General features: G+C 55.5%; 219 protein-coding genes, 2 tRNA genes, 1 pseudogene and 1 riboswitch (2 of these 223 only partly in view). Of the genes and pseudogenes, 125 read left to right on the top strand and 97 right to left on the bottom strand.

What is annotated here, in order from left to right:
- From ATO67_RS01895 to bcp, 13 genes are all read right to left on the bottom strand, one after another.
- Positions 1 to 246: the 5' portion of a hypothetical protein gene (locus tag ATO67_RS01895; protein ID WP_067643513.1), read on the bottom strand. The gene continues 168 nt to the left of window position 1, outside the view; 246 of the gene's 414 nt are visible here — the first part of the coding sequence; it begins with the start codon at positions 244 to 246; the stop codon falls past the left edge of the window.
- A gap of 60 nt (positions 247 to 306) precedes the next feature.
- Entirely contained in the window at positions 307 to 978 is a 672-nt protein-coding gene (gene purQ, locus ATO67_RS01890) for a phosphoribosylformylglycinamidine synthase subunit PurQ (protein ID WP_067643510.1), read from the bottom strand.
- A gap of 18 nt (positions 979 to 996) precedes the next feature.
- Positions 997 to 1239 carry a phosphoribosylformylglycinamidine synthase subunit PurS gene (purS, locus tag ATO67_RS01885; protein WP_067643507.1) on the bottom strand — a complete coding sequence of 81 codons (243 nt, stop codon included), beginning with the start codon at positions 1237 to 1239 and terminating at the stop codon, positions 997 to 999.
- Positions 1240 to 1256: 17 nt separating this feature from the next.
- Positions 1257 to 2021, bottom strand: coding sequence for a phosphoribosylaminoimidazolesuccinocarboxamide synthase (gene purC / locus ATO67_RS01880; protein WP_067643505.1), 765 nt, complete (start codon positions 2019 to 2021; stop codon positions 1257 to 1259).
- A gap of 303 nt (positions 2022 to 2324) precedes the next feature.
- The gene (locus ATO67_RS01875; protein WP_067643503.1) at positions 2325 to 4868 is read right to left on the bottom strand and encodes an EAL domain-containing protein; all 2544 of its coding nucleotides are present in this window, start codon (positions 4866 to 4868) and stop codon (positions 2325 to 2327) included.
- Between the two features lie 142 nt (positions 4869 to 5010).
- On the bottom strand, positions 5011 to 5583 hold the full coding sequence (locus ATO67_RS01870; RefSeq protein ID WP_067643500.1) for an RBBP9/YdeN family alpha/beta hydrolase: 573 nt from the start codon (positions 5581 to 5583) through the stop codon (positions 5011 to 5013).
- 64 nt (positions 5584 to 5647) lie between these two features.
- Positions 5648 to 6955, bottom strand: a complete 1308-nt coding sequence (purB, locus tag ATO67_RS01865) for an adenylosuccinate lyase (protein ID WP_067643497.1) — start codon at positions 6953 to 6955, stop codon at positions 5648 to 5650.
- 123 nt (positions 6956 to 7078) lie between these two features.
- Positions 7079 to 7756 (bottom strand): ribulose-phosphate 3-epimerase, encoded by a 678-nt coding sequence (gene rpe / locus ATO67_RS01860; protein ID WP_067643494.1) that lies wholly within the window; start codon positions 7754 to 7756, stop codon positions 7079 to 7081.
- 131 nt (positions 7757 to 7887) lie between these two features.
- Positions 7888 to 8961: a branched-chain amino acid ABC transporter substrate-binding protein gene (locus tag ATO67_RS01855; RefSeq protein WP_067643491.1), complete on the bottom strand. Its 1074-nt coding sequence runs from the start codon at positions 8959 to 8961 to the stop codon at positions 7888 to 7890.
- A 136-nt stretch (positions 8962 to 9097) separates the two neighbouring features.
- On the bottom strand, positions 9098 to 9517 hold the full coding sequence (locus ATO67_RS01850; RefSeq protein WP_103088635.1) for an NUDIX domain-containing protein: 420 nt from the start codon (positions 9515 to 9517) through the stop codon (positions 9098 to 9100).
- Positions 9517 to 11094 carry a DEAD/DEAH box helicase gene (locus tag ATO67_RS01845; RefSeq protein WP_483416146.1) on the bottom strand — a complete coding sequence of 526 codons (1578 nt, stop codon included), beginning with the start codon at positions 11092 to 11094 and terminating at the stop codon, positions 9517 to 9519. Before ATO67_RS01845 ends, ATO67_RS01850 begins: the two co-directional genes overlap by 1 nt.
- Positions 11095 to 11256: 162 nt before the next feature.
- Complete coding sequence (locus ATO67_RS01840; RefSeq protein ID WP_067643482.1) at positions 11257 to 12531, bottom strand: M23 family metallopeptidase; 1275 nt, start codon at positions 12529 to 12531, stop codon at positions 11257 to 11259.
- 86 nt (positions 12532 to 12617) lie between these two features.
- Positions 12618 to 13085, bottom strand: a complete 468-nt coding sequence (gene bcp / locus ATO67_RS01835; protein ID WP_067643478.1) for a thioredoxin-dependent thiol peroxidase — start codon at positions 13083 to 13085, stop codon at positions 12618 to 12620.
- 179 nt (positions 13086 to 13264) lie between these two features.
- Here bcp and ATO67_RS01830 point away from each other — a divergent pair, with 179 nt between their 5' ends.
- Positions 13265 to 16672 carry a YhdP family protein gene (locus ATO67_RS01830; RefSeq protein ID WP_067643475.1) on the top strand — a complete coding sequence of 1136 codons (3408 nt, stop codon included), beginning with the start codon at positions 13265 to 13267 and terminating at the stop codon, positions 16670 to 16672.
- 67 nt (positions 16673 to 16739) lie between these two features.
- Here ATO67_RS01830 and ATO67_RS01825 read toward each other — a convergent pair whose 3' ends face one another.
- Genes ATO67_RS01825 through ATO67_RS01820 form a run of 3 tightly spaced genes read right to left on the bottom strand, consistent with a single transcriptional unit; the run spans position 16740 to position 18474 of the window.
- On the bottom strand, positions 16740 to 17447 hold the full coding sequence (locus tag ATO67_RS01825) for a TIGR02281 family clan AA aspartic protease (RefSeq protein WP_067643472.1): 708 nt from the start codon (positions 17445 to 17447) through the stop codon (positions 16740 to 16742).
- On the bottom strand, positions 17444 to 17638 hold the full coding sequence (locus tag ATO67_RS22220; protein ID WP_082760114.1) for a DUF1289 domain-containing protein: 195 nt from the start codon (positions 17636 to 17638) through the stop codon (positions 17444 to 17446). Before ATO67_RS22220 ends, ATO67_RS01825 begins: the two co-directional genes overlap by 4 nt.
- A 17-nt stretch (positions 17639 to 17655) precedes the next feature.
- On the bottom strand, positions 17656 to 18474 hold the full coding sequence (locus ATO67_RS01820) for an adenosylcobinamide-GDP ribazoletransferase (RefSeq protein WP_067643469.1): 819 nt from the start codon (positions 18472 to 18474) through the stop codon (positions 17656 to 17658).
- A gap of 100 nt (positions 18475 to 18574) precedes the next feature.
- Here ATO67_RS01820 and cobT point away from each other — a divergent pair, with 100 nt between their 5' ends.
- Both cobT and ATO67_RS01810 read left to right on the top strand, forming a co-directional pair.
- On the top strand, positions 18575 to 19597 hold the full coding sequence (gene cobT / locus ATO67_RS01815; RefSeq protein ID WP_067643466.1) for a nicotinate-nucleotide--dimethylbenzimidazole phosphoribosyltransferase: 1023 nt from the start codon (positions 18575 to 18577) through the stop codon (positions 19595 to 19597).
- A 7-nt stretch (positions 19598 to 19604) separates the two neighbouring features.
- Complete coding sequence (locus ATO67_RS01810; protein ID WP_067643463.1) at positions 19605 to 20024, top strand: diacylglycerol kinase; 420 nt, start codon at positions 19605 to 19607, stop codon at positions 20022 to 20024.
- Here the strand turns inward: ATO67_RS01810 and ATO67_RS01805 are convergent.
- Entirely contained in the window at positions 20021 to 21556 is a 1536-nt protein-coding gene (locus ATO67_RS01805) for a sensor histidine kinase (protein WP_067643461.1), read from the bottom strand. The two genes, ATO67_RS01810 and ATO67_RS01805, sit on opposite strands and share 4 nt — an antisense overlap.
- A gap of 107 nt (positions 21557 to 21663) precedes the next feature.
- On the opposite strand from ATO67_RS01805, the gene ATO67_RS01800 reads away from it, so the two are divergent.
- The 3 genes from ATO67_RS01800 to ATO67_RS01790 all read left to right on the top strand — a co-directional run bounded on the left by ATO67_RS01800 (position 21664) and on the right by ATO67_RS01790 (position 23451).
- Positions 21664 to 22242, top strand: coding sequence for a thermonuclease family protein (locus ATO67_RS01800; protein WP_067643458.1), 579 nt, complete (start codon positions 21664 to 21666; stop codon positions 22240 to 22242).
- Between the two features lie 9 nt (positions 22243 to 22251).
- Positions 22252 to 22893: a uracil-DNA glycosylase family protein gene (locus tag ATO67_RS01795; RefSeq protein WP_067643455.1), complete on the top strand. Its 642-nt coding sequence runs from the start codon at positions 22252 to 22254 to the stop codon at positions 22891 to 22893.
- A gap of 66 nt (positions 22894 to 22959) precedes the next feature.
- Complete coding sequence (locus tag ATO67_RS01790) at positions 22960 to 23451, top strand: Lrp/AsnC family transcriptional regulator (RefSeq protein WP_067643452.1); 492 nt, start codon at positions 22960 to 22962, stop codon at positions 23449 to 23451.
- 81 nt (positions 23452 to 23532) lie between these two features.
- Here ATO67_RS01790 and ATO67_RS01785 read toward each other — a convergent pair whose 3' ends face one another.
- From ATO67_RS01785 to ATO67_RS01765, 5 genes are all read right to left on the bottom strand, one after another.
- Positions 23533 to 24354, bottom strand: coding sequence for a class I SAM-dependent methyltransferase (locus ATO67_RS01785; protein ID WP_067644219.1), 822 nt, complete (start codon positions 24352 to 24354; stop codon positions 23533 to 23535).
- 75 nt (positions 24355 to 24429) lie between these two features.
- Complete coding sequence (locus tag ATO67_RS01780; protein WP_067643449.1) at positions 24430 to 24696, bottom strand: usg protein; 267 nt, start codon at positions 24694 to 24696, stop codon at positions 24430 to 24432.
- A gap of 164 nt (positions 24697 to 24860) precedes the next feature.
- Positions 24861 to 25691: an ABC transporter permease gene (locus ATO67_RS01775; protein WP_067643446.1), complete on the bottom strand. Its 831-nt coding sequence runs from the start codon at positions 25689 to 25691 to the stop codon at positions 24861 to 24863.
- Positions 25688 to 26491: an ABC transporter permease gene (locus tag ATO67_RS01770; protein WP_067643443.1), complete on the bottom strand. Its 804-nt coding sequence runs from the start codon at positions 26489 to 26491 to the stop codon at positions 25688 to 25690. The genes ATO67_RS01775 and ATO67_RS01770 overlap by 4 nt, the downstream gene beginning before the upstream one ends.
- Before the next feature lie 115 nt (positions 26492 to 26606).
- Positions 26607 to 27380, bottom strand: coding sequence for an ABC transporter substrate-binding protein (locus tag ATO67_RS01765; RefSeq protein WP_067643440.1), 774 nt, complete (start codon positions 27378 to 27380; stop codon positions 26607 to 26609).
- Between the two features lie 338 nt (positions 27381 to 27718).
- Between ATO67_RS01765 and ATO67_RS01760 the strand changes: the two genes are divergently transcribed.
- Positions 27719 to 29890 carry an OmpA family protein gene (locus ATO67_RS01760; RefSeq protein ID WP_067643437.1) on the top strand — a complete coding sequence of 724 codons (2172 nt, stop codon included), beginning with the start codon at positions 27719 to 27721 and terminating at the stop codon, positions 29888 to 29890.
- A gap of 65 nt (positions 29891 to 29955) precedes the next feature.
- Here the strand turns inward: ATO67_RS01760 and ATO67_RS01755 are convergent, their stop codons facing one another.
- Together ATO67_RS01755 and ATO67_RS01750 are read right to left on the bottom strand one after the other, a co-directional pair.
- Positions 29956 to 30879: a pseudouridine-5'-phosphate glycosidase gene (locus ATO67_RS01755; protein ID WP_067643434.1), complete on the bottom strand. Its 924-nt coding sequence runs from the start codon at positions 30877 to 30879 to the stop codon at positions 29956 to 29958.
- Between the two features lie 31 nt (positions 30880 to 30910).
- Positions 30911 to 31849: a carbohydrate kinase family protein gene (locus tag ATO67_RS01750; RefSeq protein ID WP_082760132.1), complete on the bottom strand. Its 939-nt coding sequence runs from the start codon at positions 31847 to 31849 to the stop codon at positions 30911 to 30913.
- A gap of 246 nt (positions 31850 to 32095) precedes the next feature.
- On the opposite strand from ATO67_RS01750, the gene recA reads away from it, so the two are divergent.
- Entirely contained in the window at positions 32096 to 33184 is a 1089-nt protein-coding gene (gene recA, locus ATO67_RS01745; RefSeq protein WP_067643428.1) for a recombinase RecA, read from the top strand.
- Between the two features lie 191 nt (positions 33185 to 33375).
- Entirely contained in the window at positions 33376 to 36039 is a 2664-nt protein-coding gene (alaS, locus tag ATO67_RS01740; RefSeq protein WP_067644216.1) for an alanine--tRNA ligase, read from the top strand.
- Between the two features lie 168 nt (positions 36040 to 36207).
- Here alaS and ATO67_RS01735 read toward each other — a convergent pair whose 3' ends face one another.
- Positions 36208 to 36834 carry a glutathione S-transferase family protein gene (locus tag ATO67_RS01735; protein WP_067643425.1) on the bottom strand — a complete coding sequence of 209 codons (627 nt, stop codon included), beginning with the start codon at positions 36832 to 36834 and terminating at the stop codon, positions 36208 to 36210.
- A gap of 134 nt (positions 36835 to 36968) precedes the next feature.
- Positions 36969 to 38183, bottom strand: a complete 1215-nt coding sequence (locus ATO67_RS01730) for an NADP-dependent isocitrate dehydrogenase (RefSeq protein WP_067644213.1) — start codon at positions 38181 to 38183, stop codon at positions 36969 to 36971.
- A 213-nt stretch (positions 38184 to 38396) separates the two neighbouring features.
- On the opposite strand from ATO67_RS01730, the gene ATO67_RS01725 reads away from it, so the two are divergent.
- The 8 genes from ATO67_RS01725 to ATO67_RS01695 all read left to right on the top strand — a co-directional run bounded on the left by ATO67_RS01725 (position 38397) and on the right by ATO67_RS01695 (position 45158).
- The gene (locus ATO67_RS01725; protein WP_067643422.1) at positions 38397 to 38930 is read left to right on the top strand and encodes a hypothetical protein; all 534 of its coding nucleotides are present in this window, start codon (positions 38397 to 38399) and stop codon (positions 38928 to 38930) included.
- A gap of 76 nt (positions 38931 to 39006) precedes the next feature.
- A complete protein-coding gene (locus tag ATO67_RS01720) occupies positions 39007 to 39837 on the top strand; it encodes an RNA methyltransferase (RefSeq protein ID WP_067643419.1) in 831 nt (276 codons plus the stop codon).
- Between the two features lies 1 nt (position 39838).
- Positions 39839 to 40642, top strand: coding sequence for a glutamate racemase (gene murI / locus ATO67_RS01715; RefSeq protein WP_425352175.1), 804 nt, complete (start codon positions 39839 to 39841; stop codon positions 40640 to 40642).
- Positions 40643 to 41035: 393 nt separating this feature from the next.
- A complete protein-coding gene (locus ATO67_RS22215) occupies positions 41036 to 41272 on the top strand; it encodes a DUF1127 domain-containing protein (protein WP_082760113.1) in 237 nt (78 codons plus the stop codon).
- 71 nt (positions 41273 to 41343) lie between these two features.
- Complete coding sequence (locus ATO67_RS01710) at positions 41344 to 41859, top strand: GNAT family N-acetyltransferase (RefSeq protein ID WP_067643413.1); 516 nt, start codon at positions 41344 to 41346, stop codon at positions 41857 to 41859.
- Between the two features lie 89 nt (positions 41860 to 41948).
- Positions 41949 to 42584 (top strand): LysE family translocator, encoded by a 636-nt coding sequence (locus ATO67_RS01705; protein ID WP_067643410.1) that lies wholly within the window; start codon positions 41949 to 41951, stop codon positions 42582 to 42584.
- A gap of 43 nt (positions 42585 to 42627) precedes the next feature.
- Positions 42628 to 43515 (top strand): EamA family transporter, encoded by an 888-nt coding sequence (locus ATO67_RS01700; protein WP_067643407.1) that lies wholly within the window; start codon positions 42628 to 42630, stop codon positions 43513 to 43515.
- 125 nt (positions 43516 to 43640) lie between these two features.
- Positions 43641 to 45158, top strand: coding sequence for a helicase HerA domain-containing protein (locus tag ATO67_RS01695; protein ID WP_067644210.1), 1518 nt, complete (start codon positions 43641 to 43643; stop codon positions 45156 to 45158).
- Between the two features lie 36 nt (positions 45159 to 45194).
- On the opposite strand, the gene ATO67_RS01690 is transcribed toward ATO67_RS01695, so the two are convergent.
- Positions 45195 to 46178 carry a TerC family protein gene (locus tag ATO67_RS01690; RefSeq protein ID WP_067643404.1) on the bottom strand — a complete coding sequence of 328 codons (984 nt, stop codon included), beginning with the start codon at positions 46176 to 46178 and terminating at the stop codon, positions 45195 to 45197.
- A 450-nt stretch (positions 46179 to 46628) separates the two neighbouring features.
- Here ATO67_RS01690 and rpsD point away from each other — a divergent pair, with 450 nt between their 5' ends.
- Positions 46629 to 47246 carry a 30S ribosomal protein S4 gene (gene rpsD / locus ATO67_RS01685; RefSeq protein ID WP_067643402.1) on the top strand — a complete coding sequence of 206 codons (618 nt, stop codon included), beginning with the start codon at positions 46629 to 46631 and terminating at the stop codon, positions 47244 to 47246.
- 199 nt (positions 47247 to 47445) lie between these two features.
- On the opposite strand, the gene gph is transcribed toward rpsD, so the two are convergent.
- Positions 47446 to 48147: a phosphoglycolate phosphatase gene (gph, locus tag ATO67_RS01680; protein ID WP_067643399.1), complete on the bottom strand. Its 702-nt coding sequence runs from the start codon at positions 48145 to 48147 to the stop codon at positions 47446 to 47448.
- 191 nt (positions 48148 to 48338) lie between these two features.
- Here gph and rpiA point away from each other — a divergent pair, with 191 nt between their 5' ends.
- From rpiA to gor, 3 genes are all read left to right on the top strand, one after another.
- Positions 48339 to 49037, top strand: a complete 699-nt coding sequence (gene rpiA / locus ATO67_RS01675; protein WP_067643396.1) for a ribose-5-phosphate isomerase RpiA — start codon at positions 48339 to 48341, stop codon at positions 49035 to 49037.
- 17 nt (positions 49038 to 49054) lie between these two features.
- Positions 49055 to 49660: a DUF2059 domain-containing protein gene (locus ATO67_RS01670; protein WP_067643393.1), complete on the top strand. Its 606-nt coding sequence runs from the start codon at positions 49055 to 49057 to the stop codon at positions 49658 to 49660.
- Between the two features lie 106 nt (positions 49661 to 49766).
- A complete protein-coding gene (gene gor / locus ATO67_RS01665) occupies positions 49767 to 51155 on the top strand; it encodes a glutathione-disulfide reductase (protein ID WP_067643390.1) in 1389 nt (462 codons plus the stop codon).
- On the opposite strand, the gene ATO67_RS01660 is transcribed toward gor, so the two are convergent.
- A complete protein-coding gene (locus ATO67_RS01660; RefSeq protein WP_067644208.1) occupies positions 51133 to 52044 on the bottom strand; it encodes a LysR family transcriptional regulator in 912 nt (303 codons plus the stop codon). The two genes, gor and ATO67_RS01660, sit on opposite strands and share 23 nt — an antisense overlap.
- 448 nt (positions 52045 to 52492) lie before the next feature.
- Here ATO67_RS01660 and ATO67_RS01655 point away from each other — a divergent pair, with 448 nt between their 5' ends.
- Positions 52493 to 53869: a class II 3-deoxy-7-phosphoheptulonate synthase gene (locus ATO67_RS01655; RefSeq protein WP_067643387.1), complete on the top strand. Its 1377-nt coding sequence runs from the start codon at positions 52493 to 52495 to the stop codon at positions 53867 to 53869.
- 61 nt (positions 53870 to 53930) lie between these two features.
- On the opposite strand, the gene ATO67_RS01650 is transcribed toward ATO67_RS01655, so the two are convergent.
- From ATO67_RS01650 to ATO67_RS22210, 6 genes are all read right to left on the bottom strand, one after another.
- Positions 53931 to 54776 carry a universal stress protein gene (locus tag ATO67_RS01650; protein WP_067643385.1) on the bottom strand — a complete coding sequence of 282 codons (846 nt, stop codon included), beginning with the start codon at positions 54774 to 54776 and terminating at the stop codon, positions 53931 to 53933.
- Positions 54777 to 54935: 159 nt separating this feature from the next.
- The gene (locus ATO67_RS01645; protein WP_067643382.1) at positions 54936 to 55703 is read right to left on the bottom strand and encodes a competence/damage-inducible protein A; all 768 of its coding nucleotides are present in this window, start codon (positions 55701 to 55703) and stop codon (positions 54936 to 54938) included.
- A 563-nt stretch (positions 55704 to 56266) separates the two neighbouring features.
- Positions 56267 to 56512 (bottom strand): DUF982 domain-containing protein, encoded by a 246-nt coding sequence (locus ATO67_RS01640; RefSeq protein WP_067643380.1) that lies wholly within the window; start codon positions 56510 to 56512, stop codon positions 56267 to 56269.
- Between the two features lie 73 nt (positions 56513 to 56585).
- Positions 56586 to 56873: a hypothetical protein gene (locus tag ATO67_RS01635; RefSeq protein WP_067643377.1), complete on the bottom strand. Its 288-nt coding sequence runs from the start codon at positions 56871 to 56873 to the stop codon at positions 56586 to 56588.
- Between the two features lie 180 nt (positions 56874 to 57053).
- Positions 57054 to 57127, bottom strand: a tRNA-Cys gene (locus ATO67_RS01630).
- 142 nt (positions 57128 to 57269) lie between these two features.
- Positions 57270 to 57422: a DUF3309 family protein gene (locus ATO67_RS22210; RefSeq protein WP_082760112.1), complete on the bottom strand. Its 153-nt coding sequence runs from the start codon at positions 57420 to 57422 to the stop codon at positions 57270 to 57272.
- 247 nt (positions 57423 to 57669) lie between these two features.
- On the opposite strand from ATO67_RS22210, the gene ATO67_RS01625 reads away from it, so the two are divergent.
- The 6 genes from ATO67_RS01625 to exoR all read left to right on the top strand — a co-directional run bounded on the left by ATO67_RS01625 (position 57670) and on the right by exoR (position 65471).
- On the top strand, positions 57670 to 58341 hold the full coding sequence (locus ATO67_RS01625) for a protein-L-isoaspartate O-methyltransferase family protein (protein ID WP_067643374.1): 672 nt from the start codon (positions 57670 to 57672) through the stop codon (positions 58339 to 58341).
- Positions 58342 to 58556: 215 nt separating this feature from the next.
- Positions 58557 to 59477 (top strand): PopZ family protein, encoded by a 921-nt coding sequence (locus ATO67_RS01620; protein WP_067643371.1) that lies wholly within the window; start codon positions 58557 to 58559, stop codon positions 59475 to 59477.
- Between the two features lie 152 nt (positions 59478 to 59629).
- Positions 59630 to 62473 carry a valine--tRNA ligase gene (locus tag ATO67_RS01615; protein WP_067643368.1) on the top strand — a complete coding sequence of 948 codons (2844 nt, stop codon included), beginning with the start codon at positions 59630 to 59632 and terminating at the stop codon, positions 62471 to 62473.
- 437 nt (positions 62474 to 62910) lie between these two features.
- Positions 62911 to 64155 (top strand): OmpP1/FadL family transporter, encoded by a 1245-nt coding sequence (locus ATO67_RS01610; protein ID WP_067643365.1) that lies wholly within the window; start codon positions 62911 to 62913, stop codon positions 64153 to 64155.
- A 179-nt stretch (positions 64156 to 64334) separates the two neighbouring features.
- Complete coding sequence (locus ATO67_RS23425) at positions 64335 to 64634, top strand: hypothetical protein (RefSeq protein ID WP_245303723.1); 300 nt, start codon at positions 64335 to 64337, stop codon at positions 64632 to 64634.
- A gap of 42 nt (positions 64635 to 64676) precedes the next feature.
- The gene (gene exoR / locus ATO67_RS01600; protein ID WP_067643362.1) at positions 64677 to 65471 is read left to right on the top strand and encodes an exopolysaccharide production regulator ExoR; all 795 of its coding nucleotides are present in this window, start codon (positions 64677 to 64679) and stop codon (positions 65469 to 65471) included.
- A gap of 70 nt (positions 65472 to 65541) precedes the next feature.
- On the opposite strand, the gene xth is transcribed toward exoR, so the two are convergent.
- Both xth and erpA read right to left on the bottom strand, forming a co-directional pair.
- The gene (xth, locus tag ATO67_RS01595) at positions 65542 to 66339 is read right to left on the bottom strand and encodes an exodeoxyribonuclease III (RefSeq protein ID WP_067643359.1); all 798 of its coding nucleotides are present in this window, start codon (positions 66337 to 66339) and stop codon (positions 65542 to 65544) included.
- A gap of 95 nt (positions 66340 to 66434) precedes the next feature.
- Entirely contained in the window at positions 66435 to 66764 is a 330-nt protein-coding gene (erpA, locus tag ATO67_RS01590; protein ID WP_067643356.1) for an iron-sulfur cluster insertion protein ErpA, read from the bottom strand.
- A gap of 177 nt (positions 66765 to 66941) precedes the next feature.
- On the opposite strand from erpA, the gene ATO67_RS01585 reads away from it, so the two are divergent.
- From ATO67_RS01585 to ATO67_RS01525, 13 genes are all read left to right on the top strand, one after another.
- On the top strand, positions 66942 to 68159 hold the full coding sequence (locus tag ATO67_RS01585) for a deoxyguanosinetriphosphate triphosphohydrolase (RefSeq protein WP_067643353.1): 1218 nt from the start codon (positions 66942 to 66944) through the stop codon (positions 68157 to 68159).
- Between the two features lie 73 nt (positions 68160 to 68232).
- Entirely contained in the window at positions 68233 to 69990 is a 1758-nt protein-coding gene (argS, locus tag ATO67_RS01580; protein WP_067644206.1) for an arginine--tRNA ligase, read from the top strand.
- A 66-nt stretch (positions 69991 to 70056) separates the two neighbouring features.
- Positions 70057 to 72987, top strand: a complete 2931-nt coding sequence (locus tag ATO67_RS01575; RefSeq protein WP_067643350.1) for an SPOR domain-containing protein — start codon at positions 70057 to 70059, stop codon at positions 72985 to 72987.
- A 261-nt stretch (positions 72988 to 73248) separates the two neighbouring features.
- Positions 73249 to 74265 (top strand): beta-N-acetylhexosaminidase, encoded by a 1017-nt coding sequence (gene nagZ, locus ATO67_RS01570; RefSeq protein WP_067643348.1) that lies wholly within the window; start codon positions 73249 to 73251, stop codon positions 74263 to 74265.
- 49 nt (positions 74266 to 74314) lie between these two features.
- Complete coding sequence (locus ATO67_RS01565; RefSeq protein ID WP_067643345.1) at positions 74315 to 75160, top strand: segregation and condensation protein A; 846 nt, start codon at positions 74315 to 74317, stop codon at positions 75158 to 75160.
- On the top strand, positions 75150 to 75881 hold the full coding sequence (scpB, locus tag ATO67_RS01560) for an SMC-Scp complex subunit ScpB (protein ID WP_067643343.1): 732 nt from the start codon (positions 75150 to 75152) through the stop codon (positions 75879 to 75881). The genes ATO67_RS01565 and scpB overlap by 11 nt, the downstream gene beginning before the upstream one ends.
- A gap of 159 nt (positions 75882 to 76040) precedes the next feature.
- Positions 76041 to 76262: a twin-arginine translocase TatA/TatE family subunit gene (locus tag ATO67_RS01555; protein ID WP_067643340.1), complete on the top strand. Its 222-nt coding sequence runs from the start codon at positions 76041 to 76043 to the stop codon at positions 76260 to 76262.
- Between the two features lie 58 nt (positions 76263 to 76320).
- A complete protein-coding gene (tatB, locus tag ATO67_RS01550; protein ID WP_067643338.1) occupies positions 76321 to 77127 on the top strand; it encodes a Sec-independent protein translocase protein TatB in 807 nt (268 codons plus the stop codon).
- Complete coding sequence (gene tatC, locus ATO67_RS01545; protein ID WP_067643335.1) at positions 77124 to 77936, top strand: twin-arginine translocase subunit TatC; 813 nt, start codon at positions 77124 to 77126, stop codon at positions 77934 to 77936. Before tatB ends, tatC begins: the two co-directional genes overlap by 4 nt.
- Before the next feature lie 92 nt (positions 77937 to 78028).
- On the top strand, positions 78029 to 79312 hold the full coding sequence (gene serS, locus ATO67_RS01540; RefSeq protein WP_067643332.1) for a serine--tRNA ligase: 1284 nt from the start codon (positions 78029 to 78031) through the stop codon (positions 79310 to 79312).
- A gap of 22 nt (positions 79313 to 79334) precedes the next feature.
- On the top strand, positions 79335 to 80111 hold the full coding sequence (surE, locus tag ATO67_RS01535) for a 5'/3'-nucleotidase SurE (protein WP_067643329.1): 777 nt from the start codon (positions 79335 to 79337) through the stop codon (positions 80109 to 80111).
- A gap of 8 nt (positions 80112 to 80119) precedes the next feature.
- Positions 80120 to 80761 (top strand): protein-L-isoaspartate(D-aspartate) O-methyltransferase, encoded by a 642-nt coding sequence (locus ATO67_RS01530; protein ID WP_082760111.1) that lies wholly within the window; start codon positions 80120 to 80122, stop codon positions 80759 to 80761.
- Positions 80762 to 81103: 342 nt separating this feature from the next.
- A complete protein-coding gene (locus ATO67_RS01525; protein ID WP_067643322.1) occupies positions 81104 to 82654 on the top strand; it encodes a peptidoglycan DD-metalloendopeptidase family protein in 1551 nt (516 codons plus the stop codon).
- Between the two features lie 49 nt (positions 82655 to 82703).
- Here the strand turns inward: ATO67_RS01525 and mobB are convergent, their stop codons facing one another.
- The 5 genes from mobB to moaA form a co-directional block, all read right to left on the bottom strand.
- Positions 82704 to 83222 (bottom strand): molybdopterin-guanine dinucleotide biosynthesis protein B, encoded by a 519-nt coding sequence (mobB, locus tag ATO67_RS01520; RefSeq protein ID WP_067643321.1) that lies wholly within the window; start codon positions 83220 to 83222, stop codon positions 82704 to 82706.
- Positions 83219 to 83845 carry a molybdenum cofactor guanylyltransferase MobA gene (gene mobA, locus ATO67_RS01515; protein ID WP_067643318.1) on the bottom strand — a complete coding sequence of 209 codons (627 nt, stop codon included), beginning with the start codon at positions 83843 to 83845 and terminating at the stop codon, positions 83219 to 83221. The genes mobB and mobA overlap by 4 nt, the downstream gene beginning before the upstream one ends.
- A complete protein-coding gene (locus ATO67_RS01510) occupies positions 83845 to 85065 on the bottom strand; it encodes a multidrug effflux MFS transporter (RefSeq protein ID WP_067643315.1) in 1221 nt (406 codons plus the stop codon). The genes mobA and ATO67_RS01510 overlap by 1 nt, the downstream gene beginning before the upstream one ends.
- Positions 85062 to 85964, bottom strand: a complete 903-nt coding sequence (locus ATO67_RS01505; protein ID WP_067644203.1) for a DMT family transporter — start codon at positions 85962 to 85964, stop codon at positions 85062 to 85064. Before ATO67_RS01505 ends, ATO67_RS01510 begins: the two co-directional genes overlap by 4 nt.
- 141 nt (positions 85965 to 86105) lie before the next feature.
- Positions 86106 to 87095, bottom strand: coding sequence for a GTP 3',8-cyclase MoaA (moaA, locus tag ATO67_RS01500; protein WP_245303785.1), 990 nt, complete (start codon positions 87093 to 87095; stop codon positions 86106 to 86108).
- 180 nt (positions 87096 to 87275) lie between these two features.
- On the opposite strand from moaA, the gene ATO67_RS01495 reads away from it, so the two are divergent.
- The 3 genes from ATO67_RS01495 to ATO67_RS01485 all read left to right on the top strand — a co-directional run bounded on the left by ATO67_RS01495 (position 87276) and on the right by ATO67_RS01485 (position 90173).
- Entirely contained in the window at positions 87276 to 87644 is a 369-nt protein-coding gene (locus ATO67_RS01495; RefSeq protein ID WP_067643309.1) for a gamma-butyrobetaine hydroxylase family protein, read from the top strand.
- Between the two features lie 37 nt (positions 87645 to 87681).
- Positions 87682 to 89499, top strand: coding sequence for a monovalent cation:proton antiporter-2 (CPA2) family protein (locus ATO67_RS01490; protein ID WP_067643306.1), 1818 nt, complete (start codon positions 87682 to 87684; stop codon positions 89497 to 89499).
- 65 nt (positions 89500 to 89564) lie between these two features.
- The gene (locus ATO67_RS01485) at positions 89565 to 90173 is read left to right on the top strand and encodes a pyridoxamine 5'-phosphate oxidase family protein (RefSeq protein ID WP_067643303.1); all 609 of its coding nucleotides are present in this window, start codon (positions 89565 to 89567) and stop codon (positions 90171 to 90173) included.
- Positions 90174 to 90191: 18 nt separating this feature from the next.
- Here ATO67_RS01485 and ATO67_RS01480 read toward each other — a convergent pair whose 3' ends face one another.
- Both ATO67_RS01480 and fumC read right to left on the bottom strand, forming a co-directional pair.
- Positions 90192 to 91256: a GGDEF domain-containing protein gene (locus ATO67_RS01480; protein WP_067643300.1), complete on the bottom strand. Its 1065-nt coding sequence runs from the start codon at positions 91254 to 91256 to the stop codon at positions 90192 to 90194.
- A gap of 314 nt (positions 91257 to 91570) precedes the next feature.
- Positions 91571 to 92962, bottom strand: a complete 1392-nt coding sequence (gene fumC / locus ATO67_RS01475; RefSeq protein ID WP_067643298.1) for a class II fumarate hydratase — start codon at positions 92960 to 92962, stop codon at positions 91571 to 91573.
- 426 nt (positions 92963 to 93388) lie between these two features.
- Here fumC and ATO67_RS01470 point away from each other — a divergent pair, with 426 nt between their 5' ends.
- From ATO67_RS01470 to ATO67_RS01450, 5 genes are all read left to right on the top strand, one after another.
- Positions 93389 to 95287: a L,D-transpeptidase family protein gene (locus tag ATO67_RS01470; RefSeq protein WP_106404874.1), complete on the top strand. Its 1899-nt coding sequence runs from the start codon at positions 93389 to 93391 to the stop codon at positions 95285 to 95287.
- A gap of 62 nt (positions 95288 to 95349) precedes the next feature.
- A complete protein-coding gene (locus ATO67_RS01465; RefSeq protein ID WP_067643295.1) occupies positions 95350 to 96279 on the top strand; it encodes a glutaminase in 930 nt (309 codons plus the stop codon).
- Between the two features lie 71 nt (positions 96280 to 96350).
- Positions 96351 to 97229 (top strand): tRNA 2-thiocytidine(32) synthetase TtcA, encoded by an 879-nt coding sequence (ttcA, locus tag ATO67_RS01460; protein ID WP_067643292.1) that lies wholly within the window; start codon positions 96351 to 96353, stop codon positions 97227 to 97229.
- 46 nt (positions 97230 to 97275) lie between these two features.
- On the top strand, positions 97276 to 98103 hold the full coding sequence (locus ATO67_RS01455; RefSeq protein WP_067643289.1) for an inositol monophosphatase family protein: 828 nt from the start codon (positions 97276 to 97278) through the stop codon (positions 98101 to 98103).
- A 78-nt stretch (positions 98104 to 98181) separates the two neighbouring features.
- Positions 98182 to 99006 (top strand): inositol monophosphatase family protein, encoded by an 825-nt coding sequence (locus ATO67_RS01450; RefSeq protein ID WP_067643286.1) that lies wholly within the window; start codon positions 98182 to 98184, stop codon positions 99004 to 99006.
- Positions 99007 to 99073: 67 nt separating this feature from the next.
- Here the strand turns inward: ATO67_RS01450 and ATO67_RS01445 are convergent, their stop codons facing one another.
- The 3 genes from ATO67_RS01445 to parE all read right to left on the bottom strand — a co-directional run bounded on the left by ATO67_RS01445 (position 99074) and on the right by parE (position 103033).
- Positions 99074 to 100324, bottom strand: coding sequence for a multidrug effflux MFS transporter (locus tag ATO67_RS01445; protein ID WP_173645911.1), 1251 nt, complete (start codon positions 100322 to 100324; stop codon positions 99074 to 99076).
- 94 nt (positions 100325 to 100418) lie between these two features.
- The gene (grxD, locus tag ATO67_RS01440; RefSeq protein ID WP_067643283.1) at positions 100419 to 100754 is read right to left on the bottom strand and encodes a Grx4 family monothiol glutaredoxin; all 336 of its coding nucleotides are present in this window, start codon (positions 100752 to 100754) and stop codon (positions 100419 to 100421) included.
- A gap of 212 nt (positions 100755 to 100966) precedes the next feature.
- Complete coding sequence (gene parE / locus ATO67_RS01435; protein WP_067643280.1) at positions 100967 to 103033, bottom strand: DNA topoisomerase IV subunit B; 2067 nt, start codon at positions 103031 to 103033, stop codon at positions 100967 to 100969.
- Between the two features lie 173 nt (positions 103034 to 103206).
- Here parE and ATO67_RS01430 point away from each other — a divergent pair, with 173 nt between their 5' ends.
- The 4 genes from ATO67_RS01430 (at position 103207) to ATO67_RS01415 (ending at position 107381) form a co-directional block, all read left to right on the top strand.
- Positions 103207 to 104088: an alpha/beta hydrolase family protein gene (locus tag ATO67_RS01430; protein ID WP_067643277.1), complete on the top strand. Its 882-nt coding sequence runs from the start codon at positions 103207 to 103209 to the stop codon at positions 104086 to 104088.
- A gap of 184 nt (positions 104089 to 104272) precedes the next feature.
- Positions 104273 to 105043 carry a triose-phosphate isomerase gene (gene tpiA, locus ATO67_RS01425; RefSeq protein ID WP_067643274.1) on the top strand — a complete coding sequence of 257 codons (771 nt, stop codon included), beginning with the start codon at positions 104273 to 104275 and terminating at the stop codon, positions 105041 to 105043.
- 102 nt (positions 105044 to 105145) lie between these two features.
- On the top strand, positions 105146 to 105595 hold the full coding sequence (gene secG, locus ATO67_RS01420; protein ID WP_067644194.1) for a preprotein translocase subunit SecG: 450 nt from the start codon (positions 105146 to 105148) through the stop codon (positions 105593 to 105595).
- 157 nt (positions 105596 to 105752) lie between these two features.
- Entirely contained in the window at positions 105753 to 107381 is a 1629-nt protein-coding gene (locus ATO67_RS01415) for a CTP synthase (RefSeq protein WP_067643271.1), read from the top strand.
- 148 nt (positions 107382 to 107529) lie between these two features.
- On the opposite strand, the gene ATO67_RS01410 is transcribed toward ATO67_RS01415, so the two are convergent.
- From ATO67_RS01410 to ATO67_RS01375, 8 genes are all read right to left on the bottom strand, one after another.
- On the bottom strand, positions 107530 to 107910 hold the full coding sequence (locus ATO67_RS01410) for a pentapeptide repeat-containing protein (protein WP_067643268.1): 381 nt from the start codon (positions 107908 to 107910) through the stop codon (positions 107530 to 107532).
- A 188-nt stretch (positions 107911 to 108098) separates the two neighbouring features.
- Positions 108099 to 108854, bottom strand: coding sequence for a bestrophin-like domain (locus tag ATO67_RS01405; RefSeq protein ID WP_067643265.1), 756 nt, complete (start codon positions 108852 to 108854; stop codon positions 108099 to 108101).
- A 26-nt stretch (positions 108855 to 108880) separates the two neighbouring features.
- Positions 108881 to 110095: a molybdopterin molybdotransferase MoeA gene (locus ATO67_RS01400; protein ID WP_067643262.1), complete on the bottom strand. Its 1215-nt coding sequence runs from the start codon at positions 110093 to 110095 to the stop codon at positions 108881 to 108883.
- A 29-nt stretch (positions 110096 to 110124) separates the two neighbouring features.
- Complete coding sequence (gene moaC / locus ATO67_RS01395) at positions 110125 to 110607, bottom strand: cyclic pyranopterin monophosphate synthase MoaC (RefSeq protein WP_067643258.1); 483 nt, start codon at positions 110605 to 110607, stop codon at positions 110125 to 110127.
- Positions 110604 to 111419, bottom strand: a complete 816-nt coding sequence (gene trpC, locus ATO67_RS01390) for an indole-3-glycerol phosphate synthase TrpC (protein ID WP_067643256.1) — start codon at positions 111417 to 111419, stop codon at positions 110604 to 110606. Before trpC ends, moaC begins: the two co-directional genes overlap by 4 nt.
- A gap of 9 nt (positions 111420 to 111428) precedes the next feature.
- Positions 111429 to 112442: an anthranilate phosphoribosyltransferase gene (trpD, locus tag ATO67_RS01385; RefSeq protein WP_067643253.1), complete on the bottom strand. Its 1014-nt coding sequence runs from the start codon at positions 112440 to 112442 to the stop codon at positions 111429 to 111431.
- Between the two features lie 23 nt (positions 112443 to 112465).
- A complete protein-coding gene (locus tag ATO67_RS01380; RefSeq protein ID WP_067643250.1) occupies positions 112466 to 114358 on the bottom strand; it encodes a peptidylprolyl isomerase in 1893 nt (630 codons plus the stop codon).
- Between the two features lie 422 nt (positions 114359 to 114780).
- Positions 114781 to 114960 (bottom strand): hypothetical protein, encoded by a 180-nt coding sequence (locus ATO67_RS01375; protein ID WP_067643247.1) that lies wholly within the window; start codon positions 114958 to 114960, stop codon positions 114781 to 114783.
- A gap of 431 nt (positions 114961 to 115391) precedes the next feature.
- On the opposite strand from ATO67_RS01375, the gene coaD reads away from it, so the two are divergent.
- The 6 genes from coaD (at position 115392) to ATO67_RS01345 (ending at position 120491) form a co-directional block, all read left to right on the top strand.
- Positions 115392 to 115886, top strand: coding sequence for a pantetheine-phosphate adenylyltransferase (coaD, locus tag ATO67_RS01370; RefSeq protein ID WP_067644192.1), 495 nt, complete (start codon positions 115392 to 115394; stop codon positions 115884 to 115886).
- Positions 115887 to 115913: 27 nt separating this feature from the next.
- Entirely contained in the window at positions 115914 to 116483 is a 570-nt protein-coding gene (locus ATO67_RS01365) for a peptidylprolyl isomerase (RefSeq protein WP_067643244.1), read from the top strand.
- 35 nt (positions 116484 to 116518) lie between these two features.
- Positions 116519 to 117028 carry a peptidylprolyl isomerase gene (locus tag ATO67_RS01360; RefSeq protein ID WP_067643241.1) on the top strand — a complete coding sequence of 170 codons (510 nt, stop codon included), beginning with the start codon at positions 116519 to 116521 and terminating at the stop codon, positions 117026 to 117028.
- 74 nt (positions 117029 to 117102) lie between these two features.
- Positions 117103 to 118185, top strand: coding sequence for a tRNA preQ1(34) S-adenosylmethionine ribosyltransferase-isomerase QueA (gene queA, locus ATO67_RS01355; protein ID WP_067644189.1), 1083 nt, complete (start codon positions 117103 to 117105; stop codon positions 118183 to 118185).
- Complete coding sequence (tgt, locus tag ATO67_RS01350) at positions 118185 to 119315, top strand: tRNA guanosine(34) transglycosylase Tgt (RefSeq protein WP_067643238.1); 1131 nt, start codon at positions 118185 to 118187, stop codon at positions 119313 to 119315. Before queA ends, tgt begins: the two co-directional genes overlap by 1 nt.
- Before the next feature lie 27 nt (positions 119316 to 119342).
- Positions 119343 to 120491, top strand: a complete 1149-nt coding sequence (locus ATO67_RS01345) for an aminodeoxychorismate synthase component I (RefSeq protein ID WP_106404873.1) — start codon at positions 119343 to 119345, stop codon at positions 120489 to 120491.
- 157 nt (positions 120492 to 120648) lie between these two features.
- On the opposite strand, the gene ATO67_RS01340 is transcribed toward ATO67_RS01345, so the two are convergent.
- The 3 genes from ATO67_RS01340 to ATO67_RS01330 all read right to left on the bottom strand — a co-directional run bounded on the left by ATO67_RS01340 (position 120649) and on the right by ATO67_RS01330 (position 124121).
- A complete protein-coding gene (locus tag ATO67_RS01340) occupies positions 120649 to 121776 on the bottom strand; it encodes an S-(hydroxymethyl)glutathione dehydrogenase/class III alcohol dehydrogenase (protein ID WP_067643235.1) in 1128 nt (375 codons plus the stop codon).
- Positions 121777 to 121860: 84 nt separating this feature from the next.
- On the bottom strand, positions 121861 to 122799 hold the full coding sequence (locus tag ATO67_RS01335; protein WP_067643232.1) for a DMT family transporter: 939 nt from the start codon (positions 122797 to 122799) through the stop codon (positions 121861 to 121863).
- Positions 122800 to 122924: 125 nt separating this feature from the next.
- Positions 122925 to 124121, bottom strand: a complete 1197-nt coding sequence (locus tag ATO67_RS01330; protein WP_067643229.1) for a flagellar biosynthetic protein FliO — start codon at positions 124119 to 124121, stop codon at positions 122925 to 122927.
- A gap of 356 nt (positions 124122 to 124477) precedes the next feature.
- Here ATO67_RS01330 and cckA point away from each other — a divergent pair, with 356 nt between their 5' ends.
- The 6 genes from cckA (at position 124478) to ATO67_RS01300 (ending at position 132649) form a co-directional block, all read left to right on the top strand.
- A complete protein-coding gene (gene cckA, locus ATO67_RS01325; protein ID WP_067643226.1) occupies positions 124478 to 127069 on the top strand; it encodes a cell cycle histidine kinase CckA in 2592 nt (863 codons plus the stop codon).
- A gap of 535 nt (positions 127070 to 127604) precedes the next feature.
- Positions 127605 to 127958: an ATP-dependent Clp protease adapter ClpS gene (gene clpS, locus ATO67_RS01320; RefSeq protein ID WP_067643223.1), complete on the top strand. Its 354-nt coding sequence runs from the start codon at positions 127605 to 127607 to the stop codon at positions 127956 to 127958.
- Positions 127959 to 127968: 10 nt separating this feature from the next.
- Positions 127969 to 130473: an ATP-dependent Clp protease ATP-binding subunit ClpA gene (gene clpA / locus ATO67_RS01315; protein WP_067643220.1), complete on the top strand. Its 2505-nt coding sequence runs from the start codon at positions 127969 to 127971 to the stop codon at positions 130471 to 130473.
- A gap of 72 nt (positions 130474 to 130545) precedes the next feature.
- Complete coding sequence (locus ATO67_RS01310; RefSeq protein WP_067643217.1) at positions 130546 to 131301, top strand: AzlC family ABC transporter permease; 756 nt, start codon at positions 130546 to 130548, stop codon at positions 131299 to 131301.
- A complete protein-coding gene (locus ATO67_RS01305) occupies positions 131298 to 131645 on the top strand; it encodes an AzlD domain-containing protein (protein ID WP_067643215.1) in 348 nt (115 codons plus the stop codon). Before ATO67_RS01310 ends, ATO67_RS01305 begins: the two co-directional genes overlap by 4 nt.
- A gap of 65 nt (positions 131646 to 131710) precedes the next feature.
- The gene (locus ATO67_RS01300; RefSeq protein WP_067643212.1) at positions 131711 to 132649 is read left to right on the top strand and encodes a phosphatase PAP2 family protein; all 939 of its coding nucleotides are present in this window, start codon (positions 131711 to 131713) and stop codon (positions 132647 to 132649) included.
- A 23-nt stretch (positions 132650 to 132672) separates the two neighbouring features.
- Here ATO67_RS01300 and ATO67_RS01295 read toward each other — a convergent pair whose 3' ends face one another.
- Genes ATO67_RS01295 through ATO67_RS01280 form a run of 4 tightly spaced genes read right to left on the bottom strand, consistent with a single transcriptional unit; the run spans position 132673 to position 135513 of the window.
- Positions 132673 to 133092, bottom strand: coding sequence for an HIT family protein (locus ATO67_RS01295; RefSeq protein WP_067643208.1), 420 nt, complete (start codon positions 133090 to 133092; stop codon positions 132673 to 132675).
- Between the two features lie 26 nt (positions 133093 to 133118).
- The gene (locus ATO67_RS01290) at positions 133119 to 134309 is read right to left on the bottom strand and encodes a GNAT family N-acetyltransferase (protein WP_067643205.1); all 1191 of its coding nucleotides are present in this window, start codon (positions 134307 to 134309) and stop codon (positions 133119 to 133121) included.
- Positions 134306 to 135046: a glycerophosphodiester phosphodiesterase family protein gene (locus ATO67_RS01285; RefSeq protein WP_067643202.1), complete on the bottom strand. Its 741-nt coding sequence runs from the start codon at positions 135044 to 135046 to the stop codon at positions 134306 to 134308. Before ATO67_RS01285 ends, ATO67_RS01290 begins: the two co-directional genes overlap by 4 nt.
- Complete coding sequence (locus tag ATO67_RS01280) at positions 135043 to 135513, bottom strand: RidA family protein (RefSeq protein WP_067643199.1); 471 nt, start codon at positions 135511 to 135513, stop codon at positions 135043 to 135045. The genes ATO67_RS01285 and ATO67_RS01280 overlap by 4 nt, the downstream gene beginning before the upstream one ends.
- A gap of 115 nt (positions 135514 to 135628) precedes the next feature.
- Here ATO67_RS01280 and ATO67_RS01275 point away from each other — a divergent pair, with 115 nt between their 5' ends.
- The 19 genes from ATO67_RS01275 to ATO67_RS01185 all read left to right on the top strand — a co-directional run bounded on the left by ATO67_RS01275 (position 135629) and on the right by ATO67_RS01185 (position 153682).
- A complete protein-coding gene (locus ATO67_RS01275) occupies positions 135629 to 136477 on the top strand; it encodes a cell envelope integrity EipB family protein (protein ID WP_067643197.1) in 849 nt (282 codons plus the stop codon).
- A 192-nt stretch (positions 136478 to 136669) separates the two neighbouring features.
- The gene (rpsB, locus tag ATO67_RS01270) at positions 136670 to 137449 is read left to right on the top strand and encodes a 30S ribosomal protein S2 (RefSeq protein ID WP_067643195.1); all 780 of its coding nucleotides are present in this window, start codon (positions 136670 to 136672) and stop codon (positions 137447 to 137449) included.
- A 244-nt stretch (positions 137450 to 137693) separates the two neighbouring features.
- Positions 137694 to 138620 (top strand): translation elongation factor Ts, encoded by a 927-nt coding sequence (gene tsf, locus ATO67_RS01265; RefSeq protein WP_067643192.1) that lies wholly within the window; start codon positions 137694 to 137696, stop codon positions 138618 to 138620.
- Positions 138621 to 138818: 198 nt separating this feature from the next.
- Complete coding sequence (pyrH, locus tag ATO67_RS01260) at positions 138819 to 139541, top strand: UMP kinase (protein ID WP_067644183.1); 723 nt, start codon at positions 138819 to 138821, stop codon at positions 139539 to 139541.
- A 65-nt stretch (positions 139542 to 139606) separates the two neighbouring features.
- The gene (gene frr / locus ATO67_RS01255; protein WP_067644180.1) at positions 139607 to 140164 is read left to right on the top strand and encodes a ribosome recycling factor; all 558 of its coding nucleotides are present in this window, start codon (positions 139607 to 139609) and stop codon (positions 140162 to 140164) included.
- Positions 140165 to 140225: 61 nt separating this feature from the next.
- Complete coding sequence (locus ATO67_RS01250; RefSeq protein WP_067643189.1) at positions 140226 to 140969, top strand: isoprenyl transferase; 744 nt, start codon at positions 140226 to 140228, stop codon at positions 140967 to 140969.
- Complete coding sequence (locus ATO67_RS01245; RefSeq protein WP_067643186.1) at positions 140969 to 141802, top strand: phosphatidate cytidylyltransferase; 834 nt, start codon at positions 140969 to 140971, stop codon at positions 141800 to 141802. The genes ATO67_RS01250 and ATO67_RS01245 overlap by 1 nt, the downstream gene beginning before the upstream one ends.
- Before the next feature lie 30 nt (positions 141803 to 141832).
- Positions 141833 to 142966, top strand: a complete 1134-nt coding sequence (gene rseP / locus ATO67_RS01240) for an RIP metalloprotease RseP (RefSeq protein WP_067643180.1) — start codon at positions 141833 to 141835, stop codon at positions 142964 to 142966.
- 201 nt (positions 142967 to 143167) lie between these two features.
- Positions 143168 to 145492: an outer membrane protein assembly factor BamA gene (bamA, locus tag ATO67_RS01235; RefSeq protein WP_067643175.1), complete on the top strand. Its 2325-nt coding sequence runs from the start codon at positions 143168 to 143170 to the stop codon at positions 145490 to 145492.
- A gap of 48 nt (positions 145493 to 145540) precedes the next feature.
- Positions 145541 to 146605 (top strand): UDP-3-O-(3-hydroxymyristoyl)glucosamine N-acyltransferase, encoded by a 1065-nt coding sequence (gene lpxD, locus ATO67_RS01230; protein WP_067643172.1) that lies wholly within the window; start codon positions 145541 to 145543, stop codon positions 146603 to 146605.
- Entirely contained in the window at positions 146598 to 147065 is a 468-nt protein-coding gene (gene fabZ, locus ATO67_RS01225) for a 3-hydroxyacyl-ACP dehydratase FabZ (RefSeq protein WP_045230517.1), read from the top strand. Before lpxD ends, fabZ begins: the two co-directional genes overlap by 8 nt.
- Positions 147062 to 147874 (top strand): acyl-ACP--UDP-N-acetylglucosamine O-acyltransferase, encoded by an 813-nt coding sequence (gene lpxA / locus ATO67_RS01220; protein WP_067643169.1) that lies wholly within the window; start codon positions 147062 to 147064, stop codon positions 147872 to 147874. The genes fabZ and lpxA overlap by 4 nt, the downstream gene beginning before the upstream one ends.
- A 3-nt stretch (positions 147875 to 147877) precedes the next feature.
- Positions 147878 to 148744, top strand: coding sequence for an LpxI family protein (locus ATO67_RS01215; protein ID WP_067643166.1), 867 nt, complete (start codon positions 147878 to 147880; stop codon positions 148742 to 148744).
- Positions 148741 to 149946 carry a lipid-A-disaccharide synthase gene (lpxB, locus tag ATO67_RS01210; protein WP_067643163.1) on the top strand — a complete coding sequence of 402 codons (1206 nt, stop codon included), beginning with the start codon at positions 148741 to 148743 and terminating at the stop codon, positions 149944 to 149946. Before ATO67_RS01215 ends, lpxB begins: the two co-directional genes overlap by 4 nt.
- A gap of 126 nt (positions 149947 to 150072) precedes the next feature.
- Complete coding sequence (locus ATO67_RS01205; protein ID WP_067643160.1) at positions 150073 to 150777, top strand: GntR family transcriptional regulator; 705 nt, start codon at positions 150073 to 150075, stop codon at positions 150775 to 150777.
- An 11-nt stretch (positions 150778 to 150788) separates the two neighbouring features.
- Complete coding sequence (locus ATO67_RS01200; RefSeq protein WP_067643157.1) at positions 150789 to 151574, top strand: transporter substrate-binding domain-containing protein; 786 nt, start codon at positions 150789 to 150791, stop codon at positions 151572 to 151574.
- 71 nt (positions 151575 to 151645) lie between these two features.
- Positions 151646 to 152317 (top strand): amino acid ABC transporter permease, encoded by a 672-nt coding sequence (locus ATO67_RS01195; RefSeq protein WP_067643154.1) that lies wholly within the window; start codon positions 151646 to 151648, stop codon positions 152315 to 152317.
- Positions 152314 to 152973, top strand: a complete 660-nt coding sequence (locus tag ATO67_RS01190) for an amino acid ABC transporter permease (RefSeq protein ID WP_067643151.1) — start codon at positions 152314 to 152316, stop codon at positions 152971 to 152973. Before ATO67_RS01195 ends, ATO67_RS01190 begins: the two co-directional genes overlap by 4 nt.
- The gene (locus tag ATO67_RS01185) at positions 152951 to 153682 is read left to right on the top strand and encodes an amino acid ABC transporter ATP-binding protein (protein ID WP_067643148.1); all 732 of its coding nucleotides are present in this window, start codon (positions 152951 to 152953) and stop codon (positions 153680 to 153682) included. The genes ATO67_RS01190 and ATO67_RS01185 overlap by 23 nt, the downstream gene beginning before the upstream one ends.
- A 6-nt stretch (positions 153683 to 153688) precedes the next feature.
- On the opposite strand, the gene ATO67_RS01180 is transcribed toward ATO67_RS01185, so the two are convergent.
- Both ATO67_RS01180 and gltA read right to left on the bottom strand, forming a co-directional pair.
- Positions 153689 to 154042 carry a cupin domain-containing protein gene (locus ATO67_RS01180; RefSeq protein ID WP_067643145.1) on the bottom strand — a complete coding sequence of 118 codons (354 nt, stop codon included), beginning with the start codon at positions 154040 to 154042 and terminating at the stop codon, positions 153689 to 153691.
- Between the two features lie 118 nt (positions 154043 to 154160).
- Positions 154161 to 155450 carry a citrate synthase gene (gene gltA, locus ATO67_RS01175; RefSeq protein ID WP_067643142.1) on the bottom strand — a complete coding sequence of 430 codons (1290 nt, stop codon included), beginning with the start codon at positions 155448 to 155450 and terminating at the stop codon, positions 154161 to 154163.
- 258 nt (positions 155451 to 155708) lie between these two features.
- Here gltA and ATO67_RS01170 point away from each other — a divergent pair, with 258 nt between their 5' ends.
- The gene (locus ATO67_RS01170) at positions 155709 to 158192 is read left to right on the top strand and encodes a ComEC/Rec2 family competence protein (protein WP_425352171.1); all 2484 of its coding nucleotides are present in this window, start codon (positions 155709 to 155711) and stop codon (positions 158190 to 158192) included.
- A 95-nt stretch (positions 158193 to 158287) separates the two neighbouring features.
- On the opposite strand, the gene ATO67_RS01165 is transcribed toward ATO67_RS01170, so the two are convergent.
- Both ATO67_RS01165 and lexA read right to left on the bottom strand, forming a co-directional pair.
- Entirely contained in the window at positions 158288 to 158965 is a 678-nt protein-coding gene (locus ATO67_RS01165; RefSeq protein ID WP_067643139.1) for a glutathione S-transferase family protein, read from the bottom strand.
- A 384-nt stretch (positions 158966 to 159349) separates the two neighbouring features.
- Positions 159350 to 160072 carry a transcriptional repressor LexA gene (gene lexA / locus ATO67_RS01160; RefSeq protein WP_067643136.1) on the bottom strand — a complete coding sequence of 241 codons (723 nt, stop codon included), beginning with the start codon at positions 160070 to 160072 and terminating at the stop codon, positions 159350 to 159352.
- Positions 160073 to 160342: 270 nt separating this feature from the next.
- Here lexA and kdsA point away from each other — a divergent pair, with 270 nt between their 5' ends.
- The 12 genes from kdsA to lipA all read left to right on the top strand — a co-directional run bounded on the left by kdsA (position 160343) and on the right by lipA (position 171270).
- Positions 160343 to 161191 carry a 3-deoxy-8-phosphooctulonate synthase gene (gene kdsA / locus ATO67_RS01155; protein WP_067643132.1) on the top strand — a complete coding sequence of 283 codons (849 nt, stop codon included), beginning with the start codon at positions 160343 to 160345 and terminating at the stop codon, positions 161189 to 161191.
- 224 nt (positions 161192 to 161415) lie between these two features.
- Entirely contained in the window at positions 161416 to 162690 is a 1275-nt protein-coding gene (gene eno / locus ATO67_RS01150) for a phosphopyruvate hydratase (RefSeq protein ID WP_067643129.1), read from the top strand.
- A 144-nt stretch (positions 162691 to 162834) separates the two neighbouring features.
- A complete protein-coding gene (locus ATO67_RS01145) occupies positions 162835 to 163152 on the top strand; it encodes an FtsB family cell division protein (RefSeq protein ID WP_067643125.1) in 318 nt (105 codons plus the stop codon).
- A 151-nt stretch (positions 163153 to 163303) separates the two neighbouring features.
- A complete protein-coding gene (gene pdhA, locus ATO67_RS01140; RefSeq protein WP_067643123.1) occupies positions 163304 to 164350 on the top strand; it encodes a pyruvate dehydrogenase (acetyl-transferring) E1 component subunit alpha in 1047 nt (348 codons plus the stop codon).
- A 19-nt stretch (positions 164351 to 164369) separates the two neighbouring features.
- On the top strand, positions 164370 to 165791 hold the full coding sequence (locus ATO67_RS01135; protein ID WP_067643120.1) for a pyruvate dehydrogenase complex E1 component subunit beta: 1422 nt from the start codon (positions 164370 to 164372) through the stop codon (positions 165789 to 165791).
- Positions 165792 to 165802: 11 nt separating this feature from the next.
- Complete coding sequence (locus tag ATO67_RS01130; RefSeq protein WP_170063903.1) at positions 165803 to 166090, top strand: hypothetical protein; 288 nt, start codon at positions 165803 to 165805, stop codon at positions 166088 to 166090.
- Positions 166091 to 166092: 2 nt separating this feature from the next.
- Positions 166093 to 167484, top strand: a complete 1392-nt coding sequence (locus ATO67_RS01125; protein WP_067643115.1) for a pyruvate dehydrogenase complex dihydrolipoamide acetyltransferase — start codon at positions 166093 to 166095, stop codon at positions 167482 to 167484.
- Between the two features lie 59 nt (positions 167485 to 167543).
- A complete protein-coding gene (locus ATO67_RS01120) occupies positions 167544 to 168188 on the top strand; it encodes an SGNH/GDSL hydrolase family protein (protein WP_067643112.1) in 645 nt (214 codons plus the stop codon).
- A 61-nt stretch (positions 168189 to 168249) separates the two neighbouring features.
- Positions 168250 to 169695 (top strand): dihydrolipoyl dehydrogenase, encoded by a 1446-nt coding sequence (gene lpdA / locus ATO67_RS01115; RefSeq protein WP_067643109.1) that lies wholly within the window; start codon positions 168250 to 168252, stop codon positions 169693 to 169695.
- Positions 169696 to 169750: 55 nt separating this feature from the next.
- The gene (locus ATO67_RS01110; RefSeq protein ID WP_067643105.1) at positions 169751 to 170005 is read left to right on the top strand and encodes a GlsB/YeaQ/YmgE family stress response membrane protein; all 255 of its coding nucleotides are present in this window, start codon (positions 169751 to 169753) and stop codon (positions 170003 to 170005) included.
- Positions 170006 to 170020: 15 nt separating this feature from the next.
- Entirely contained in the window at positions 170021 to 170269 is a 249-nt protein-coding gene (locus ATO67_RS01105) for a GlsB/YeaQ/YmgE family stress response membrane protein (RefSeq protein ID WP_003502608.1), read from the top strand.
- Positions 170270 to 170298: 29 nt separating this feature from the next.
- A complete protein-coding gene (gene lipA, locus ATO67_RS01100; protein WP_067643102.1) occupies positions 170299 to 171270 on the top strand; it encodes a lipoyl synthase in 972 nt (323 codons plus the stop codon).
- A 103-nt stretch (positions 171271 to 171373) separates the two neighbouring features.
- Here the strand turns inward: lipA and ATO67_RS01095 are convergent, their stop codons facing one another.
- The 3 genes from ATO67_RS01095 to ATO67_RS01085 all read right to left on the bottom strand — a co-directional run bounded on the left by ATO67_RS01095 (position 171374) and on the right by ATO67_RS01085 (position 173391).
- The gene (locus ATO67_RS01095; RefSeq protein WP_067643100.1) at positions 171374 to 172306 is read right to left on the bottom strand and encodes a DMT family transporter; all 933 of its coding nucleotides are present in this window, start codon (positions 172304 to 172306) and stop codon (positions 171374 to 171376) included.
- A gap of 62 nt (positions 172307 to 172368) precedes the next feature.
- Positions 172369 to 173109 carry a helix-turn-helix transcriptional regulator gene (locus ATO67_RS01090; RefSeq protein ID WP_067643097.1) on the bottom strand — a complete coding sequence of 247 codons (741 nt, stop codon included), beginning with the start codon at positions 173107 to 173109 and terminating at the stop codon, positions 172369 to 172371.
- 99 nt (positions 173110 to 173208) lie between these two features.
- The gene (locus ATO67_RS01085; RefSeq protein WP_045230436.1) at positions 173209 to 173391 is read right to left on the bottom strand and encodes a hypothetical protein; all 183 of its coding nucleotides are present in this window, start codon (positions 173389 to 173391) and stop codon (positions 173209 to 173211) included.
- A 121-nt stretch (positions 173392 to 173512) separates the two neighbouring features.
- Here ATO67_RS01085 and ATO67_RS01080 point away from each other — a divergent pair, with 121 nt between their 5' ends.
- Positions 173513 to 174082: a EutP/PduV family microcompartment system protein gene (locus tag ATO67_RS01080; protein ID WP_067643094.1), complete on the top strand. Its 570-nt coding sequence runs from the start codon at positions 173513 to 173515 to the stop codon at positions 174080 to 174082.
- 9 nt (positions 174083 to 174091) lie between these two features.
- Complete coding sequence (locus ATO67_RS01075; RefSeq protein ID WP_067644174.1) at positions 174092 to 174541, top strand: type II toxin-antitoxin system RatA family toxin; 450 nt, start codon at positions 174092 to 174094, stop codon at positions 174539 to 174541.
- Here ATO67_RS01075 and ATO67_RS01070 read toward each other — a convergent pair.
- Both ATO67_RS01070 and ATO67_RS01065 read right to left on the bottom strand, forming a co-directional pair.
- Positions 174529 to 175032, bottom strand: coding sequence for a CinA family protein (locus ATO67_RS01070; RefSeq protein WP_067643091.1), 504 nt, complete (start codon positions 175030 to 175032; stop codon positions 174529 to 174531). The two genes, ATO67_RS01075 and ATO67_RS01070, sit on opposite strands and share 13 nt — an antisense overlap.
- Positions 175029 to 176216 carry a bifunctional 2-C-methyl-D-erythritol 4-phosphate cytidylyltransferase/2-C-methyl-D-erythritol 2,4-cyclodiphosphate synthase gene (locus ATO67_RS01065; RefSeq protein WP_067643088.1) on the bottom strand — a complete coding sequence of 396 codons (1188 nt, stop codon included), beginning with the start codon at positions 176214 to 176216 and terminating at the stop codon, positions 175029 to 175031. The genes ATO67_RS01070 and ATO67_RS01065 overlap by 4 nt, the downstream gene beginning before the upstream one ends.
- Before the next feature lie 251 nt (positions 176217 to 176467).
- Here ATO67_RS01065 and dusB point away from each other — a divergent pair, with 251 nt between their 5' ends.
- From dusB to ntrC, 3 genes are read left to right on the top strand one after another with little or no spacing between them, the layout of a single operon-like run.
- Positions 176468 to 177484 (top strand): tRNA dihydrouridine synthase DusB, encoded by a 1017-nt coding sequence (gene dusB / locus ATO67_RS01060; RefSeq protein WP_067643085.1) that lies wholly within the window; start codon positions 176468 to 176470, stop codon positions 177482 to 177484.
- Complete coding sequence (locus tag ATO67_RS01055) at positions 177481 to 178629, top strand: two-component system sensor histidine kinase NtrB (RefSeq protein WP_067643082.1); 1149 nt, start codon at positions 177481 to 177483, stop codon at positions 178627 to 178629. The genes dusB and ATO67_RS01055 overlap by 4 nt, the downstream gene beginning before the upstream one ends.
- Entirely contained in the window at positions 178626 to 180077 is a 1452-nt protein-coding gene (gene ntrC, locus ATO67_RS01050; protein ID WP_067643079.1) for a nitrogen regulation protein NR(I), read from the top strand. The genes ATO67_RS01055 and ntrC overlap by 4 nt, the downstream gene beginning before the upstream one ends.
- 92 nt (positions 180078 to 180169) lie before the next feature.
- Here the strand turns inward: ntrC and ATO67_RS01045 are convergent, their stop codons facing one another.
- Together ATO67_RS01045 and ATO67_RS01040 are read right to left on the bottom strand one after the other, a co-directional pair.
- A complete protein-coding gene (locus ATO67_RS01045) occupies positions 180170 to 181537 on the bottom strand; it encodes an enoyl ACP reductase FabMG family protein (protein WP_067643077.1) in 1368 nt (455 codons plus the stop codon).
- 157 nt (positions 181538 to 181694) lie between these two features.
- Positions 181695 to 183008 (bottom strand): MFS transporter, encoded by a 1314-nt coding sequence (locus tag ATO67_RS01040; RefSeq protein WP_067643075.1) that lies wholly within the window; start codon positions 183006 to 183008, stop codon positions 181695 to 181697.
- Between the two features lie 453 nt (positions 183009 to 183461).
- On the opposite strand from ATO67_RS01040, the gene ATO67_RS01035 reads away from it, so the two are divergent.
- The 6 genes from ATO67_RS01035 (at position 183462) to ATO67_RS01010 (ending at position 191848) form a co-directional block, all read left to right on the top strand.
- Positions 183462 to 185732 carry a sensor histidine kinase NtrY-like gene (locus tag ATO67_RS01035; RefSeq protein WP_067643072.1) on the top strand — a complete coding sequence of 757 codons (2271 nt, stop codon included), beginning with the start codon at positions 183462 to 183464 and terminating at the stop codon, positions 185730 to 185732.
- Positions 185722 to 187086, top strand: a complete 1365-nt coding sequence (gene ntrX / locus ATO67_RS01030) for a nitrogen assimilation response regulator NtrX (RefSeq protein ID WP_067643069.1) — start codon at positions 185722 to 185724, stop codon at positions 187084 to 187086. The genes ATO67_RS01035 and ntrX overlap by 11 nt, the downstream gene beginning before the upstream one ends.
- 39 nt (positions 187087 to 187125) lie before the next feature.
- Positions 187126 to 188502 carry a Trk system potassium transporter TrkA gene (trkA, locus tag ATO67_RS01025; RefSeq protein WP_067643066.1) on the top strand — a complete coding sequence of 459 codons (1377 nt, stop codon included), beginning with the start codon at positions 187126 to 187128 and terminating at the stop codon, positions 188500 to 188502.
- A gap of 189 nt (positions 188503 to 188691) precedes the next feature.
- On the top strand, positions 188692 to 188934 hold the full coding sequence (gene hfq, locus ATO67_RS01020) for an RNA chaperone Hfq (protein ID WP_003496145.1): 243 nt from the start codon (positions 188692 to 188694) through the stop codon (positions 188932 to 188934).
- 203 nt (positions 188935 to 189137) lie between these two features.
- Complete coding sequence (gene hflX / locus ATO67_RS01015; protein WP_067643063.1) at positions 189138 to 190466, top strand: GTPase HflX; 1329 nt, start codon at positions 189138 to 189140, stop codon at positions 190464 to 190466.
- Between the two features lie 194 nt (positions 190467 to 190660).
- On the top strand, positions 190661 to 191848 hold the full coding sequence (locus ATO67_RS01010; protein ID WP_067643060.1) for a GGDEF domain-containing protein: 1188 nt from the start codon (positions 190661 to 190663) through the stop codon (positions 191846 to 191848).
- A gap of 16 nt (positions 191849 to 191864) precedes the next feature.
- Here ATO67_RS01010 and mazG read toward each other — a convergent pair whose 3' ends face one another.
- Positions 191865 to 192701 (bottom strand): nucleoside triphosphate pyrophosphohydrolase, encoded by an 837-nt coding sequence (gene mazG, locus ATO67_RS01005; RefSeq protein ID WP_067643057.1) that lies wholly within the window; start codon positions 192699 to 192701, stop codon positions 191865 to 191867.
- A 23-nt stretch (positions 192702 to 192724) separates the two neighbouring features.
- A complete protein-coding gene (locus ATO67_RS01000; protein ID WP_067643054.1) occupies positions 192725 to 193312 on the bottom strand; it encodes a tRNA-specific adenosine deaminase in 588 nt (195 codons plus the stop codon).
- A 233-nt stretch (positions 193313 to 193545) separates the two neighbouring features.
- On the opposite strand from ATO67_RS01000, the gene cysG reads away from it, so the two are divergent.
- From cysG to ATO67_RS00975, 5 genes are all read left to right on the top strand, one after another.
- Complete coding sequence (cysG, locus tag ATO67_RS00995) at positions 193546 to 195006, top strand: siroheme synthase CysG (protein WP_106404884.1); 1461 nt, start codon at positions 193546 to 193548, stop codon at positions 195004 to 195006.
- A complete protein-coding gene (locus ATO67_RS00990; RefSeq protein WP_067643048.1) occupies positions 194999 to 195313 on the top strand; it encodes a DUF2849 domain-containing protein in 315 nt (104 codons plus the stop codon). Before cysG ends, ATO67_RS00990 begins: the two co-directional genes overlap by 8 nt.
- 8 nt (positions 195314 to 195321) lie before the next feature.
- On the top strand, positions 195322 to 196992 hold the full coding sequence (locus ATO67_RS00985; RefSeq protein WP_067643044.1) for a nitrite/sulfite reductase: 1671 nt from the start codon (positions 195322 to 195324) through the stop codon (positions 196990 to 196992).
- An 11-nt stretch (positions 196993 to 197003) separates the two neighbouring features.
- Entirely contained in the window at positions 197004 to 197510 is a 507-nt protein-coding gene (locus ATO67_RS00980; protein ID WP_067643041.1) for a DUF934 domain-containing protein, read from the top strand.
- 146 nt (positions 197511 to 197656) lie between these two features.
- Complete coding sequence (locus tag ATO67_RS00975) at positions 197657 to 198469, top strand: ferredoxin--NADP reductase (RefSeq protein ID WP_067643038.1); 813 nt, start codon at positions 197657 to 197659, stop codon at positions 198467 to 198469.
- Between the two features lie 56 nt (positions 198470 to 198525).
- On the opposite strand, the gene ATO67_RS00970 is transcribed toward ATO67_RS00975, so the two are convergent.
- Positions 198526 to 199794, bottom strand: a complete 1269-nt coding sequence (locus tag ATO67_RS00970; protein ID WP_067643034.1) for an MFS transporter — start codon at positions 199792 to 199794, stop codon at positions 198526 to 198528.
- Between the two features lie 141 nt (positions 199795 to 199935).
- Between ATO67_RS00970 and ATO67_RS00965 the strand changes: the two genes are divergently transcribed.
- Positions 199936 to 200439 carry a hypothetical protein gene (locus ATO67_RS00965; RefSeq protein WP_067643031.1) on the top strand — a complete coding sequence of 168 codons (504 nt, stop codon included), beginning with the start codon at positions 199936 to 199938 and terminating at the stop codon, positions 200437 to 200439.
- A gap of 63 nt (positions 200440 to 200502) precedes the next feature.
- Here ATO67_RS00965 and gcvP read toward each other — a convergent pair whose 3' ends face one another.
- From gcvP to ATO67_RS00945, 4 genes are all read right to left on the bottom strand, one after another.
- Positions 200503 to 203367, bottom strand: coding sequence for an aminomethyl-transferring glycine dehydrogenase (gcvP, locus tag ATO67_RS00960; protein ID WP_067643028.1), 2865 nt, complete (start codon positions 203365 to 203367; stop codon positions 200503 to 200505).
- On the bottom strand, positions 203367 to 203729 hold the full coding sequence (gcvH, locus tag ATO67_RS00955; protein WP_067643024.1) for a glycine cleavage system protein GcvH: 363 nt from the start codon (positions 203727 to 203729) through the stop codon (positions 203367 to 203369). Before gcvH ends, gcvP begins: the two co-directional genes overlap by 1 nt.
- 15 nt (positions 203730 to 203744) lie before the next feature.
- Positions 203745 to 204884 (bottom strand): glycine cleavage system aminomethyltransferase GcvT, encoded by a 1140-nt coding sequence (gene gcvT, locus ATO67_RS00950; protein WP_067643021.1) that lies wholly within the window; start codon positions 204882 to 204884, stop codon positions 203745 to 203747.
- Between the two features lie 153 nt (positions 204885 to 205037).
- A riboswitch (glycine riboswitch) is annotated at positions 205038 to 205125 on the bottom strand.
- A gap of 128 nt (positions 205126 to 205253) precedes the next feature.
- Positions 205254 to 205439: a DUF3008 family protein gene (locus ATO67_RS00945; RefSeq protein ID WP_067643018.1), complete on the bottom strand. Its 186-nt coding sequence runs from the start codon at positions 205437 to 205439 to the stop codon at positions 205254 to 205256.
- Positions 205440 to 205590: 151 nt separating this feature from the next.
- Between ATO67_RS00945 and ATO67_RS00940 the strand changes: the two genes are divergently transcribed.
- Complete coding sequence (locus tag ATO67_RS00940) at positions 205591 to 205980, top strand: hypothetical protein (RefSeq protein WP_106404872.1); 390 nt, start codon at positions 205591 to 205593, stop codon at positions 205978 to 205980.
- A gap of 86 nt (positions 205981 to 206066) precedes the next feature.
- On the top strand, positions 206067 to 207053 hold the full coding sequence (locus ATO67_RS00935; RefSeq protein WP_067644171.1) for a copper chaperone PCu(A)C domain-containing protein: 987 nt from the start codon (positions 206067 to 206069) through the stop codon (positions 207051 to 207053).
- A 27-nt stretch (positions 207054 to 207080) separates the two neighbouring features.
- On the opposite strand, the gene ATO67_RS00930 is transcribed toward ATO67_RS00935, so the two are convergent.
- Positions 207081 to 207359, bottom strand: a complete 279-nt coding sequence (locus ATO67_RS00930; protein ID WP_067643012.1) for a hypothetical protein — start codon at positions 207357 to 207359, stop codon at positions 207081 to 207083.
- Positions 207360 to 207551: 192 nt separating this feature from the next.
- Here ATO67_RS00930 and crcB point away from each other — a divergent pair, with 192 nt between their 5' ends.
- From crcB to ATO67_RS00905, 5 genes are all read left to right on the top strand, one after another.
- A complete protein-coding gene (crcB, locus tag ATO67_RS00925) occupies positions 207552 to 207929 on the top strand; it encodes a fluoride efflux transporter CrcB (RefSeq protein WP_067643009.1) in 378 nt (125 codons plus the stop codon).
- Between the two features lie 62 nt (positions 207930 to 207991).
- Positions 207992 to 208984, top strand: a complete 993-nt coding sequence (locus ATO67_RS00920) for an RluA family pseudouridine synthase (protein ID WP_067643006.1) — start codon at positions 207992 to 207994, stop codon at positions 208982 to 208984.
- Complete coding sequence (locus ATO67_RS00915; RefSeq protein ID WP_067643003.1) at positions 208981 to 209637, top strand: HAD-IA family hydrolase; 657 nt, start codon at positions 208981 to 208983, stop codon at positions 209635 to 209637. Before ATO67_RS00920 ends, ATO67_RS00915 begins: the two co-directional genes overlap by 4 nt.
- A 12-nt stretch (positions 209638 to 209649) precedes the next feature.
- Positions 209650 to 210447: an ATP12 family chaperone protein gene (locus ATO67_RS00910; protein WP_067643000.1), complete on the top strand. Its 798-nt coding sequence runs from the start codon at positions 209650 to 209652 to the stop codon at positions 210445 to 210447.
- Between the two features lie 71 nt (positions 210448 to 210518).
- Positions 210519 to 211010 carry a hypothetical protein gene (locus ATO67_RS00905; protein WP_067642998.1) on the top strand — a complete coding sequence of 164 codons (492 nt, stop codon included), beginning with the start codon at positions 210519 to 210521 and terminating at the stop codon, positions 211008 to 211010.
- A 130-nt stretch (positions 211011 to 211140) separates the two neighbouring features.
- On the opposite strand, the gene fghA is transcribed toward ATO67_RS00905, so the two are convergent.
- From fghA to ATO67_RS00850, 11 genes are all read right to left on the bottom strand, one after another.
- Complete coding sequence (fghA, locus tag ATO67_RS00900; protein ID WP_067642995.1) at positions 211141 to 211974, bottom strand: S-formylglutathione hydrolase; 834 nt, start codon at positions 211972 to 211974, stop codon at positions 211141 to 211143.
- Positions 211975 to 212002: 28 nt separating this feature from the next.
- Positions 212003 to 212665 (bottom strand): DUF1345 domain-containing protein, encoded by a 663-nt coding sequence (locus tag ATO67_RS00895; RefSeq protein ID WP_067642992.1) that lies wholly within the window; start codon positions 212663 to 212665, stop codon positions 212003 to 212005.
- 21 nt (positions 212666 to 212686) lie between these two features.
- Positions 212687 to 213133: a YaiI/YqxD family protein gene (locus ATO67_RS00890; RefSeq protein WP_067642989.1), complete on the bottom strand. Its 447-nt coding sequence runs from the start codon at positions 213131 to 213133 to the stop codon at positions 212687 to 212689.
- Positions 213134 to 213376: 243 nt separating this feature from the next.
- Positions 213377 to 215158 (bottom strand): chloride channel protein, encoded by a 1782-nt coding sequence (locus ATO67_RS00885; protein WP_082760109.1) that lies wholly within the window; start codon positions 215156 to 215158, stop codon positions 213377 to 213379.
- Between the two features lie 24 nt (positions 215159 to 215182).
- Positions 215183 to 216016 carry an MBL fold metallo-hydrolase gene (locus tag ATO67_RS00880; RefSeq protein ID WP_067642987.1) on the bottom strand — a complete coding sequence of 278 codons (834 nt, stop codon included), beginning with the start codon at positions 216014 to 216016 and terminating at the stop codon, positions 215183 to 215185.
- A 3-nt stretch (positions 216017 to 216019) separates the two neighbouring features.
- Entirely contained in the window at positions 216020 to 216802 is a 783-nt protein-coding gene (locus ATO67_RS00875) for a TatD family hydrolase (protein WP_067642984.1), read from the bottom strand.
- A gap of 5 nt (positions 216803 to 216807) precedes the next feature.
- The gene (gene metG, locus ATO67_RS00870) at positions 216808 to 218358 is read right to left on the bottom strand and encodes a methionine--tRNA ligase (protein ID WP_067642981.1); all 1551 of its coding nucleotides are present in this window, start codon (positions 218356 to 218358) and stop codon (positions 216808 to 216810) included.
- A 96-nt stretch (positions 218359 to 218454) separates the two neighbouring features.
- Positions 218455 to 219480 carry a DNA polymerase III subunit delta' gene (locus ATO67_RS00865; RefSeq protein WP_067642978.1) on the bottom strand — a complete coding sequence of 342 codons (1026 nt, stop codon included), beginning with the start codon at positions 219478 to 219480 and terminating at the stop codon, positions 218455 to 218457.
- The gene (tmk, locus tag ATO67_RS00860; RefSeq protein WP_082760108.1) at positions 219477 to 220163 is read right to left on the bottom strand and encodes a dTMP kinase; all 687 of its coding nucleotides are present in this window, start codon (positions 220161 to 220163) and stop codon (positions 219477 to 219479) included. The genes ATO67_RS00865 and tmk overlap by 4 nt, the downstream gene beginning before the upstream one ends.
- Positions 220164 to 220234: 71 nt before the next feature.
- A complete protein-coding gene (locus ATO67_RS00855; protein WP_067642974.1) occupies positions 220235 to 221401 on the bottom strand; it encodes a D-alanyl-D-alanine carboxypeptidase family protein in 1167 nt (388 codons plus the stop codon).
- Between the two features lie 136 nt (positions 221402 to 221537).
- The gene (locus ATO67_RS00850) at positions 221538 to 222617 is read right to left on the bottom strand and encodes a septal ring lytic transglycosylase RlpA family protein (RefSeq protein ID WP_067642971.1); all 1080 of its coding nucleotides are present in this window, start codon (positions 222615 to 222617) and stop codon (positions 221538 to 221540) included.
- Positions 222618 to 222852: 235 nt separating this feature from the next.
- Between ATO67_RS00850 and ATO67_RS00845 the strand changes: the two genes are divergently transcribed.
- Both ATO67_RS00845 and ATO67_RS00840 read left to right on the top strand, forming a co-directional pair.
- Positions 222853 to 222942: transfer RNA gene (locus tag ATO67_RS00845), tRNA-Ser, on the top strand.
- A 185-nt stretch (positions 222943 to 223127) separates the two neighbouring features.
- Entirely contained in the window at positions 223128 to 223298 is a 171-nt protein-coding gene (locus tag ATO67_RS00840; RefSeq protein WP_157940971.1) for a hypothetical protein, read from the top strand.
- A gap of 1 nt (position 223299) precedes the next feature.
- On the opposite strand, the pseudogene ATO67_RS00835 reads toward ATO67_RS00840, so the two are convergent.
- The 4 genes and pseudogenes from ATO67_RS00835 to ATO67_RS00820 form a co-directional block, all read right to left on the bottom strand.
- Positions 223300 to 223654 (bottom strand): annotated as a pseudogene (locus ATO67_RS00835) (DUF1304 domain-containing protein).
- Positions 223655 to 223722: 68 nt separating this feature from the next.
- Positions 223723 to 224703, bottom strand: a complete 981-nt coding sequence (locus tag ATO67_RS00830) for a zinc-binding dehydrogenase (protein ID WP_067642964.1) — start codon at positions 224701 to 224703, stop codon at positions 223723 to 223725.
- A gap of 139 nt (positions 224704 to 224842) precedes the next feature.
- Positions 224843 to 225208 carry a hypothetical protein gene (locus ATO67_RS00825; RefSeq protein ID WP_067642962.1) on the bottom strand — a complete coding sequence of 122 codons (366 nt, stop codon included), beginning with the start codon at positions 225206 to 225208 and terminating at the stop codon, positions 224843 to 224845.
- 487 nt (positions 225209 to 225695) lie between these two features.
- Complete coding sequence (locus ATO67_RS00820) at positions 225696 to 225947, bottom strand: hypothetical protein (RefSeq protein WP_082760107.1); 252 nt, start codon at positions 225945 to 225947, stop codon at positions 225696 to 225698.
- 633 nt (positions 225948 to 226580) lie between these two features.
- On the opposite strand from ATO67_RS00820, the gene ATO67_RS00815 reads away from it, so the two are divergent.
- Positions 226581 to 227957, top strand: a complete 1377-nt coding sequence (locus ATO67_RS00815; RefSeq protein WP_425352173.1) for an SPOR domain-containing protein — start codon at positions 226581 to 226583, stop codon at positions 227955 to 227957.
- 88 nt (positions 227958 to 228045) lie between these two features.
- Positions 228046 to 228309: a hypothetical protein gene (locus ATO67_RS00810; protein WP_067642959.1), complete on the top strand. Its 264-nt coding sequence runs from the start codon at positions 228046 to 228048 to the stop codon at positions 228307 to 228309.
- Positions 228310 to 228421: 112 nt separating this feature from the next.
- Here the strand turns inward: ATO67_RS00810 and gyrA are convergent, their stop codons facing one another.
- On the bottom strand, positions 228422 to 230686 hold the 3' portion of the coding sequence (gene gyrA, locus ATO67_RS00805; RefSeq protein ID WP_067642956.1) for a DNA gyrase subunit A. The gene runs 567 nt beyond the window's last position; the window shows 2265 of its 2832 coding nt (coding positions 568–2832); its start codon lies off the right edge, out of view — the gene reads right to left on this strand; its stop codon occupies positions 228422 to 228424.

The following is a 230686-nucleotide window of genomic DNA, read 5'->3' as shown; positions in this document are numbered from 1 at the left end:
AATACGTGGGCGACCGGAGAATGAATTGAGCTCAGGTGCAAGGCGGTAAGCCTTGAACGCCGGATCGCCAGACTTGAACCAGCAGGCATTGGCACCCAGCGCCACACGCTCCATGACGGGCAGCGCTGCCTGCGATGAGGCCGAGGAAGCTGCTGGCTTTTTTTCGGACTGGCAGGCCGCCAGAGACAGCGCGATGAGGCCGAGGTTTGCAATGTTGAATGCGGTACGACGGGGCAGGCGGTTCATCGCTTCAATCCATAAACGTGGGATGTAAAAAAAGCCGGTATAAACCGGCTTTATTAATAATTAGGCGGCGATCACGCCCAGTGCGGACGCAAACAGCGCGCGTCCATCATTGCCACCGTGAGCGGCTTCGATCAGGTTTTCCGGATGCGGCATCATGCCGAGAACATTGCCCTTGGCATTGATGATACCGGCGATGTCATTCAGAGACCCATTCGGGTTGGTGCCTTCGGCATAACGGAACACGACCTGCCCCTTGTCTTCGATTGACCTCAGTTGCTCCGGCTCTACGAAATAGTTGCCATCATGGTGGGCAACGGGAGAGCGGATGATCTGGCCCTTGTCATAAGCGCGGGTGAATTCTGTGTCGTTATTGACGACTTCGAGCTTCACTTCGCGGCAGACGAATTTGAGCGATGCATTGCGCATCAGCGCACCGGGCAACATGCCAGCTTCGACCAATATCTGGAAGCCATTGCAGACACCAAGAACCTTGACGCCTTTTTCAGCTTTTTCGCGGATGGCCTGCATGACCGGCATCCGTGCGGCAATGGCACCGCAACGGAGGTAATCGCCATAGGAAAAGCCGCCGGGAATGACGATCAGGTCCACATCGGGAATCTCTGTTTCGGTCTGCCAGATGGTGACAGGAGCCTTGCCGGAAATCCGTGTCAAAGCCGCGATCATGTCACGGTCGCGATTGAGGCCCGGAAGCTGGACGACTGCGGATTTCATGGTGTCGACTCCTGAGCGTCAGAGAATAGCGATAGAGTAGTTTTCGATCACCGTGTTGGCGAGGAGCTTTTCGCACATCGCCTTAAGGTCGGCTTCGGCTTTCGCCGGGTCGGCTGCATCCAGTTCCAGATCGAAGACCTTGCCCTGACGGACCTGGCCGACGCCATCGAAACCGAGGCTGCCAAGCGCACCTTCGATTGCCTTACCCTGCGGATCGAGAACGCCGTTCTTCAGCGTAACAGTCACCCGTGCCTTGATCACCTGATGCTCTCCTGATGTCACTTGACCAGAACCGGGCCGGTGCCGCGGATTGGTTCATTTTCGTTGATGATGCCGAGACGACGCGCAACTTCCGAATAGGCTTCGACAAGCCCACCCATATCGCGGCGAAAACGGTCTTTGTCCATCTTTTCCTGCGTTTCGATGTCCCACAGACGGCAGCTATCAGGGGAAATCTCATCTGCCAGAACAATGCGCATCATGTCGCCTTCGAACAGGCGGCCGCATTCGATCTTGAAATCGACGAGCTGGATGCCGACACCGAGGAAAAGACCGGAAAGAAAGTCGTTGACGCGGATGGCGAGCGCCATGATGTCATCAAGCTCGGCCGGGTTCGCCCAGCCAAAAGCGGTGATGTGTTCTTCGGAGACCATCGGATCTTCGAGTGCATCCGATTTGTAATAGAACTCGATGATTGAGCGTGGCAGAACAACGCCTTCATCGATGCCAAGCCTTTTTGAGAGCGAGCCAGCGGCGACGTTGCGTACGACGATCTCAAGCGGAATCATCTCCACTTCCTTGATCAACTGCTCGCGCATGTTGAGGCGGCGGATGAAGTGCGTCGGAATGCCGATTTTATTGAGATGCGTGAACACATATTCGCAGATGCGGTTGTTCAAAACACCCTTACCATCGATGACTTCGTGCTTCTTCTTATTGAAGGCAGTTGCGTCGTCCTTGAAGAACTGGATGAGAGTTCCCGGCTCTGGACCTTCGTAAAGGATCTTGGCCTTGCCTTCGTAAATACGGCGGCGACGGTTCATATTAACAAATCTCTTGGTTGGCGCCGGTGGGCGGCGTTCGTTTCGTCAGTTGAAGCGGTCCCATAAAGGAAAAGAAGCAATTCCACAATGAGGCAGGGCCACGTTCGCTTCAATTCTGGCCTTTGCATGTTGCTTCTACGAGGTGGTGAAGCACGCGCTAGGCCTTTTCAACAGGTTTATTTTACAACGATAGACACATGGTACAGAAAAACACCACGCCATGATATCCGGGTTAAAATTATGTTTTGGGCAAAAGAAACTTGAAATATGGCATCAATATCCACGCCTATAGACAAAGGGCCTTCACTTGGGCGCAACAACGCCAACGGCTTTGGCAGATGTTGACCGTGACCTGTGACGAGAAGCCTCCCGCCATCCGGCGGTTGCAACGAACGCCCCCACCTGATCGGCCGGGAGTGGACGACACAAAGCGTAACCTTGAAGCGAATCGCAGCCAATATCTTGCAGGATGCGGATATGCTCTGCCGTCTCTACGCCCTCCGCCACCACCTTGATACCCAGCGAGTGGCCGATATCTATAATGGAACTCAGCAGTTTGCGTTGCTCGGTCGATTGCGGCGCCAGACGTACGAGCTCGCGATCCACCTTCAATGTGCTCGGATTGACCCTCAAAAGTCCAATGATCGAGGCGTGACCGGTACCGAAGTCATCGATTTCGATGTCGATGCCCAATTGGCGCAACTTCTGCATATTGTGAATGGTGATGTCGTCGCTGTCATCGAGGAAGATGGATTCGAGCAATTCAAACGACAGTGTTCCCGGCTGGATATGAAGGCCATCAAGCGTTGCCATCAGGCCGGGGTCGTGCAGACGCCGTGCGGACACATTGACTGACACCTTGGGTATGGGAATGCCAGCCGTCTGCCATCGCCTGAAATCCGCCAGCGCCTTTTCAAGAATGACGCCATCGATGGCTGCTACGGCATCGAGGTCTTCCGCGATTGCGAGAAACTTGTCCGGCGTCAAAATACCTTCGACCGGGTGATTCCACCGCGCTAGCGTCTCCGCTCCTGAAATGTCCAATGTCTTCGCGTCGAACTGTAACTGGTAGTAGGGAACGAACTCGTCTCGCTCCAGTGCCGTCAGTATCTCGTCGGAAACACGTTTCGTATTGATCAGCCAGTCCTGCGTATCGGTCGAGAAAAACTCACATCTGTTGCGACCGCGCTTTTTGGCATTGTAGAGCGCGATATCCGCATTCAGAAGAACCTGTTTGTAATCCAGATTCGGTCCGATGCCGCAGGCGATTCCAATGCTGGCACCGAACCGGCATTCGTGCCCCTCGTAAAGAACGGGCTTGCGAAGCTCTTCGATGAGCCTGTTGGCGAGCGCCGCGATAACGCTCGTGTTGCCGTAAAAGGGCGATAGAAATACAAACTCGTCGCCGCCGATGCGCGCAGCGAAGTCACCGGGTTTCAGGTTGTCACGTAACATGTCTGCGACATGTTTCAGAATCGCGTCGCCCGTATGATGGCCTAGCGTGTCATTGATCTGCTTGAAGCGATCAAGATCGATATGCAGGATTGCTATGCCCATCTGACTCTCGCTGCAGTCTGCGGTACGCTTGCCAAGCACGTCGTCCAGACAGCGGCGATTTGGCAAGTCGGTTAGATAATCATGCATCGCATTGTGTTCGATGCTGACTCTTGCTTCTTCCAGGTCGATGTTACGCGCTTCCGCAAGTGCTTTCTCGCGCTCCAACTCCTGCCGCAGAAGCACATCTGCGGTGACGTCCCAGTTCACTCCGATCATTTTCTTGCTGCCATCGATATCGATGAAGGGCAGCGACCGCGCGCGTATATAGCGTAGTGCGCCATCCGGTAATATGATCCGGTAGTCTTCCGAAAATGGCTGAAGTTTGTCGATCTTGTTCGAGACGTTGTCTCCGACCCTGCCCAGATCATCGGGGTGAACGCGCGATTCCCATAGCCCGCCAATCTTGACGGGCATACTTCTATCGACGCTGTACATTTCGTACATGCGACCGTCCCAGGTGGTTTCGCCAGCTTCGAAATCCACCTCGAACACGCCGACCTGAGACGCTTCGAGCGCCACTTTCAGGTGACGCGAAATACGCTCCATCTGATGTTCGCTGGCTTTGCGTTCGGATACGTCCATATCTGTGCCGACAATGCGGACGGGTCTGCCATTCTCGTCGCGCTCTACGCAGGCCCCGCGACATTCGATCCAGACCCAGTGGCCTTGCTTATGACGTTCTCGATACTGGAAGGAGACATAGGCAGGATCACCTGCGTTCTGCCGTTCGATGCAATACAATGTGTGTTCGCGATCATCGGGATGAAGCAACTCCAGCCATTTGTCGAAATCCGTTTCGATCGGCTCGTCAGGTGTCAAGCCGCGCATAGCGCGCCATGTATCGGAGCCATACATTTCGCCGGTTACGAAATTCTGGTCCCATACGCCGGACAGCGAGTTGACGAGTGCGTTGTTCCAGCGGCTTTCGCGGAACGCTATTTCTTTCTCTCGCGCCCGCTGGTCGCTGATGTCAGTCAACTGCACCAGTACAGTGGAATTGCGACCAGAGCCGATATTGCTAAAAGACAATACGGCGTGCCGTTCCGCCGCTTCAGCGCCGTTTAGCCGTACCTCCAACGTTACAGGTGATCCACATGCCAAACTGCCAAGAGCAGCAGTTACGCTACCGTGATCATCCGGGTGAACGAAATCCAGAATATGAACCTGGTGATCTGACGCAACGAAAGTAAGGTTTGATGAAACGTAGAAGATTTTACCGCTCTTGTTGATGTGAAGGGCGGGAACTGGCAGGGCGTCAAGAAACTCTATCGGCAACAGGTCCTGATTCACGCGATCCTGCCATATGTTATTAGAAAAAATCTTACACGAACGGGCGCGTATAATCCTCACATTACTGTCGCAGACTTAAGTCCGCATTAAAAGATAGCGTGACGTTTCCAACCTGTAATTTTAAATCCGTATTTTAGTAAATTTAGTCGGGGAAACCTTCGGGTCGTTTCAGCTTGCTGAGAAACTGAGCAAACACCATGGTGCCCTCTGGCCAAGGACCGTGGCCGGATTCCCTGTTGATGTGACCGGACATGCCAGCGTCGATCAATGTCGAGCCCCACGCATTGGCGATGTCACCGGCATGCTCGTATGTGCCAAATGGGTCGTTCTGGCTTGCTATTGTAATCGTAGGGAATGGCAGTGGATCGCGCGGGTAGGGGCCAAATGTCATCAAATGCTTTGGCTTTATCGCCGGGTTCGCGACATCCGGCGGCGACACCAGCATGGCACCGGCAATCTTGTTCTTGATTTGCGGTAGCGCGTGAATGACCGTCGGCACGCCCAGCGAATGTGCAACCAGCACCACAGGCCGCGTGCAGGAGTTCACCTCTTCGACCAGCTTCGCCACCCAATCATCTTTGACTGGCTTCGACCACTCTGCCTGTTCGACACGCCGGGCTGTCGACAGTTTTTCCTGCCAGCGGCTTTGCCAGTGTTCAGGACCGGAATTGGTATAGCCGGGAACGATGAGGATATCTGTTTCAGATGCTTTCATACGGCGTATCTCGGTATCAGAACCGCCACAATCAAGACCGTGGCGGTTTGTTTGATGGAATTGATCAGGCGTTGCCAAAAACGCGGGTGAAAATCGTATCTACATGCTTGGTGTGATAGCCCAGATCGAATTTCTCGCGGATTTTTTCTTCCGGCAATGCAGCACGGACTTCGTCGTCGGCCAGAAGTTCTTCGAGAAAGTCCTTGCCTTCTTCCCAAACACGCATGGCGTTGCGCTGCACGAGACGGTAGGAATCCTCACGCGAAACGCCTGCCTGCGTCAGCGCCAAGAGAACGCGCTGCGAGTGCACGAGGCCGCGGAACTTGTTCATGTTCTTGAGCATGTTGTCTGGATAGATCACCAGCTTCTCGACAACGCCCGCAAGACGGTTCAGCGCAAAATCGAGCGTGATGGTCGTGTCGGGGCCAATGGCGCGCTCTACGGAGGAGTGGCTGATATCGCGCTCGTGCCAGAGGGCAACGTTTTCCATGGCCGGAACGACCGACATGCGTACCAGACGCGCAAGGCCGGTAAGGTTTTCCGTCAGCACCGGGTTGCGCTTGTGTGGCATGGCCGACGAGCCCTTCTGGCCGGGAGAAAAGAACTCTTCCGCTTCCAGAACTTCGGTGCGCTGCATGTGGCGGATTTCAATCGCGACGTTTTCGATAGAGGACGCGATGACGCCGAGCGTTGCGAAGAACATGGCGTGACGATCGCGTGGAATAACCTGTGTCGAGACTGGCTCCGGTGCAAGGCCGAGTGCCTTGCAGACATGCTCTTCGACCGAAGGATCGATGTTTGCGAAGGTACCAACAGCACCAGAGATAGCGCCGGTCGCAATTTCAGCGCGGGCATTGACCAGACGGGCGCGGTTGCGGTCCATCTCGGCATAGAAGCGGGCAAAGGTCAGCCCCATCGTCGTCGGTTCGGCATGGATGCCGTGGCTGCGACCGATGCGGACCGTGTCCTTGTGCTCGAAGGCGCGGGTCTTGAGGGCCGCGAGAACGCGGTCCATGTCGGCGATCAGAAGATCGGCGGCGCGGACCAACTGGATGTTCAGCGTCGTGTCCAGCACATCAGACGATGTCATACCCTGGTGGATAAAGCGGCTGTCAGGACCGACAAACTCTGCGAGATGCGTGAGGAAAGCAATGACGTCATGCTTTGTAACGGCTTCGATCTCGTCGATGCGCGCAACATCGAACTGGGCCGCGCCGCCCTTTTCCCATATGGTCTTGGCTGCTTCCTTGGGAATGACGCCGATGTCGGCGAGAGCATCACAAGCATGTGCCTCGATTTCGAACCAGATGCGGAACTTGGTTTCCGGCGACCAGATTGCGACCATTTCCGGCCGGGAATAACGAGGGATCATGGCAATGACTTTCTCTCAGGAAGGAATATTTCTGCCCCTTTAGCAAACTGTTCCGGCAATCTCAACGCATTGAAGGGCCGGACTGGTGTGGCGAAGGGCAGGAGCCGCCACATTGTGGGCCGCTTAGCTGCGGCCCTGTTCTGCGGAAGCGCGCACCGCGCTGACCATCTTGCGGTAATCGTCCACGCCGTCGCCCTTGAAGATGGCAGAGCCGGCGACCAGAACGTTGGCACCGGCGGCAATCGCGCTTCCCGCCGTATCGATGGTAATACCGCCGTCGACTTCGAGTTCGATCGGCCTGTCGCCAATCATGGACTTGGCGGCACGGATTTTCTCCAGCATGGCAGGAATGAATTTCTGGCCGCCAAAGCCGGGGTTTACACTCATGATGAGGATAAGATCGACGTCATCGAGCACGTTTTCCAGAACCGATAGCGGCGTCGCCGGGTTCAGCGTGACCCCGACTTTTTTGCCGAGAGAGCGGATCGTTTGCAGCGAGCGGTGCAGATGCAGGCCCGCTTCCGCATGAACGGTGATGCCGTCGCAGCCCGCCTTGGCAAAGGCTTCGAGATAGGGGTCGGCTGGCGCAATCATCAGGTGGCAATCGAAGAAAGCCTGGCTGTGCGGGCGCAGCGCCTTGATGACGTCGGGACCGAAAGAGATGTTCGGCACGAAATGACCGTCCATGATGTCGAGGTGAATCCAGTCGGCACCGGCGGCCGTCACATCGGCCACTTCCTGCCCGAGTTTTGCAAAGTTGGCAGCCAGAATGGAGGGGGCGATCCGCACGGGAAGAGACATCTGCAAAAGCTCCTAAAATAACGGTATGAGACTGTCAGAAGAAAGTCGTTCCCTTCTTTAGTCATCAATCTCTATTGCGCGCATTTACCACCGATGCGGCGGATCAACAATCAGGGGTGAAGCAAATGTCGTCAGCGTTCGGCGCGTTCCAAAGGTACGAAGGCGGTGCCGTTCCATTGCTGCAGGCGGTAGGGATTGTTTTGCAGCTCGTGACGGTCGTTGAATGTGATCTGACCGATGACGGTTTCGAAGGTGGTTCCGACAAGGACGGCGGGTGCGGGTTTGCTTTGCGCTTCGGCGAGCTCGACAAGCTTTGCCGCAATCTGAGTCACGGCATAAGCGGGTAGAGCGTACCCCTCCGGCTGGACGTTGGCCGCAAGCAATTCCCTGACCGCTTCCGTAGCCATGGGAAGGGACGCATAATCGGGTATAGCGATGGCAAGCACACCGGGTTGCAGGGCCACCGGGCTGTTGGCCGCCCTCATCGTGTCACCGGAAAGGATCGTCAAAGGAGCCTTTTCCGCAGCCGCATCGCGCGCTATGATCGCCACATCGTTACGCTCCGCGCCGATGAACACATGGGTGATGCCGGTACGGCTCAGCCGCCTTACCAGCGCCACCTGTTGTTCCTGCGAAGGTCGTAAGGTGTCGGAGAGAGTTGGTTTAAGACCGGATTCTTCCAGCTTGGCACGGATGCGATCCACCAGTTCACGGCTATAGATCGTTCCGTCATCGATAAGCCCAACGGAATGGCCCTTCCAATCGCGCAGCATGGTCTCAGTTGCCGCGTCCGATTCAGCCGAATCCGATGGTGCAAGTCGAAAAAGCGGCCAGCCACGTTTCAGAGCATCTTCCATCAACCCGGAGGCCCGGCTCGATAGGGTGATCGCTGGGATCGCGGCGTCCTTTAAGGTTGGCAGCGCGTCAGCCAGGGTTTCCGTACACAGAAAGCCAACGACGACACTAACCTTCGCCGCAACCAAACCATCGGCAATCGCACCGCCGCTGCCTTCTTCGCAGCTCTCGTGAATTTCCATCACGTCGAGGCCTGCTTTCGCTGCTGCAATCTTGACACCCTGGCGCACCTGCTGGCCCAGCAGCTCATAGGCACCACTTTGCGGTGCGACAACGCCAATCGTCGCAGCGCTGGCGGTGCCTGCCATAGCAAGGCTGGCAGCAATGGTGAGCAGGCGAATTAAATGCATAGTGCAGCCGGTTTCCTCGTTCTATGCAGCGATGTGTATCGACAGCTGACGGTTTGCAAAAGAGGAAATGGCTTCGAAAACACGCATCGACGTAAATTTTCGGGCATTTTCAGCGATATAGGCTGATCACAGCCCATCACGAGCGATGTTGCCGCAGGTGCCGAAAAGCATCTTGGGCAAAAAGCGATAGCGGATGAGGAGGAGCTTCGACGTCGAACCAGCCCATATCCGACAATTTGTCGGGCTCAGTCAGGCTCGGTTCGCCCTTGATGTCATTTGCCACATAGATGAGCGACAACCAGTGTTGCCCGTCTGCCGGGATAATCTGTTCGCTGAGGCAAAGAAAGCGGACGTCGCCGATGATAAGGCCGGTTTCTTCTTCGGCCTCACGCTTGGCAGCGGCAGCGGCGGTTTCCATGTGGTCCACCTTGCCGCCGACGATACTCCAATGTCCTGCTTCCGGCGGTTTGACCCGCTTGTAGAGTAACACCTTGCCATCGCGCTCGATGACAAGTCCGGAGCCAACGCCTGGAATATCGATACCAGGCTTCATAATCAGGCTTTGGCGCTTGCCACGATCAACATGAACGCGGGAATGTCGTCACCGAAACCAACTGGCGTCGGACCATCATCATGGTCGCGGTAGTGGCGGCGACGATTATCGTCGTTCGCAGGCGGTGTCGCGTTGTGGTTCCGCTCGAAATTGCGAGGTGCTCTTTCTTGCTTGCGTTCTGCCTTCAACTTGTCGCCTCCATTTGCCGCAATTTCCACAATGGCGGCTGGCTGAATGATTTTTTCTTCGATTTCAGGCTGCGTGACCGTTTCCTGAATCTGAACCTGAGTCTGAGGAGCGGCATCGCGGCGGTTTCTGTCACGACCGCGACCGCGTTGTTCCTTTTCCTTGCCACGGCGCGGGCGCTCGGAAGCAAAGCTCTCCATCGGTGCTGGCAACGCGGTCAAGTCACCGCTCAGCCATTCGATCTTTTCGTTGATCAGCTTTTCGATGGCGTCGAGATACTTGGTATCGCGGCGGTTGACGAGCGTAAACGCAGCGCCGGAACGACCCGCACGACCTGTACGACCGATACGGTGAACATAGTCCTCTGCATGGATCGGAACGTCGAAGTTGAAGACGTGGCTGACATCGGGAATGTCGAGACCGCGTGCCGCAACGTCGGAAGCGACGAGCAGGGTGATCTGGTTATCCTTGAAGCCCGCTAGCATCTTGGTGCGCGAGTTCTGGTCCATGTCCCCGTGAAGAGCGCCGACCGAGAAACCGTGACGCTCGAGTGAGCGGAACAGATCCGCGACATCCTTCTTGCGATTGCAGAAAATGATCGCGTTTTTCAGGTCTGTCTGGGCATTGATGAGATCGCGAAGAATGGCGCGCTTCTCGTAATCCTTGTCATGCGTGGCGACGATACGCTGCGTGACTGTCTTCGCGGTCGAAGAAGGCTTTGCGACTTCGATGCGAACCGGGTTCTGCAGGAAGCGATCAGCCAGCTTCTGGATTTCTGTCGGCATGGTCGCCGAGAAGAACAGCGTCTGACGTGTGAATGGAATCATTTTCGCGATGCGTTCGATATCGGGAATGAATCCCATGTCCAGCATGCGGTCGGCTTCGTCGATAACGAGGATCTCGACGCCGGTCATCAAAAGCTTGCCGCGTTCGCAATGGTCCAGCAGGCGGCCGGGGGTGCAGATCAAAACGTCTGCGCCGCGCTCCAGCTTGCGGTCCTGTTCATCGAAGGAGACGCCACCGATGAGAAGTGCAACATTGAGTTTGTGATTCTTGCCGTATTTTTCGAAGTTCTCAGCCACTTGTGCGGCGAGTTCGCGTGTTGGCTCGAGGATCAGGGTTCGCGGCATTCTTGCGCGCGCACGGCCTTTTTCCAGGAGGGTCAGCATCGGTAAAACGAACGATGCCGTCTTGCCCGTTCCGGTTTGCGCTATGCCGCAGATATCGCGGCGTTCCAGCGCTGGCGGTATCGCACCTTCTTGAATAGGTGTCGGTGTCGTGTAGCCGGCACTTTCGATAGCAGAAAGAACTTTTTGGCTTAGGCCAAGATCAGAGAATGTTGTCAAAGGAAAAACTGTTTCCGTGTTGGTTCGAAAAGAACACTTAGCTGTCATAACGGCGACGCCGCAGACTGTAGCGGCGAAATAGGCCGAATTAGCCAGAAAGTCAAGGAAACAGGGATTTATCCCAAAATAATACAGGTTGCCGCACATGTAATGGCATGACCGGCAATTGTGCGGACTTAATTCAATCGCGTAACTTCCGTTGCGAACCTACTATTGAAGGTATGTTTTGAGTTCGGTTCCGGCAACCAGAAACCGCATGGGGTCGATAGGGTTATCGTTTATCCGGATTTCATAGTGCACATGCGGGCCGGTTGAGCGCCCTGTACTGCCAGCTTTTCCGATGATATCTCCGAGGCCTACCTTGTCGCCCTCCTTGACCAGAATCTGCGACATATGACCGTAGCGCGTGGTGATGCCTTTGCCGTGATCCACTTCCACCATATTGCCGTAACCGCCGGAAAAACCTGCGCTTGTTACGGTTCCCGCGCCCGTCGTGTGGATGTCGGCGCCAGTCGTGGCCACGAAATCCACTCCGGCATGCAAAGCAAGGCGTCCCAGGAATGGATCGATGCGGTTTCCGAATCGGCTTGAAATCTCGCGACCAGGGGCAGGGTTTCCAAATGGAAGTGCCTGCGCCGTTCCACGCACTGTCTCTAACCGCTTCAGCGCGGTGTCGAGGTTGCTCAGGGATGTCTCGAACGTGCCTGCGCTGTCCGTTACCGGTTCAACGAACGGACCGCCGATGCCTTCTTTTGCTGTATTCTCGACTTTGACACCTGTACTGCGGATGATATCCGCCATGGCGTCAGCCTTGTTTTCCGCACCCGTCGTGAGAGAAGCGATTCGGCTCAGTTGTTCGCTTTCGACCTTGCTCAGCGATGCGATCATTTTTGAGAGACTGCGTTCAGACAGTTTTTCGCTGCGCGATCCATATGTAAGGCTGCCCTTCAGATCGGTCCTAGCGGATTGCGATGCCAGCATATTGTCGATAGCACCGGTCGCGTCGCCAGAAAGGCTGGCCTTCTTCTCGGGCAGGTAAGCGTTGGCGGCAGGTGTGTCTTGCGCGTTGTCGGATAAGCCTGATTTTTCAGCACGTTCCAGCAGTTCACTCATGCGGCCATGGCGCGAGGTGAGGGCGTGTTGTTGCGCCATCAACCGCTCGACTTTCCGTTCCACTGCTTGCTGATCCAGCAACTGTTTGGACGTCACGCGATCGACTTGCGCACGCAGGGCAGCAATTCTGTCCTCATACTCTCGCTGAATGCGGGACTGGCGGGCGATAGTCGCGCCCACCAGATCGTCGCGAAGAATGAGGTATGCCGTTGAGCCGATGTAACCAACGCTGAGCAGGCCAGCCAGGCACAAGCCCGTGGCGGCGAGCCAAGGACGGATGGTAAAGTGGCGCACCTTGTCGCCACTTGCGAGAATCAGAACATGCTGCTGGCGTTTTTTGCCAAATGCCAGGTTTTTACCCGCTCCCGTCAAAATCCATCCTCCAGCCAAGTCTCGTTCGGCTGGATAGTAATTTGTTAAGGTTAACGAAGTTTTGACTTTATAGGACCGGCTGGCTCTTAAAGAGCTTTGATCGCGTCGAGAACGATCTGCGCGTGGCTGGGAACTTTAACCTTGTTCCAGATTTGCGCGATTTTACCATCCGGCGAAACGAGGTAGGTCGTGCGCTCTACACCCATATATTTTTTGCCATACATGCTTTTCTCTTTCCAAACACCATAGGCCTCCAGAACCTGGCGTTCTTCATCAGAGGCCAGCATGACGGTGAGGGAGTGTTTGGCGGCGAACTTGTCGTGGCTTTTGACCGAATCGGGCGAGACGCCGATTACCACGGCATTGGCGGCCTCGAACTCCGCGCCCATTGCGCTGAAATCGATGGCCTGTGCGGTGCAGCCGGATGTGTCGTCCTTCGGATAGAAATACAGCACGACAGCCTTGCCACTCAGGGAGGACAGGCTGATCTCGCCGCTGCCGTTCCGGGGAAGCGTAAAATCCGGAGCCTTATCGCCTACATTCAAATCTGTCATGGGGTGACCTTTCATTCGCCGAATTGTTGAGTAAATGGGCCACTATTCGATATATACCGAATAAGAGCTTCGTCCAGTCTTGTGGCGAGTCAGACGGTGTGATTGGTTGAGACCGTCACTCCGAACAGGCCCTGATGGTGGTTTCAGGCCGTGGCAATTCCGGGAGGAAGCACAAGCGGATGGCGGAAATTCGTGGCGAAAAGGTTAGCTTCAGCAAGCGCGATATCACGCCGCTGCATGCGATGCCGTCCGCACAGGTCGAAGACCCGATTATCGTAGATTGTCCGCGGCCGCGTTCCATGTTGCGCTCACTCATAAAGGTGTTCGTAGCACTGGTGATTCTGGCCTTCATATCTGTCGGCGGCATTATCCTCTCCATCGAAACAGGCTCTATCGATAGTGCGCTGTCAGGTCAGGCAAAGCTAGCGTTAGAAAAAGCGCTTGGTTCTCGCTACGAAGCCCGGATCGGCTCGACATCCGTGCGCTTTGCGTCCGGTTTTCAACTCGCGCTCGTGGCGCAGGATGTCGATATAGTCGAGCAGGACACGGGCCAGCATCTCAGTCGGGCGCGTGCCATTGGAATGGCGCTGAATCCTCTGGCACTTTTGACCGGTCGGGTCTCGGTCCAAAGCCTCGAAGCTAGTGGGATGGAACTGGACACGGCGCTTTTGCCGAAGGGGAAGGGAATCGATCTTGCGAAAATGCGTATCGATGACATTCCCTCCTATCTGAACATCGCCTTCACTGAGCTGGATGGCTTTGCGCAGGCATTTGAGCGCAGCGGCACAGAGGAAATAGATCTTTCGGATATCGCCATTCGTCTGCCGCCAAAAGAAGACGGGCGGATGCGGACGATTTCCCTTCGAGAGCTTTCTCTCATCCCGGATGGTGCTGGCGGATATTCGCTGGATGGAAATGTCGCATTCAATGGTGAAGTAGCGACGCTTTCGCTTGCTGCACAAGGGGCTGCTGGTAGCATCAGTGGCTTTACTGCAAGGCTCGACGGCTTCGATGTCGGGCCGCTTCTGGAACAGCATGACCCCGAAGGTCTTATGCATCAGGGCCTCAACGTCAAAGCTGGCTTCAACATCACCGGAACCCGGGAGCAGGCAGATACAAAGCCGGCACTTGCAGTGTCGCTCGCGATTGGCGATGGCAAACTCTACATTGGTGGTGATGCGCAGCCTGTGTCTGATGGCCAGATCAACACCCGTTACGATTTCGACAACAAGGTCGTCGTCATCGAAAATTCCCGTCTGACACTAGGGCCGACCATCTTGCCCATTCGCGGCCAGATAAAGGATAATCCTGATGGCTTCGATCTTGGCATTCGCATGGACCAGGCGACCGTCGTTGCGGAGGCGGGCGGCGAACCGCCGGTGACATTCAATCTCGAAGCTGACGGAACATTCGACAAGACGACACACCAGCTTGATGTTCCCGGTCTTTATGTAAGAAGCGCGCTTGGCGACATGGCTGGCTCGCTGAAGGTGCATTTCCTGGCGCAGGGCTCGCCGGAAATCAGTTTCGGCGGACAGATCGCAAAGATGGAGGCCACAGCGGTCAAGCAATTATGGCCGTTCTGGATGGCGCGCAAGGCGCGTCCCTGGGTCGTCGCAAACCTGTTCGGTGGTACGATCAGAAACGGCTCTATCGCAGTCTTCATTCCGCAGGGCAGAATGTGCGGACCCGGCTGCCCGCTGGAACTTGCCGCAAGCGAATTGCAGATAAAATTCGACGTGGACAACACACGCTTGAATGTTGCGGGAGATATACCGCCACTGCGAGATGCTTCGGCGCATTTCGAGCTGGTCGGTGAGAAAATCGACGTCAATATCATCAAGGCGACATCCTTCTTCCCATCGGGCCGCACGCTTGCACTGGATAACAGCAAGTTCTCGATAAAATCGGTTTATGACAAGCCGTTGATGGCAGATCTCGATCTTAACGTGACGGGGGACGCGGATGCGGTGGCGGAACTGGCGACGTTCCAGCCGATCAACGCACTGAAGGATACAGAATTCAAACCGGGCGATTTCGCCGGTCAGGTTAAGGCGAATGCCAAATTAACGATTGGCCTGCTCGCCAGCCAACAGCCACCGCCGCCGGTCTGGACTGCAAAACTGGATCTCTCAGACGTCTCGCTGACGCGGCCATTTGCCGGTCGAGCCATCACGTCTATTAATGGTCCGCTTTCCATCGACAATGAAGCGCTTCGCCTGAAAGGCAAGGCACGGATCGACGATGTTGCGATGGACCTCGACCTTGTCCAACCAACCCGCAAGACCAGTACGGTTGCCCGACAACTGGTGATAAAGGCGACACTTGAGCCAGGGCAGATTGCAAAGCTGGCGCCAGAGCTGACCAAGTTGCTGGGTGGCACGACGCTGCTGGAAATCAACAGCAGCGACATGCGCCGTCAGACCGTCAAGCTCGATCTATCCGATGCTTCCATAGTTTTGCCCGGTATTGGCTGGACCAAGGGCGCGGGCATTCCTGCCAATGCCTCTTTCGTGATGGAGGCAGTCGACGGACGTACCTCGATCAGCAACTTCTCTCTCAAAGGTGATGGTTTCGGCGCAGCCGGTGATCTCGCATTCGATAAGTCCGGTCTGACATCGGCAAATTTCACGCGCTTCCAGCTGTCACCGCAGGATGACTTCGCCGTCGCCATCTCGTCATCGCGAAAGAACTATTCGGTAACCGCAAGCGGCAAGTCTGCCGACTTGAGGCCACTTATTGCACGGCTGCGCAGTTCGTCGGCGAAAAACGGCGGAGCGTCGTCCCCATCATCACCCGGCAACGGTGATTTTGGCTCGTTCTCCATCAAGACGCAGCTCGACAAAATTTACGGCTTCAACGATGAGGTGATGAGCAACGTCAATGCGGACATCAATCTGCGCGATGGCAAGCTGCGCACGATCGATCTGAAAGCAGTCACCAGTCGGGGACAGGCTCTGGTGGCGCAAACCATCAATCGCGGCGATGGCGGTACCATCAATCTCACCAGCAGTGACGCAGGCTCCTTTGCCCGCTTTACCAACCTATACTCGCGCGTTCGTGGCGGCTTGCTCAACCTCGCGCTGACGACAGCCAATGGGAATGACTGGAGCGGCTCTCTCGATTTGCGGAATTTCGCCGTTCTCAACGAAGCCAAGCTTCAGGATATCGTCGCCACGCCGACTGGACAGGATGGCCGAAGCCTTAACACGGCAGTTCGCCGCAACATCGATGTCAGTTCAGAAAAATTCCAGCGCGGGTTCGCACGCGTGGTTTACGTGAGTGGAACCCTTGCCCTCGAAAATGGCGTGATCCGCGGAGAGCAGATTGGCGCGACTTTTCAGGGCATCGTGAAGGATCAGAATGGCAATATGGATATGACGGGAACGTTCATGCCTGCCTATGGTCTCAACCGCCTGTTTGCCGAGTTACCCTTCATCGGAATTTTCCTCGGCAATGGCCGGGATCGCGGTTTGCTGGGCATCACATTCAAGCTTACGGGTCAAACGGATGCGCCACGCCTGGCAATCAACCCATTGTCGCTGATTGCACCCGGCGTGTTCCGCCAGATATTCGAGTTTCAATAAAACCCATCTCGGGGCATCATCCTCTAAAGGCGAGACGTCAAGCAGTTCAACCACATCTGATCTGTTGTCAGCGATCCCGTAGTCTCAGTTCGTCGGTTTGCATTTGGAGCGAACCAAGTGTGGAGAGGAACGTCATTCCGAGCAGGCTCTGGTCCAATTGCCCCTCCTGTGCCACCAGCGCCGACACGTTTTGCCGCACGATCGGGCCGATGGCGATTTCGGACAGGCGCACGGGTGCGGCTGACGTGCGACCGTTGGCGGTCATGACCGTGACTGAATAGGATAGGTTATCCACATTGATTCCGACCGCTTCGGCATCTGCTCTCGCTAGCACTACCGAGCTTGCCCCTGTGTCCACCAGCATATGCACTGTCCCGTCATTGACCTTGGCATCCGTCTCGAAGTGTCCGCTCATGGACTTGTTGAGAATGACTTCCTGTTCGCCATTTTGAGTCGTGACGACAACGGCGCGGCCTGGGATCAATCCCGCCAGAACCCGTTCACCGACACGCTGGAAATCATAGCGATAGAGATAGATCGCAATGAGGCCGAGGATGATGACGAGCCATATGGCGAGTTGACGCACGACCAGTCCCAAACCGCCGCGATTGCCTGCCAATATGCCTGCGGAAAAAAGTGCTGCGATGGGCACGAGATAGACTGCGCGTCCGAATTGCTCATTGTTGATGCCGAAGGTCTGGCCACTGTCATTATTGATAATAAGCAGCGCCAGACCGATGCCGAGCACGAGGAAAACGAAGATCAGTCTGTTCATGCGATCAAAGTCTCCTCGTTGTTCACCGAGCGTCTACCGTCCGATCTCCGGGGCAGATCGTTCATGATCTTTCGCCGCTCATCATCCGTGTATCGTGACCAGTTCATAATTTCGTCAATGCTTCGGTAGCAGCCAGCGCAGGAACCATCAGGCGTGTTCAGTGAGCATATGTTGATACAAGGTGTTTCCATCACTTTATATCTGCACGTCACGCAATGAGAGCAAGTGCGATCAGCATCACAATCTCTGTGATCTGTTGGGTGGCGCCGATGGTATCACCGGTGTGACCATCGATTTTTTGATCGCACAGACGGTTGAAGAGATAGGTGACGCCGAAGGGGACAGCGAGTGCGACGACCAGAAGCAGGGGCTGGAAAAAGGACAAGCAGAGAAAAACTGCGATGCAGAAACCGTAAGTGATCGCACCCTTTCGTTCACGCTCGCCCGGCTGACCCGCCATTGCCGCGCTGCCGCCTTCTCTGGCTGGCGGCAGCGTCTGCCAATGCCAGACCATCAGGCCACGGCTTAAACAGGCTGTCGCAATCAGGCAGGCTGCTACGGCAAGGGGTGAAAGTTCACGCATCAGGGCGGCAATGGCTGCTGCCCTGATGAGGAACGACAGCACCAACGCAATCGCTCCATAGGTGCCAATGCGGCTGTCCTTCATAATGTCGAGCGCGCGTTGTTTCGTTCTGCCGCCACCAAAACCGTCTGCTGTGTCTGCAAGCCCGTCCTCGTGCAGTGCGCCGGTCATCAAGGTGGCGACACTAAGAACGATGGCGGCGGACATCAACGGGTCTGCATCCAGCCATGTGAGAAATGCCGCCAAACAGGCCGCAGGCAGCGCGATCAGAAAGCCCGCGACGGGGAAGGCACGTACCATCTGGCCCAGCGGGCGCTGGTCGTCTTCGAAGAAGATGTCGTTTACGGGAATGCGGCTGAGAAAACTCAGCGAGCGCATCATATCCGTCAGAAAATCCCCGGCCCGCAATCGTCTCTCCTTTAGTTGAGGAGGCGCTTGTTGCATTTGAGGTTGTTCCTCCGCGCATCCCCGATTATGAGAAGCGCAACAAAGACCGATTTGCCGGAAAACACAAGCGCCCGGCACCACCAGAAAGACCGATATCATGAGCATGAGCGGACTGCCTTTTGACGATTTTCGGACGCTTTTGCGCGACCTTCCAGGCCCGGACACCTTCGCGCTCGTGGCCGCCAAAGAGCGTAACGCGCAACTGACCAAGCCTGCTGGCTCGCTGGGGCGTCTGGAAGAGATCGCCATGTGGTTGGCCGCGTGGTCCGGTCGTGCACCTGCCGTCAACCGCCCTTTGGTGGCGATTTTTGCTGGAAACCACGGTGTTACCAGGCATGGCGTCACACCTTATCCGTCGTCGGTGACACAGCAGATGGTGGAAAACTTCGCCGCCGGTGGTGCCGCCATAAACCAAATTTGCGTGACGCATGATCTGGGCCTGAAGATTTTCGATCTGGCGCTGGATTACCCCACCGGTGACATCACCACCGAGCCGGCTTTGTCCGAGCGCGATTGCGCAGCCACGATGGCATTCGGGATGGAAGCAATAGCCGGTGGCACCGATCTTCTCTGCATCGGTGAAATGGGCATCGGCAACACGACCATTGCCGCTGCGATCAATCTCGCACTCTATGGCGGTACGGCGGAAGAGTGGACCGGACCGGGCACTGGCTCCGAAGGCGATGTGATGGCGCGCAAGATTGCTGCTGTGAAAGCAGCCGTGGAGTTCCACAAAGACCATCTGTCCGATCCGCTGGAGATCATGCGCCGTCTCGGTGGACGTGAAATCGCGGCAATGGCCGGTGCCATTCTGGCCGCGCGTGTCGAGAAAATCCCGGTTCTGATCGATGGTTATGTGGCAACCGCCGCCGCCGCACTCTTGAAAGCGGCCAATCCTGCCGCGCTCGATCATTGCCTCATTGGCCATGTCTCCGGCGAGCCCGGGCATCTGGCCGCTGTCGAAAAGCTTGGCAAGACGCCACTTCTCGCACTTGGAATGCGTCTGGGCGAAGGCACGGGTGCAGCACTTGCCGCTGGCATCGTCAAAGCCGCAGCAGCCTGCCATTCCGGTATGGCAACCTTCGCCGCCGCGGGTGTCGATACTCGTACAGACCACTGAGGTCGCCATGGATAAGCCGAACACCCCACAGCAGCCAGAACCGGTTTTCCACAAGGAGACCGGGTTTCGACATCTCTTCGCCGCAGCGCGTTATTCCGCTCAGGGGCTTTCACGCCTATGGAAAGAAGCGGCCTTCAGACATGAGGTTCTGGCCTTCGGTGCCGGACTTGTGCTGCTGGGAGTCATTGGCGCGCCAGTTGCGCATTATCTGATATTCACGGTTCTGATGCTTTTGCTGTTTTCCGTCGAATCCCTCAATACTGCCATCGAAGAAATCGTTGATCGCGTCTCGCCGGAATTTTCGTCGGCGGCGCGTCATGCCAAGGATCTCGGGTCATTCGCGGTATTTTGCCTTTTGCTGGCGAATGGCGGCTTTGTCCTCTATTCGCTTGTCAGCACGATGTTGTTTTCATCCATTGCGATTTAGGCGAAAGACCGTTTGCGCGGTTGAACCACCTGCACGTCTTCAACGGCCGGAATACTTTGCAGCACGCGTTTTGCCGGCAGAATGGCAATCACTTCCGTCCCTTCACGCAGCTTTGATTTCAACACGAACTGACCGTCATGCTTGGCCAGAATGGCCTGGACGATGGGGAGGCCAAGGCCTGTACCCTGTTCCGCGCTCTTGATTGCAATGGAGCCCTGACCGAAGGCCGACAGAACGACTGGAATTTCCTCTTCAGGAATGCCGGGACCGTTATCCTTAATCGACACATATTGCCCGCCGCCTGCCGTCCAGCCAGCCTTGATACGGATTTCCCCGCCTTGAGGGGTGAATTTTACCGCGTTGGACAGCAGGTTGAGGATGACCTGACGGATTGCTTTTTCATCTGCCCATACGTGGGGCAGGGTGGTTTCGAACTGCTGCGAAATGCGAATATTCTTGCCGCGTGCCCTCAGCTGGATCATGCCGACGCAATCATCCGCTATTTCCAGAAGCGCTACGGCTTCTTCATGCAGATCGTAGCGACCCGCTTCGATGCGGGACAGATCGAGGATTTCGTTGATGAGGTCCAATAGATGCTGACCGGAGCGGTGAATATCCCCGGAATACTCCTTGTAGAGGGGGTTATTCAACGGTCCCAAAACCTCCGATGCCATGACCTCGGAAAATCCGAGAATAGCATTCAGCGGTGTCCGCAATTCGTGAGACATTGAAGCGAGGAAGCGGGATTTGGCCATATTGGCCTCTTCGGCGCGCCGTCGGGCTTCATCCGACATGGATTTCGCGACTTCCAGCTCCGCAATCAGGTCGTCTTTTTCGGACTGGAACGATAGAAGCTTCAGGTTGGTCAGATAGAGCCGCTTCGTTACGTGGTGGCAAAACAGCATTCCCAGAGCAAACATCAACGCAAGGCCGATTTCCATCGGGTTACGAGACAGGGCGGCGGTGACGCTGAGCGCGACGAGCACAGGCAGAAACGTCATCAAAGTCGCGCGCCGCAGCAGAAAGTTTGAAGTCGCGGTAATCGATAGGGCGATCAGAAGGGTCGCGCCCTTGTAGAACGTAATGAGCGACGCATCACCCGTCTCTATTGTCTGGAGCGCAAACAGGACCCAGACGAGACCTATGACGATTTGCGTGGTGAGAAAGATATTGTGCCATGCCGGGAGATTGGAGGCGTTGACCTCCCGGTGGGAAGCCCTGCGCGCAAAGATCAGCGCCAGCGCATGCGCTGTTAGAGCCAGCACGGCCCAGCCGAGAGTTTGCGGGTCACGACTGATGTAGATGCCCACGCCCGTTGCGAGAACGATGAACAAAGGCATGATCGTCGCGCTCTGCAAAGTCTCCGCAATATGCATTTGCAGCATGTCGCGTTCGAAGACGTTAGTACCCACGGGGCCATATTGCAAGCGCTCACGCGTCAACTTCACCGTCTCGAAGACGGCCTTGTTGCGCCGCGTCCGTGACCGGTCGACGATGTTCTTGTCCGCAGTGGTGCTAGCGCTTTTACTCATCGACACAACGCTGGTGATCTAAAGACTTGCAGCCTAGTGGCAAATTCTTAAGAAGATGCTGCGGTTAAAGGATTTGTTTGCCATTTCTGAAAAGGGTTTATTGGTACATGAGAGAGGCCTCACGTAAGCCCTTGCGATTTCTGAAGGACGGCATCATCGCAGCTCTCATTCTGGTGATGGGCACGCTGATTGCCGCGAAGCTTGATGGCGTGAGCCAGGAGCGTTTTACCGGTCAGTTCAACGCGGTGGATGGTGACACTCTGGCCTTCGGTGGCGAACGTTTTCGCCTCATCGGTATCGATGCGCCGGAGATGGGTCAAAGCTGTATGCGTGATGGCGCAGAGTGGCCATGTGGCCCTGAAGCCAAGGACTATCTGAAGACACTGCTGCGAACCGGTACGGTCGAATGCTCCGGAAAAGATAAAGACCGGTATAAGCGTCTGCTGGTACGATGTTCGGCAGGTGGCGAGGACATCGCTGGCGACATGGTTGCGGCAGGGTTTGCAGTGACGACTGAATATTTCCTGTTTTCCCGTGAGCAGGCGTCGGCGCAGAATCGGCGGGCAGGAGTCTGGGCGGGAACGTTTGAAAACCCAAGGGACTGGCGCAGAGAGCACAAAGCCGCTGACATGGAGGTTCCTCTCGCTGGTGTGATCGGACTGGTCCGTCATATTCTTGGCTGGTAGACTTTTTCAATGTCAAAAAAACCAGCTCAAGAGCAGATCAAGGTCTTGCGGCAGGCCGTTGCCAAATGTCGCATCTGCCGCGATGAGCCGCTTAAGGGCGATGCGGATCGCCTACCGCACGAGCCGCGTCCAGTCGCTGTTATTTCCAGTATCGCGAAAATACTCATTGCGGGCCAAGCACCCGGACTGCGGGTTCACGAAAGCGGCTTGCCGTTTAACGATGCGTCGGGCAACCGTTTGCGCGAATGGCTCAGCGTCGATCGTGAGACGTTTTACAATGCCGACAACTTCGCCATCGTGCCGATGGGCTTTTGTTTTCCGGGCTATGATGCCAAGGGCAGCGATTTGCCACCGAGGCTGGAATGTGCGCCCCGCTGGCGCGAGACTGTCATGCAGGCGATGCCGCAAATCGAATTGGTTATCGCGATTGGTCAGTATGCACAAAGCTGGCATTTGGGGTCGCGACGGATGAAGACGATGACGGAAACGGTGCAGAACTGGCAGACCTACCGATACACCAACCAGGGTATTCAGATTCTTCCTTTACCGCACCCCAGCTGGCGCAACAGCGCGTGGCTCAAGAAAAATCCATGGTTCGAAGAAAATCTCTTGCCCATCCTGCGTCAGGATGTGGAAAGGCTTCTTTTCTGAAACAAATTTCTTTTTTTCTCTTTTATTTCGTGTAGAAAGAGGAAAATAATTCCGGAGGAGAGAAGATTGGACCGTCTCGACCGTAAAATTCTACGCATTCTGCAAGAAGATTCCACATTGGCTGTTGCTGACCTCGCCAAGAAGGTTGGGCTTTCCACAACACCTTGCTGGCGTCGTATCCAGAAAATGGAAGAAGACGGTGTCATCCGTCGCCGTGTCGCACTTCTCGATCCCGGCAAAGTCAATACCAAGGTCACGGTGTTCGTGTCCATTCGAACCGCGTCGCACTCCATCGAGTGGCTGAAGCGCTTTTCCGAAGTCGTCTCCGAATTCCCCGAAGTGGTCGAGTTCTACCGCATGAGCGGCGACGTTGATTATCTGCTGCGCGTGGTCGTGCCGGATATTGCGGCCTATGACGCTTTTTATAAGCGGATGATCGCGAAGATCGAAATCCGTGACGTGTCGTCTGTTTTCGCGATGGAGCAGATTAAATACACCACGGAATTGCCGCTGGACTACATGCAATTGGACAACGCCAAGTCCGGTGACGATTCGTAAGCGTGTTTGCGCTTCTTCAAATATGGCGCACTCTTTTAACGACCGTCATGCCGGGGCAGGCCAGGCATGACGGATTGGTTTTCATCCCTTGAATTTCGCAATGACCAGGTGACCCGGCGTCGGGTGCCCATCCTGCATGCGAACATTGATGTCGGTCACTTCGATGATCTCAAAACCGGTCGCTGCGAGCCGTTCGCGGACGTAGGTCTCGGAGTGAGCGAAACGCTGATGCGGGCCGACCATGTAGGAGCGGTTAGCTAAAACGTCTTCCGGCAGCGTTTCGGAAGAGAAAATGAACAGGCCACCTGCGACCATGTTTTCCGCAGCACCAAAGAAGATCGGCTCCAGTGCACCGAGATAAGGTAGGACATCGGTCGCGGTGATCAGATCGAATGGCGCGTCGTCATTGTCTTCCAGAAAGTCTTCGACCTCGGCGACGTAGAGCGTCTCGTAGAGTTCTTTTTCATGGGCGATTTCGACCATGTTTTCAGAGATGTCGATACCCGTAATATCGTCTGCCATGTCGCGCAGGGCTTCACCGGTCAAACCCGTTCCGCAGCCCAGGTCCAGCACGCGCTTGAAGGGTCCGAGTTCCCGCGCTTGAAGACGCTGCCGAACGATCATCGGCACGGCATAACCAAGTTGCTCGACCAGAATATCTTCAAAGGCTTCCGCCTGCTGGTCGAATAGAGTTTCGACATAGGCGTCCGGCGCCTTCGACGGTGTATCGCCGCGTCCCATGGACGCGATACGCACGGCAGCACCACCATGATCTTCGGGATCGATAGCCAGAACCTCTTCGTAAGCCTTGACCGCAGCGTCAATGTCACCCGCCTTTTCCAGTGCCAATGCACGGTTATAGGCTTCGGCTAAGGCTTCTTCATCGATCTTCTGGTTCGTCATAGCTGGCATCCGGGCTTTCGTGAAAATTCGAAGCCTGCTTAAGCCGCAACGCCGCGCCGTGCAATCCTTGTTTTGTCAGTGCAGAATGAACTCGCCCTTCAGCGAGCGCCACTCTTGGGCCGAAATCAGTTTGCGGTGGACATAGCGAACGGAATGCAGTGGCCCGTCCAGCTTTTCCTGCCAGAATTTGAGAAAGCCGCGCATTTCAGGAAAATCCGGTGCCAGATCGTAATTCTGCCAGAGGTATGTTTGCAGAACGACTGGATGGTCCGGCATACGGTACAAGATTTCGGCTGTGGTCATGCCGTAGCCCTTCAGCATCATTTCCATATCTTGGTTCATGCTGGCTGCTCCCTTTTTGTTGGTCGCTGGCGCCACAAATGGTGCCTATCAACATGGGAACACGGCATGGTTAACCGAACCTTACCGGCTATGCAGATATGTCAAGAATTTGTCATATTTTCAATATGTTAGCACTCGAATTTAAAGAGTGCTGCCTAAGCCGTCTATCTTTTTAGATGCCGTGTCAGCCTAGCTTCCAGCGCTGCCCAGATGTGACGCAATATTTCTACGATGGAGAGATAGAAAATCGCAGCCCACAGGTAAGCCTGATAGTCGAAGGTGCGCGAGAAGGCGTAGCGGGTCTGTCCCATAAGGTCGAAGACAGTGACGATGGAGACGACAGCCGAGCCCTTGATCATCAGAATGATCTCGTTGCCGTAAGGGCGCAGCGCCACGATCATGGCCTGCGGGAGGACGACTTTCCAGAAGGTTATAGCCTTGGAGATACCAAGCGAGGCGGCACCTTCATGCTGACCTCTTGGAACACTCTGGATCGCGCCGCGTAGAATTTCCGCCTGATAGGCTGCTGTATTCAGCGTCAGGGAAAGAAGTCCGCAATACCAGGCTTCACGGAAGAACCACCACAATCCAACCTCTTGCAGTTCTGGCCGAAAGCTACCGAGCCCGTAATAAATCAGGAACAATTGGGCCAGCAACGGGGTGCTGCGAAACAGATAGACATAGGAATAAGCCAGCGCACCGATAATCCGGTTTGGTGACATGCGGGCAAAGGCAAGCGGCAGCGATAGAAGTGCGCCGAGAACGATCGACGTACCGACCAATGTTATTGTGGTGATCAGGCCATCGATATAACGCGGACCGTAGCGGGTGAATTTGTCCAGATCCCAGCCAACGATCATGGAATACAAGAGGCCGAGACCCAGCAACAGCCAAAGCCCCGTCACTGTGTAACCCGCGATCTTGGAAATCGACAGTGGTTTTGCCACCGATAGTGGAGCAGGGCGGGGTGGAATCAATTTCTCGGCGTGGCTCATCGTTTAGCCTCCGATCGGCGCGACCAGCGGTCGATAAAGCCAAGACCGAAGGATGAAAGGAGCGCGAGGACGAGATAGAGCAGGCAGGCGATGCCATAGAAGAAGAAGGCTTCCTTGCTGACGCGTGCTGCAATGCCCGTCTGGCGCAAAATATCCGACAAGCCGATTATCGAGACGTAGGACGTGTCCTTGAGAAGAATCATCCACAGGTTCGTCATCCCCGGCAGTGCGATGCGCACGAGCTGTGGAATGATGATGAGAACCATTGTTCGGCTGCGTGGAATTCCCAGCGCATCGCCTGCCTCATATTGTCCCTTTGGAATGGCACGAAATGCCGAAAGCAGCACTTCCGACGCATAGGACGAAAACACAACCGACAAGGCGATCATGCCTGCAACAAAGGCATTGATCTCTATCGGGCCGGTGATTCCGACGTAACTGCCGACTGACTGCAACAGCATCTGGATGCCGTAATAGACGATGAACAGCGTCAGCAATTCCGGCAGGCCACGGAAAATCGTGGTGTAGATACCAGCAGCCAGCCGCAGCGACTTTTCTTCGGATTGCGCGGCAAGTGCGATCAGAAAGCCGATGATGAGACCAATAGGCAAGGTCGCCAGTGCCACGGAAATGGTGACCTTGACGCCGAAAGCGATTTCATCGCCCCAGCCCGCATCGCCGCAGGCTACGAGTGTTCCGTTGCCGAGGAGAGAGAAAATGCCAGCTGGCCCACAAAGGGGATCGAACAGATACGTCAAATAGGTCCAGAACGAACCTATGGCGGAAAATGCTCCGCTCATGCCAATTTCCCCTGCGGTCTTCGCCGCTTGTCTCGTATTATTTTATCTGTTTGTTCTCAAACAAAAATGGCGGGAGGGCAAGCCTCCCGCCACAATATTTCAACAGGCAAATGGCTTACTTGCCGTAGACGTCGAAATCGAAATACTTGTCGTTGATTTTTTTGTATTCGCCGTTAGCACGAATTGCCGCAATTGCTGCGGTCAACTTGTCTGCCAGCGCGGTATCGCCCTTGCGAACTGCAATGCCAGCGCCCTGACCGTTGATTTCTTCATCAACAGGCATTGGCGTGAGGATTTTGCAGCAAGCGCCTGCATCGGATTTCACCCATTCGCTGAGAACAACGATATCATCGATGACACCATCGATACGACCGTTGGTGATGTCGAGCTTGTATTCGTCAGCCGTCGGATAGAGCTTCAGCTCCGAATCCGCCAGATGCTTTTCGGCATAGTTTGCGTGGGTGGTGGAACCCTGCGCGCCGATGGTCTTGCCCTTCAGGTCTTCCACCGATTTGACGGTGCTATCCTTTGGTACGGCGATCGCTGGAGGCGTGTTGTAGTACTTCTTCGAGAAGTCGACCTTCTCGAGACGTTCCGGTGTAATCGACATGGAGGCGACGATGGCATCGAACTTCTTGGCCTGGAGGGCAGGGATGATTCCGTCCCAGTCATTCGTTACGAAGGTGCACTCTGTCTTCATTTCTACGCACAGTGCCTTGGCAATGTCGATGTCGAAGCCGGTCAGTGTGCCGTCTGCTTCAAGAACGTTGAAGGGTGGGTAGGCACCTTCCGTGCCGATGACCAGCTTGTCCTGCGCCATGGCGGCGCCGGAGAACAGCGACATCGCGGCAATGGATGCAGCAGCGAGCAGACGGGTGGAAATACGCATTTCGATCCTCTCTTTCGGCGAGTCTTCCGCACAGTTTGTTTGTGTTTTCTGAGCGGTAAATGTTTCGCGCAGCCAATCGCCCGAAGGGAGTAGAGGCAACGCTTGGCGGATAGTCTTACCCTTGTCTTTAAAATGCAACCCCAATCGTTTCGCAGTGCAAGAAAGGCCACAATCGCTTCACGAAATTGCCTAGATCTGTTCATTTCCGGTACAGACCGGGTTGGTCATGATGGGAACAACGTTGCGGTTCAGGCGTTGTTCACCGCCTGCATGTGCAGACTGTTTTTCGCACGCTGCAATACAAGCGATAAAAGACGATCACTAGGTGAGGTACTATAATGCTGAAGAAGAACAAGCTGCTGACCGGGGTGGTTTTCCCCCTGATGTCTTTTGCGATTGCAATAGATCCTGCATTTGCAGCATCTGTTACAGGCGCAGGCGCGTCTCAATACTCGTCGCAGCAGGCTGTAACACATACCGGCAATAGCCAGATGCTGCTGGCACAGGCTGAGCCGACCCCGGAAGAGCTGCCCAAAAAGCGCCAGCAGGAACAGCAGGCTGAGCCCGAGCAGCCGAAGGCGGAGCAGCCGAAGGAAGAAGCACCCCGCCCGCGTCGCGAAGCAGCACCCGAGGCCGCTCCCGAACCCAAGAGGCAGCCAGAGCCGAAGGCAGAGCCAGAACAGCCACGTCCTCGCCGTGAAGCCGCGCCTGAAGGTGCAGCAGAGCCGCAGAAGGAACCGCAGCAGCGACCACGCCGCGAGGCGCAGCCCGACGCCGCCCCCGCGCAGGCACAGCCAGAGCAGCAACAGGAACGTCCACGTCGACCCAAGCCTGACGCAGCAGCGCAAGACGCTGCTCAACCCGAGCAGCAGAAAGAGCGTCCACGTCGTCCAAAGCCTGATCAGCCACCAGCCGCCGAAGAACAGCAAAAGCCTGCCGCAGACGGAGAGCGTCCGCGCGACCCGCAGGCAAAACAGCCAGCCGCTGGTGAAGTTGCGCCTGAAAAGCCAGTGACGCCGGGAAAGAAGCCCGCAGCGCCAGAGCCTGACGTCAAGGCCGCACCGGTGCCGACCGAACCACCTACACCAGGCAAGGCCCCTGAGCCAAAAGAGCAACCAAACCCTGCACCGGGCCAGCAGCCTTCCGAACAGCAGCGTCCACCACGTGCCCAGAACGGCGAGCAGCCGCCATTGCCGACTGAGCCTAAACTTGAAAATGGTGCAGCCACCGGGCAGGCCCCTGCAGGCGAACCCGTTCCCCAGCAAGTCGTAACACCTCAGCAGGAAGCGCCGCCAACCACAAAGCAGGAACTGGACAAAGCCCGCGCTGTGGCCAAGGACCCATCCAAATCCGCCGATACGGTTATTCTACCGGTAGACAAGGGCGCTGCCGTTCTAGACAGCGACAAGGAAGCGGAACGTTCTGGGAACCAGCAGTCCCGCGATCAGCGTCGCCAGGAACGTGAAGCGGTTCAGGACTTCAAGGTGCCGACGTCGGATGCCGAAGCCCAGTCCCGTCGTGGCGAAAAAAATGCACCGCAGATCAACATTCAGGCCATCACCAACATTCAAGGTGAGCGGATCAACGAACGCCCCGAATACGATCGCCCGGATGGCGTGCGTGAGTGGCAGCCGCGTGATATGCCGCGTGGTGGTCCACGCGACCGCGATATGGGCGACCGCGTCTTCCTGCAATTCGGTGACCGTGTCGTCGTTCGTGGCAACGACAATGACCGCTTCATTCGTGATGGCGCCAAGCCGTACTACGAACGTCTGCCAGATGATCGTTACCGCGAAACCATCGAGCGTCCCGATGGCACGCAGGTCGTGACCGTGCGTAACCGCTACGGCGACGTCATCCAGCGCTCGCGTATTGACAGCCGTGGTCGTGAATATGTGCTGTTCTATGCGCCTGAACTCGTCGATCAGCCCGACCGCGAATACGTCTATCGCGACCCGGGCCTCGATCTGCCGCCGATGCGCCTGCGTATTCCGGTTGACGACTACATTATCGACACGTCCAGCGAACCCGATCGCGATTATTATCGCTTCCTGGAACAGCCTCCGGTCGAGCCTGTGGAGCGTGTGTATACCATGGATGAAGTTCGCTACTCTGCTCGTATTCGTGACAAGGTCCGCCGTATCGACCTCGACACGATTACCTTTGCGACTGGTAGTGCCGAAATTCCGATGAGCCAGGCGCAGTCACTGCGCAAGGTGGCAGACGCCATCAGCAAGGTGCTGAAGAACAATCCGGCGGAAACCTTCCTCATCGAAGGCCATACCGATGCCGTGGGCAACGATGAAAGCAACCTCGTTCTTTCCGACGAACGCGCTGCATCGGTCGCCAACGTCATGACTGATGTTTACGGTATTCCGCCCGAAAACCTGACGACGCAGGGTTACGGCGAGCGCTTCCTGAAAGTTCAGACGCTTGCAGCATCGCAGGAAAATCGACGCGTTACGATCCGTCGTATCACGTCGCTCGTGAAGCCTGTCGCGCAGAACTAAGCGGGCTGTACGCACAAAAAAAGCCCGGAACCGAGAGGTTCCGGGCTTTTTTTGTGGTCGAAGGCTTAACCTAGCGCAACCGCAATCTCAGCAGCAAGGCGAGCATTGTTGCGAACCAGAGCGATATTCGTTTCAAGGCTTCGGCCTTCTGTAATCTCAAATATTTTGGACAGAAGATAAGGCGTCACCGACTTGCCGCTGATCTCGTCTTCCTCAGCATGGGACAAAGCACGCTGAATGTAGAATTCCATTTCCTCGCTGGAAATCTCATCTTCTTCCGGCACCGGGTTGGCAACCAGCATGCCGCCCGCAATGCCCAATTGTTCGCGGGTGGTCTGGAAGTTTGCGATCGCAGCGGGGCTATTGAGCGAGAGCGGGCTTTTCAGGCCAGAAGCGCGCGACCAGAAGGCTGGGAACTCGGTGGAGCCGAACGTCACAACGGGAACGCCCTGTGTTTCCAGAACTTCCAGCGTTTTGGGAATATCGAGGATCGCCTTTGCGCCCGCGCAGACAACGATCACGCCTGTCCTGGCGAGCTCGGTCAAATCGGCGGAAATATCGAAACTTTCTTCCGCGCCGCGATGCACACCGCCGATGCCGCCTGTCGCAAATACCTTGATACCGGCATAGTCTGCAGCGATCATGGTTGCGGCAACCGTCGTCGCGCCGGTGCGGCGCTCCGCAATGGCGAAAGCGATATCGGCGCGCGAAACCTTCATTGCATCTGTCGTCTGTGCCAGTGCCTCCAGTTCATGCTTTTCCAGCCCGATATGCAGCGTACCATGAAGGACCGCGATGGTTGCTGGAACAGCGCCTTGGTCACGAATGATCTGTTCCACGGATTCGGCCATCTGGATGTTGCCGGGATAGGGCATGCCATGGGTAATGATGGTGGATTCGAGCGCAACGATAGGCGCGCCGCGCTGTTTTGCGGCGGCAACTTCTTTGGAATAGGCGATGGAAAGAAGCGCGGGCTGTGATTTTGTCATTGTCTTATCCGGGTTTATTTAAACGATCTCTTCACAACATTTCGGCCGATGGCACAAGAGCCAGCATGGCGTTCAATGTTGCAGCAGAAAGCTCTGTTGCAGTGGCGTAAGGTGATTGTACCGTGATAGCCGCTGCCGCTGCTCCATGACGCAGAGCCTCACCAATTGATTTGCCGTCCCCAATCGCAGCAAGATAACCAGATGCCATGGCATCACCGGCACCTGTTACATCCTGCACATCTTCAATGAGCGGCGGGTGGAGAATGGCCGTTTCCTTTTCAGAAAACGCTACGACGTGCCGGGCACCACTGGTTATAACACCACCGCGTAGACCAATCGCCCTGAGATGCCTCGGCCACTCTCGCACATCGTTTACGTCGGTACCCGTCAGCGCGCGCGCTTCAGCTTCATTCATGAACAGCATGTGGATATCGGGTAGGGCGGCCTTCAGCCTCACGGCTTTGGCAGGGGATATGGCGATGGCAGCCAGCATCTTTTCGCAAGCGCGCGCGGAAACACCGACAGCGCGCAGTGTATCGTCTGGCAGGTTCGCATCACACAAAATGATGTCGCTAGCCATGATGGCATCGCGCACGGCGCGCACGCGCAGGCGGCGCGGTGTGAACAGCTTGTAGAGGTCCATGTCGGCTATGGCAATAACGAGATTTCCATCTCGTTCAAGAATGGCGGTATAGCTGGGGGTGCTGCGATCCAGAAATGTGAAAGGAGTATCCTCCACGCCTGCCTCGAGTGCGGCAGCGGCAACAGTTTCGCCATTGGAATCACCGCCGCGTGGGGCGATAATCCTGACCATGAAACCAAGGCGTGCCAGATTGCGTGCCGCGTTGAACCCGCCACCGCCCGCTTCTTCCATCCATGAGCCGGGATTGCTGGCGCCCGCGACTGTTTCCGCCTCGATCATGCCCCGTCGGTCAATATGCGCGCCGCCCAGAACGAGTATTTTATTCACGTCAAACTTCCTCTCCGGATCGGTGACCGACATTCCGATTCGTGCATCTCTTGTATTGAAAACCGTTCCATATCAGTCATTTTTTCCACAAGATGAAAAGAAAAACAAAAGTAGAACAAAGGACTTATCCATATTTGTTTTCAATATGATGCTACCGGCTTGTGGCATGAGAACAAATAAAGTACAAAACGGTCACAGAGAGCTTCATTGCCTGTGCGGCTTCAATAACCTAAAGGTGGTTTTCAGATGGCACAAAATTCTTTGCGTCTTGTAGAGGACAAAGCAGTGGATAAAAGCAAGGCACTGGAAGCGGCGCTTTCCCAGATCGAACGTTCGTTCGGCAAGGGATCGATCATGAAGCTCGGTTCCAATGAAAGTATCGTCGAGGTCGAGACCATTTCTACGGGCTCGCTCAGCCTTGATGTCGCACTTGGTATTGGCGGTCTGCCCAAGGGCCGTATCATTGAAATTTATGGACCGGAAAGCTCCGGTAAGACAACGCTTGCTTTGCAGACGATTGCTGAAGCGCAGAAAAAGGGCGGTATTTGCGCATTTGTGGATGCCGAACATGCGCTTGATCCGGTCTATGCCCGCAAGCTCGGCGTCGATCTTCACAACCTGCTGATTTCGCAGCCGGACACAGGTGAACAGGCGCTCGAAATCACCGATACGCTGGTGCGCTCCGGTGCCGTTGACGTTCTGGTCATCGACTCCGTTGCGGCCTTGACGCCGCGTGCGGAAATTGAAGGCGAAATGGGCGATAGTCTTCCGGGCCTTCAGGCTCGCTTGATGAGCCAGGCGCTGCGCAAGTTGACGGCTTCGATTTCCAAGTCGAAGACCATGGTCATCTTCATCAACCAGATACGTATGAAGATCGGCATTTCCTACGGTTCGCCTGAAGTTACGACGGGCGGCAACGCGCTGAAGTTCTACGCTTCGGTACGCCTTGACATTCGCCGCATCGGTGCCGTCAAGGATCGCGAAGAAGTCGTTGGCAACCAGACGCGCGTCAAGGTTGTCAAGAACAAGATGGCACCTCCTTTCAAGCAGGTCGAATTCGACATCATGTATGGCGAAGGCGTTTCCAAGACCGGCGAGTTGGTGGATCTAGGCGTGAAGGCCGGTCTGGTCGAAAAGGCCGGCGCTTGGTTCTCCTACAAGAGCCAACGTCTGGGGCAGGGCCGTGAGAACGCGAAAACCTTCCTGAAGGAAAATCCAGCGGTGGCGGAGGAGATCGAACTGGCGCTTCGCCAGAACGCTGGTCTGATTGCTGAAAAGTTCCTCCAGAATGGTGGACCTGAAGCGGATGCCGACGGTGTTGATCCTGAAGCATGATCTGCCGTTGCCGAACGTAGAGTGAGGCAATATTTGATCGTTTGAAGACAAAGGTCGTGCGATTGTGTCGCGCGGCCTTTATTTGTGCTGTAACCCCACCCTCTTTGGCTGGACAGGCAGGGTGGCGAGCGATAAAAGCCAGTGTTTTTTATGCTATGGCCGCGGTATCGCGTGGAAATGAAGGACTTCTGATGAGCGGTGTAAATGAAATCCGGTCGACCTTCCTCGACTACTTCAAGAAGAACGGTCACGAGATCGTGCCATCCAGCCCGCTCGTTCCGCGCAACGACCCGACGTTGATGTTCACGAATGCCGGCATGGTTCAGTTCAAGAACGTTTTCACCGGATTGGAGAGCCGCCCCTATTCCACGGCAGCGTCGTCGCAGAAATGCGTGCGCGCAGGGGGCAAGCACAACGACCTCGACAATGTCGGCTATACCGCACGTCACCACACCTTTTTTGAAATGCTCGGAAACTTTTCCTTTGGCGACTACTTCAAGGAAGAGGCGATCACGCACGCCTGGAACCTGATCACCAAGGAATTCGGTATCGACAAGAACCGTCTGCTGGTGACTGTATATCATACCGATGACGAAGCCTTTAACCTCTGGAAGAAGATCGCTGGTTTTTCCGACGATCGCATCATTCGCATCCCGACCAGCGACAATTTCTGGGCGATGGGTGATACCGGTCCGTGCGGTCCCTGCTCGGAAATCTTCTATGACCATGGCGATCATATCTGGGGCGGACCTCCCGGTTCCGCAGATGAAGATGGTGACCGGTTCATCGAAATCTGGAACCTCGTTTTCATGCAGTATGAACAGGTGTCCAAGGAAGAGCGCATCAACCTGCCGCGTCCATCTATCGATACCGGCATGGGGCTTGAGCGTATTTCTGCGCTGCTTCAAGGCAAGCATGACAATTACGACACCGACCTGTTCCGCGCATTGATTTCGGCCTCCGTCGAAGCGACCGGCGTTCCAGCCGAAGGCGAAAACCGCGCGAGCCACCGCATCATTGCCGACCATCTGCGCTCCACCGCGTTCCTCATTGCAGATGGCGTTCTGCCATCGAATGAAGGTCGCGGCTACGTTCTGCGTCGCATCATGCGCCGCGCCATGCGTCATGCAGAATTGCTGGGTTCGCGCGAGCCACTAATCTGGAAGCTGCTGCCTGCACTTATTCAGCAGATGGGCCGGGCCTATCCGGAATTGGTACGTGCGGAGGCGCTGATTTCCGAAACGATGAAACTGGAAGAAACGCGGTTCCGCAAGACGCTTGCGCGTGGCCTTACGTTGCTGTCCGATGCCACATCGACGCTCCATAAGGGCGATATGCTGGACGGGGAAACCGCTTTCAAGCTTCACGACACCTACGGTTTCCCCCTAGACCTGACGCAGGACGCACTTCGCGCCCGCGAAATCGGCGTTGATGTCTCAGGCTTTACCGACGCGATGGAGCGCCAGAAGGCCGAGGCACGCTCACACTGGACCGGCTCCGGCGACAAGGCGACAGAAACCGTCTGGTTCGAGCTCAAGGAAAAGCACGGCGCCACCGAGTTTCTGGGCTACGACACCGAGACCGCAGAAGGCGTGGTTCTCGCCATCGTCAAGGACGGCAAGTCGGTGGAGAGCGCTTCTGATGGCGAAACTGTCCAGATCGTCGTCAACCAGACGCCGTTCTACGGCGAGTCCGGTGGACAAATGGGCGATACCGGTATCATCTCGTCCGACGAGGGCACCTTTACGGTCACCGATACCCACAAGAAAGGCGAGGGCCTGTTTGCGCATATCGGCTCCATCTCCAAGGGCAACATCAAGGTTGGTGACGAGGTTGAATTGACCGTCGATCATGACCGTCGCTCGCGTCTGCGCGCCAACCATTCGGCCACCCACCTGCTGCACGAAGCGCTGCGAGAAGTGCTCGGCACACACGTTGCCCAGAAGGGTTCCTTGGTGGCTCCTGAGCGTCTGCGCTTCGACGTCTCTCACCCCAAGCCCATGTCGGCGGAAGAGTTGAAGATCGTCGAGGATATGGCCAACGAAATCATCCTGCAAAACTCACCTGTCGTCACGCGTCTGATGAGCGTCGATGATGCCATTGCCGAAGGTGCGATGGCGCTGTTCGGTGAAAAATATGGTGATGAAGTCCGAGTTGTGTCGATGGGCACCGGCATTCACGGCGCCAAGGCCAACCGTCCTTATTCCGTCGAACTTTGCGGTGGCACGCATGTTGCAGCGACTGGCCAGATCGGTCTCGTGCGCGTTCTCGGCGATAGCGCTGTGAGTGCAGGTGTGCGCCGTATCGAGGCGGTAACTGGCGCAGGGGCTCTTGCCTATCTGGCCGAGCAGGATGATCGCGTCAAGGCGCTGGCATCGTCGTTGAAGGTTCAGCCCGCAGAGGTCCTGACCCGCGTTGAAAGCCTGATGGATGAACGCAAGAAGCTTGAACGTGAACTGGCGGACGCCCGCCGCAAACTGGCCATGGGTGGCGGCTCAGTGGAAGGTTCTGCTGGCGACGTTAAAGACGTCGGCGGAGTGAAGTTCCTTTCCAAATCCATGTCGGGTATCGATGCGAAAGATCTCAAAAGTCTCGCCGACGAAGCCAAGACCAGCCTTGGCTCCGGCGTCGTGTTGCTGATTGCGGTGTCTGAAGATGGCAAGGCCAGCGCCGTTGCTGCCGTCACCGAAGACCTGACGGCCCGCTTCAGTGCTGTCGATCTCGTGCGCACCGCATCCGCTGCACTCGGCGGTAAGGGTGGCGGTGGTCGCCCCGATATGGCGCAGGCCGGTGGCCCTGATGGTGACAAGGCCGATGCGGCGATTGAAGCAGTTGCGGCTGTGTTGGCTGGTTGAGCAAATAAAAGGCGGGCGTTGTTTTTGAATGTGGGTCATCATCCTCGGGCTTCACCCGAGGATATAACGAACCACCAGATGAAATGTGGTTAGACCCTCGGGACAAGCCCAAGGGTGACGAAGGAGAGGCGTTCCGCTCTTGCTCTCAATCGTCATTCCTTTCCCGGTTTATTCAGCCGCTTGCTGCGCTTTTGCCGCCTCGTCGTCCAACTGAGTCGCGCGCTTGTAGGCGGGGCGATCATGGACATCGGCGAGATAATTCACAAAGCGCTGGCGTTTTTCGATGGAGCCGAAGTGGAGACCCCAGCTTATTTGTGAGCCGATATACACGTCAGCTGCCGTGAACTGGTCTCCCGCGATAAAACGGTTGGCGTTCAGTGCGTGCTCCAGGGTGTCCATGACATCGGAATAGGCACCGCAGCCTGCCATGCGCTGCTTGTCCCGACCGATTTCAAAGCCCATTGCCTTGGTGGAGACGGCCATTTCCAGTGGACCTGCCGCGTAGAAGAACCAGCGGTAATAGGTGCCACGATCTGTAATCTGCGGCGCAAGTTTGGCCTGCGGGAATGCATCGGCAAGATAGGCGCAGATGGCTGCGCATTCGGTCACCACGGTATCGCCGTGCTTGATGGCGGGTACCTTACCCATCGGGTTAATGGCTTTGTAGGCCTCGGACTTCATCTCGCCAGCGTAGCCAAGATACTCCGTTTTGTATGTTGCGCCCGCTTCTTCCAGCATCCAGCGCACGATGCGTCCGCGCGACATCGGGTTGGTGTAGAATGTCAGTTCGCTCATGGTGTCTTCTCCCGCTGATTTTCTGATTTCGAAATTGCATTGCGTCTGCGACGTGATCAAGACAGAGGCTTTCGAGCCAAAAGAAAACCCGGCGCAAAGGCCGGGTTCTCGTGGTCAGTTATGAAGGTCGCCAATCAGGCAGCCATAGCCTTCTTGAGGTTTTCGTCGATCTTGTCGAGGAACGCCGTTGTGGAGAGCCAAGGCTGATCAGGGCCAATGAGCAGTGCCAGATCCTTGGTCATGTAACCGGCTTCGACGGTGTCGACGCAGACGGTTTCGAGCGTGGCGGCAAACTTCGCCAGTTCTGCATTGTCATCCAGCTTGGCGCGGTGAGCGAGGCCACGGCTCCAGGCGAAGATCGACGCGATGGAGTTGGTCGAGGTTTCCTGACCCTTCTGGTGCTGGCGGTAGTGACGTGTCACCGTGCCGTGCGCAGCTTCAGCTTCAACCGTGCGGCCATCTGGCGACAGAAGAACAGAGGTCATCAGGCCGAGCGAGCCGAAGCCCTGCGCAACTGTGTCCGACTGAACGTCGCCATCGTAGTTCTTGCACGCCCAGACGTAACCGCCGGACCACTTGAGAGCGGAGGCAACCATGTCGTCGATCAGGCGGTGTTCGTAGGTGATGCCAACTTCGTCGAACTTCGCCTTGAATTCAGCCTGATAGATTTCTTCGAAGATGTCCTTGAAGCGACCGTCATAAGCTTTCAGGATGGTGTTCTTGGTAGACAGGTAAACGGGCCACTTGCGCATCAGGCCGTAGTTCATGGATGCACGCGCGAATTCGCGGATCGACTCATCAAGATTGTACATGGCCATGGCAACGCCAGCACCGGGCGCGTCGAACACGTCCTTCTCGATGACCTGGCCGTCTTCACCAACGAACTTGATCGTCAGCTTGCCCTTGCCCGGGAATTTGAAATCGGTTGCCTTGTACTGGTCACCGAAAGCGTGACGACCAACGACGATTGGCTTTGTCCAGCCTGGAACAAGGCGAGGCACGTTCTTGCAGATGATGGGTTCGCGGAAAATAACGCCGCCGAGAATGTTGCGGATTGTGCCGTTCGGGCTCTTCCACATCTGCTTGAGGTTGAATTCCTTGACGCGGTCTTCGTCTGGCGTGATCGTCGCGCACTTGATGCCAACACCGTGCTTCTTGATGGCGTGGGCAGCGTCGACCGTTACTTGGTCGTTGGTAGCATCGCGGTTTTCAACGGAAAGATCGTAATATTCGATATCGAGATCGAGGTACGGGAGGATCAGCTTATCCTTGATGAGCTGCCAGATGATACGAGTCATTTCGTCGCCGTCGAGATCGACGACCGGATTGGCTACCTTGATCTTTGTCATGAATTCCTCACCTTCGAGAACGATTGCGCCGGGAGGGCGCGATATGCAAAAAATATCCCGTGGCGCTATAGCATCGTGAGCGCGCAAGGCAAAGCCATGCACATGCTTTTTTGGACTTTCTAAAACAACCGGAAGCGCATTGCCAAAACGCAATGGCGAATTAAAGTCCGGACGAATCGCTTAACTCGGTAAGCTCTGCTTCAGGACATCATTATGCGGAAAACTCTGCTCGCCACGACCGCCGCCCTTCTTTTCTCCTGCAATGCCTTTGCAGCCGACCCTACAGAACCGGTCAAGAAGGTGATGGACATTACCGTCAAGAACTGGTCCGGCGAAGCGGATGATTGGAAATACATTTTTGATGAGGATCTGCTGAGCACATTGTTCAGCAAGACCTTCGCGTCGCAGTACCGCGAAGCATCCAAAAAACCTGCCTCTGACGTCGAGAATAGCGATAAGGGCGATCCGTTCGGTTATGATGTCGTCACCAATTCGCAAGATGGCTGCCCGTTGCAGGATGTCACCATTACGCCTGCGCCGCCTAAAGACGGAATGACCGATGTTACCGTCAAGTTCAAGCTTTGGGCCTGTATGGACGAGGCCGAGATGAAGGCGACGGTCGATCAGGTGAATTTCGATGTTGTCGAAGAAGACGGCAAGCCAGTGATCAACGATATTCACCGCGTGGGTGACGAGGGTAGGGATTCGCTGCTTCAAGAGATGGCAAACATCATCAAGGGCGAATAATGCGGTCATCCGCCGCGCCTGCCTTTGATTTGTCGTGAAATCTATGCCAGTGAAGCCTAAAAATCGGAAGGCGAACATGGCAGGCACGAATAGCGAGCTTCAGCTTTTGGCAGAAGGCCCGGCGATCATTCTGGTCGAACCTCAACTCGGTGAAAACATCGGCATGGTGGCCCGTGCCATGGCCAATTTCGGTCTTGCGGAACTGCGGCTGGTCAACCCGAGGGATGGCTGGCCGAGCGAGAAAGCCCGTTCTGCGGCATCGAAAGCCGATCACGTCATCGACCATACGCGGGTCTTCGACACCATTGAGGAAGCGACGGCCGACCTCCAGTTCACATATGCCACCACGGCGCGGGAGCGTTACGGTTTCAAGCCGGTGCGTGCGCCTGTGGTTGCTGCAGAAACCCTGCGCACAAAATTCAAGTCCGGCGAGAAGACCGGTATACTGTTTGGTCGCGAGCGCTGGGGCTTGACCAACGAAGAGGTGGCGCTGGCCGATGAGATCGTGACCTTCCCGGTCAACCCCGCTTTTGCTTCGCTGAACATTGCGCAAGCCGTGCTGCTGATGTCTTATGAGTGGATGAAGTCCAGCATGGATGACGTGAGCGAAACGTCGTTTGAGCCGCTGGAACAGCAGCAGGCGACGAAAGAGCAGCTTTATGGGCTGTTCGACCAGATGGAAGAAGCGTTGAATGCGCGTGGCTATTTTCGCCCCGAAGGTAAGAGGCAGCGCATGATCGAGAACCTGCGCGCCGTTCTTTCGCGTCGGGCGTTGACATCCCAGGAAATCAGCGTGTTACGTGGCGTTTTCGGCACATTCGATAAATATGGTCGCCAGACGCCACGCGGCAGCAATGGTCCATATGCTGAGGGGAGCAAGAAGGAAGATGACCGCAACGACACGTGATATGGTGCAGCCAACACTCAAGCCGGTACTTGTTCTCGACAGCGGCATCGGTGGTCTGACCGTTTTGCGTGAAGCTAGGGTGCTGATGCCCGAGCGGGGCTTTATCTATGTCGCTGATGATGCGGGTTTTCCCTATGGCGGATGGGAAGAAAGCGCGTTGACGGAGCGGCTTCTTGCCCTGTTCGGGCGTTTGATCGAAACCCACCAACCGGAAATCTGCATCGTTGCCTGTAACACTGCCTTTACGCTGGCGGGTGCGGCCCTGCGAGCCAAATTTCCGGATATGACCTTTGTTGGCACTGTTCCCGCAATCAAACCCGCGGCAGAACGCACCCGTTCCGGTCTCGTCTCGGTGCTGGCGACACCTGGTACCGTCAAGCGTGCCTATACGCGTGACCTCATCCAGTCGTTTGCATCGCAGTGCCATGTGCGTCTGGTGGGATCTGAAAATCTGGCCCGTATGTCCGAGGCATGGATCAGAGGAGAACCGGTTTCCGATGAGGCCGTGCTCGCTGAAATATCGCCGTGCTTCATCGAGGCCGATGGTAAACGCACGGATATTGTTGTGCTGGCCTGCACGCATTATCCTTTCCTGGCCAACGTGTTCCGCAGGCTTGCTCCATGGCCGGTCGATTGGCTGGACCCCGCAGAGGCAATTGCGCGACAGGCAAGACGCAAGGTGGAACTGATCCACGGTGCGGAGCATCCGGATGGTTTCGATTTTGCTATCTTCACCTCCGGTCAAGTTGATTTCACCACCCGAAGGCTGATGCAGGGATTTGGTTTGAAAATCGCAACGTCATAGGCGCCCGAAGCAGATTGTTGCGTTTTTGCATCAATGAATATGCTTCGATGCAATTCGAGATTGAACCTATTGAAATCGAATCGAAGCGGTGTCATAAAAATCAGGCCCGCAACTCAAACTCAGGAGGCGTAGTAATGAACACATTCAATTATCATGGCCTCTTTGGCGTGGTTCGACTTATGGCTTCGGTTATGACCGCAAATATTATGCCATCTGTTCGACGTGGAATCGCTGTCTAAGCTTTTCCCCAGCCTTTACAGGCCTTCTAACTCTTATCCATACGTGTCGGTCGTCTTGTAGTTGTCGCAGCGTCAAGCTGTGTCCGTCGTACCCGCACGTCTTTTCCCATCATGAAAGGACCTGGTCGCTTGATCGCGCCGGGACGGACTTCCTATGTCTAAAGAGCAATCTTTACGTGTAAATAACGTTTCCGAAGCGGTTGATGAACTGTTCAGCCAGTTCGGAGCATGGACCACGGTGAAGGCCATGCTGTTTGTCGCATGGCGACGTCAGCAAACACGGGCTCATGTGTCTCATCTGTCAGACTACATGCGTCGTGATATCGGTCTGCCTGTTGAAAAACCTTTGCCATATCAGTCATTGATACCACCCTGGTATCCACGGTTTTGATGGTCAGGCCTCTCCGCCCTGTTATCGGCGGGGAGCCTTTTAAGTGATATGCGTCAAAAATCGAGGTTGCTATGCAATTTGCTATAAACAAACTGTCGGGCGCGGATGCCGCAGACTATCGCGATCTTCGTTTGGAGGGCCTTTTCAACAATCCGGAATCCTTCGGTGCCTCGCTCGACGACGAATCACTGTTGTCCGTCGAGGATTTTGCACAGCGCCTCAATGGAGGAGCCGTCTTCGGCGCTCGCCGTGCCGGCACGGGTGCGTTGATAGGCGCGGTTGGATTACGTATCCCCACGGCGTCAAAGACCAAACACAAAGGCGCGATTTGGGGCATGTATGTGCGGCCAGATATGCGAGGCTCGGGTATTGGTGCTGCATTGATCAAACACGTGTTGGACTATGCAGGGCCGATTGTCGAGGAGGTCACCATCGTCGTCGGAGCATCGAACGTGGCTGCCTATAATCTCTATCTCAAAATGGGTTTTGAGCAATACGGCTTTGAGAAGCGCGCCCTGAAGATCGGGCAAAGCTACCATGACGAGGTGCTTATGGCTCTCGTGCTGAAGCCGATACCAACGCCTTGAAACGCGCCAGCGCCGGGCCAGATGGCATTGATTGACATAGGTCCGGCTTGGTGGCTTGCTCCAAATTATCATCATCAGGGAACTTCAAAATGCCTTTTGAAAACTGGTTGGCCTTTGTGGCCGCATCTGCCGTAATGCTCGCCATTCCCGGTCCGACTATTCTGCTTGTTATCTCTTACGCGCTCGGCCATGGCCGCAAGGCGAGTTCGGCAACCGTTGCTGGCGTGGCGCTGGGGGACTTTACAGCGATGACGGCGTCCATGCTGGGGCTGGGTGCGCTGCTGGTGACTTCAGCTGCGCTGTTCACCGTGTTGAAATGGGTTGGTGCCGCCTATCTGATTTACCTCGGCTTCAAGTTGTGGCGCGCGCCGGTGAGCAGTGAGGGCGCTGGAAGGTCTGAAGCCACAGGCAAGGAACGTCCGCTTAAAATCTTCCTTCACACCTATATCGTCACAGCCTTGAACCCGAAGAGCATCATCTTCTTCGTGGCGTTCCTGCCGCAGTTTTTGACGCCATCGCTGCCATTCTGGCCGCAGGTGATGATCTTCGAAGTGACGTTCCTTGTGCTTGCCACCTGCAACGCGGCTCTTTATGGGTTGATGGCAAGTGCGGCCCGCAATTCCATTCGCAAGCCAAAAGTTCAGCGCATCGTCAACCGTACGGGCGGCGGCCTGCTGATCGGGGCTGGCCTGTTGACCATGGGTTGGAGGCGCTCCGCCGGCTAACCACGCTGCAATCTTGTGCGGCGCCCGATTGGATAAAAACAAAATGGCAGTGCCGCACATCTTTCTCGCCCTCATTACCGTGTTTTTGTGGGGCTTCAATTTCGTGGTGATCAAGGTGGGCGTCATGGATATGCCGCCGCTGTTCCTGACGGCGTTGCGATACTTCTTTGCCGCCGTTCCACTGGTCTTCTTTCTGCCGCGTCCCAAGGTGCCTTGGAAACATATGGTCGTCTACGGCATGGTTATGGGCTGCGCGCAGTTCGGGCTGTTGTATACCGCCATCAAGTGGGGGCTGCCCGCCGGGTTGGCATCACTGGTCATGCAATCGCAAGCGTTTTTCACCATGGCATTAGCGGTAACGCTGCTGGGCGAAATCCCTCTGAAATCTCATATTGCAGGTGCCGCAGTTGCCTTCGGCGGCTTGGCCGTCATTGGTCTTGAGCGATTGAACATTACCGCGATGGTGCCGCTTCTGATGTGCGTCGGTGCGGCATTCAGCTGGGCGATCGGCAATATCGTCAATCGCAAGGTCGGGCGCGTCAATGCCGTGTCCTTTATCGCCTGGACCAGCCTTGTGCCAGTGCTGCCACTGGTCATCTTGTCGTTGGTGATCGAAGGCCCTCAAGCCATCGCGGAGGGGCTTGCCCTTGCGTCGCCGATGACGGCGATGGTTGTGATCTACATGGCGTATGGCGCAACCATCGTTGGCGCTGGCATCTGGAGCTATCTGCTGTCACGTTATCCGGCCGGAACGGTTGCACCCTTTTCATTACTGGTGCCGATCGTGGGGTTTCTGGGTGCCTACTTTGCATTCAATGAGGAAATCACCCTTTTCGAAATCATCGGCAGCAGCCTGGTCGTTGCAGGTCTGGCGCTCAACGTCTTCGGGCGGCGCATTTCCTTCGGGCGTTTCAGGTCTGCGCGTTCATAATGTTCAATTCCCTGTGCATTGTCTTTATCAGGCAGGGAAATGACCAAAATGTTTGCTAAAGGACGTGTTCGCCGTCTCCTTGGAGAATCGGCCATATCCATTCACAGTGCAGGGAAGCTTTGACATTGCAGGTCGATATCGACATGGGAACCCTATCGGGCGGGCAGCCAGCCAAGCTCGATATTGAAGAATTGCTTGCCACACGTTTGCTGGTGCAGGGCAATTCCGGTTCCGGCAAATCGCATCTCCTGCGCAGATTGCTTGAGCAATCCGCCCCGTGGGTGCAGCAGGTCATCATCGACCCCGAAGGCGACTTCGTTACGCTTGCAGACAAGTTTGGCCATGTGGTTGTCGATGGCGAGCGCACGGAAGGCGAGTTGTCCGGCATCGCCAACCGTATCCGCCAGCACCGCGTGTCATGTGTTCTGACGCTTGAAGGTCTCGACGTCGAACAGCAGATGCGAGCTGCCGCTGCCTTCCTAAACGGCCTGTTCGATGCTGACAGAGAGTTCTGGTATCCGGTTCTCGTTGTCGTGGACGAGGCGCAGATGTTTGCTCCATCAGTGGCCGGCGAAGTGACGGAAGATGCCCGCAAGATGTCGCTGGGTGCGATGACGAACCTCATGTGCCGTGGCCGAAAACGCGGTCTGGCAGGCGTCATCGCCACGCAGCGTCTGGCAAAACTCGCCAAGAACGTCGCTGCCGAGGCGTCGAACTTCCTTATGGGCCGCACCTTTCTCGATATCGATATGGCACGTGCGGCAGATCTGCTCGGCATGGACCGCCGTCAGGCGGAAATGTTCCGCGATTTGCAGCGCGGCAATTTCGTGGCGCTTGGGCCAGCGCTCTCTCGCCGTCCTCTACCCATCATCATCGGTGCTGTCGAAACATCCGCGCGTTCGTCTTCGCCAAAGCTGATGCCGCTGCCGGATTCGCCGCAGGATGTGGAAGAGCTGATTTTTACGCCTGACCCGGACGAGTTCACACGGGGTCCCGTGCGCCGCACACCACCGGCGCCACGCCCGACGACGGATATTCTGGCAGAGCTTTCGCGCTCCACGCCTGCCATTGGCGGGCCGGAGCCGCAACAGCCACAGCGCAGCAGCCAGCCGGAGATGTCCGCGGAAGAACGGGACGAAAAAATCTCTGCCGTGCTTTCCGAGATCATGGACGATCCGCAATCGGCCTATCGCACCGATGCCGTGCTCTATCAGGAGTTTCTGGTGCGCGCCCGCATGCGCCGCATTCCCGGAACGCCCATGGCGCTGTCGGAATTCCGTCGCCAAGTGGCCATCACCCGCTCCGGTGTGGATGCCGAGATGGCGGCAAGCGAGGACTGGCAGAAGGCACTGGCGCTTTCGAAGAATGTCTCCGACGATTTGCAGAGCGTCTTCCTGTTACTGGTCAAGTCCGCACTCAGTGGAGAGCCTTGCCCTTCAGACGCCCGGATCGCCCGTGCTTATGGCACGCATTCAGCGCGGCGGGCACGCATGTTGCTTGGTTATTTCGAGGAGAAGGAACTCGTCGTCGTGCATGCCGATTTCTCCGGCAAACGAATCGTTGCCTTCCCCGATCTCGACGCAAAAACCGCACCCGGAGATGCGGATGCGGCTGAGGATATTGCGAAATTTGCAGCCGAGTAGTGTATGAAGGCGGCTTTCACCGCCTTCACATACAGCTTATTCTATTGTCTTCGTTTCATTGCGGGTCGCGAGCAGGGAACCGACCACGCCCGTCACGAGGATAGCGACCGTTACGCCAAGCGATAGGGCAGGCGGGATCTTGGCGATGCCCAGCATGTCGGCCAGGAAGATTTTCGAACCGACGAAGACCAGAACCGCAGCCAGCGCATATTTCAGATAAGCAAAACGGTGGATCAGGGCAGCCAGTGCGAAGTAGAGCGCACGCAGACCAAGAATCGCGAAGATGTTCGACGTGTAGACGATGAACGGGTCTGTCGTGATCGCAAAGATCGCCGGGATCGAATCGACCGCAAAGATAAGGTCGGCAATTTCGACCATAATCAGCGCGAGGAATAGCGGCGTGACAAAGGTCTTTAGCTTGCCGGTCTTTTCATCGACTTCCTTGACGATGAATTTTTCGCCGTGCAGCGCATTCGTCACCGGTAGGTGACGGCGCAGGAACTTCAATATCTTGTTGTTGCCGATATCGTTTTCATCGTGGTCTGACGAAAACAGCATCTTGAGGCCGGTGAACACCAGAAATGCCGCGAAAATATAAAGCACCCAGTGGAAGTTTTCGACGATCGCGGCGCCTGCGGCAATCATGATACCACGCAGGACGATCACGCCGAGAATACCCCAGAGCAGCACGCGGTGCTGATACTGGCGAGGAATGGCAAAGTAGGAAAAGATCATCGCGATGATGAAGATATTGTCCATCGCAAGGCTCTTTTCGACCACGAAGCCGGTGACGTATTCCATCGCAGACTGTTGGCCGGACTGATACCAGATCCAGCCACCGAAGGCCAAGCCAATACCAATATAGAAGGTGGACATCAGCATGCTTTCGCGGATGCCGATTTCCTTGGAGTTCTTATGCAGGACGCCCAGATCGAGCGCCAGCAAACCTAATACGAGAGAAATGAAGACAGCCCACATCCATGTGGGGGTGCCGAGAAAATCAATGAGGAGAAAGTCCATCAGTCAACCTTTGGCCGGACGAGGTTGGCTTTTCGGATGGGGAACGTGTGATAGACATAGACGTGGCCCCAACCTTAAGAGACTCGACATCGCGTATTGTCCGGTAGTACGCCAGAGGGGCCCGAGTCCTGATCACGGACGGGAAATAATGTGGCACAACTGCATTTCAAGGGCGATAGCAATAAAAAATCAGACAGGCGTGTTTGACAAATTTGTGAGATGTGTCTAGAAGCCGCTCAACACCGGGCAGCAATGCTCGGTGTATTTAGTTGGTTGCCCTGTGGTTCTTGAACGACGTTCGGCAATCGACATCACCGACATGTCCCGTGGCTTCTCCGTACGCAAATGTGAGAAACCTGTCAGAGGTCCTAAAACGGGACCTCAGAGGAGGGCGTGTTTCCTTGATCCGGTTTGGTAACAAACCGGTGTAGCGTTCTGAAAGGAAATACGATGAGCAAGCGCGAATCGTCTAAGTATAAAATTGACCGCCGTATGGGCGAAAATATCTGGGGTCGTCCTAAGTCCCCGGTAAACCGTCGCGAATACGGCCCAGGCCAGCACGGTCAGCGCCGCAAGGGCAAGATGAGCGACTTCGGCACGCAGCTGCGCGCCAAGCAGAAGCTCAAGGGCTACTACGGTGAAGTTCGTGAGAAGCAGTTCCGCGCAACTTACGACGAAGCAAACCGTCGCAAGGGTGACACATCCGAGAACCTGATCGGTCTGCTCGAGTCCCGTCTGGACGCGATCGTATACCGCGCAAAGTTCGTTCCGACTGTTTTCGCTGCTCGCCAGTTCGTCAACCATGGCCATGTCACGGTTAACGGCGTTCGCGTCAACATCGGTTCTTACCGTTGCAAGCCAGGCGACGTTGTTGAAGTTCGTCAGAAGTCCAAGCAGCTCGTAACAGTTCTCGAAGCCGTTGCTCTCGCAGAGCGTGACGTTCCTGACTACGTCGAAGTTGACCACAACAAGATGGTAGCGACATTCGTTCGCGTTCCTGCTCTTGCTGACGTGCCATACGCAGTCGTCATGGAACCACACCTCGTGGTCGAATTCTACTCGCGTTAATCTGCGTGTAGCATCCATTGAAAAAGCCGCCTTTCTGGGCGGCTTTTTTGTTGCGCGGTTTTTGTATTTTACTTGCCTAACTCCCCGTCATCCTACGGCTTGTCCCTAGGATCTAACCACGTTCGATGTCGGGGTTCATTAGATCCTCGGCACAAGGCCGAGGATGACGGAGGAGAGGTTTGCAGGATTTATCAGCGTATCAGGCCGCAGCAACCCGCTTCGAAATCAGCCGTTCAATCAATGTCGCATCCAGCTCGTCGTAGCTGTCGATCATCACATCAGGTGCTAGCTCAACCATCGGCACATCCGTATAACCGAAGGTGACGCCCACTGAGGGGATGTTGGCATTCTTGGCGGATGCGATGTCGTTGAAGCTGTCGCCGACCATTACGCTCCGGGCAGCATCGCCGCCCGCTTTTTCGATGGTGCCGGTGATGTGCCGCGCGTCCGGTTTGCGCCACTCGAATGTATCGCCGCAGGTCGTCGCGGCGAAATAGTGGCTCAAGCCTAGTTTTTCGAGGAGCGGAATTGCAAGAGCAGTCGTCTTGTTAGTGCAAACGGCCAGAGTGAAGCCGGCTGCTGTCAATCTGTCGAGTGCCGAAACGATGCCGGGGTAGGGGACGCTCTGTCCGGGCATCTGTTCGAGATAATGGTCGAGGAAACGCTCGTAAAGAGGCTCCAGATCGGCGTCAGAAAGCTCTGTATTGCGCAAGGCGAAAGCCCGCTTGATCATGACGCGCGCGCCATGGCCGACAAGATGCTTGAGGTCCGCATAGGTCGTCGGTGCGAGACCGGCTGCGGCAATGGCGTAATTCAGGCTGTCGATAAGGTCGGGAGCGGTATCGACCAGCGTGCCGTCGAGATCGAATATGACGAGGGTGGATGTCAAGGAATGCCTCATGTTGAACTGACTATGTCCGCCAAGGCTAAGCAAAGGCGCAGGCATTTGCAACGAAACCTTTGGACGGTTGCTTGTCGCTATTCGAAAGGGCTTCCGTTTGCTATTCGACCCGTGTAAACAGCACGCCAGCAAGGAGGTCCAAAAAAAGACCGACGCGCTTATGGACGAGAGAACACGGAGTCTGCAGCCGAATGGATGCCCGCCAAATGAAGATCAAGGCCGCAGAAGCGGCGTTGTCCTATGTCGAAGACGGAATGCGTCTCGGTATTGGTACGGGTTCCACCGCAGAGGAATTCGTCAGGCTTCTCGCAGAAAAAGTATCGTCCGGCCTCAGAGTTCAGGGTGTTCCAACGTCGGAGCGTACTGCGCGTCTGTGTGTTGAACTGGGCGTTCCGTTGAAGTCGCTGGACGAGTTGCCTGAACTGGACCTGACCATCGATGGTGCGGATGAGGTCGACCATGGCCTGCGTCTCATCAAGGGCGGCGGTGGCGCTTTATTGCGTGAAAAGATCGTGGCGGCTGCATCCTCTCGCGTCATTGTGATCGCAGACCAGACAAAGGTCGTGGATACACTCGGTGCGTTTCCTCTGCCCATCGAGATCAATATTTTCGGCAAGGTCGCAACCTGTATCGCCATAGAGAAGCTGGCTTCAAAGCTGGGCCTTTCGGGCGATTTGAAGCTGCGTTCTCTTGAAGACGGTCCCTTCAAAACGGACGGTGGGCACCTCATTTTCGACGCATCTTTTGGCCGTATTCCTGATGCAGAAGCACTGGCACGCGAGCTGAACACCATACCCGGTGTTGTCGAGCACGGACTTTTCATTAATCTGGCATCGCTTGCCATTATCGCCGGGCCTGATGGCGCCCGCATAATGCAGGCGAAAATATAACAGGAGCGAGAGATTTCATGATCAAACTTGCGGGACTAGGCAAAGCTGCCGCTGCTTCGATCCTCATTTCCGGTATCGTATTCGGCACTGCCGTTCGTGCGCAGGAAATTTCAGAAGAGCATATCAATGCTGCAAAGCAGGCTATCGGTACGCTTGGTGTGACCGACCGCTTCGATGATATTCTGCCGGGTCTCGCAGAGCGTCTGAAGGCCGAGCTTATTCAGGCTTCGCCAAACGTTCAGGACGCAATTACCGAGACCGTCGATACCAAGGCGCTTGAACTTGCGCCGCGCCGCGCCGATCTGGAGCGTGAAGCTGCCCTGACCTATGCGCGCGCTTTTTCGCTTGATGAACTGAAAGCAATCTCCGCTTTCTACGGCAGCGAAGCTGGCAAGAAGCTGTTGAAGGATGGTCCTATCGCTACCCGCGAACTGATGAAGGCTGCCGACATCTGGGCCGCTGGAATCAACCGCGATCTGAACACATCCAGCATGACGGAACTTCAGAAGGTTGCTGGCGCTGATCTTCAGCCGCTTCCAGCCAACAATTCCAACGTCGGTGGTGCGCCGGGCGCATCCACAGTGCCTGCGCCAGCCGCACCTGCTGCCAAGCCCAAGCCCTGATCACTTCTGCTAAGTTCAGAATTTTTCAAAGCCCGGATCACACTCCGGGCTTTTCATTTATGCGGTGCAGCACCTATATGTGTGCGACACCATCAGAGGCTGATCCATGACAACTTATGACTATGACCTTTTCGTTATCGGCGGCGGATCCGGCGGTGTTCGCAGTGCCCGTGTAGCCGCTTCGCTCGGCAAACGTGTCGGTATTGCAGAAGAATACCGCTATGGCGGAACCTGCGTCATAAGAGGCTGCGTGCCGAAGAAATTGTTCGTCTATGCCTCGCAATATCCAGAGCATTTCGAAGATGCTGCCGGTTACGGCTGGACCGTGGGGCCAAGTACCTTCGACTGGAAAAAGCTGATTGCGGCCAAGGACAAGGAAATCGATCGTCTGGAAGGTCTCTATCGCAAGGGACTTGAGAATGCCAAGGCTGAGATTTTCGACAGCCGCGCTGAGCTGGTCGATGCCCACACGATCAAGCTGTCGAAGTCAGGACAAACGGTTACGGCAGAGCGTATCGTGATTGCCGTTGGCGGTACACCAAATCCGCACGTGTCCTTGCCCGGTTACGAGCTGACGATTTCCTCCAATGATGCTTTCCATCTGGATGAACTGCCCAAATCCATTCTGATTGCGGGCGGCGGCTACATTGCTGTGGAGTTTGCCAATATCTTCCATGGTCTGGGTGTCGAAACCACACTGATCTATCGCGGCAAGGAAATCCTGTCACGCTTCGACAGGGACATGCGCGAAGGCCTGCATGAGGCAATGGTTGCAAAGGGTATCCGCATCCTTCTCGAAGACGTCATTCAGGAGGTCAGCAAGGACGGAGCCGGCGGTTTCGTTGCGCGCACCAAGCAGGGCCATTCCCTCAATGTCGGTCTGGTCATGCTAGCGCTGGGGCGTGATCCGAACACGCAGGGGCTTGGCCTCGAAAACGCTGGTGTCACAGTCAACGAAAGGGGCGCGATCGTCGTTGACGACTACTCGCGCACCAATGTTCCTAGTATCTTCGCGTTGGGTGACGTCACCGACCGGGTACAGCTGACGCCAGTGGCCATCCATGAAGCGATGTGCTTCATCGAAACCGAGTTCAGGAACAACCCGACCAAACCGGATCACCATCTCATCGCAACAGCGGTTTTCTCCCAGCCGGAAATTGGCACGGTCGGCATGTCTGAGGAAGAGGCAGCTGCCAAATTCGAGGAGATCGAAGTCTACCGCGCACAGTTCCGCCCCATGAAGGCGACACTTTCCGGCCGCACGGAAAAAACGATCATGAAGCTCATCGTCAATGCCGCAGACCGCAAGGTGGTCGGCGCGCATATTCTCGGCCACGATGCGGGCGAAATGGCGCAGCTTCTCGGCATTACGCTAAAGGCGGGCTGCACCAAGGATGACTTCGATGCCACCATGGCGGTTCATCCGACTGCATCCGAAGAGCTGGTAACGATGTATACGCCAAGCTACCGGGTCAAGAACGGTGAAAGGGTATAACCGAACCTTCGCTTTGGTCCCGTTCTACTCCCAGCGTACCATCAAAAAGAGCCTCGTTGCGCTTCAACAGCGCAGCGAGGCGATCTATCAGAAGTCTCATTTCCGGTGTGTGCCGATCATCGTCGTTGACGGTGAGCCACAGCGGGTGAGACAGTTCCTCTATCGCCTCGCCATTGCGAACGAGACCCGGCATCGCGTCTCCTAGAAATGACGGCAAGATACCGCGTCCTGCACCGCTGGCAATCAGCTTCGGCAGCAGCTCCGGCGCATTGGTCCAGGTGTGGATCGTGGCCTCGTGATTGCGGAATACCCATTTTTCCGCATCTGAGACGGCCACTTCTGTTCCGATTGATATCCAGGGCATGTCATCGCTGAAAGAGAGGTGGGCGGCGCGGTACGCATGATACGTCATCGTCACCGATTTGCGGACGGCGAAATTTCCGTTTTTGGGTGCCGTGTCGAAAATCGCCACCATACCGCGGCGAAATGTCAGGTCTTCATCTTCGGTAATGCATTTGCAACACAGCCGGAATGGGTCTTGCGGCCCACGTAAGACAGCAGCGTTGTCTGACACGAAACCCATCAGCCAGATATTGCTCGCTACAGAGACGATAGGCAGTGAAAAAGCGTTGCCGTGCCATTGGCTGATATCCGATGCTGCCTTCTGCATGGATTGAACACGTTCGAACAATGTCATTCCATCAGGTGCAAGCCTGTAGCCTTGTGGGCTACGGATAAAAAGCGTCCGACCAATCGACCGCTCGAGAAGAAGCATCCTTCGTCCGATTGTTGGGGCGCTGGTACCGGTCAAGCCAGCCGCGCCAGCGAGGCCACCTTGCGCGGCAACAATATGAAATAGTTTCAGGTCGTCCCAGTTCACATCTTTCACGGCCATTACCCTGCTGATCTCAGATACTATACGCTAACCCAGTATTCGCCGCACCTGCGCAAGAATGAAATGCCCCTTTCAGTTGCGTATCTATGAAGTCCTTATGTCTGGCCATACCTCCTTGATACCGAAAAAGAGAGGTTACCAGATGTTACCGGAAACGATGTTCGTCATGGAACGTATGCGGCAGATGCGGTCGTTGAGCGACGGGAAGACACTTGCTGATCCGTTGGACCATTGGCCATCGACGCGGTTGGATCGTGCTGCCCTGTGGTTTTCGCGATGCCTGAATGGCTGGCCTGGATTTTCAGCTCGAAAAAGCACTATCGAGGGGGACGTTGCTGGTGAACTTCGCCTTTGCAAGCGGGTATGAAAGTGTTTATAAGCGCGCGATTAACAGGGAACATTGCTGCCTCTGGTCTAAAGCGGCTGCACAAGCGAGAACACAATGGCACAGAATTGGACACCAAGCAGCTGGAGACACAAGCCGATCCAGCAGGTTCCGGAATACCCGAATGCGACTGCAGTTGCTGCAACGGAAGCAACGCTTGCGACCTATCCGCCCCTGGTGTTTGCCGGTGAAGCACGCCGCTTGAAAAAGCAGCTTGCCAGCGTTGCCGAAGGCGAAGCATTCCTGCTGCAAGGTGGTGATTGCGCGGAAAGCTTTCTCGAGCATGGCGCAGATAACATCCGCGACTTCTTTCGTGCCTTCCTGCAAATGGCCGTCGTTCTGACCTATGGCGCGCAGCTTCCCGTCGTGAAGGTCGGTCGCATCGCCGGTCAGTTCGCCAAGCCGCGTTCGTCCAACATCGAAACGCTGGATGGCGTCAACTTGCCATCCTACCGTGGTGATATCATCAACGGTATCGAGTTCAACGAAGCTTCGCGCATTCCAAACCCTGAACGTCAGCTGGACGCTTATCGCCAGTCGGCGGCGACACTGAACCTTCTGCGTGCCTTCGCTATGGGTGGTTATGCCAACCTTGAGAACGTGCACCAGTGGATGCTCGGCTTCGTCAAGGACAGCCCGCAGGCGGACCGTTACCGTAAGCTTGCTAACCGTATTTCCGAAACCATGGACTTCATGAAGGCCATCGGTATCACGTCGGAAAACCAGCCGAGCCTGCGCGAGACAGATTTCTTCACCAGCCATGAGGCGTTATTGCTTGGTTATGAGGAAGCGCTGACCCGCATCGATTCGACCTCCGGTGATTGGTACGCGACATCAGGCCACATGCTGTGGATCGGCGACCGTACCCGCCAGCTGGACCACGCGCATGTCGAGTATTTCCGCGGCATCAAGAACCCGATTGGTTTGAAGTGTGGCCCTACTTTGCAGCCCGATAACCTGATCGAGCTCATCGATGCTCTGAACCCTTCTAATGAAGCCGGTCGTTTGACGCTTATCTGCCGCTTCGGCCATGACAAGGTTGCCGATGGTTTGCCAAAGCTTATCCGCGCTGTGGAAAAGGAAGGCCGCAAGGTCGTATGGTCCTGCGACCCGATGCATGGCAACACGATTACGCTGAACCACTACAAGACACGTCCGTTCGAGCGTATCCTGTCGGAAGTCGAAAGCTTCTTCCAGATACATCGCGCCGAAGGCACACATCCGGGCGGCATCCACATCGAGATGACCGGTAAGGATGTAACCGAATGCACGGGCGGTGCGCGCACTGTGACTGCGGATTCCTTGTCCGATCGTTATCACACGCATTGCGACCCGCGTCTTAACGCGGATCAGGCTCTGGAACTGGCGTTCCTACTGTCCGAACGCATGAAGAGCGGTCGCGACGAAAAGCGTCTTGCCGTCGTCAACGGCTGATATGTTTTGAATGACATACAAAAGCCGCCAGAGTGATCCGGCGGCTTTTTTGCGTCTGGTTCTATCGTGACAGCAATGTCAGCGCGGTCATTTTATCCAGCAGCGTGCGGGTCACACCTCCAAACAGCATCTCCCACCAACGCGAGTGGCCGTAGGCGCCCATGACGAGCAGGTCGATGCTGTTGTCCGAAAGGCGGTTTTCGATTGCTTTTTCGGCTGACACGCCATGACTTTTTTCCTGCGATGTCACTGTGACATTGATGCCGTGTCGAGCAAGCGTCGAAGCGATCTCTGACCCTGCCAGTGACCCGGACTGAGTGTCATCATCATCCGCACCAACCGAGAATATCTCCACGCTGTCAGCCGCAAGCAGAAAGGGCAGGGCGTCGAACGTAGCTCGAGTTGCCTCGCGTGAACCGTTCCACGCCACCAAAACCCGTTTGATTGGTTTCGGCTGCTCCAGGACGTGTGGCACAAGTAAAATCGGTCGGCCAATTTCATAGAGGAAGTTATCGAGGTCGGCACGGCTGTCGGAGAGCGCCGATGAACTGGTCTGCCTTGCAATGACAATATCTGCACAACGGGCGCTTTGTATTGCAGTGTTGGACGAGTATCCCACCGACGAAACGAAACTACGCCACTCGCTCGAAATATTCTCACCGGTTATTTTCTGCTTGAATATCAGGCCAACATCCATCGTTTCCTCATGTGCAACTTCCTGAACCGCTTGAACGGTTGCAGGGTCGGGCATTTCCATAGGCGCGACCAGGGGAACAGTCGCGAATGATTCCATGTGCAGGCCGATGACATGTGATGAGAATGTGTTGGCCAGGGACGCTGTGAACTCTCCCAGTTTGCGCGCGTTTTCCGCCGTATCCATCACTGCCAGTATGGTCTTGTAACCCATGATCAGACTCCTCATCGTGATAGCCTCACTCACCGGAATCGACAAGCAACGCCTCTTTTCAAGCTCTCAGAATGTTCCGATCCCAACTTTAAGGCTTTGATTGCGATCAAATGGTGTCGCGTGTTCCGACCATATTAAATGCTTGATCTGCTCAAGAGTTCACGCCGAGCGCGCCGCTTTCTCACGTGTGATCGTCGCGATCATGGAAGCGACGTCCTGGGCCGCAGCATCGAGTGCGCTGGCATCGCGAGCGCGCACGACGATCTCTGTCGAGAAACGTTGGCCGTCATATTTCGGATAGGATCCGATACTGGTTTCTGGATGCGCTTTTTGAACGAGGCTCAGCGGTGTTCCGATGTCACCTTCACCAAAGGGCGAACTGACCGCTTGCGACAGGATTCTGGACCCGGTGCGCAGCGATGGCATGACGTTATCGAGCATGGCTTGGAACACCTGTGGCACACCAGCCATCACGTAGACGTTCTCGACGATAAAGCCCGGCGCAACCGAAACCGGATTGGTGATGTGCTTCGCGCCACGCGGCATGCGCGCCATTCTCTTTCGCGCATCCGTGAATTCCATTTCGCGGACACGATACATATCGCCGAGAAGGCGCATTGCTTCTGCGTCATGTTCACAGGGTAAGCCAAACGCCACTGACACCGCATCTGCGGTAATATCGTCATGGGTCGGGCCGATGCCGCCGGACGTGAAGACGTAGTCGTAGCGCTCGCGCAAAGCATTCAGCGCTTCTACGATTGCTGGTTCTTCATCCGGCACGATCCTGACTTCATTCAGATCGATTCCCGACATTGTCAGTACATCCGCGAGATGGCCGATGTTCTTGTCCTTGGTGCGCCCGGACAAAAGCTCGTCTCCAATAGCGAGCATGGCAGCAGAAATGATGGTTGAGGAGGATGGAGGCATTGGGGTCACTCACAATGAATATGCAAACAGGTTAGCGCTCTGTGCGCCAAATTCAATAAGGCTTGGATTGAAAAAGATGTTTGAAAACTGATGTTGCCGAAGCAGATCGACGAACGAAATGCGGCGCAAAGGCCGCATTTTTATTTCGTTACTTATTCAGTAACGTCCGTTGACATACGAATTTTCGCCGGTTTCAGATTATGGGATTGACCATCATCAGGCAAGTAACAACGACGAAACCAAGCAAGGACACTTCCAGAAGACTGTTGAGACCATCACGCATCGCTTTACCCTCCATCATTAGTGGAAGAAGAACGTGCAAAACTTAACGAAGTTCCGTGACAAGCGCGTGAATTATTAAGATCAGACAGATGCTTTAAATAAGCAGGTCCTGCTCACATCACAACGAGCGCAAAAATCCAGTGTCCAACGATGCTCAGCGCCAGGCATCCCAGAATAAGAACAAAGACAAACTTTTTCATTGGTATTCGTGCCTCGGCTTTCAGCGCCTTATATTAAAGGCACAAAGCCTGTATTTTAAGAGTGGAAACGCATCTGCGTCATTATGACTTTATATCGAGGCCAGCTTCAATCGCAGCATCAACGAATGCTTTCCGCGCGTCTTCCGGCTTTTTCTTGCCAGCATCGACAGCCGCGAAAACGAGGAGGGCCTTGTCCAGCATCTCGCCATCTTCCTCCGGCCAATCTTCGATCAGCGCCCATGAAGCGGCCTGTGTCGAATCGATGCTCACATAAACGCCGGGTTCTTCCAAAGCGATAAGAACTGGTTTTGCCCAAAGCGTCTGCATGATGTTTCCCGCACGATTCAAGAGTTTAAACAGCGTTTAGAGGCTTATCGAGCGCTATTCAATTGGCAATTTATCAGTCGTCTCTGCCAAAGAATGACCAGTTGCGAATGATCCGGCGGTCAACGATTTTTAGAGAACGGTCAGGCTGGATTTGATAAGTTTCAACTACGCGATCATCGAAGCGGCGGAAATTATGCGTGAAGGTGCTGCCAATGGGCGATTTTGTGAGCTTGGTCCGAGGTTGACCGTTGTAGGTTATGCTGCCAGGGATAGGATCATAGCTTGAGGCTGAGATTGGCGTTGTGCACCCTGCTAAGACGAGCGCCAGTCCCGCGCTCAATACTGAGGTCATCACTCGCATAGTTTTCTCCCTAAAATCTGCCCGGTTACACTTGATTATGCAGCAGCATTGGCACGGTAAACTTAAAACGGAGAAGGATGTTCCAGAAGGTTCGGAGTTGGATGCAAGCATCCGCGAGTGGACAAGATAATCCACTTTAAAAAATTGTCGCAAATCCGTGAAAAAATTGGTGATTTGTTTTGGAGGCCTCGCCCGGAATTGAACCGGGGTGCAAGGATTTGCAGTCCTCTGCGTCACCACTCCGCCACGAGGCCTCACGAGCCTGATCTCTCAAGCTATGGCGGGGATTTAGAACGAATCCATTTTCCACGCAATAGGGTAGGTTTGAAAAAGCTGAAGAAGTTTGAACGAAAAGCCGCACGCCCTCACAGAGACCATGCGGCTTTTCAGATAGTGTCAAATGCGACCGAGAAGAACCAAAACCAGTACGATGACGAGCACTAGGCCGAGACCTCCCGAAAGGCCATATCCATAATTGTGATAGCCCCAGTTTGGCAGGGCGCCGATCAAGAACAGGATAAGAAGGACGACGAGAATTGTGCCAAGCATGCTGGCCTCCAGATGTTGTTGAGCGTTTCCAGTTTCTTATCAATGATTAGGCGGATAAAAAGTTCCCGTTTAGGGTGGTTTGCGTGGGCCCGGGCGGTCAAGTCGACAACGAAAGACACAACTTGGCTTTTTCATGCTTCGGACGTGTGCTTGTGCTTGAAAGCAACGGCGCAGGCAATTAAGACGGTAACCCACGGCGGTCTGAATTTCAGGCTGTGTTCGAGCTTATATTTGAGGCGAAAACGACATGATGGACTTCGAAACCGCACGCGGCAAAATGGTCGACAGCCAGTTGCGCACGACCGATGTGACCTCGCATTCTGTGCTGAAGGCGTTTCTTGCTGTGCCGCGCGAGGAATTCGTTCCCGCTGGAGTAAAGCAAATTGCCTATGCGGATGAGGATTTGCAGATCTGTCCGGCAAGGGACGGGCTTGCTCCGCGCTACATCATGAAGGCTTCGCCGCTGGCAAAGCTGTTGCAACTGGCCGCTATCACCAAGGATGATGTCGTTCTGGAAGTTGGTGGTGGAAGAGGCTACGTGTCTGCGATTCTTTCCCAGCTCGCCAGTTCGGTCGTATCGCTTGAATCCGATGAGGAACTGAGCGCTAGTGCGACAGAAACACTTTCGACGCTTGGTTATGACAATGTCGTAACCGTCAGCGGTGCGCTTGCCCACGGATATGCCGCAGAAGCACCCTATGACGTCATTTTCGTCAACGGCTCTGTCGAGGACGTGCCGGCAGCGCTTCTCGACCAGCTCCACGATGGCGGACGTCTGATCGCCGTTGTAGGTTACGGTAATTCCGCAAAGGCGACGGTCTATCGCCGCGACGGCAAGGGCACTTCTTCGACACCGTTTTTCAATGCGTCGGTCAAGCCTGTTCCTGGTTTTGCAAAGGCAAGCGAGTTCGTTTTCTGATTATCGGAAACCTCTCAGCCAACCAACCAATGCCGGGCCTTTTCAGGTCCGGCATTTTTGTTTCGTTTTTGAGAGCTAAGAAATAAAGCTGTGTAACAAGCAGCTTACTGCAAGCCCATGGATTCATTTACGTCCGACGTTGTCCTACAGTACGGGTGATTCGGAGTGTCGATATTTGCTCCGTTCCGTCTTGAACGTGGAAATCGGGGATAAAAATGGCTCAGCCCAACGTCGCGCGCGAACCATCCATGGAAGAAATTCTGGCGTCTATTCGCAGGATTATCGAAAGCAATGAGCCTGCTTCCGGCGATGCATTTTCGGCAACGTTGCCTCCTGTCTACGACGAAGAGGAAGAGGCTGCTTCATCATTTTCGGCAGAACTCGCCAGCCCGCCAGCCCATGTGCCTCCCGCCGCAAACCAGGGCTATGGCGCACGCCAGCCGCACGATCTTTCCATTGCTGCAAGAGACGAGACGGCTGGTGCGGACGGCTCTGAAAAGACGATGTCGCTTGCAGATGTTGCTGCCCGCGTTCGCGCCGCCGCAGATCGCAATGCAGCCCTCGGTCCGCAAGGTCTGGCTGCCCAACGGCTTGTGGAAACCCCGAGCGCTCCGCAGCCAGCAGTCCAACAGGAACGGCCACCACAGGCGCAGCGTCCCAACGATTTGCGCCCGCTGTTGAATGTCGCGCCACCAGCGCCTGTTCGCCAGCCGCAAGTGACGACACCCCCGGTTGCCGCTCTCCAAACACGCCCGTTACCGGGTTGGGAAGGTCTGGAGCTTCGCGGTGCCGTGGAGCCTGAACAGCCAACTCCGGCGCAGATGCAGCCAGAAGTCTTGGAGGCGCAGCCAGAACGCGTCGTGGAGCAGCCCAGAGAGCAAGCACCGCAGGTCACTCAACCAGAAAGTAACCTTTCGCTGAACCTGATTTCCGCAGCCGCTGGTGCGCAGATTGCCCAGTCGTTCGGAGAGCTCGCTGAAATGTTTGATGGCGTAGAACGCCCCACGGTCGAGCAGATGGCTCAGGACATGTTGCGCCCGATGTTGCAGGACTGGCTGGAAGACAATCTTCCGACATTGGTGGAGCGCCTGGTACGAGAAGAGATCGAACGTGTCGCGCGCGGCCCACGTCGTTAAAAAGACGAGATATTGGAATATTAGCCGCTCCTCTAGCAGGGGCGGCTTTTTTGTTTGATAAGCATGGTCGGGAAAATATCCGCTTTTTGTTGACTCTCGACCGCCCATCCTTATTAAAAATCTACACAGAACTCTAGAATTCAGGCCAGTAAATGCTCGAAAAGACCTACGATTCCGCATCCGTAGAACCCAAAATCGCCAAGGCTTGGGATGAGGCCAATGCGTTTCGCGCTGGCGCGAACGCGAAGCCGGACGCGGAAACGTTCACCATTGTCATCCCGCCGCCGAATGTCACCGGCTCGCTGCATATGGGGCATGCGCTCAATAATACGCTTCAGGACATCATGGTCCGGTTTGAGCGCATGCGCGGTAAGGACGTATTGTGGCAGCCGGGCATGGACCATGCCGGCATCGCAACGCAAATGGTTGTCGAGCGCAAGCTGATGGAAAACCAGCTTCCGGGCCGCCGTGAGATGGGTCGTGAAGCTTTCATCGAAAAAGTCTGGCAGTGGAAAGAAGAATCCGGCGGGCTGATCTTCAACCAGTTGAAGCGTCTGGGCGCATCCTGCGATTGGTCTCGTGAACGTTTTACCATGGATGAGGGCTTGTCCGAGGCCGTTCTGGAAGTCTTCGTCTCGCTCTACAAGGAAGGCCTGATCTACAAGGATATGCGCCTTGTGAACTGGGACCCCAAGCTGCTGACCGCGATTTCCGATATGGAAGTCGAGCAACTGGAAGTCAAGGGCAATCTCTGGCACTTCCGCTATCCGCTGGAGAAGGGCGTTACCTACGAATATCCAATCGCTTTCGATGAGGATGGCAAGCCGACTGAATTCGAAACCCGCGATTATATCGTCGTTGCCACGACACGCCCGGAAACCATGCTGGGAGACACCGGCATTGCCGTAAACCCGGAAGACGGGCGCTACAAATCCATCGTCGGCAAGCATGTGATTCTGCCGATCGTCGGTCGCAAAATCCCGATCGTTGCAGATGATTATGCTGATCCGACCGCCGGAACGGGTGCTGTGAAGATTACTCCTGCCCACGATTTCAACGACTTCGAAGTCGGCAAGCGTGCGGGCCTTCGTGCCATCAACATTCTGAATATCGATGCGACTGTTACCATCAAAGAAAACGAGGACTTCCTGGAGGGCCTTGATCATCCCGCAGCCCTGCACGGCGCTTGGGACAGGCTGGAAGGCCAGGACCGTTTCACCGCGCGCAAGATCATTGTCGAAATCTTCGAGGAGTCAGGTCTTCTCGACAAGATCGAGCCGCACAAGCACATGGTGCCGCATGGCGACCGTGGCGGCGTGCCAATTGAGCCGCGCATGACCGAGCAATGGTGGGTGGACAACAAAACGCTTGCCAAGCCAGCCATTGCCTCCGTCCGCGAAGGGCGCACCAACTTCGTCCCTAAAAATTGGGAGAATACATACTTCCAGTGGATGGAGAACATTCAGCCGTGGTGCATTTCACGTCAACTCTGGTGGGGTCATCAGATTCCGGCATGGTATGGCCCCGACGGCCAGGTTTTCGTTGAGAAGAGCGAAGAGGAAGCTCTTCAGGCCGCTATCCAGCACTACATCGCCCATGAAGGTCCGTGGAAGGCCTGGGTCGAGGAAAAGCTGGAGAACTTCAAGCCGGGTGAAATTCTGACGCGTGACGAAGACGTGCTGGACACTTGGTTCTCGTCGGCACTGTGGCCGTTCTCCACGCTGGGCTGGCCGGAAAAGACCCCGGAACTGGCGCGCTATTATCCGACCAACGTTCTGGTCACCGGTTTCGATATCATCCCGTTCTGGGTCGTGCGCATGATGCAGATGGGTCTGCATTTCATGAAGGACGACGCCGGTAATCCAGTCGAGCCATTCCACACGATTTACATCCACGCGCTGGTTCGCGACAAGAACGGCCAGAAGATGTCGAAGTCCAAGGGCAACGTCATCGATCCGCTTGATCTGATCGACGAATATGGTGCGGATGCGCTGCGCTTTACGCTGGCCATCATGGCGGCGCAGGGGCGTGACGTGAAGCTCGATCCGGCCCGCATCGCCGGTTATCGCAACTTTGGCACCAAACTGTGGAATGCGACGCGCTTTGCCGAAATGAATGGCGTGAAGCGAGACCCGCATTTCCTGCCGGAAGCCACGACGCAGACGATCAACCGCTGGATTTTGACCGAACTTGCAGACGCTGCAAAAGAGGTGACGACGGCAATCGAGAACTATCGTTTCAACGACGCGGCGAGTGCGCTTTACCGTTTCGTATGGAACCAGTTCTGCGATTGGTATCTGGAACTACTGAAGCCTGTTTTCAGCGGTGATGATGAAGTTGCCAAGACCGAAGCGCAGGCTTGCGCTGCGTTCGTTCTTGAAGAAATCTACAAGCTGCTGCACCCGTTCATGCCATTCATGACGGAAGAACTGTGGGAACACACGGTGGGCGAGGGCGAAGTGCGCCAGGGTCTGTTGTGCCACACTGATTGGCCGGTCCCGACATTCCGGGATGATGCGGCGGCGGCGGAAATCAACTGGCTGGTTGATCTGGTGTCCGGCATCCGATCGACTCGCGCGGAAATGAACGTCCCACCGGGCGCGATGGCGCCGCTGGTGATCGTCGGTGCCAACCCCACGACGGAATCGCGTCTCGACCGCCACTCGGCGGCGATCCGCCGTCTGGCGCGGGCGGATGAAATTCGGGCTGCCGATGTGGCGCCGAAGGGCTCTGCGCAGATCGTGCTGGGTGAAGCAACGGTCTGTGTGCCTCTTGGCAACCTGATCGATGTCGGTGCTGAAAAGGCGCGTCTCGACAAGGCCATCGGCAAGGCGGGTGCTGAAATGGAACGCATCGACAAGAAGCTCTCCAACGAGAAGTTCGTCGCCAATGCCGACCCTGCCGTGGTCGCAGCCGACCGTGAGCGGAAAGCCGAGCTGGAAGTGGAAATCAAGAGCCTGCAAATCGCGCTTCAACGCGTCAACGAAGCTGGCTGATTAAGCGGCAATATGGAGATTACGAAAGGCGCTCTTCATACCGAAGAGCGCCTTTTGTGCATCCATACCGACACACAAATTCCGCCGCTGTCTTTCCGCTGAAGATTCGGAACTTCTGCGCTCTTCACGCCGCTGATCCATATCCATGCCGAAACCAACCACGGCGGCGAAATCGTGGCATTTCCGAGTGAAAATTGTGGATGTGGTGCGATGGACACACTTTACGCGGTTGCTGGCATATCATGCTATCCATAAGGGTATTAATCACACTTCATTAGAATAATGACCCAACTTGTCCTGCTGAGGACGGGTTCATCAGCATTTTACGTAAATTTTTTTTGCACTGCAAAACAAGTCACCCGCCGTGCGGTAGATTGTGTTTTTTTTCAAAGCGCTGCACGGTCGTCATACGGATATTGCCTTGATTGGGGAGAGAGATGGCAACACAAAATCATTTTATAAGTGGCGCTTTGGGCCTTGCTATCGGTATGACGTCGATCACGCCCGCTTTTGCGGGTGGTTTGGATCGGGGTGGGTACAATATTGATCAACTTTTTGATGCATCGCCGTTTACATTTCAGTCCGGTGTCACCTACGTCACACCAAAACGAAAGTTGAAAAACGTCCAGGATGGTCCAGCAGGAGGTGCGTTTGTCGGTGGCTCTACCGCTGACGACACCGAGAACTACGCCATACCATACGTCGGTATTAAGGGTGGTTATGAGGACGTAGATTGCCTAGTCGATTATTCACAGCCCTTCGGTGCTCATCTTAATCCGGGTTCTACGTGGGCTGGCGCTCAAAATAACATTGAAACGAAGGTTCGAACCGACAACTACGGTTTGACCTGCTCGTATAAATTTGATGCAGGACCAGGCCAATTCAGAGTGATTGGCGGCGCGTTTTATCAGGAAATCGAAGGTTCTAAAACTCGTCTGGTGGTACCACTCCCGGCGCCCCTGAACTCTGTATATAGCGGAGTGGGACGACTCAACATGAGCGACGAGTCCTGGGGCTGGCGCGCAGGGGTGGCTTATGAGATTCCGGAGTATGCTTTCAGAGCCAGCCTTCTCTACAATAGCAGAGTGAAGTACGACCTGACGGGTAGTCTTGATCTAACCCAGATACCCTCAATTGCTGTTCCGGGTAATCCGTACGTGCAACGACGCTTTAGTGTATTCGGAGCGGCTGAAGCTCCAGATTCTCTCGAATTGAAGGTCCAAAGCGGGATAGCACCCGACTGGCTGGCCTTTGGTTCTGTCAAGTGGACGAATTGGAGTGTGATTCAGTCCATCAGCTTCTGTGAAACGCAAGGCGCTTTCCCATGCCCGGCCACAGGTGTCACATCACTTGACCTCCTGTATCGGGATGGTTGGACGGTGAGTGGCGGTGTAGGACACAAGTTCAACGACAAGCTCTCCGGAGCCGTCAGCCTCACATGGGACCGTGGCACGAGCACTGGCGTTGGAGCCTCGACGGATACCTGGACACTTGGCGCGGGCGTGCAATATGCTGTAACCGACAACATCGAGTGGCGTCTCGGCGGCGCTCTTGGTTTGCTCACAAGCGGAAGTTCGGGCCAGGTTACTCGTGGTGGCGTCGTTTACGGTAACGATGTGTCTTATGACTTTGGTAACGATATTGTCGCTGCAGTGACAACGTCAGTGAAAGTAAAGTTTTAACCCTCATTCACTCCAATTCTAACCCGGCCTCACAAGGCCGGGTTTTTTATTGCCCGCATGAAAGATTGTGACGATTTGGCAACAAATTTCTGCAACCTTCACGTAGCGTAAGAATGCGGGCTTATTTGTCCATTTCCCGCCACAAACAAGTTGCTTGTCTGTCTTCAAGAACGCGGGACGTGGAAGAATATGCAGGTTTCGAGGGTGCTGCTGCGGAAGTGGTTAATGTGAAAACGGATGTGGATTCAGTGTCTAAGCAAGTAAATGCGGGAGTTGATGTTCCTGTCTTGCTTGGCACAATCCTGACGGCGGTCAAACGCCGTTATGTTGCCGGAAACGGCGCTTATATCTGTTTTCATGCAAAGACTGATTTATCGCCGCAGATGATCACAGCAACACTCTTAAAAAGTGCGGCTGGAAAGACGCAGTGTGGTCTAAAAACGCGGCCGGGTTTGAATTGGCTTTGCAGTATTGCGTGAGTATTCGCTATACGCCGGGAAGAGTGAGAGAAGTCGGTTTAAATGCTGAAATGTGACACCAATGTTTTGAGGCCACTGTGGGCCGGACTATTGCTTGCAGCACTGGCAATGCCAGCTGCCGCATTTGATATCAATTCTGGCGTTACCAAAGAATCCGGCCCTTTCGACCTTTTCAAGTTTGGCTTCAAATCCTACAAAAGCGGTAAAAAGGACGATGCCGTCGAGGCCTATCGTTACGCCGCCGAAAAGGGCCACACAGGTTCACGTTGGGCACTTGCCAACATGTACGCCTACGGCGACGGTGTTGCCAAAAACGATTTCGAAGCCTTCAAGATCTACAGCGAAATTGCCAGCCAAGGCGTCGAGCCGGGCTCGGAAGACACGGGCTTTTTCGTCAATGCTTTGTTGTCGCTAGCTGACTACTACCGCCACGGCATTCCCGGCAGCCCGGTCAAGACTGATCTTTCTCAGGCCCGCCAACTCTATTTCCAGGTCGCTTCTACCTTTGGTGTCGCCGAGGCACAGTTCGAGCTTGCCCAGATGATCCTGGCGGGTGAGGGTGGTCGCGCAGATGCGCAGCAGGCCAAGAAGTGGCTGAACCAGGCCCGCAAGCACGGCCATGCAGGCGCGATGTCGATTTTTGGTAACCTGTTGTTTCAGGAAGGTCAGACCGTACGCGGGCTCGCTTTCATGACGGCTGCTCTGGACAAGTGTTCCGCAGTGAACTGCAAGTGGATTCAGAACATGCAGGAACAGGCATTTTCGGTGGCTGCTGAGGACGACAGACGCGTTGCGATATCACTGGCGCAGAACATCTCGGCCGGTGACGCGGACTGATCTGTTCTCGGAGGCAGGCTTGGGTGTGACCCGCTACACGAGGATGGCGGTGGGGCGGAGCCCCCTATAATCAAGACGTTTGTTGAAAATCAAAATACCCGCAGACAGGAACGTGGTCTGACGGTTTTTCCCAGGCGCGGACGTGCTTTTCGATCGAGACAGATTGCAACCTGTCTGAGGCTTCCGACGAAAGCATCAGGTGATCGATGCGGATGCCGTTGTTTTTCGGCCAGGCACCGGCCTGATAATCCCAGAACGTATACAGTCCTGCCTCATCCGTCGTCGCGCGGTTTGCGTCTGTCAGGCCAAGGTTTTCCAGTCTGCGGAAGGCTGCGCGTGTCTTAGGCAAGAACAGCGCGTCGCCTTCCCAGGCTCTTGGATCGTAGCAATCGAAGGGTTCGGGAATGACGTTGTAATCCCCAGCGAGTATAAGCGGCTCTTCCAGCAGAAGACGATCCTGCGCGAAGCGATGCAGGCGCTCCATCCATGCCAGCTTGTAGGGATATTTGACCGGGTCATCCGGTGGGTTGCCGTTGGGCAGATAAAGCGAGCAGACGCGGATGACGCCGCCGGCAACGGAGAACACGCCTTCGATAAAGCGAGCCTGTTCGTCAGCGTCGTCTCCCGGCAAGCCGCGATTGACTTCGTCCGGTCTGATCTTGGACAGAAGTGCGACGCCGTTGAAGCCCTTTTGACCGTGGGTTTCGACATTGTAGCCGAGCGCCTCAATCTCCTGACGGGGAAAGTTCTCATCGACGGATTTGATTTCCTGAAGGCAAGCGATATCAGGGTTCGAATCCTTCAGCCACTGGCAGAGGTTTTCGATGCGCGCCTTGACGCCGTTGATGTTCCAGGTGGCAATCTTCATCGGACATTCCATTGTTTGATGGAGTCCGTTTTAAACCAAGTGCTGGCGAATGCCACCCGTTTTCATTGTTTCAACAGGCGTAATAAGGGCTGGGATCAGATCGAGAAGCTGGTGCCGCAGCCACAGCTTGCGACGGCGTTGGGGTTCTTGATCTGGAACGACTGGCCGAGCAGGTTATCGACGAAGTCGATTTCCGATCCTTCCATATAGACGACGGACATGCTGTCGATCAGAACCTTGGCGTTGTCGCGGGAAATGACGATGTCGTCGGCGGTCGCGTCGCTGTCGAGATCGAACTTGTAGGAAAAGCCGGAGCAGCCGCCGCCTTCTACGGACACGCGCAGCGCCTGTTTGCCGTCTTCGGCGGCGACGATCTGGGCGATTCGTTTTGCGGCGGATTCGGAAAGCGTGATGTCTGTGGTCATTTGTTTTCTCCTGCCGGGTTCAAGAACCGGAGAGCAAAGTTTTGTGTGAAGTCCATTATAAACCAGTCAAATAAACGGTCTATAGCGTTGTCGTGTCGCGATGACGCTTTGCGGCAACCTTCAGGATAGGTATGAAGGGTAGATGAAAAGGTCAATGGCCGCACAGCAGGATAAGTCATGATAATCGATCAACGTGCACTGGGTTTCGGAAGCGGAGAGAGGGCGATCTATGCCACCGATCCCTGGACGACGCGTGGCCGATTGTTTCCAGAAGCTTCCAGCCTCACCCGTTCCGATTTTCAGCGTGACCGCGACCGCATCGTCCACACCACCGCATTTCGCCGCCTGAAGCACAAGACGCAGGTGTTCATCAGCCCTGACGGTGACCATTATCGCACCCGGCTGACGCATACGGTGGAGGTCGCGCAGATCGCCCGGGCCTTGGCGCGAGCGTTGAAGCTGGACGAGGATCTGGCAGAAGGCGTGGCGCTGGTTCACGATTTCGGCCACACACCCTTTGGCCATACCGGCGAGGATGCGCTGGATGCGATGTTGAAGCCCTATGGCGGCTTCGACCACAACGCACAATCCTTGCGGATCGTGACCAAGCTGGAGCGTCGCTACGCCGAATATGACGGCATCAACCTGACATGGGAGACGCTGGAGGGGCTGGTGAAGCACAACGGTCCGTTGATCGGCGAGAATGCGAACGGCGGTCATGGTCCCGTGGCACTTCCGATCCTCGAATATTGCCAGTTGCAGGACCTGGAAATCGGCACCTTTGCCAGCCTTGAAGCGCAGGTCGCGGCAATTGCAGATGACATTGCGTACAACACCCACGATATCGATGACGGTTTGCGGGCCAAGTATCTGACCTTCGACATGCTGGAGGAAGTGCCATTTCTAAGCGGATTGATGGCCGAGGTGAGGGCGAAATACCCCAAGCTCGATGACGACCGCTTCGCGCACGAGATTATGCGTCGCCAGATCACTCGCATGGTAGAAGATGTCATCGGCGTTGCGCAGCACAACTTGGCGAAGCTCAAGCCGACATGCGCCGCTGACATTCGCGCTGCCGATTATACTGTTGCCGCGTTCTCACCGGAGATGGCGGAAACGGACAAGCAGATCAAGAAACTGCTGTTTGCACATATCTACCGCCATGCCGATATCATGCGCATCCGGGCAGGGGCGACGCAGATCGTGACAGACCTTTTCCACCGCTACATGGAAAGCCCTGCCGAAATGCAAAGTCACTACTGGGTGGACAGCATTCCAGGCATGAGTGAAGCGGCAAAAGCCCGTCATGTCGGGGATTATCTGGCTGGCATGACGGATAGTTATGCACTGAAAGCCCACCAGCGGCTGTTTGACCACACACCGGATTTACGATAGGCAGCGGCGATTGCGGAACCGATTTCCGGATTGCCGGGACTTAGATAACAGCCTTTCGCGCAGGTATATGATGATGAACCTTTTTGCCGATTTCGATGCCAGAATCAAAAACGCGCTTGAGACGATCGATCTCGTCAAAGCCCATCGCGATACTGTCGATTTCGGCCGCATCACCGTCGAATCCCCGCGCGATCCCAGCCACGGCGACGTTGCGACAAACGCGGCTATGGTGTTGGCAAAGCCGCTCGGCACCAATCCGCGCGCTTTGGCAGAGCTGATCGTTTCAGCGCTTGAGCAAGACGAGGATGTGGACAGCGTCAATGTTGCTGGCCCCGGCTTCATCAACATCCGTGTCTCGATTGCGTACTGGCAGCGTCTTCTGGCAAACATGATCAGCCAGGGAGACGACTACGGCCGCTCAACGGTCGGTACGGGTAAGAGCATCAACGTCGAATACGTCTCCGCGAACCCGACCGGGCCGATGCATGTCGGCCATTGCCGCGGGGCAGTGGTGGGCGATACGCTTGCCAACGTGCTGGCGTTTTCCGGCTACGAGGTCACCAAGGAATATTACATCAACGATGCGGGCTCACAGATCGATGTGCTGGCGCGGTCCGTGTTCCTGCGTTACCGCGAAGCGCTTGGTGAAGAAGTGGGCGCTATTCCGCCGGGTCTCTACCCGGGCGATTATCTGGTGCCTCTCGGCCAGACGCTGGCCGATGAATTCGGAGAAAAGCTGCGGGCGATGCCTGAGGAGCAATGGCTGCCTATCGTCAAGGACAAAGCCATCGACGCGATGATGGTGATGATCCGTGAGGACTTGGCCGCGTTGAACGTCAAGCACGACGTATTCTATTCGGAACGCACGCTGCATGCTGGCAATGGCGGACCGATCCAGTCTGCCATCAACGACCTGACCTTCAAGGGCCACGTCTACAAGGGCACCCTGCCGCCGCCGAAGGGCGAGTTGCCGGACGATTGGGAAGATCGCGAGCAGACGCTGTTCCGCTCCACCGAGGTGGGTGACGACATGGACCGCGCGCTTATCAAGTCCGACGGTTCCTATACCTACTTCGCGGCAGACGTTGCCTACTTCAAAGACAAGTATGATCGCGGCTTCGGCGAGATGATCTATGTTCTGGGTGCCGACCACGGCGGCTATGTCAAACGTCTTGAGGCGGTTGCGCGCGCTGTCTCCGAAGGAAAGTCCAAATTGACGGTTCTGCTTTGCCAGCTCGTCAAACTTTTCCGTGATGGTGAGCCGGTCAAGATGTCGAAACGCTCTGGCGATTTCGTGACATTGCGGGACGTCGTGGATGAAGTCGGGCGTGACCCGGTGCGATTCATGATGCTCTATCGGAAGAATTCCGAACCGCTGGACTTCGATTTTGCCAAAGTAACGGAGCAATCCAAGGACAATCCGGTATTTTATGTGCAGTATGCGCATGCTCGCTGCAAGTCAGTATTCCGCCAGGCAAACGAGGCGTTTTCGGACCTTGATGTGTCGAAGGAAACGTTGGTTTCTGGTGCGGCTTTGATTAATGATGTCAATGAGTTGCAGCTGATTGCTAAACTTGCAGAATACCCGCGTCTGATCGAGTCGGCGGCGCTCAATCACGAGCCTCATCGCCTTGCATTTTACCTGTATGATCTGGCCAGTTCGTTCCACGGGCATTGGAATAAAGGTAAAGATCAGCCAGAATTACGTTTTGTTAACGATAAAAACCGAGAATTAAGCGTTGCCAGATTAGGGCTGGTGAATGCTGTCGCAAATGTACTGAAGTCTGGATTGACGCTTTTAGGAGCGGACGCGCCTGACGAAATGCGATAACATCTCACCATTATTTGCTCACAATACGCTGGCAAGTGCTGTGATGCGTAGATGGTGGAACACGTAATGGTCGAAAAAAATGTCGCGTATAACCGGGACGACCGGGCAGAAGAATTCGCTGACAACGATCCTTTGGCGCAACTGGCACGTCTGGTTGGTCAAGAGGATCGTCCTTCCCATGTTGCTCCCCCGGCTGCGCAGCACCCGGCGGAACGCAGGGAGCCCGAATTCAATCTTGAAGATGAATTGCTTCGCGAGTTTGCGATATACGACGCACCCCGCTATGAGCCGGTAGCGCTGGACGCGGCGAACGATGTTCGCTCATACGTTCCCGCCAATGAATTCATGCAACGTGTCGAATCGGTTTTTGCCCGCAAGGAGCCCGAGCTCGCGCCCATTGAGCAATATGCTCCTGTGGACGCTGAAGAGTATCTTGTTGCCGAACACGCTTCTGACTCTGCGGCACTGTCCAATCTTCGTGATGATTTCAGTGACGATCCAGAATCGGTCGCTGCCCTGTTCGATGTCGGACATCGTCAGGCGCACCATCAGCCTGTCCATGAAGAAGCTCCAGCCTATGTCGAGCCGATCAGCCACACGGACGTCGAGCAGTATGCGGAACTACACGAGCAGCCCGCGATCGTAGAGCCGGTTGCATCCTACCCGGTGCACGAAGAATCAGAGCCGCATTATGTTTCGCCAGAGGTCTCCCATGAGCCGAACTGGGAGCACATGGCGGAGACATCAGGCGAAGTGGCGATCGATCTTGCCAGCGAGCTGGAAATGTCTGTGGCCGAGGAAGTTGCCGCACCCGTTCAGGCGCCGCCGCCGATTGCACGTCGTTCCTCGCTTGATTATTCCAGCCTGCGTTTGCCGCTTGCCAATTTCGGTGCGCCGCGCGCTACACCCGTTGTTGCTCAGCCTGTAGAGCCACTGGTTGCCCAGGCTCCGGTCGATCAGTCGTTCACCCAGCCACTGGTGGCGCCTGCGAATCACATCGAGCCAGCACTGCCTGTCGGACAAAAGATGTCGGCCATGGACGAGCTGATTTACGACGTGGCAAAATATGAAATCAGCAATAGGGATGTCAGTGCTGCCGCGCCAGTTGCCAGAATGGAACCTGTTGTTGCCGTAAAACCTGCTATCGCACCCGCTGCTGCAATGCCTCCGGTTGCGTCTGTTGCTCCACGCGCTGAGCCATCCTTCCAGCAGCCCGTTGCCAAAGCGGAGCCCGATTTCGGCGATTTTGACACGTTCAAGGATGACGAGTTCGAACTTGCGCTCGACGATATCGATTTCGATCTCGACCTGTCGGAAATTGCCAACATCGATGTGGCAGTTGCGCCTGTTGAACAGCCAGCGCCGGTTGCTCAGGCGCCTATGCAGCCCAAGCCTGTCGTTACACCCACGATCGCTCCTGCAGCGGCAGCTGCTCCGCGCCCTCAGCCTGTCGTGGCGCCTCCAGTCGTCCGTCAGGAAGCACCGCGTCCGGTAACGCCGGTCGTTGTTGCGCCTCCCGCGACACTGGAGAGCCTGCCTTTCGACCCATCGCAGATTGGTGAAACCGAAGATCAACCTGAAACCATCACCGAGATGGAAGTGCCTGAACTTCCGGTTGGCGTGTTCGAGCCGAAGCCAGCGCCACGCCGTCATGAAGAAGATCTCGATCTCGACACCGAACTTGCATCGCTTTTCACACCTGCTGTGACGGGTGGGCTCGATCGCAACAAGAATGCCGCTGCGACACGTCAGCCTCAGCCCACGCAGGATGAGGTCGATGAATTCGAACGCGCGCTGGAGCAGGATTTTCGCCGCAGCATGCAAGAGGCTGCAGAAACCCGTGCATCTGGCGACAGAGTTGCGCCAACCGATCTCTCGCAGCCAGTCCGTTACAGCGATGAAGAACGCAGTGGCGCCCGTCGCTGGCTCGTTCCGTTCGCCGCCGTTCTCGGTGTTGTGCTCGTCGGTGGTGGGACATACGCGCTTATGTTCGGAGGTTCATCGAGCACGGGTTCGAACGGCGCACCGGTGATCATCGCTGCAGATAGCGAGCCGACGAAAGTTGTGCCGGACCATCCCGGTGGTCGTGTTGTGCCGAACCAGGACAAGGCGGTTTATGACCGTGTTGCTGGCGGCGCGCCTGCTGATCCAAAGCAACCTTCGCTTATTTCCAGCAGCGAGCAGCCGGTTGATGTGGTTCAGCGCACTCTGATCCCCGAGCAGTTACCGCTTGAAGGTGAAAACGACGAGATCGATGCCATTTCTTCGACACCGGTCGGTGAAACGGAAGACCCACGTCTGCTGTCGGCTCAAGAGAAAGCGCAGACGGCAGAGAACCAGTCCGGATCTCCGGTCAACGTTTCTCCGCGCAAGGTCCGCACCATGATCGTCAAGCCTGACGGTACACTGGTTGCGCAGGAAGTTCCTGCCCCTTCTGCATCCACAGCTGACAAGGTCGAAGAACTAGCCGCACCGCAGGCATCTCGCACAGAAGGTGCACCTGCCGTTATCGCAGCGTCGCGTGTTCCGGTCGCTCCTGAACAGCCTACCCAGACGCAGGCTCCTGCACCAGCCGCCGCTGCGCCAAAGCCAACTCAGACGGCAGCACCGCTTCCAGCGTCTCGTCCGGCTTCACAGCCAGCGAATGTTGTTGCGACGGTGACGAACCAGGGCAATGTTCGCCCGGCGCCGCCTTCGCAGCCCGCGCAGGAAACAGCTGCTGCTCCGACAGCTTCGACGAACGCTTCGTCCACCGGCGGCTACTACGTGCAGGTTGCTTCATTGCCAAGCCAGGCTGAAGCGCAGAAGTCCTATCAGAACCTGTCGACCAAATTCGGCTCCGTCATCGGTGGTCGCGGCGTGGATATCAAGGCAGCTGAGATTGCGGGAAAAGGCACATTCTACCGTGTTCGCATTCCAGCTGGCGACAAGAACGAAGCCGCAGCACTTTGTGAGCGCTTCCGCTCCGCTGGTGGTAGCTGCCTGGTCGCCCGCTGATCAAGACTTGATAAAATGAAAAGCCGGGATGGTATTGCTGTCCCGGCTTTATTGATGGCAGGATTTCAAGTAATCCGCTTCGTTCCCCACCTGCGACGTCATCCTCGGGCTTGACCCGAGGATTTACCCACATTGGACGTCGTGGTTCGTTGGATCCTCGGGTCAAGCCCGAGGATGACGGTGGAGAGGGAGAGGTCTTGCTCCGGGGCCGTTATCGATCCCGGCCCCCCCGCCCAACCTCATCCCAAGTAGGACTAACCCATGACCGAATCCAAAGCTATGATCCTTGGCTGCAGCGGCCTTACCCTGACGGAAGATGAAATCGCCCTGTACAAGGCAGAGCGTCCTTGGGGATTCATCCTGTTCGGGCGAAACATCGGTGACATCAAACAGATCACAGACCTCGTCGCTTCGATGCGTGATTCTGTCGGCAGGCCTGATGCGCCTGTTCTGATCGACCAGGAAGGCGGGCGTGTTCAGCGCATCCGCTCACCTTTGTTGCAATCCTACCCGAATGCGCAGGCGCTGGGTGAAATCTACCTGCGTGACAAGGACCAAGGCTTGCGGGCGGCATGGTTGATGTCGCGCCTTCATGCGTTCGACCTGATGAGACTCGGCATCAATGTAGACTGCCTGCCGGTTCTGGACGTGCCCGTGGAGGGTGCCAGCAACGTTATCGGCAACCGCGCTTACGGTTTCGACCCCGCATTGGTGTCAGCGATGGGGCAGGCGGCGGCGGACGGGTTGAAGGCAGGCGGCATGTTGCCTGTCATGAAGCACATTCCCGGCCACGGCAGGGGCCTTGTCGATTCGCACCATGAGTTGCCGGTGGTTGATGTGCCGCTGGCTGAGCTTGAGGCGCATGACTTTGTGCCGTTCCGTGCCTTGAGCAGGGAACTGATGGCGATGAGTGCACATCTGGTTTTCACGGCCATCGATCCCGAACGGCCCGCCACCACATCGCCCAAGGTGATAAACGAAATTATCCGTGGCATGATCGGTTTCGACGGGCTGCTGATCTCAGACGATAGCTCCATGAACGCGCTTCAGGGTACGCTTGGCGAGCGGGCTGCCAATATTGTTGCTGGTGGCTGCGATATAGTCTTGCATTGCAATGGTGTGATGAGTGAAATGCTTCAGGTCGTGAAAGAGGTTCCCGTTCTTTCTGGTCGTGCTCTTGAACGTGCTGCCGCTGTCGAAGCCGGTTTTCCGGTGGCCGATGGCGCAGATGAGGCCGCGCTGAGAGAAGAGTTCAACGCCATGCTGACGGTTGCCTGATAGCTTCCCGGCCCGGCGTCCTGATAATGGGTTGCCCGGTGGATGAAGAATGGCGATAGACAAATCGCGTGGCAGCGCGCCGATGGAAAAGCTCTGGGAAGACATCAAACCAGAGCGCGCCACTGGCGAAGCGGCATTGATGATCGATGTAGCGGGCTTCGAAGGTCCGCTTGATCTCCTGTTGCATCTTGCGCGTACGCAAAAGGTCGATCTATCCCGCATTTCCGTTCTGGCACTGGCGGAGCAGTATTTGATCTTCGTCGAGCAGGCACGGCGTGTGCGCATCGAGCTTGCTGCCGACTATCTGGTTATGGCGGCGTGGCTCGCTTTCCTCAAATCCAAGCTGCTCATTCCGCAGCAAAGCAAGGATGATGGTCCAAGCGGCGAGGAGATGGCGGCAACGCTGGCGTTCCGTCTGAAGCGCCTTGAGGCTATGCGCGATGCGGCAGAACGACTGGTGAACCGCCACCATCTGGGTCGCGATATCTTCGCACGGGGTGCGCCTGAACATATTCCACACAAAAGCCGGTCTTCATTCGAGGCGAGCCTTTACGACCTGCTCAGCGCCTACGCCTCTCTTCGCCAACGTCAGGCGATCACGCAGGTAACGATTGAAAAACGTCAGGTTTGGTCGCTGGTGGATGCGCGCGAATTGCTAACGTCGATGCTCGGCGATATCGGCGAATGGACGGCTCTGGATCGCTATCTGTTGCAATATGTCGCTGATCCCGCCATGCGCGCCACGGCGATGGCAAGCGCCTTTGCAGCGTCACTGGAACTGGTTAGAGACGGGTCTCTGGAAATCCGTCAGGACGGAGCGTTCCAGCCGCTTTTCATGCGCAAGGGCATGGGCAGAGACGTCAATACTGGCGAAAGGATACAGGATGTCGAGTGAGTTGGATATTGATGACGAACTCGTTTCGACAGATGGGGTAGGGGCCGAACCCACGGTCACAGAGCGGCAGGTGAATGAGGCCCAGCGCGTTGCCGAGGCGCTGGTGTTTGCGTCTGCCCAACCCGTATCCGAAGCTTTCTTAGCGGAGCGTCTGCCCAAGGGTGTCGATGTGTCCGCTCTCATGGCAAACCTCAAGCTTCTGTACCAGGATCGGGGCGTAAATCTCATACAGGTTGGCGGTAATTGGGCCTTTAGAACCGCCAGCGATCTTTCCTTCGTTATTCGTACTGATGAGAAAGAGCCTAAGAAACTGTCACGTGCGGCGCTGGAGGTGTTGGCCATCATTGCCTATCACCAGCCGGTGACGCGAGCGGAAATCGAGGAAATCCGCGGTGTTCAAACATCGCGCGGCACGCTGGATGTGCTGATGGAAGCCGGTTGGGTTCGTTTTCGGGGACGCCGCCGAACACCCGGCAGACCGGTAACGATGGGAACAACCGTCGATTTTCTCGACCATTTTGGATTGGAGGAATTGCGTGATTTACCCGGGCTGGATGAGTTGAAGGGGGCAGGATTGCTCTCTGGACGCATCCCATCCAATTTTGGGATTCCTCTGCCATCCATGAGCGACGAGTTGACCGAGGACGAGGATCCGATCACGCAACTCGACCTCGAAGAACTGGGGCTTCTGGCTCCAAGCGGAGACGAGCCCGAACGGTAACGGTGCGTCACGCCTGGGATGATCACGAAGAGTTGCCAGCATTCGGTGTCGTGGGTAGGCGTATAGTTTCTCTTCGTTTGTTGACTAGCCATTTGGTGTTTGAAAAAGCTTTGCAAACGTCCTACATCGGTTCAAGGCAAAATTCAGGGAGTTTGCGTTATGGGTTCTTTTAGTGTGTGGCATTGGCTGATCGTTCTGGTCATCGTGCTGGTTCTGTTCGGTCGAGGCAAAATCCCCGAACTCATGGGCGACGTTGCGAAGGGCATAAAGAGCTTCAAAAAGGGCATGGCTGACGAAGACCAGACGCCTCCTCCGGCAACCCCCGATACCACGACTGTGCATTCCAAGACGGTCGACCATAAGGCTGACGAGATCAAGTAATTGATCTTGCGGCGCGGCCTAATCGGGCCGCACTATCGCGCGTGTCAGGAGCATTGTAATGTTAGATATCGGCTGGAGCGAGTTGCTCGTTATTGCGATCGTGCTGATCGTGGTCGTGGGCCCCAAGGACTTGCCGCCAATGATCCGCGCTTTTGGCAAGACGATGGCCGGTTTGCGCAAAATGGCGGGTGATTTCCGTTCGCAGTTCGATGAGGCCTTGAAAGAGGCCGACATGGACGATGTACGCCAGACGATTTCAGACGTTCGCAATCTCAACCCGACGAATTCCTTGCGCAATGCAATGAACCCGCTTCGGGAACTGGGCAATGAAATCCGTTCCGATCTTAATGGTGTGACGTCAACCAGTTCTCCAGCGACGAGTGCACCTGTCGGGGCACCTGCGGTCAACTTGAGCGAACCGGAAATGAAGCTGCCGGATGGGCCGCCGATCATGGCACCCGCGCCCGTTGAAATGGCAGCCGCGTCCACTGCGCCAGTTGCTACCGTGGTACCTACTGAAAAACCGAAGCGGCCTCGTAAGCCAACGGCAGAAAAGTCCGTTCAGGAAATTGAGGCGGAGACGGTCGCCGTAAAGCCGAAACGGGCACCGAAGACGGTTTCCGCCAAGGCGACAACATCTGCCAGTCCGAAACCGGTGGCACCGTCTTCTAGTGAGCCGTCTGTTTTGACCGAGGTCGCCGCGAAGTCCGCAAAGGTCAAGGCTGCCAAAGCCACCGTTGCTGCTGGAAAGCCTGTGATCGCAAAGGCCAAGGCTATGGTGAGCAAGACCACCACGGAAAAGACGGCGACAGCGGCACCTGCCAAAACAGCAAAATTGGCCAAGGTCAAAAAGGGTGAAGCATGAGCGCCGATACTGATGATAAGCCGCAGCCGCTTATCGTACACCTCATGGAGTTGCGCACCCGACTGATCTGGTCAATCGGCGCGTTTTTCGTCGCATTTCTGGGGTGCTTCGCTGTGGCAAAGCATCTGTTCAATCTGCTGGTCATTCCTTACAAATGGGCGGTGATCTGGGCCGGATTGGACGTTGCCAAGTCGTCGCTCATCTATACCGCGCCACAGGAATTCTTTTTCACGCAGATCAAGGTCGCCATGTTCGGTGCGCTTGTGATTTCCTTTCCGGTTATCGCCTCCCAGCTCTACAAATTCGTGGCGCCGGGTCTTTACAAGAATGAGCGTGCGGCGTTCCTGCCGTTTCTGATTGCTTCTCCGCTGTTGTTTCTTCTGGGCGGCGCGCTTGTCTACTTCTTCTTCACGCCCATGGTCATGTGGTTCTTCCTTGCCATGCAGCAATTGCCTGAAGACGGCGAAGTTGCAATTTCGTTGATGCCAAAGGTCTCGGAATATCTCAGCCTCATTATGACCCTGGTTCTGTCCTTTGGTCTTGTTTTCCAGCTACCTGTGATCACCACGCTTCTGGCACGTGTGGGCTTGTTGACGAGCCAGTGGCTTAAGGAAAAGCGGAAATTTGCCATCGTCGCGGCTTTCGTTGTTGCGGCCGTGCTAACGCCACCTGACCCGATGTCCCAGATCGGTCTTGCGTTGCCCGCAATCATTCTCTACGAGATTTCCATACATTTGGCTCGACTCGTGGAGAAGAAGCGCGCTGAGGAAAATGCAGGCCGTGAGCTTGAAGATTCCAGTGACGACTGACGGTTTCCGCCAGGATCTTCTTCAGACGCCGGGCCCTTCGTCCCGGCGTTTTGTTTTTTAAAACATGATGCAAATTACGGTCTGGAACCACGATGCACGACATTAAATGGATACGCGAAAACCCTGAAGCTTTCGATGCAGGCCTTGCTCGCCGCAATGCAGAGCCGCAGTCCGCTATGCTGATTGCGCTGGATGAGAAGCGTCGGTCCGTGATTCAGACCCTGCAGGAAATGCAATCGCGCCGCAACGCGGCCTCCAAGGAAATCGGTGCTGCCATGGCGCAGAAGAACACCGAGCTTGCGGAAAAGCTGAAGGCTGAAGTCGCTGACATCAAGGACAGCATGCCACGATTGGAAGAAGAGGATCGCCAGGTCAGCGCCGAACTTACCGACGCACTGTCGCGCATTCCGAACCTTCCCTTCGATGACGTACCGCAGGGCAAGGATGAGCACGACAATATCGTTGCCCGCGTGGTTGGCCAGAAGCCCGGGTGGAATCATCCAGCCAAGGAACATTACGAAATCGGCGAAGCGCTTGGTTACATGGATTTCGATCGTGCGGCCAAACTGTCCGGTTCGCGCTTTACTGTGCTGACGAGCCAGATCGCCCGGCTGGAGCGTGCCCTCGGTCAGTTCATGATCGACCTGCACACGTCGGAACATGGTTATACGGAAGTGTCTTCGCCGCTCATGGTGCGCGATGAAGCTATGTATGGCACGGGGCAACTGCCGAAGTTTGCCGAGGACCTGTTCAGAACGACGGATGGCTACTGGCTTATCCCAACCGCCGAGGTCACGCTGACCAATCTCGTTTCCGGTGAAATTCTGGAGCAGGAAAAACTACCGCTGCGCTTCACCGCGCTGACGCCGTCCTTCCGCTCGGAGGCCGGTTCGGCCGGTCGCGATACGCGCGGCATGTTGCGCCAGCATCAGTTCTGGAAGTGTGAACTCGTGTCGATCACTGATGCTGAAAGCGCCGTTGAAGAGCATGAGCGCATGACGGCCTGTGCCGAAGAGGTGCTGAAGCGTCTCGGCCTGCATTTCCGCACCATGACGCTGTGCGGCGGCGACATGGGCTTTGGTGCGCGCAAGACATACGATCTCGAAGTCTGGCTGCCCGGACAGGACACCTACCGCGAAATCTCTTCCTGCTCGGTGTGTGGGGATTTCCAGGGACGGCGTATGGATGCGCGTTATAGGGCTAAGGGGGAGAAGGCGACAAGGTTCGTCCACACACTCAACGGTTCTGGCACGGCGGTGGGTCGCTGCCTGATCGCAGTTCTGGAAAACTACCTGAACGAGGACGGTTCGGTGACGATTCCCGACGTGTTGCTGCCATACATGGGCGGTTTGACACGTATTGAAAAGGCAGCCTGAGTACGCCGGGGAGGAGAATGTCGTGCGGATTATGTTGACCAATGACGATGGCATTCATGCCGAAGGGCTGGCGGTGCTGGAGCGCATCGCCCGCACGATCTCCGACGACGTTTGGATCGTCGCCCCTGAGACGGACCAGAGCGGACTGGCGCATTCTCTGACGCTGTCCGAACCGCTTCGCCTGCGCAAGATTTCCGATAAGCATTTTGCGCTGCGTGGCACGCCGACCGACTGTGTCATTATGGGCGTTCGCGAAGTGCTGCCGGGCAAACCTGACCTCATTTTATCAGGCGTCAATTCCGGCGCGAACATGGCCGATGACGTAACCTATTCCGGCACCATTGCCGGCGCTATCGAAGGAACATTACAGGGCGTTCGGTCCTTTGCCCTCAGTCAGGCGTTTGCTTACACCGGCCATGCAGAACGCGTTGTGCCGTGGGAAGTGGCGGAAACCTATGCGCCAGACCTCATTCGCAAACTGATCGATGTCGATCTTCCAAACGAAACGTTCCTCAACCTGAACTTCCCCAATTGCGTACCCGCAGATGTCAAGGGCGTCAGTGTCACGGGGCAGGGGAAGCTGGATTTCGGCATGACTGTGGAGCAGCGTCAGGACGGTCGCGGGCTACCCTATTACTGGCTGCGTTTTGGCGAACGACTGGGTACGTTCCTGGAAGGCACCGATATTCACGCCGTCAAGGATGGCCAGATTTCGGTAACGCCACTGAAGCTTGACCTTACCGACTACACGGTGAAAGATCGCGTGGCGAAAGCGCTTGGACTGGGAGCGAGCGCTTGAAATCCGTCATGGTCGAGAAAGAGGGGTTCGCAGCCCTGGTCTTGCGGCTGAGAGCCGAAGGTATCTCCGATATCGACCTTTTGACTGCCGTTGAACAGTGTCCGCGCTCGCAATTCGTGCCAGCACAGTTTGCAGCGGAAGCCTATTCCAGCCGCACCATCCCGATTGACTGCGGTGCCTTCATGGAAAGCGCCGACATGGTGGTGAAAACGGTCGCGCGGCTACAGGTCAAGCCTGGTCAACGTGTGCTGGAAATCGGCACCGGCAGCGGTTTCATGACAGCTATCCTCGGTCGCCGCTCGGAGCGGGTGGTTTCCATCGACCGCTACAAGACACTGGTGGAACTGGCGCAGAATCGGATGGACGATCTGGGCATTCGCAACGTGGTCATTCGGCAGGCCGATGGCGCTAACGGATTGGTGGGTGAGGGGACATTCGATCGAATCGTTTCCACGGCTGCATTCACCGCCATGCCACGGTTTTTCACTGAGCAGATCGTATCCGGCGGAATGATGATTGCACCGATCATTCTGGAAGACGGTCGCTGTGTCATGACCCGCTTTTCCAAGACCGGCAGCCGGTTTGAGCAGGAAGAGCTTTTCGAAACGCCCTATCTGCCCATCGAAACGCATATTGCTCGCTATTTGTAGCGAAATGAAAATTCGTTCCATTTTCGGGAGCGGATGACGATTTTTATCAAATCATTGATTTAAAAAGATTTTTCTGTAAAAAATCACGAAAATTCCGTCTTTTTCCGCCTCTTCATGGTTATCGAAGTGTCAAAAAACACGTGAACGCCTTAACGTTTTAACGGCGTGGTAACACTAACGCGCTTTAATCATCTCCATCAACGCATGGTTTTCCCGTCAAGGGAGAGGGGCCTTGCAGAGTGTAGTTTCAGCCGGATCGATCCCGATGCGGTGGTTGGCGTCAGTGTAGATCGAGTCATGCGTATGAGTAATTCGCCTAAAATCGGAAAATCAATCGCAAAGATGTTCGCAGCGGCATTGCTGGCAAGCGTCGCAACGGGGTGCAGCTCCGATGCAACGCGATTTGGCGGGCTCTTTTCCAGTGGGCCTGACCAAATGACAACGGCATCCATTCCAGCCCGCAATGCTGGAGGCGCTTACGGGCAGTCTCCGGTCCCGCAAGGTGATGTGAGCAGCGGTGGTTACGGCAACGCAGCGCCGCAGGGCGGCTATGCAAACCGGAACACCGCGATGAACCAGCCTTACCCGCAAAACAACGGCGGTGGTTACGGTTCGGTACAGCCTTCTTCGGCCCGTGCAGCATCGTCTTCTTCGCCAGTCCAGCGCTCCGAGCTTGCCGCTCCGTCGCCTTCGTCCAGCCGCGAGCCAGCCACGCGCCGCGAGGCGATGCAGCAGCCATTCCCGTCGGCTACAGGCAATTCTGCGCCATCCATGGCTGCTGCTCGTCCGGCTAACTCGGACCGCGCAGACACGCTTTCGACTGGCTCCATCAAACAGCAGGCCGGCTGGCACACGGATGGTGCGTCGTCCGTAACGCTGAAGTCCGGCGAAACGATTGCAACGCTGTCCAAGCGTTACGGCGTCCCTGAAAAGGCACTGCTTGAGGCAAATGGTCTCTCCAGCGCTTCAGCTGCTGCGCCCGGCCGCTCGATCATCATTCCGAAGTTCGGTCAGTCCCGCAACGCTGCCCGTGCTGCATCTGACAATATCGACCTGAGCAAGAACAACAACGGCCCGGCACCAACACGCGGTCACGAGCAGAACGTTGCCGTTCTCCCATCTCAGAGCGCGGCTCGTGACAAGGCTTCGGCAGAAACCGGAAAGTTGACACCTCCAGGCGGCAAGCCGCTTCCGCCAACAGGTGGCTACAAGGTTCAGTCAGGCGACAGCCTTGCAAAGATCGCCCGTGCAAACGGCGTTTCTGTTGCTGACCTGAAGGCTGCTAACGGCATCACCGACGGAAGCGTACGCATCGGCCAGACATTGAAAATTCCCGGCGCTGGCACTGACGGTATCAAAACGGCGTCTGTTCAGCATCAGGCACCGGCCGCATCCAAGCCTGTTGAGACGCCAGTCGTTGCCAAGGCTGAAGTGCCAAAGGCACCAACTGCCGAAGCAAGCGTCAGCGACGTCGAGAAGAAGTCTGATATGGCTTCCATCGCGCCGGAATCCACCGGTATCGGCAAATACCGCTGGCCTGTTCGTGGTGCTGTGATCTCCGGTTTTGGTGAAAATGTCGATGGTAGCCGCAATGATGGCATCAACATCTCCGTGCCAGAGGGTACACCGATCAAGGCCGCTGAAAACGGCGTCGTCATCTATTCCGGTAACGGTCTGAAGCAGCTCGGCAACACCGTTCTCATCCGCCACGATGACGGTCGGGTCACGGTCTACGGCAACGCCGCAAATCTCGAGGTTCAGCGTGGACAGAAGGTTCAACGCGGCCAGACCGTTGCGACATCCGGCATGACGGGCAGCGCCAAGCGTCCACAGGTTCACTTTGAAGTCCGCAAGGATGCGACACCGGTGAACCCATCCTCTTTCCTTGAATAGGTATTGCGTTTCAAGGGGTAAGAAAAAGCCGGGTTAACGCCCGGCTTTTTTATGTTTCAGGCCTGCTCAAGCCCACGGTATTTTCGATGAAGTCTGCGATGCTGGTCGTGTCATCCAGATCGAATACCGGAAGCGTGGTGCCGGGAACGGCATGATCGGCGGCAATCGCTATGATATGCGGATCGCTGGGTGCAAGCGGTTCGGTCTTCGCTGCATCCCGCCTGCGCGCTTCAATTTTTGGAACTGGTTCGTATTTGTACCCTTCGATCAACACCAGATCACACGGCGCGATGCGTGCGAGAATGTCTTCGAATGAAGGCTCAGACGCGCCACGAAGTTCGTGCATGATGGCAAAGCGCGTACCCGATACGATGGTGACTTCATGAGCGCCCGCATTGCGGTGGCGCCAGCTATCCGCTCCGACCTTGTCGATATCGAAGTCGTGGTGCGCGTGTTTGATGGTAGAGACGCGGTAGCCGCGCGCCGTCAGCTCTGTGACGATGCGAACGGCAAGCCCTGTCTTGCCGGAGTTTTTCCAGCCGGAAATACCGAATACTTTCTGGGTCATGCACTCATGCTCTTGAAGAAGGTTTCCGCGGTCACAAGCTCGTCGGGCGTATTGATGTTGAAAAAAGGATCGATGGAGGTCGTCAGGCTTTCGATGGGCGGAAACGAAACGCCGATCGTCGGGTGACGCGCCAGAAAACTGCGGATACGGCGGTTTCGGTCATCCCCAAGCCAGGCCTCCAGGTCATCTGCAATTGCAATCGGCCACAGCCCGAATACTGGATGCACCTGCCCAGTCGATGCGGCGATGACGATGGCGTTTTCGCCGGTGATATGGTCGATAAGGCGCGCTGCCAGATCCGCCGGAAAAAAAGGGCTGTCTGCCGGGACTGTCAAAAAATGTGTCGCTTGCGGCGCATGGCGTTCGAAATGGCGCATACCGGCGAGAATGCCCGCAAGGGGACCGGCATGACCCGCCTTTGTGTCAGGCACGAGTGGCAGCCCAAAGGTGTCCGCCCAGCTCTCGGAGGCGTTCAAGGCCAGCGTCGTTACCTGCGGCGTAACACGGTCTATGACGTGAGACATCAGAGGTTTGCCTCCGAGTGGGCTCAGCACCTTGTTCGTTCCCATACGTCGGGAAAGGCCACCGGCCAGGATAAGGCCGGGAATGTCAGACACGATCATCACGTCCCGCTTTGCTGTTGGTTATGGCGACGTTCCTGCCCGCCGGTATAAATGCTTGCAGCAAGGGCGAGGATTGCGTTCAGCAACATGACCAGCAGCAGTGGCGTTGTACCCGCTTCCTTCGACAAGAGCGAGGAGGCAAGCACCGCCAGACCGGCCCCGCCGCCAATCGTCAGCGCACCGCCGAGGCCAGAGGCCGAACCGGCCAGATGAGGCTGGACGTTGACCATACCCGCATTGGCGCTGGGCAATGTCACGCCGTTTCCGATGCCGATGAGCGCCAGTGGGAGAAAGAATTCGTAATGGCTGCTCAGTCCGAGATAGGGCAGGGCGATGGCACCGATGATGCCCATCGCCGCAATGCCGTTACCGGCCAGCATCATTCTGGAAATGCCAACGTGCTGCGCGTAACGACCCGAAAGGAAGTTGCCGAACATATAGCCGCTGGCCATGAAGAAAAATTGCATGCCGAGCGTCGCCGGTGTCAAGCCATAGAGCACGCTTCCCACAAAAGGAGCGCCGCCCAGAAAGGAGAAGAACAGACCGGATGAGAATGTGGAGGTCAGCGCGTATCCCCAGAAGCGTGTCGATCGCAGCAATTGCGGCCATGCTTGGAACTGGGCCGAAAAACTTGCGGATTTTTGGCGGTTGGTTTCCCCTAGATCGAAGAAAATGAGAATCAGCATGGCAGCGCCGCAAAAGGCGACGAGCACAAAGCTGGCCTGCCAGCCAGCGAAATCGTTGAGAAAGCCACCGATCGTCGGGCCGACCATGGGAACCACGGACATGCCCATGGTGACGTAACCGATCATCGATGCGGCCTGGTTTGCAGGAACCATATCTCTGACGATGGCGCGTGCCAGCACGAAACCGGATGCAACGACCGCCTGCAACATCCGCCCTAACATGAAGACGGTTATGTTGGGCGCCAATGCACAGATGAGGGTGGCGACGACCATCAAGGCAAAGCCTGCCAGCAACACGGGCCGACGACCGAAAAGATCGGACAGCGGGCCGATGATGAGCTGCAACAGCGCCGTCGTTGCCAGATAGCCGGATACCGCAAACTGCATGACCGCGTAATCTGTCTCGAAATACACCGCCATGGCGGCAAGCGATGGCAGAAAAATGTTCATACACAGCGCTGCAACGCCCGCGATAAGAACGAGGGTGACGACATGCGGCGGCGTCGATCTGTTCAGGATGAGGGCAGCGCTCATTGTATTCTCGTGGACGTTTTGGCAATCGGCGGCTGGCGTCGTCTGCTCTCGCGATAGAATGTATAAAGACCCGAGGCGACGATAATGGCCGTGCCGAGTAAAATCCAGGAATTCAGGCTCTCGCCGAACACGAAATAGCCGATCGAAAAGGCCCAGATCATGCTGGTGTAGCGAAACGGTGCGACAAACGCGATGTCTCCGTTGCGCATGGAAAGAATGACGGCCTGATACCCGATCACGACCAGCACGGCCGAAGCAAATAGGTGTGACCAGACGTATCCGTCCATCGGTTGCCAGCCGCCGAAGGGTGCGATGAGCGCAGCGCCGAACATGGTGTTGACGAAGGACGTCGTCATCGTCACAGTCAAGGACGGTATATCCGTATACATGCGACGCGTGAGGAGGTCGCGTCCAGCTGTCACGAAGACAGCGCCGACCACCAGCAATGCACCGAAGGTAAAACCATCCGGGCCGGGTCTGAGAATAATCAAAACCCCAATAAAGCCGACCAAAATGGCCGTCCACCGACGCCAGCCGACTTTCTCGTTCAGGAATAGAGCTGCACCCAATGTCACCGCCAGCGGTAGCGATTGCATGATGGCGGAAACGTTGGCAAAGCCCATCATTGCCAGCGTTTTGAGATAAAGAATGGAGGCCGAGACTTCGCACAGGCACCGCAACACGATGATGGGCCGTAGCAATGTCTTGATAGGACGCAATGCTCCCATGTGGCGGGCGATAAAATACACCAGAACACAGGTAATGATGCCGCGAACGAAGAGGATCTGGCCGGTGTTGATATAAGGTGTGACGGATTTGGTGAATGCGTCGTTGATCGTGAACGATGCCATCGCGAGCGCCATGAGCAACGCGCCGCGAGTATTGTCCGTCAATGCCATCATTCCAATCCCAGATACAAAACAAAGACGCCATCATGCGGTGCACATATGACGACTCCGCCCACTCCTCTAATATGAGGTGGTGACATGGTGGGGATTTGAATTCAATCGAATTATTATAGAAGACAGAATGGAAAAGCGTCAGCCGCCAGTAACGCTCATGTGGCGGGCGACGGCGGGGCGTTTGTGGGTGCGGTCAATGATGAAATCATGGCCCTTGGGCTTGCGAAGAATGGCGTCATCGATGGCTTGGGAGAGCAGTGCATTGTCGTCGGATGCGCGAAGCGCAGTGCGCAGATCGGCGGCATCGTCCTGGCCGAGGCACATGTACAGCGTGCCGGTGCATGTCAGGCGAACACGGTTGCAGCTTTCGCAAAAATTATGTGTCATCGGCGTGATGAACCCGAGCCGTCCCGAGGTCTCTTTGACCTCGACATAGCGCGCCGGGCCGCCCGTCTGATAGGCGATATCGCTGAGGGTGAACTGCTCCTCAAGCGACGCGCGAACCTGCGACAGCGGCAAGTAGCGATCTGTCCGATCTTCTTCGATCTCACCCATCGGCATGGTTTCGATGACAGTCAGGTCCATGCCTCGAGCATGGGCGAAACGCATTAGGTTCGGGATTTCGTGTTCATTGAAATCCTTAAGTGCCACGGCATTGAGCTTGATCTTGATGCCAGCGGCAAGAGCCGCATCGATCCCGTTCATAACCTTGGAGAAATCCCCCCATCGGGTGATTTGGCGGAATTTATCAGGGTCCAACGTGTCCAGGGACACATTGATACGACGCACGCCGCAATCGTAGAGTTCGGCTGCGTGGGTCGCGAGTTGCGAACCATTGGTGGTCAGCGTCAACTCGTCCAGCATCCCGGCATCGATCTGGCGACCGAGGTCTCGCACCAGATGCATGATGTTCTTGCGCACCAGCGGCTCGCCGCCAGTCAATCTGATACGGCGAACGCCTTTGGCGATGAAGGCGGAACACAGTCGGTTAAGCTCTTCGAGCGTCAGAAGGTCTTTCTTCGGCAGGAAGGTCATGTGCTCTGACATGCAATAGGTGCAGCGGAAGTCGCAGCGGTCAGTGACGGAAACGCGCAGGTAGGTAACAGCGCGTCCGAAGGGGTCAACCATCGGGCTCGTGCGTTCGTTCAAGGATGTCGCTGGCTGGAGCGCCCCGAGAAAGCTGTTCAACCTGAAATCTCCGTCACACTCGACGCTGTGTCTGCTGTCCGTGTTTACCATGTAATGCCTTGCCGCAGTGCAGACAAGGTCGTAAGTGTGCGGGATATATCACGGTTTGGAAATGAAGAGATGAATGAACCCTGGCCAACCGAATTGTGGGTCTCCAAAGATCGCCAGCATCTTGTCGTAGAATTCGACAACGGGCAGTCGTTCGATCTGCCGGCTGAGATGCTGCGTGTCTTGTCTCCCTCGGCAGAGGTGCAGGGGCACGGGCCTGGCCAGAAGATAACTGTTCCTGGCAAACGGGACGTAACGATCCGCTCCGTTGTCGCGACAGGAAATTACGCTGTGCGCATCGCCTTCGATGATGGTCACGACAGTGGAATTTTCACATGGCGATATCTGTTCGAGCTGGGGCAGAAGGGTGACACTCTGTTCAGTGCCTATGAGCAGGAACTGGCCGAAAAAGGCTTGAGCCGGGACCGTAAAATCCGGTAGCAGAAGACAATATTTCATGACGTTACGGGGGTGACACTTGGCGGTCGAGGGAAATGCAAATGATCTGGCGCAAGTTGTCGTCCTGTTGGCGGCAGGCGTCATCGCGGCCCCGATCTTCAAACGTATAGGGCTGGGCTCGGTGCTGGGATATCTCGCCGCCGGTCTGGTCATCGGCCCCTTCGGTTTTGGTGCATTCTCCGATCCGCAAGCCATCATTCACATTGCCGAACTTGGCGTGGTGATGTTCCTCTTTATCATCGGCCTCGAAATGCAGCCTTCGCGCCTGTGGTCCATGCGTAAGGATATTTTCGGGCTTGGCGCCTTGCAGGTTTTGACCTGCATGGTGGGTTTAACGCTGATTGGCCTCGCGCTCGGTTTCCCGCTCATCCCGTCTTTTGTAGCGGGCACGGGTTTCGTGCTGACATCCACCGCCATCGTGATGCAGATGTTGCAGGAGCGGAACAGCATGTCGACGCTCAAAGGTCAGCGGATTGTCGCCATTCTTCTATTTGAAGATCTGGCCATCGTGCCTCTGCTGGTGCTGGTTGCGTTTTTAGGTGCGGGCGGAGAGGCGGTAACGCTGAACGAACGGCTGATCTCCATCGGTATCGCGCTTGCCGCCATCGTCGCGTTGATTGTTGCGGGCCGGTATCTGCTCAATCCCTTCTTCCGCTTGCTGGCCGCCTCTGGTGCGCGGGAGGTCATGACGGCGGCGGCCTTGCTAGTGGTTCTCGGATCGGCGCTGCTCATGCAGGTCAGCGGACTCTCGATGGCCATGGGCGCGTTTCTGGCAGGTGTTCTGTTGTCAGAATCCTCCTTCCGTCATCAACTGGAAGCCGACATCGAACCTTTTCGTGGAATTCTGCTTGGTCTTTTCTTCCTTGGCGTCGGCATGGCCATCGATCTTACGGTGATTGCTGCGAACTGGCAGTTGGTGTTGATGAGCGTAGTCGCTTACATGCTCATCAAGGCGTTGCTGATTTACGGCGTGGCGCGTGTGCTGGGGACGTGCCAGCGCGAAAGCATCGAGCGTGCGGTTCTGATGGCGCAGGGCGGCGAATTTGCTTTCGTGCTCTATTCCGCAGCTGTCGCTGCGGGCATTCTCGATGCTGAAGCCAATGCCGTGTTGACTGCGACGATTATTATTTCAATGATCCTCACGCCGTTGATGGTGATCGCTCACGATCGCATCGTGCCGAAGAAAGCTCCCAACACCGACGATCTGGATTTGCCGGAAAATGTCGATGGCAGCATCTTGATGATTGGTTTTGGTCGTTTCGGCCAGATCGTCAGCCAGCCGCTTCTGGCACGGGGTTACACCTTGTCCCTGGTTGATAAGGATGCGGATTTCGTGCGCGACGCCGCTGGCTTCGGCTTCAAGGTCTACTACGGTGATGGGTCTCGCTCCGAGATATTGCATGCCGCCGGCGCAGGCTCTGCCCGCGCGGTGTTGATTTGCGTCGATGACAAGGAAGCGGCGGTTCGCATTGCTGAAATCGTCAAGCATGAATTCCCGCTGGTGCCGGTGCTGGCACGTGCCTTTGACCGAGGTCATGCACTTGATCTGCTGAAAGCCGGTGTTGATTACCAGATCCGCGAAACATACGAATCCGCCTTGAACTTCAGCGAAAAAGTGCTGACCGAAATCGGTGAGGAGACGGATATCGCTGAACGGCTCGTCGAAGAATTCCGTGATGTCGACAAGGAGCGTTTCGCGCTTGAGGTCGTGGGCGGTGTTTATGCCGGACGTTCTCTCATTCGCGGCAATGCTCAGCCTGCCGACATCGTCGCTGCACGCACGGCCCGTGAGCGTGCTGAACGCGAAGCAAGGCAGGAGGCGGAACAGCAAAACTAGTGCCGTCGTCACATCGTTGTTGCATGAATGCTTTTCAAGCTAGCCGATAGAGAAAGGGAAGCATAATGACCATCATTCACTCTGTGGAAGATTTGAAGGCGATTTACGGCATCGTCGCCGAACCTTCTTTCGTTAAGGTCACGCCAGCACTGACCGCCGAGTACAGGCTAATGATCGAAGCATCGCCATTCATGGCTCTGGCAACGGTCGGCCCTGAAGGTATGGATTGCTCACCGCGTGGTGACAAGGGTGGGGTCGTCAGGGTTCAGGATGACAAAACGGTGCTGCTGCCTGACTGGCGTGGCAATAATCGGATCGATTCGCTGTTGAACATCGTCCGTGATCCGCGCGTCGCGCTAATGTTCCTCGTTCCCGGCTCCAACACGACGATGCGCGTCAATGGCACAGCGGTTGTTTCGATAGATCCAGCACTGCTCGACAGTTTCGAGATGGATGGAAAACATCCGCGCACGGTCACGGTCGTGACGATCGATGAAGTCTATTTCCAGTGCGCCCGCGCGCTTATTCGCTCCGAACTCTGGAATGCGGAAAACTTTGTCGATCCAGCATCTCTGCCGACGCCGGGTACGCTGATGAAAGCTGCCAAAGCGGATTTCGACAAGGATACCTATGATCGGGAATGGCCGGAAAAAGCAGCCAAGACCATGTGGTAAGTAGTAAGTGACGTTGGCTCACTGCTTGTAGATAAGCCAGCTCTTGCCACTATAGTTTTTCTGCATTCCTTCTTCGAAGAACACAGTGCGATTGCGGCCGGTTTCCTTGGCATAATAGAGAGCAGTGTCGGCACGAGCATAAAGCTCGCCAGGGTTTTGAGCTTGCGAAGCCATTGAGCAACCAATGGATATGGTCACCTGGCCGTAGTCGATGCCGGACTTGGAGTTTCGGAACGGCGTTTTTTCCAGAGCGGTTCGAATACGCTCGCAGACGGCCTGAACTTCCTCCTGGCTGTTACCTTCCAGAATAACGGCAAACTCTTCGCCGCCACTGCGTGCAACGAAACCATCATTTCGGATATTGCCCCTTATAACGGAGGCGACGCTTGCCAGAATTTTATCTCCTACGGGATGTCCAAACGTGTCGTTTATCCGCTTGAAATTGTCGACATCCAGCAGCACGAGCGCGGAAAATTGAAGGCCCATCGTTGTGTCGTACATAGACGCCAGCTTGTCATCAAAGGCTCGACGATTGGCGAGACGTGTCAATGAATCGGTGTTGGCGATACGCTTGTATTCATCGAGCTCGAGACGAACCTGCTGCATTTCTTCCGCGTGACGATCTACGCTTTTGAAGGTCGTCTCATTTTCCGTCATCTTGTCACCGGTGGCTTCCACCAGCATAGATATGGCTGTCCGCAGCAAATGCGCACTGGACTGATTTTTGTCTGCGATCCCTGCGCGGGTTTCATCCAGAATGCGATTGTAATTTTCAAGGCACGTCTGTTCGTGCTGCAAGACGACCAGAAGTGCACTCAACTCGGAATTTAGCTTGTCTCTGGCGGCCTCGATGAGTTGGCCATGCGTGTGGTCGAAATAGCGTGAGCCGAGATCGTCCAACTCCTCCTGTGTCGCCCGGGTGCCCAGCGCCGCCAGTTCCCGCGTCAATGCAGGATTGGAACCGATATACGCTTCATAGAAAAGGTTGTAGTTTCGCGGAATGGGAACAACACCCATATTGCGCATGGCAAATAGAATTTGCGCGGCAACATCAGGTGCCTTCGGCGTTGATGCTTTGCTCATCAAGTCACTCCCGGAAATACGTTCAGTATCTTATCGTGCGTTTAGCTAAATTTCTTTTAGAAATCTTAGTTTACGAAAGTCAGTATTACTCACGAGGTCAGATACACCAATAATCACCCCAATCCGTTCTCGGACACTTATTTTTATAATTAGAATCGCCTAAAAAAAAGGGGTAAATTCCCATATCATTTTAAAGGTGAGTTTATAGAGGTAATTTCTTATAGCGATGTAAAATTCCTGAATGTTTTGAAATGTGTCCGGCATCTTATGGGGAGTCAGAAACGGCTTGAATGGCCGTTTCTGACTTTTCGCTTTTATTTAGGCCCGATCATATTTTCCGGACGGACATATTGGTCGAACTCCTCGTTCGAAAGATATCCGCCGCCGACTGCTTCTTCGCGAAGTGTCGTACCGTTCTTGTGGGCGGTCTTGGCGATCTTCGCGCAGGCGTCGTAGCCCAGTTTGCCGTTGAGAGCCGTAACCAGCATCAACGAGTTTTCGACACCCTTCTTGATGTTGTCTTCGCGGGCTTCGATGCCGACCACGCAATTATCGGTGAAGGACACCGCAGCGTCGCCGAGAAGCTGAACCGACTGAAGGAAGTTGTAGGCCATCATCGGATTGTAGACATTGAGTTCAAAGTGACCCTGCGAACCTGCAAAGGTGATCGCTGCCTGATTTCCAAAAATATGCGCGCAGACCTGCGTCAAGGCTTCAGACTGCGTGGGGTTGACCTTGCCCGGCATAATGGACGAGCCAGGTTCATTTTCAGGAAGTGCCAGTTCACCCAGGCCAGCGCGTGGGCCGGAGCCGAGGAAACGAATGTCATTTCCGATTTTGAAAAGTGCTGCGGCTGCCGCGTTGATCGCGCCATGCGAAAACACCATTGCGTCGTGAGCTGCCAACGCTTCGAATTTGTTTGGCGCGGTAACGAAGGAAAGGCCGGTGATCTTGGCTATTTCCTCGGCCACCTGTTCGGCAAAGCCAACCGGTGCGTTAAGGCCGGTGCCAACTGCAGTGCCGCCCTGTGCCAATTCATAAAGGCCTGGCAATGTGAGTTCGATGCGCCTGATCGCAGATGCAACCTGAGCTGCATAGCCGGAAAACTCCTGGCCGAGCGTCAGGGGTGTCGCATCCTGGGTATGGGTGCGGCCGATCTTGATGATATGGGCGAAGCTCTTGGCCTTGGCGTCCAGCGCCGCATGCAGGTGTTTGAGGCTCGGCAGCAGGTGGTGAACGATCTGCTCCGCACACGCAATGTGCATGGCGGTCGGGTAGGTGTCGTTGGACGACTGGCTCATATTGACGTGGTCGTTCGGGTGAACCGGCTTCTTGGAACCCATCTCGCCGCCGAGCATCTCAATGGCCCGGTTGGAGATGACTTCGTTTGCGTTCATGTTTGACTGGGTGCCAGAGCCGGTCTGCCAGACAACGAGCGGGAAGTGATCGTCCAACTTGCCGTCGATAACCTCCTGCGCGGCCTTGATGATGGTCTCGCCGAGTTGTGGATCCAGCCCGCCCAGCGCCATATTGGTGCGAGCAGCGGCCTGCTTTACGATGCCGAGTGCACGAACGACAGAGGCAGGCTGCTTTTCCCAGCCAATCTTGAAGTTGCCAAGTGAGCGCTGTGCCTGTGCGCCCCAGTAGCGATCGCTTGCAACGTCGATTGGGCCAAATGTGTCGGTTTCGGTGCGTGTCGCTGTCATCAGTCCTGCCTCTCCTGTGCGGTCCAGCGCCAAGACCGCTTATCCGCCAGTCTTGCGCGCGCAGACATATAAAGCGATAGCGCAATCATGGAAAGCCTGTCGTATGGCGGACCTCAACATTTACCGCCAGTTTCAAAGCTTTGTCGGTATCGCTCGAAAGTCGGAACGCGTGGCTTTTGGGTAACGTGGCTGGAAAGCCTGGATCTGTTGTGTTTTGCTATCATCGTGACGAAAACTTGTTTGCGCAATGTTAGGAAATTAAAGAGAAATTTAACTATTCTCGCCAAACGTGGAGGGCATGCCGAAGCGATTTTTTCGCGACGGAAACTCATCTCTGGCACTTGATCGGACTTCGTGCGTTTTCTTTCCAAAAGCAGGCCAATCAGCTAGACAGACACATACTCATTATATGCGCCTCGATGAATGATGGCGCGGGATGCGGCGAGGAATAAATTGCAAATCACATCAGGAAAATCATCGGCTGCATTGATACTGGCTCTCGGTCTGTCCGTTTCGGCGGCGATGCCGGGCACAGCCGGCGCGGTGACCCTCATGGACCTTCTTCGTGGTGGGCCGGGGAAAGTGGAGCGTGAGCGCCAGGATCGGGGACTTCCAGGTGTTACGACAATGCAGGGGAACGCCGCCGCACGCGATGTCGACCCTGAGCCTTTGCCGCGTGTATCTGGTCCTCGTTATTATACCTACAAGGCAGATGGCGCGCGCACTGTCGATACATCGAAGTTCCCTGCCGGTCTGGCCGGTGTGAAGCTCTCGGCAACGCCCGAAATCGCCAAGGCGCTGGAAGCTTATTACAATGCGGGCGGACAGCCGATCTGGGTTTCGAACGGCGATCTGAACGAGCGCGCAAGCGCCGTTCTGACATTTTTCGAAACTGTTGGTGATAGTGGCCTCAACCCAGCAGACTACAGCATCTCCGCGCCATCGCAGGATGTGACTGCCAGCATTTCGGCGGAACCAGTGGCTGAGGTGCAGAACGCATCCGTAACAGAGCAGCGGGTCATTCCTCCCGCGATGATGCAGTTCGAACTGGCACTTTCTGCCAAGGTCCTGGCCTACGTGCAGGACACCACCCGTGGCCGCGTCGATCCGAACAAGCTGTCTGGATATCACGACTTCAAGCGCAAGACGGTCAATCTGACGCCTGTGCTAAAACTTGCCAGCCTGAGCCCGGATGTCGGTGCCTATCTGCGCAGCCGTGAGCCATCCAACGTCGAATATCAGGCGTTGAAGGCTGAACTCGCAAAGCTGCGCAATGAAGACAAAGACACAAGCCACAAGGTAGTCGTGCCCGCGGATCTCGTTCTCAAGCCCGGCGAAAACAATGCCGACATGGCTACCGTCGTCAAAGCTATCGAGCATCGCTCGTCGGCCAGCCTGAAGACCGGCCATGCAACGACACTGTCGGGCTACCAGCAAACGCCAGAATACACACCTGATCTGGTAGATCTGGTCAAGGCCTTCCAGAGCGAGAACGGCCTGAAGGCAGACGGCGTTATTGGCCGCGCAACCGTGCGCGCCATGACCGGCGATAGCAATGAAGCGAAAATTGCCAAGCTTGAAGTGGCGATGGAACAGATCCGCTGGTTGCCTGCCGATCTCGGCGATCGTTTTGTCTTCATCAACCAGCCTGCTTTCATGGCTTATTACCATAATGAAGGCGTCGAAGACTTCGGCATGAAGGTCGTCATCGGTTCCAAGACGAACCAGACCTACTTCTTCCAGGACGAAATCCAGACGGTCGAGTTCAACCCTTACTGGGGCGTCCCGCAATCAATCATCGTCAACGAGATGCTGCCGAAGCTGCGCCGCGACCCGTCATATCTGGATCGCCTTGGCTATGAAGTTCAGGTCAACGGTCGGTCGGTTTCATCTTCCGAGGTGAACTGGTACGGCTCCACCAATGCGGTTTCCGTTCGCCAACCACCGAGCAGCGATAACGCATTGGGCGATCTGAAAATCCTGTTCCCGAACGCGCACGCCATCTACATGCACGACACGCCTGCGAAGAGCTTCTTCAGCCGTGACATGCGTGCCCTCAGCCATGGCTGCATTCGTCTTGTCGATCCACGCCGCATGGCTGCCGCCGTGCTCGGCACGACCATGGACAATGTGAACAAGCAGATTGCCGCAGGCCAGAACCGCGCTGTTCAGGTATCGGGCAAGGTTCCTGTCTACGTGTCCTACTTCACGGCATGGCCGGACAAGGACGGCCACGTGCAGTATTTCGACGACGTTTATGACCGCGACAGCTATGTCATGAAGGCGTTCGACACGACGACGAAGGCGCGTGCGTCTTCGATCTAAGGCATATATTACAACATCAAAAGCGCCTTCACGGGCGCTTTTTCTTTATGAGGGCAGGGGCAATGCGGGACATTCAGACGGTTATCAATTCCATCACCGAAAAAATGCTGCCGCGGCTTGGTGCTGCGAAGGTAGCTGATTACATCCCCGAGCTTGCCAAGGTCGATCCAAAGCAGTTCGGCATTGCCGTAACCACCGTGGACGGTCAAACCTTTGTGGCTGGCGACGCAAAGGTGCAGTTTTCGATCCAGAGTATCTCCAAAGTTTTCATGCTGACGCTTGCGCTGGGCAAAACCGGAGAGAGCGTGTGGAAGCGGGTAGGGCGCGAACCCTCGGGTTCTGCTTTCAACTCCATCGTTCAGCTGGAGCGGGAGATGGGCATTCCACGCAATCCCTTCGTTAATGCCGGTGCCATTGTGGTTACCGATATGGTTCTGGCGGGCCACCAACCGCGTGAAGCGATTGGCGAGGTGCTGCGTTTCGTGCGCTATCTGGCCGATGACGAGACGATTTCCATCGACAACAGGGTTGCGAAATCCGAGCAGACGACGGGCTATAGAAACTTCGCACTGGCCAATTTCATGAGCAGTTTCGGCAATCTACACCATCCGGTCGATCATACGCTGGGCGTTTATTTTCACCAGTGCGCACTGTCCATGAATTGCGTGCAGCTGGCGCGGGCAGGGCTGTTTCTGGCCAATCGCGGACGCAACCCCGTGACCGGCCACTCCGTCGTTTCGGAAAAACGCGCGCGGCGCATCAATGCGCTGATGCTGACCTGCGGCCACTACGATGGCTCGGGCGATTTCGCCTATCATGTGGGTCTACCGGGCAAGAGCGGCGTGGGCGGCGGCATTCTTGTGGTGGCACCGGGCAAGGCTTCCGTCGCGGTGTGGTCGCCGGGGCTTAATGAGGTCGGCAACTCGGCGCTGGGTTCTGTCGCGCTGGAAATGTTGGCAAACGAAATGGGGTGGTCCGTATTCGGGGCTTGATCTTCAAGGCAGATGCGGGCATTCCCTGAAGCCGGAACGCTTGCGCGCGTTCAGGACCAAGCGAGATTGCCATGAACATTGCAGCAGACATCGATGACATGCCAGAAAGCGTCGAGCCTGAAGAGCTCGTTGGTGCCCATCCGCTGTTTGCCAACGCGCCACGCTCCGTGTCCTTCAACAAGCTGCGCAAGCGGCTGTTGCGCAATGTGCGCCAAGCCTTCGATGATTTCGACATGCTGAAAGGCCAAAAGCGTTGGCTTGTGGGCCTCTCAGGCGGCAAGGACAGTTACGGACTATTGGCCCTGTTGCTGGATCTGAAATGGCGTGGTCTTCTGCCGGTCGAACTGATCGCCTGTAATCTTGACCAGGGTCAGCCCAATTTCCCAAAGCATATTTTGCCGGAATACCTAACGAAAATAGGGATGCCGCACCGCATCGAATATCGCGATACTTACTCCATCGTGAAGGAAAAAGTACCGGCGGGCGGCACCTATTGCTCGCTCTGTTCGCGGCTGCGCCGAGGCAATCTCTACCGCATCGCCCGTGAAGAAGGCTGCGACGCGCTGTTGTTGGGCCACCACCGCGAAGATATTCTCGAGACCTTCTTCATGAATCTGTTCCATGGCGGGCGGCTTGCCGCCATGCCGGCAAAGCTTATGAATGACGAAGGCAACCTGATGGTGCTGCGTCCGCTGGCCTATTGCGCTGAAGAAGATATGGTGAAGTTTGCAACTGCGATGGAGTTTCCGATTATTCCTTGCGATCTGTGTGGTTCACAGGACGGGCTTCAACGCAATGCCATGAAGGACATGTTGGCCGATATCGAGCGCCGGATGCCGGGCCGCAAGGACGTGATGCTGCGCGCCATGTCTCACGTCAATCCATCACACCTGCTTGACACAAAGCTTTTTGATTTCTCAGGCCTGACTGTCACCGATCCGTCATGCTAGGAGATTAGGTCGTGGAAGCTCTTCCCATTTTTAAAAGAAATGCTTCATGACACTTTCCGATTCCGATCTTGAGTTCTTCGTCTCGACTGTTGCAGACGCCGGGGTAAACGACATCATTCCGCGCTTTCGTAATTTGAGCGCTTCCGACATTTCCGAAAAAACGTCCGTTATTGATCTCGTGACCGAGGCTGACATTCTGGCGGAAAAGCGCATTACTGCTGCCTTGCTCGACCGCTTCCCAAAAGCGCACATCGTTGGCGAAGAAGCCTATGATGCCGACCATTCGGTTATTCCGGCTTTGGTCGATGCTGAACTCGCCTTCGTGATCGACCCTATCGATGGCACGTTCAATTACGCATCCGGTCTGCCGGCATTCGGGACTTTGTTGGCCGTAACCATCAAGGGCGAGACGGTTGCGGGCATCATCCACGACCCTGTCATGGGTGACACGATTGTTTCCGTCAAAGGTGCGGGCGCAACGCTGAAACGCAAGAACGGCAGCGAAGCAAAACTGACAGTGGCAAAGCCTGTCGATCTCTCGCAGATGATCGGCGTGTTTTCCTGGGGTCATAGTTTCCAAGATCGCCGTCCGGTGATTGCCGCCAATATGACCAAGGCCAAGATGGCGCTTTCGCTGAATTGCTCGGCGCATGAATACTGGCTGGTTTCCAGCGGCAAGATTCACTTCATCGGCCACGAAAAGCTGATGCCGTGGGACCATCTGGCCGGTGTGCTGACGCATCAGGAAGCGGGCGGATACACCGCCAAGTTCGACGGAACGCCCTACAGACCTGGTGATTTGACAGGCGGTATTCTGTCTGCGCCGGATAAGGAAAGCTGGAAGATGCTACGCCGAGAAATCGTTGGCCTTTGATTTTGGTCACTATTGTAATGACTGTCGCGCAAAGCCGCCACATAGTTTTTCGCGACAATTTCCGAGGAAGGAAAACCCATGACCGTGGAACTCGACATCGCATCCCTTGCCAACGCCCTGCAAGAGGCGGCGGCGGTGGAAATTCTGCCAAGGTTTCGCAATCTGGGCGAAGGTGATGTGCGGATAAAGACAGAGGCCATCGATCTCGTCACAGAAGCCGATGAGGCAGCTGAACGTTTGATCCGCGACCGGGTGGCCGAATTCATGCCTGACGCATTGTTCGTCGGCGAAGAATCGGTAGCAGCTGACCCGTCGCTGTTGACTAGGCTGGGTAAGGTTGATCTGGCCGTTGTGGTTGATCCCATTGACGGCACCTTCAACTTTGCGGCTGGTCTGCCACTCTTCGGCGTTATGCTGAGCGTTGTGTCAAAGGGTGAGACGGTTGCGGGCTTGATCTACGACCCGATGGGTAATGACTGGGTGATTGCCGAAAAGGGTTCTGGCGCATGGATGTGCAGTGCCGATGGATCGCAGAGCCAGATGAGCGTTGTACCCGCGCCTGAGCTTTCGCAAATGGTGGGCATTGCCAATACCGGCTATTTCGAAGGCGATGTACGCCGCCGTTTGCTGAACAATCTGGCCGATGTACGCCTGTTCACCAGCTACCGGTGTGCCGCCCACGAGTACCGCATCTTCTGCGGCGGCCATATGCACTTCCTGATGTATAACAAGCTGATGCCATGGGATCATCTCGCCGGTACACTGATTTCGCAGGAAGCGGGCGCTTACGCTGCACGCCTCGACGGTTCGCCCTATCTGCCACACCACGTTGACGGAGGGCTTCTGCTGGCGGCGAATGAAGAGACGTGGGAGTTGCTGCGCGAGAAGATTTTTACCGTCTGAGCAAGGCCGAGCTCAAAATGCAAAAGGCGCGGATGTTTTCAACCGCGCCTTTTTTATGTGAGTTTTTTCAATGCGTCGGTTTATTCTGTGGCTGAAAAAGAACGCCTTTTTCACCGAGCAGGACGAAACCGAGGCCAGCCACTGAGACGATGAAGAAACCAGCAACCATCGGCAGAGCGGTGCCATTGAATGCCTGACCTATGGCCGCGCCGATGAGTGAACCACCGATCGTGCTCATGAAGCCGATAACAGATGATGCCGTACCTGCTACGCGGCCGAGCGGCTCCATGGCCAGCGAGTTGAAGTTTGAACCAATGAGGCCGAACTGGAACATCGACAGGGCGAACATTATGATAAAGAGGAAGAACGGCATCGGCTGAGGTCCGAACAGTTGCAGCATCAGCCATACGAAGGTGATGATGATAAAGCCGATCAACGAGCCATGCGACAGCTTTCTCATGCCGAAACGCCCGACAAGACGAGAGTTGAGGAATGATGAGAGCGCCATGAACAGAGCAACGCCAGCAAAGGCTGCCGCAAACCAGGCGCCTAAGTCGTAAATGCCCTTGTAGACTTGCTCTGCCGAATTGATGAACCCGAACAGCGCACCAAAGATGATCGTGCTGGCAATGGTGTAGCAAAGTGCGACCCGGTTGGTCAGAACTATCTTGAAGCCTTGCAGGACGGATGAAGTGGTCAGTTCACGCACGTCTTCCTGATGCAGCGTCTCGGGAAGACGCAGATACATCCATACCGTCACGATGGCCGCAATGGCTGCCATGAAGGCGAAGATCAGATGCCAGTCCCCGAAGAACAGTACGATCTGCCCGGTTCCGGGCGCGATCACCGGCACGACCATGAAGACCATCATGATCAGCGACATGACTTCGGCCATCTGGCGCCCGCCATAGATGTCACGAACGATGGAAACGGTGATGACGCGCGTGGCCGCCGAACCGATGCCCTGAATGAAACGCAGAACAAGAAGCCCCGCAAAAGAGGGCACGAAGACAACGGCGATGGACGACAGAATATAAATACCAAGGCCGAACAGCATTGGTTTGCGCCGCCCGAAACGGTCGGAAATCGGGCCGTAGGCGAGTTGTGAAATGCCAAAACCGATCAGATAGGCAGAAATGACATATTGCCGGTGGTTTTCGTTGTCGACACCCAGCGATGCGCCGATTTCCTGCAGGCCGGGCAGCATGATGTCGATAGCGAGCGCGTTGAGTGCCATCAGCGCGGCAGCAAGCGCAATGAATTCCGTCCGCCCCATTGCGATGGTGCGGGCTGGATCGGATTGTGAAAGATTTGTCACAGACTTTGTCCCCAAAAGAACGGCAAAGGCGTTGCCGGGGGCAACGCCTAGACAAGTTTTAGAATAATAGGGGGGCCGGGGTTCCCGGCCGGAATCAGGCCGCTCCGCGGACGCTGATACCCTGTTCCTGAAGTTGGTCCTGAAGCTCACCGGACTGGAACATCTCTTTTATAATGTCACAGCCGCCGACAAACTCGCCCTTGATGTAAAGCTGGGGAATGGTTGGCCAGTTGGCATAGTCCTTGATGCCTTGACGTAGATCAGCATCCGCAAGCACGTTGATGCCCTTATACTGCACACCCAGGTAATCGAGCATCTGTACGACTTGCCCGGAGAAACCACACTGCGGAAACTGAGGGGTGCCTTTCATGAAAAGCACGACATCGTTGCCCTTCACTTCGCCGTCGATCATTTCGTGAATGCCGCTCATGGCAATTTCCTTTCACACGCGGTTCAAGGCCGCTGCTTCGTTTGTTCTTAAATAACATGGTCGCGAGCGATTTCCAGCCGTTAATGGCAAAAAATCCAAGCGGGTTACGCATATCGTCTATGCGTTTGATGATAAGGCGACAGTGGCCCACACGCCGAGAGATGATCCGCACCGTTTCAGTGTCCGAAATCTCTTGCAGATGCCAAAGGTCGTCAAATATCCAGATTTTCCGCGAAAGCCGAACGATCCTGAATGAAACGGAAGCGGGCTTCGGGTTTGGTGCCCATCAAGTTGTCCACGGCTTCGCGGGTGCCTTCGAAATCCACATCATCGATTTCCACGCGCAGAAGGGTGCGCTTGGAAGGGTCCATGGTGGTTTCCTTCAACTGCGCAGGCATCATTTCGCCAAGGCCTTTGAAGCGGCCTATTTCGACTTTTTTACCCTTGAAGACAGTCTCCATCAATTCGGCACGGTGCACGTCATCGCGGGCGTAGACCGTTTTGGCACCCTGACGAATGACGTAGAGCGGCGGCACCGCGAGGTAGAGGTGGCTGCCACGAATGAGTTCGGGCATTTCCTGATAGAAGAAGGTAATCAGCAGCGAGGCAATATGCGCACCGTCGACGTCGGCATCGGTCATGATGACGATGCGCTCGTAGCGCAAATCTTCGTCGCGATATTTCGTGCGTGTGCCGCAACCGAGTGCCTGAATGAGATCGGCGATCTGCTGATTTGCAGACAGCTTTTCACGGCTGGCACTGCCGACGTTGAGGATTTTTCCACGCAACGGCAGGATGGCCTGGTTTGCGCGGTTGCGCGCCTGCTTGGCGGAACCGCCAGCCGAATCACCTTCCACGATGAAAAGCTCTGCACCCTCTGCCGTGTTCTGGGAGCAATCCGCCAGTTTGCCGGGTAGACGCAACTTGCGAACGGCGGTCTTTCGGTTGACTTCCTTTTCCTTGCGGCGACGAAGGCGCTCTTCGCAACGCTCGATAACCCAATCCAGAAGCTTTGCGGCTTCGTTGGGGTTACCAGCCAGATAGTGGTCGAACGGATCACGAAGCGCGTTTTCGACGATGCGCTGCGCTTCCACCGTCGCCAGCTTGTCCTTGGTCTGGCCCACGAATTCAGGCTCACGAATGAAGACGGACAGCATACCGACAGCCGAAATCATCACATCGTCAGTGGTGATTTCGCGGGCGCGCTTGTTCTGCGTCAACTCCGCATAGTTTTTCAGCCCCTTGGTCAACGCAATGCGCAGGCCAGCCTCGTGGGTGCCACCCTCAGGCGTGGGGATAGTGTTGCAATAGGAATGCAACTGGGCATCGCCACCATACCAGGTGACAGCCCATTCCATGGCGCCATGGCCGCCGGTCCTTTCCGTCTTCCCAGAAAAGATTTCGCGGGTGACCGTGAAGTCCTTGCCCAGCGTTGCCGCCAGATAATCCTTCAGACCACCGGGAAAGTGGAAAACTGCCTTTTCCGGGATGTCACCGTCCGGTGGCACCATGCCGGGATCACAGCTCCAGCGTATCTCGACGCCGCCGAAGAGGTAGGCTTTCGAGCGGGCCATACGGAAAATGCGTGCCGGTTCGAACTTTGCATGTTCACCGAAGATTTGCGGATCGGGATGAAAACGAACGCGTGTGCCACGACGATTGTGCACATCGCCCAGTTCTTCTAGCCCGCCCATGGGAATGCCGCGTGAAAAACGCTGGCGATAAAGCTTGCGGTTTCGGGCAACTTCCACTTCAAGCAGGTCGGACAAGGCGTTGACGACTGATACGCCGACGCCGTGAAGGCCGCCAGACGTTTCATAAGCTTTGCCGTCGAACTTGCCGCCCGCATGCAGCTTGGTCATGATGACTTCCAGCGTGGATTTGCCGGGGACCTGCGGGTGATTTTCCACCGGAATACCGCGGCCATTGTCGCTGACAGTCAGAAATCCTTGCGTATCCAGATGGACTTCGATGAAATTGGCGTGACCAGCGACGGCCTCGTCCATCGAGTTGTCGATGACTTCGGCGAACAGATGGTGCAGCGCTTTTTCATCCGTGCCGCCAATGTACATGCCAGGACGCATGCGAACGGGCTCAAGCCCTTCCAGCACGCGAATGGACGACGCACCATATTCCTGCTCGGAAGAGGTTGTCACGACCACAGGCTTGGGGGCGCTGGCGACAGCTTTCACCACAGGCGCAGGTGCCGGTTCACTCGTTTCCGGTTCCTGACGCTTTGCCGTAGATTGGCTTGAAAAAAGATCGTTGCTATCGTCCATTGTGCCCAGTTCAGTCAGAATTTGGCCATGCGAGCAGGCATATGATTTGCCACAACGGCAACCAAATGTTGCTACTCAAGCACGGATGATCGGTTTTCGCGTCGTCCTAAGGATTGCGCCGCGCCTGCCCGGATGGCAAGTGTTGTGGCTTAAATGAAATGGTTCCTCAAGGCATGTCCACAGCTATCTTCACCTTTTGTACTCTTTTTTGCCTGTCTGTTGCGATCGTGCCAGCCTCTGCACAAAGCGCAGGAGGGCCGCTTAAGCCTTTCAAGGACGAGCTGTTCTCAACACAGACGGTACTCTCCACAGGGGACAATGGCGCATCGCAGATTATCGACTATCAGGAAATGCATGACATCAATGGGCGCGACGATACGCCAGAGCGACGGGTGAAGCGACAATATGTCGACCTCGCGCCTAAGAAGTTTCAAGAGCTTGAGACAATCGCGGTTGGGGGCAGGGCGCTGGAGGTTGGTCGCGTTGGCGCAACAACTGGTCAGGCCTTCACGGTGATTTTCATCCACGGTCGCGGCGGTGATCGCAGGCTGGGCATGAATGACTACACCTTCGGCGGCAATTTCAATCGGCTGAAGAATTTGGCGGTTGCCAATGGCGGCACCTATTATGCGCCGAGCGTGCGTAGCTTCGATGAGAAGGGCGTGGCCGATATTGCCGCATTGATTGCTGATGCCAACGCGAAGTCTGGCGGGCGTCCCGTCATTCTCGCCTGTGCGTCTATGGGCAGTTTCATTTGCTATGGTATCAGCCGCGATGCGCAGGCCGTATCGAATCTCAAGGGCATGGCAATCCTTGGCGGTGCGGTTGATCCGGACTTTCCCAAAAGCGCTTTTGTGAAGGCCAAAAAGCCCCTTTGGTTCACGCATGGCAGTGAGGACAAGGTGTATTCCGCTCAGCAGCAGGCGGGTATGTTCCGCACATTGTTGAAAGCTGGCCAGCCGACACGCTTCACGCTCTATCAATCCGGCACCCACGGTACCCCGGTACGCATGACGGATTGGCGCGCGGTGCTGAATTTTTTGATCACGCATTGAGCAAGGATGGCGTCAAAACGACGAAAACAAGCAAAATGCTGCGATTTTAACCGATGTTATGAACCAAAAGCGTTCTTTTTTGTACCAAATACAATCGCTAGCCTTTAAGACATAAAGGAAACTGGCCGCTATGAGCGCTTGGACTTTGTTGAGCGCTTTTGAAGTTAAGAGGAATAGATCGCCCATGACCCCTGATGTTCGCCCGCTCGTCGCTGGAAACTGGAAGATGAACGGAACGCGCGATTCGCTTGATCAGATCAAAGCGATGGCCGAGGGTGTCAAAGGTCCGCTTTCGGACAAGGTGGACGCGCTGATCTGCCCGCCCTCGACACTGCTGTATGTCGCGACAGCTCTGAGCGATGACAGCCCGCTGAAAATCGGTGCGCAGGATTGCCACCAGAACCCGTCGGGCGCCCATACGGGTGACATCTCGGCCGAGATGATTGCCGATTGCTTCGGCACTCATGTCATCGTTGGCCATTCCGAACGCCGCACCGACCATGCAGAAACCGACCATCTGGTCCGCGCCAAGGCCACTGCCGCCTATGCGGCGGAACTGGTTGCCATCATCTGCATCGGAGAGACGGCGGATGAGCGAAAGTCTGGCCAGACGCTGGATGTTCTCAAGCGACAGCTTGCCGGTTCCTTGCCTGATGATGCGACAGCAGAAAACACCGTGATTGCCTACGAGCCGGTATGGGCCATCGGAACCGGCCTGACGCCGACCACGCAGGACGTGAGAGAGGCTCACGCCTTCATGCGTGAAGAGTTGGTCAAGCGCTTCGGTGCGGAAGGGCAGGGCATGCGTATTCTCTACGGCGGCTCCGTCAAACCAACAAACGCTCTCGAACTGATGGGTGTGGAAAATGTCGATGGCGCGCTGATTGGCGGCGCAAGCTTGAAAGCATCCGATTTCCTCTCCATCTACGCCGCTTATGAGCAATTGACGGCCTGATGCCGTCTTTCGTCTCTCAGGGGGTTGGAATACGCTTTCGCCTCATGTAAAGAGCCGCAAACTTCTTCATTGTGCTCCAAACGGGGCATGGAATGGATTGTCATGCAGAACGTACTGATTGTTATTCATCTCATGATCGTGCTGGCGCTCGTCGGCGTTGTCTTGGTTCAGCGCTCCGAAGGCGGCGGCCTAGGTATCGGCGGCGGCTCTGGGTTTATGTCCGCACGCGGCACGGCAAATGCGCTGACGCGCGCAACAGCCATTCTCGCCGCGCTGTTCTTCGTCACGTCTCTCGGCCTCGGTCTTCTGACACGCTACGAATCGCGCCCGACGGATATTCTGGATCGCATTCCGGCGACACAGGGTCAGGGTAACGGCATTCTTGATACGCTGGGGCCATCGTCTTCGACGCCTGCTGCTCCGGCTCAGAACGGTGTGCCATCATCGACCAACGGTGCGGCGGCCCCGGCGACAACGACACCAGCACCAGCGACCCCGGCTCCGGCAACGCCAGCCCCGGCCAATTCGAACGCAGTTCCGACCGGCCAGTAAACCCGGTTGAGGCATAACACTCCGGCAGGCCAAAAGCCTGCCGGTTTTCTTTTGTTCATATTCCTGCCACGCCGTGTCGCGTCATCAACAGATGAATGCGCTTCTAGTTAATTTTGGGCTGGCGGAATCACTCATTTAAAGGTAACCGGTGAATCCCATGGCGCGATATGTATTCATCACAGGCGGCGTGGTCTCTTCTCTTGGTAAGGGCATTGCCGCTGCAGCACTCGGAGCGTTGTTGCAATCCCGTGGTTACCGGGTGCGACTTCGCAAACTTGACCCCTATCTCAATGTCGATCCCGGCACGATGAGCCCCACCCAACACGGTGAAGTCTTCGTGACGGACGACGGCGCAGAGACGGACCTCGATCTTGGTCACTACGAACGCTTCACAGGACGTTCGGCCACCAAGACCGACAACATCACCACGGGTCGCATTTACAAGAACATCATCGACAAGGAACGCCGCGGCGATTATCTCGGCGCGACTGTGCAGGTGATTCCGCACGTTACGAACGAGATCAAGAATTTCGTGACTGAGGGCAACGAGGACTACGACTTCGTCATCTGCGAAATCGGCGGCACTGTGGGCGATATCGAAGCCATGCCATTCATGGAAGCGATCCGTCAGGCGAAGAACGATCTTCCACGCGGCACTGCCATATTCGTTCACCTCACATTGATGCCTTACATTCCCGCAGCAGGCGAGCTTAAGACCAAGCCGACACAGCATTCCGTCAAGGAGTTGCAGGCGCTGGGCATTCACCCCGATATTCTGCTGGTGCGTGCAGACCGGGAAATCCCTGAAGCTGAACGCCGCAAGCTTTCGCTGTTCTGCAATGTGCGTCCATCCGCCGTTATTCAGGCACTTGATGTGGCCAACATCTATGACGTACCGATTGCCTACCACAAGGAAGGCCTCGACAACGAAGTTCTGGCAGCCTTCGGCATCGAGCCTGCGCCAAAGCCACGCCTCGAGCAGTGGGAAGAGGTCTGCAACCGCATCCACACGCCGGAAGGCGAAGTGACGATTGCCATCGTCGGTAAATATACCGGCCTCAAGGATGCATATAAGTCGTTGATCGAAGCCCTGCATCACGGAGGCTTTGCCAACCGCGTCAAGGTCAATCTGGAATGGATCGAGTCGGAAGTCTTCGAAAAGGAAGATCCGGCACCCTATCTTGAAAAGGTCGATGCCATCCTCGTTCCCGGCGGTTTTGGAGAGCGTGGCTCTGAAGGTAAAATCCGCGCTGCCCAATATGCCCGCGAGCGTCAGGTGCCCTATTTCGGCATCTGCTTCGGCATGCAGATGGCAGTCGTGGAAGCGGCCCGCAATCTAGCCGGTATCGAACAGGCTTCGTCCACCGAATTCGGCACAACGCCAGAACCTGTCGTCGGTCTGATGACTGAATGGGTGAAGGGCAACGAGCTCGAAAAGCGCAATGCAGCTGGTGATCTCGGCGGCACGATGCGCTTGGGCGCCTACAAGGCATCGCTCAAGAAAGGCACCAAGATCGCGGAAATCTACGGCTCCACGGACATCTCCGAACGTCACCGCCACCGTTACGAAGTCAACGTGGACTACAAGGATCGCCTCGAAAACTGCGGCCTCGTCTTCTCCGGCATGTCGCCGGATGGTGTATTGCCTGAAACCGTCGAGTACCCCGACCATCCGTGGTTCATTGGTGTGCAATACCACCCAGAACTCAAGAGCCGCCCGCTTGACCCGCATCCGCTGTTTGCAAGCTTCATTGAAGCGGCACTGGAGCGGAGCCGGTTGGTTTGATTGGACGCAATTTAAAATGAAAAGGGCTGCAGCGATGCGGCCTTTTTCTTGTTAAGGTCTACTTTACGCCACAGCACACATTTGCAGTCGTTGCAAATTCTGGCAGGTGTTGCTTGAATCGGCATTTTAGCGAAAGAAGTAAATGGCCTTAGTTTTTCGCTTTTTCATAGGCCATGAATAGATCAGTTACGAGAACGCCGTTGATCCGCATCCCCGTTAAATCGGCGTCTTTGATCTCAGAATCTGCCAACGTGACGCCGCTTATGGTTAAGCGCGAGAGATTTGCATTCGTAATGGTGGCTCCAGACAAATTGACGTTATTAAAGCGTGCGTCTGCCAGAGTGATATCGTCAAAAACCGCATCGCTTAAATTGGTGTCGGTAAACCTTGCCCTAGTCAAAACAGCGTAAAACTGTGCATCTGCGAGGTTTACGCCGTCGAAATTAGCGCGTGACATATCGGCGCGCTTGTAATGCGTTCCCTGCATTTGAGGGCCATCAAATTGATTGTGTTCTTGGGGTGCGGTCATTCTCTTATCCTCCGTTCAATTATGATTGTGACCCAAATAATGTCAGGCTGTACAATTATTTACGACCGTCAAATCTGAAATAGAAATGGCCAAGCAAATTCCGGCCGTGCCGTTCGTCGCACAACTAAATTTAGCGACAAAATGACCAGTTCTGATTTTTAAATAAAATCTCGGTCGCAAAACATAGCTCATGATCTCACTTCAGCAAGCGCTCGCTTAAGCGGCTCGTCCGATACCTGGATGAACCCTTGGAACGGTATGTCCATGTCAACCACGAGGTAAAAAGCTGCTGCAAAAAGCGCTGCGGCAATGACGAAGGATATAACGACGACGGAGTTCTTCGGCGCTCGATAACCGAAGCTTCCAAAAATCAGGACAAGCCATGCCACCACTATGCCAACAAGCGGCATCGGAATCACGCCTTCCGATTGCTCGATGATTGTCCAGCGCTGTTCTACCAAGCGCTGAAATTGTCGCCGTATGTCTGAAGCGAGGTCAGCGTGATACGGCTCTACAGGTTGAATAGTCATGAGGGTATCGGACAAACGGTCTAGCGCTGTCCCTGCTGGATCTGGCGCTCCCTTGACACTGTCAACGGCACGCGCCGGGTGCGCTATCGCCATTTCTATGTATGCGCTTAGCGCGCTCCGAGCGTCTCTGCCACCTATTCCGTAGCTCCGAAGCGAGTGATCGAGCAGGATCAGATTGGTGGCATATGAATGGGAGTTGGCGTTGACTGTTTCGAACGTATTTTTTGACGAGTTGATCATAAGACCGAAGACCAGCGACGTCATGACAACGAAAATATTGGCGACAAGACGGATGACTGCATTCGTTTCGTCGTCTTTGTGATGAGCGGCCAGTTTTGGAGAAATGATCATTGCGCCGAGCGAGGCGGACAAGAGGCACGCGAAGACTGTGGCAGCCAATAAGGTGTCGATCATTTACCGCGCTCCAAAAGCTGTCCTTACTATCTTAACCGCACCATCAAACACTCCCCACCAGCTTCAAGTTCCGGTGCATGCGGCGCGCGCACGATCAAACAATCCGAGTGCGCCATGGTCTTCATCATCGCGGAATCCTGTTTGGTGAAGGCTTCGACGATGGGCTGGTCGTTTTCGTGGCCGATGATTCGGGCTCGTAGGTAGTCCTGACGCTGGTCGTTTGCTTTGAGTGTGGTGGCGGTCTTGGCCGTTGTTTCGCGGGAGACGATCTGGCGGTGGCCGCGTTTTTTGATCAGGGGTTCCAGAAAGAGCAGGCTGCAAACAAGGCTGGCGACCGGGTTGCCGGGAAGGCCAAGAACCTGCATCTCTCCGATCGCACCGACTATCAGTGGTTTTCCGGGGCGCATGGCGATACGCCAGAAATCCAGCACCATTCCTTGCGCTTTCAGCGCCGCCTGCACAAGATCATGATCGCCCACAGATGCGCCGCCGAGCGTGACGAGAATATCGGCTCGCCCAGCGATGGCCTTGTCGATTGCGGCCCGGATGAGCGTTTCATCGTCAGGCACAATTCCGAGATCGAGGATTTCAGCTCCTGCCTTGCGGGCGAGGGCGGAAACACCGAAGGTATTTGACGCGATGATCTGAGCGGGATTGGGCTTGCCGCCCGGCACCACCAGCTCATCGCCCGTTGCCAGTACGGCGACGACAGGCTTGCGATATACACAAAGCTCCGCATGGTTCATTGCAGCAGCAAGCGTTATGTCCGTGAAGGTCAGTTCAGTTCCTGCCTTCAGTACTGCCTCACCTTCCAGAAAATCCTGTCCGCGTGGACGGATGTGTCTGCCTTTTGTGACCTGAAACGTCGTGCGTATCTGGCTGTTATCCAGGACTTCGGCATCTTCCTGAATGAGAACCGCATCCGCGCCCTGCGGCAATGGTGCGCCGGTGAAGATACGCACGACCTGGCCGTTGCCGACGATTCCTGAAAATGCGTGACCTGCCGCAGCCGCTCCGATGACGGTGAGAACAGAGCCGATCTGTGGCGCATCCGCTGCACGCAAAGCATAGCCGTCCATCGCCGACGCATCGAAAGGCGGCTGGGTTAGACGCGCTGACAGATCGCGGGCGAGGACGCGTTGATCGGCATCTGTCAGATGCACAAGCTCAACAGCTGTGACGGGATTTGCAGCACCCAGCAATCGAGCCTGGGCTTCGGCAACGGGCAGGAGGGGCTTCATGGTGGTTCCTCTTCCTGTGACGGCGCTGCTCAAGCTTTGAAATGCCCGGACTTTCCACCGGTCTTTTCCAAAAGTCTGATCGAACCGATTTCCATACCTTTGTCGGCAGATTTGGCCATATCGTAGATGGTGAGGCAGGCTATGGAAACAGCCGTCAGCGCTTCCATCTCCACACCCGTCTTGCCAGAAAGCTTGACGGTGGCCTGCACGCGCAGGCCTGGCAGGGCATCATCCTCTGAAATATCAACAGCAACCTTGGTCAACATTAGCGGATGGCAGAGAGGTATGAGGTTCGACGTCTGCTTTGCGGCCATGATGCCGGCGAGACGGGCTGTGCCGATAACATCACCCTTTTTGGCGTTACCTTCGCGGATCAGCGTCAGCGTTTCCGGCTTCATCTTCACGAAACCCTCGGCCACTGCAACGCGTGCGGTTTCCACCTTGTCGCCGACATCCACCATATGCGCTTCGCCTGAAGCGCCGATATGGGTGAGGTTCAGATCGGCACTCATTCGGCAGCCAAGCTGTCTGTTTGGCCGTTCAGGAGCATGCGTGTGGCGGCTGCGACATCATCCTTGCGCATGAGGCTCTCACCGACGAGAAATGTCGTGATGCCTGATGCCTGAAGGCGCGTGCAGTCTTCAAATGTGAAAATTCCGCTCTCGCCCACTAGCAACTTGTCATCCGGAACCATGGCGGCCAGTCGCTCGCTGGTCTCCAAGCTGACGTCGAAAGTGCGCAGATTACGATTGTTGATACCAAGCAGCGGAGAGCCGAGTTTCAGCGCCCGCTCGGTTTCTTCCTCGTCGTGCACTTCCACCAGAACGTCCATGCCCAGTGAGAAGGCTTCATCTTCCAGACGCTTTGCTTCGTCGTCGGAAAGGGACGCCATGATGATCAAAATGCAATCGGCACCCCAGGCGCGGGCTTCATGGACCTGATAGGTTTCGAACATAAAATCCTTTCGCAGTGCGGGCAGGGTGCAGACATTTCGAGCTGCGGTCAGAAAATCTGGTGCGCCCTGAAAACTCGGCGTATCCGTTAGCACCGAAAGGCAGGCCGCTCCGCCCGTCTCATAGGCCTTCGCGAGAGCCGGTGGATCGAAATCCGGGCGGATAAGACCTTTGGATGGACTGGCCTTCTTGATTTCGGCAATGAGGCCGAATGTACCATCGGCTCGGCGGCGCTTCAGCGCTTCGTAAAAACCGCGTGGTGCCGTCTGGTCCGCAGCCATGGCTTTGAGGTCTGCCAGCGAAACCTTGGTTTTGGCCGCTGCAATTTCTTCGCGCTTATAGGCTTCGATCTTTTTCAGAATGTCGCTCATGGCTTTACCCTATTCTTCGTTCGAGACCATAACCAGTCTGTCCAACGCGGCAGAGGCTCTGCCGTCATCTAAGGAGGCGCTTGCGATTTTCATGCCATCCATCAGTGTTTCGGCCTTACCAGCGACCACGAGGGCAGCTGCGGCATTGCACAAGGCCACATCGCGGTAAGGATTTTTCGCGCCACCCAGAACGCCGCGAAGCGCTGTCGCATTGGCGATACCATCGCCGCCTTTGAGATCATTGATGCTGGCAATGTCCACGCCGAAATCCTTTGGCGTCAGATCAAAGGTTCTGATCTGGCCATTCTCGAGCGCCGCCACATGCGTTGTACCGGTGGTGGTGACCTCATCCAGTCCATCACCGTGAACGACCCAGATGCTTTCAGACCCGAGATCACGTAGAACTTCAGCCAGTGGCACCAGCCAGCGCGGCGAAAATACGCCAAGCAATTGTCTCTTCGCACCGGCAGGGTTGGATAGAGGGCCGAGCAGATTGAAGACGGTGCGTGTACCAAGCTCGACTCGGCTTGGGCCGACATGGCGCATGGCTGAGTGGTGAAGCTGGGCGAACATGAAGCCGAGACCGGCTTCGGTTATGCAGCGGCTGATAAGCTTCGGTCCAATATCGAGTTTGACGCCAAGCGCCGAGAGGGCATCAGCAGTGCCCGACTTCGAACTGAGCGCCCGGTTGCCATGCTTCGCCACAGGAACGCCCGTGCCCGCCACGATGATCGAGGCAAGTGTGGAAATGTTGTAGGTCCCAAGCCCATCGCCACCGGTGCCGACAATATCCATGGCATCGGCAGGCGCAGTCACTGGCAGCATACGGGCGCGCATCGATGAAACGGCGCCGACGATTTCGTCGACGGTCTCACCGCGCACCCGCAAAGCCATGAGGAAGCCGCCAATTTGCGATGGTGTTGCCTCACCCGACATCAGAATGTCGAAGGCTTCGCGAGACTGCTCTCGTGTCAGGCTTTCGCCGTTGGCAACCTTGGCAATCAACGGCTTCAACTCAGCCATGTCCTCATGTCTCCAGTTACGGCTTAGTAAGCGGTCATGGCCTGATCGGCTACAGCCTGATTGATGGTGACACCGTAGTCGTTCTGAAGGCGGTTGACCATCTGATCGAGCATATCGTCGCCAGCGGCATTTGCCATGGCTGTGATCTGCTGGTCGCTGTTGTCGAGGGCATCAGTGGGCGTCGTCGTGTTGACTTCTGTGACCTTGAACAGAATGCGGCTGGAACCTTCGGTGTCCGGCGCAGTACCAACGAGGCCCTGCGCACCGGCGAAGACGGCAGACACGGCCTGCTGACCCAATACGGCATCTTCGCTGGTGCGGCGAAGGCCCATCTTGGTTTCAACGCCCAAGCCCATTTCACCGGCGATTGCGGCCAGCGCCTCACCCTTTTCCGCGCGTGTCTTCAACTCGTCAGCTTTGGCGGCCAGCGCAGTACGCTGCTGTTCCGCCGTCCAGTCAGCGACGACCTGCTCCTTGACTTCATCAAGCGTACGGTCACGGGGCGGGGTAATCTGCTGGAGGTCAAACCAGACATAACCGTCGCGGCCGATATTGACGGCGGGCGCATCGCCACCCTGCTCAGCCTTGAAGACCTCTGCAACGAGGGCAGGGGTCGGCAGACCTTCAACCGGGTTGCCCTTTTCGTCTCCGCCGTTGGAATCGATGGCGTTGACGGTAACAGGCTTAAGGTTGAGTTGCGTTGCTGCATCCGTCAGCGAGGTACCACCGCCACGCAAATCTTCGTATCGGTCATGAACATTGTTCAGTTCTTCGGCAGCTTTTGTCGTTGCAAGGGTAGTGCGAATTTCTTCTTTCGCCTCATCCAGCGTCTTCATGCTTTCGTTCTTGATTCCGGTAACACGCAGGATGACGGGACCAAAAGCACCGTCGACCACTGGAGAAACGCCGCCGTCCTTCTGGATTGCAAATACAGCATCAGCAATCGATGGATCAGTGACGGTGTCTCTGGTGAATTCTCCGAGAATGACGTCTGCAGGCTGCTTGCCCTGGTCCTTGACGACCTGGTCGTAAGTCGTGGTGCCAGCGCGAATTTGCGCCGCCGCCGCTTCTGCCATTTCCTTGTCCGCGAATGTCAACTGCTCAATTGTGCGGCGTCCGGCAGTACGGAAGGCATCCTTGTGGCCCTCATAATACTCGGAAATCTGCTGATCGGTGACCGCGCCCTGGTCGGCAATGTCGGTCGCCTCAAGCTTCACATAGGTGAACTTGCGATATTCCGGTGCGCGGTACTGCGCCTTGTTCTTCTCGAACCAGGCAGCAAGCACGTCATCACCCGGCGCCTTGACCGGATCGATATTGGCATTGGACAGAAGTACATATTCAATGGACCGCTGCTCGTCGCGATACTGCTTCAGCGCGTCAACGAGAACCTGCGGTGGCTTGAAGCCATCCGAAACGGCGTCAACGATCTGTCCTCGGACAGCAACCTTGCTACGTTCCTTGACATAATCGTCTTCATTGAAACCAGCACCGCGCAGACGCTGGCTGAACAGGTTGCGGTCGAATTGGCCACTGGGCGACTTGAAAGCGGGGTCTTCGGCAATCAACGTTGCCAGTCGGTCTTCAGAAAGGCCGAGGTTCATATTAGATGCCAGTTCATCCAGTGCGGCCCCTGCCGAAAGCTGGCTGAAAACCTGACGGTCTATGCCGAAAGCCTTCGCCTGCTCCGTCGTCAGACGCGTACCGAATTGGCGGCCGACATCTGCCAGTTGGCGCTGATAGGCAAAACGAAACTCATTCGGTGTCACGGTCTGGTCGCCAACCGTCATGACGGCATGCGAGTTTGTCGACACCAGAGAAGCGGAAACGCCCCACACGCCAAAAGAGAGGACGAGGAGGAGAAGAAGAATCTTTGCCGCCAGAGTTCGAGAAGCATTTCTCAGGGAATCGAGCATCGTTATGCAAACCTCACAATATTTGCCCATTAGCCGGGTCTATGGGGCTTCCTTAAATCAAACCACTTTGAAATTGAAGGCTAAATTCGGCTGAAAAGCGCGCATATGCAAACGATGGCGTGAGGAACGGGCTTTTAACACGCCTTCTCCCTTATGGGAGGTCGGTCGCGCATGAAAAAGCCGCCTTTCATCAGGCGGCTGTTTTTGGGGTGGAAAGTGCTAAATAGGGGCGCTCAAGAGCCTTCAGAAAGCTTTGCTGCGCTCGATCATCGCTCTGAAGTCTTCATCTTCCTTTCGCGATTCCGTCACCACTGAGATGACTGATGCGACAAACATTACGCTGATCAAGGCTGCTAGCAATGTCAAGAATGTAAGCATGGAAGTATAACTCCAGAAGTGACGAGTACATCACTCCCGCTAGATCAGTAGTAATTCATGTACTGAGTGCGAGACGTGAGCTGGGGGTAATCAGGACCGTTCTGCTGCGGCTTTTGTCCGTAAAGGCTGAATGTGGTTGCCAACATCGCGATTACCAACATTGTCCAAGCTGTGCTGATCACGCCAATCTTCGCAGAAGTAGACTGTTTTTCTTTGATAAACATGTGCTTGTTCCTTAACCTGGGATTTGAACGCGCGATACTGAATCCAGTTCCGCTAAATTGTTAAAAATCGATTAGCATTGCGCCTGTGAAGCTTCCTTGAATGCTTCGTTCATCTGGCGTTCAGAAAATCGGCAGTTCACGTCAATCCATAAAAACATATTCGACGACGAAGGATGTCGCGATTGCCAGGACCATCATGAAAACCAGCATTTCCGTCTCCGATTGGGGCGTCAGGCCCCGTTGCCATTCGATGTGACCTTTATAGTGACGCGCTTTGAAGCCACCCTGAATGGACCATTCATGCCGTGTTCACCCGCCAACAACGGGTCTGCGGAGAGGGGCTTGCTACCCATTGGCCTTGCGAAGCCCGGCCTTCCATGACAAAAGGCGGCACATTCATTTGCACGCCGCGCGTAAATATCGAGAGCGATATGACGATTGCCTTTTATCCCGGGTCTTTCGATCCGATGACCAACGGACATCTCGATGTTCTGATTCAGTCGTTGAATGTGGCGTCCGAACTCATCGTCGCGATTGGTATTCATCCCGGCAAAGCGCCACTATTTACGTTCGAAGAGCGCGCAGAGCTTATTCGCCGCTCTCTGAATGACGTGGTGCCAGACGCGGCATCCCGTCTGAAGGTTGTTTCCTTTGGAAATCTTGTGGTTGATGCCGCCCGTGAGCATGGCGCAAGCCTTCTTGTTCGTGGCCTTCGTGATGGTACTGATCTGGACTACGAAATGCAGATGGCCGGCATGAACAGGCAGATGGCGCCTGACATTCAGACGGTTTTTCTACCCGCTGGAACGGCGTCGCGGCCCATTACCGCCACATTGGTTCGCCAGATCGCCTCCATGGGCGGTAATGTGGAAGCGTTTGTGCCGCAAGCCGTGCTTGAAGCCCTTAACAGCAAGCTGAAGAAATAATTCAGCCCTTTATCTGGAGCCAATCCAATGAAACTGCTTCGATTTGCCTTTGCAGGCGCCATGTTAATCAGTGCGATCGCGGCCAGCAGCCTTGCATCCGCCGCCGAATTTTTGACCATCCAGCTGAAAGACGGCCCTGTCGTCATCCAGCTTATGCCGGAAGTCGCTCCCAAACATGTTGTGCAGATCAAGGCGCTGGCTGAAAAGGGCGCTTATGACAACGTCGCTTTCCACCGCGTTATCCAGGGCTTCATGGCTCAGACCGGTGACGTGCAGTACGGCAACATGGAGAAGTCCTTTAGCGCCCAACGCGCGGGAACTGGCGGCTCTGATATGCCGGATCTGCCAGCCGAGTTCTCCAAGGTTCCGTTCGAGCGCGGCACGGTTGGCATGGCACGTTCGCAGGACCCGAATTCCGCCAATTCGCAGTTCTTCATCATGTTCGACAAGGGTGCATCCCTCAACGGACAATATACGGTTGTCGGGAAGGTCGTATCCGGCATGGAATTCGTAGACAAGATCAAGCGCGGCAAGGGCGGAAACGGTGAAGTGATCGACCCCGACCGCATGATCAAAGTCACCGTCGGCAACAAATAAAACCGGGCGAAAGCCACACTAGAAGGAGAGATACCATGGCCGAGATCAAGGATCCGGAAAACACCCTCATCATGGAAACCACGACTGGTAAAGTCGTCATCCAGCTTTTGCCGGAAGTGGCTCCAGGTCACGTTGCGCGCATCAAGGAACTGGTTTCCGAACAGGCCTATGACGGCGTTGTTTTCCACCGCGTCATCACCGATTTCATGGCCCAGACAGGTGACGTGAAGTTCGGCAAGAAGGGTTCTGAAAGTTTTAACCCGGCCCGTGCCGGTATGGGCGGCTCTGAAAAGCCGGACCTGCAGGCCGAGTTCTCCGCCATTTCCCACGTTCGCGGCACATGCTCCATGGCTCGTTCCCAGAGCCCGAATTCTGCCAACTCGCAGTTCTTCATCTGCTTTACCGACAGCCCATGGCTGAACAAGCAGTACACCGTCTGGGGCCAGGTCATCGAAGGCATGGAAGCCATCGACAAGATCAAGCGCGGCGAGCCTGTGAAGGATCCCGACTCCATCGTCTCCATCCGCCTTGCTTCTGGAGCCTGAGCGTAGGATATAGACATTTGGCCCGCCTCGCAGGCAACTGCGGGGCGGGTTTTGATATTTTCGAGAGCCTGGCAATGCGTGTAGACCTGTTCGACTTCGACCTCCCTGACGACAACATCGCGCTTCGCCCGGCCAGCCCGCGTGACAGTGCGCGTCTGCTCGTGGTCGATCCGAATGCGGGCAGCATGGCGGACCATCAGGTTTTTGATCTTCCGAGCTTCCTGAAGCCTGGCGATGCGCTGGTGTTCAACGACACGCGCGTCATTCCCGCCCAGCTTGAAGGTGTGCGGCTGCGCGAGGGTGCGCCGGAGACTGCCGTTTCCGCCACGCTGCACATGCGCACTGACGCCAGCCGTTGGAAGGCCTTTGCGCGGCCCGGAAAACGCATCAAGCAGGGCGACCGCATCCGCTTCGGTTACGAGCGCGACAACGCCTGCAGCCTGGCTTTTCTGGAGGCAACGGTTGAGGAGAAGGGCGAGGAGGGTGAGATCACCCTGCTGTTCGATGTGTCCGGCCCCGTGCTGGACGAGGCCATCGCCTCAGTCGGTCATATTCCGCTTCCGCCTTACATTGCAGCGAAGCGGCCCGAAGATGCGCAGGATCAGACAGATTACCAGACCATCTATGCCCGCGAAAAAGGTGCTGTTGCTGCCCCAACCGCAGGGCTGCACTTCACGCCAGAGCTTTTCGAGAAGCTCGATCAGGCCGGTGTGGAACGCCACTTCGTGACGCTGCATGTGGGTGCGGGCACGTTTTTGCCCGTCAAGGCTGACGACACCGAGGAGCACAAGATGCACCTTGAAATTGGCTATGTATCCGAAGAGACTGCGGCGAAGCTGAATGCCGTCAAAGCGCGGGGCGGGCGCATCATCTGCGTCGGTACCACCTCACTGCGCCTGATCGAGAGTGCCGCGACCGATGAAGGCCAGATCAAGCCTTGGTCAGGTCCAACAGGCATCTTCATAACACCGGGATATCGCTTCAAGGCAGTCGATATTCTGATGACGAATTTTCACCTGCCGAAATCCACGCTGTTCATGCTGGTGTCGGCGTTCTGCGGGCTGGATACGATGCGCAATGCTTATGCCCATGCGATTTCCACCGGCTACCGTTTCTATTCCTATGGCGATTCCAGCCTGCTTTTCCGGAAAATTTGATGCAAGAGAACTTCACCTTCACCCTTAAAACAACCAGCGGCGGCGCGCGCCTTGGCGAAGTGGCCATGCCACGCGGAGTCATTCGCACGCCGGCCTTTATGCCGGTCGGCACTGTTGGTACCGTCAAGGCCATGTATCTCGACCAAGTGCGTGAACTGGGTGCCGATGTCATTCTCGGCAACACCTACCACCTGATGCTGCGCCCCGGCCCGGAGCGCGTTCAACGTCTTGGCGGTCTGCATGAGCTGATCCGCTGGCCACACCCGATCCTGACCGATAGTGGTGGCTTTCAGGTGATGTCGCTTTCCGGTCTGCGGAAGCTGGATGAAAAAGGCGTGACGTTCAAAAGTCATATTGATGGCTCGCTGCACTACATGTCGCCTGAACGCTCCATCGAAATTCAGGGGATGCTGGATTCCGATATCCAGATGCAGCTGGATGAATGCATTGCACTGCCCGCCGAGCGCAAGGAAATCGAGCGCGCGATGGAAATGTCTCTGCGTTGGGCAGAGCGTTGCCGCGTCGCTTTTGGCGAGCAGACGGGCAAGGCCATGTTCGGCATCGTGCAGGGCGGTGACCAGCCGGACTTGCGCATTCGCTCGGCGGAAGGTCTGAAGCAACTCGACCTCAAGGGCTACGCGGTTGGTGGTCTTGCCGTGGGTGAACCGCAGGATGTGATGCTCGGCATGCTTGACATCACCTTGCCGGTTCTGCCAACCGAAAAGCCGCGTTACCTGATGGGCGTCGGCACGCCGGATGATATTTTGAAATCCGTGGCGCGTGGCATTGATATGTTCGACTGCGTCATGCCGACCCGCTCAGGTCGTCACGGCCTTGCCTTCACGCGCCGCGGCCGGGTGAACCTTCGCAATGCCCGCCACGCCGAAGACATGCGACCGCTGGACGAGCAGTCCAACTGCCCGGCATCGCGTGATTATTCCCGCGCATACCTGCACCATTTGGCCCGTTCCAATGAAGCTCTCGGCGGCATGCTGCTGTCCTGGCACAACCTCGCCTATTATCAGGAACTGATGCAGGGCATTCGAAAATCCATCGAAGAAGACCGCTTTGCGGATTTCTACGCCGAGACCATTGAAATGTGGGCGAAAGGCGATATCGATCGCATCTGATATCGTCTCTAGCCGGATCGAACGGATTTGCTGACTTCGCCCTATGCGCTTTTTCGCGATGATACCACTGGCTCGGTAATGCTGTTTGCCGAGCCGGAAGAAATGATCATTGCGCATGAGGCGCAGGAGTTCCTTCCAGCGATTGAGCGGATGCAGGCGGCGCGCGCTGACGGTAAATATCTTGCCGGATATATGTCCTACGAGGCTGGATATCTTTTTGAAAAGAAGTTGGCGCCGCTGGCTGACGTAAAGCGCGACGTGCCTTTATTGTGCTTCGGGGTGTTCGCGTCACCATCCGGTGATGACGCGAAATTGTCCCCGGATACATTGGTGAACGCAGATGATTTTCTCAGCGACATCAAGCCGGGCTGGACGCTTGCAGAATACAGCGCGCAATTCTCAAAACTGCACCAGCATCTGCGGCAAGGTGATTGTTATCAAGCGAACCTGACGATGCCGATCCATGCTCGCTGGCATGGCGATCCGCTCACGGCATTTTGGTCTCTGATCGAGCGGCAGCCAGTGAAATATGGCGCGTTCGTCAATCTTGGCGGTCCCGTAATCCTGTCACGTTCGCCAGAGCTGTTTTTCTCGGTGAAGGAAGGTTGGATCGAAACGCATCCTATGAAGGGTACGGTCAAGCGCGGTGCGTCAGAAGCCGACGATGCTGAGTTGATCGCGGGGATGCTCAAGGACGAGAAGACGCTCGCCGAAAACCGGATGATCGTCGATTTGCTGCGGAATGATATTTCCCGCATTGCCGAAGTTGGCACGTTGCATGTGCCGAAGCTGTTCGAAATAGAGACCTATCCAACTGTGCACCAGATGGTGAGCCATGTGCGAGCCAAGCTTTTGCCGGATATGACGGTTGGAGATATTTTCGCGGCGCTTTTCCCCTGTGGCTCGATAACGGGTGCGCCGAAAATGCGGGCGATGGAAATTTTGCACGATCTGGAAACCGGTCCGCGCAACGCGTATTGCGGTGCTATTGGCATAATATCACCTAATGGTGACATGCGGTTCTCTGTGTCGATCCGCACCATCACGTTGTTCCTAGACGGCAACGCCATCTTCAACGTCGGTGGTGGCATCGTGTTCGATTCGACGGCGGATGCGGAATATGACGAGTGTTTGCTGAAAGCAAAGTTCGCGACGGGTGAGAAACGGCTGGGATAAAGGTGTTTCGCTAATCGCGATTGCCTCACACGCTGAACGTCATGCTCAGGCTTGTCCCGGGTATCTGACGACTCAAAGGTCAACGTCGGAACGACTTTTCTCATAACGCTGTCCTTCGGCGCATCTCGCCGAAGGACAGCGTTGATTGATCACTCAATCAATAAACCACGACACCGCGAATGCTCTCACCCGAATGCATCATTTCGAAGCCATGGTTGATGTCTTCAAGCGGCATGGTGTGAGTAATCATCGGGTCGATCTGGATTTTGCCTTCCATGTACCAATCCACGATCTTGGGCACGTCCGTGCGGCCACGTGCGCCACCAAACGCGGTGCCCATCCAGTTGCGGCCGGTGACCAACTGGAACGGGCGGGTCGAAATTTCCTGGCCAGCACCGGCGACGCCGATAACCACAGATTTACCCCATCCGCGGTGAGACGATTCGAGCGCCTGGCGCATGACCTTGGTATTGCCTGTGCAATCGAAGGTGTAATCCGCACCGCCAATGGTGTCGCCGTTGCGTTTGGTCAGATTGACGAGATAAGGCACGATGTCGTCGCCGACTTCCTTTGGATTGACGAAGTGCGTCATGCCGAACTTTTCACCCCAAGACTTGCGGTCATTGTTGATATCGACGCCGATAATCATGTCGGCACCGGCAAGGCGAAGACCCTGAAGCACGTTGAGGCCAATGCCGCCGAGACCGAAGACGATGGCCGTCGAACCAATTTCGACCTTGGCGGTGTTGATGACTGCACCGATGCCGGTCGTCACGCCGCAACCGATGTAGCAAATCTTGTCGAAAGGCGCGTCGGGATTGACCTTGGCCAGCGCAATTTCCGGCAGAACCGTGAAATTGGCGAAAGTCGAGCAGCCCATATAATGGAAGATCTTATCTTTGCCGATGGAAAAGCGGCTGGTGCCGTCTGGCATCAAGCCTTGTCCCTGTGTGGCGCGGATGGAGGTGCAGAGGTTCGTTTTGCGGCTGAGGCAAGAATAGCATTCACGGCACTCCGGCGTATAAAGCGGAATAACGTGATCGCCCTTTTTCAGCGATGTCACACCTGGGCCGACGTCGACAACAATACCAGCACCTTCGTGGCCGAGAATGGCTGGAAATAGACCTTCAGGATCTGCGCCTGACAGTGTGAAATCATCCGTGTGGCAGATGCCGGTTGCCTTGACCTCGATCAGCACTTCGCCAGCCCGTGGCCCTTCAAGCTGAACCGTCATGATTTCGAGGGGTTTGCCTGCCTGAACAGCGACTGCGGCGCGAACGTCCATTTTCGTCTCCTTAGGTGCGTCTCAAATTTGCAAAGACTTTTGCCCGACCTTGGCGGAGGGAACAAGGGCGGCGGGCGATATTCGTCAAACTTCTGCGACGCTCAACGTGGCCCGTTGTACGCTTCTGCGCTCGCGCCATATGATGAAAAGGCCGGACGCGACGATGATGACAATGCCAAGCCATTTCGAGGCTGTCGGGAAATCTGAAAACAGCACATATCCGAGCGCAGTCGCAGAAATGATCTCGAAATACTGAAACGGTGCAAGCAGGGACACGGGCGCAAGCCAGAATGCCTTGACAACGAGCAGGTGCATATAGCCCGATATGGAGCCGAGCAAAACAAGTAGCACCAAGCCGTGGCCCCAGCCCGGCAATGACATTTCGAAATTGATATCGCCCACTGCGTGACCGATCAACAGAGCGACGGCCATGAACGCGGTACCGGCTATGCCCGCCATTGTTTGCATGACGAGCGGGCTATCCGCATCACCCATGGCACGGTTGAGAAAGAGGTAGAGCGAGAAGAGAAACGCGCAAGCGACCGGCAGGAGCGAAGTCCATCCGAAGATTTCGAAACTCGGTTGTATCACGATCATCGCGCCGACGAACCCTACGACGATTGCGCTCCAGCGCATCCAGCCAACTTTTTCCCCGAGAAAAAGTGCCGACATCATGGTCAAAAGAAACGGCTCGACAAAGTAGATCGCGAAGACGTCTGCCAAGGGCATGTATTTGACAGCTGCAAAAAAGGTCAGACTTGCAGCTGCATGCAATACGCCTCTCAACAGATTGAGCCATGGGCGCTTGGCAGACAGCAAGGCACGCGGTGAAATCACCAGCAGCAGGGGCAGGGTGCAGACGAGCTGGAAGAAGAAGCGATAAAATGTCACCTGAGCAGGCGACATGCCTTCGGAGACTGCCATATATTTGGCGATCGCATCCATTGTCGGCAGAACGATCATGCAGCCTGACATGATCAGCATGCCCCGAAGTGTCGCAGATTTCGTCGCCGCCCCGTTCATTCGGTCACCCTTTGTTCCTGCCTGCGAGGTTGATCAGAGTCGCGGAGGCATGGCAATGGCGGTAAGCCGAAACCGGCCAGGCAATGCCGTTTTACGCTGCAAGACGCGAGCTGTGGCAACGTCGCCTACTTGTCTCGCGTGACAGCCATCTCGCCGAAAATGCGCGCCATCTCCTTCTGGACATCTTGATCCGTGGTGGCGCTGGGCGCGGGCGGTGCGACAGGCTCTGAGAACTCTGGGTGTTTTCTCGGTTCGAGACTGACATCGGGGGCATCGGTAGCATTGTTCTTGGCGATTTCGGCTTCTAGGAAGCTTTCGAAATCGCTGGTCAACTGATCGCCGAAGACCGCACCGTTCTCGCCTGGAGCGAGTGGTTCCGGTTTGGCAATGTTGGCCGATGCAGTCATTGGGGCTGAGTTGCTGAATGTTGGTAGTACGCGTTCGCGCGCGGCATCGAGAAAATCAACGGCGTTGTTCTGGTCGATGACTGGCTCCGGTGCAGACATGGCCGTCGGCGTCATGACGAACGGCTTTTGCTGCAGGCGCTCTTGAGAGAAAGGTTCGGGCACGCTTGATTTTGCGACCGGCTCCGACTGGAGGGAAGCAGCGGTCACAGCGGGAACGACCGAGGGAGTGACAGGTGCTGCAAGGGGTTCTCTCGCCATCGGCTTCGGCACAGAGACAATCTCCGGCGCGGCTTGTGCGGTGGGCTGCACTGCGGGGCGCGAAGCAGGAGGGGCAGGTGTGGCGACAATGGGTGCAGCAACGGGTGGCGTCGGCTTTGGCTGTGCAGCAACGACCGGTCGCTGGGGCGCAGCCGGGGTCGGAGCAGGTGCCGGTCTTGGCTCTGGTTTCTGTTGAGGGGCAACTGCGGCAACCGGGGTCTGCATTGCAACAGGTGCCACAGGGCGAATTTCTTCTTCCTTTGCAGACGTCAAAGCTCTTGGCCGGTTAGAAGCAATGGCTTTTTCGGCAGGCGGAGACGGGAGCAGGTCGTCCTGTGGATCGCGAACATCTCTCATGATCGGAATAGCTCCGATACCGCTTTCGATGACGATGTCCGTCGGGCCGCCAATCATGACGAGGTGTTCTACATTGTCTCGGCGAACGAGCACCAGCCGGCGGCGGGCGTCCACGGCCGTTGCGTCCAGCACCTGTAGTCGAGGCTGACGGTTCTTGCCGCCGCGAATGAACGGAGATGAACCACCGCGTCTACGAATAAGCCATAGGATTATGGCCATCAGCAGAAGTGCTACGCCGACACCAACAACAGCAATGATCAGGTTGTTGCCATACGTGCTGATGAAATCACTGTCGATCATTGAGCCGGTCCTTTAGTCTTTTGGAGGGCAAGTGATTGCCAATCCTGATTTTTTCAAGCGCTTTGAGGCGAAAAGACGATTTTTTCGCGCTCAGCACAAGTTTTAATCAGCATTCCATGATGAAATCGCATCGATATTGAATGGGTGGTCCGCTTTTGACGTGGCAAAGCAGCCACGCAGAGACCGATATCGTGCGAGATGGGGCGTATTCGTTGTGTATTGGCAAAGGTTTATGGTGGGGTGGAGCTTTTTGATATTTCTGCGAATTGCTACAAGGGATAGATAAAGCGATTCCGTTCGGGGTATTTGTCTTCGAATGTACAAGGGTCGGCAAAATTGCAAGGGTGAGAGCCTCGATGACCAAGGTGAGCCAAGCCAGCGACAATGACTTTCCGTTGGTGGACAGGCGGGCAAGATCCGGCACCCTTTTGCGCATTTTACTGCTAGCTGTTGTTCTCGTCGCAGCAGCCGTCGCTTTCGTCTATTTCAAGAATTCGCTGGAGAATGAAGTCGTCCTCGGAATTCTCGGTGTTCTGGCGATGCTTGGCATTTTCTTTCTGGTGTCTTCGGCGATCGGCTTCATAGAGGTGATGCCGCAGTCCCAGTCTGATGGAATGGCGCGTCAGTTTCTCTCGTCGCATCCCGATGGTACTCTGATTACCGATCCCAAGGGGCGGCTGGTCTATGCTAACGCGACCTACTGCCAGATGACGGGTGCAACCAAGGCGACCGATATTCAGAGCCTCGAGACGTTGCTCTCGCGTGACAGGGAATCGACCGAGGCGCTTTATCGGCTGATCAATGCACTGCGTGAAGGCAAAGACGGATACGAAGAATTTCGCCTGTTGAAGCCGTTGAGCGAGACGAAGTCGCAGTCCGGTCCGCATTGGTACCGCCTGAAAGCGCGTCTTTTGAAGGATGCCAGCGGCAACGATCTGCATGTCTTTCAGATTGCCGACATCACGACCGAACGTGAGGACCAGGAGCGGTTTTTCCGCGAACTGCAAAACGCTATCGATTATCTCGATCACGCTCCGGCCGGTTTCTTTTCTGCCGGTAAAAGGGGTGAGATCGTCTATCTCAATGCCACGCTTTCGCAATGGCTGGGCATTGATCTGGCGCAGTTCTCTCCGGGTTCGCTGACGGTCTCGGATATCGTTGCAGGTGAGGGCATGGCCCTGATCGAATCTGTTCAGCCGCATGCGGGCACCAATCGCACCGAGATGCTCGATCTCGATATGCGCCGCGTCAACGGCCAGAGCATGCCAGCGCGGCTGGTCCATCAGGTGACCGCCACGCGAGATGGCGCTCCGGGTGAAAGCCGCACGATTGTTCTGATGCGCTCCAAAGGCAAGGAGAATGCCGAGTCTGCATCCGCCATGCGCTTTACGCGCTTCTTCAACAACACGCCGATGGCAATTGCGTCTCTGGACGGCGATGGTCGGATATTGCGCACCAACGCACCTTTCTTGAAGCTGTTCTCTGGCGTGGTCGGTCGTGACGATATCGATAATGGCGTCGTTCTTGACGCTGTTCTGCTGGATAACGACAAACCCAAGCTTCTGCAGGCTATCGACGCCGCAAAGGATCGTCAGGGCGATATAGCGCCGTTCGATTCCCGCCACCCCACGGACGAAACACGGCATTTCCGTTTCTATGTTCATGCCGTCATCGATCAGGATGACGAAGCGCCTGAGGAAGTCGCGATCGTCTATGCTATCGAGGTGACCGAGCAGAAGGCGCTCGAGACGCAAATGGCGCAGACTCAGAAGATGAACGCTGTGGGAACATTGGCGGGTGGCATCGCGCACGACTTCAACAACGTGTTGACGGCCATTCTTCTGTCCTCCGATCACCTGCTTCTTCAAGCACGGCCCGCAGACGCAAGTTTTGCCGATCTGATGGAAATCAAGCGCAACGCAAACCGTGCCGCGGTTTTGGTGCGGCAATTGCTGGCGTTTTCCCGCAAACAGACAATGCGTCCTGCGGTGCTGAACCTGACTGACGTTATTGGCGATCTGCGCATGCTGGTCGACCGGTTGATCTCAGGCACCAATGTCAAGCTGGAAGTCGATTATGGCCGCGATCTTTGGCCGGTGAAAACAGACCTTTCCCAGTTTGAGCAGGTTTTGATCAACCTCTGCGTCAACGCGCGTGATGCGATGCCGCAGGGCGGCAAGATAAAGATCATCACCCGCAATATGCCGGTGGATGAAGTCGTTGCCCTCGGGCGGTCTGATATTCCAGCCGAAGACCTTGTGATGATCGAAGTTGCCGATAACGGCACGGGTATTCCGCCCGAAATCATGGACAAGATTTTCGAACCGTTCTTCACCACGAAGGAAGTTGGCAAGGGTACGGGCCTCGGATTGTCCATGGTCTACGGTATCGTCAAGCAGTCAGGCGGCTATATCTACCCGGATTCGGAAGTGGGAAGAGGAACCGCTTTCCGCATCTTCCTGCCGCGTCACATTATTGAAGTAGTGCAGCCTCTGGAGGGCGAGGCGGCTCAAGCGGCTGCGGATGCTGCAGCCAAAGCCATCATGAAGGAAGAGCCGCAGGATCTTACCGGCAATTCGGCTGTCGTTCTTCTGGTCGAAGATGAGGAAGCGGTGAGGCGTGGTGGCAAGCGCATGCTTGAGACGCGGGGTTACACGGTTCACGAGGCTGGTTCCGGTACGGAAGCGCTGGAAGTGCTGGAGGAACTGGAAGGCAAGGTCGACATCGTCGTTTCCGATGTCGTCATGCCTGAGATGGACGGACCTTCGCTGCTGCGGGAACTTCGCAAAACATACCCTGATATGAAGTTTATCTTTGTGTCAGGTTACGCCGAAGATGCCTTCGCTAAAAATCTTCCGGCCGATGCCAAATTCGGATTCCTGCCAAAGCCATTTTCGCTCAAGCAGTTGGCCGTCGCCGTACGCGAGATGCTGGACAGCGAAAACTGAGTTTATCGACCGGACTTGGTATTTTACCATGCCTGGGTGACGAACTGTTTTAGACAGCGGCGCACATTCGCAACTAACTGCACCGCGCATGATCTGCTTTTCTGGAGACAGGCCTCATCTGACTCAAGAAGAGACCAAAGCTCAATGGACAAACATCGGATCTGCAAGAACAGAACAAAACAAACAAAACCTCTGACATCCATCGAGCGAAAAATCCTATTTCTTTCGGCAAATGGAGGAAGTTTCTATAGAATCGCGGCGCAAGTTGCACCTTCCAACCGGCAAGAAAATGCAAGTGGCGACAATCGAACATGCGGTTGCTGTGATGCTAAGGCGGAAAATGGCGCGTCATGCGGGTATCCCCCAGCGCCATTGATCCATTCTCATCACAGTTTCATAGCGAGTGAACGGATTAGTGATTGCAGTGCGATGAGAGGGGCTTAAAATCACTTTGTAACGACCTAAATAAAGGTTAGCGAAATTCTGGCTCGCCGCCCAAGGTTCGGCGCGAGTTCGATCTGGAGAATGATGAAAGATGATCGCGAAGTCGATCCGCATGCAGGGCGACAATGAAGGCGACGACGGTGGCACAAACCGCGGAACTTCCGTTATTACCCGCACGAAACCGAAAACGAAAAAGCCTAATCTTTACCGTGTTCTTTTGCTGAACGACGACTATACTCCTATGGAATTCGTCATTCACATTCTGGAGCGTTTTTTCCAGAAAGACAGGGAAGGCGCGACCCGCGTTATGTTGCACGTGCACCAGCACGGTGTCGGCGAGTGCGGCATATTCACGTATGAAGTCGCGGAGACAAAAGTAAGTCAGGTCATGGATTTCGCCCGACAGCACCAGCACCCGCTACAGTGCGTCATGGAAAAGAAATGAGGATCGCAACGTGCCAACTTTTTCCCCAAGTCTAGAGAAGGCGCTGCATCAGGCACTGACCTTTGCAAATGAGCGTCATCACGAATATGCGACGCTTGAACATCTCCTTCTGGCTCTCATCGAAGACGCAGATGCTGCGGCTGTGATGGGCGCATGCAATGTCGACATCGATGCGCTCCGCAAGACCGTTGTTGATTACGTGGACAGTGAATTGTCCAATCTGGTTACAGGTTACGACGAGGACTCCAAGCCGACGTCGGGATTTCAGCGTGTTATCCAGAGGGCGGTCATTCACGTGCAGTCTTCAGGGCGCGAAGAGGTGACTGGCGCCAATGTTCTGGTTGCGATCTTTGCCGAACGCGAAAGCCATGCTGCCTATTTCCTTCAGGAACAGGAAATGACCCGTTACGACGCGGTCAACTACATTTCCCATGGCATTGGCAAGCGTCCCGGAACGTCCCAGACCCGCACACCGCGCGGCGCGGAAGATAATGAAAACGAAGCAAAACCTGTTCGTAACACCGGTTCTGAAGATGACAGTGCTGCACCCAAGAAACAGCAGGACGCGTTGAAGGCCTATTGCGTCAATCTCAATGACAAGGCGCGCGGCGGCAAGATCGACCCGCTGATCGGGCGTCACGCTGAGGTTAACCGCACCATTCAGATATTGTGCCGCCGCTCCAAGAACAATCCGCTCTATGTCGGCGACCCGGGCGTGGGAAAAACAGCGATTGCTGAAGGTCTTGCCAAGCGTATCGTTGAAGGCAAAGTGCCTGAAGCGCTGAAGAACGATACGATCTTCTCGCTTGACATGGGCACCCTACTTGCCGGTACCCGTTACCGCGGTGACTTCGAAGAGCGTTTGAAGCAGGTCGTCAAAGAACTGGAAGAGTTTCCGGGTGCGGTTCTATTCATCGATGAAATCCACACAGTTATCGGTGCAGGCGCGACATCCGGTGGCGCTATGGATGCGTCTAACCTGTTGAAGCCTGCTCTCTCCTCCGGTGCGATCCGTTGCATCGGCTCAACGACCTACAAGGAATATCGCCAGTTCTTCGAGAAGGACCGCGCGCTTGTTCGTCGTTTCCAGAAGATCGACGTCAATGAGCCATCCATCGAAGACGCTATCGAAATCATGAAGGGCCTGAAACCTTATTTCGAGAGCTATCACCACCTTCGTTATTCCAACGAGGCCATAAAGGCTGCAGTGGAGCTTTCGGCCCGCTATATTTCGGACCGTAAGCTGCCGGATAAGGCAATCGATGTTATCGATGAGACGGGTGCCGCACAGATGCTGCTGCCGCCGTCCAAGCGTCGCAAGCTGATCACCGAAAAGGAGATCGAGGTTACGATAGCGACGATGGCGCGCATTCCAGCCAAGACTGTTTCGAAAGATGACGAGATGGTTCTCGCCAATCTGGAAAAAGAATTGCGGTCGGTGGTTTATGGTCAGGATATCGCGATCGAAGCGCTGTCGTCTGCCATCAAGCTCGCCCGTGCTGGTCTTCGCGAGCCGAACAAGCCGATTGGTTCCTACGTCTTTTCAGGTCCCACGGGCGTAGGTAAGACGGAAGTTGCCAAGCAGCTTGCGGCATCTCTCGGCGTTGAAATGCTGCGGTTCGATATGTCTGAGTACATGGAGCGGCACACCGTATCGCGCTTGCTCGGTGCACCTCCTGGTTATGTCGGCTTCGATCAGGGTGGACTTCTGACCGATGGTGTCGATCAGCATCCACACTCTGTCGTGTTGCTGGACGAAATTGAAAAAGCACATCCGGATATTTACAATATCCTGTTGCAGGTCATGGACCACGGTTCGCTAACGGATCACAACGGCAAGAAGATTGATTTCCGCAACGTGATCCTGATCATGACGACGAACGCTGGCGCATCCGAAATGGCGAAATCTGCCATCGGCTTTGGTTCGTCCAAGCGTACCGGTGAGGATGAGGAGGCACTTAACCGCCTGTTCACGCCGGAATTCCGTAACCGTCTGGATGCGATTATTCCGTTCTCGCCTCTGCCAACCGCTGTCATTCATAAAGTCGTTCAGAAGTTCGTCATGCAGTTGGAAACACAACTTTCCGAACGCAATGTCACCTTCGATCTGCATGAAGATGCCATCGCTTGGCTATCTGAAAAGGGTTATGACGAGAAAATGGGTGCGCGTCCGCTTGGTCGGGTGATTCAGGAACACATCAAAAAGCCCCTTGCCAACGAAATCCTTTTTGGAAAACTCAAGAAGGGCGGTGTGGTCAGCGTTTTTGTCGGCAAGAACGATGATGGTATCGAGGGCCTGAAGCTGAATGTCTTGCCGGAGACGGCTCCGGTCAAGCCGAAGCCCGAAGCTGAGTTGAAAGCTGCCAAATCTCCAGGCAAAGCCAAGAGCAAGGCGAAGGCCATCAAAGCGGAGCAGGAAGCGGAAACCGTTACCGCGGAGACTGAGAAGGCTGATGAAGACGCCAAACCGCGTCGCAAGGCCAACACCGTACCCAAGGTTCCAAAGAAAAAGTGATCTAGCCTTTTATCAAACATCAATGCCGGGTTTGCGCCCGGCATTTTCTTGGCGTCTATACCGGAAACCGACATGCCCCCAGAACCCGAAGCGGAACCTCTCTATCTCTGGTTTGTCCGAGGAATGAGAGGCATTTTTTCGCTGCCATCCCTCATTCTCATGACGTCATTTGTCGGCTTCAGCGCCTTTGCGCTCGAATCGGGCGTCACTCGCGGTGAGGCGGTCTTTATGACGCTGACGATCTGGGCACTGCCAGCCAAGATGATTCTCATCGGCGCAATGACCAGCGGGGCCGGGTTGGCGACCTGCTTTCTGGTCGTCACTCTATCGTCAATCCGCATGATGCCGATGGTGGCTTCCATCGTGCCGGAAATGCGCGCCGCAAAAACGTCGACCTGGATATTGCTATTTCTCTCGCATTTCGTTGCCATCACCGCGTGGGTCTTTGCGACCCAGAACCTGAGCAAGGTACCGCGTGAGGCGAGAGTGGCATGGTTCGGGGGCTTCGGCATAACGCTGACACTGGTCAATGCGCTGATTGTTGCCATTTGTTACGGCGTGGTTGCCGCTTTTCCTCCCGTGGTTGCCGGTGTGCTGTTTTTCCTGACACCGGTCTATTTCGTTTCCTCCATCTGGGCATCTGCCAGACACTCGGTCGTCAAGGTTGCATTCGTCATCGGTGTCATCGCCGGTCCGTTGTTTGCCGTCATCGAACCGGAATTCGACATTCTCTATGCGGGCATCGGCGGGGGAACGCTGGCTTATCTCATTGACCGCTTCTGGTTTCGTCGCAAAATTGAACTTGCGACTGCCGAGGGTGAGCCATGATAACCGACGCATGGTGGGCACCTTATCTCTTCATCGCCATCGCAGGATGGATCGCGACGGATATCTGGCGCTGGCTCGGTGTTCTCGCTGGAAACCGCCTTAAAGAGGGGTCGGAAATCCTGAACTGGGTCAGAGCCGTGGCAACCGCGCTTGTCATGGCCGTCACCGCAAAACTCATCGTGTTTCCGACAGGTGTTCTGGAGCAAACACCAATGTGGCTGCGTATCGGCGCGGCGGCGGTCGGGTTTGCTGTGTTTCTGATGGCCGGGCAGCGTGTTTTAATTGGAGTTATCGTGCCGCTGGTGTTGTTGACACTCGGTTTGGTGGCTTTGGATCTACGATAGAGCAGCTTTCGCATTTACGTGAATTTCAGGCTTTCAACGTATAAGTCGCCGCAATGGAGATGCCCATGCGGATGTTGCCGGCTGAACGTTTTTTTGCTCTCGTCATCGCTGGAATGGCAGCGCTGGATATTTCGCTTCTTATGGTGAAGGGCGTTGTTGTCGATTGGCTTGGTTACACGCTGCCGACTTTCGTCGGTTTGGCGCTTATCGCTGGTGGTCAATATTATCGTGGTTTGCGAGGCGAAGAGCGCATCGCGCTCGCACTCAGTGCTTCCGGGCTTTTCATCATCTTCACGCTGGTCGCGTCAGTCTTCAATTATCTTTTGCTACCCATCCGCTCATTGCCGTTTGATCAGATGTTTGCCCAATTCGATGCGATGCTGGGTTATCGTTGGCCGGATGCAGTAGCGTCTGTGGCGCAGTGGCCTGTCATGTCCAAGACACTGTTTTTAGTGTATTTCAGCTCACTTCCACAGCTTGCATTTGTTGTCTTGTTGCTTGGCTTTTCTGGCAAAGCCGACGCTTTGTGGCACTTTCTGCTAACAGGCGTCATTGGCGTATCGGGCTGTATCGGGATATGGACCGTCATTCCAACATTTGGACCCTCGACGCTTTATGCGATTTCACCCGAAATTTTATCCAAGATCGATCTCGGCGTGACACCACAATATGGCGAGGAACTGCTGCGCCTTGGGCGTGATGGACCAAGCTATATTTCACCGGCAAACATGCTTGGTCTAATAGGATTCCCGTCTTTCCACACGGTCATGGCGTGTATGGCAGTCGTGTTTCTTGCACGGTTCAAGTGGGTTTTTCCATTTGCGGTCCTGATCAACATCGCCATGATACCAGCCATTCTCGTGCATGGTGGCCATCACCTCAGTGATGTCTTTGGCGGCGTGGCGATGTTCATGATCGCATATGCGCTTGCAGGAAAACTGTCGTCGAGCCTGTCCGGATCAAATCCCAACAGATATGAAACCAAAGCTACGGCACTGAAATAGTCGCCTCGACATGCTTCACTTATTCAGGCGAGGGCGGCTTTTATCTTCTCCGCATGCGCCTTAAGCAACTCTCCATCCGCCATCGCGCCGCTATGCGGCTTCGTCTGTTCGCCTTCCTTGCGCGGAACGATATGGAAATGCAGGTGGAAAACAGTTTGTCCGGCGGCTGGTTCGTTGAACTGGGCCACGTAAACGCCGTCGGCGTCGAACGCTGCCCTCGCGGCGACAGCCAACCTTTGAACCACGGTGATGGTTTTTGCCAAAACCTGCGGGTCGGCATCCAGCAGATTACGTGAGCCGGTTTTGGGAATGACAAGGAGATGACCGGGAGCTTGCGGCATGACATCCATGAAGGCCAAAGTGTCTTCATCTTCATAGACTTTCACGCATGGGATTTCACCGCGCAGGATTTTCGCGAAGATATTGTTGGTGTCGTAGGTCATGAAAAACGTCCTCGTATGCTGCTTGGCTATTCGTCGGCTTCTGCCCGTTCACCCTTGCGAAACGGGCTATGGTCATCAAGATAGTCGCCGATTTCTTCGACTTCTCTCTTTTCCCGCTCCAGATAGTCGGCAATTGCGCCCCGCAAACCGGGGTGGGTGATGAAGTGGGCTGATTTGGTTGTCACCGGGGTGTAGCCGCGTGCAAGCTTGTGCTCGCCCTGCGCGCCAGCCTCGACACGGCTCAGGCCTTTTGCCAGCGCAAAATCGATTGCCTGATGATAACAGACCTCGAAATGCAGAAACGGGTGGTCCTCGATGCAGCCCCAGTGCCGGCCATAAAGCGCGTCGCCTCCGATGAAATTGATGGCACCCGCAATGTAACGCCCCTCACGTTTGGCCATAACCATAAGAATATCATCAGCCATCCGCTGGCCGATCAGCGAGTAGAATTCGCGGGTTAGATAAGGGCGACCCCATTTGCGGCTGCCGGTGTCCATGTAGAAGGCGTAGAACTGATCCCAGATATCTTCGGTCAGATCGCTCCCGGTCAGCCAGTCGATCTTGATGCCGGTTTCAAGGGCTGCACGGCGTTCCTTTTTCAGGGTTTTGCGTTTGCGCGATGACAAAGCCTCCAAAAAATCGGAGTGATCGCGGTAACCATTGTTGATGAAGTGAAATTGCTGATCGGTGCGGATCAGAAACCCCTCGTCTTCCAGCGCACGGATGTCATCTTCTGGTGCAAAGGTCACATGGGCAGATGAGACACCTACATGTTCCGTAACCTGCCGCAGACCTGAAGCAAGCACCTGCTTGAAGGCGGCATCATCAATACCGCTGGTCAGCAGCCGCGGTCCGGTTGCGGGCGTGAAGGGAACGGAACATTGAAGCTTGGGATAATAGTTTCCGCCAGCCCGCTCGAGCGCGTCCGCCCAGCCCTGATCGAAAACATATTCACCGCGACTATGGCTCTTCAAATACGCCGGTATGGCACCGGAAAGGATTCCGTCGCCTGTCTCAAGCAGAAGATGGTGGCCGCGCCAGCCAGTCTTGGATGTGGCCGATCCAGAATCTTCCATGGATAGCAAATAAGCATGAGATATGAAAGGGTTGTATACTTCTGCTCGCGTAGATTTAGATGTTCCGGAAAGCCTGTTCCAGCTTTCCGGATCAATATCCTTGAAGGACTGCTCTACGCGAATTGAATATTCATCGCTCATGCGCTGGCGGAGACGCCTTTCTTTGGGTCGAAGCCCTCAAACGTAATCTGGTCCGCATATTTATAGGAAGTCTCGCGACCGTTTTCATCCCTCACCGTCCAGGTAATGACAGGAATCCCGAGTTTTCTTTGGGCTTCGATGAAGCTGTTTGGCAGATGTGCCCAAGCGTATGAGATGAAATCGACGCCGATTTGCGTGGCTTCGTCGTGCTTGAAAAAGTCTTCAGGCTTTGCCCCTTCGGCGGTCAGGCCCAGCGGCCAGGGCGATCCGGCAGTCTTGAGGTCTTTCAGCAGATGGTGATCGAAACTCATCAGCGCCACATGACCTTCATAGCCCTCCAGCACCTCCAGAACCGCCTCGGCAAAGCCGTCATCGACGCCAGCACCTTTGCGGCCCTTAAGTTCAAGCACGAGCGGGACCTTCCCGGCGCAAAGCTTCAAGAGCTGCTTTAGCGTCGGCACCCTGTCTTTTGTCTGGCCAACCGACAAGAGGCCGAGTTCGCCGGATGTGCGTTCCCGAACATCACCCTTTATGCCTGTCAGCCGCGTCATCTCATCGTCGTGGAAGACGACGGGTACACTATCGGAAGCCAGTTGAAGGTCGCATTCTATGGCGAAACCGGCGTCGATGGCACGGGAAAACGCGCTCAGCGTATTTTCCCAAACCAGCTTGTTCTGGTCATGATAACCGCGATGGGCGATCGGCGTTTCCGTCAACCATGAGAGCTTCAGCGTCATACGTCGATTTCCACGATGGCGTCGATTTCAACGGCGGCATTGAAGGGCAGGGACGCCATGCCCACTGCGGCGCGCGCGTGTTTACCGGCATCGCCCAGAACATTGGCGATGAGGTTTGAGGCGCCGTTGATGACAAGGTGCTGCTCGGTGAATTCAGGCACGGACGCAACGAAGCCATTCAGCTTCAAAACGCGACGTACTTTGGAAAGGTCGCCATTGAGGGCCGCCTTTACCTGTGCAAGAATGTTGACAGCGCAGAGTTCAGCAGCGCGTTGGGCGGTCGGTACGTCGACATCGCGACCCACATGACCCGTGACCGCAATCTTGCCTGATTCCATTGGCAATTGGCCTGAAATGTAAAGCAGATTGCCGCTGATGGTGAACGGAACATAGTTTGCAGCAGGTGCGGCGGCGGCGGGCAGGGTGTAGCCCAGGTCCTTAAGGCGAGCTTCGATGGCATCCGACATTTTCGTCTCCGCTTTTGTTGTAAATCTTTCAAAAATCCGGCAGACAGATCATGATGTCCAAAAGCCGGGCGGTTGCTTGTACAATATGAGCGGTGAGTCCAACAGGAGATATTGAATGTTTGTCAGGAACCTCGCAGTTGCTTTCGCTTCCGGCGCTTTTATCGTCGCTCCGGGTGTTGCAAGTGCAGTGCCTGCCAATATCCCAAACCTGATTTCCCACCGTGCGGTTTATGACCTGGAGTTGAAGGACGCATCCGATCGTTCTGGCATCGAAGGCATGACGGGCAGAATGGTGTACGAGTTTACCGGCTCTTCCTGCAAAGGTTACAAGACGGATTTCCGTTTCGTCACGCAGATCAGTACCGGCGACGCGGTGCGTATGACCGACCAGCAGACGACGACATTCGAAGATGCTGCCTCAAAGACATTCAAGTTCGAGACCAAATCTTTTACCGATGACAAGCTGGACAAGGAAGTCACCGGTTCGGCAGAGGATGCCAACGGTGCCATGACCATCGATCTTACCAAGCCGGATGCAAAGAAGATCGATCTCGCCGCTGGTGAATTTCCCACGGAACATATGTTTCAGGTCATAGAAAACGCCAAGCTTGGGAAGCGCATTTTCGAATCGCGGGTGTTCGATGGATCTGACGATGGCGATGAGAGCCTGATCACGTCCACACTGGTCGGAAAGCAGCAGATGCCGAAAGATGACGACGCTGACCCCGATGTCAGCATGGCCGGAGATTTTGCAAAACTGCCTTTCTGGCCGGTTACCATTGCGTATTATAACGACAAGGCAGGCACCGATTCTCTGCCAATATACCGCATGTCTTTCAAGCTCTATGAAAATGGAATCACCCGTGACCTGACCATGGATTACGGCGATTTCGTTTTGACCGGCAAGCTTGCCAAGCTCGATATTCTCCAGGCGGAAAACTGCGATAACAAGCCGATCCGCTAAAACGGATCGATCTGTTTTTGTGTTTCTGTGCATAAAAGCTTGCTTTTCGAAGAATCTGCCTGTATGCGGCACACTATTCCACACGCGAAGCTTGGGATGTTCCGGGAGAAATCCGGTTCGTTCCGCCCGGTGGTACCGTTTAGTCGGTGCTGTTCGCTTCGCGGGGGTTAAACCGGAAAAGGATAACAAGGCATGGCATTGCCCGATTTCACTATGCGTCAGCTTCTGGAAGCTGGCGTTCACTTTGGTCACCAGACACACCGCTGGAACCCAAAGATGAAGCCGTATATCTTCGGCGACCGCAGCAACATTCACATCATCGATTTGGCTCAGACAGTTCCTTTGCTGTCGCGCGCCCTTCAGGTCGTATCTGACACGGTTGCCCGTGGCGGCCGCGTTCTGTTTGTTGGTACGAAGCGTCAGGCTTCGGAAATCATCGCAGACAGCGCAAAGCGCTCCGCTCAGTACTACGTCAACTCGCGTTGGCTCGGCGGCATGATGACCAACTGGAAGACGATTTCGAACTCGATCCAGCGCCTGCGCAAGGTCGACGAAATTCTCAACTCCGACGCATCTGGCTACTCGAAGAAAGAGCGCCTGAACCTTGAGCGCGAACGCGAGAAGCTTGAAAAGGCACTTGGCGGTATCCGCGATATGGGCGGCGTTCCTGACCTGATGTTCATTGTTGACACCAACAAGGAAAAGATCGCGATCGAAGAAGCCAAGCGCCTTGGTATTCCGGTCGTTGCGATCATCGACTCGAACTGCGATCCAGACCAGATCGACTTCCCGATCCCAGGTAACGACGATGCGTCGCGCGCAATCTCGCTCTATTGCGATCTGATTGCCCGTGCAGCCATCGACGGTATCGCACGTCAGCAGGGTTCTTCCGGTCGTGACATCGGCGCTTCTGAAGAAGCTCCGATCGAGCCTGCTCTCGAAGAAGCAGCAGCCGAGACAGCTGCCGAATAAAGCTTAGAGGCGGCGTGGATATGCCGCCTTCTCCATGAGACGAGACAAGGCCGTTCTGGACTAGAAAAGTTCGGCGGCCTTGTTCGTTTCAATCACGCTGTCCATTATGGCAGAGCGTGAACTAACGATGTTTCGTGATGGCTTTTCATGAGGCTGTCACAGTTCCGGGTACATTCGTTCCCAAAATCCGATTTAGGTCGTGCCGCAATGGCGCCGTGACCGACGAACCGACAAGAGGCACACAATGAGCGAAATTACAGCCGCAATGGTAAAGGAACTGCGCGAGAAGTCTGGCGCAGGCATGATGGATTGCAAAAAGGCGCTGTCTGAGACAGGCGGCGACATGGAAGCTGCAATCGATTGGCTGCGCGCCAAGGGTATCGCCAAGGCTGACAAGAAGTCTGGCCGTACTGCTGCTGAAGGTCTCATTGGTATTGCTTCCGCCGGCCATAAGGCCGTTGTCGTTGAAGTCAACTCCGAAACCGACTTCGTTGCTCGCAACGATGCCTTTCAGGATATCGTTCGCGGCGTAGCGTCGGTTGCTCTGACGACTGATGGCTCCGTTGACGCGATTGCTGCTGCAACCTACCCAGCCACTGGCAAGACTGTTTCTGACACCATCAAGGACGCAATCGCCACCATCGGCGAAAACATGTCGCTTCGTCGTTCTGCTCTGCTTGAAGTCAAGCATGGCGTTGTCGCGACCTATGTTCACAACGCTGCTGGCGATGGCATCGGCAAGCTCGGCGTTCTCGTAGCGCTGCAGTCCGAAGGCGACAAGGCTGTTCTGACATCCATCGGCCGTCAGATTGCCATGCATATTGCTGCGACCAACCCACTTGCCATCCGCTCTGAAGAAGTCGACGCAGCAGTTGCCGAGCGCGAGCGTAACGTGTTCATCGAGCAGGCTCGCGAATCCGGCAAGCCAGAAGCCATCATCGAAAAGATGGTTGACGGTCGCATGCGTAAGTTCTTCGAAGAAGTAGCCCTTCTGTCGCAGGCCTTCGTCATCAACCCAGACATCACGGTTGGCGATGCTGTCAAGGAAGCCGAAAAGGAAGCTGGTGCCAAGATCGAAGTCGTCGGCATGGCTCGCCTGCTGCTCGGCGAAGGCATCGAAAAAGAAGAGAGCGACTTCGCTGCTGAAGTTGCTGCGGTCGCCAAGGGCTGATCTCTTTACCCAAACCTGGGAAAACTACAGGGCATCGCGTGACAACGCGGTGCCCTTCGTGTATCCGCGTTCCGGTTATATCCTGCGCGGGCAGGGCAGTCTTTCGGATTTGCCTGGCCGGTGTAGCTTCCTCTGGTTATCGCATGCGTCATAGCAAACAGGCATTTGACGATGCGCGACATGCTTCAAGGAGTCATGATGTCTTCCAAGCCGCTTTATAAACGGGTTCTTCTCAAGGCGTCGGGCGAAGCCCTAATGGGCGACCAGGGTTTCGGTATCGACGTCGCTGTTGCAGACCGGATCGCCTCCGATATCGCCGAGGCGAGAGCCATGGGTGTCGAAGTTGGCGTGGTCGTTGGCGGTGGTAACATCTTCCGCGGCGTGGCAGTGGCCTCCAAAGGCGGAGACCGCGTCACCGGCGACCATATGGGCATGCTGGCCACCGTTATCAACGCACTGGCGCTCGCGACCTCCCTGCGCAAGCTCGACATAGACACCGTCGTTCTCTCGGCTATCGCCATGCCGGAAATTTGTGAGAGCTTTTCGCAGCGCGCAACACTGTCTCACATGGCACAGGGCCGTGTCGTGATTTTCGCGGGCGGTACAGGCAACCCGTTCTTCACAACCGATTCTGCCGCTGCTCTTCGCGCCGCTGAAATGGGCGCTGAGGCAATCTTCAAGGGAACGCAGGTCGATGGCATCTACTCGGCCGATCCGAAGAAAGACCCCACGGCAACCCGTTTCGATGAATTGACTCACTCGGAAGTATTGGGCAAGGGACTTGCGGTCATGGACATCGCCGCTGTTGCGCTTGCCCGTGAAAACCACATTCCCATCATCGTCTTCTCAATCCATGAGAAGGGCGGTTTTGCTGCAATATTGACGGGCGGCGGTCGCAAGACCATCGTGCACGACAAATGATGGTCGGGCGCTGATTCCACGGTGTGAAATTGGGCCTTCAAGGCCAGAACTGACGGAGTATGAATATGAGTGGTACTGACATCAACGATATCAAGCGTCGCATGGACGGCGCGATCAACGCCTTCAAGAGCGATATTGCATCGCTTCGCACGGGCCGCGCTTCGGCAAACATCCTCGACCCTGTAACGGTTGATGCCTATGGCTCACGCGTACCATTGTCGCAGGTTGCCAATATCACGGTTCCCGAGGCTCGCATGCTGGGCGTCAACATCTGGGACAAGTCGATGGTTGGCGCAGTCGACCGTGCTATCCGCGAATCGAACCTTGGCTTGAACCCGATTGTCGATGGCCAGAACTTGCGTATTCCCTTGCCGGAACTCAATGAAGAACGCCGCAAGTCGCTCGTCAAGGTCGCCCATGACTATGCCGAAAAGGCCAAGGTCGCGATCCGTCACGTTCGCCGCGATGGGATGGATGGTCTGAAAAAAGCCGAAAAAGATGGTGACATCGGTCAGGATGAAAGCCGTTCGCTGTCTGAAAAGGTTCAGAAAATGACCGACGATACGATTTCGGAAATTGATCGCTTGCTTGGCGAGAAGGAAAGAGAAATCATGCAGGTATAGGTGGCGTTATCGCCATCCCTGTGTATTATTTTATTTTCCGCGTTGCCTAAACTGGATCGAGATGTCGGACATTACACGTTCCTCACTGCCTGAGCATGTTGCCATCATTATGGATGGCAACGGGCGTTGGGCCAAGCAGCGCGGTCTTCCCCGTATAATGGGGCACCGGCGCGGGGTCGAGGCGGTGCGCGAGACGGTGAGGGCGGCTGGCGAATGCGGGCTCAAATATCTTACACTATTCGCTTTTTCCTCAGAAAACTGGCGCAGGCCCGTTAGCGAGGTCAACGATCTCTTGGGTCTTCTCAAGGCGTTCATTCGCCGAGACCTTGCCGATCTGCACAAAGAGAATGTTCGCATTCGCGTTATTGGTGACCGTGATAGTCTGAACGACGATATCAGCGCATTGTTGATAGAAGCCGAGCAGACGACGCGCGACAATACGGCACTGACGCTGGTCATTGCGTTCAATTACGGCTCTCGCGATGAAATAGCGCGCGCCGCAGCCTCTCTCGCCAGGGACGTGGCACTTGGCAAAATCGACGTATCCGCTGTTACCCCGGACGCCATTACGGCACGTCTTGATACGGCAGGAATTCCGGATCCGGATCTCATCATCCGCACAAGCGGCGAAGAGCGTCTGTCCAATTTTCTGTTGTGGCAGGCTGCATATTCGGAGTTTCTCTTCATTCCCGATTACTGGCCTGATTTCGACCGCAAGACGTTCTTTTCCGCAATCGATCAGTACATGACGCGTGACCGCAGGTTCGGCGGTTTGCCGGATCAAGTCGCTGTGGCGGGCGCGTAATGAGCCGCGAACTCAAGCTGCGGATCATATCCGCCATTGTGCTGGCTGCCGTTATACTGACTGCAACTTGGTATGGCGGGATGATGTTCCGCCTTTTCGCCGGCGTTCTGTCGCTGCTGATCTATTACGAATGGACCTCCATCACCAAATTGTCCGACACCAACCCGACTGGTTATGCCTGGGGCTGGTTTGCGATTGCAGTGATGAGCGGCAACACGATTTTCGGTGAACCGTCTCTCGACCTTCCGCTTCTTTCAGGTTTTACGTTGACTGCGGCCCTTTTTCCCGTACTGCGCGGTAAAAACTGGTGGCTCGTCGGTGGCATGATCTATGCCGGTCTTAGCGGTATCTCGCTTGCGGCCATCCGTGGAGAAGAGCCGACTGGCTTTGTCGCAATGGTGTTCGTTTTCGCCATCGTCTGGGCAACGGACATTCTGGCTTACTTCGTCGGTCGCGCCATCGGCGGACCAAAGCTGGCGCCTTCCATATCGCCAGGCAAGACATGGTCCGGCGCTATCGGTGGGACGGTTTCAGGCGTCATAGCTGGCGGTGCGGTCGCCGCGGTCTATCATGGGCGTATCGGGATCGTCGTACTGGCGCTTTCGCTGGCCTTGTCCATTTTCAGCCAGATCGGCGACCTGTTCGAGTCCTTTATCAAACGCCGCTTCAAGGTAAAGGATTCCAGTCATCTCATCCCCGGGCATGGCGGTTTTATGGACCGGGTTGACGGTCTTGTTTTTGCCTGCTTTACCGTATTCCTCATTGCTGTCGTTCACGCGGCGATAACCGGTGATGTGCCAGGATCAGGTGGCGGAATTCTGCCCGGATTTTGATGATAGCGTTGAGCGAAAGGCTTTAGGAATATGGATATGGTAACGGCGACGGTTGGTTTTTTGACCGGTTACATGGTGCCGTTCATTCTTGTGCTTTCTCTTCTCGTTTTCGTTCATGAGATGGGGCACTACCTTGTCGGCCGCTGGTGCGGCATTAAATCCACAGCTTTTTCCATCGGTTTCGGTCCTGAGTTGGTGGGTTTTACCGACAAGCACGGCACCCGTTGGAAGATATCGGCTGTTCCACTTGGTGGTTACGTCAAATTTTTCGGCGATGAGGATGTTGCAAGCAAACCCGACAGCGCGAATTTGTCTGGCCTGACTCTGGAAGAACGTGCGCAGACTTTGGTTGGCGCAAAATTGTGGAAGAGGGCGGCGACAGTTGCTGCTGGCCCCATCGCGAATTTCATTCTGGCGATCCTTATTTTCGCGTCGCTATTTGCCATTTACGGTCGCATGATTTCTGACCCGATCGTTTCCGAAGTACGCGAGAGCAGTGCAGCTCAATCCGCCGGCGTTTTGGCTGGTGACAGGCTGGTCGCGATTGATGGTGAAGCCGTCAAGACATTCGAGGATGTTCGCCGATACGTCGCAGTCCGCCCCGGCACGCCTATTACCGTAACCGTCGAGAGAAACGGTCAGGATCTCGTTCTGCCTATGGTGCCGACCAGAACTGAGACGAAGGATCAGTTCGGGAACAAGATGGAACTGGGCATTATCGGTATCGTCACTGACCAGACCCGAGGCAATTTCCGTCATGTCACCTATTCGCCGACCGAAGCGCTGGCTGAAGGTGTGCGTGAGACCGGCCATGTCGTTACTGGCACGTTTGCCTATATCGGCAACCTCGTCACAGGTCGGATGAATGCAGACCAGTTGGGTGGGCCTGTGCGTGTCGCTCAGGCATCAGGTCAGATGGCATCGCTTGGATTTGCAGCTGTCATTCAGCTTGCGGCCTTGCTTTCTGTCTCGATTGGCCTGCTTAATCTCATGCCGGTCCCGATTCTGGACGGCGGCCATCTGGTGTTTTACGCCATCGAGGCCGTGCGTGGCAGACCGTTGGGACCTGGTGCTCAGGAGTTCGCTTTCCGCATTGGTATGGTGATGATTTTCAGTCTGATGGTTTTTGCGACGTGGAACGATATCAGCAGCTTGATTGGCTGAATGGGGCTTTAGAGATGATTTTTTAACGGGGCGTTTACCTTGTTTTGATGCCAAAGTGGCGATTGAGCCACGGTGGCTTGCGAAGTAAACAGAAATTAACGGTCGGGCTTGCTTGTAGAGGAAAAGCAGGTAAAACGACGACAGATGGCCGGAGTCGGGTTCCGCCCGCTGAGGGACAACGGGAAAAGGTAAGAATTAAAAATGAAGGCTGGTTCAAAATTTTTGAACGCGGTGTCGGCGGTTGCGCTGTCTGCTGGTGTTTCTTCGGTTGCAGTTATGGGAGTGCTCGTCTCTTCCAGCGTTGCCAATGCGGCAGTCATCACTAAGGTTGATGTACGTGGTGCCCAGCGCGCCGGTGCAGATGCCGTGCGATCCAACATCACGATCGCTCCCGGTCAGAACTTTTCCAACGCTGACATTGATGAATCAGTCAAGCGTCTCTATGCGACGGGTTATTTCTCCAACGTCAGCATGAGCGTTTCGGGCAAGACTCTCGTTGTGACGGTCAGCGAAAACAACCTCGTCAATCAGGTCGTGTTTAACGGCAACCGCAAGATCAAGGACGACAAGCTTCAGGGCATCGTTCAGACGCAGTCTCTTGGTCCTTATGATCAGACACTCGTAACCGCAGACATTGCGCGCATCAAAGACGCTTATGCAGCGATTGGTCGCAGTGATATCCAGGTTACGACGCAGGTCGTGAACGTCGGCCAGGGCCGTGTAAACCTTGCTTTCGTCATCAACGAAGGTGAGCGCACGAAGATCGCGCGTATCGATTTCGTGGGCAACAACGCCTACAGCGATGGCCGTCTTGCCGCAGTTCTCAACACCAAGAAATCCAACATGCTGTCCTTCCTGACGCGTAAGGATGTCTACAATGAGGACAAGCTGCGCGCTGACGAAGAGGCGCTACGCCAGTTCTATTACAATCGCGGTTATGCAGACTTCCGTGTAACGTCTTCGGACGCAGTTCTGGATGAGGCGACCAACGAATACACGATTACGATCAATGTTGACGAAGGTCAGCGTTACGCCTTCGGTAATGTTGCCGTAGAGTCCACTGTTCCAGGCGTTGATGGTTCGCAGCTTCAGGGTCTGGTCGAAACCAAGGCCGGTTCCGGTTACAGCGCCAAGGAAGTTCAGCAGAGCATGGAGGCCATCTCCAAGCGTGTTTCAGCAGAGGGTTACCCCTTTGCGCGTGTTACGCCGCGTGGCGACCGTGACATGGCTGGCAACACCATTGGCGTTACCTATATAGTTGATCAGGGTGAGCGCGCTTACGTCGAGCGTATCGAAATCCGCGGCAACACACGTACACGTGACTACGTGATCCGTCGCGAATTCGACATCAGCGAAGGCGATGCTTTCAACCAGACGATCGTTACAGCTGCAAAGCGTCGTCTTGAGGCACTTGGTTACTTCTCCAAGGTCAATATCGGCACATCGCAGGGCAGCGCGCCTGACCGCGTCGTGATCGTTGTTGATGTTGAAGATCAGGCAACGGGCTCCTTCGGTATCGGTGCTGGTTACTCGCAGAACGATGGTGCGCTTCTCGAAGCATCCATCGAAGAAAAGAACTTCCTCGGTCGCGGCCAGTACATTCGTATTGCTGCTGGTGCCGGTCAGGATGATGCGCGTAGCTACAATCTGTCCTTCACAGAGCCTTACTTCCTTGGTTACCGTCTTGCTGCAGGTTTCGACCTTTTCAAGAGCCAGAGCTCAAGCGAAGACTACTATGACTACGATGAGCAGGGCTTTGCGCTTCGCGTAACGGCTCCAATCACTGAGAATCTGTCGACGACATTCAAGTACACGTACAAGCAGATCAGCTATGAGGGTAAGGGCGACTGGGATCAACCGGGCAATCTTGCTGCGCCTTATCGCGATTTGATCCGTGGCGAAGACTGGACGCAGTCAATTATTTCCAACACGCTAAGCTACAATTCTCTTGATGATCGCAATATGCCTCGTGAAGGTTGGCAGGGCGCGTTGACAAACGAGTTTGCTGGACTTGGTGGTGACTCTGAATATTACAAAATCTACGGTAAAGTTCGTTATTACCACACGATTTCCGATGAATACGATATCATCGGCTCGCTTACCGGTCAGGCTGGTTATGTAGCGCCGACAGGCGACAATCTGCTTGTGTTTGATCAGTTCAAGATCGGTGGTCGTGTCATTCGTGGTTTCGAGAACGACGGTATTGGCCCACGTATCGGCGATGACGCAATCGGCGGCACGACGTACTTTGCTGCTTCTGCGGAAGTGACTGCACCTATGCCTGGCGTTCCCGAGGATTTTGGTCTTCGTCTCGCTGGTTTCGTCGATGCCGGTACGCTTTACGGCAACAAGGTTGCTAACAGTGCAGGTGTGAAGGACGACAGTTCGATCCGTGCGTCTGCTGGTATCGGCCTGATGTGGGCTTCACCGTTCGGTCCGCTGCGCGTAGACTACGCAGTACCGTTCATGAAGGAAGACTACGACGAAGTGCAGAATTTCCGGTTTGGCATGTCCAACACTTTCTGATATCGGCAGTCCAGAACTGCGAGTTTGAACGTTCTGGAGTACCGTTTGATGGAATATAACGCTTTTTTTCCGCCTCATGATGGCATGCGATTGAGAGACATCGCTGACCGTCTTGGGGCGGAACTGTCTGATCAGACCGCTGGCGACCGCATGGTCCGGTCGATCGCACCCGTCTACCGCGCAAAATCGGATCAGCTTTGCTACATTCTTTCGCGCAAGAATCGCGAAGAACTACTGACCTGTGAAGCTGCGGCCATCATCTGCGATTCAGCGCTTTCCAGTCTCGTTCCAGCGCATATTCCGGTTTTGATTGCAAAAAATGCGCACACGGTTTTTGCTCAGGCTGGGGCATTGCTCCATGCATCTGCGATGAAGCCATCCGCAATCATCGAGCAAGGCTCGGACATTTCAGCAGCTGCGCATATCGATCCTTCTGCAATGTTGGAGGCGGGTGTCGTTGTTGAGCCTTTGGCTGTCATTGGTGCCAATGTGCATATTGGCGCAGGGACTCGCATCGGTCCGGGCGCGATTATCGGTGCAGACGTCCAAATTGGCCGAGATTGTACGATTGCGGGCGGTGCCAGCATTCTGTCTGCCTTGATTGGCAATGGCGTGATCATCCACAACGGTGCCCGCATCGGTCAGGATGGCTTTGGTTATGCACCGGGCCCGCGCGGAATGATCAAGATCGTGCAGGTCGGTCGCGTCATCATTCAGGATCATGTCGAGATTGGCGCCAATACCACCATTGATCGTGGGACGATGGATGACACGGTGATTGGCGAAGGCACAAAAATCGACAATCAGGTTCAGATCGGCCACAATGTGCGCATTGGTCGCCATTGCGGCATCGTCAGCAAGGTGGGTATTGCCGGCAGTACACGCATTGGTGATGGCGTGATGATAGGCGGCGCCAGCGGCATCAACGGTCACATTACAATTGGAGACGGCGCGCAAATCGCCGCGATGAGCGGTGTCGTTGCCGACGTGCCAGCAGGTGCCAAATACGGCGGCGTGCCCGCGCGGCCTTTAAGACATTTCTTGCGCGATATGGCCGAGTTGCTGGCCCGCGCCGAGGAACGAGACAAGAAGACAGGAGAGAAGAATGTCTGAAGAGACGAAGACGACGCTTGGCGCGGCTGACATCCTTGAGGTGATGAAGCTGCTGCCGCATCGTTACCCATTTTTGCTGATCGACAAGATCATTGATATCGACGCAGACAATTCGGCTACCGGTATCAAGAACGTGACCGTCAATGAGCCGCATTTTACCGGCCATTTCCCGGACCGCCCCATTATGCCGGGTGTTCTGATCGTGGAGGCCATGGCACAGACGGCTGGCGCGATCTGTGCGCGCAAGCAAGGTGACGGCGGCCACCTCGTTTATTTCATGACCATTGACAACGCCCGTTTCCGCAAGCCGGTTGTTCCCGGTGATCGATTGGAGATCTACGTCGTCAAACAGCGTCAGCGCGGCAATGTCTGGAAGTTCCATTGCGATGCTAAGGTGGATGGTGTTCTAGTGGCTGAAGCGGATATCGGTGCAATGATGATCCCTGAGGATCAGCAATGAGCAAGATTGCGGCTTCGGCCAAAATTCACCCGATGTCTTTTGTCGAAGACGGTGCGATCATCGGTGAAAACGTCGTTGTCGGACCGTTTTGCCATGTCGGCCCGAAGGTCACATTGCATGATGACGTTCAGTTGGTCAGCCACGTCGTCGTGCTGGGCTGCACAACGGTGGGCAAGGGCACGAAAATCTGGCCATCCGCCGTTATCGGGGGAGACTCGCAGAGCGCCCATCACAGTGCTGTGGATACGACGCTGGTCATCGGTGAAAATTGCACGATCCGTGAAGGCGTGACGATGAACACCGGTACTGTCGAGCATGGTGGCACCACTGTTGTCGGCGACAACAATCTGTTCCTAGCCTACGCGCATGTGGCCCATGATTGCCGGTTGGGCAACAATATCATCCTGTCCAACAATGTCATGCTGGCTGGCCATGTGACGATCGAGGATCGTGCCATTCTCGGTGGCGGCTCTGCCGTGCACCAGTTCACACGCGTGGGTCGCCAAGCCTTTATTGGTGGCCTGTCGGCTGTCAGCTATGACGTGGTTCCCTATGGTATGCTCAACGGCAATCCGGGCATTTTGAGCGGGCTGAACATCGTCGGCATGACGCGTGCAGGTATCGAGCGCGCCGAAATCCACAAGGTTCGCCGCGCCTACAAGCAAATCTTCGAAGGCGAAGGCAATGTCCGCGCGAACGCAGCTGCCATTCGCGAGGAATATCTGGACTGCCCACAGGCTCTTGAGATCATTGATTTCATCGCCACTGCGAACGATAGGGCTATCTCATCGCCCAATCGCGGAAAGTAGCCTGTGTCACAAAATGCGGGGCGTCTGGCGATCATAGCGGGTAGCGGTTTTCTTCCCTACTACGTGGCAGAGGCCGCAACGGACGCCGGAGAGACGCCTTTCATCATTCGCTTGCAAGACCAGGCCGATCTTGACTGGTCGAAGTTCGAAAACGCATCGGTGAGCGTGGGTGATGTGTCTACCCTCGGAAGACTTCTGTCTGGCCATGGCATTGACCGCGTCGTGCTGTCCGGTGGCGTTTCGCGTCGACCCGAGTGGCGGGAAATACGCCCCAACTTCAAAATGATTGCGAAGATGCCATCCATCATCCGCACGCTCTTGTCCGGGGGGGATGATACGGTGCTGCAGATGGTGATTGGGCTGATCGAGGCGCAGGGCGCACGTGTGATCGGCGCGCATGAGATTGCGCCCGGTTTGCTGGCCACCACAGGCTCTCTCGGAAAGATAGGACCAACTGACGAGGACCGGCGGGACATTGCCAAGGCAGCCCAGGCGGCACTGGCCCTTGGTGCGCTAGACGTGGGGCAGGGATCTGTCTCCGTTGGCGGTCGTCTCGTAGCACTGGAGGGTGTCGAAGGCACGGATGGGATGCTGTCTCGCGTCGCGTCGTTGCGTGCGGAGGGCCGCATTTCCAGCCGCCGAAAGGGCGTTCTGGTCAAATTGTGTAAGCCACAACAGGATATCCGAGCCGATTTGCCGACCATTGGCCCGTCCACTGTTGAAAATGCTGCCAAAGCCGGGCTTGCGGGGATCGCGATTGAAGCGGGTAGGGCTTTTATACTTGACGGTGAGTCGATGTTGCGGATCGCCGATGATGCCGGTCTGTTCGTCTGTGGTATAGACGTGGGCCTTGCGGGAGAGATGATGTGACCGACAGCGTTCTCAAAGTGGCGGTGATTGCGGGAGAGGTTTCCGGTGATCTGCTGGGCGCCGATCTGGTTCGGGCTCTAAAGCTGCAATATCCGGGGCGCGTAGAGCTTTTGGGCGTCGGTGGCGAGGGTTTGATTGCGGAAGGCCTTGTCTCGTTGTTCGACTATTCCGAATTGTCGATCATGGGCTTCACGCAGGTTTTGAAAAAACTGCCGCAAATGATCGCAAGGATCAAAGAAACGGCTCGTGCAATTATCGCGGCAAAACCGGATGTTTTGCTGATTATCGACAGCCCTGATTTCACGCATCGCGTCGCTAAACGTGTCCGCAAAGCTTTGCCGGACCTGCCGGTCGTGAATTACGTCTGCCCGAGCGTGTGGGCATGGAAGGAACAGCGCGCGCCGGCCATGCTATCCTATGTGGACCATGTTCTTGCGTTGCTGCCATTCGAGCCTGAGACCATGCAACGCCTCGGCGGCCCACCGACAACATTTGTCGGTCATCGGTTGAGCGTCGACACCGACCTGCTGGAGGTCCGTGCGAAGCGTGCAGCACGGCCGCTACCGGCCAAAGGTGAGCCGCGAACCATTCTTCTTCTGCCCGGCTCGCGATCGACAGAAATCACGCGGTTGATGGAGCCGTTCGAGCACGCCGCACAGGCATTTGTCGATCGAAACGGGCCAACGCGATTTGTCTTGCCGACGGTTCCGCGGCAGGAAAGCCGCATCCGCGAACTTGCCTCGTCCTGGCCGGATCATATCCGTCCACAGATCGACGTGGGGCCGGTGTTCAAATGGCGAGCGTTTGCCGAAGCCGATGCGGCGATTGCGGCTTCTGGCACGGTGATTCTGGAGCTTGCACTCGCGAATGTCCCCGTGGTTTCGGTCTATAAGACGGATTGGATTTTTACGATGTTGAGCAGGCGGATAAAGACCTGGACGGGGGCTTTGCCGAACCTGATTGCCGACTACGCCGTGGTGCCGGAATATATCAACGAAGTCGTGCGCGCAGGCTCCATGCTGCGTTGGGCGGAGCGTCTGTCATTCGATACGCTCCAACGTCGGGCGATGCTGGAAGGTTTTGCGTTGGTACAACAGCGTTTGCACACCGAACGTCCACCGGGCGAAGTCGGAGCGGAAATATTGCTGTCCGTATACAGAGCCAAAACAGGGATCGTGAATCCCCATGAGCATAATATTTGATCGGCTTCAAAATCGCGTTCGATTAAATAATAATCAAAACTCACTCTTGTCATCGCGTTTTGCAACGATGCTGCTCCGCATTTAGCCGTTTAACAGTCTGGCACATCGCTTGCTTACTCATCTTGTATGCAAGATAGACATACAGCTGACAGTGACCAAAGTGCGATAGAGAAGGCCATCGTTTCGGGCATTCTATCGGCGCGAATTCTTCCCGGTATGCGGTTGGGCGAAACCCAGCTGGCAGAAGTTTATGGCGTTTCCCGTACCAAAATACGCGAGGCGTTGATGCGGTTGGTCGGTAGAGGCGTCGTTAAGGTCAGTCCGCGTCGCGGCTGGTTTGTGGTGGAGCCCTCGGCGGAAGAAGCCGTGAAAGTCTATGAGGCGCGCCGCATTATCGAGTGCGGTCTTTTGCGAAGCATGACGAGACTGTCTGCTGACGGTCGTCAAATTCTTCTCGATCACCTGAACGAAGAAAAACAGGCAATAGCTGCTGCCGACAGGCAGCTGCTCACCTGCCTGATGGGTGACTTCCACATTCGCATAGCCGAAATTGCCGGAAACGAGATCATCATCGATTTGCTGCGTGATCTGACTGCGCGCACGATTCTGATTTCGATGCTCTACCAGTCCGATTTTCACGCCGTCCAGTCTCACGAAGGCCATTGCCGCATGTTTGAGGCAATGGACGCGGGCGACTTCTCGAAAGCTGCAGATCTCTCCGCCACGCATCTGGATGAGGTCGAAGCCGGTCTCGATCTGACGCGCCGCCGAGACCGTCACTCTGATCTTCGCAAATCGCTTTCTCTTCCTCCCTTCCAAGCAACCACCTAGGAGATTTCAGCATGCTTACCAGACGTATATTTTTCGCCACCCTTGCTATTGCCGCCAGCGCCAGCTTTGCCGCCCCATCCTTTGCGGATGCCTTGAGTGATATTTCTGCGCGTGGCGCAATCCGTGTCGCAGTACCACAGGACTTCCCGCCATTCGGCAGCGTCGGCGTCGATATGGCGCCACGCGGATATGACATTGATGTCGCCAATCTAATTGCCGAAAAGCTGGGCGTGAAAACTGAACTCGTGCCGGTTACCAGCGCAAACCGAGTTCCCTACCTTCAGACCAACAAGGTCGACCTTGTCATTTCCAGCCTCGGCAAAAACGCCGACCGCGAGAAGGTGATCGATTTCTCCGTTGCTTACGCACCCTTCTTCAATGGCGTATTTGCTCCTGATGCCGTGAAGATCGAAAAGGCGGAAGACCTTTCTGGCAAGACGATCGGCGTGACACGCGGCGCTGTAGAAGATCTCGAGCTGACTAAGATTGCGCCTGCCGATGCCACCATCAAGCGCTACGAAGACAATAACGGTACAATCTCAGCCTTCCTTTCCGGTCAGGTGGAAACCGTGGCAACGGGCAACGTCGTTGCCGCTGCCATTCTGGAAAAGAACCCACCCAAGCGGCCGGAACTGAAGTTTCTTATCAAGAACTCACCTTGCTACATCGGTCTCAACAAGGACCAGCCCGCCCTGCGCGAAAAAGTCGATGCGATCATCGCTGCTGCGAAAACCGATGGTAGTCTTAACGCGATTGCCCAAAAGTGGCTGAAAACCGATTTGCCGAAAGACCTGTAAGTCGATTTTAAAAGTCGCGCCCTGTTGTTGAGCAGGGCGCGGTTCCTTGTATTTTTTCGAAAGGAACCGTCGTGAATTACACCTTCGAGTTTGGGTGGCTTCTCGAATATTATCCGGCAATCGTGAAGGGCGTGCTCATCACGCTTCAGTTGATTGCCATTGGTGGTGTTCTGGGAATTGCGCTCGGTATTTTCTGTGCGTGGGTAAGGGCGCTGGGGCCAACATGGCTGCGTCCGCCGATTGCCGTGTATGTCGAGATGATCCGCAACACGCCATTTCTCATCCAGCTATTTTTCATCTTCTTCGGCCTGCCATCGCTTGGCGTGCAACTCAACGAATTGACGGCAGCCAATATCGCCATGGTCGTCAATCTGGGCGCCTATAGCTGCGAGATCATTCGTGCAGGTATTCAGGCGACACCCAAGGGACAGTTCGAAGCAGGCTCTAGTCTTGCGATGACGAAGTTTGAAACATTCCGGCACGTTGTGCTCGTGCCAGCGCTTCAGCGCATTTGGCCGGCTCTGTCATCCCAGGTCGTCATCGTCATGCTTGGCTCCTCTGTGGTGTCGCAAATCGCCGCTGAGGATTTGACCTTTGCGGCCAATTTCATCCAGTCACGCACCTTCCGTGCCTTCGAGGCCTATATGGTCTCGACTGTCATCTATCTCGCACTGGCCATTCTGCTGCGGCAACTGCTTGTTGTTGTCGGCGGTTTCATATTTCCCAGAAGGAGCGCACGATGATTGAGTTCAGCACCTGGGACATTTTACGAAATCTGCTTTTATCCGCCCGCTGGACCGTGCTTCTTTCGCTGGTTTCTTTTCTCGGCGGCGCTGGAGTAGGTCTCATCCTTTTGTTCATGCGGATTTCAAAGAAGAAGTCGCTGCGGGTCATCTCCAAATATTATGTGGAGCTATTTCAGGGGACGCCGCTTTTGATGCAGCTCTTCATTGCTTTTTTCGGGCTGGGACTTGTTGGTATCGATGTTCCAGCCTGGCTGGCAGCGGGGCTGACGCTCATCCTTTGGGCAGCAGCATTTCTCACCGAGATATGGCGTGGGTGCGTTGAGGCTGTGAATAAGGGGCAGTGGGAAGCATCTGCAAGCCTTGGCATGGGACGCTTGCAGCAGATGCGCTACGTCATCCTGCCGCAGGCCATGCGCGTTGCCATCCCGCCAACCGTGGGCTTTGCCGTTCAGGTCATCAAGGGAACGGCAGTGACATCGATCATCGGCTTTGTGGAGCTTTCCAAAGCCGGTACGATTGTCACCAACGCCACCTTCCAGCCTTTCACCGTTTATGGCCTCGTTGCCCTCATTTATTTCGCGCTGTGCTGGCCACTGTCGAAGAGCAGCCAGATTCTCGAAAGGAAGTTAAATGTCGCTCATCGAAATCACTGAAGTCCGCAAGAGCTTTGGCAGCAACGAAGTTCTCAAAGGCATCAATCTCGACATCGAGCCCGGCGAGGTGATCGCGATCATCGGCAAGAGTGGGTCGGGAAAATCAACGCTTCTTCGCTGTATCAATGGCCTCGAAACAATCTCATCGGGCGCGATCTCTGTTGCAGGGGCACAGTTCATCGACGACGAACTACACCTCAAAGCGCTTCGTTTGAAGGTCGGCATGATCTTCCAGCAGTTCAATCTTTTTCCGCATCTCAACGTCGGCGAAAACGTCATGCTGTCTCAGAAAGTGGTGAAGAAAACACCGAAGCAGGATGCAGAAGCACTGGCGCGCAAGATGCTGGAACGTGTCGGTCTTGCGCACAAATTTGAAGCCTATCCCGACGAGCTTTCGGGAGGGCAGCAGCAACGTGTAGCCATTGCGCGGGCGCTCGCCATGCAGCCGACCGCACTTCTCTGCGACGAGATTACATCAGCACTCGACCCTGAACTCGTGTCGGAGGTTCTTGCCGTTGTACGGGAACTCGCAGCTGAAGGCATGACGCTGGTCATGGTGACGCATGAAATGAAATTCGCCCGCGACGTCTGCTCTCGCGTGGTCTTCATGCACGAAGGTAAAGTCCACGAAATCGGTCCGCCGGAAGAGGTGTTCAGCTCTCCCAAAACACCCGAGCTGAAGCAATTCCTAGGCATGACGGCGCATTAATACGGATCAATCCAGGTTTTCCTGGATGAAGACGTTTGTAACGTGGACATCAATTGTTTCTAAGGGACCGGGACCAAGATTGATGTATTTATGAGGAATATTGGCAGGTCCGAACAGGACCTGTCCCTCGCTCGCCCGTATTTCCTGATTACCGATGGTGAACAGCGCATTACCCTTCCGCATTATGAAAATCTCATCATAGGGGTGCTTATGAAGTGTCGTGCCTTTGCCAATCTCGTTCACAGTATAGAACATGACCGAAGCCTGTGTGCCAAAGGTACGCCCCTCGAACTCCCCCTGCCAGAAATCCTCTCCGTCGCACCAGTCTGACCTATCGAGAATGGCTGGCTGCTTTTCCATGATTGCTGTCCTCTGTTTGCGCTAACGGAATGAATGGAGGCGGTTGGATTTTGTGCCTGTTGAAAACATAAAAAGCCGGGCTTGGACCCGGCTTTTTAATTTATCTCTTTTTCCGAACTTAGCGCTTGGAAACCGGGGTATAATCGCGCTTTGCCGCGCCGGTGTAGAGCTGGCGTGGACGGCCAATGCGCTGCTGCGGGTCTTCGATCATTTCGTTCCACTGTGCGATCCAGCCGACAGTGCGGGCCAGCGCGAACAGAACGGTAAACATGGTCGTTGGGAAGCCGAGAGCCTTCAGCGTGATGCCAGAGTAAAAATCCACGTTGGGATAGAGCTTCTTTTCGACGAAATACGGATCGGAAAGAGCGATCTTTTCCAGTTCCAACGCAACCTGCATGATGGGGTCGTCACCATTACCGGTAGCTTCCAGCACTTCATACATCGTCTTCTGCATGATCTTAGCGCGCGGATCGTAGTTCTTGTAAACGCGGTGGCCAAAGCCCATCAGACGGAACGGATCGTTCTTGTCCTTGGCGCGGGCGATGTATTCAGGAATACGATCGACAGAACCGATTTCGTTCAGCATGTTAAGCGCTGCTTCATTGGCGCCGCCGTGGGCAGGGCCCCAGAGGCATGCGATGCCCGCTGCGATACATGCGAACGGGTTGGCACCCGAAGAGCCGGCAAGACGAACGGTGGATGTCGATGCGTTCTGCTCATGGTCGGCATGCAGGATGAAGATGCGGTCCATGGCGCGGGCCAGGACCGGATCGACCTTGTAGTCTTCGCAAGGTACGGCGAAGCACATGTTGAGGAAGTTGGAGGCGTAATCCAGATCGTTCTTTGGATAAACGAAGGGCTGGCCGATGTGGTACTTGTAGGCCATCGCCGCAATCGTTGGCATCTTCGCGATCATGCGCAGCGAAGCGACCATGCGCTGATGCGGATCGGTAATGTCGGTGGAGTCGTGATAGAATGCAGACAGAGCGCCGACCGTGCCGCACATCACGGCCATGGGGTGGGCGTCGCGACGATAACCGGTGAAGAAGCGGCTCATCTGCTCGTGCACCATCGTGTGGCGCGTTACTCGGGTATCGAAGTCTTTCTTCTGCGCTGTTGTCGGCAGTTCGCCGTAGAGCAGAAGATAGCAGGTTTCGAGGAAGTCGCCCTGTTCGGCAAGCTGCTCGATAGGATAGCCGCGGTGCAGCAGAACACCTTCGTCGCCATCGATATAGGTGATCTTGGATTCGCAAGAGGCGGTGGACGTGAAACCCGGATCATAGGTGAAAGTACCGGTATTTTTGTAAAGTGTACCGATATCGACAACTTTTGGTCCGATCGTGCCTTCTCGGACAGGAAGATCGACCTTCTTATCGCCGAGTGTCACTGTAGCGCTAGTTTCCGTCATACCATACCTCCGAAATATCCAGGCGATGCGGGGACGCATCAGCCAGTTAAGCGTCAGCGTTTTAGCTATATGATCCGAGCGCTAAAGCCAAGCTATCCAAAAGGCAAATTGTGCATTGCGACACGACAACATCCCGAAATGGGGCATTTCGCGGGCACCGTGTTTCATTCTAGGTCAATGCTTCCTTAATCGCTCAAGTGGTTGCAATCCGCTTTTCATGGTTGCAAACTAAATGCCTGCGGCAGGGGGCGCCGGTATGTGAGCATTGCGAAAGAAAAACAGCATTTCCGCGCTGCGGACAAGAGCTTCGTTGAGCAAACGGAACTCGATGATTTGCTGTTGCCGCTGCACATCTCTAGACAAACACTGCCGTCTCAAGACCCTAGACACAGAGCCCCTCGCGGCACGCTTGCACGGGTGAGAACTTGGCTCACGCTTTGCATCGAAGAGGAGATTGCTCACCGCCAAGATTTTCTGTTCATTCCGGTTTTTATCGCTGCAGGTGTCGCATTCTGGTTTTCCATGCCGATGACGCCATCGCGCTGGTTCATTCTCTGGGAAGCTGGCTGCGTCGTTCTCGCGGCCTGCGCTCTCTTCTATCGCTCCAGCCCCACATCTACCATTTTGAAGGCCGTAGCCTTGTTCTTGTTCGGCATGCTGCTTGCCGATTGGGAGACGGGTAGGGCAGGCACCATCATGCTGGATACGCCGGTGACAACCACAATAACCGGTACCGTCGAGCGCCGTGAGCTCGATGCACGGGGATCGTGGCGGTACGTCGTTGCCTTGAAATCCACGTCCAGCCCGGAACTTACGAGGCCGCCGGGCCGAATTTCACTGGTGGCCCGAAGCCGCCATGATGCCATTCTCATCGGCCAGACGGTAACCGGCAAAGCGCGTCTCTCTCCGCCCTCCGGCCCCGCATTGCCGGGGCTTAACGACTTTGCGTTTGCGTCTTTTTTCAACGGTATTGGTGCTACGGGATTTTTCTATGGGCCGCCCCAAACAATCCCCATGGATTTGAATGAGGTCTCGGGCAGCCTTGCGCAAAAGGCAGATACGTGGCTTTACCAGCTTCGCAGCCACATCGCCCAGCGCATTCGCGACCTGATCGGTGGAGATGCAGGTGCCTTTGCCGCATCAATCGTCACCGATGAGAGACGTGCGATTTCCAATGAGACGATGGAGGCTCTGCGGGTTTCCGGTCTAGCGCATATCGTTGCTATTTCCGGGCTGAACATGGCGCTGGCCGCTGGCATATTCTTCGTGGGAATGCGCATGGCTTTCAGCTTGTTTCCCGGTTTCTCACAACGCTGGCCCGTAAAGAAAATATCGGCATTTGCAGCGCTCTTGATGACACTTGCCTACTACCTCATTTCAGGGTTTGCAGTCTCAGCGGAACGGGCTTGGTTGATGATGTCAATCATGCTTTTCGCAGTTCTGGTCGACAGGCCGTCGATAAGCATGCGCAACGTCGCACTCTCGGCCATCGTCATCATCGTTCTGTCGCCGCATGAGGTGATGGGTCCAAGCTTTCAGATGTCCTTTGCCGCCACGCTCGCACTGGTGTCAGGATATGCGTTCTGGAGCCGATGGCGCGGGGCAAGAGAGCGCTTCGTGATCGCTCGCCCGCCATGGTGGTTATCGCTGGGCGGACAGGCCACGACGATCATCGGCGGTGTGGTGGTCACCTCACTGATCGGTGGCATTTCGACCGCGATCTATTCGATCGAACATTTTCACCGGATCACGACTTATGGGCTTGCTGCAAATCTGGCGGCGATGCCAATCATGTCGCTCATTGTCATGCCGTTTGCTCTGGTCGGCATGTTGTTGATGCCGTTTGGTCTCGACGCTCCGTTTATCAAGGTTATGGGCTATGGCATGGCTATGGTGATCGAGGTTGCCAATACAGTGTCTAGCTGGGGAGGAGACGCGACGATTGGACGCCAGAACGGGTGGTTTCTGGCCGTCTCGACCACTGGCTTTCTGCTCTTGGCGCTTCTACGGACACGGCTTGCCCTGATAGGCTTGCCATTCATAATAGCGGGGTTCGTCATACTCGTAACGGAGCAGGCGCGCAACAAGCCGGATCTGCTGATCTTCGAAGACGGTTCTCTTGTGGCATTGACGTCTAAAGACACTGTTGCGACCACCAAATCCCGCGCCTCCGGTTTTGTCTATGAGCAATGGGAAAGAGCGGTGCCTCTACCGGGGCGTCACATTCCGCCGAAAATGCTGGAGCGTTTGACGTCACCTGATGGTGACGATGGTGTTGGAACCGATGCTTCATCATCCCGTGTTATCGGCCTGACCGACCTCGATAAATCGAAGATGAAGAAGGAGATGCAGGCAGCATCGGCAGACATGAATATTTTCACCTGCCGCAAAGACATGTGGTGCGCGGGAAAGTCGAGCACCGGCGTAACTGTCGCCGTGGTCTCCAACACGGCGCTGACTGGCACGGCATGCGATGTTGCCGACGTCGTCGTTATCACACGCAGGACATCCTTAGAGACGTGTCGATCCGGTGCAGTTCTGATCACTCAAGAAACATTGCGACGCACCGGCTCCATGGAAATCTGGCTTGGTTTCAAAGGTGAACCCGTTGCGAGGGCAAGTGCTGCGATGCATGGTCAGAACCGCTCATGGAGCATGCATCGCAGCTACGACTGGCGCAGCAGAGAGTTCACTCAAAAGCTTCCAGCTCACATTGAGCAGATGTTGTCTCGCCAACCTTAGCGCGTTGACGGAGAAACGGGGGGGTGTAACTGCTACGTGCCGCAGTCGACACCGTCTTCCGTAACCCATGCTAAAAAGCTGCGTTCGCCTCTGCGTTATTCTGCGCGCAGATCTTCCGTCCACTCTCCGACTGCCCCGGCCTCAGCTTCGTGGCCAGCATCCCGCCATGTTTCCAGCAAGGCTGCGTCTTGCCATTCCTGCATCGCAGGTAGTGAAAGTAGCCGGTTTTTATAGGCGTCTGCTTCCACCGACAGCGGCGTGTTATAGGTTTGGAAACGGAACGCGACCGGGCAATAAAACGCATCAACAGCGGTGAATTTCTCTCCCGCCAGAAATGGGCCTCCAAACGAGGACAGACCTTGCCGCCACAACGCATCGATACGTAAAATGTCCTTCATTAAAGGCTCATTGATTGCCGATGGACGAATACGCAAGCCGACGGTCATCGGGTGTTCATTGCGCAGGCTCTGAAAGCCGGAGTGCATTTCGGCAGAGGCCGAGCGAGACCATGCGCGCGCTTTGACGTCGGATGCCCATACACCATCGTGGCGTTCTGCCAAATATTCTGCGATTGCGAGCGTATCCCAAACAGTTAGGTCATCTTCGACAAGACATGGAACCTTGCCTGTAGGAGAGAAATCCAGAAAATTGTCGTTCGATGTTCCAAACTTCACGAGCTTTTCGTCAAACGCAATCCCAAGTTCTTTCATCAAAACCCAAGGTCGCAGCGACCACGAAGAATAATTCTTATTGGCTATATAAAGATCATACATGGCATTTCCCCTCGTTACCCAGCATGCCTAGCGCGAGAATACCGCATGATCCAGACGGTCGAGACGATGACGCTTATCAAACTATTTGATGGACAGCCTCGGTTGTACTCAAAGCAAATTTCAAAAGAGTCAATTAAGCGAGGGCTACCAATCATCTTGCCAATTCGGCAAAGACCATCGAACTCCAGTCGCCAATCTAAAAAATGATTACCCGGATAACAAGTTGGAGGCCGCCGAAGACAAAAAAAGAAGTTTTGTTGCTGTAATGAATTGCTGAACGCGGCCACGACCCGTCGCTGGGCGCCTAATCATAATGACGATAAACGGAGCCGCTCGATTGAAGTTAAAAAAGGGCAAATCAGGCTCAAGCTTGCCTTTACACTCTTAATGGTACCGGCGGATCAGTCCAACGAGTTTGCCTTGAATTTTTACTCTGTCAGGCCCGAAAATGCGGGTCTCGTAGGCAGGGTTTGCAGCCTCTAGTGCGATAGATGCACCTTTGCGCCGAAACCGCTTTAAGGTCGCTTCTTCATCGTCGACCAGAGCGACGACGATATCGCCCGGATTTGCGGTGTTTACGTCGCGAATGATAACGGTATCGCCGTCGAAAATCCCGGCTTCGATCATCGAATCGCCTTTGACTTCCAGTGCATAATGTTCGCCCGAGCCCAGCATATCCATCGGAACGACAACGTCGTGGGTGTTGTTCTGGATCGCAGAAATAGGCACGCCAGCAGCGATTCTGCCCATCACAGGGACACTCACGGCATTGGACAGGCTGTCGTTGGTGGCAACGGGACGCGCTATTGGCTCCGCTGGCTTCGACTTGCCCAGACTACCTTCGATAACGCTCGGAGAAAAGCCACGCTGCGGTTTAGCTCGAGGAGAGTATGATTCGGGAAGTTTGATAACTTCCAATGCGCGGGCTCTATTCGGTAGCCGGCGAATAAAACCACGTTCTTCCAAGGCGGTGATCAACCGATGGATGCCTGACTTCGAAGCTAGGTCGAGTGCATCCTTCATTTCATCGAAAGATGGAGGCACGCCAGACTCCTTCATTCTCTCATGAATGAATAAAAGCAATTCCTGCTGTTTGCGCGTGAGCATGAAGAAACACCCTTGGAGATTCGAGGCGGAGATTCGTGAAACAAATACAGAACGAACACTATATGTTCCATATGTGTTCTGCAATCCCTTAAAATTCCGTCAAATTCATTTAAGCGTTTTCGGATGATTAAATTCGTATTCCGGAGTCGTCATGAATATCCTCGACAGTGACTCCGGCACAGCTTGCTGCTAAGTGCATGCCCAATACAGATTTGGGATTATTTCGGTGGCACGCCATCGAGACCGTCCGCTATATGCTGAGGGAAGACGATGAGTGTGACGAACAATCTGAAAGTTGTGGCGGGGCAGGGCTCCAAGGCGGTGTCGTTTGCCAATACCGAACGTTTCTCGCTGATCGCCGGACCGTGTCAGATGGAGAGCCGCGACCACGCGTTCATGATTGCAGAAACGCTCGCGGAACTATGCAGCAGGCTTGGGATCGGGCTAGTCTACAAATCGTCTTTCGATAAGGCCAATCGTACGTCGCTTTCCGGCCAACGCGGCATCGGCATCGATAAGGCGTTGGAGATTTTTGCTGAGCTGAAGACGCAGTTTGGTTTTCCCGTGCTGTCGGACATTCATACGGAAGAGCAGTGCGGCATCGTTGCGCCGGTGGTTGATATTCTACAGATTCCGGCTTTCCTCAGTCGTCAGACTGACCTCCTTGTCGCGGCCGCGAAAACCGGTCGCGTCATAAACGTCAAAAAAGGCCAGTTTCTGGCGCCATGGGACATGAAGAACGTGCTGGCGAAGCTGAATGAAAGCGGAAACCCGAACGTTCTCCTGTGTGAACGTGGCGCGTCCTTCGGTTACAACACACTCGTGTCCGACATGCGTTCACTTCCAATCATGGCATCGCTTGGCGCGCCCGTCGTTTTTGATGCGACCCACTCCGTACAGCAACCGGGCGGGCAGGGTGGGTCGACCGGTGGTCAGCGTGAGTTCGTGGAAACGCTGTCCCGGGCGGCTGTCGCGGTCGGTATCGCGGGTCTTTTTGTTGAAACGCACGAAGATCCGGACAACGCTCCGTCAGATGGACCCAACATGGTTCACTTGAAGGATATGCCGAAGCTTCTTGAGAAGCTGTTGGCCTTCGACGACATCGCCAAAGCCGCCTGACCGGTTTTGGCCCCAATCGGCCTTTATCTAAAACCGGCACATTGAGTGGGCGCTGTCATTGTAATTTCTTTTGCATCGTCTACAGCAACTGAAGACATTCAATCGACTCGCAGCTCTGGCGACCGGTTTTATCGCGCAGCCAATCCGAAAAGCGCTTCACAGTGTTCGGGATGCGCTTTAAGACAGGCAGCTGAAAAAACTGTTCCAGTCCCAAGGGAGAGATCATGACAGCCATTACCGACATCATCGCACGCGAAATCCTCGACAGCCGTGGTAACCCGACTGTTGAAGTCGATGTCTATCTGGAAGACGGCTCCTTCGGCCGTGCGGCCGTTCCATCGGGTGCCTCGACAGGTGCGCATGAAGCCGTTGAGTTGCGCGATGGTGGCAAGCGTTACCTCGGTAAAGGTGTCGAGAAGGCAGTTGAGGCCGTCAACACGGAAATCTTCGACGTTCTTGGTGGTTTCGATGCCGAAAGCCAGATTCATGTCGATAACACTCTGATCGAACTGGATGGCACACCGAACAAGTCTCGCCTCGGCGCCAACGCCATTCTCGGCGTGTCGCTCGCTGTTGCCAAGGCTGCAGCCGAAACAACTGGCCTGCCGCTCTACCGCTACGTTGGTGGCCCAAATGCGCATCTGCTGCCGGTTCCGATGATGAACATCATCAATGGCGGCGCGCATGCCGACAACCCGATCGATTTCCAAGAATTCATGATCATGCCGGTCGGCGCGGAAAATATCCGTGACGCTGTGCGAATCGGCGCGGAAATCTTCCATGTACTGAAAAAGGAACTGTCGGCTCAGGGTTTCAATACGAACGTCGGTGATGAAGGCGGTTTCGCTCCAGGTCTGAAAAGCGCCCCTGAAGCGCTCGATTTCATCATGAAGTCTGTTGAAAAAGCTGGCTACAAGCCAGGCGACGACGTCGCACTTGCTCTCGATTGCGCTTCGACTGAATTTTTCAAGAACGGCAAGTATGAGATGGAAGGCGAAGGCCGTACGCTGGAACCTGAAGCCATGGCGGATTACCTCGCTGAACTGGCAGCCAAATACCCGATCATCTCCATCGAAGACGGCATGGCCGAAGACGATTGGGACGGCTGGAAGTACCTGACCGACAAGATCGGTTCCAAGGTTCAGCTCGTAGGCGACGATCTTTTCGTCACCAACTCCGCGCGCCTTCGTGACGGTATCAAGATGGGCGTTGCCAACTCCATCCTCGTAAAAGTCAACCAGATCGGCTCGCTGACAGAAACGCTCGATGCTGTTGAGACGGCTCACAAGGCTGGCTACACCGCTGTTATGTCGCACCGTTCGGGCGAAACCGAAGATTCGACAATTGCCGATCTTTCGGTTGCAACCAACTGCGGACAGATCAAGACGGGCTCCCTTTCGCGTTCTGACCGTCTGGCCAAGTACAATCAGTTAATACGAATTGAAGAAATGCTCGGTCCGCAGGCGGCTTATGCTGGTCGCTCTATCCTGCGCGGCTGATACTGCATCGCGATATTTAAAAAGGCTCGCTTCGGCGGGCCTTTTTTTGTGCGATGCGATTGGCGGAGGATTTAAGGTCAACGGATGGTTAAGCAAATGCGTCTATGGTGAAGCAAGTAACGCGTTTTAAGGCTGTTTCAGAGTATGTGGACCAAGCATCACAAGAAAAGACGTTTTGGCCGTCTTGTCGTTCCGGCAATTACCGTCGCCTTCCTTTCCTATTTCGGATATCATTCCATCCATGGTGATTTCGGGCTCCAGGCGACCGAGCAGTTGGAGCGTCAACGTATTGCCAGGACGGCCGAGCTTGCAAAGCTGACCAAAGCCCGTGTCGCCCTGGAGCGGCAAGTGGAATTGATGAGCGATGGCTCGCTTGAGCGGGACATGATCGATGAAATCTCGCGTTATCAGCTCAATATGTCGCGCGCGGACGAAATCGTCATCATGAATACATATTTCTGATTAACTTAATTTCAGTTAATCGACTTTTTTAATTTATTCACAGCGACTTAGGCAGAATATGAGCCATGCGTTTATGGCATTGCTGCTTTTCCTTTTCTTGCATATGGTGCGCCCAATCCAACCATTCTAATGGCAACTCAGGGAGGGATGAATGGCGCCGCGAAAAACCGCGACCGTATCCGGCCGCAAGACTACGGCAAAGACAGCCACCAAGGAATTCACCGGCAAGAACACGCCGGACTTTGGTAAAGACCAAGAGCTGCACGCTTATCGCGAGATGTTGCTGATCCGTCGTTTCGAGGAAAAGGCTGGCCAGCTTTATGGCATGGGCTTCATCGGTGGCTTCTGTCACCTCTACATCGGGCAGGAAGCTGTCGTTGTAGGTATGAACATGTCGCAGAAGGAAGGCGATCAGGTCATCACCGCTTACCGTGACCACGGCCACATGCTGGCTGCTGGCATGAGTGCGCGCGGCGTGATGGCTGAGCTGACCGGACGTAGCGGCGGCTTGTCCAAGGGCAAGGGCGGCTCCATGCACATGTTCTCCAAGGAGAAGCATTTCTACGGCGGCCACGGCATCGTCGGCGCCCAGGTTTCGCTCGGAACCGGTCTTGCCTTCGCCAACAAGTATCGTGGCAATGACAGCGTCTCCGTCGCTTATTTCGGTGATGGCGCTGCCAACCAGGGCCAGGTTTACGAGAGCTTCAACATGGCAGCTCTCTGGAAACTGCCGATCATCTATATCGTCGAGAACAACCATTACGCCATGGGTACATCGACAGCCCGCGCCACGGCGCAGTCCAACTACTCGCTGCGCGGCACCGGTTTCGGTATTCCGGGCATGCAGGTGGATGGCATGGATGTTCGCGCCGTCAAGGCTGCGGCAGATGAAGCGCTTGAACATTGCCGTTCCGGCAAGGGTCCAATCATTCTGGAAATGCTGACCTATCGTTATCGCGGTCACTCCATGTCCGACCCGGCGAAATATCGCTCCAAGGATGAAGTGCAGAAGATGCGTGCCGAACATGACCCGATCGAGCAGGTCAAGGCACGTTTGATCGAAAATGGTTGGTCTACTGAGGAAGAACTCAAGGCAATCGACAAGGATGTTCGTGACATCGTTGCCGACAGCGCGGAGTTTGCCCAGAACGATCCGGAGCCGGATGTATCCGAGCTCTACACCGACATTCTGCTCTGATCCGGGGTAAGGAGACATCATGCCTATAGAAATTCTTATGCCCGCCCTTTCCCCGACCATGGAGGAAGGTACGCTTTCCAAGTGGTTGAAGAAGGAAGGTGACACGGTCACGTCTGGTGATGTGATTGCCGAGATCGAAACCGACAAGGCGACCATGGAAGTGGAAGCCGTGGATGAAGGCACCATCGGCAAACTGCTGATCGAAGCCGGCACCGAAGGCGTCAAGGTCAACACGGCAATCGCCATCCTGCTTCAGGACGGCGAAAGCGCAGACGCCATGTCCGCTGCTCCTAAGAAAGAAGAGCCTAAGGCAGAAGCAGCAAGCTCCGATTCGGACGCTGCTGGCGGCAAGACCCGCGAAGCTGCCGAAGAGCCTTCTGCCAAGAAGGAAGCCGCCAAGGTTCCCGCTGCACCGAAGATCGAAGTTGCAGCCGACCCGGATATTCCGGAAGGCACGGAAATGGTTATGACGACGGTGCGTGAAGCGCTTCGTGATGCCATGGCTGAAGAAATGCGCGCTGACGAAAAAGTCTTCGTCATGGGTGAAGAAGTCGCCGAATATCAGGGCGCTTACAAGATTACCCAGGGGTTGCTGCAGGAATTCGGCGACAAGCGCGTTATCGATACGCCGATCACCGAACACGGCTTTGCCGGTATCGGCGTCGGTGCGGCGATGACGGGTCTGCGTCCCATCGTTGAATTCATGACGTTCAACTTCGCCATGCAGGCCATCGACCAGATCGTCAACTCTGCCGCCAAGACGCTCTACATGTCCGGTGGTCAGATGGGCGCACCGATGGTGTTCCGTGGTCCTTCGGGTGCCGCTGCCCGCGTTGGCGCACAGCACTCGCAGTGTTACGCCGCATGGTACAGCCATATTCCGGGCCTCAAGGTCATCATGCCGTATACGGCTGCTGACGCCAAGGGTCTGCTGAAGGCCGCTATCCGCGATCCGAACCCGGTCGTCTTCCTTGAAAACGAAATTCTGTACGGCCAGAGCTTCGAAGTGCCGAAGATGGATGATTTCGTGCTGCCAATCGGCAAGGCACGCATCCACCGCAAGGGTAAGGATGCAACCATCGTTTCCTTCGGTATCGGCATGACTTACGCGATCAAGGCCATTGCCGAGCTCGAGAAGGAAGGCATCGATGTCGAACTGATCGATCTGCGCACCATCCGTCCGATGGATCTGCCAGCGGTGATCGAATCCGTCAAGAAGACGGGCCGTCTGGTGATTGTCGAGGAAGGTTTCCCGCAGTCATCGGTTGGTGACTTCATCTCCAACAGCGTGCAGCGCGCTGCATTCGACTATCTCGATGCGCCGATTTTGACGATTGCCGGCAAGGACGTTCCGATGCCTTACGCCGCAAACCTTGAGAAGCTGGCTCTGCCGAATGTCGGCGAAGTCATTCAGGCCGTCAAAACCGTTTGCTACAAATGAAGGAGGAGAATTTGGGTAAAATCAAACACATCCTCCCGGCCGGTGAAAACTGGTATCGTGTTCTAGGATCAAAGGACGCGCCTCAGTTCGAGCGTATCGTCTTCTGGGCTGTGATCAATGACGGCGAGGGCGATGTCGTCGCCGGTGTCCCGCGTGAGGATATCGGCGTCATCGGCGCTGTGAGCGATTGGCTGAGTGATGTTGCGGGATATATCGAAGTTTCGCCGTCGCAGCTAAGTTCGCTGACGGAAAATCCTGAAGAGCTGGAACAGTATAATCTCATTTGGGCGGAGGGCTAGTCATGCCTATCAACATCACAATGCCTGCCCTTTCCCCAACCATGGAAGAGGGCAATCTTTCCAAGTGGCTGGTCAAGGAAGGCGATAAGGTTGGTCCCGGCGACGTGATTGCCGAGATCGAGACCGACAAGGCGACCATGGAAGTGGAAGCCGTGGACGAGGGCACCATTGCCAAGCTCCTCGTTGCCGCTGGCACCGAAGGCGTCAAGGTCAATGCCGTGATCGCCATTCTGGCCGGTGAAGGCGAAGACGTGGCGGAAGCTGCCAAGGGTCGCGATGCCGCTCCTGCCAAGGCAGAGGCGAAAGCCGAAGCTCCAAAGCAGGAAGCCGCAAAGGCCGAAGCACCGAAGGAAGACAAGAGCGAGCCTGCAACGGCAAAGGCTGAAAAGCCAGTTGCCGATCAGGGTGCTGCACCTTCCACACCAGCGCCTGTTTCCAACTCCGGCGAGCGCATCTTCGCGTCTCCACTGGCGCGTCGTCTGGCAAAAGAAGCCAGTCTCGACCTGTCGGCTGTATCAGGCTCCGGTCCGCATGGCCGTATCGTGAAGACCGACGTTGAGAAGGCCGTGTCTTCTGGCGGAGCCAAGGCTGCTCCGGCGACCGCTCAGTCCGCTGGCGCTTCGGCTCCGGCGCCTGCCAAGGGTCCTTCGGACGAGAACGTGCTCAAGCTGTTTGCGGAAGGCTCCTACGAGCTGCTGCCGCATGACGGCATGCGCAAGACGATCGCTTCGCGCCTGACCGAGTCGACGCAGACCGTTCCTTCCTACACGGTCTCTATGGAATGCGAACTCGATGCGATGCTGAAGCTGCGCTCCGAGATCAATGCGTCTGCACCGGTGAAGAAGACTGAAAAGGGCGAGGTTCCGGCCTTCAAGCTTTCCGTCAACGACTTCATCATCAAGGCGATGGCGCTTGCACTGCGTGACGTTCCTATGGCGAATGCTTCCTGGACGTCTACGGCCCGCGTTCTGCACAAACACGCGGACGTTGGTGTTGCCGTGTCGATCCCGGATGGTCTGATCACGCCAATCGTGCGGAATGCCGAGACAAAGACCCTCTCGGCCATCTCCAACGAGGTCAAGGATCTCGCCAAGCGCGCCCGTGACAAGAAGCTGAAGCCGGAGGAATACCAAGGCGGCACCACATCTGTGTCCAACCTCGGCATGTTCGGCGTTTCTTCCTTCACGTCGATCGTCAACCTGCCACAGGCATCCATCGTGTCGATCGGCGCTGGCGTCGAGAAGCCGGTTGTTCGCGGCGGCAAGATCGAAGTGGGTACGGTCATGACCGCAACCTTCGCCTTCGACCACCGCGTCATCGACGGTGCGCTCGGTGCAGAACTCGCATCTGCCTTCAAGCGCTACATCGAAAACCCGATGGGCATGCTGGTGTAAAAAATGCTGAGCCGGAAACCGGTTGACGGTTTTCGGCTCGCTCCATTCGCGAGGCTGACATGACGAAAACCGTTCTTTGCTATGGCGACAGTCTAACCTGGGGTTTCGACGCCGAGAATCTTGGCCGTCATGCCTTTGAAGATCGTTGGCCGAGCGTCTTGCAAAAGGCGCTGGGCACCGAGGTCAATGTCATCGCCGAGGGGCTGAACGGCAGAACCACAGCTTATGACGATCATCTTTCGGACTGCGACCGCAATGGCGCGCGCATCTTGCCAACGCTGCTGCATAGCCATGGTCCGGTTGATCTCGTCATCATCATGCTCGGCACCAATGATCTGAAGCGGGGCATCGGCCCGGGGTCTGCCGTTGGCGCGGTGAAGGGCGTCGAGCGCCTTGTGACACTGGTTCGCCAGCACGCCTGGCCATTTGGTTATGAGCAGCCTGAAATCCTGCTCGTTTCCGCGCCACATATTTGCGAAACGGGCAATGAAATGTTTGCGGCGATGTTCGTCAATGCCATCGAGCAATCACAGATGATGGGTTCGCTGTACCGGGATCTGGCGGATGAAAAGGGCTGCGGCTTCTTTGATGCGGCATCCGTTGCTGTCACCACACCGGTTGATGGCGTCCATCTGGATGCAGAGAATACGCGTGCAATCGGACGAGGCCTCGAGCCCGTCGTTCGCATGATGCTTGGACTTTAAAATAAATTGATTGAGGCGGCGACCATGTTTCGCCCTCAAGAAGCAAAGACAGGAAACAGACATGGCTCAGTCTTATGACGTCATCATCATCGGTTCGGGTCCGGGCGGTTACGTCACGGCCATCCGTGCGGCACAGCTTGGCCTGAAGACGGCTATCGTCGAGCGTGAACATCTGGGCGGCATCTGCCTGAACTGGGGCTGCATTCCCACAAAGGCGCTGCTTCGCTCCGCCGAAGTTCTTGATAATTCCAACCATGCCAAGAATTACGGCCTGAAACTGGAAGGCACCATCACAGCCGACGTGAAGGAAGTCGTCGCCCGTTCGCGTGGCGTGTCCGCGCGCCTCAATGGCGGCGTGGCCTACCTGATGAAGAAGAACAAGATCGACGTCATCTGGGGCGAGGCGAAGCTGACCAAGGCGAACGAAATCGTCGTCGGCAAGATTTCCAAGCCCATCGTCCAGCCGCAAAACCCTGTTCCGAAGGGCGTTCTGGGTGAGGGGACCTACACCGCCAAGCACATCATCGTTGCCACCGGCGCACGTCCGCGCGCACTGCCCGGCATCGAGCCGGATGGCAAGCTGATCTGGACCTATTTCGAAGCGATGAAGCCGGACTTCATGCCAAAATCCATCGTCGTTATGGGTTCCGGCGCTATCGGCATCGAATTCGCCTCCTTCTATCGCTCCATGGGCGTCGATGTGACGGTCGTGGAACTGATGGCCAATGTCATGCCGGTGGAAGATGCGGAAATTTCCGCCTTCGCCCGCAAGCAGCTTGAAAAGCGTGGCCTGAAGATCATCACCGAAGCCAAGGTGTCCAAAGTCGAAAAGGGTTCCGACTCGATTACGGCGCATGTGGAAACCAAGGACGGCAAGGTCCAGAAGATCACCGCAGATCGCCTGATTTCGGCTGTCGGCGTGCAGGGCAACATAGAGAATCTCGGTCTGGAAGCGCTTGGCGTCAAGACGGATCGCGGTTGCGTGGTGATCGACGGCTACGGCAAGACCAATATCGCTGGTCTCTACGCCATAGGCGATGTCGCTGGCCCGCCAATGCTGGCACACAAGGCCGAGCATGAGGGTGTGATCTGCATCGAAAAGATTGCGGGTCTGCCGAATGTTCACGCGATGGACCGTTTGAAGATTCCCGGCTGCACCTATTGCAACCCGCAGGTCGCTTCGGTTGGCCTGACGGAAGCCAAAGCCAAGGAGCAGGGCCGCGAAATCCGCGTCGGTCGCTACTCCTTCGCGGCCAACGGCAAGGCCATCGCGCTGGGTGAAGATCAGGGTATGGTGAAGACCATTTTCGACAAAAAGACCGGCGAGTTGATCGGCGCGCACATGGTGGGCGCAGAAGTGACCGAACTCATTCAGGGCTTTGTCGTCGCCATGAACCTGGAGACGACCGAAGAAGAGTTGATGCACACCATCTTCCCACACCCAACCCTGTCAGAAATGATGAAGGAAAGCGTGCTCGATGCCTATGGTCGCGTGCTGAACGCTTGATAAATACCTCGGTCGCTCCCAATCTTTAGTGGAGTGACTGCAAAGGAGAACACTCATGTCGATTGCAACTGAAGCCTGGGTCATCTTCCTGCTGATCGGCCTTGTTGCCGGTTTTCTCGCCAGCCTTATTGTTGGCGGAGGCGGGTTGATCGGATGCCTGTTGAGCGGCGTGATAGGTGCCTTCGTTGGCGGTTATTTGTTCAACGCGCTTGGAATATCGCTCGGTATCGAGAATGCGCTGGTGGTGCAGATCATCCATGCGACGGTGGGCGCCATCATCGTAACGCTCATCGCAAGACTGATCGCCTGACGAAAGGAATAACGGATGGAAAGTGTAGGCTGGATAGCGGCAATCATCATCGGCGGTTTGGCCGGTTGGCTTGCGGGCAAGCTCATGGATATGCGCTTTGGCGTCTTCATGAACATCGTTCTTGGCATCGTAGGCTCGGTCGTGGCAGTCGCTGTGCTGCGCACATTTGATGTGTTCGTGCAGGATAGCAGGCTCGGATATTTCGTCACATCTTTCTTGGGCGCGAGCCTTCTGTTATTTCTCGCCAAGCTCGTCAGGCGTTAAACCGTTTAAAGCGGTAGAAGCAGGTTTCTATGGTCACTATTCTCGACAGGACATCGCAGGACGAAAAGCGCATTCGCCACCCGGAGAAGGCGCATCGTCCCGATACCGAAGTCATGCGCAAGCCCGAATGGATTCGCGTCAAGGCGCCGACATCTAAGGGCTACCATGAGACGCGCGAACTGGTGCGTTCCCACAAGCTGGTGACAGTTTGTGAAGAAGCCGGCTGTCCGAATATCGGCGAATGCTGGGAAAAGAAGCACGCCACCTTTATGATCATGGGTGAAATCTGCACCCGCGCCTGCGCCTTCTGCAACGTCTCCACCGGCAAGCCAAATGCGCTCGATATGCTCGAGCCGGAAAACGTCGCCAAGGCCGTCAAGCAGATGGGTCTGTCACACGTCGTCATCACGTCCGTGGACCGCGACGATCTAGCCGACGGTGGTGCCGAACATTTCGAAAAGGTGATATGGGCCATCCGCGCCGCTTCGCCAAACACGACCATCGAGATATTGACGCCCGACTTCCTGAAGAAGCCTGGCGCTCTGGAACGTGTCGTGGCCGCCAAGCCCGATGTCTTCAACCATAATATGGAAACCGTGCCCGGCAACTATCTCACTGTTCGTCCCGGCGCGCGCTACTTCCACTCCGTGCGACTTTTGCAGCGCGTAAAGGAGCTGGACCCGACCATGTTCACCAAGTCGGGCATCATGGTGGGGCTGGGCGAAGAGCGTAACGAAGTGCTGCAGTTGATGGACGACCTGCGCAGCGCAGACGTCGATTTCCTCACCATTGGCCAGTACCTCCAGCCAACCCGCAAGCACCACAAGGTCGAAGCCTATGTGACGCCGGAAGAGTTCAAGTCCTACGAGACGATTGCCTACACCAAAGGTTTTCTGATGGTGGCATCCAGCCCGCTGACGCGTTCTTCGCACCATGCGGGCGATGATTTTGAGCGGTTGCGCGCCAATCGCGAGCGGAAGTTGCTGGCTGCTGCTGAGTGAGAGGCGGAAACGCCGCTGATTTGCCGCGAGGGCCATACTACCGTGAAATATCATCCTCGGGCTTGATCCGAGGATGACGACCGAGGCGATCCAAGCCTCAGACTCACTCATGCACCTTCGCAGGCCGATGCGCCTGCATGCACAGCAGCACACTCATGACCACCGAAACAATCGCAATACACTCGATCAGCGTCGGCCCGCGCTGTTCCCAAATGAATCCGTAGAGCAGGGCAAACAGCGTTTCGAACAGGATCATCTGCCCGACCATGGTCAGCGGCAGCAGGCGGCTCATGCGGTTCCAGAGCGCGTTGCCGAAGATGGAGGCGGAGATGCCGAGGCCAACCGCGACGGATGCGAATTGCAGCCAGTCATCGCTTGCATGAACATCTGTGCTGAAGCCATAAGCGGGGATAGCGAGCGTCAGGGCTAGTCCGCCGGTGACAACGCCTGTCATCAGGTTCCACTCGTCGGCGCTGACATCGTGCAGGCGCGTCAGCCAGCGAGCATTTCCGACCGCAAACGCTGTCCATGAGGCCAGCGCGCCGAGAGCGCAGGCAAGGCCGATGATTCTGGTCAGATCGAAACCACCTTGCCCTTCAGATAATGATTGCCACGAGACGCCGAAAATGCCGATTGCTCCGAAGAAAAGCGATGGCCACAGCCGTCTCAAGGATACCGCCCCATGGTCGCGGCTGCCGATGATGGTGACGGCGACTGGTAGAAAACCGATGATGATGGAAGTGAAGGCCACACCGCTAAGCTGTACCGCGGTCGAGATCAAAAAATAGTAGACGATATTGCCAATGAGGCTCAGCCAACCGAGCGCAATCCATTCCGCCTTGCCGAAACGCGACGCAACGCGACGGATTTTCGGGGCAATCAGAATAAATGCCACGACGCCGAATGTCAGATATCGCGCGGTTGAAAGCTGCAACGGCGTAAAGCCGTCAGGTATCAGCTTAGGAGCCAGAAAAATTCCGCCCCAAAGCGCGCCTGCCAGCATGCCGTAAAAAACGCCCAGTCCTGTCTTGTTCATGTGATGTCCACTCGTTGCCTGGCGCTGATTGCCACGGCGGCGAGGGGCTGTCTTGACATAAACTACTGCGGCAGGACCGAGAATTCCCGGCGATATACGGCGGGTGTTACCCCCTTGGCTTTCTTCATCGCGCGCGTAAGAGCGGTTTGGTCCGAGAAACCAGCCGCGTCGGCAATTTGCGCGATCGGGAGCGATGTGTCTGCCAGAAGCGTACATATCTTCTTCATGCGGATATCGGAGAGCCACACATGCGGCGTTTCATCGAACTTCTCACGGAAGACCGCATGCAGTCGGCTCGCACTGATATCCGCATGATCGGCCATGCGCTCGAGGCTCCACGGCATGAAGGGGTCGATTTCGACGAGCGCTTTCAGAACAGACACTCTGGAAATCACATCGGGGTTTTCATCCCCCAGACTTGCGACAAGGATCGGTGCCCATGCCTGGCCAGCCTTTGCATCCCGTTCACCCGCCTGCATCATATCATGCATATACTGTGCGAGCTTTTTCGTGCGTGGACTGAGCTCGATAAAGGGATTTGATGAAAACCTGTCGAGGATTTGATCAGATATCGTTTGTTCGTCCAGGTCTACGATCAGTGAGAGGTTCGGGACAATGCTCATCTGCGTGTGGGAGGTATGTCTGTGAACGAGCACACCTTTCGTCCGCGACAATCTCTCCTGAAGGCCGCATACATCGATTTTGAGGTGCCCGGCAACGGGAAGAACGATTTGCACAAAGGCATGGCGTTCGTTAGGCGTTTCGCCGCGATAGGAGCGCAGGTCGACAGACACGGTTTTCATTCGGCCTTTCTCCCTTACCCTGAAACGAAAGATGGCCGCGTCGCGGCCAATCGTTATTTTGATGGTCTCATGTCAAAAGGCAAGCCGTCAGCCAATATCTCAGGCTTCGGCTTCCTGCTTCACGGTCGATTCGCCGCGCTTGCGCTTGCGCAACACAGGCTTGTTCTCGCGTGCCTCGCATTTGGCGACATCGATGAGATAGGCGAGCATCGGCATGCTGTTCATGGATGCCAGCTGTTTTGCGGATTCCAGGAGGTTGATGATGTTGGCAAAGTCGTCCATCGTATCACTCAATTGTTCTGTTGCATCCCAAGGCTGCAATCGCTGTTGTTGCTAAATAACGCCGAGCCCCGTCGGGTTGCAATAGTCAATTTGTGCAAACTGCTATGCAAGGGTGGAGAGGATGGTTGCCATAACCGATATCAAGGAAGCCGCATCACTGGTATCCAAAGCATCTCGGATCATGGTTGTCGGTTCTTCAGGAGCGGGCAAAACAACGCTGTCTCAGGCTTTGGCTTCCCATAGGAACCTGGAGTACTTTTCGATTGATAGAGACGTACGGTGGATTTCCGGCTGGACTCAGCGCGAGGTCGGCGAGCAGCGTCGTATCCTCGAAGATATCGTTTGCCGTGAACGCTGGCTTCTGGACGGCTCCGGTCCTTCCACATTCGAATTGCGTTTACCGAGAACGGATATCGTCATTTGGATGAGGCTGCCGCGCGTGACTTGCCTGATTGGTGTCGCAAAGAGGGTCGCAAGAAACTACGGAACTGTTCGTCCCGCTATGGCGGCCGGTTGCCCTGAACCTTTACCGAATTGGGACTTCCTCAGCTACATCTGGAATTTCGAAAAGCGCCACGCGCCGGTATTCCTCCGGAGCTTCGAGCTTTATGGGCCGCAAGTGCCAATATTTCAGGTAAAATCCAGAGCACAGGCGCGTGAGCTTCTTGATCTTATCATCTCCGCGCATTAATTGCGCTTCATGCCACAATTTGAAACACGCCGTCCCGTCAAGCACTCTCCCGAACGGATGTATAATCTCGTTGCCGACGTGGAGAAGTATCCCGAATTTCTGCCGCTTTGCGACGGCTTGACGGTTCGTTCCAGAAAAGAGCGAGACACCAAGACCCTGTTGGTGGCTGATATGACGGTGGGTTACAAGGCCATAAGGGAAACCTTCACGACGCAGGTTCTGCTGAAGCCTGAGGAGTCGGCCATTGATGTAAAGTATCTGGACGGTCCGTTCAAATACCTCGACAACCGATGGCGTTTCGAACCTGCCGAAGGCGGCGGATGTTCAGTCTACTTTTTCATCGATTATGAATTCAAAAGCCGCCTCCTGGGAGCCCTCATGGGCTCGATGTTCGACCGGGCATTCCGCATGTTTGCCGAAGCCTTCGAAGCAAGGGCGGACAAGATTTATACGGATTGAGACAGTTCGATCAGCATTTCAAACGCGGTTCGGACTGTTGCCAGCCTAACCTGATCGCGCCCGATATCGCTATAATGCATTTCACGGTGGATGATGTGACCGCACCGCCGCTTTGCAGCAAGGTGTACAAGCCCGACCGGCTTTAATGCGGAACCGCCGCCCGGCCCGGCGATCCCGGTGACAGCGACGGTAAATTCCGCCCGCGAGCGATAGAGCGCGCCATGCGCCATTTGGAGCGCCGTTTCCTTGGAGACGGCGCCGAACATCCCCAGCGTTGCGGGACTAACGCCGAGCATGTCCATCTTCGCGTCGTTGGTATAGGTCACAAAGCCGCGGTCAACCACGGCGGAAGACCCTGCGATTTCCGTCAGCGCACCGGCAATTAGCCCGCCCGTGCAGCTTTCTGCCGTCGAAACCATATGTCCCCGGCTGGTGAAGTCCCACACTAGTTTTTGTGCTAGCTCCTCGATATCAGGCGGAAACAGGCTCATGCGGGCCTCTGCCGATAGACCACTGTTGCAGTTGCAATTGCTGCAATACCTTCGCGACGACCGACGAAGCCGATGGTTTCATTCGTGGTGGCTTTCACCGAGCAGCGATCAAGCGAGATGCCGAGAATATCCGCAAGATTTTCGCGCATGGCCTGCCGGTGAGGACCCACGCGCGGCGCTTCAGCAATCAAGGACACATCTGCATTCATGATCGTGCCGCCATTGCCGCGCACGACCTTTGCAGCATGCTCAAGGAAAATGCGCGATGCGGCACCTTTCCATTGCGGATCGGATGGCGGAAAATGATCGCCGATATCACCGGCACCACAGGTCGCCAGCAAGGCGTCGGTCAACGCATGAAGCGCCACGTCGGCATCCGAATGACCCATCAGTTTTTGATCGTGAGGAATAAATATGCCGCACAGGGTCACGCCATCGCCTGGTACCAGTTGGTGGACGTCGTACCCATTGCCGGTTCTCACATCAGGCAGAGTGTGGACAAGCTTCTCATCGGCCATGGCGATATCCCGTTTCAAAGTCAGTTTTATATTGTCGACAAGCCCTTCAACCAGTTTTACCGGAATACCAGCCCATTCGGCAATCGCGGCGTCGTCGGTGAAATCTGTCCGCCCCGATGTTTCGGCATCCGTGTGAGCTTTGAGAATTAAAGGGTAATCGAACGATTGTGGTGTTTGAGCCGCGTAGAGATTGCTGCGCGAAACGGTGGTTCCGACAAGGCCGTCTTGGCCACGCTTCAACGTATCAACGACCGGAACCGCAGGCAGCACGGCGTCTGCGCCGTCAGCAAGCGCATCCGCGATGCGCCGGAGAAGATCGGCATCGATAAAGGGGCGAACAGCGTCGTGGATCATGACATGCGTGATGCCTTTACCTTCCAGCGATTTCAGCCCGGCCAGAACGGATTGCTGGCGCATTTGGCCGCCAACCACACTGCTCAGCCGACTGCCAGCATTCAGCCTTTTGGCGATAGGTTCAAACAACGCGTCGTCGTCGGGATGGATAACGACGACGATATCAGCAGCTGATTGCCATTCCAGAAAGCATTCGAGTGTGTGCTCGATGACAGCCCTGCCACCGATGAGACGGTATTGCTTCGGACCCTCCTCTGGTGCGCCCGCGCGTTCACCTCGTCCTGCCGCCACAATGACGATACCGATTTTCATAGCGCTTTCCTGCATTGAACCTATGTTGTTTCCGCATTTCTTCAAAGGTTTACACCGGTGGTCTAGCGTTTTAAAAAACGAATGGCCAGCGAGAAAGCAAGCCTTTATATGCGGGCTTTGTCATCGATTTCTCTGCATAGAGCACCGAGGTGCAGCAAAATTGGAAATCGAAAAAACACACCAATATGTCAACGAAAGTGCTTGGCAAGCGCATAAACACTGTCTAAAAATAATGCATATTTAAAAAATGCATGAAAGTTCACCATTTGATGATTCCGACGTTGTCAGACCCATTTCAGATCGACACCGTCACCGTTCGCAACCGAGCGGTGCTCGCACCCATGTCAGGTGTGACCGACCTGCCATTTCGAAAGCTTGCCTGGCGGTTTGGCGCAGGCCTCGTTGTGACCGAGATGGTTGCCAGCCGCGAACTCGTAGCCAACCGTGGAGAATCCTGGGCGCGCCTGAAAAATGCAGGCATGGTTCCGCATATGGTTCAGCTTGCCGGCCGTGAAGCGCACTGGATGGCGGAAGCAGCAAAAATCTCAGCGGATAATGGTGCAGGGATCATCGACATCAACATGGGATGTCCTGCCAAGAAGGTTACGGGTGGTTACTCCGGTTCGGCGCTGATGCGCGAGCCCGACCACGCACTTAGCCTTATCGAAGCCACGGTGAAAGCAGTTGACGTTCCCGTAACGCTCAAAATGCGGCTGGGTTGGGATGACAGTTCCATCAATGCGCCGGAGATCGCTGCCCGAGCAGAGGCCGCCGGTGTCAAGCTCATCACCATTCATGGCCGCACGCGCATGCAGTTTTACGAAGGGCGTGCGGACTGGGATGCGATAAAGGCTGTGCGTGACGTGATTTCAATACCGCTGATTGCCAATGGTGACGTGGAAACGGCAGTCGACGCATCGGAAATCCTGCGTCGATCCGGTGCCGATGCCGTGATGGTGGGGCGAGGGGCGCAAGGGCAGCCGTGGTTGCCCGCAGTTCTGGCAGGTCATGCCCCACCGCCGCTTGAGAAAATCGCCGACATAGCAGTCGAACATTACGAATTGATGCTGGAATTTTACGGCATTGAGGCAGGGCTTCGTCATGCGCGCAAACATCTCGGATGGTATCTGGACCGGTTTGCGCCGGACATGAAGACAGACGACAAGGTTGACATCATGACATCCAAAAACACCGGGCAGGTGACAGCGTTACTGCGGTCTGCCCTCCAACAGGGCGCGGAAAGCTCTGCGGCGAGGAAAGCCGCATGAGCGCTGACACCGCACCACCTGGTGGCAATAACGTATTGGCCATGGCCGTTCTCAACGCCGTGCAAAATCCGGTTATTCTTGTAGATAGTGAAGGCTTCATAGCGTTTGCCAACTGGGAGGCAGAGGCCTTCTTTGGGGCGAGTGCGACGCATCTGGCGCGCTACCGCATTTCCACTTTCATCCCGTTCGGTAGCCCACTGTTGGCGTTGATCGATCAGGTGCGTGAACGTCGCGCGCCGGTCAATGAATATCGCGTCGATCTGTCGTCGCCGCGCCTGGGACAGGACAAGCTGGTCGATCTCTATGTCGCGCCTGTCGTCAGCGAGCCGGGTTCGGTCGTCGTGGTGTTTCAGGAACGGTCCATGGCAGACAAGATTGACCGGCAACTGACGCACCGCGCCGCCGCGCGTTCCGTCACCGGTCTTGCCTCCATGCTGGCACACGAGATCAAAAATCCGCTTTCAGGCATTCGCGGTGCTGCACAATTGCTGGAAACATCCGTCCCCGACGAGGACCGGGCGCTGACGCGGCTGATTTGTGATGAAACGGATCGCATCGTGTCGCTGGTCGATCGCATGGAAATTTTCTCCGATGAACGTCCAGTAGATCGCATGCCGATCAATATTCACTCGGTGCTCGATCATGTGAAGGCGGTGGCCAAAGCCGGTTTTGCGCGCAACATCAAGATCAGCGAAAATTACGATCCGTCTTTGCCTCCGGTTTATGCCAATAGGGACCAGCTGGTTCAGGTCTTCCTCAATCTCGTAAAAAATGCCGCAGAAGCCGTGGGTAATCAGCAGGATGGCGAGGTCATTCTGACGACGGCCTATCGTCCGGGCATCCGTCTATCCGTGGCAGGCACTCGCGAGCGTATCTCGCTGCCGCTGGAATTCTGTGTGCATGACAACGGTCCCGGCGTTCCGCCGGATCTCGTGCCGCACCTATTCGATCCCTTCATCACCACCAAGACCAATGGTTCCGGCCTTGGTCTTGCCCTTGTCGCAAAACTCATCGGTGCACATGGCGGCATCGTGGAGTGTGACAGCCAGAACCATCGCACGACATTCCGCGTATTGATGCCCGTTTCGCCCGAGGTTGCGGCCGAAGACAGCATTTTGCCGAACCCGACAGGATCTAAACGATGACAGCAACGATTCTCGTGGCCGATGACGACGCGGCCATCCGTACCGTTCTCAATCAGGCTCTCAGCCGTGCCGGGTACGATGTGCGGATTACCTCGAATGCGGCGACGCTCTGGCGTTGGGTATCGGCAGGTGAGGGCGATCTTGTCGTGACCGATGTGGTTATGCCGGATGAAAATGCCTTCGACCTTCTGCCCCGCATCAAGAAGGCGCGTCCCGACCTGCCGGTGCTGGTGATGAGTGCTCAGAACACCTTCATGACAGCCATCAAGGCCTCGGAAAAAGGCGCCTATGATTACCTGCCAAAGCCCTTCGATCTGACGGAACTGATCGCCATCATCGGGCGCGCTTTGTCGGAGCCGAAACGCAAGCCGGCCAAGCTTGATGATGACATGCAGGATGGCATGCCGCTGGTGGGCCGCTCTGCCGCGATGCAGGAAATCTACCGTGTGCTGGCGCGTTTGATGCAGACGGATCTGACACTGATGATCACCGGTGAATCCGGCACCGGCAAGGAACTCGTGGCACGGGCGCTGCATGATTACGGCAAGCGCCGAAATGGCCCGTTCGTGGCGATCAATATGGCCGCCATTCCGCGCGACCTTATCGAATCGGAACTCTTCGGCCACGAAAAGGGTGCCTTCACCGGTGCGCAGAACCGCTCTACCGGCCGGTTTGAGCAAGCCGAAGGTGGAACGCTTTTTCTCGATGAAATTGGCGATATGCCGATGGATGCGCAGACACGGCTGCTTCGCGTGTTGCAGCAAGGCGAATATACGACCGTTGGTGGGCGCACGCCGATCCGCACTGATGTTCGCATCGTTGCCGCGACCAACAAGGATTTGAAGACCTCGATCAATCAGGGTCTGTTCCGCGAAGACCTCTATTACCGACTGAACGTCGTTCCATTGCGTCTTCCGCCACTGCGGGACCGTGCGGAAGATATTCCAGACCTCGTTCGTCATTTCATCCAGACGGGAGAAAAGGAAGGTCTCGAGGGCAAGCGATTTGAAACCGAAGCGCTGGAACTGATGAAGGCCTATGCCTGGCCCGGCAACGTGCGTGAGTTGGAAAACCTCATCCGCCGCCTGATGGCGCTTTATCCACAGGAAGTGATCACGCGCGAGATCATCGATCAGGAGCTTCAATCCGACGTGCCTGACAGCCCCATCGACCGGACGGCAGTGCGAAATGGTTCGTTGACCATATCGCAGGCCGTTGAGGAAAATATGCGCGATTACTTCTCCGGATTCGGTGAAAACCTGCCGCCACCCGGCCTGTATGATCGTGTTCTGCGAGAAATGGAGTATCCGCTGATTCTAGCAGCTCTGACGGCCACACGTGGCAATCAGATCAAGGCAGCCGATCTTCTGGGCCTGAACAGAAATACCCTACGCAAGAAAATCCGTGAGCTCGGCGTATCCGTCTATCGAAGCTCACGAACAGCCTGATCATAAAAGTCCGAACGAACAAAAAAGCCACCCGTCCGCACGGGTGGCTTTTTATATTGAGGTTCGAAGGAGTGACACCTTCGATTTATGGATCAAGCGACTGCCGTCTGTCTTGCTTCAGAGTTATCTGCAGCCCGCTCTTGATCTCCGTGAGATGCGTTGAGGCAACGCGCGACCACATCGTGGTTGAGCCATTGAACGGGACCGCTTGGCTGAGACGAAGCGCCAAAAATCAGCTTGCCCGTCGCCTCGACCACGAGTGAGCTCAAGAGATCGCTAATCAACGTTTTGCTGTCGCGGTGCATGGCGGTGATTTCGTTGGACGTGCCAATGGTCAGGTCAGCCTGTGTCTGGCTGTTGGGCATTGGCCACGACGAGAAATCGTAGAACGGTACCATCACGTCACTGGCTTGCAGTTTGGCGATCTTTGCTATGACGTCGTTCAGCGTGAATCCATCAGCCAGAAGCGCTTCGCATGCACGCCACTGCTCATCTGCCCATTGACCGCCATCTTCTTTCTTCAAAGCAAGAAGAAGCGGGATCAGAGGCAACTCGATGCCTGTGAACACATCTGAGGAATTGGTCCGGATTTCAGGGCAGTTATAGACAGAAGCTTTGATACCTTCCGCCCATGCAGCCTCGGCAATGCCTTCAAGACGCATCTTGGCATAGCCTTGGGTATAATTGGTGTAAGTCTGCCAACGGTATTCACCATCGATCAGGATACCCGTTCCGTGATAACCGTAAGCCGTGTACCGCACCTGACCGCCGGACGCTTCGACGCGTTCACGAATGGCTGCACTGGCGTTTATGAGATGGCCGAATGTGTTGGCAGAAACCTCATCGAAGTTGCGGAGAATCAGCTTGCCCATATCGCTGTCGATCAACGATTGCGAAGACATGTGACGAGCGCCGGTGCCCTTATAGATTCTGTTGGCTATAACCAGGAAAACCTTGGCCTTGGGAATACCGCCAGCCATGGTGTGGGCAAAGAAGACGTTGCGGCCAGCGGGAATCATACCATCGAGAATGGTCATGACTTCTGCTGCCGAATCGGTAAATCGCTTTGTCGCTATGGCCTGGCACTGATCGATGTAATCCCAATCGAGCTTTTCACGCTCCCAGCTCTCCAGCGTCAGCCCGGCCAAAAGATCAGTCGGGGTGCGGCCACCCTCTGGCGCATCGAGATCAAATCCAGCCATCAGCGGGACGTTGATGATCTTACCGCCGAGTCGTGTTTCAGCGTCCAGAAGCTCCTCGCTTGTGAGCGGACGTAGGGCGTTGTTCTCGTCACGCCGCCCGACGGTAATTCCCACGATCTGCATCCCCGCTTTCCGGGCCTGGTCGAGAAGGCCGGTCGCGTAGCCTCGTCCGAACAACTCGCCGAACAGAACGAAGACGTCGCCTTTTCGAAACACTGTGTTTTTGGAGATGTTCTCCAGCGCGATAGGGTTTTTCATGTGCTCAGTTCTTCAAAAGGGGATTCGGGCCGTGAACCCGACATATATTGAGCACTACTTGAACGCAGTCGGCCCATATGGAAAGTCATTTAAAGTAACCGAATATATCGAAACGTGAGCGGACCCCGACATTATCGGTGGAACAAGAGCTAAGTCCTTATTCCAAAGCCTGATTTTTCGATTCCGCATCGATAAGCGAGACACTGACAGCGGCAACGACCAGCAGACCGGAAACGACGCCCAAAGCCAGCCCGAAGTTGGCTGCCATGAGTGGAGCGACGATAGACGGGGCCAGCAATCCCCCGAATCGCGCAACCGCCCCCGCCATTCCCATGCCGCTGGCACGCAATGTCGTGGGATAGAGTTCCGGTGTGAATGCGTAGATCGCGCCCCATGTGCCAAGCAGTGAGAAGCTTAATAGCAACGTCGCGGCCACCGTGATTTCGACCGATTGCCCAAGCCCGTAGCCGAGAGTCCCAATGGCGCTCAGCAATAGAAACCCGATCAATGTGGGCTTTCTCCCCCATTTCTCGACGCCGTAGGCCGCCAGCGCATAACCGGGCAACTGCGCAATAGCCAGAATAACAAGGAAAACCTGACCGCGCACGAAGCCGAAACCATCGGCCGCCAGCTTGATCGGCAGATAGACGAACACGCCATAGTAGGACACAGAAATCAGCATCCATGCCAGCATAAGGAAAATCGTGCGGCGGCGGAGAGTAACCGAAAATAACGCGCTGAATGCTTTGCGCTGTGGTACCTGCGGCGCAAGCGGCAGAATTTCGGTGTTGTGGCCGTTATCCTTTGCCACCCGTTGCAGAACCCTTCGCGCCTCATCGGAGCGGCCCTGCTGGTTAAGATAGAAAGGAGATTCGGGAACATAGAACCGCAGCACAATGCCGATAAGTGCTGGAATGCCGGTTACGAAGAAGATCGTTCTCCATGCTTCACCGCCGTGTGTGCCAGCAACAAGCGCCAAAAGGGCAAGCGCGACAGTGCCTATCGCCCAACAGCCTTCAAGCATGACCAACCAGCGGCCACGCCGATCGGACGGCAGAAACTCGGCCATCATGGCATAATCGACGGGGAGTGTTCCGCCAACTCCAAGACCGGTCAGAAAACGCGCCACCAGCAGCCATTGCAAATCGGGTGCGAATGCGGAAGCAACGCCGAAAATTGCATCAAGAATGATGGCCATGAACAGGACGGGCCGTCGACCGATCCTGTCTGCCAAACGTCCGAAAACAAAGGCGCCGATCAACATTCCGAAGAAAAACATTGTGCCGGTCTGTAGCGCCTGTGGAACGCTAACACCAAAGCTGACGGCTATGGATGGCGCACTAAAGCCGATTGCCAGAACCTGCATGGCATCGGCTGCCCAAACCAGCCCAAATATGATGAACAAACGCCGCTGAAAAGCACCGACGCCTGCCGCTCTGATGCCGTCTTCGACCGTCATTTTTGATTTCATGGCCACACTCTCTCAAATCGTTGCCAACAACAGCCACTGGCTGCGGTTACATCTTGCTGTCTGCACGCGGAACGATGGTTTACTCATGATACGTGGCGGGGGCCGCATGGCAGCGGTTTACATCCCTCACACAGGCCTGTGATTGCCGATAGCATTATTGTGATGATTCGTAATGGAGATCATCATCGTTTTCGCCAAAGACTGGAATGCATCGATATTCAGCCGGATATGCTGTCCGGTAACAGGCGTGTAAGGCACGCTGCTGGTAACCGGTGCCGTAAATCTTGTTGCAGGACAGGGTACAAACGAGGTTGACAACCTCTGATGTGTCGTTGCATTTTCGCCACAATGTGTTGCTTAAAAAACACGAGAAGGCTGGATTCGCTTTGATGCGAACGAGCTCTTTTTTCAAGATTGTGACGCCTCAAATCGCGGCATAGGAAAATATGATCGATGCGCAAACCTGTCGCCGATAGGGTGTCTGACCGGGCGTCGGGCGATATAGTGATCGCCGACCGCCGCATGTCCTTTGCTTTTCCGGGACTTGTGCTTGCAGGTGTCGCACTCGTCTGCGCAACACTGACGCTTTTCGTGCTGTTGGGACTGACGCCGATTGCACCAACGACAAATGTTGTGATTGCCTCCGTAGTCCTCAACTCATTGCTCGTGCTTGGATTGATGTATTTGATCGGTCGTGAAATCGGCCGGTTGATGAAAGCGAGACGCCGGGGCCGTGCCGCCGCCCGCCTTCACGTCCGCATCGTTGCACTGTTTTCCATCGTTGCCATAACGCCCGCCGTTCTTGTCGCTATCTTTGCCAGTATCACGCTGAATGTCGGACTGGACCGCTGGTTTGCGCTTCGCACGCAGTCCATCGTCGATTCGTCTAGCAACATTGCTCAGGCCTATATGCTGGAAAATGCAGGTTATCTGCAGGGACAAACGCTTTCCATGGCGACGGATCTCGACCGTAACAGAGCGCTGTTTTATTTGGATCGCACCGGTTTCGTTGAATTGATCACCCGTCAGGCAAAAGGGCGCGGTTTCCTAGGCGCGTTTCTGGTGCAGGAAGACGGCGATGCGGTGGTGCAAGCCGACATCAAGACGGAACGGCCATTGCCCGCCATCCCACACGATGCGTTAGAAAAAGCTGCGGCTGGTCAACCGACCCTTATCCCGCCGGGCGTGACCAATCTCGTTGGTGCCATCATCAAGCTTGAGGGAATAGGCGGGACTTTTCTCTATACTGTGCGCGCTGTCGACCCCAAGGTCATGTCGGCGATGCGGCAGATGGAAGAGAACCGCGCAGAATACAAGGCGATGGAGGCCGGCCGCGCGCCGTTGCAGATCGCATTCGCTATCCTATACCTGGGTTTTGCGCTGATTGTTCTGCTCGCGGCCATCTGGACGGCTATCGCGATTGCTGACCGTATCGTGAGGCCAATCCGGTTGCTCATCAGTGCGGCAGACAGTGTTGCGATGGGCAACATGCATGTACTCGTGCCTGTCCGTGCCGTGGACGGCGACGTTGGCCGTCTTGCGCGAACCTTCAACAAGATGATTTCTGAAATCCGCAGCCAGCAGGAAGAAATCATCGATGCCAAGGATGACATCGATAACCGCCGTCGCTTTATCGAGGCCGTTCTGTCTGGTGTGACTGCTGCCGTCATCGGCGTCGACGAGCACCGCAACATCACCATCGCCAATCCTTCGGCAGAAGAGTTTTTGGCCGTCACTTCAGACAGATTGCTCGGGTCGCCTCTGATCGAGGTTGCACCTGAGATCGAGCAGGTCGTTGCCGAGGCGACCGCTTCGGCGCGTATGGATTTTCGCAATCAGATCAACATCATCAGGCGTGGCAAGGAACGCACGTTGAACGTTCAGGTCACGCGCGAAGATGCACGCGATGGCCATGAATCCTATGTCATCACGCTCGATGATATTACTGATCTGGTTATCGCTCAGCGTTCGACAGCGTGGTCGGAAGTTGCACGGCGCATCGCGCATGAAATCAAAAACCCACTCACGCCAATCCAGCTTTCCGCGGAGCGCATCAAGCGCCGGTTCGGCAAGCAGATTACCGATGAGGCTGACCGCACCGTATTTGATCAATGCACGGATACGATTGTCAGGCAGGTCGGCGATATTGGTCGGATGGTAGATGAGTTTTCCGCTTTCGCGCGGATGCCGAAGCCGACCAAAGAGATGTCGGATTTGCGAACTATTCTGAAAGACGCGGCGTTTCTGCGTGAAATGGGTGCTGCGCACATCAAGTTCACGACCGAATTTGGCAATGAACCTCTGGAAGGTATGTTCGATGCCCGGATGTTGGGGCAGGCATTCGGAAACCTTATCAAGAATGCGACCGAGGCCATCGAATCCGTTGAAGCGAGTGAAAACCCGCGCAGCGGAAGGATTTTGGTCAGGGCATCGTTTGATGCGGAACACAACCGCTTCATCGCCGATGTCATCGACAACGGGCGCGGCCTGCCGGTGGAAAACCGCCATCGGATTCTGGAGCCATATATGACGATGCGTGAAAAGGGTACCGGCCTTGGCCTCGCCATCGTCAAGAAAATTATTGAAGAGCACGGTGGTCATCTTGAGTTGCATGATGCGCCCGCCGATTTCGATCAGGGCCACGGCGCCATGATCAGAGTGCTGTTGCCGCATGTCGACGTTGCGGCCAGCGAAATTGACAAGGAAGTTGCATATGGCGTCTGATATTCTGGTCGTAGACGACGAAGCCGATATCCGAGAGATTGTTGCGGGCATTCTGTCCGATGAAGGCCACGAAACGCGCATGGCGTTCGATAGCGACAGTGCGCTGGCGGCTATCTCCGAGCGTGTGCCTCGGCTGATATTTCTCGATATCTGGATGCAGGGCAGCAAGCTGGATGGCCTGGCGCTGCTGGATGAGATCAAGAGCCGGCATCCCGATCTTCCCGTTGTGATGATCTCCGGTCATGGCAACATCGAAACGGCCGTCAACGCCATCAAACGCGGTGCATTTGACTTCATTGAGAAGCCATTCAAGGCTGACCGTCTTATTCTGATTGCCGAGCGGGCATTGGAAAATTCCAAGTTGAAGCGAGAGGTTTTCGAGCTAAAAAAGCGGGCAGGGGATGCGGTTGAACTGATTGGTGCTTCTCTTGCTGTTTCGCAGCTTCGCCAGACGATCGACCGCGTTTCCCCCACCAACAGCCGCATCATGATTCTCGGTCCTTCCGGTTCCGGCAAGGAACTGGTGGCACGTATGATCCACAAGAAGTCGTCGCGTGCGACGGGTCCTTTCGTGGCCCTCAATGCAGCGACAATTACGCCGGACCGCATGGAAATTGCACTTTTCGGCACCGAGGGCCTACCGGGGCAACCACGCAAGGTCGGCGCTTTGGAAGAAGCGCACCGTGGCGTTCTCTACCTCGATGAAGTCGGTGAGATGCCACGCGAAACGCAGAACAAAATCCTGCGCGTGCTCGTGGACCAGCAGTTTGAGCGTGTGGGCGGCGGAAAGCGTGTGAAGGTAGATGTCCGCATCATTTCCTCCACCGCGCATAACCTGGAAGGGCTGATTGCCGACGGGTTGTTCCGTGAGGATCTGTACCACCGCCTTGCCGTTGTTCCAGTCAAGGTGCCTGCTTTGTCGGAACGCCGTGAGGATATTCCGTTTCTCGTGGATATGTTCATGCGTCAGATTTCCGAACAGGCTGGCATTCGCCCGCGCAAGATCGGTGACGATGCTATGGCGGTGCTTCAGACACATGACTGGCCTGGCAATATCCGCCAGCTTCGTAACAACATCGAACGCCTGATGATTCTCGCGCGTCCTGAAAGCGGCGAAACACCGATTTCGGCAGACATGCTGCCTGCTGATATTGGCGATATGCTGCCCAGAATCGCGGCGCAGGGTGACCAGCACATCATGACGCTGCCATTACGCGAGGCGCGTGAAATGTTCGAACGTGATTATCTGGTGGCACAAATCAACCGTTTTGGTGGGAATATTTCCCGCACCGCTGAATTTGTCGGTATGGAACGCTCGGCCCTGCATCGCAAATTGAAGTCGCTCGGCGTATAACGATCCGAAGTTGCTGTTCGGATACCTTAGAGAGAGCGCATGAAAGTCATCATTTGCGGCGCAGGCCAGGTGGGTTACGGCATTGCGGAGCAATTGTCGCGTGAGGATAACGAGGTCTCCGTTATCGATACCTCGGCAGCGCTGATCGCGGCGATTACTGAAACGCTCGATGTTCGCGGCTATGTTGGGCACGGCGCGCATCCGGACATGCTGGCCAAGGCGGGTGCCGATCAGGCGGATATGATCATCGCCGTGACTTTGTACGACGAAATCAATATCGTAGCCTGCGAGGTGGCGCATGCGCTGTTCAGCGTTCCCACCAAAGTGGCTCGAATACGCGACCAGAGCTATCTTCAGCCAGAATATGGCGACCTTTTCAGTCGCGAAAACATGTCCATCGATGTCACGATTTCACCGGAAATCGAAGTGGGCAAGATGGTCCTACGCCGCATCGCGTTTCCAGGGGCAACCGATGTGGTGCGCTTTGCCGATGACAACGTCTTCATGCTTGCCATCGAATGCATGGATAATTGCCCGGTCGTGAATACGCCGTTGCAGCAGCTCAGCCATCTCTTTCCGGATCTGGTCGCCACCGTCGTCGGTGTCTATCGCGGCGGTCATTTGAAAGCGGTCGACTCCTCTGAGCAACTGCGCACGGGTGACCTTGCATACGTTATTTGCCAGAAGCACCACGCCCGCAGAACACTTGGCTTGTTCGGCCATGAGGAGCAGGAAGCAAGCCGTATCGTGATCGCAGGCGGCGGCAATATTGGACAATATGTTGCGCGTTCCATCGAAGAGTTCCAGCCCAAGACGCGGGTCAAGATCATCGAGTCCGACAGGGAGCGAGCCATTGCTGCGTCCGAAAAACTCAATTCCACAATCGTTTTATGTGGTTCGGTGCTGGACCAGAAAATCCTGCATCAAGCGGATATTCAGGATGCCGATCTGATCGTCACCCTGACCAATAACGACCAGACGAACATCCTTGGCGCAGTCATGGCCAAACAGCTTGGTTGCAGGTCGAACCTTGCTCTGCTGAACGGTCCGTCTTTTCACGATGTCGCCAAGTCGCTTGGTCTCGATGCCTATATCAACCCACGCGCCGTTACCATTTCTCGCGTGTTGCAGCACGTTAGAAAAGGACGGATACGCTCGGTCTATGCGGTGCAAAGAGGGAACGGCGAAATCATCGAGGCAGAGGCCCTCGACACATCGCCGCTGGTGGGCCAGGCATTGCGTGAGGTGGACTTGCCAGATGGGGTTCGCATCGGAGCGATCTACCGTGACAAGACCGTAATTCGCCCGGATGGAGCCACGAAAATCAAGGCGAAAGACCGCGTTATCCTGTTTGCTTCGGCGGATGCAGTACGAGACGTAGAGCAGCTATTTCGCGTATCTATTCAATATTTCTAAAACATTGGGTATGAAATAAAAAAAGCTCGCCTGAGTAAATCCGGGTAAGTTTTTCGACATTGCGGAACAGATCGTGATTTGATACCAGAGTTGCTGATCGGCTGACAGGGGGACTACGTTCAACCGATCCTATTATTGATTGTTTATTTCCCGGTCTCCCATCCGGGCAAAAAAGAAAGAATCGGCGCCATGGCGGAACGTTCTCAAAACCTGCAAGATCTTTTCCTGAACACTGTTCGCAAGCAGAAGATTTCGCTGACTATTTTCCTTATCAACGGCGTCAAGTTGACTGGCGTTGTCACATCCTTCGACAACTTCTGCGTTCTTCTTCGCCGCGATGGTCACTCTCAGCTCGTATACAAGCACGCGATCTCGACCATCATGCCGGGCCAGCCTATGCAGATGTTCGAATCGGAAGAGGGCGCTGCTTAAGACAGTACGGCTGTCTTTTAGCCATCATTCCCGCTATGATATTGCAAACAACGGAACCGTGGTAACGGACCGTTGTTTTGCATTCCATACGCCATGAGAATGTCTGGCGTTTTCAACTGACACTCGAAAGGTGCAGGCACATTTCTACACGCGACACATCGAACGAATCCATAATCCCGGAACAGGAAAAGCGCCGGGATGACATGCGCGCAGTGGTTATCATTCCGGTTTTGAAACAGGGGCGTCCCCCGAAAGAATCCACGGCCACGACGCCACTCCGTTCCATGGACGCGAAGTTGGAAGAGGCAAAGGGGCTTGCCCTCGCCATCGATCTGCATATTTCCCAAGGTCTCATCGTTCCAATCAGTCAGCCACGCCCGGCCACGCTTTTTGGCAGCGGCAAGATCGAGGAAATCAAACATCTACTGGAAGAAACCGACTCCGGTCTGGTCATCATCGATCATCCGTTGACGCCGGTTCAGCAGCGCAATCTTGAAAAGGAGTGGAACGCGAAGGTCATCGACCGAACCGGCCTTATCCTTGAAATTTTCGGACGGCGCGCTTCGACCAAGGAAGGTACGCTTCAGGTCGATCTCGCTCACCTGAATTACCAAAAGGGCCGACTGGTCAGAAGCTGGACACACCTTGAACGCCAGCGTGGTGGCGCGGGCTTCATGGGCGGCCCCGGTGAAACACAGATCGAAGCCGACCGTCGTTTGTTGCAGGATCGTATCGTAAAACTCGAACGTGAGCTGGAGCAGGTCGTCAGAACCCGCCAGCTTCACCGCGCAAAACGCCGCAAGGTACCGCACCCCATCGTCGCTCTGGTGGGGTATACCAATGCCGGGAAATCGACGCTTTTCAATCGCATAACCGGTGCTGGCGTACTGGCAGAAGATATGCTTTTTGCGACGTTGGACCCTACGCTTCGTCGTATGAAGCTGCCACATGGCCGCACTGTCATCCTTTCGGACACAGTCGGTTTCATTTCTGACCTGCCGACACATCTGGTCGCCGCCTTCCGCGCGACGCTGGAAGAGGTTCTTGAAGCCGACCTTATTCTTCACGTCAGGGATATGTCTGATCCCGATAACGGCGCGCAATCTTCCGATGTCATGCGTATTCTCAAGGATCTCGGAATTGATGAGAAGGTCGCAGACGAGCGGCTGATCGAAGTCTGGAACAAGGTCGACAGGCTTAAGCCTGAACAGCACGATGCGATATTGCAGAATGCTGAAGGACGGACCAATGTTCGCGCGGTTTCCGCCATCACCGGCGAGGGCGTCGACGCTCTCATGGACGACATATCGCAACGCCTTTCCGGCGTACTGATGGAAACGACCATAGACCTGAACGTAGAGCAGTTACAGTTTCTATCCTGGGTCTACAACAATGCAATCGTGGATTCTCGCACAGATAACGAAGACGGCTCGGTCTCGCTGGACGTGCGTCTTTCCGGGACGCAGGCGCTTGAAATTGAAAGGCGATTAGGCAAGGTGCAAAAGGCCGAAACGGAAGACTGGAACGAGTGAGCAGAACATTCCCTGTGCTTTCTTTCTTGGAGAGAGCTGGCAGAGCGACCCGCTGAGGAGTTCATTTCTACTTAACTTAATTCACATTTCGCCTATCTGGTATATGCCCTGTGCAACCAATAGCCTGAATTTCGTGAGGCTTTAGTAATCAGCTCTGTGTGATATTGTCGCTCAATTCATATGAGCTTGCCATAATGTTTCAACCTTTAGATCTTCCCACTGTTCTGTTGCTTCACAAGCTATCATTTTTCGTAGCAGCTCTGTGTTTCCTGTATGTCCGGTCTCAGTCGCGTGAAAGTGTTGGGCTCGGCTTTCTGGCGATTGGTTTCTTCCTCGTCGCGATGGCGTCTACGCTTGTGGCAGTCGGTAAGATTTTTACGGATTTCGAACATTGTTTGGCGTTGGCGGGTAACTTCGCTGGCCTTGTGGGATATTCGATTTTCTGGATCGGGATGTGTCGGATAAGCACACAGCAGCGTAGACGCAGAGAATGGCTCATTCTGTGCCTTCCGGTGATTGTTTGTGTCGGCCTGCTGGTGACTGGCTATTACCAGTCCACGGGCGCGCGAACCACCGCATCGCAATCCACGACTGTTCTCTTGCTTTTTGCCGCGGCAGTCACCGTTTTTTCAGACCGAGTTATCGAACCGCTTCCGGTTAGAAAAGCTCTCGCGGCCACAATGGCGTTTGCTGCTTTGCTGAGTGCACTTGTCGTCATCGGCATTCTATTTCCAGATGTTGCACTCGTTTCATCGAGAAATGCGTTTTTCGTATCAATCGTCTGTCACTTCGCAATTGCCGTCTTCGTTCTCGCATTGGTGAAGGAGCGCGCGGAAGAGGGGTTGAAACGGCTCGCGGATCTCGATGTTCTGACCGGAGTTCTCAACCGGCGCTCGTTTTCGACGCGGCTGCCCGAACACATGCGCCAGGGCGATGCGATCGTCATGATCGATATCGACCACTTCAAACGTATAAATGACGGTTTTGGTCACTTTGCTGGTGATGAAGTGCTCGCGCGCGTAGCGCGAGAGCTATCCGTGCGCGTTCGACCCAATGATAGTTTTGCGCGCTTTGGCGGTGAAGAGTTCATCCTCTTCATGCCGGCGGCAGGTGAGGGGGAAGCTGCAGCTCTGGCCGAAAGCATTCGCCAAGTCGTCAGCTCGATAAAACATTCGATCGACGATCAGAACGTCGTTGCTACACTGAGTATGGGGCTTGCGATTTGCGCAGATAAAACCTGCACGCCGCATGCTCTCATGAAAATGGCCGATACGGCGCTCTACGCCTCGAAGGCTGCGGGTCGTGATCGACTGACAGTTTACAATGCCGAAGATTTCGAAAAAAATCCGGCATTGTCAGATACCGTACGACACGCTGGTTGATTGGCCAGTCAACCGGTTATTCTGCGATCTGGCGTTCGATGGCCTTGGCCGATTGCCAAAGCTGCTCCATCCGGTCCAACGTCGCAGACTCCAAAGTCTCACCATTTTCCGCCAGTGATGTCTCGATATGTTGGAAACGGCGGCGAAACTTCGTGTTGGTCCCTCTTAGTGCATTTTCCGGGTCGGCTTTCACATGTCGACCTATGTTGACGAGCGCGAAGATAAGGTCTCCCAATTCGTCTGACACTTTCTCAGCTTTCCCCTCGGCCAGAGCTTCGCGTAGCTCGGCTATTTCTTCTTCGATCTTGTCGAGAATGGGTTCTGGCGCTGACCAGTCGAAACCAACGCGCGCGGCCTGTTCCTGAAGTTTCAATGCTTCTGTCAGCGCGGGTTGAGCGCGCTGGATAGCGCCTAGAAAACCGGCTTTCGAATCCCCGCCTGTTCCTCTTAGAGCGCGGCGCTCTGCCCGCTCACGTTTTTCCTGGGTTTTTATCGCGTCCCACTGCAGCTTTACCGATGCGGGCGTATCGGCTTCCGACTTGGCAAAAACATGCGGGTGGCGGCGGATCATCTTGGTCGTTACGGCATTGACGACGTCGCCAAATGAAAACTCGCCCATTTCCTCTGCGATGCGGGAATGGAACACCACCTGCAATAACAGATCACCAAGCTCGTCGCAGAGATCGTCCATGTCGTTACGCTCGATGGCATCCGCAACCTCATAGGCTTCCTCAATCGTATAAGGCTTGATCGTCTCAAACGTCTGGACGATGTCCCACGGGCAGCCTGTCTCCGGTTGGCGGAGCGCTTCCATGATCTCTATGAGGCGAGAAATATCTTTCGAGGCTTCCATGTCATCTTGCTTTCTGACGTGTTTCAGTTCAGCGGAATGTTGTTTTCGCTCTTGGACGACTGATAATTGGTCGACAGATCATCATAGGCTGCTTTGATGCGCGCCGTCTGGTCTTTAAGCTGTGCTTTAAGGGGCTGATCCTCGTTTTCCACCAGATCGGAAATAAAATAGGAGTTCCAGAACGCGTTACTACGCCTGTAACCACCCGGCTCTAACCCGAATACCTCTTTCAGAATTTTCAGATCATGCGGAATGGCGAAGGCATCACGCGAATCTTCGTGGCTGAAAAAGGAATAGAAATTGTCAAAACCCGCCCATGTTATTGCCGACATACACATGGTGCAGGGCTCATGCGTCGATAGAAAGATCAGCTCTTTCGTGTCGGGTTTCTCGCCCAGTTCATGGAACCGCTTCAATGTGTGAATCTCACCATGCCATAGCGGGTTCTCAAGCTCGTTGTTGGTTTCAGCAATAACAAGCGATAGGTCGGATTTGCGTAAAATAGCTGCGCCAAATACCTTATTGCCGAGTGAAACTCCGCGCACGGTCAGAGGAAGAATATCGTTCTCGATGACGTCCAGCAGTCGAGATGCTATTGTCTGTTCAGTCAAGGTAATTTCCTGTCGTAGAGGGGCCAGCGGTCAAGTCGTGAATACGGCGGGAATCGCCATAAAAGTATAGCAAATTTGTAGAATATCGTTGGGATTACAACAGTGTGGCGATTTCGCCCTGTCGGGTGCTTTTCCTCCAAATCTACCCTTGTCGGGAAATAAAAATCTACTGCAATATAGCAACTGAATTTCTGTACCTTCAATACGGGCACCGGATCGGACATATTATGACCATGCTTAAAGACCCCACAGAAAAAGCCGATCATCGGCTGACGACATTTCCTGCCTTTTTCAGGGTTGAGGGACGTTCTGTGGCGGTGTTTGGAAATGGTGACGAAGCGTTTGCCAAGGTGCGGCTTCTTCTTAATACGAGTGCCGAGATTTGCGCATTCGCTGATGCTCCCCAGGATGACTATGCGGCCTTGCTTCAGCAGGGAAACGTCGTCCACCGTCCGCTTGCGTTTGCACCGGAGCTGATCGACGGAATGGTTCTGGTTTTCGCAGCCACCGGCGAAGAGGCATTGGACCGGGACATCGTGGACGCAGCACGCGCCAAATCTATTCCTGCCAACGCGGTGGATCAGCCCGGTTACTGCGATTTCTACACGCCTGGTCTGGTCGCGCGCGCACCGCTCGCTGTTGCCATCTGCACGGAAGGTGCGGGACCGGTTTTAGGGCAGATGATACGCGCACGCATCGATCAAATGCTGGCGCCGTCGCTCGGCCGTCTGGCTAGGCTTGCGGTCGAATATCGCGACGCGGCTGAAAACTCCATTCCCAAGGGCGCGCTTCGCCGTAATTTCTGGCGTCGGTTTTTCACGGGCAGCGTGGCGGACTCAGTCGCGCTTAATGATATCGATGCTGCTCATGCAGCCGCATCGAAACTTCTTCAGTCACCTGAAAGCCGCGAAGGCTACGTCTGGCTGGTTGGCGCAGGTCCCGGTGCTGAGGACTTGCTGACTTTGCGTGCGCAGCGCGTGTTGATGCAGGCTGACGTCATCGTTTACGATGCGCTGGTGCCGCAGGAAATCGTTGATATGGGCCGCCGGGATGCCGAACGTCTGTCTGTCGGCAAGCGTAAAGGCTGTCATTCCAAGTCTCAGGGAGACATCAACAAGCTGCTGGTGCAACTGGGGGAAGAGGGCAAAAGGGTCGTTCGCCTCAAGTCTGGGGATCCGCTTGTTTATGGACGTGCCGCAGAAGAAATGGCGGCTTTGCGCGAGGCTGGCATCGGCTACGAAATCGTGCCGGGTATTACATCTGCCTTCGCAGCGGCAGCGGATTTCGAACTACCCCTGACTTTGCGCGGGGTCGCATCTTCGCTCATCTTTACCACCGGCCATGATCTAGCCGGTGACATTTTGCCTGACTGGGCTCGGCTCGCAGTGTCGGGAGCAACCATCGCAGTTTACATGGGCCGGTCTGTTGCCGCTTCGGTTGCTACACGCCTCATGAATGCTGGCCTCAATGCGGACACGACAGTCGCCGTTATCGAAAATGCCAGCCGGTCCTATCGCCGCCTCATGCATGGCACATTGAAAGATTTACCGGATCTGGAACATCGCGACGAACTGACCGGCCCTGTCATGGTCATCATCGGTGACGCGGTTGCCGGTGCGAATTTCGAGAGATCCGAAGCTCTATCCCTTGCTGGCGAACATTCGGATTTAAAGCAGGAGTATGCAAATGGTTGACAAGGTTCTGACAGCCAACCGTCTGGGTGATGGCATCGCCGTGTGGCTTGATGCGAATGGTGAGTGGTCCGAAGACCTCCAGTCGGCACTCGTGGCGCGTCATGCTGAGGCGGAAGCCTCGCTGGAAGAAATCGGCAAGCGGGATTTCTCCGCCAACAAGGTCGTTGATGTGAACATTGTTGATGTCGCGGAGACGGACGGTCGTTTATGGCCCACGCGCCTTCGCGAACGCATTCGTGCCGCAGGGCCAACCATTCAGTATGCCGCCGGCTTCAAGCCTGCCGATCCCGACTTTATTGCAGTCTGAGGAATATCATGTACCGCTATGATGAGTTCGACCATGCTTTCGTTCAAGGCCGCGTGGATCAGTTCCGCGATCAGGTGGAACGACGCCTTTCCGGTGAGTTGGCCGAAGATGCTTTCAAGCCATTGCGTTTGATGAATGGGGTTTATCTGCAACTGCACGCTTATATGCTGCGCGTTGCCATTCCCTATGGCACCTTGAATGCCAGGCAGATGCGGATGCTGGCGCATATTGCGCGCAAATACGACCGCGGTTATGGTCACTTCACCACGCGCCAGAATATTCAATACAACTGGCCACGCCTCGCCGATACGCCAGACATTCTGGCGGAATTGGCCAGCGTTGAAATGCATGCCTTGCAGACTTCGGGCAACTGTATTCGCAACGTCACCGCAGATCACTTTGCTGGTGCTGCCGAAGATGAAGTCGCCGATCCGCGCCCTTACGCGGAAATCCTGCGTCAATGGTCTTCCGTTCACCCGGAATTCTCGTTCCTGCCGAGAAAGTTCAAGATCGCCGTCACGGGTGCTGCCAAAGATCGAGCCGCCATTCAGGTCCACGACATCGGTCTGCATCTGAAAAAGAACGAAAAAGGCGAGATTGGCTTTGCAGTGTACGTTGGCGGCGGGCAGGGCAGAACACCGATGATCGCCAAGAAGATCAATGATTTCCTGTCCGAAGAAGATTTGCTGTCCTACACGACCGCGATCATGCGCGTTTATAATTTGCATGGCCGTCGCGACAACAAGTACAAGGCGCGTATCAAAATCCTCGTCCACGAGACTGGTGCCGAAGAGTTGGCGCGTCAGGTGGAAGCGGAATTCGCGCAGCTGAAAAACGGCGAGCTGAAATTGCCGGATGCCGACATCGAAGCGATTACCTCATACTTCGCTTTGCCCGATTTGAAGGCGCGTCCCGAAGGTTGGGAAAGTCTGGCACGCTGGAAGAAGGCCGACCCGGATTTCGCGCGCTGGGTGGACCAGAACGTGCAGCCACATCAGAATCCGGACTACGGCATGGTGACGGTGTCGCTGAAGCCTATTGGCGGCATTCCGGGTGACGCCTCCGATGAGCAGATGGATATCGTCGCAGATATTGCCGAAGAGTATGCGCTGGACGAAATCCGCATCAGCCACGAGCAAAATATCATTCTTCCGCACGTGGCACTGGCCGATCTGGAACCGGTCTATCGTGCATTGCTGGGCGCTGGTCTTGCCACGGCCAATGCTGGTCTGATTACGGATATTATTGCCTGTCCCGGGCTGGATTACTGCGCGCTTGCCAATGCGCGTTCTATTCCGCTGTCTCAGGAAATCTCCAGCCGCTTTGGCTCGCCGGAGCGTCAGGCGGAAATCGGTGAGCTGAAGATCAAGATTTCCGGCTGCATCAATGCCTGCGGCCACCACCATGTCGGCCATATCGGCCTTCTGGGTGTAGAAAAGAAGGGCGCGGAACTCTACCAGATCACACTTGGCGGATCGGGTGATGAAAACTCATCAATCGGTGAAATCATCGGCCGCGGCTTTGAGCCGGATAAGGTGACAGACGCGGTGGAAACCATCGTCAATACCTACCTTGGTTTGCGGCTGTCAAAGGAGGAGACTTTCCTCGAAGCATATCGTCGTGTCGGACCGCAGCCGTTCAAGGATACGCTCTACCCCGCCGCTGCTGCCGCTGCATAAGGAACCGTGTGATGACAAAAATCTGGAACGAGCGCGGTTTCGTTGAAAACGACCCTTGGGTCATAGAGACGGAAGAGCTTAAGGCGCAGGATGGCCAGCAGGCCGTTCTAACCCTTGATGCTTTTATCGCGCGCGCCGAGGAAAGCAATGATGTCGGCCTCGGGGTCCTCATTACTCCCGCAGATAATGTCGAAAAGCTTCGGCCTTTCATCGATCGCATCGAACTTGTCGCCGTCAGCTTTCCGGCGTTCAGCGATGGTCGTGGTTTCAGCCATGCATCGCTTTTGCGCTCTCGCCTGAATTATGAAGGCGAGGTCAGGGCGGTTGGTGATGTGCTGATCGACCAGGTGCCGTTGATGCTGCGTACCGGTTTTAACAGCTTTGCAGTGAGCAACGAAACGGCGATCCGGCGGCTGTCTGAAGGGCGTCTGCCGGGCATCGATCACTATTATCAGCCAACGGCAAAGGCGGCGGACAATGGACCGGCTTATAGCTGGCGTCGTCGCGCCTCGAATTGAGGTGTTATGTAGAAATATGAGTTTTTAATACATATTTCTACACGCATAGCTACAATGACATTCCTGTGCCTTCAAAAGGCGGGTCAGATGGTATATTGCCCATCTGGAATGTTGCACACCCCTATGAAGATGGACGGATAGAGAGAATGAACGCTCCAGCCAAGACGGAAGAATTTGCGGTGAAAATCCCTGATGGTGTCTACGCCGAAACGGTGCTGTCCGTCGAACATTACACCGACCATCTTTTCCGCTTTCGGATGACGCGCCCTGCGGGCTTCCGCTTCCGTTCAGGCGAGTTCGCAATGATCGGCCTGATGGTCGGTGAAAAGCCGATCTATCGCGCCTATTCCATTGCCAGCCCTGCCTGGGATGAAGAACTTGAGTTTTTCTCGATCAAGGTACCTGATGGTCCTCTGACATCGCATCTCCAGCAGATCAAGCCTGGTGACACGGTCCTGATGCGCAAGAAGCCGACAGGCACGCTAGTTCTGGATGCACTGACCCCTGGGAAGCGTCTCTACATGTTCTCCACCGGAACCGGTATTGCGCCTTTTGCGAGCCTCATCCGTGATCCTGAAACCTACGAGAAGTTCGAGGAAGTCATCCTCACGCATACCTGCCGCGACGTTGCAGAGCTGAAATACGGCTTTGATCTGGTCGAGGAAATCAAGAACAACGAGTTCCTGAGCGAAATAGTCGGTGACAAGCTCAAGCATTATGCCACTGTCACCCGTGAAGATTACGCCTTCACGGGTCGCATCACCGATCTGATCGAGAATAGCAAGATGTTTGCAGACCTCGGCGTCCCAGCCCTAGACCCGGCAGTGGATCGCGGCATGATCTGCGGCTCTACCGCGATGCTGAAGGACACCAAACTTCTGCTGGAAAACGCTGGATTGACGGAAGGTGCAAACAACAAGCCCGCTGAGTTTGTTATCGAGCGCGCCTTCGTCGGTTAAGCGCCGCGCGCACCAAACGAATGAAAAAAAGGAGGCCTACGGCCTCCTTTTTTATATCACGTCCCATCGGTATCCTGCCTCGGCGCAATATCGTGTCTGTAAACGATGAAGGTAATGATGGCGATAGCCGCAATGCCGCCGCCGACAAGGTGAGAGAGGGCATAGCCGCCCTGCGTGGTCAGCCATCCCGCCACGCCATTGCTGAGCGAAGCACCGATGCCCTGCACCGTCATGACGCTGGCGAGACCCACGTTGAAACGACCCGTGCCTTTCAAAATTCGCTCGACCGCAACCGGTGTTGCAATGCCGAGCAATCCTGCACCAATGCCGTCCAGTAGCTGGACCGGATAGATAACCCAGAAACAATCAAACGAAGCGGCTAGGACGCCACGAATAGGCAGAGCAATCAGTGCAATTATAAACACAGCTGACAACCCGAACCGCCGGATGAGCCAAGGCGCGGCGGCGGCCACGAAAATCATCGCAAATTGCGCAACGCCGGTAATGATCGCGGTGGTTCGGAACGGTGTATTCAACTCGATTGCAAAATTCTGTGCGATCAAGCGGCCCATGGGGGCGTTTCCAAAATGGAAAATCAAAAGGATAATCGACAGAAAGATCAGTCCGCGTTCCTTAAACAGAACCCTGACCCCGGATGGTCCTGGCTCGCCTTCATCGTGGCCCAGCCCGCGCGCCACCTTGTGATCGATCCTTTTGGGATCAATCGCCACCACCGCCGCAAGCGCTCCAATCGCTGTCGCCACCATCAGGCCGATAACGCCTGATATGCCGAAGGCAGTTACCGCGAAATAGGTGGCGAACAGTGAGACGAAATTGCCACCGTGATTCCAGAACTCGTTGCGGGAAATCTGTTGTGAGAACAGTTTTTCACCAACGAGACCCAGTGTGAGACCGGCGAGGGCAGGGCCGACGACCGCACCGACAACAGCCGTCATAATCTGGCCCGTCCAGACGACAGCCTCATTGGTGAAGAGCAGCGTAATCAACGCACCGATCGTGACGAGGACGACTGGAACGGCAATGAGTGTCCGCTTCCATGTGGTGCCATCAACCAAAGCACCGCAGAGCGGCGTTGCGGCAAGTCCGACCAAGCCGCCAACCGTCGCTATGACGCCAAGCTGCATGGCCGACCAGCCGTTGGTGGCCAGAAAGGCATCCAGAAACGGTCCAAGCCCGTCGCGTGCATCTGCGAGAAAGAAATTGAGCACGGCAAGAGCAAAAATCGAACGATCGGATAGGCCGGTCCCAGGGGATTTCCCGAGCGAGCGAGCGCTGGCATCGATAGGCGGTGTTAGCGTTGTCATTTAAGGCTCTCCGGGACGGGCGAGATGAAGCTGGCGAGAAACGCACTTGATAGGTTTAGGTTGCTTTGTCGCAATAGAATCTGTGCGAAGGAACTATCGTTAGAGCGGAGCGTTCGGTTTCCACACACAAGGAAAACGCGAATGACAGGCAAATTCATTTCCATATTAACGCTCGCGACCGCCCTGATGGCGCCGCCAGCAATGGCCGACGAAAGCCAGTTTCTTTCCTCGCTGAAAGGAAGCTGGAAAGGCTCCGGCACAGTCACCATGAAGATTGGCTCAAAACCCATCAACGTCAATTGCACCTTTAACTCGACCTCTTCAGGTCCTTCATTGCGTATGAATGGAACCTGCCGCGGTCTATTGGTCATCCGCCGTGCTATCTCCGCCGATTTGAGCGCGTCGGGCACGCGCTACCGCGGAAACTACGTCGGCCCGTCCGGCATCCCCTCGGCACTCTCGGGCAGCCGTAGAAACAATTCTATCAATCTTTCGATCACCTGGAAGCGCGTCATCAATGGTGACCGGGTCGCTGGCATGACGATTACAAAGGTTGGCAACAATGGATTGCGTCTGCGCACGACCGACAAGGATGGTGCAGGCGGACCGACGGTGGTGACAGCCGATATTCAACTGACGCGTTAGACACAAGCGCTCGTAGTTCGGTGAAAAGGCCCGGTTCTCTCCGGGCCTTTTTGTGTGTGAATGTTACTCTGCCGCTTCGGCATATTCGCTCATCGGCGGGCAGGTGCAGATGAGGTTGCGGTCGCCGTAGACGTTATCGACGCGGTTGACCGGGGACCAGTATTTGTCCACGCGGAACGCGCCGGGTGGATAGCAGGCCTGTTCGCGGGAGTACGGACGATCCCAGTTGCCGACAAGGTCTTCCACCGTGTGAGGCGCGTTCTTCAGCGGGTTGTTGGTCTTGTCCGATCGACCTTCCTCGATATCGCGGGCTTCCTGACGGATGGCCAGCATCGCGTCGCAGAAGCGATCAAGTTCGGCCTTTGGCTCGGATTCGGTAGGCTCGATCATCAGCGTGCCAGCAACCGGCCAGCTCATGGTCGGGGCGTGGAAGCCGCAGTCGATCAGACGCTTGGCTACATCGTCCACCGTGACGCCGCAGCTGTCGTTGAGCGGGCGTGTGTCGATGATGCACTCATGTGCCACGCGTCCGGCTTCAGACTTGTAAAGCACGTCATAAGCGCCCTTTAGCCGTGCCGCGATGTAGTTGGCGTTGAGGATTGCCACCTTTGTTGCCTGCGTCAGCCCTTCGCCTCCCATCATCAGGCAGTAACTCCAGGAAATCGGCAGGATCGATGGCGAGCCAAAGGGGGCCGCCGAAACCGCACCCGTGCGTCCGTCGCTTGCCGGATGCCCGGGCAGGTAAGGTGCCAGATGCGCCTTGACGCCAATCGGACCCATGCCGGGACCGCCGCCGCCATGCGGAATGCAGAAGGTCTTGTGCAAGTTGAGATGCGAGACGTCGGAGCCGATATCGCCGGGGCGGGATAGACCGACCATGGCATTCATGTTGGCACCGTCGAGATAGACTTGGCCGCCATGTTCGTGTGTGATGTCGCAAATCTCGCGGACGGTCTCCTCAAACACGCCGTGGGTCGACGGATACGTGATCATGCAGCACGAGAGGTTTTCTGCGTATTTCTTTGCTTTTAAACGGAAATCATCAATATCGATGTCGCCGTTTTCTCTCACCTTCACCGGCACCACGCGCATACCGACCATCTGCGCTGAGGCAGGGTTTGTGCCATGTGCGGAGGTAGGGATGAGGCAGACATCCCGGTGGGCATCGCCGCGTGCGAGGTGATAATTGCGGATGGTCAACAGGCCCGCATATTCGCCCTGCGCACCGGAATTCGGCTGCATGGAAAAGGCGTCATAGCCGGTGACCTGGCATAGCTTGTTGGAAAGATCGTCGATCATTTCCTTGTAACCCAGCGCCTGATCGGCTGGCACGAAGGGGTGGATGTCGGAAAATTCCGGCCATGTGATCGGCAGCATTTCGGCTGTCGCGTTCAGCTTCATGGTGCAGGAACCGAGCGGGATCATGGAGCGGTCAAGCGCCAGATCGCGGTCCGAAAGGCGGCGGATGTAACGGGTCATCTCGCTTTCGGCACGGTTCATGTGGAAGATCGGATGCGTCATGTACTGGCTGGTGCGCAGCAAATCCTTCGGAAGGCGATATTCCGGCTCGAAATCCGAGATGGAGAAACTGCCGCCAAAAGCACGCCAGACGGCTTCGAGTGTCGCGGGGCGTGTGCGCTCGTCAAGGCTCATGCCGATCTTGGTCGCGCCTATTTTGCGCAGGTTCACGCCACCTGCAACGGCCGAGCGCATGATGACGCCCTGCATATGGCCAACATCGACGGTAATCGTATCGAAGAATGTTTCAAGCTCGATGACATAGCCCAGCTTTTCCAGCCCCTTGGCCATCAATACGGCCTTCTGATGGGTCTGCTGAGCAATGGCCTTGATGCCCTGCGGGCCATGAAACACCCCGTACATGGAAGCCATGACGGCTAGAAGCACCTGCGCGGTGCAAATGTTGGACGTCGCCTTTTCACGGCGGATATGCTGCTCACGGGTCTGGAGCGACAAGCGATAGGCGCGGTTGCCGCGCGCATCGACCGATACGCCGACGAGACGACCAGGCATGGACCGCTTGATCGCGTCCTTGACGGACATGAAGGCCGCATGCGGGCCACCATAACCAACGGGAACACCGAAACGTTGCGACGAGCCAATGGCAATGTCGGCATTCATTTCGCCGGGGGATTTCAAAAGCGTCAGCGCCAACAGGTCTGTTGCAACAGCGGCAATGGCGCCGGTCTGGTGCAGACGGGAAATCAGGCCGGTGAAGTCATTCACATGGCCGTGCGTGCCGGGATATTGGAACAGCGCACCGAAGACGTCGACAGGATCGAGATCGGTGAAGGGATTGCCGACAATGACGTTCCAGCCAAGCGGTGCGGCGCGTGTTTCGATGAGTGCAATCGTCTGCGGATGGCAGTTGGCATCCACGAAGAAGGCGGTCGCCTTGGACTTCGCTACGCGCTGGCACATGGCCATGGCTTCGGCAGCAGCGGTTGCTTCATCCAGAAGCGAGGCGTTGGCGACATCCAGACCCGTCAGGTCGCAAATCATTGTCTGGAAGTTCAACAGCGCCTCCAGACGGCCCTGCGATATTTCTGGCTGGTAGGGCGTATAGGCTGTGTACCAGGCCGGGTTTTCCAGAATGTTGCGCTGGATGACCGGTGGCGTAATGGTGCCGTAATAGCCCTGACCGATGAGAGATGTCAGAACCTTGTTTTTGTTGGCGGTTTCGCGGAGACGGTCCAGCGCCTCGCGCTCCGTCAATGCTGCGCCCCAGGTGAGAGGCGCTTTCTGGCGAATGGAGGATGGCACGGTCGCGTCGATGAGGGCGTCGAGATTATTGTAACCGATCACCTTCAGCATATCCGTCATTTCCGACGGCGACGGCCCGATATGACGCCGGTTAGCAAAGTCATAGGGCTGATAATCGGTGAAATGGAACTCAGTGGGAGTCGTCATTACGCGATAAGCTCCTTATAGGCCGCTTCATCCAAGAGGGCATCGACGTCGGAGACGTTGGAAAGCTTGAGCTTGAAAAACCAGCCAGCGCCCTGCGGATCAGAGTTCACCAGTGATGGATCATCCACGATGGCTTGGTTGACTTCCACAACTTCGCCATCCAGCGGACAATAGACGTCGGAGGCAGCCTTTACGCTTTCGACGGTTGCTGCATCGCCATCCTTTGAGAAGGTCGCGCCCACATCCGGTAGCTCGACAAAGACCAGATCGCCCAGCTGTTCTGCAGCGTGGCTGGTGATGCCAACAGTGGCGACATCGCCTTCAATCTTCAGCCACTCGTGTTCTTGAGTAAATTTCAGCATCGGTCTCTCCGGAAATTAGCGTTTGTAAGTGGGAGTTATAAAGGGCAGGGCAGCAACGGCGATTGGCAGGTATTTTCCACGGACTTCCGCGAAAATTGTCGTGCCGGGCGTTGCGAATTCTTTCGGTACGTAACCCATGGCGACGGGGCCCTCGACAGTTGGACCAAAACCGCCTGACGTGACTTCGCCAATCTCGGTCTTGCCTTCGGCATCTGCAAACAGCTTGGCGTGGCCGCGAACCGGGGCTTTGCCTTCCGGCTTCAGGCCAACGCGGCGACGCGTGGCTCCGTTGGCAAGCTCACCCAGAATGCGCTCGGCACCCGGAAAACCGCCTTCACGATCACCGCCGGTGCGGCGTGCTTTCTGGATTGCCCATTCAAGCGATGCCTCGATTGGGGAGGTCGTTGTGTCGATGTCATTGCCATAGAGGCACAATCCCGCCTCGAGACGCAGGCTGTCACGTGCGCCAAGACCGATAGCTTCGCAGTCTGGGTGCTCCAGCAACGCCTTGGCAACCTCTTGTGCCTTAGCGGCCGGGACGGAAATCTCAAAGCCGTCTTCGCCGGAATAGCCGGAACGGGAGACAATGCAGGGAACGTCGTGCAACGGCACGTCTCGGACATCCATGAACTTCATGGCCGAAACACCAGCCCAGAGTTCCGCCAGAACGGCCTCGGCGCGGGGACCCTGAAGGGCGATCAAAGCGCGATCTTCAAGCAGCGTGACATAGCAGCTATCGGATAGATGCGCCTTCATATGCGCCAGATCTGCATCCTTGCAGGCGGCGTTGACGACCACGAAGAGGTGATCTCCGCGATTGGTGATCATCAGATCATCCAGAATGCAGCCATTCTGATCCGTGAAGAAGCCGTAACGCTGACGACCTTCCTTAAGGCCGAGAATATCCACAGGAACAAGTGTTTCTAGCGCAATTGCTGCGTCTTCGATCTTACCGGACTTCGCCTTCACAAGGACTTGGCCCATGTGGGAAACGTCGAACAGGCCAGCGGATATGCGCGTCTGCACATGCTCTTTCATCACGCCTGCAGGGTACTGCACCGGCATGTCGTAGCCTGCGAATGGAACCATGCGGGCACCAAGGGACACGTGCAGAGAATGAAGTGGGGTGACTTGTAACTCGGCTGTATCGGCCAAGGACGCCTCCAGGTTTGCGCGATGTCGCGCGGGCTCATGTCATGACACTGTCTAAAGCGCCGGGTTCAAGAGCCCCCTCTGTCCTTGTCGCCTGAGATTGTTATCCCTTCGGCGAGCCGTCCTTACGCAGGTGGCTTCTCTCCAGAGTTCCGTCCTCGTCCGCTGGTCCTTTTGCCTGAGAGTTTCCGGGGCGGTTGCTCCTTCGGCCCCGCCGTGAGGCGGTGTCTCCCAGCGGGATGAAAGTTTAATATCTGCTAAGCCAGTTTCTTGGCAAGGACCAAATGACGCATCTAAACAGTTTTTTGTTCAGCTTGCGTCATCGCGCTTGTCGAGTGCAGTTTTGATGCTCAGGTGACGATGCGCTTAAACTCATCCACTTTTCTTATCCAGCAGATTATCGCGTTTCGTAGAAGCAAACTCTTCAAGTTCTTTTTCTGTCATGGACTTAGCCATGCTTTTTGAAGCGCCTTGTAAACGTTTTGTAGGCATGTCGCCACGTTTAGCGGCCAGTGCTGCACCAGCAGCTTTCTGTTGGGCCTTGGATTTCGCGGGCATTGGGAGAATCTCCTCGAAATTTAGTTATATCGACAAGAATGATTTTTGGATGCGCAGGTTCCTCGCGGCTGAAAATCCACTTTGATTTACCTTCCAATCCAAGATATCGCTTCGTTGCATGAGGGCTTCCATCAACAGTCGATCAGCAGATTTGGCATATTTCACACGCATCTTTTGCGCTGTGCTGATGCTGTCTCTCGGTTTTGCACACAAGCCCGTCGCAGCAATGGCTGCGCCCGTATCTCTACTTGATGAAGCGTATCGCCTTCCTGATGGCAGTTTCGCCGAAATTTGCGAAGGTCATGCGGGCGTGCAGATTATCCACGAGAACGGCAAGACGACGGATCATTCCGGCAAAACATCGCTGTTTTGCGAAGCCTGTCTTTTGGCAGCGTCAATTCTTCTGCCTACGCCGGATACGACTTCCTGGGCGAGGGCGCATTTCGCCTGGCTCGTCAACCGCCCGCCGCTCTATCTGGCTTCTGCGCTGGATTTCGATCATCAACGACCGAAGGCACGCGCGCCACCCATTTTCAATTGATCAGGACGAGCCCGCGTTAAGTTAGCCGCCTTTAGCGGCACAGACGACTGATGATGCCGATGCGCCGCAGTCGAGAGGATTTCAAAATGAATATTCGCAAAATCACCCTTTGCGCCACTTTGCTGGCGTCTGTCTCCAGCATTCCGGCGTTTGCCCATACCAGTTTCGTCAACCCAACGGCTGAACAGGAAAGCACCATTGTCGCAGCGCTTCAGGTGCCACATGGCTGCGAAGGTGGGCTTGCCACTACCGAGGTGCGGATGGTGCTGCCTGAAGGGTTTATCTCAGCGAAGCCACAGCCAAAGGCAGGATGGGACCTCGAAATCATCCAGGGCGATTATCAGAAAGCCTATAAGAACCACGGCGCGGACGTAAAAAGCGGACCAGTGGAAATTCGTTGGAAGGGTGGTGACCTGCCGGATGCTTTTTACGACACCTTCAACGTGCAGGGCAAAATCTCAGGCATCGCGGCAAACACAAATCTGTCGTTCAAAGTGACGCAATTGTGCGGAGACAAGGCGACAGCTATCTGGGATCAAATTGCAGAAAATGGTCAGGACCCGCATTCTCTCGATAATCCTGCGCCCACGATCAAGGTCCTTGCAAAACAGAACAATGGCGGCGAGCACGATCATGATCACGGCGCTGCCAACCACATGGCAGATACGGTGAAGGCGGGAGATCTGGAGCTTTCGGGTGCAGCCGCGAAAGCCATGCTGCCTGGACAGCCGGTGGGTGGCGGCTTCGTTACGATCAAAAACAACGGTTCATCGGACGACCGCCTTGTTTCGGTAGAAACGCCCGCCGCCGGTCGAGCCGAAATCCATGAGATGGCCGTGGTCAAGGACGTGATGAAGATGAGAAAGCTGGATGACGGTATCGTCATTCCCGCTGGCAAGACCATCGAACTGACGCCGGGCGGTTTGCACTTCATGTTCTTCAATGTGAAGAAGCCATTTGCTGAGGGTGACAAGGTGCCTGTGACGCTGACCTTCGAAAAGGCTGGCAAGGTCGATGTTGTCATCGAGGTCGGATCTGCAAAGGGCGCGGATCAGATGCATAACCATAACTAAAAAATCCGGCCGCCTGATCGTTTGTGATCAGGCGGTTTTGTTTTCCTCATAGGCTTCTATGACCTCTTCCAGAGTAGCCTGCGGATTCTGATGTTTTCCAGCTGTCAGGAAATGAAGCGATATTGCGGGCTGTCTAACGACGGTCGAGGCAGCATCCACTTGCGTTTCTTCACTCCGACTTGTTTTACGAGCAAGCTCACGCGCGGCTTGCTCGACCTCGTTTTTTCTGGAGGGGCGCTGCACGGACTTGATGCTGTCAGAAACATAGCCAGCGGTGGTCGCTGAAACTGACAAAATTTGCACCATACGATCACCCTCCTAATCCTGAATTGAATTACGTTATCATTGGTGAATTTATTCTCAATTAAATCCAAGGGTTGCAATTGAGCTGAATTTTAATGAATAAAAAAATGGATTTTTTACCGAAGCCTGTATAGGCGGGAATTTCTCTTTCCTCCGCTTTATCGTAGAGAAAAGCATAACAACGGGAGTAGCCTCATGCTGAATATCGCACTTGTCGCCCTGGGTGGTGCAATCGGTTCGGTTGCTCGGTATCTTGTTGGGGTTTGGAGTATGCGTCTTGCCGGACCCGGCTTTCCATGGGGTACATTGACGGTGAACGTCATCGGTGCCTTTCTGATCGGGCTGACTGTAGAAGTCATTGCGCGCCGGTTTGAAGCCTCCATAGAAATGCGGGTCTTTCTGGTCACTGGCATCCTCGGCGGTTTCACAACATGGTCGTCCTTCACGCTGGACGCGGTGGTGCTGTTCGAACGGGGAGATTTGGGACTTTCGGCGCTTTATCTCGCCGGCAGTCTGGTCGTTTCTTTCGCTGCGGTCTTCGCCGGGCTGGCCTTGGGCCGCGCTTTGTTCTAAAGGCAACGGAAAATACCGCACACTGACGATGCGGAGTTGAGAAAAGAAAGACTGGAATTGCCATGGCTGGTATCGAGCACATCAAGGTAGAGGCCGAAGAAGGCGGGATGCGTCTCGATCGCTGGTTCAAGATTCACTATCCGGGTCTCGGCTTCGGACCGCTGCAAAAGCTGATGCGTTCCGGGCAGGTTCGGGTCGATGGCGGCCGGGTGAAAACGGATGCGCGCGTTGAAGCCGGACAGATGGTTCGGGTGCCGCCGCTGGATGTCGACAGCAAGGTCAAGGGTGGACCGATCAGCTCGACAGACCTCAAGAATTCCGACGATGTCGATCTTTTGAAGCGTATGCTTTTACATGAAGACGAAAAGGTCTTCGTTTTCAATAAACCGGCTGGCATTGCAGTGCAGGGCGGCTCCGGCATCAATCGTCATATCGATGGCCTTCTGGAAGCATGGACGAGTTCGAAGGGCGAAAAGCCGCGCCTCGTTCACCGTATCGACCGCGATACGTCGGGCGTTCTCGTCGTTGCCCGCACCAGGGGTGCAGCACAAAAGCTGACGGCTGCGTTTCGTGAACGCGACACCAAGAAGACCTATTGGTCTCTGGTGAAAGGCGTGCCGCGTAAGCATCAGGACAAGCTGTCGTCATGGCTCGTCAAGGAACAGACACCGGATGGCGACCGCATGCGCATTGCCAAGCACGGTGAAGAGGGCGCCGACCACGCCATATCCTATTACCGCGTTATCGATACCGCTGCGCAAAACCTGGCATGGCTGGAAATGGAGCCTTACACCGGCCGCACGCACCAGCTCCGCGTTCATGCTCTGCATATGGGCCATCCGATTATCGGCGATCCGAAATATTACGTCGAGGACAGCAACTGGGATTTCCCTGGCGGCGTCCAGAAACGCCTGCATCTGCATGCACGTCGCATCGACATTCCGCACCCATCCGGCGGGCGCCTGCGTGTTACAGCGCCGCTGCCACCGCATATGGTGCAGACCTGGAATCTGCTCGGCCTTGATGTTGCAGATGGTGACAGGGACGACGAATGAAGCTTGTCCTGTTCGATTGCGATGGCACGCTGGTGGACAGCGTCGGCCTCATTCATGAGGTCATGGCGCGTACCTTCGTTCATTTCGGTTATGATCGACCGGACGTGTCGCTGACCAAATCGATCATCGGCCTGACGCTCGATATCGCCATTGCCCGCATGCAGGGCAAACCGCATGTGGACGATGAAGCTGTGGCGATGACGGGGCACTACAAGTCCATATATGCGCAAACCCGCGCAGAGGCCGGTTTTCAGGAACCCGTTTTCGATGGTATTCGGGCTATGATCGAGACGTTGGCAAAGCGCGAAGAACTGTTGATGGGTGCCGTGACAGGAAAATCCCGTCGCGGGCTTGATCTCATCATGGATACACACGGGTTCCGCCAACATTTCATCGTATCGCGCACGGCCGACGACTGCCCTTCCAAGCCGCATCCAGCCATGGTGACGGAATGTTGCAGCCAGACCGGCATCGTTCCGGCCGATACCATTGTGATCGGCGATGCTACTTACGATATGCAGATGGCGAAGGCGGCTGGTGCCAAGGCTATCGGCGTGGCGTGGGGCTATGCTTCCGTGGATGACCTGTGGAAAGCGGGCGCCGATGCCATCGTGAACCATCCAAGTGAAATTCCCGGTCACATTCCGGGCTGATAAGGACGTATCATGCGTGACCTGTTGAATGATCTGACCGAAGGTCTCAGCCACCCCGATCCCATCCGTCGTTCGCAAATCCAGATGCAGAAACCTTTGCCGAAGCGATTCTATAAGGACGTGGCAGTGGGTGAGACGGAAGAGGGCGCATTCAACGTTCTGCTCGACGGTAAGACTTTGCGCACGCCTGCGAAGAGCCCGTTGACGGTGCCCACGCGAGCACTTGCGCAATTGCTGCGCGACGAGTGGGACGCACAGGCGGATGTCATAGATCCGACGATCATGCCCGTCTCCCGCCACATCAACACGGCAATCGATGGCATAGCCGTTGATACTCAGGCCGTGTTTGAAGACATCCTGCGTTTTTCTTCCAGCGATCTTTTGTGTTATCGGGCGGCGGACCCGGAGGCGCTCGTGGCGCGTCAGTCGGAGCATTGGGACCCTGTCATCGACTGGGCCGCGTACTCACTTGGCGCTCGCTTCATTCTGGTCGAAGGCGTCATGCACCAGGAGCAGCCGCGCGAAGCGATTGCCGCCTTTGCCGTAACACTGCAAAAATATGATACGGCGATTGAGCTTGCCGCCCTTCACACCATGACGTCGCTGACCGGATCGGCTATCCTGGCGGTCGCCTTGGCGGAAGGCGAACGCTCGCTGGAGGAAGTCTGGGCCTTGGCGCATATCGACGAAGACTGGACTGCGGAGCAGTGGGGCGAAGACGAGGATGCGCAGATCAGACGCGCCAAACGGCTGGTGGAAATGCGGGCTGCTGTTGATGTTTTACGCGCAGCCAGAGTTGATAAAGCGTGACGCTTTAACGCTTTTCTAACCGTAAATGAGGAGTATGGACGCATATCCTGACGTAAGGGGAGGCGTCTATCATGCACCTGTCGCTGAAGCGCCTTGGCATCGTTTTGCTGGCATCTTTGTCGCTCATGTCTTTCAGGCTGGAGCCTGAGACGAGCGAAGGCGAAAGGTTGCTGTATGACGTGCGTGGCGCATTCGTCGCAGCAAGGCCGGATATTTCCGCCGAACTGATGCAGTCCGTTCAATATCAAATGTCGAATGCCATCAAATCGACCACCCGCGACAGAACACGTCCAAGGGTGGTTCTGACGATTCGTCTTTTATCTGTCACCAAGGGCTCGTTCATTTTTGGCGGTAGGGCGTCGGCCCGCGTGGTAGTACGAGCCGCGGCGGTCCAGACGGGCGAGGTGGTTGCGGAGGCAAAATTCAGGGCTACCATTCTCGGCATGGATAAAGCCTCCATAGAACAGGAGTTAGCTTACGGTATTGCTGAGCGCGTGATCGCAGAATTTAGGCTCAACCGTCCTGCCACTTTGGCGACAGCCTTGTTTCCCGGCAGGTTTTAATTCACCGTCACCTTTTTTGGTTAGAACGTGATTTTCTGACCGTTGGTTATCGACCGCAGTCGCCCCGATGCGCCAGAGCTTGCGGTTGGAACACCGCAAACCGGAATAAACGGGGTTGCAAGCTAGAGCGTTAGCCAAGACGCTCCGCATGCCACTTCAGGTGGTCATCCATGAATGTCGAGATGAAGTAGTAGGAGTGGTCGTAACGCTCATGCATGCGCAGCGTCAGGTCGATTTCAGTTCTCTTGACGGCTTCTTCGAAAAGCCAGGGACGCAGGCCTTTTTCGAGAAAATTATCGGCCTTGCCTTGATCGATCAGGAACTCGGCGAAGCGCGCGCCATCTTCCACCAGCGCGCAGGCATCGTATTGACGCCATGCGGCTTCGTCGGCACCAAGGTATTTCTCGAACGCCGGTTGCGACCAGTCGGCAGAGGAGGGCGCCACGATCGGGGCGAAGGCCGAGCAGCTTTTGAAGCGGTCCGGGTTTTTCAGCGCAATCGTCATGGCGCCGTGTCCGCCCATGGAGTGGCCGAAAATTCCCTGACGGCTCATATCGACCCGGAACTGTTCTGAAACGAGGGCAGGGAGTTCATCTACAACATAGTCATACATCTGGTAATGGTCGGACCATGGTGTCTCTGTCGCATTCAGATAAAAGCCCGCGCCCTTGCCCATCTGCCAGTTCGTAAGCTCATCGGGCACGTCATTACCGCGCGGACTGGTATCAGGGCAAACCACGATCAAGCCAAGCTGCGACGCCATACGACGATACTCACCCTTGTCCATGACGTTGGCATGGGTGCAGGTCAGGCCAGAGAGATACCAGACGACCGGGCAGGGCTCCTGTATCGCTTTAGGCGGAACATAAACCGCAAATGTCATCTCACATTTATTGACATCAGAATCATGGGAAAAAACACTCTGCATGCCACCAAAGGAGGAATTCTGGGAGATGATTTTCATGGTGCATTCCTTGTTTTATAAGCGCAGCTTAACCTGCAAGCGACACAGCGGCGTTGACCGCAGCGGCAACCAACACTGTGTTGAAGAAGAAAGAGACGATGGAATGTAAAAGCACGACTTTTCGCATCGATGTCGTGGTAACGGCGACATCGGACGTTTGCGCCGTCATGCCAATTACGATCGCGAAATAGAGAAATTCGTAGACACCTGGTTCCCCCGTATCGGGAAAATCCATGCCGCCACGTGTCTGTTGTTTCCCTTTGGTTTTAGAAGGCCGCCAGAAGACATGGGCATAATGCATCGCGGTCATCGTGTGGATCGTCAACCAGCCAAAAACGACCGACATGAAAGCCAGACTCAGCGTCCAGACCGTTTCACCTGTCGTGTGGTTGAGCGCGCTGAACAGGGATGCGACTGATACACCCACGGCCAGAAACGTGATGGCGATGATGGCGATTGCGGGCAGGTCGTCGCTATCGGCATGCGCTTTCAAGTGCGCGGCGGTGAGGCGAGGAAGGCGAAAAAGGATGATCACGAGGTAGGTCAGAAAGAACGCAATTGCCGCGCCCTCGACCGCCAGAGACGGTGTGAAGATGAGTGAAGCGAGCAGCACCACAAAGGCCAGGGCAAGAGCGATCAGAAATGGTTGATGACGGTAAAAATTACTGACCCGAGACTGCGTTGCTTTCATAATCCGCCTCCAAAGCGTTGGCTATTTTTTGACGCGACGGCAGAGGCGGTCAAGCGTTTCAAGAAACTGGGAGCGATCGCGAGGAGAGAAGGCCGCATTGTACCCCTTACTTTCACCGGTTTCGCGCAAATGTGCGCCCAAATCACGCATCGCAGTTGCCATGCCGATATTGGTCTTATCGAAGATGCGACCCGTAGGGCCGGTCACCTGCGCACCATTGGCAACGCAGCGTCCCGCCAGAGGCACGTCGGCGGTAATGACGATATCGTCATGCGCAGCACGCTCCGCAATCCAGTCGTCAGCGGCGTCGAAAGAGTTGGAAACGATGACATTCTTGACCATCGGGTCGCGGGAAGGCCGCAGACCGGAATTGGCAACAAACGTAACCTCAAGCCCGTGCCGTTCAGCAACCTTCAAAATCTCCGGCTTTACCGGACACGCATCAGCATCAACATAAATCTGCGGCATAAGGCACTTCTTCTTCGGCTCAATCTTCGGTTAGCTTTTAGAAGGACTGCAAACAATTCCCAAGAGCTATTTGCCACGTATATCCGCATTCACTCGAAAAGCAGAAAACAGATAAAGATCGCATAAGATAGATTATGGAACTTTTTGATGCTAATCAGTTATCAATATCCATACCAAACTCTCGTTCTATCAGGCCGTAACACCAGATATATCATAGTGATAAAACGAAAAGTTCTAGCGGTTTTATATCTCTCCTGATGCTTCCCGGCGTCTGATGTCGAGTTCTTCGCTGTAACGTCTCAACGTATGGCTTTCGGTCAGCTGTCCGATGGGCCTGTTTTCGATTTTGTCGTTGACGACGGCCAATGCTTCGCTTTCTGTCGCGTCGAACAAGGCTGCGGCTTGGCGGGCGTTCATGGTTGGCAACAGCACATCGGTTTTGAAACGCAAATAGGTTTCAAGGCTGATCTTTGTTGAGTCTCGCTCCATCGGATCGGCGTAGATTTCAGCGACAATGATCATGCCCGCATAACGCCCGTCGTCATGGGTCATGATGACCCGCTGTGTCGAGCCTAGTGGAAATTTCTCCTTGAAAGTCGCAAGGCCGATGCTAACCGGTTCTTTGCGGATGTCTGCGCGCATCATCTTGCCGACCGTCAGGTCGCGGATCCAGCCGATATCATGGGCGCTGCGGATGCTTTCGCCACGCAGATGGAAGCGCCATGTGGCAAAAGAGTAGCCGAACGTCGTTCGCACCACCAGCGATGTCGTCATAACGGCTGCCAGAACCAGGACAGTGATCTGAAAATCTCCTGTCAGTTCAAGCGCTAGAAACGTCATCGTCAAAGGTCCACCGATGATGGCGGCTGCAAATGCGCTCATGCCAATAACGGCATAGACGATGGGCTGCGTATCGCCGTAGCCGATATAAGGTGCGCAAACAGCGAAGATTTTGCCAAGCAGCGAGCCCATGAACAACGACGCGAAAAACAGGCCGCCACGGAAGCTGGAGCCGATAGAAATGGCACTAGCCGCTGCTTTCAGGATGAACAGACCGGCAAGGCCCGCAATCGTCATGTCAGCATCGATGTTGAGGTGTAAAGCGCCGTGACCACTGGATAGAACCTGGGGCGAAATGAGCGCCAGAGCACCAACCACAATGCCGCCAATGGATGGCCTCAGCCAGATGGGAATTTTGCTTTTCCGTGCCGTTTCCTCAATGAAGGACACGGCCTGCATGAGCACGATGCCGATGCCGGCACAGACGGCACCGAGGAATATGGCAGGTACATAATCCGGTGGCGTGACGACGCTGGAACCCAGTATGTCGATGCTGAGGCCGTGCTGCGACATCAAGCCTGCAACGATAGTCGCGACCAGCGCAGATACAATCAAGGGTGCCAGCGTGACAACGGTGTAGGTGCCGATGATCAGCTCTATTGCGTAGAAAGCACCGGTCAAAGGCGCATTGAATGCGGCGGCTATTGCGCCAGCGGCACCGCAGCCGACGAGGATGCGCATATCCCCTCGCCTCAGCTTCAAATTCACGCCGAGCTTGGATGCAACGCCACTGGCCACCTGGGTGTAGCCGGCTTCCAACCCGACTGACGCGCCAAACCCGTTGGATATTATGTTTTGCAGGCAAACGATCATGCTGTCTGTAAGAGACAGCCGTCCGCCGTGAAGTGCATTGGCTTCGATGGGGTCGATCATCGGCTTTTTTCGCGTTTTCGACAGAACGAAAATGACAATGCCGAGGATCACGCCGCCTGTCAGCGGACCGGCGAGCACGATCCAGCCAGAAAGATCGCTGCTGCTCAGCCTTTCGACGCCGAAGAACATAACATGAAGTTTTGTGGTTATCGCGCCGATCAATGCAACGAAAAAGCCTGCAGCGATCCCCACGAAAATCGCGAGAACGACCAGCGCCAGCTCTCCGCGCCGAAAGATTGCGCGCAGACGTGTCGAGCGAATATTATCGAAAAAGCTGGACATGCTGGGAGCACGAAATGGATTGATCGCCATGATGTACCTCCGTGCCTCGCAATATCAGAGTGAGTGAGCCAGTTCGACTTCAAATTCAAATTGCATCTGATCATATGCCGGCTCGACATGTGAGGGTGTTTCGCGCATCACCGTATCGTAATCGAGAGGCGTGTGCATGTGCGTTAGGATCGCGCGTTTAGGCGCAAGCTTTTCGATCCATGTGAGAGACTGCTCCAGCGAAAGGTGGCTAGGGTGATAGCGATATTGCAGCGTATCGATGATCAACACATCGAGGCCACCCAATTTTGATACCGTCTCCGGTGGAAAGTCGCTGACATCGGTGCAATAGCCGACGTTACCGATGCGGAAACCCAGAGAATGCGTATCGCCATGCTGCTGCATATGCGGCTTGAAATGGATCATTCCACCTGCACCATTGATCGCCACGTCCGCGCTCAAGTTGTCAATCGTGTGCGATATGACGATAGGTGGATAGCTGCTGCCTTGCGGGGTTTCGAGGCAATAGGGAAAACCATCGCGAATACGCTGCATTGTCGTCGGATCGGCGTAAATGGGAATGCGTTCCCGGCTTGAAATGAAGTAGCCGCGTAGATCATCGATCCCGTGCAGATGATCAGCGTGGGCATGCGTATAGAGCACGGCATCGATATGCGAGACCTTTGCGGCAATTAACTGAGCGCGCAGATCCGGCCCGGTATCGATAACGACTGTCGTCACACCGCCGCCAGGTGCCAATTGTTGCACCATGAACGCGGCACGCATGCGCTGGTTCTTCGGATTGGCGGGATCACAAGCGCCCCAGTCGCCGTTGATACGCGGCACGCCGGGCGATGAACCGCAACCGAGTATCGTGAACCGGCGCCGATAGAGTACCAAAGCCTACACCTTCGTCATTTTCGAAAAGCAGCGGAAGGCATTTTCGGTAGTGATTTCTGCCATTTGCTCACAAGCAATGCCGTGAACCTCGGCCAACACGTCCGCTGTATTGACGACGTATGATGGCTCGTTACGTTTCCCGCGCCAACGCTTGGGCGCAAGATACGGAGCATCGGTTTCCACCAGCAACCGCTCGAGTGGCACGGTTGCGGCGATATCACGGATGTCCTGAGACTTCGGAAAGGTCAAAATACCGGAGAAAGAAACGTAGCCACCAAGCTCGACCCCGACTTTTGCCAACTCCGGTCCGGCGGAAAAGCAATGGAGAATGAAGGGGAAAGTCCCCTTCCCGCTTTCCTCGCGCAAAATGGCAATCATGTCGTCATCGGCGCTGCGGCTGTGAATGACGAGCGGCAGCTGCGTGATGCGCGCAGCCTCGATGTGGCGTCGCAGGCCGGTTTTCTGGTCTTCCGGCTTTTGCGTATCGTAGAAGTAGTCCAGACCCGCCTCGCCGATCGCGACGATCTTCTCATGGCTGTTGGCCAGCCGCACCAGATCGTCAGCAGTGATGTCGAGTTCTTCGTCGGCGTTGTTGGGATGCGTGCCGACCGAGCAGAAAACCGAGGGATATTTCTCTGTAATCTTCAACAGTTCCGGTAAGCGGGCAACACGGGTGGAGATCGTCACCATCTGCCGAACGCCGGATGCGTGAGCGCGGGCGATGATATCATCGCGCTCCGCATCAAAATCGGCAAAATCCAGATGGCAATGCGTATCGATGAGCATCGGCTTCAAGCCTCTGGTGCTACATAGCGTGGGAAGACCGGCTTCGGCGCTTCGAGCGGCGTCCCGGGAACCAGACGTCCGGCTTCGCCCAACGCCGCGAAATCACGCTTGTCTGCAGGTGCAGCGACGAGGTCGAGCAGTTTTTCACAAGAATCTGGCATGAATGGCTGAAGCAGAATGCCAATCTGGCGAACGACTTCCGCCGTCACATAAAGCACGGTTCCCATGCGCTCAGGGTCCGTCTTTTTCAGCGCCCAAGGCTCTTGGCCTGCAAAGTAGCGGTCGGTTTCCGAAACAACGGCGATGATGGCAGCGAGTGCCTTGTGGATCATCTGCTTGCTCATCTCATCACGGCACGTTGTGTGCAAAGCATCAGCGGCGGCAAGCATCGCCTTGTCTTCATCGGTGTAAGCGCCGGGTGTTGGCACCTGCCCTTCGCAGTTCTTCACGATCATGGACAGTGAGCGACTGGCAAGGTTACCGATACCGTTTGCGAGGTCGGCATTGATACGCGTGGCGATGCCATCTTCGCTGTAGCTGCCATCCTGGCCAAACGAGACTTCACGCAGGAAGAAATAACGCACCTGATCAAGCCCGAAATGGTTCACCAGATCGACTGGATCAACGACGTTACCGACAGACTTCGACATCTTCTCGCCCTTGTTGAGCAGAAAGCCGTGCGCGTAGACCCGCTTGGGCAGCGGCAGACCGGCACTCATCAGAAAGGCTGGCCAGTAGACCGCGTGGAAGCGGATAATATCCTTGCCGATAATATGAACATCTGCTGGCCAGTATTTGGCACGCGGACCGTTTTTGTCTTCGATATAGCCTGTCGCGGTAATGTAGTTGGTGAGAGCATCCACCCACACATACATGACGTGCTTCGGATCGTTGGGAACCTTGATGCCCCAATCGAAGGTCGTACGTGAAACCGAGAGATTTCTCAGACCGGATTTGACGAAAGACATAATTTCGTTGCGGCGCTCTGCAGGGCCGATGAAATCGGGGTTTTCTTCGTAGAGCTTTAGCAGCTTGTCCTGATATTCGGACAGCTTGAAGAAATAGCTTTCTTCCTCGACCCATTCGACCGGTGCGCCTTGTGGTCCATAGCGAACACCATCTGCGCGCAGTTCCGTTTCTTCTTCGGCAAAATATGCCTCATCACGTACGGAATACCAACCCGCATAGCTGTCCTTGTAGATGTCGCCTCGGGCTTCCATCATCTTCCAGATACTGCGCGACGTCTCGTGGTGACGCTCTTCCGTGGTGCGGATGAAATCGTCATTGGAGGCGTTAAGCAGCTTGCCCATTGCGCGAAACTGGTCGGAATTGCGCTGCGCCAACTCTTCCGGCGTAATGCCCTCGTTGCGTGCGGTCTGCTGCATCTTCTGGCCATGTTCGTCGGTACCGGTCAGGAAGAAGACGTCCTTTCCATCCAGACGCTGGAAACGCGCCATGGCATCCGTTGCGATAAGCTCATAGGCGTGGCCGATATGCGGCTTGCCGTTGGGATAGGAAATCGCTGTGGTGATGTAGAAAGGTGTCTTGTCTGTCATGACGCTCAATCGGTTTTTACGGTCTGTTTTTTGATAGACCGCTCTTAGCCTATTGTTCGCACAAGCGAAAGCAAAAGCAGTACAAAATCGACCACATCAAACCAAGCGCATATCTTCCAGAATCGAAAGCACCATCTGTTTCTTGTCGAGATTGTAGGCTTGCGCAATGGTGATGCGTTCTGACAACGAAGAGGAAAGACGTGCGTGGCGTTCCGCCGCGTTGATGTCACCCGCCATCGCCGCTGCCCGCGCCCGTTCCATCAACGTTTCGGTCGCGTGCTCCATGAAAAAGCCAAGGACGATATCGCCGTCCTTTTGTGCAAGAACATCGGCTAGCTTGTGCATTTGCTTGCGCGCAGATGGGCCGGTTGCAGCCATCACTTCTGCAAAGACATCGACAATATCCGAGCCGCCATAATTGAGAAGTTTCAACGACTGCGAAACGCTGCCCTTGGAAGCAGTCAACAGCGCGTCGCGCTTTTCGCCGGACATCGAAAGGCCGAGATTTTGCAAGGCCTGCTCCATCTCGTCATTCTGCAACGGCAGTAGACGAAGCGGCATGCAGCGAGAGCGAATGGTCGGCAGAAGCTTGCCCGGCGCGTGGGAAAGCACCAGAAACATCGCCCGTTTTGGCGGCTCTTCCAGTATTTTCAGGATTGCGTTCGCGGCGTTGCGGTTGAGGTCATCGGCGGGATCAATGATGACGATCCGCCAGTTGCCGGTGCCCGACGTCTGCGAAAAGAAATGCCCTGCCCTGCGCACCTCATCCACCGTAATGGCGGATTTGACCTTCCCCGTTTTCTCATCGACCGGACGTGTCAGATGTAAAAGATTATGGGATGCGCCTGTCGATATCTGGCGACTGACCATGGATGCAGGATCGGGATCGCTGATAATGTAAGGCGCCAGCGATGGTTCGGGGTTGGCAAGAACGTAGTTGGCAAACCGGAAAGCCAGTGTCGCCTTGCCAATGCCCTCCGGCCCCTCGATGAGGATCGCATGGTGGCCTTTGCCAGAGCGATAGGATTGCGCCAGAAACTGCTGCGCCTCATCGTGGCCAAACAGTTTGGCATTTTCCTGCGGCGGAATGGCTCCGTCCAGAACACCCTGCCCTTCGCTCATTGCGCCACTTCCGAAGCGGCGTTCAGTTTCGAAAGCAGTGGCTCAACAAAGGAAAAGACGTCTTCCGTGACCCTTTCCTGAGACTGGTCAGCGTTTACGATGCGGCAGCGGCGGGGCTCATTGAGCGCGATGTCAAGATAGGCCTCGCGACGCTTCTCGTGCGTCTCCAGCTCTTCTTTTTCGAAGCGATCGGGCGTTGCACCCTCATCAGCTCTCTTGCGGGCACGGGCGAGACCCGCTGCGGCTGAAATATCGAAGATCAGCGTCATATCCGGCATGGTGCCATCGATGGCAATTCGTTGCAGGGTCTCGATGAAATCAGGTTCCAGATTACCGGTGGTGCCCTGGTAGACACGCGACGAATCCAGAAACCTGTCGCACAACACAACGGAACCCTTTTCCAGAGCGGGGCGAATGACTTCTTCGACGTGATCGTTTCGGGCAGCGGCAAAAAGCATTGCTTCCATACGCACGCCGAACGGTTCTGCTGCACCCGATAAAAGCACATGCCGCACCGCCTCCGCACCCGGCGAACCACCAGGCTCTCGCGTTACGACGACGTCGAGACCGCGCGCCCGCAAACTATCGGCAAGAATGCGGATCTGCGTGGATTTGCCAGCACCCTCGCCGCCTTCAAAGCTGATGAACAATCCAGTGTTTTTGGGACCAGTATTTTCCGGCAATGTTTCTTCCTGATGTCAGCGATACGCAATTTCGTGTTTAACCCATCTCGGTGCGTTGCGAAACCATGGGACTATAACCAGAAGAACAGAAGTTCCTTGAGCGCGCCCGCTGCGTTTTGAGTCAGCGTCCCTTTTTCCACTGCAACGGTGGTGTAAAGCGGCACCTCACGAAGCAGCTTCTCGCCGGAAAATATCTTCAGCGTTGCGGCGTTGTATCCCGCCGCCAGCGGGGCATTCAATGGCCAGTTATAGACGATGCGACCGGACAGGCGCTCCGGGTTGCTGATGGGTATGAGCACACTCACGGCCTCATGAACGGCAAGATCGATAGCCCCGACCCCGCCGCCGTAAACGCCGATATTGCCGACCGTTTCATCTTTCTGAAACAGGTTGCGCTTCTGGAAAGCCGTTAGACCCCACTCCACCACCCGGCGCGCCTCTTCCTGACGCGTCTTGTCATCTGCAAGACCCGCTAGCGCAAGATAAATGCGACGGCCATCGCGCTCAGCGGACAGGACGGTGGAGAAGCCGTGACCTTCTGCGAAACCAAGTCCCAGCCCGTCTATGCCGTTGCCGAGAAGCGAGTTTTTATTGCGCTGGAAAATGCGGTTCCATTCGAAATCAGGCTTGCTGAAGAGACCGTAGCGCTCGCCAAACGTCTCATGAATATGTTTTGCCAGCAGAACCATATCCCTGGCCGTCGTCTTGCTGACCTGATCAGGGAGACCTGTGGAGTTGGCGAAGGTGCTGCCGCTCATACCCAGTACACCAGCACGCTCGGTCATGCGTTTGGCAAAGGCGGCATCTGAACCCGCCATGCCTTCTGCCACGATGATGCAGCCGTCATTGGCGTTCTGCACGATGATACCGGTCAGCAAATCATTGACGCTGATAGACGATTTCAGCCCCGCAAACATGGTCGAAGTGCGCGAAGGTGCACCGCCCGTGCGCCAGGCATATTCTGAAACCGGATAGCTGGTGTCCGCACTTATTTGGCCCTTGGAGAGCGCATCCGTTACGACCTCGACCGTCATAAGTTTGGCCAGCGAAGCGGGTGGGAATGCCGTATTTTCGTTGGTTGCCAGCAGAACCGTGCCCGTCTCGGCGTCGATCATATAGGCTTGCTGCGCCTTGATGGCGATGGTGGCCGATTGCGCCAAAGCAATCGCAGGAGCCGCAGCCAGACAAGCGGCTGCGATGACAAGCGTACAAAGATGTCGATAAGTAGGTTTGCACATCAAACGTCAGCCCGTCAGTCTGTAACACTTTGTCTGTGCAGATGATCCAACGCCCTGCCGGTATCTGCGGCAGGGTTTATCAGAATCACTACGCAATTTTGGATAATATGCGAGTGGCGGTCTGAAAGGGCAAAAATCAGCGGGTTTTGCCCTGCTTGTTTTTCACGAAGCTGAGAATGGATTGTTCGGTCAGAGCACCGCGCTTGACAAGAACCTTGTCGAATGCGCTGGCAGCTTGGGAGACCGGTGCCTCTTCGGAATAAGCTGCGGCAAATCTGCCAGCGGGCGTTGGCGCACGCAGGAAGTTACCCTCTGGCCGCTCGGTTATGAAGGGGCCGATTTCGGGCAGAATCACAAACTCCTCATTACCCTGCCCCATGACGGGTGCCGGACCGTTGACCAGCGGCATCGCCTGGAGCGCGTGGTTGGTTTTGGAACCTACTAGTGCCGTCTGTGCAGAACCACCATAGGCAGCGCTCTGCGGAATTGGGAGATTGGATCGTGAAGCTGACGCAACCATTACACCGGTTGCGATCTGTCCTTCAGGGTTGATACCCGGATTACGCGATCCTTTAGGCGAATAGGATGCCATCAGATAGGGCATGTCGTGACCATCGAGCGGCGCGCGGCCAACATACTGGACGCGAACGCTGGCCGTGCCGGTCGCTTTCATATCCAGAAGATCTGCGGTCTTGCTCGATACGTCGATCAAACGGCCTTCGTGGAAAGGGCCACGGTCATTGACGCGAACGATAACGGAAGAGCCATTGTTCAGATTGGTAACGCGGGCATAGCTTGGAAGCGGAAAAGTCGGGTGCGCAGCAGACAGGTGTTCCTTGTCATAAGCTTCGCCGTTGGCCGTCAGGCGCCCATGGAACGCGGAGCCGTACCAGGACGCGAGGCCAGACTTATCGTAGTTCTGCTCTTCCTTGGGGAAATAGCGACGGCCTTTGACCGTGTAGGCTTTACCAACCAGAAATCGCCCGCCGCCCTTGGGAACATTGGCACCTTCGGCAACCCGTGGGCTAGCCTTCACGCCGTACTCGGACTCGGAAAAATATTCCTTGCTACGCTTCGGCTTCGTTTCGGTTTTTGATGTCGTAGAACAGGATGCGGTCGCTGCGCAAAGAACGGCAATGCCGAGCCATTTCGCGCTCACACCGACTTTCGTAACGGTATTGTTCAAATCCACGCCCCGTGCTGCATTGTGTCGCATTTTACACGACACCCCTCAAGCTTCGATAATCATGCCCGTGACATCGAAGCACCTAACAGCCGCTTAATCTTGCCCGCAACATGGCAAAATTACGAACGCTCCTCTCAGATTAGGTAAAATTGTAATCAACGTGGTTAGCCGTTGGTTAACGAGGCGCCCTCCTTTTGCGCACCAAAATGGCTGTGAGGATGGATTGACGAGACAGAGCAAACAGTTATAAAGCGTCGCGTAACACGGATGGGTGTCCGAGTGGTTTAAGGAACCGGTCTTGAAAACCGGCGTGCGTGAGAGCGTACCGTGGGTTCGAATCCCACCCCATCTGCCATATTTTCCGTTTGTTATTACAAACCGCTGTCACAGTCGCGAAGCCGAGAATCGGAAATTTTATCATACTATTTTTTTTGAAAAAGTTGCGCGTGGTGTTGTCTGCAAGCATTGGCGACGTTTGCGCGTGCATTTATAAGGTCCAACAAACGACGATTCTTGAAAGGCCTTGATATGTGGATTGAAGTGACAGCGGTTAGCAACAACCAGAAATTCGCCATCAACTTCGATCACGTCACGCAGATATCGCCGCTTGTCCAAGGCACGCTTATTCTACGGGCTGGTAATGAGCGCGTGCAGGTCATGGAAAGCTACGATTACATCGTTGCCCGCCTTCATGCCACAGCGCCTAAGTAAGTCAGATCTTCGCATACACCGCTATCAGCGCTAGAACTGCCGGCATCGCTTGAATGAACAGTATTTTTTCTGTTCGCCGTCACGGCGCCAAAAATACCGGCGATGAAAATGCAAGCAAGGAAGAAGATCGCAATGCCGCGGCTCTCCTCGCCTTGCATCAGACCCCAAAACAAACCGGCAGCAAGAAAGCCATTGTAAAGCCCTTGGTTAGCAGCAAGGACTTTGGTCGATTCAGCAAATTCAGGCGAAAGCCGAAAGGCTCTGCGACCTGCCGGTTTCGTCCACAGTGCCATTTGCAACACAAGAATATAACAATGCAAAAGGCCAATCATCGCAATCAGAGCGTTGGCAATCAAGTTTCGTCCTCCCGGGCTTGCAACAAAAACCGATTGAAAGACGAAAAGTGATCTGGGTGCAATGCAGCCTATGGTTTCAGCAATACTTTTCCTGTCTTGCCTGAGCCGAGAGACGCTTTTACAGCTGCGGATATGTCCGCCAGTTCATAGATGTCTTCGACAGGCAACTGGATTGTTCCATTTGCAACAAGCTGGATCAATTCGCCGATCAGGCGGCGCCTGTCATCGGCTGGCATCGAGCCGATGACCGTGCTGCCCCAGAACCCCTTGATTGTCAGCTGCTTGAAGATAACCGGACCCGATGAAATTTGCATCGGCTCTCCCGTCATGCTTCCGAAGGATACTAGAAGGCCTTCATCCCCTAAAAGCTCGGCGATATCGTTGCTGGCTGTGCCGCCAATCGAATCGACACCGGCGCGAATGGGCTTGTCGCCGGTTAATTGACGCACCTCGTCTTTCCAATCATCACCTGCTGTAGACACACCATTGACGATTCCAAGTTCCGCAAGTTCTTCAACTCCCTCATCCCGACGAACGAGGTTGATGACGTTGATGCCGCGTGCCTGCGCAAGCATCGCGACCGCCTTGCCAACCGCGCCATTGGCGGTGTTCTGAATGATCCAGTCATTCTTTTCGACACCTAGAAATTCCAAGAGTGTGATGGCGCTGAACGGCATGGCGATGAGTTGAGCAGCCGCTTCATCCGAGATCGTATCGGGAACGGGTACGACGCCAGAGGCCGTAGCCAGAAAATATTCGGCCCAGGAGCCGTGAACGCCTGCGGCGGCAACCCGCTTTCCGACCAGTGACTGATCACCGCCCTTGCCTATAGCATCGACGATGCCAACGGCTTCACTACCACCGATAGCGCCGGGCAGTGGTGGTTTGTATCCATAGTTTCCCCGAACTGTCCAAAGATCGTGGTTATGAATGGGCGATAGCAACGTGCGAATGCGCAATTGGCCCTCACCCGGCTGCGGAACGGGCGAATCCCTTAACTGAAGAACGTCCTGCGGGTCACCAAAAACGTCGTGGGTTGCGCTACGCATAAGATTTTCCTTTTTGATGGATGTCCAAGAGTCTCGAAACAATGAGGCATTGCTATGAAGCATGGATCGAGATCGACAGCATGAAAACAAAAAAGCCGACCCAAGGGCCGGCTCTCGTTTTTTTTCGATTAAGTACGCCTTATTGGCAGACGCGCATGCTTTCCATGTGCCAGCCGCCATCATAGGCGTTGCGAACCTGCCGGTCCTCAAACCAGCAACGTGGCGGTGGTGGTGGGGGCTCAACGTAACGAGGACCACTATCACGTGCCAACGCACCGCCGATGAGACCACCCAAAACACCGGCCGCGATGCCGCCAGCGATGACACGGCCATTGTCATGGTCGCGATGTCTGCGCGGTGGGTCGCGATATGGTGGTGGCGGAGGACCGCGACGATCATAGCGATAGGGGCCGTCATAATACTGCGCTGATGCGGTCTGAACGCTGGCCAGAACTGCGCCACTCGCGATAACACCAGCAAGCATTGTCAGAAGAATTTTTTTCATAGCGGGCCTCTCCATGTGAGCCGAACCGTTACCGGGTAGCGTCTCAATATGCTCCAAAAATGGCACGCCACTGATGAACAAGTTCTGAACGCTAAATTCACCATGCCTTTATATTCTTTAAATCGGACTGGAGTACCGTTCGCAGGCACACTGGCCTTTCGCAGTTTGCAGATCGACGGTATCTCAAACTGGCTTCCTCCACGGGAGGAGCTCCCAAGTCCTGAAAGCCAATCAGGCGAAACTTTAGCCCCGCCTCTTGGTGGGGCCTTTTTTATGGCAATTAACATCCTCGATGAAAATATGTCACATTTCCTGACGTTTTTATCTCGTAGAGCGTACCGATATCGTAACGACTGCACTACCAGCCACATCCCGTTTTTGAATATGAGAAGATTATCGCTCAAGGGCATTGCCCGATTTTTCCCCGAGCGAACAACCTGCCCCGCCACTTTGCGGGGCTTTTTTGTAAATGACGGTTCTATTCGTTCTAAATACGGGTCGGAACGACCACGTCCACACCCGGACCATAAGGCTTTTCACGGCCATGATCTCGCAATATATCGTTGAACAGATCGATAATGGCGGCTGGCATGTTCCGCTCGAAATCATCGAATAACTCCGTTGCCCTGTTCCAGGAATAGATGGCGGCGAGTGTCAAGATCAGCAGCAACAGCCAAGGCCAGAGCGGCTTTTTACGGTGCGGCCTGCCCTTGATATCGTTGTTGTCGACCATCGTCATGCCGTCCTCTCAAGCGCAAAAGCACTAGTTTCGACTCCGCCGAGGCTCCCCGCCTGGCGCATAGGTCGCCTTTTGCAGAAACCGGAAAATGCTGCCGCACTGTGCACATCGTATCATGTATTCGGCGGGGTTTCTGGAAGGACGCTCCGCCCGAAATCCCTGCGGCATCTCGTCTATACGAAAATCGACGTCGGTATTCCGCTTTTCATCCTGCTCCGAGGCTTCGGCAAAACCGCTATGGCCGCATTTTGCACATTCGAGTTTGCGGGAATATCGGTCACGCGAAGCCATGGTTTATCCTTTGTTTCGGGACAGGTAGCAATCTGCTTGCGGCAGTTCAATACACGTCACCTTTAGAATATCTCATTTCCCGCACCGAATGCACATCTGCGTGGAAGGCCCGTGCGACCTCCCCCTGCTCCGTTTTCGATCAAAGACCGCATTTTATCCGCTTCAGATACCATTCATAAACCACTTGGTAACGCCATGGTTCTAAGGTTGGCGTCTGAAAAAGTCTGGCGGGGCGTGTCGGACGGAACCTGTGGCATGCGATTAAAGAGTTCAACCGTGTTCAAAAAACTATCTGAGGCACTAGGGCGCACGGCAGGCGCTTCGTCTTTCGTGAAAGTTTTCATGTTTGCAATGGCAATGGCGACGGCAACTGCCGCCGCCACCCAGGTTGCGAATGCTGACCCCAAATTTGCGGGCATCGTTGTTGATGCCAAGACCGGCAAGGTTCTTTATGGTGAAGACCCTGATGGCTTGCGCTATCCAGCATCACTAACCAAGATGATGACCCTGTATCTGACGTTCGAAGCGTTGAATTCAGGTCGGCTCTCTTTGAATTCGATGGTTCCTATATCGGCGAATGCCGCCAAGGAACCTCCATCCAAGCTGGGCGTGCGCGCTGGCGGTAGCATTACCGTGGAGCAGGCAATTCTCGCCCTCGTGACCCGTTCTGCCAACGATGTTGCGACAGCTCTGGGTGAATTGATCGGCGGCAACGAAGAACGTTTCGGGCGCATCATGACGGCGAAAGCCCGTGCTCTGGGCATGACCCGCACGACCTATCGCAACGCACATGGCCTGCCAAATACGGCTCAAATGACGACGGCACGCGACCAAGCTCGGTTGAGCGTCGCGCTACGCCAGCATTTCCCGCAATATTACGGGTATTTCAACACCCGCACCTTCAATTTCGGCAAGCAGGTCATCGGCAACCACAATCGTCTGGTTGGCACCGTTCGCGGCGTTGATGGTATCAAGACGGGCTACACCCGTGCGGCAGGGAGCAATCTGGCAACTTCGGCCCAACTCGACGGTCGTTCCATCGTCGCTGTTGTTCTTGGCGGTCGCTCCAGTGCTGCCCGCGATGCAACGATGCGCAAGCTTGTGGCGCAATACCTTCCTCAGGCTTCACGTGGCGGTAACAGCAACCTGATTGCGTCGACACCGACCATGCGGATTGAAGAGCCGGTGGCTGTTGCTGCAACGACGCAAGCATATACGCCGTCTGCGGGTCTTCCCAATGCTGGCCCCGTTCCGCAGGCACGCTATGCCGACGAGACACCTGTATCCGCTTTCGCTCCAAGCCAGGCCAATGCAGCAGTCACGGCCATGGATGTAGCAACACGTGGAAAGCCTCCGGCCAACCTCACTCCACCTGTCGACATGCGGCCTGATCGTTCAATGGTGACCAATTCCACCAAGGTGGACAACATCGTTACTGCGTCCACCACCCCAGCTCCTTCGGGAACAGGCAAAGCAGGTTGGGTTATCCAGATCGGTGCGTCTCCAGACGAAGGCTCCGCCCGTAACCTGCTTCAGGCAGCGCAGGACAAAGGTGGCATCTCGCTCCGTTCGGCCAAGCCCTTTACGGTCGCCTTCAATAAGGATGGCGCCCAGATGTTCCGCGCTCGCTTCGGTGGCTTTGGTGGCCAGAATGAAGCGGTCAATGCATGTAATGCTTTGAAGAAGAAAGGCATCAGCTGCTGGGCATCGCTCCAGTAAGCGGAAGACGGTTTCAGGGGCCGGTAGGATGAAAATACAGATTACCGGTTCCACTCCTCGAATTGTATTGTGTAACGAGGCTTTCCAGATGGCGATCAACGAAAACTATTCGGACATTGCGGCAGGTAAAGGCAGACAGCAAAGTCTTTCCGTACTGCATCCGATCCATGAAGCGGCGATGAGAATCGCCGACCTGGGCTTGAACAAATCGCGACACAAGACCCGCGATCTCGTGAATTTGTTACTGTCCCATGGCGCTCGCGCTTGGCGCAGCAACCAGCCCGAAGCGAAAATACACCTTCATATCGCGTCGAAATCAGGTCGTGGTGCAATCCATTTGCGCCTGCGTTAAACCTTTCAAGTCATTAAAAAAGCCCTGCGAAATCGACGTTTCGCAGGGCTTTTTATTTTGTAGATTATGATAACGATAGCGGCGGGACCCTCACTGGCCCGCCGCCACTGTCTTATACGCCCTCGCCGTCACCTTCAGGTGCTGCACCGGCATTTGTCTCGATACCGTCGGTTTCAGCGTCGCTCAAAGTCTCGACATCATCATCGCCTTCAGGTTCGTTGATACGTTCGACGGACACGACCTTTTCGTCCTTCGCAGTAGAGAAGATCGTCACGCCCTTCGTGGCGCGGCTTGCAAAGCGAATACCGCCGACGGGAACGCGGATCAGCTGACCACCATCGGAAACCAGCATGATCTGGTCTTTCTCATCGACCGGGAAGGCTGCAACCAGTTCACCGATTTCCGCCGTCTTGGACGTATCGGTTGCGCGGATGCCCTTACCACCACGGCCCGAGGTGCGGAAGTCATATGAAGAGGAGCGCTTGCCGAAGCCTTTTTCCGAAACCGTCAGAACGAACTGCTCTTGTGACTTGAGGAACTGGTAGCGTTCTTCGGTGAGGTGGCCCTCTTCCGTCACTTCTTCACCGACCAGTGCGATCTCCTCGGCGTCGGTCTCACCCGTCAGGGCACGGCGTTCAGCAGCGGCGCGCTTGAGGTAAGCTGCACGCTCCCATGGCTCTGCATTGACGTGGCTGACAATCGTCATCGAAATGATGCGATCACCCGTTCCGAGATTAATACCGCGAACACCGACCGAATTACGACCCGCAAACACACGCACATCATCAACAGGGAAGCGAATGCACTGGCCGAGCGCCGTCGTCAGCAGAACGTCATCGCCTGCCACTTCGCCAAGAGCATCCGGACCGGTGCAGGTTTCGACGGAGAGGATTTCGTCACCCTCTTCATCCAGCTTCATGGCGATTTTGCCGTTGCGGTTGACTTGAACGAAATCGGACAACTTGTTGCGGCGTACCGTTCCACGGGTTGTGGAGAACATGACGTCGAGTGTTTCCCACGTCGTCTCGTCTTCCGGCAATGGCATGATGGTGGTGATGCGTTCGCCAGCCGCCAATGGCAGCATATTGATCAGCGCCTTGCCCTTGGACTGCGGAGTGCCGATTGGCAGACGCCAGACCTTTTCCTTGTAGACGATGCCACGTGAGGAGAAGAACAGCACAGGTGTATGGGTGTTTGCCACGAACAGACGGTTGACGAAATCCGCATCGCGGGTCGCCATGCCGGAACGGCCTTTGCCGCCGCGACGCTGTGCGCGGTAGGTCGTCAACGGTACGCGCTTGATGTAACCAAGATGCGAAACCGTTACGACCATATCTTCACGGGCGATGAGATCTTCATCGTCCATATCAGGACCGCCTTCAACGATCTGACTGCGGCGTGGCGTGCCGAACTCATCCCTGACAGCAGCCAGCTCATCCTTGACGATCTGCTGAATACGAATGCGCGAGGACAAAATGTCGAGATATTCACTGATCTCGGCGCCGATCTTGTTCAGCTCATCACTGATTTCATCACGGCCCAGAGCTGTCAGTCGAGCAAGACGCAATTCGAGAATAGCGCGTGCCTGCTCTTCAGACAAGTTGTAGGTCTTGTCTTCATTGATGCGATGGCGCGGGTCGTCGATCAGAAGGATCAGGCTTTCCACGTCAGATGCCGGCCAGCGGCGAGTCATCAACTGTTCACGCGCCGTCGCCGGGTCCGGTGCCTGGCGGATAACACGAATGACTTCATCGATATTGGCAACCGCAATCGCCAGACCAACCAGCACATGCGCGCGGTCACGCGCTTTGCGCAGCAGGTACTTCGTGCGGCGGCTGACGACTTCTTCGCGGAAGGAAACGAAAGCGCGCAGCATATCCAGAAGCGTCATCTGCTCCGGCTTGCCGCCATTCAGCGCCACCATGTTACAGCCGAAAGACGTCTGCAACGGTGTGTAACGGTAAAGCTGGTTCAGAATAACTTCGGCATTGGCATCGCGCTTCAATTCCACGACGACGCGATAGCCTTGACGGTCAGACTCGTCGCGAAGGTCGGAAATGCCCTCGACGCGCTTGTCCTTGACCAATTCGGCCATTTTTTCGATCATCGACGACTTGTTCACCTGGAAAGGAACTTCGGTGATGATGATCTGCTCGCGGTCGCCACGCATAGGCTCGATGGTAGCACGACCACGCATGATCACTGAGCCGCGGCCCGTTTCATAGGCGGAGCGAATGCCGGACCGTCCAAGAATGAATGCACCCGTCGGAAAATCCGGGCCGGGAATGATTTCCATCATTTCCGGCAATTCGATTTCCGGGTTGTCGATCAAAGCGATAGAGCCGTTGATGACTTCGGTCAGATTGTGCGGCGGAAT

The sequence above is a fragment of the Agrobacterium bohemicum genome (assembly GCF_001562555.1).
Lineage (GTDB): Bacteria > Pseudomonadota > Alphaproteobacteria > Rhizobiales > Rhizobiaceae > Agrobacterium > Agrobacterium bohemicum.
This window is presented reverse-complemented; position numbering and strand designations above follow the sequence as displayed.

Coding starts and splice junctions, on each gene's coding strand:
- ATO67_RS01505 (WP_067644203.1), bottom strand. CDS start 85,964: ATGGCATTGACGGACAATACTCGCGGCGCGTTGCTCATGGCGCTCGCG.
- ATO67_RS00930 (WP_067643012.1), bottom strand. CDS start 207,359: ATGGTGCAAATTTTGTCAGTTTCAGCGACCACCGCTGGCTATGTTTCT.
- ATO67_RS01335 (WP_067643232.1), bottom strand. CDS start 122,799: ATGAACGGGGCGGCGACGAAATCTGCGACACTTCGGGGCATGCTGATC.
- ATO67_RS01855 (WP_067643491.1), bottom strand. CDS start 8,961: ATGCATTTAATTCGCCTGCTCACCATTGCTGCCAGCCTTGCTATGGCA.
- ATO67_RS01495 (WP_067643309.1), top strand. CDS start 87,276: ATGAATGAACCCTGGCCAACCGAATTGTGGGTCTCCAAAGATCGCCAG.
- ATO67_RS00865 (WP_067642978.1), bottom strand. CDS start 219,480: ATGAGCGAAGGGCAGGGTGTTCTGGACGGAGCCATTCCGCCGCAGGAA.
- ATO67_RS01095 (WP_067643100.1), bottom strand. CDS start 172,306: ATGAACAAGACAGGACTGGGCGTTTTTTACGGCATGCTGGCAGGCGCG.
- ATO67_RS01720 (WP_067643419.1), top strand. CDS start 39,007: ATGGCAGGCACGAATAGCGAGCTTCAGCTTTTGGCAGAAGGCCCGGCG.
- ATO67_RS01305 (WP_067643215.1), top strand. CDS start 131,298: ATGATAACCGACGCATGGTGGGCACCTTATCTCTTCATCGCCATCGCA.
- ATO67_RS01575 (WP_067643350.1), top strand. CDS start 70,057: ATGGTCGAAAAAAATGTCGCGTATAACCGGGACGACCGGGCAGAAGAA.
- ATO67_RS01765 (WP_067643440.1), bottom strand. CDS start 27,380: ATGCGTATTTCCACCCGTCTGCTCGCTGCTGCATCCATTGCCGCGATG.
- ATO67_RS01070 (WP_067643091.1), bottom strand. CDS start 175,032: ATGAGCCTGTTTCCGCCTGATATCGAGGAGCTAGCACAAAAACTAGTG.
- purC (WP_067643505.1), bottom strand. CDS start 2,021: ATGAACCGTCGCCGCCGTATTTACGAAGGCAAGGCCAAGATCCTTTAC.
- ATO67_RS01825 (WP_067643472.1), bottom strand. CDS start 17,447: ATGAACAGACTGATCTTCGTTTTCCTCGTGCTCGGCATCGGTCTGGCG.
- ATO67_RS00965 (WP_067643031.1), top strand. CDS start 199,936: ATGACAGGCAAATTCATTTCCATATTAACGCTCGCGACCGCCCTGATG.
- hfq (WP_003496145.1), top strand. CDS start 188,692: ATGGCGGAACGTTCTCAAAACCTGCAAGATCTTTTCCTGAACACTGTT.
- ATO67_RS00895 (WP_067642992.1), bottom strand. CDS start 212,665: ATGAAAGCAACGCAGTCTCGGGTCAGTAATTTTTACCGTCATCAACCA.
- ATO67_RS22210 (WP_082760112.1), bottom strand. CDS start 57,422: ATGCTTGGCACAATTCTCGTCGTCCTTCTTATCCTGTTCTTGATCGGC.
- ATO67_RS01410 (WP_067643268.1), bottom strand. CDS start 107,910: ATGACCGCACCCCAAGAACACAATCAATTTGATGGCCCTCAAATGCAG.
- tatB (WP_067643338.1), top strand. CDS start 76,321: ATGTTAGATATCGGCTGGAGCGAGTTGCTCGTTATTGCGATCGTGCTG.
- grxD (WP_067643283.1), bottom strand. CDS start 100,754: ATGAGCGGCATTCACGAAATGATCGACGGCGAAGTGAAGGGCAACGAT.
- ATO67_RS00920 (WP_067643006.1), top strand. CDS start 207,992: ATGGCTGGTATCGAGCACATCAAGGTAGAGGCCGAAGAAGGCGGGATG.
- rpsB (WP_067643195.1), top strand. CDS start 136,670: ATGGCATTGCCCGATTTCACTATGCGTCAGCTTCTGGAAGCTGGCGTT.
- ATO67_RS01610 (WP_067643365.1), top strand. CDS start 62,911: ATGGCAACACAAAATCATTTTATAAGTGGCGCTTTGGGCCTTGCTATC.
- ATO67_RS01310 (WP_067643217.1), top strand. CDS start 130,546: ATGCCCCCAGAACCCGAAGCGGAACCTCTCTATCTCTGGTTTGTCCGA.
- ATO67_RS01830 (WP_067643475.1), top strand. CDS start 13,265: ATGGCGGAAATTCGTGGCGAAAAGGTTAGCTTCAGCAAGCGCGATATC.
- rpsD (WP_067643402.1), top strand. CDS start 46,629: ATGAGCAAGCGCGAATCGTCTAAGTATAAAATTGACCGCCGTATGGGC.
- ATO67_RS01480 (WP_067643300.1), bottom strand. CDS start 91,256: ATGAGCAAAGCATCAACGCCGAAGGCACCTGATGTTGCCGCGCAAATT.
- recA (WP_067643428.1), top strand. CDS start 32,096: ATGGCACAAAATTCTTTGCGTCTTGTAGAGGACAAAGCAGTGGATAAA.
- ATO67_RS01795 (WP_067643455.1), top strand. CDS start 22,252: ATGTCAAAAAAACCAGCTCAAGAGCAGATCAAGGTCTTGCGGCAGGCC.
- ATO67_RS01615 (WP_067643368.1), top strand. CDS start 59,630: ATGCTCGAAAAGACCTACGATTCCGCATCCGTAGAACCCAAAATCGCC.
- crcB (WP_067643009.1), top strand. CDS start 207,552: ATGCTGAATATCGCACTTGTCGCCCTGGGTGGTGCAATCGGTTCGGTT.
- ATO67_RS01010 (WP_067643060.1), top strand. CDS start 190,661: ATGTTTCAACCTTTAGATCTTCCCACTGTTCTGTTGCTTCACAAGCTA.
- trpD (WP_067643253.1), bottom strand. CDS start 112,442: ATGGCTGAGTTGAAGCCGTTGATTGCCAAGGTTGCCAACGGCGAAAGC.
- ATO67_RS01300 (WP_067643212.1), top strand. CDS start 131,711: ATGCGGATGTTGCCGGCTGAACGTTTTTTTGCTCTCGTCATCGCTGGA.
- bamA (WP_067643175.1), top strand. CDS start 143,168: ATGAAGGCTGGTTCAAAATTTTTGAACGCGGTGTCGGCGGTTGCGCTG.
- ATO67_RS01200 (WP_067643157.1), top strand. CDS start 150,789: ATGCTTACCAGACGTATATTTTTCGCCACCCTTGCTATTGCCGCCAGC.
- ATO67_RS01250 (WP_067643189.1), top strand. CDS start 140,226: ATGTCGGACATTACACGTTCCTCACTGCCTGAGCATGTTGCCATCATT.
- ATO67_RS01090 (WP_067643097.1), bottom strand. CDS start 173,109: ATGAAAACCGTGTCTGTCGACCTGCGCTCCTATCGCGGCGAAACGCCT.
- fumC (WP_067643298.1), bottom strand. CDS start 92,962: ATGACAGCGACACGCACCGAAACCGACACATTTGGCCCAATCGACGTT.
- murI (WP_425352175.1), top strand. CDS start 39,839: ATGGTGCAGCCAACACTCAAGCCGGTACTTGTTCTCGACAGCGGCATC.
- ATO67_RS01275 (WP_067643197.1), top strand. CDS start 135,629: ATGTTTGTCAGGAACCTCGCAGTTGCTTTCGCTTCCGGCGCTTTTATC.
- parE (WP_067643280.1), bottom strand. CDS start 103,033: ATGGACGATAGCAACGATCTTTTTTCAAGCCAATCTACGGCAAAGCGT.
- ATO67_RS01415 (WP_067643271.1), top strand. CDS start 105,753: ATGGCGCGATATGTATTCATCACAGGCGGCGTGGTCTCTTCTCTTGGT.
- ATO67_RS00970 (WP_067643034.1), bottom strand. CDS start 199,794: ATGACAACGCTAACACCGCCTATCGATGCCAGCGCTCGCTCGCTCGGG.
- trkA (WP_067643066.1), top strand. CDS start 187,126: ATGAAAGTCATCATTTGCGGCGCAGGCCAGGTGGGTTACGGCATTGCG.
- ATO67_RS01120 (WP_067643112.1), top strand. CDS start 167,544: ATGACGAAAACCGTTCTTTGCTATGGCGACAGTCTAACCTGGGGTTTC.
- eno (WP_067643129.1), top strand. CDS start 161,416: ATGACAGCCATTACCGACATCATCGCACGCGAAATCCTCGACAGCCGT.
- serS (WP_067643332.1), top strand. CDS start 78,029: ATGCACGACATTAAATGGATACGCGAAAACCCTGAAGCTTTCGATGCA.
- cobT (WP_067643466.1), top strand. CDS start 18,575: ATGAGCATGAGCGGACTGCCTTTTGACGATTTTCGGACGCTTTTGCGC.
- ATO67_RS01450 (WP_067643286.1), top strand. CDS start 98,182: ATGACCGTGGAACTCGACATCGCATCCCTTGCCAACGCCCTGCAAGAG.
- ATO67_RS01180 (WP_067643145.1), bottom strand. CDS start 154,042: ATGGAAAAGCAGCCAGCCATTCTCGATAGGTCAGACTGGTGCGACGGA.
- ATO67_RS01525 (WP_067643322.1), top strand. CDS start 81,104: ATGTTCGCAGCGGCATTGCTGGCAAGCGTCGCAACGGGGTGCAGCTCC.
- ATO67_RS01205 (WP_067643160.1), top strand. CDS start 150,073: ATGCAAGATAGACATACAGCTGACAGTGACCAAAGTGCGATAGAGAAG.
- ATO67_RS01185 (WP_067643148.1), top strand. CDS start 152,951: ATGTCGCTCATCGAAATCACTGAAGTCCGCAAGAGCTTTGGCAGCAAC.
- ATO67_RS00890 (WP_067642989.1), bottom strand. CDS start 213,133: ATGCCGCAGATTTATGTTGATGCTGATGCGTGTCCGGTAAAGCCGGAG.
- xth (WP_067643359.1), bottom strand. CDS start 66,339: ATGAAGATTGCCACCTGGAACATCAACGGCGTCAAGGCGCGCATCGAA.
- ATO67_RS01725 (WP_067643422.1), top strand. CDS start 38,397: ATGCGGAAAACTCTGCTCGCCACGACCGCCGCCCTTCTTTTCTCCTGC.
- ATO67_RS01290 (WP_067643205.1), bottom strand. CDS start 134,309: ATGAGCGATGAATATTCAATTCGCGTAGAGCAGTCCTTCAAGGATATT.
- trpC (WP_067643256.1), bottom strand. CDS start 111,419: ATGAGCGACATTCTGAAAAAGATCGAAGCCTATAAGCGCGAAGAAATT.
- ATO67_RS00975 (WP_067643038.1), top strand. CDS start 197,657: ATGAACGCTCCAGCCAAGACGGAAGAATTTGCGGTGAAAATCCCTGAT.
- pdhA (WP_067643123.1), top strand. CDS start 163,304: ATGGCGCCGCGAAAAACCGCGACCGTATCCGGCCGCAAGACTACGGCA.
- ATO67_RS01330 (WP_067643229.1), bottom strand. CDS start 124,121: ATGATCGACAGTGATTTCATCAGCACGTATGGCAACAACCTGATCATT.
- ATO67_RS01820 (WP_067643469.1), bottom strand. CDS start 18,474: ATGCAACAAGCGCCTCCTCAACTAAAGGAGAGACGATTGCGGGCCGGG.
- ntrX (WP_067643069.1), top strand. CDS start 185,722: ATGGCGTCTGATATTCTGGTCGTAGACGACGAAGCCGATATCCGAGAG.
- ATO67_RS01655 (WP_067643387.1), top strand. CDS start 52,493: ATGGCACAGAATTGGACACCAAGCAGCTGGAGACACAAGCCGATCCAG.
- ATO67_RS01365 (WP_067643244.1), top strand. CDS start 115,914: ATGAAACTGCTTCGATTTGCCTTTGCAGGCGCCATGTTAATCAGTGCG.
- nagZ (WP_067643348.1), top strand. CDS start 73,249: ATGACCGAATCCAAAGCTATGATCCTTGGCTGCAGCGGCCTTACCCTG.
- ATO67_RS01760 (WP_067643437.1), top strand. CDS start 27,719: ATGCTGAAGAAGAACAAGCTGCTGACCGGGGTGGTTTTCCCCCTGATG.
- lpxD (WP_067643172.1), top strand. CDS start 145,541: ATGGAATATAACGCTTTTTTTCCGCCTCATGATGGCATGCGATTGAGA.
- ATO67_RS01565 (WP_067643345.1), top strand. CDS start 74,315: ATGGCGATAGACAAATCGCGTGGCAGCGCGCCGATGGAAAAGCTCTGG.
- coaD (WP_067644192.1), top strand. CDS start 115,392: ATGACGATTGCCTTTTATCCCGGGTCTTTCGATCCGATGACCAACGGA.
- ATO67_RS01125 (WP_067643115.1), top strand. CDS start 166,093: ATGCCTATCAACATCACAATGCCTGCCCTTTCCCCAACCATGGAAGAG.
- ATO67_RS01700 (WP_067643407.1), top strand. CDS start 42,628: ATGGCAGTGCCGCACATCTTTCTCGCCCTCATTACCGTGTTTTTGTGG.
- clpS (WP_067643223.1), top strand. CDS start 127,605: ATGATCGCGAAGTCGATCCGCATGCAGGGCGACAATGAAGGCGACGAC.
- ATO67_RS01690 (WP_067643404.1), bottom strand. CDS start 46,178: ATGGACTTTCTCCTCATTGATTTTCTCGGCACCCCCACATGGATGTGG.
- ATO67_RS00905 (WP_067642998.1), top strand. CDS start 210,519: ATGCACCTGTCGCTGAAGCGCCTTGGCATCGTTTTGCTGGCATCTTTG.
- moaC (WP_067643258.1), bottom strand. CDS start 110,607: ATGAGTGCCGATCTGAACCTCACCCATATCGGCGCTTCAGGCGAAGCG.
- ATO67_RS01800 (WP_067643458.1), top strand. CDS start 21,664: ATGAGAGAGGCCTCACGTAAGCCCTTGCGATTTCTGAAGGACGGCATC.
- ATO67_RS00825 (WP_067642962.1), bottom strand. CDS start 225,208: ATGAAAAAAATTCTTCTGACAATGCTTGCTGGTGTTATCGCGAGTGGC.
- ATO67_RS00815 (WP_425352173.1), top strand. CDS start 226,581: ATGTTTGCAATGGCAATGGCGACGGCAACTGCCGCCGCCACCCAGGTT.
- lpdA (WP_067643109.1), top strand. CDS start 168,250: ATGGCTCAGTCTTATGACGTCATCATCATCGGTTCGGGTCCGGGCGGT.
- ATO67_RS01145 (WP_067643125.1), top strand. CDS start 162,835: ATGTGGACCAAGCATCACAAGAAAAGACGTTTTGGCCGTCTTGTCGTT.
- ATO67_RS01625 (WP_067643374.1), top strand. CDS start 57,670: ATGATGGACTTCGAAACCGCACGCGGCAAAATGGTCGACAGCCAGTTG.
- ATO67_RS00985 (WP_067643044.1), top strand. CDS start 195,322: ATGTACCGCTATGATGAGTTCGACCATGCTTTCGTTCAAGGCCGCGTG.
- alaS (WP_067644216.1), top strand. CDS start 33,376: ATGAGCGGTGTAAATGAAATCCGGTCGACCTTCCTCGACTACTTCAAG.
- ATO67_RS01635 (WP_067643377.1), bottom strand. CDS start 56,873: ATGCGAGTGATGACCTCAGTATTGAGCGCGGGACTGGCGCTCGTCTTA.
- ntrC (WP_067643079.1), top strand. CDS start 178,626: ATGACAGCAACGATTCTCGTGGCCGATGACGACGCGGCCATCCGTACC.
- ATO67_RS01735 (WP_067643425.1), bottom strand. CDS start 36,834: ATGAGCGAACTGACATTCTACACCAACCCGATGTCGCGCGGACGCATC.
- ATO67_RS01340 (WP_067643235.1), bottom strand. CDS start 121,776: ATGGACGTTCGCGCCGCAGTCGCTGTTCAGGCAGGCAAACCCCTCGAA.
- ATO67_RS00875 (WP_067642984.1), bottom strand. CDS start 216,802: ATGCTCATCGATACGCATTGCCATCTGGATTTTGCCGATTTTGATGCG.
- ATO67_RS00980 (WP_067643041.1), top strand. CDS start 197,004: ATGACAAAAATCTGGAACGAGCGCGGTTTCGTTGAAAACGACCCTTGG.
- pyrH (WP_067644183.1), top strand. CDS start 138,819: ATGTCTTCCAAGCCGCTTTATAAACGGGTTCTTCTCAAGGCGTCGGGC.
- rpiA (WP_067643396.1), top strand. CDS start 48,339: ATGGATGCCCGCCAAATGAAGATCAAGGCCGCAGAAGCGGCGTTGTCC.
- ATO67_RS01755 (WP_067643434.1), bottom strand. CDS start 30,879: ATGACAAAATCACAGCCCGCGCTTCTTTCCATCGCCTATTCCAAAGAA.
- ATO67_RS01730 (WP_067644213.1), bottom strand. CDS start 38,183: ATGACAAAGATCAAGGTAGCCAATCCGGTCGTCGATCTCGACGGCGAC.
- argS (WP_067644206.1), top strand. CDS start 68,233: ATGAACCTTTTTGCCGATTTCGATGCCAGAATCAAAAACGCGCTTGAG.
- fghA (WP_067642995.1), bottom strand. CDS start 211,974: ATGAAAATCATCTCCCAGAATTCCTCCTTTGGTGGCATGCAGAGTGTT.
- ATO67_RS01670 (WP_067643393.1), top strand. CDS start 49,055: ATGATCAAACTTGCGGGACTAGGCAAAGCTGCCGCTGCTTCGATCCTC.
- ATO67_RS01705 (WP_067643410.1), top strand. CDS start 41,949: ATGCCTTTTGAAAACTGGTTGGCCTTTGTGGCCGCATCTGCCGTAATG.
- ATO67_RS01810 (WP_067643463.1), top strand. CDS start 19,605: ATGGATAAGCCGAACACCCCACAGCAGCCAGAACCGGTTTTCCACAAG.
- lipA (WP_067643102.1), top strand. CDS start 170,299: ATGGTCACTATTCTCGACAGGACATCGCAGGACGAAAAGCGCATTCGC.
- purB (WP_067643497.1), bottom strand. CDS start 6,955: ATGATCCCTCGTTATTCCCGGCCGGAAATGGTCGCAATCTGGTCGCCG.
- ATO67_RS01485 (WP_067643303.1), top strand. CDS start 89,565: ATGACCATCATTCACTCTGTGGAAGATTTGAAGGCGATTTACGGCATC.
- ATO67_RS01400 (WP_067643262.1), bottom strand. CDS start 110,095: ATGAAGCCCCTCCTGCCCGTTGCCGAAGCCCAGGCTCGATTGCTGGGT.
- exoR (WP_067643362.1), top strand. CDS start 64,677: ATGCTGAAATGTGACACCAATGTTTTGAGGCCACTGTGGGCCGGACTA.
- tsf (WP_067643192.1), top strand. CDS start 137,694: ATGAGCGAAATTACAGCCGCAATGGTAAAGGAACTGCGCGAGAAGTCT.
- ATO67_RS00990 (WP_067643048.1), top strand. CDS start 194,999: ATGGTTGACAAGGTTCTGACAGCCAACCGTCTGGGTGATGGCATCGCC.
- ATO67_RS01065 (WP_067643088.1), bottom strand. CDS start 176,216: ATGAAAATCGGTATCGTCATTGTGGCGGCAGGACGAGGTGAACGCGCG.
- fabZ (WP_045230517.1), top strand. CDS start 146,598: ATGTCTGAAGAGACGAAGACGACGCTTGGCGCGGCTGACATCCTTGAG.
- ATO67_RS01530 (WP_082760111.1), top strand. CDS start 80,120: ATGGTCGAGAAAGAGGGGTTCGCAGCCCTGGTCTTGCGGCTGAGAGCC.
- ATO67_RS01585 (WP_067643353.1), top strand. CDS start 66,942: ATGATAATCGATCAACGTGCACTGGGTTTCGGAAGCGGAGAGAGGGCG.
- gcvH (WP_067643024.1), bottom strand. CDS start 203,729: ATGCTGAAATTTACTCAAGAACACGAGTGGCTGAAGATTGAAGGCGAT.
- mobB (WP_067643321.1), bottom strand. CDS start 83,222: ATGACCCAGAAAGTATTCGGTATTTCCGGCTGGAAAAACTCCGGCAAG.
- cckA (WP_067643226.1), top strand. CDS start 124,478: ATGACCAAGGTGAGCCAAGCCAGCGACAATGACTTTCCGTTGGTGGAC.
- ATO67_RS01775 (WP_067643446.1), bottom strand. CDS start 25,691: ATGAGCCACGCCGAGAAATTGATTCCACCCCGCCCTGCTCCACTATCG.
- gcvP (WP_067643028.1), bottom strand. CDS start 203,367: ATGACGACTCCCACTGAGTTCCATTTCACCGATTATCAGCCCTATGAC.
- ATO67_RS01455 (WP_067643289.1), top strand. CDS start 97,276: ATGACACTTTCCGATTCCGATCTTGAGTTCTTCGTCTCGACTGTTGCA.
- ATO67_RS01045 (WP_067643077.1), bottom strand. CDS start 181,537: ATGAAAAACCCTATCGCGCTGGAGAACATCTCCAAAAACACAGTGTTT.
- ATO67_RS00820 (WP_082760107.1), bottom strand. CDS start 225,947: ATGACGATGGTCGACAACAACGATATCAAGGGCAGGCCGCACCGTAAA.
- ATO67_RS01040 (WP_067643075.1), bottom strand. CDS start 183,008: ATGAAATCAAAAATGACGGTCGAAGACGGCATCAGAGCGGCAGGCGTC.
- rpe (WP_067643494.1), bottom strand. CDS start 7,756: ATGTCTCTTCCCGTGCGGATCGCCCCCTCCATTCTGGCTGCCAACTTT.
- purQ (WP_067643510.1), bottom strand. CDS start 978: ATGAAATCCGCAGTCGTCCAGCTTCCGGGCCTCAATCGCGACCGTGAC.
- gltA (WP_067643142.1), bottom strand. CDS start 155,450: ATGACGGAAACTAGCGCTACAGTGACACTCGGCGATAAGAAGGTCGAT.
- ATO67_RS01105 (WP_003502608.1), top strand. CDS start 170,021: ATGGAAAGTGTAGGCTGGATAGCGGCAATCATCATCGGCGGTTTGGCC.
- ATO67_RS22220 (WP_082760114.1), bottom strand. CDS start 17,638: ATGGAAACACCTTGTATCAACATATGCTCACTGAACACGCCTGATGGT.
- ATO67_RS01470 (WP_106404874.1), top strand. CDS start 93,389: ATGGCGCGGGATGCGGCGAGGAATAAATTGCAAATCACATCAGGAAAA.
- ATO67_RS01650 (WP_067643385.1), bottom strand. CDS start 54,776: ATGGGTTACAAGACCATACTGGCAGTGATGGATACGGCGGAAAACGCG.
- ATO67_RS00830 (WP_067642964.1), bottom strand. CDS start 224,703: ATGCGTAGCGCAACCCACGACGTTTTTGGTGACCCGCAGGACGTTCTT.
- mazG (WP_067643057.1), bottom strand. CDS start 192,701: ATGGAAGCCTCGAAAGATATTTCTCGCCTCATAGAGATCATGGAAGCG.
- ATO67_RS01080 (WP_067643094.1), top strand. CDS start 173,513: ATGGTTGCCATAACCGATATCAAGGAAGCCGCATCACTGGTATCCAAA.
- ATO67_RS01845 (WP_483416146.1), bottom strand. CDS start 11,094: ATGACAGCTAAGTGTTCTTTTCGAACCAACACGGAAACAGTTTTTCCT.
- ATO67_RS00945 (WP_067643018.1), bottom strand. CDS start 205,439: ATGCCCGCGAAATCCAAGGCCCAACAGAAAGCTGCTGGTGCAGCACTG.
- lpxA (WP_067643169.1), top strand. CDS start 147,062: ATGAGCAAGATTGCGGCTTCGGCCAAAATTCACCCGATGTCTTTTGTC.
- erpA (WP_067643356.1), bottom strand. CDS start 66,764: ATGACCACAGACATCACGCTTTCCGAATCCGCCGCAAAACGAATCGCC.
- ATO67_RS01075 (WP_067644174.1), top strand. CDS start 174,092: ATGCCACAATTTGAAACACGCCGTCCCGTCAAGCACTCTCCCGAACGG.
- lexA (WP_067643136.1), bottom strand. CDS start 160,072: ATGCTCACGCGCAAACAGCAGGAATTGCTTTTATTCATTCATGAGAGA.
- ATO67_RS00915 (WP_067643003.1), top strand. CDS start 208,981: ATGAAGCTTGTCCTGTTCGATTGCGATGGCACGCTGGTGGACAGCGTC.
- gor (WP_067643390.1), top strand. CDS start 49,767: ATGACAACTTATGACTATGACCTTTTCGTTATCGGCGGCGGATCCGGC.
- ATO67_RS01555 (WP_067643340.1), top strand. CDS start 76,041: ATGGGTTCTTTTAGTGTGTGGCATTGGCTGATCGTTCTGGTCATCGTG.
- bcp (WP_067643478.1), bottom strand. CDS start 13,085: ATGACAGATTTGAATGTAGGCGATAAGGCTCCGGATTTTACGCTTCCC.
- ATO67_RS01295 (WP_067643208.1), bottom strand. CDS start 133,092: ATGACCTACGACACCAACAATATCTTCGCGAAAATCCTGCGCGGTGAA.
- ATO67_RS01245 (WP_067643186.1), top strand. CDS start 140,969: ATGAGCCGCGAACTCAAGCTGCGGATCATATCCGCCATTGTGCTGGCT.
- frr (WP_067644180.1), top strand. CDS start 139,607: ATGAGTGGTACTGACATCAACGATATCAAGCGTCGCATGGACGGCGCG.
- ATO67_RS01770 (WP_067643443.1), bottom strand. CDS start 26,491: ATGAGCGGAGCATTTTCCGCCATAGGTTCGTTCTGGACCTATTTGACG.
- metG (WP_067642981.1), bottom strand. CDS start 218,358: ATGACAGACAAGACACCTTTCTACATCACCACAGCGATTTCCTATCCC.
- ATO67_RS00910 (WP_067643000.1), top strand. CDS start 209,650: ATGCGTGACCTGTTGAATGATCTGACCGAAGGTCTCAGCCACCCCGAT.
- ATO67_RS01135 (WP_067643120.1), top strand. CDS start 164,370: ATGCCTATAGAAATTCTTATGCCCGCCCTTTCCCCGACCATGGAGGAA.
- queA (WP_067644189.1), top strand. CDS start 117,103: ATGCGTGTAGACCTGTTCGACTTCGACCTCCCTGACGACAACATCGCG.
- rseP (WP_067643180.1), top strand. CDS start 141,833: ATGGATATGGTAACGGCGACGGTTGGTTTTTTGACCGGTTACATGGTG.
- tpiA (WP_067643274.1), top strand. CDS start 104,273: ATGACCCCTGATGTTCGCCCGCTCGTCGCTGGAAACTGGAAGATGAAC.
- moaA (WP_245303785.1), bottom strand. CDS start 87,095: ATGGTTGACCCCTTCGGACGCGCTGTTACCTACCTGCGCGTTTCCGTC.
- ATO67_RS01430 (WP_067643277.1), top strand. CDS start 103,207: ATGTCCACAGCTATCTTCACCTTTTGTACTCTTTTTTGCCTGTCTGTT.
- ATO67_RS00885 (WP_082760109.1), bottom strand. CDS start 215,158: ATGGCGATCAATCCATTTCGTGCTCCCAGCATGTCCAGCTTTTTCGAT.
- ATO67_RS01285 (WP_067643202.1), bottom strand. CDS start 135,046: ATGACGCTGAAGCTCTCATGGTTGACGGAAACGCCGATCGCCCATCGC.
- ATO67_RS00935 (WP_067644171.1), top strand. CDS start 206,067: ATGAATATTCGCAAAATCACCCTTTGCGCCACTTTGCTGGCGTCTGTC.
- ATO67_RS01110 (WP_067643105.1), top strand. CDS start 169,751: ATGTCGATTGCAACTGAAGCCTGGGTCATCTTCCTGCTGATCGGCCTT.
- ATO67_RS01190 (WP_067643151.1), top strand. CDS start 152,314: ATGATTGAGTTCAGCACCTGGGACATTTTACGAAATCTGCTTTTATCC.
- ATO67_RS01620 (WP_067643371.1), top strand. CDS start 58,557: ATGGCTCAGCCCAACGTCGCGCGCGAACCATCCATGGAAGAAATTCTG.
- ATO67_RS01035 (WP_067643072.1), top strand. CDS start 183,462: ATGCGCAAACCTGTCGCCGATAGGGTGTCTGACCGGGCGTCGGGCGAT.
- scpB (WP_067643343.1), top strand. CDS start 75,150: ATGTCGAGTGAGTTGGATATTGATGACGAACTCGTTTCGACAGATGGG.
- ATO67_RS01785 (WP_067644219.1), bottom strand. CDS start 24,354: ATGACGAACCAGAAGATCGATGAAGAAGCCTTAGCCGAAGCCTATAAC.
- gph (WP_067643399.1), bottom strand. CDS start 48,147: ATGAGGCATTCCTTGACATCCACCCTCGTCATATTCGATCTCGACGGC.
- ATO67_RS22215 (WP_082760113.1), top strand. CDS start 41,036: ATGTCTAAAGAGCAATCTTTACGTGTAAATAACGTTTCCGAAGCGGTT.
- ATO67_RS01055 (WP_067643082.1), top strand. CDS start 177,481: ATGAGCGCTGACACCGCACCACCTGGTGGCAATAACGTATTGGCCATG.
- ttcA (WP_067643292.1), top strand. CDS start 96,351: ATGAACATTGCAGCAGACATCGATGACATGCCAGAAAGCGTCGAGCCT.
- ATO67_RS01360 (WP_067643241.1), top strand. CDS start 116,519: ATGGCCGAGATCAAGGATCCGGAAAACACCCTCATCATGGAAACCACG.
- ATO67_RS01805 (WP_067643461.1), bottom strand. CDS start 21,556: ATGAGTAAAAGCGCTAGCACCACTGCGGACAAGAACATCGTCGACCGG.
- ATO67_RS01780 (WP_067643449.1), bottom strand. CDS start 24,696: ATGAACCAAGATATGGAAATGATGCTGAAGGGCTACGGCATGACCACA.
- mobA (WP_067643318.1), bottom strand. CDS start 83,845: ATGATCGTGTCTGACATTCCCGGCCTTATCCTGGCCGGTGGCCTTTCC.
- hflX (WP_067643063.1), top strand. CDS start 189,138: ATGCGCGCAGTGGTTATCATTCCGGTTTTGAAACAGGGGCGTCCCCCG.
- ATO67_RS01165 (WP_067643139.1), bottom strand. CDS start 158,965: ATGTATGATCTTTATATAGCCAATAAGAATTATTCTTCGTGGTCGCTG.
- cysG (WP_106404884.1), top strand. CDS start 193,546: ATGCTTAAAGACCCCACAGAAAAAGCCGATCATCGGCTGACGACATTT.
- ATO67_RS01870 (WP_067643500.1), bottom strand. CDS start 5,583: ATGAAAGCATCTGAAACAGATATCCTCATCGTTCCCGGCTATACCAAT.
- ATO67_RS01640 (WP_067643380.1), bottom strand. CDS start 56,512: ATGCAGACGCTTTGGGCAAAACCAGTTCTTATCGCTTTGGAAGAACCC.
- dusB (WP_067643085.1), top strand. CDS start 176,468: ATGAAAGTTCACCATTTGATGATTCCGACGTTGTCAGACCCATTTCAG.
- ATO67_RS01510 (WP_067643315.1), bottom strand. CDS start 85,065: ATGAGCGCTGCCCTCATCCTGAACAGATCGACGCCGCCGCATGTCGTC.
- ATO67_RS00850 (WP_067642971.1), bottom strand. CDS start 222,617: ATGCGACACAATGCAGCACGGGGCGTGGATTTGAACAATACCGTTACG.
- ATO67_RS01710 (WP_067643413.1), top strand. CDS start 41,344: ATGCAATTTGCTATAAACAAACTGTCGGGCGCGGATGCCGCAGACTAT.
- kdsA (WP_067643132.1), top strand. CDS start 160,343: ATGAGTGTGACGAACAATCTGAAAGTTGTGGCGGGGCAGGGCTCCAAG.
- ATO67_RS01645 (WP_067643382.1), bottom strand. CDS start 55,703: ATGCCTCCATCCTCCTCAACCATCATTTCTGCTGCCATGCTCGCTATT.
- ATO67_RS01465 (WP_067643295.1), top strand. CDS start 95,350: ATGCGGGACATTCAGACGGTTATCAATTCCATCACCGAAAAAATGCTG.
- ATO67_RS00810 (WP_067642959.1), top strand. CDS start 228,046: ATGGCGATCAACGAAAACTATTCGGACATTGCGGCAGGTAAAGGCAGA.
- ATO67_RS00855 (WP_067642974.1), bottom strand. CDS start 221,401: ATGTGCAAACCTACTTATCGACATCTTTGTACGCTTGTCATCGCAGCC.
- tatC (WP_067643335.1), top strand. CDS start 77,124: ATGAGCGCCGATACTGATGATAAGCCGCAGCCGCTTATCGTACACCTC.
- secG (WP_067644194.1), top strand. CDS start 105,146: ATGCAGAACGTACTGATTGTTATTCATCTCATGATCGTGCTGGCGCTC.
- ATO67_RS01375 (WP_067643247.1), bottom strand. CDS start 114,960: ATGTTTATCAAAGAAAAACAGTCTACTTCTGCGAAGATTGGCGTGATC.
- ATO67_RS01380 (WP_067643250.1), bottom strand. CDS start 114,358: ATGCTCGATTCCCTGAGAAATGCTTCTCGAACTCTGGCGGCAAAGATT.
- ATO67_RS01280 (WP_067643199.1), bottom strand. CDS start 135,513: ATGTCGGATGCCATCGAAGCTCGCCTTAAGGACCTGGGCTACACCCTG.
- ATO67_RS01405 (WP_067643265.1), bottom strand. CDS start 108,854: ATGATCGACACCTTATTGGCTGCCACAGTCTTCGCGTGCCTCTTGTCC.
- ATO67_RS01085 (WP_045230436.1), bottom strand. CDS start 173,391: ATGGACGACTTTGCCAACATCATCAACCTCCTGGAATCCGCAAAACAG.
- tgt (WP_067643238.1), top strand. CDS start 118,185: ATGCAAGAGAACTTCACCTTCACCCTTAAAACAACCAGCGGCGGCGCG.